The sequence below is a fragment of the Tepidisphaeraceae bacterium genome (genome assembly GCA_035998445.1).
Lineage (GTDB): Bacteria > Planctomycetota > Phycisphaerae > Tepidisphaerales > Tepidisphaeraceae > DASYHQ01.
Genome location: DASYHQ010000017.1, coordinates 57,150 through 247,508 on the forward strand (window position 1 = coordinate 57,150; position 190,359 = coordinate 247,508).

Here is a 190,359-nt window from a genome sequence, read left to right on the forward strand (position 1 = left end):
GCAGCGGTACCTCATCGCACAGTTCAATGGAGGCACGCTGAGCAATCGCGTTCAGGAGATTGTCTTCATCGGCAACACCACTCCAGTTCCCGAGCCGACGTCCCTCGCCTTGGTCGCGGTCGGTGGACTGATGGCGCTTCGCCGCCGCCGCTAAGCTGCTGGCCGATCGAATGCTATTCGCGAATGGACCCCGCCAGTTGCTGGCGGGGTCTTTTTATGCGCAGCGGCATCGGCGGGGGCGCGGCGCGTCTGTTAGCGAACGGTTGCGGCATGACGGTATCATTGGCTGCCACGGACGTGAGGGCCAGTTTCATCATCCTGATGGTGCCCCGCGGGCTTAGGTAGAGGTGCACATGCAGAACGAAATGGCCGACATCGTCACACCAGAACGGGTTACGTCCGGCGGAGCGTGGAACGATCAGTTGCTCTACTTCACGTCGCCAAGCTTAACCGCCGACGATTCGCAGCTTGTCTTCCTCAGCGATCGCACCGGCCACCCCAACGTCTTCGTGCGCGACCTGCGCAACGGCGACGAACGCCAGGTGACGACCAACAGCGAGGGGATGCTCAAGAGCTACGTCTATTTCGACGGCTCGCCCTACCGCGGGCTGGGCAAGGCCAGCGTCAGCCTCGATGCGCAGCGCGGGATCGTGTACTGGATCCAAGGGCGGTCGATCTTGGCCGCCAGCATCGGGGGTGCGGGTAGCGCAGGCAACGTTCGGCAGGTGGCGGTGTTGCCGGACGATCAGATGACGGCGTTCACCCACGTGTCCGGCGACGGCCGGCTGCTGTGCGTACCAACGGTCGACGCCCGCGCATTAGGCGACGATCTCATCGCTGCGGGCAAGTTGGAAAAGACGATCGACCAGCGCGTGCAGCAGGAGGGCCTTAACTCATACCTCCGCATCTACGACACGGACAGCGGTGAACAAATCGCTTGCGAGCGCGTGCCGTCGGCGTGGGTGACGCACGTGCAGTTTCACCCGACCGACTCGTCGCGCATTTTGTACAACCACGAGTGGCCCGCCGACTGCGGCGTGCGCCGGATGTGGCTGTGGGACGGTGCGCGTCACACGCGCCTGCGCGACGCCAATGATGGCCGCGGTCGTGAAGATTGGGTCTGCCACGAGACGTGGGAACGCGGTGGCGACGGTGTCATTTACCACGGTGGCGTCGCCGGTGGGCCGGCGTTTGTCGGGCGTGTGGGGCCTGATGGCAAGGGGCATGCGGAAGTGCGCCTGCCGGACGGCTGGCGACAATACGGGCACTTCACCACCGGGGCCGATGGCGTGCTCGTCACCGATGGCTACTACCGCCCGGAAGGCGAGTCGCCGGTCGGCTGGGGCGGGCAATGGCTCGCGATCCTGCGCGTCGACTGGGCCGGTGGCCGCATCGACTGGCAACCGCTCTGCCGGCACAAATCGAGCTGGAAATCGCAGGACGAGCACCCGCACCCGGTCTTCGACCATGCCGGCCGCAGCGTCTATTTCACGTCCGACCGCGAGGGGAAGCGGGCGGTTTATCGGCTAAACGAAGTGCAGGCGTAGGGGTGGCTAACAAGGGCGCGGATGTACCTTGCGCAAAACCGTCATCCTGAGAGGGTGTTAAAGAACACGCTCGCGTCCGCCTTTCACGTGGCATGGGCGCCAGAGCCCATGCGTGTGGACTGGAATGCGAAATGCCATTTGCGGGTGATTGCGCTGACCAAGCCGCAGGCTCAAAATTGAGTCTTCCGGCCTCACGACACGCATGGGCGAGACGCCCATGCCACGGTCGGAGCGGACGCGGCACTGTTCTTTAAGACTCCCTTAGGTACTCCGAAGGATCTCTTTCTTCTCGAAGTGAATACGGGGGCAGATCCTTCGGAGTACCTCAGGGATGACGAGTCTCGAAGCCGTTGCGCTAGGTCACAGTCCTGCTAGCAAATTACCCTTTACGCCCACCCACCCCATGTCATCCCGAATGGGAGCGGTAGCGACCTGAGGGATCTCGACGGTCGTTACGACGTCCCCCTATCTCAGATCCCTCGGGTCGCTACCGCTAGGGTCAGGATGACAATGCGAGGCAACGCGTCCCGGGGGCCCGGGTTTGTCCGCTAGGCTCATGGATAAGTGGCAGCCGCCGGTCGCCCGACGACGCCTCATTCCGCTTGCCATACGGGTGACTCGCCGACCGCTCAGTGCTTGTGGTCGTGCTTGTCCATCTCGAACGAGCCCGACTGCACGCCGGCATCGGTCTCCAGTTCCACCCAGAGCTTAGCCCCTTCCGGCAGCGGCTTGGGCACGTCGACCTCGCCGGTGTAGGTGGTTTTGCCCTTGGTGCCGGCGGCCTTGGTCGAGCCGCTGCCGTCCTGCGTGCCGATCCAGACGCGCAGCGCCTTGGGGTCCGACGTGGCGTCGATCAGCTTGATGTCGAAATCGACGTGCTCGCCCGGCTCGGCTTCGCCGATGAGGATGACCGAGACGGTATACCCAGCGATCGGCTGCCGACCGAGCTTGTGCTTCTCGCCCTGGCCGTGCTTATGCCCCTCGGCGGCCATCGCATGGCCAGCCTGCGGCACGAGCGACGACGTGCTGACGATTCCCGTGCCCAGCAAAGCGGCGGCGACGGCGGTGGTGATGATGGTCTTGCGCATGATTGGTGCTCCTGTGTACGTCCCCCGATTCTATGCCACGATCCATCCCCCCGCACGCGCGGCGGGCGCAACAGTTTCACCTGGCCTCGCCTTGCCCTGCCGCCCGGTGCCGTTGCGCGGGCGCAGCTTTAAGTCGGCAACAGCCGGATCGTTTCGTACGGCAGCCCCATCGACAGTCGCGCCAGGCTCACCACCAGCCAGAAACCCGCCGCCGAGGCTTCGCCGACGATGAGTCCCAGGAAGACGGGTTTGGCGCGCACGAACAGGTCGGCCCCGCCCAGGCGTAGCACGGTGGTCTTGGCGACCCAGCCGATGAAGATGCTGCACCAGGTCATCTGCACGCCCCACGTGTAAACGAGCAGGAACCCCACCGGGTGGAACGGCCACCCGACGAAGCGCAGCCGCATCGCGCTGAGCCCCGCTACCACCGCGGCGCCAAAGCTGGCGTGACCGATGCGGTTCTGCGGCTCGCGCGGCCCGTCGCGCGGGGGCACGTAGTCGACCACCGGCGCCATCGACACCGACCGCGGCATGCCTGACGCGCCCCACGACGACACCGGCGCCTCCTGCGTGCGATCGAGCGTGGCGGCGTACGTGTAGTCGGCCCACAACATGCCCGCGCCCGACACCAAGAACGCCACCACGATCGTCAGCAGTAGGCAAACCGCCACCGGCCAGCGCGGGCCTGGCCGTTCCTGTGGGTCCGTGAGGTCGGCGAGGCGGATCGCCTGCGGCGCGAACACCGGCATCGCCTGGCGCACGTCGGCCGTCAGCATGCCGGTGAACAACGTCGAGAAGAAATACGTCGGCAGCGTCGTGCGGCCGGTCAGCGGCGCAGGCATGTCCTGCGCCAACATCGCCCACGGCCGGCGCAGTTCGAACGGGATCAACACGTACAGCAGCCCCGTCTCCGCCACCACCTTGGCCAGCACAAGGTAGACCAGCATCAGCATCGCCACGATCGCGATCGCCCCCACCAGCGACACGCCGACCAGCGCCAGCCACGTCACCAGCCCGATCACGCAGACCACCAGCCCCCACCCCGACACAGCGTGCGGCAGGTAGCGGCCGCGCGATTCGTTGCCCGCTCGACCGCGCAGCATCTGGGCGGTTACCTCGCGCAAATGCCGGCGGGCGATCCACAGGATCGTCACGCCGAACGCCAGCGTGGCGCCAACGATCTGGTCGCGCTGCATGCCGTGCGTCACCTCGATCCCACCGGTGCCGGCGGCCATCCGGAAGATCTGCAGCAGCACGAACATCACCCAGATGCTCAGCGCCACCCGCGTATCGGCAAAGTAGACGATGCCGACGACGGTCAGGAAAATCGTCTGCGTCTTGAACAGCCGCTCGGTCAGCGACCACGGCAGTTCGCTGAGCGTCGTCGTCAGATCAAATCGCAGCGGGATGGCCGGGAAGTGCGTGGGGTCGTACCGGGCAAGGCCGTTGATCAGGTGGACGACGAAGACCAACCCGAACGTGATCCAGAACGCGCGCGACGACAACAGCCGGTTAAACGCCCGCCCCGGCGCCGGTGGCTCGATCAGCGACATGAAGACGGTCGCCAGCGGGAACGGCAGGCGCTCGTTGTCCACCCACTGCCGGCGGAAGATCAGCGTTAAGAAGATCACGCTGCCGAACAGCAGCGAGAAGAACGTGCCCCACGCCAGCGCCGGCATCGCCCAGGCCCCCCATGGCACGTCGCGCAACTGGTCGATCAGCGACGTGCTGCCCGAGGGGATGCGCCCGACGAAGTCGCGCACCACGGGGTCGGCGCTGGCGCTGGCAACGCTGGTCGTGTTCACGCGCGGCCAGAGCCACTGCGGCAGGTCCATCGTCTGTACCGCCTCGGCGAAGCCGGGGTAGCTCGCCTGCAGCGCCCAGTACTGCACGAGGTGGCCCGGCAGGTAGCGCATCAACCCCACCGCGGCCACACCGCAGCCGATCAGGACCATGCCCAGCGCCAGCCCCAGTTCCGCGGCGCTCAGCGACAGCCGTGGCGCATAGCGCGACAGCAGCCCGTTGGCCGCCGAGACGATGAGCAGCACGAACACCACGCTGGTCGGCAGCGCGTTGCCGATCATGTCGGTGTTGTTGGCGACGTAATTATTGAACGGCGTGATCGCGCAGAGCGCGGTCACGCCGATCAGGCCAACGATGACGCTACGGGGAGTTACGCTTCGCAAGTCGCTCCGGGCTGAACATGCCGCGTGTCGGGCGCGGCGCCAGATGGATGGCCAAGGATAAACGAAACAATTGCACGCCACACGGCCCGACTCACAGCTTCGACAGTCGGGCAACAGTCCTTAATTTCCCACGGAGTCCGGTTGGCTAGCCGTTGCTTATCAGGAATATAGAGCCAGTCCGGGATAAACCGTACAACCCGATCGTCCGATGCACAGGATGTGTCTGACCAACTTCGTAGAAAATCAGACCGTCTCGCCACCGCCGCGCCATCCAACGCCTCGGAAGTGGTGACGACCGATAACCCGAAGGTGCCGCGGCGCACGCTCGGCCACACCGCCGGGCGTCTCGTTACGGCCGCCTACGTCATGCTGATCATGGCCGGCCTCTGGACGGCATGCGTTTGGACGGTTCGCCAGTCGGTGGCACAGGCGTCGGCCGAGGCCCTTAACGCGCACGCCAGCCTGCGGGTCAACACCGTGCGCGATCACCTGCAGCGCAACGACCTCACCGCTGCCCGCCGGCTCGTCAGCGATGCGGTGGCGGACCTGGGCCTGCTGGGCAGTCGACTCGTCCTACCGACCGGCGAGGTGGTCGCCGACCACACGCCAGCGTTGATCAGCGTTCGTTCCCTGCCGCCCGAGTGGCTTGAGGCCGGCCTCGACTTCACGAATGCACCCGTACCCGGTCAAACCGTCGTCCCCTTCGAACTGCCCGGCCGTGGCTGGTTGCGGCTGGAGTTGATCGCCGATCCCGCGCGGCAGCAGGCCAACCTGCTTCCACTGCACGCGACGTTCGCGTTGGGCACCGTCGTGCTGCTGGCGGGCATCACGTTCGTCGCCCGCCGTTCCAGCAAGCGGATGCGCGGCGCAGAAGAGATCCACCAAGCCCTGATCGCCCTGGACCGCGGCGAGACCGACCTGGCGATCCTGCAGATCTCCGAATCCATCGGCTCCGAGGTTCGCGCCTGGAACACGTTGCTGCAAACGCGCGAGGACGAGGGCCGCGCCGCGCTCGTTACGCGAACCGGGACGGCGGCGGCGGCGCTGGGTGGCCGGTCCAGTGGGCAGTTGTTCGCCGCCTGCGACGCGCTGCCGAACGGGCTGGTCGTGGTGGACGCGCAGCAGAACGTGCGCTTCAGCAACGGCGCCGCCGTCATGATGCTGCGCCTCGGCGACGGTGACCTCGTCGGCAAGCCGTTCGCCGACCTGATCGCCGACGCCAGCGTCGCCACGGCCGTCCATGAGGCGGTCGCCGGTGGCCGGAAGCGGTCGAAGCTGGAGTTCGAGCGTGCCGAGGACGGCAACACGAGCTGGTTCCGCGTGAACGTGCGCCCGCTGCGCCGCGACGACGGTGGCGGCGCCGTGGTCACCGTGGAGGACGTCACGCAGGCTCGCACCGCCGAGCAGGCGCGCGACACGTTCATCGCCCAGGCCACGCACGAGCTGCGCACCCCGCTGACCAACATCTGCCTGTACGTCGAGGCCGCGATCGACGCCGGCGACGACGCCGTCACCCGCTCGGCCAGCCTGAACGTCATCAACGAGGAAAGCCGCCGCCTCGAGCGCATCGTCGGCGACATGCTGTCGGTCTCCGAGATCCAGGCCGGATCGTTCAAGGTGGAGATGCGCGACGTGCGCCTCGACGCGCTGTTCGACAAGATCCATCGCGACTTCGAGGCGCAGGCCGTCGACAAGCGCATCAAGTTAACCTTCCACCTGCCGCCGAAGTTCCCCGTGGCGCGCGGCGACCGCGACAAGATCGAGATCGCGATCCAGAACCTCGTCGGCAACGCGATCAAGTACACGCCCGCCGGTGGCCGGGTCGACGTGAGCGTCGAATCGACCGAACAGCTGCTCAGCATCGCCGTGAAGGACACCGGCTTCGGCATCTCGCCCGACGCGCTGCCCAGGCTCTTCAGTCGCTTCTTCCGCGCCGACGACCCGCGCGTGCGCGAGGTCACCGGGACCGGGCTCGGGTTGGCGCTGGCGCGCGACGTGGTCCGGCTGCACGGGGGCGACATCACCGTCGATTCGCAGCTCAACAAGGGCTCCACGTTCACCATGACGCTGCCGCTCGGCATCGAGGTGCACCAGCCATGCTGACCATCGCCGAGATCCAGAGCGGCGCGATCCGCGTCTTCAAGCCCAACGGCGCGCTGTGCGCGCCCGACGTCGCGCCGTTCCGCCAGCGCATGCTGGATGCGGTCGACCGTCACCTGGGCCGCTTCGTGATCGACATGAACGGCGTGCCGTTCATCGACAGCCAGGGATTGGAAGCGTTGGTCGACACCACGCAGGCCCTGTCGCGCCTCGGCCAGGCCCTGCGCCTCAGCGGCGCGACGAAGACCGTGCGCGAGGTGATGGAGGTCACCGGCCTGGCCGACCAGTTCGAACATTACGACGACACGAACGCCGCCGTACGCAGCTTCCTGTCGTAGACCGAAACGCGTCATGATCCCGCAGCCGAAGAAACCTCGCATCGGTGAACTGCTGGTACGCGAAGGCGTGCTGACCGAAGAGCAGCTTGCGCGCACGCTGGCCGAGCAGAAGGCCAGCGGCCAGAAGCTCGGGCAGATGCTGGTGGACCAGGGCGCGATCACCCCCGGTGCGCTCGTGCAGCTGCTGGCGCGCAGCCTCGGCGTGCCCGGCGTGCAGCTGCGGCACGGCCTGATGGACCCCGCCGTCTTCGACCTGCTGGGCGCCGAGGAGGCCGAGCGGTTGCTGGCCGTGCCCATGTTCAAGGTTCACTCGACGCTCACGGTCGCGATGACCGAGCCGCAATCGCTGCCGAAGCTAGACCGCCTGCGGCAGCTCACGCAGTGCAGGATCCGGCCCGTGCTGGCGCTGGAGCCGAACCTCTTCGAGTTCATCCGCAAGTACGCCGCCGGCGAGACGTCGGTCAGCGCGTTCCTGTCGGGCCTCACCGAGTCCGACGTCGCCGTGGTCGAACGCGAAAGCGTGGACGACGGCCCCGCGACCGACCTCGATCGCATGGTCGCCGGCTCGCCGGTGGTGAACCTGGTGAACATCGCCCTGCTGACGGCCGTGCGCGACAAGGCGAGCGACATCCACATCGAACCGGACAAGAAGGGCACGCGCATCCGCTACCGCATCGACGGCGTGCTGCGCGACCTGATGAAGCCCCCCGCCGGCATGCACTCGGCCGTGGTGTCGCGCGTAAAGGTGATCGCGAAGATGGACATCGCCGAGAAGCGCCTGCCGCAGGAGGGTCGAGTCCACATCGTCGCCGAGGGGCGCGAGATCGATCTGCGCGTCAGCAGCATGCCGACGCTGCTCGGCGAGAAGCTCGTGCTGCGCATCCTGGACAAGTCGAACTTGCGCGTGAAGCTGAGCGACCTCGGCTTTCGCCCCGAAGCGCTCACCTCGTTCCGCCGCATGCTCGACCAGCCGCACGGCCTGGTGCTGGTGACGGGCCCCACCGGCAGCGGCAAGACGACCACGCTCTACTCGGCGCTCGACCTGCTGCGCAGCCCCGAGGTCAACATCATCACGATCGAGGACCCGGTGGAGTACCAGCTGGACCTCGTCAACCAGACGCACGTGAACGAGGCGGTCGGCCTCACCTTCGCCCGCGCGCTGCGCAGCATCCTGCGGCAGGACCCCGACGTCATCATGGTCGGCGAGATCCGCGACCAGGACACCGCCCGCGTGGCGGTGCAGGCGGCGCTCACCGGTCACCTGGTGCTGGCGACGCTGCACACGAACGACGCGCCCGGCGCCGTGGCGCGCCTGCTCGACATGGGCATCGAACCCTACCTGCTCAGCAGCGCGATCAACGGCGTGGTGGCGCAGCGACTGGCACGCAACGTCTGCCCCGCCTGCGCAACGAAGTACTACCCCAGCGAGCAGGAACTGCGCGACGCCGAGCTGATGGATCAGGTGGGCCGCCCGTTCCGCAAGGGCAGCGGTTGCCCGCAGTGCCACGACAGCGGCTTCCGTGGCCGCTGCGGCATTTACGAGGTGATGGAGGTGACGCCAGAGCTGCGCCGCATGGTGCACCGCGCCGCGGCATCGCACGACATTCGCGAACAGTTTCGCAAGCTGGGCGGCCGCACGTTGCGCGACGAGGGCGTCGCGATCGCGCTCGAGGGCACCAGCAGCCTGGACGAGGTGCTGCGCGTCACGCATTGCGACGACGCGGACACGAGCGACGAGGTGCCCGCGGCCGCGTAGGTCGTGGTGACTCATTGGGAACGATATGGCATTTCAGTACAAAGCCATCGACATGAACGGCCGGCAGGTCAGCGACGTGCTGCGCAATGCCGCCAGCGCCGCCGACGCCACCGAGGAGCTGCGCCGCCGCGGTTTGTTCGTCGTCGAGATCAGCGAAGCGTCCGATGCCCCCCCCGAGGCCGGCACCGGCCGCTGGACCGACCGCTTCACCGCCGGCCGCCGGCTGACGCGCGTGGCGGCGTTCCTCAGGCAGATGTCGGTCCTGCTCGCATCGGGCACGCCGCTCGTGCAGACGCTGGGCGCGCTGGAGCGCCAGGCGCCGGACGCCACGTTCCAAGAGGTCATCCGCCAGTTGCGCGAAAGCGTTGAAGAAGGCGAACCGCTCGCGATGGCCATGCAGAGCCACCCCAACTACTTCGACCCCGTCTGCCGCGGCCTGATCGCCGCCGGTGAGAGTGGCGGCAACTTCCACCTCATCCTCGATCGCCTGGCCAACATGGTGCGCCAACAGTGTCAGACGCGCGCAGCGGTCCGCAGCGCGATGGTCTACCCGTCGCTGTTGCTGGCGGTCTCGCTCGGCGTGGTCGTGCTGATGATCGGCTTCGTGCTGCCGCGATTCGAGGGCATGTTCGACACGATGGGCGCCGAGATGCCGCTGCCCACGAAGGTGCTGCTGAGCATCAGCGCCTGGATGACCACGCACTGGTGGATCGTGCTGCTATCGCTCGGCGGCTTCGTGGTCGCCAGCTGGAAGTGGCTGGAGAGCGCCCCCGGCCGGCGCATGTTGCACACGTTCGTGGTGCGCGCACCGATCATCGGGCCGACGGTGCGGGCGTTCTGCGTCGCGCGCATCGCCCGCGTGCTGGGCATGCTGCTGACGAGCCGCGTGCCGTTGAACGAGTCGCTGCAGCTCACGCGCGACGTCGCCGGCAACCGCCACTTCGCCAGCGCCATCACCGCGGCCGAAGAATCGATCACGCGTGGCGGCTCGCTCGGCCTCGCGCTGGGCGCGTCGGGCCTATTCGCACCGTCCGTCTGCGAGGCGATCAACAGCGGCGAGCAGGCCGGCAAGCTCGGCGAGCTGCTGACAATGGTGGCCGACTATCTGGATGAGGAGAACAGCGCGATCCTGAAGTCGGCCACCGCGATGATCGAGCCGGTGATCCTGATCGTGGTCGGCCTGTTCGTCGGCATCGTCGTGCTGAGCATGTTCCTCCCCCTGTTCGACATCGCCGCTTCGGCCGGGGGGGAACCATGAGGATCTTCAAGCCGTTATCGACGACGCGCATCGGGATCGACATCGGCCATCACTCGATAAAGGCGGCGGCGATGCGTCGCGATGGTGCTCGCATCGTTCTGACCCACGCCGCCACCCTAACGTTGCGCACGCCGGGCACGTTCGATACGGTGGAAGCGCAGCGTCTGGCCGACCTGCTGCGCCGTCGGGACTTCAAGCCTGGGCCGGTCGCGGTGGTGGCGCCGGCGCGGGCACTGATGTGCGCGGTGCTGGAACTGCCACCGGAGAACGGCGCAGCCCCGATTGCGCAGATCGCGCGGATGGAAGCGGCGCGCATTCACAAGCAGACGCCGGATGCGTTCGAGCAGATGCATTGGCGGCTGCCGGTGCCGGCGCGGTCGAACCGGGCGGCGCCGGCGTTGTCGGCCGTGGTGCCTCACGCGGCCACCCGATCGGTCGTCGGCCCCCTGACCGCGGCGGGCTTCGATGTCGCCGCCGTCGACGGCTGGATCTTCGCTGCCGCGCGCGCCTGCCAGCCCTTGCTGGGTGTCGCGCCCGCGATGACGGCAATCCTGGACATGGGCGCCAGTGCGGCGCGAATTTTGCTGACGATTGGCGAGACCATCGCCTCGATCCGCGAAGTGCCCGAGGCCGGGATCGACCAGCTGCTGCGCTCGATTGCCGAAGACGTGACTGGCGACCCGTTCGTGGCCGCCGAGCTGCTGAAGCGATACACGGTCGAGCCCACCGCGGCGCCGGAACTGGAACAGTCGCTGAGCGCGTACGTGGCCTCGATCGAGGCCGAGGTGACGGCGTCGTTCGAGTATGCGGCCCAACAGTATCCCGATAGCCCGACGGCGAAGCTGATCCTGATGGGTGCCGGCGCGGCGCTGCCGCAACTGGCCGAGCGGCTGGGTGCTGCGTTCGATCGACCCGTGGTTGCGGTGACCGGTGAAGCGCTGGCCGATGCGGCGCCGATCACCATCGATGCGCCCTTCTCGGCCGCGTACACGCTGGCCCTCGGCGCGGCCCAGCACCCGGAGGCGGCATGACCTCCGCTGGCCAACACAACTTCCTGCCCCCCGCCGACCGCGCGGCCCGCCGGTCGAGGAGGATCGTGCGGCCGATCGTCACGATCGGCTCGGTCTACCTCGCACTGCTCGCCGCGGCCGCAGTGGGCATTTCGTTGATCGGCACGACGTCGACTGCATCGGCGGTTCAGGCGATCACCGTGCAGGCCGACCTCGACCGAACGACAGCATCGCTACACAACGTGCGACTGCAACTGACCGCGATGGAGCGCGAGCTGGCCGCGGTGCGGCGCGTGACCGCGCAGCCGGACATCAGCCTGCTGCTGCCGATCGTCGCGCAACAGGTGTGCGTGGACGGCACGCTGCGGGACCTCCGCGTCGAACCGGCCGGCGAAGGCAAGGGCCGGGAACTGATCGTCAGCCTGCGCGGGTTCACGCGGTCGTACGCCAGCGCGTCCGCCCTGGCATTGCGACTGGAACGGGTGAACCTCTTCAAGTCGGTGCAACTTCAACGAACCGATCTGCAACTCGTGGGGGCCGAGGAGTCGGTCTCGTTCGATATCCGCTGCACACTGGAAGGGGGCGGGCTGTGATCTCGATGATGCAGATGCTAGCGGCGCGCGGGCCGATGATTGCGGCCGGCGTGGCGGTTTGCCTGATCGCCACGGCTGCGGTTTGCGCGTTCGTCGTCCGGCCCGCCATAACGCGCGGCACGGAGGCATCGGCCCAGGCCGCGGAGGTCGCCGATCGGATGGATGCGCTGCGCGACGCCGCACGGCAGCTTCAACAGGCGCGCGAACGCCTCGCGCAGGCCACCGCCAAGGTGGCGGCCGAGCGGCGGCTGCTGGCAGCGCCGGCGCAGTTGAACGAGAAGGTCACGCATATCGTGCAGATGGCCGAGCACTACAAGCTGCTCGTCACAGCCATGCGTCCCGAGCAATCCGTGCGCAGCGGCGACCACACGGTGCAACCGCTGACGTTGACGGCTTCGGCCACCTACGCCGACCTGCGCGCGTTCGCCGCGGAACTGCGGCGCGTTCACCCGGACGTGGTGATCGAGTCGCTCGTGCTGTCGCAGACCGGCGCGGCCCTGCGCCCAATGAACCTTCAGGCCCGACTGCTCTGGCACGGGCAGCCGCGCGTCGGGGGCACGGCAACCCCATCGGCGGCGCCGCTCGCGGGGGTGGCACCATGAAGCTGAACGCAAAGACCGGGGCGTACGCGTCGATCTTGACCGTCGGGGCCGTATGGCTCGCCGTCGACCTGCTTTCGTCGCCCGCCGAGGCGGACGCGTCGTCGGATCCAGCGAACGATGCAACGGCGACCGCCCTCGTGCTGCCGTCGCGTCCGCCAGCAGGTTCGCCCGGCGCAACGCTGCGCGACCGGCTTGAGGAAGCGTTTGCTAACACCGTTCGAGACGCCGACCTCGACCCGTTTCACCTGCCCGCGATACAGCAGCAGGCGCCCGTCGATCCTGCGGCTGCCGATCATGTCGATTCGCCGTATCGGTGGCAGCTGACGGCGATCGTGCGCCTCGGGGCAGATCAGGGAATCGTGTTGGTCGATGGGCATCGCGTCCGGGTCGGCCAGTCGTTTCGCGGTTATCGGCTGCAAGGGCTGGACGGCAAGCGCGCCGTGTTCATCAACGACAGCGATGGAGTCAGCATTTCCTTAAAACTTCGTTCAGATTGATCGCTTGGCGCTAAACAAGGGGAGTCCCTTGTCCGATGGAATGGTTAGGAACAAGTAGTCCAAAAGGAAAAGGAAACGTATGCAGTACAACACGTCTAACCGGGGTCGAGGTGGGTTCAGCTTGCTGGAACTGGTGGTGGTGATCGTGATCATCGGCATCATCTCGGCGATCGCGATCCCCAGGATGAGCAAGGGCGCCAAGGGCGCCAGCGAGAACGCCTCGAAGGCGAACGTCGCGGTGCTGGAGAGCGCGATCGAGCTGTACACCGCCGAGCACGGTGGCACGCGCCCAACCGCGGCGGCCATTGCCGACCAACTGACCAAGTGCTCGAACGACGCGGGCACCGTGAAATCCGGCACCGCCGCCGATGTGGTGACGCCCGATGCCACCTACGCCTGGGGCCCCTACCTGAAGGTGCTGCCGCCAGCGACGTACGGCGCGTTCAAGGGCAAGTCCGAGATCGCCACGTCCGCCACCAAGGATGCGGACACCGGCTGGATCTACGACGAGGCGACCGGCCGCGTCACGATGAACGAGTAAACGTACGGTCCGCGTCATCAACCTTGCGGCCGCGCGGACCTGACCGTCCCGCGGCCGCTTTCCGTTCGGCCCGCCATGGGCCGACAAGCACGGCAGTTCCCGTCATGCACTTCCCCACGCGTAAACGTCAGCACCGCGGGATGAGCCTGATCGAGCTGGCGATGGTCGCCGCCATCACCAGCATCATCGCGGCGATCGCGCTGCCCGCGTTCGCGCAGCCCACGGCGCGGCAGCGGGTGGCGCTCAGCGCGCAGCGCGTCGCCAGCGACCTGCGCTACGCCGCCGCTGTATCGCGGGCAACCGGAACGGCACGAACGGTAACGGTGGATGCCACGAACCGCACGATCGACGTCACCCCCTCCATCGGCAACGCGCCGCCGGCTCGTCTTGGCGACTGGCCGTTCCAATTGACGTCCGTAAACGCCAGCTTCGGCGGTGGCGCCACGTCGATCTCGTTCGACATCTGGGGCCAACCGCTGGCCGGCGGCACCGTGACGCTGCGCGTCGGCAGCAACGTGCGCGTAGTGTCGATCGACGGCGCAACGGGCGAGGTAGCGGTGCAATGACGCTCGCCCGCCGCGGCATGTCGATGATGGAGACGATGGCGGCGGTCGCCGTCGCGGGCATCCTCTTCGCATCGCTGGGCTCGTCGGTCGTCTGGGTCAGCAAGGCCCTGCCCAGCGCCACCGATCCCGTCGTCGCCGGCGCGGTTGCCCGAGATGCGCTCCAACAGTTCACGACCGACCTGCGCTACGCGATGCGCGTCACCGAACGGGACGCGCGGGCCATCACGTTCGCCGTGCCCGATCGCAACGGTGACGGCGCCGAAGAGACCATCCGCTACAGCTGCGAGGCCACCGCCGGCTCGCCACTGCTTCGCGCTTACAACGGTGGAGCGCCGGTGACGATCGTGCCACGCGTGCGCAGCTGGAACATCGCCTACCGCGACCGCGCGATCGCCGTGCCGCGCGAGCCGCTGGAGTCGGCCGAGCAGAGCTTCCTCTCGCCAGGCCTGGGGTTGCTCAGTTACGCCCATGCGGTCAACGACCACGATTGGCACGGCCAGTACTTCCGCCCATACGTGCCGTTGACGGCGACCGACTATCGCATCACCCGCGTGCGATTCCGGGCGCGCAGCAGAGGTGGCAACTCCGGTCAGTTCCTCGTGCGGGTGATGCGCAGCGCTCCGACCGGCGTGCCCACGGGCACGGTGCTCGCTGAGACGCTCGTGCTCGAACAGTCGCTGTCCACCTCGTTCGAGTGGGTCAACGTCACCTTCACCGACCCGATCTGGTTGCCCGCGAGCGAGCAGGCCTCCATCGTCGTGACGCACGTCAGCGACACCGATGCCTGCGAGGTGCAGGCCTCTTCGATCACGCTCAGCCTGGCGAATACCGCGTTTTTATCCACCGGCAACGCCGCCGCTTCTTGGTCGGTTCAGCCGCTACGCTCCATGTCGCTGTACGCGTGGGGCACATATCGAACGCCGCAGTCGCCATCAACGGCCCACTCGCTGTTGAGCCTCACCGTCACGCTAACGCCCGAGGTGGGCACCGGCAGCGCCGGTGGCGCCACGATCGCGGCGGTGGATATGGTGAACCGCCCAGAGGTGCCCGCGCCATGAGCAACCGCCATCGCACATCTGGCAGGCCGCGCGGCGTGGCGCTCATCGAGGTGCTGATCGCCAGCACCATCACCGCCGTCCTCTTCGTCGCCGCCGTCTCGTCCGCAGCGGCCGCGCGGGTCACGCGACAGAAGGCGTTCGACGCGACCAACGGCCACATGCTGGGCGCGGCGCTCATGGCCGAGTTGAACGAGCGTGCCTACTGCGAACCCGGGACCGTGGACAACGCCACCACCTCGCGCGGCCGCGACTTCGGTGAACTTCCCGGCCGGCGCGATCTGTTCGACGACGTCGACGATTACCACGACTACCAGAGCCCTTCCCCCACCCTGCTCGACGGCACCGTGCTCGCCGGCCCGCAGTGGTCGTGGTCGGTGCATATCGATCGCCTTTCAAACCTGAACGGCACCGCAAGCCCCTCCGAGACGGGCCTCAGACGGGTGCGCGTCACCGTGATGAAGGGAACGCGCATCGTCGCGCGCATCGATCAGCTGCGCTCGAGGGCGGCAGGATGATGAGAAGCCGGCCCAACGAATCGATCGGCAGCGTCTACATCGTCACCGTGCTGATGTGCGCGCTGGTGGCCACCATCGCCGCTGCGGCGCTGTCGGTGTCGCGGCGCCAGTCGCAGCACGCGGCCATCATCAACGATGGCGCAATCGCCGAGTCGCTGTTGACCTCCGGCATCGCGGCGGCGCTGCACTGGCCGGCGAGCGATGTGGACTGGCGGCGCAACTACCCGAACTACATCGTCAACGGCTTCTCCTCGCGCAGCTGGGACGTCTGGCACGCGCTGCCGGAAGGCCAGATCAACGTTACCGCCACGCTGGCCGATGGTCTTTCCGGCACGGGCCGGGGGTTGGATAGCGACCCGTTCAACCTGGCGATTCGCACCCAGCGCGGTCGCGCCCAGCACAGCGCCACCGTCACGGTAGACACGCAGATCAAACCGTACGCGGTGCTCGGCTACGGCCTGTACGCCGCAGGCACGCTCGAGGTGAAGTCGGGCGACGCGATCACCGCCAACGGGGTCAGCGTCCGCTGCCAATCGAACAGCCGCATCGACGGCACGATCCACGGCGACCTGCAGACGCTCACGCGCACCGGCAGTGGCAACGTGCACGGCGCCTTGTCGCTCAGCACCACGGCGCTGCCGCTGCCCGACACGGCGGCCATCAATCGGCTCATCGCGCAGGCGACCGTCCTGCCCGCCGGCAGCAACATCGACAAACACCTGATCGCACCATCGGTAAACACCTTCAGCGCCAGCGTCGATCCGAACGGCCTCTACTACCTCAACGGCTACGGCAGCGACGTCACCGTCAAGGACAGTCGTATCCTCGGAACGTTGATCATCAACGTCGGTCCGAGCAAGAAGGTCACGATCGATACGAACGTGTTGATGGAACCGTACCGCGCCGGGCTGCCGGCGCTGATCGTCATTGGGAACTGCGAGCTAAAGCTTCGGTCGCGAACGGAGTCGCTCAGCGAGGCCTCGATCAAGGTGAACTTCAATCCGCCGGGCGCGCCGTTCAACGGGGTGACGAACGGTGATCAGCTGGACACGTTCCCGCTCCGCATCGATGGCCTCGTTGCTGTGTTCGGCGAGTTGAAGGTGACTGAGACCCCGCTCGTCCGCGGACCAGTCATCTGCGCTGGCAACGTGTTGATCGATGGGCCACTAGAACTGCGAGCCGCGCCCGACCCCGCGGCGCCGGCGCCGTTCTACAACGTTATCGGACACACCCTGCGCGCCGGCACCTGGCGGCGGGCACCGTAGAATTCCTTGCCCCAGCCGGCGAAACGGCCGATACACATCTAGACCGACGACGTATTTAGGGGACCCCCATGTCCAACCGCCATTTCCTGCTCGTGGACGACGAAGCCTACCTGACCACGTTGGTCGCGCAGGCCCTCAAGAAGCGTGGCGACACGGTGGAGGTCGCACGCGACGGCAACCTAGCGATCGCCGCGGTGCGGCAGCGCCGGCCAGACCTGATCATCACCGATTACCAGATGCCAAACTGCGACGGCCTGACGATGGCCACCCGCCTGCGGCAGTCGCCGGAGACGATGCACATCCCGCTGATCATGCTCAGCGGTCGCGGCCACCGCATCACGCCCGCGGAGCAGGCGCAGACGAACATCCAACGCATCCTCGAGAAGCCGTTCAGCATGCGCGAGCTGATGACCGTGCTAGATGAAGTGCTCGCCACCCACGCCGCGGCGGCGTAGGACTTTGACAGAACATGCTTGCGTCTGCTCCACACGTAGCATGGGCGTCCCGCCCATGACGGTGGCCGAAGCGGAATGCATTGTTATTGCCGACAGACTTGCCGATGCCCGCGGCAACTAATCGAGTTCTTCGTCCTGCTAACGGTCATGGGCGGGACGCCCATGCTACGTGAAGGGCGAGCCGAGGACGTTGCTCCCCCTCGCTGTCGGGTGCCACGGGGTGGCTTGCCCGCCGGTGGTACCCATACATCCGGCACCCCTACGTCGGCATCCATATTTCGTGGGCTCCGTAGATCGTGGCGATCACACGCTCAGGTGCCGCGCGATCACGTCCGACTCCAGTTCGCTGGTCTTGCCCTGTGCCACCACGCTGCCGCGGTTCATGATGTAGAACATCTGGCCGAACTCGCGGACGAAGTCGAGGTACTGTTCGACGAGCACGACGGTCATGTCCCGCTCGGTCACCAGCTTGCGCAGCACGTGGCCGATCTGCTGGATCACGTTGGGCTGAATGCCCTCGGTCGGCTCATCCAACAGCAGCACCTTCGGGTCGCCCGCCAGCGCACGGCCGATGGCCAGTTGCTGTTGTTGGCCACCGGACAGGTCGCCGCCGTTGCGGTTGGCGAACTGTTTGAGGATGGGGAAGAGCTCGAAGATGTCGTCCGGCACGGCCCGTTTGCCGTCGCTGCGGGCCTGCAGGCCGACGCGCAAATTCTCCATCACAGTGAGCTTCGGGAAGATCTGCCTGCCCTGTGGCACCAGCGCCAGGCCCGCCTTGGCACGCTTGTTGGCCGGCAGCGGCGTCACGTCACGATCGCCGAGCGCGATCGCCCCGCTGCTGCTGGTGGCGATGCCCATGATGCTGCGCAGCAGCGTCGTCTTGCCGACGCCGTTGCGCCCCATCACGCAGGTGATCTGGCCTGGCCGCATGACCATGTTGATGTCGTGCAACGCCTGAACGGCGCCGTAGTGGAAGTTGAGGTTTTTGAGTTGAAGCATGGTGTAGTGCGTTATACGACCGACCCGTTCGTCATCCTGAGTGCCACGCCCGCTCGAACCGTGGCATGGGCGTCTCGCCCATGCGTGTGGACTGGAACAGAGAATACGATTTCTAAACTGGCCGCGCCGATCATGCGGCTGAAACAAATTTTGTCTTCCGGCCTCACACAAGCATGGGCGAGACGCCCATGCCACGGTCGGAGCGCACGTGCCGGGGTCTGATACCGTTGCGATTCGGCAAGGCGATTGTCATCCCGAGGAGAGCGGTAGCGACCCGAGGGATCTCCCTAGGCTGGCGTCGTCAGACGTTTGAGATCCCTCAGGTCGGCAAGCCTCCCTTCGGGATGACACGCGTTGCAGGGCATCCTGGATTCTCTGCTCACCTGCACACCTGAATCGCAGAGATCATTCGGAGTACCTCAGAGGGTGTTAAAGAACAGCGCCGCGTCCGGTCCGACCGTGGCATGGGCGTCTCGCCCATGCGTGTGGTGGGACCTGAAGACAGCATTGGTTGCAGCGGCTTGGTCGGCGCAGCGGCCAACGAACGAAGCTTCTCCTTGCAGTCCACATGCATGGGCGAGACGCCCATGCCACGGCAAGGCAGCCGCGACCGTGTTCTTTAACACCCTCTCAGGATGACGTAAGAACTCCAACCTATCTCCCCAAATACGCCTCGATCACATCCTCATTATTCGACACCTCATCCAGCGAACCCTCCGCCAGCACCCTGCCGTTGTCCAGGACGGTCACGCGCGAGTTCAGCCGGCGGACGAAGTCCATGTCGTGCTCGATGCAGATGATCGTGTGGCTGCCCTTTAGCTCCAGCAGCAACTCGGCCGTCAGTTCGGTCTCCTGATCGGTCAAACCCGCGGCGGGTTCGTCGACGAGCAAGAGCTTGGGCTCGGCGATGATCAGTTTGCTGATGGCCAGCCATTGGCGCTGGCCGTGGCTTAGGCTGCGCGATGGCGTATGCAGGTGGTCGGCCAGGCGCACGCGCTTCAGGATGGCGTGGATCTTATCGGCGTTGTCGCTCGTGGGGCGGCCACCCATGTTCAGCAGCATGGTGCTGAGCCGGATCGCCGCAATGGCGGCCACGCCGTTGGCACGGCTGCGGCGGTTGGCGAACCAGTCGGGCGTGCCGACCCGGCGCGTGGGGTTCGGCAGCGCCAGCAGCATGTTCTCCCAGACCGTCAGCGAATCGAACACGTTGGGAATCTGAAACTTCCGCCCGATGCCGCGCTGGGCCCGCTGCGTGTCGCTGAGCGCCGAGATGTCCTCCCCGGCGAAGTAGACCTTGCCGGTGGCGGGCTTGGTCAGGCCGCTGATGACGTCGCACATGGTCGTTTTACCGGCGCCGTTGGGGCCGACGACGACGCGCAGCTCGTTATGGCCGACGCCAAGGTCGGTGATGTCCAGCGCCTTGAAGCCGTCGAAGACGGCCGTCACGTCCTGCAGGAACAGAGCGTATCGGCTGGACCACAACTGGCTGTTGCGCGGGCCTTCAATGCGATAGTGATGCTGGTGCGGGTCGTTTGCCAGCACGTTTGCGTCGGTCATGCCGACCTCCCATCTGCGATCTTTGGTTCGGCCGCAAGCGGCAGGGGCAGCGGGTCGGTCGCGCGGCCGCGGCGCTCGCTCAAGAAGCCGCTGATGACCTTCGGAATGCTCATGATGCCCCCCGGCAGCAGCAGCGGCACCAGGATGAAGAGCCCGCCGAGCACGAAGTACCAATACTGCGGCGCGACGCTGGTCATGTATTCGTAAACGAGGCTGACGAAGATCGCGCCGATCACCGCACCCCACAGCGACCCGCGCCCGCCCACCGCCACCCAGGCGACCACCTGAATGGATGCGATGGCGGCGATCATGTGCGGGTTGATGATGCCCTTCTGCGGCACGTACAGCATGCCCCCCACCGCCGCGAACATCGCCGCCAGCGTGAAGGCGGCCGCCTTGTAGGCCCAGGTTTGGTAGCCGACGAACCGCAGGCGCGTCTCGTCATCGCGAATGGCCACCAGCACGCGGCCGAAGCCGGAGTTGACCAGCCACTTGGCGAGCATCAGCACGATTATCAGCGTGACGAACGACACGATGTACAGCCAGAACCGCGTCTGCATGAACTTGCCCGCGGCGGCGTCGGCCTGAATGGGGAAGCCGAGAATGTGGGTGAAGTTGGTCAGCCCGTTGGTGCCGCCGAGTTTCAGGTCGTTCTTCTGGAAGATGAGCCAGAACGCGACGGTGATCGCCTGAGTGAGGATGGAGAAGTACACGCCGCGCACCCGGCTGCGGAACGTGCTGAGGCCAATCAACAGTGCCAGCGATCCCGGCAGCACGAGCCCCAGCACGAGCGTGAGCGGGAACGATTCGAACATCGAGAGGAACCACGGCGCCTTGCGGCCACTGACGTCGGACATGACGTAAGACAGCGCCATGGGAATGCCATCGGGCGCCTTCGGGCCGTAGTTGATGAGATACAACCCCATGCAGTATCCGCCGAGCGCGAAGAAGAGGAACTGCATGAGACTGAGGATGCCGATGTAGCCCCAGATAAGGTCCAAGCCGATCGCGCAGATCGCAAACGCCAGCACGTAGCCGAGCTTGTTGACGTACTCGAGGCTCATCAATCCTGTGCCGTACAGGAACGGCACGAGCACCAGCCCGAGGAACACCAGCGCCCCGCCGAGCATGTAGTCGCCCTTGCGGGTGGTGCTGGTAAGGAACGGCATCGACGTGCGATCGGCCTGATCGGCGGCGCGGCCCTTATCGGGAAACAAACCCGCCGGCCGGCGCTGCATGAAGAAGATGACCGCCACCAGCGCCGCGACCTGCGCCCAGGTGGCATCGAAGATGCGAAGGGGTTGTTCGATGAGGACGATCGGTTCGAGCAACTTTTCGGTGAAGCCCAGACCTAAGCCGGAGAAGATCACCCCCGCCAGCTTCCCGACGCCGCCGACCACGACGGTGAGGAACGACTTCACGACGAAGGTCTGCCCGATCTCCGGCGACGGATTGCTGGTGAGCACGATTCCGTAACCGGCCAAACCCGCGAGCCCCGCGCCGAAGGCGAAGGTGACCATGTCGACGAGGCGCGTGTTGACGCCCAAGGCCTGCGCCATCTCGCGGTTTTGGACCGTGGCGCGGATCATCAGACCGAGGCGCGTGTAGCGGAAAACTGCGACGACGCTGAGCAGGCAAAATACGGTTAGAGCGATCAGGAATAGGCGATTGTACGCGAAATTTACGTCCTGCATGACCTCCAGGCTGCGCCCCGCCCAGGTGGGCTTGCGCATGCCGAGATTATCGCTGAATTGGTTGCGAACGGCCTGAATTAGGACATAACTGACGCCAATCGTCGCTAATAGCGAATCGAGCGGCCGCTTGTACAGCCAGCGGACGATCGACACCTCGATCAACAGCCCCACGGTCGCAGCGGTCAGGAACGAGACCGGGAACGCGATCACGTAGTACCAGTTGAACCATTCCGGTGGCAGCACCTGCCCGACGATGAGGAACTCGTGGCACGCCCACGTGGAGACCGCCCCGATCATCAACATCTCGCCGTGGGCCATGTTGATGACGCCCATCAGCCCGAACGTGATCGCAAGCCCAAGCGCCAGCAGCACATAAATCGACCCGGCGCTCAGGCCGAAGAAGATGTTTTTGATCCAGTTGGTGACCGAGAGGTGCCACTCGATCTTCTCGATGGCCGTCCGGTAGACCGCAGCGTCGGCAGGGGCGAGGTTGGGTTGGTTGGACTGGTCCTTCAGTAGATCCAACGCGCGGATGCTTTCCAGTTCCCCCAGCGCCGCAACGGCGGCTAGCTTCTGCTCGGAAGTGACCGCGGGATCAGTACTTGCGGCGACAATCAAATTGACGCTTTCACTGGCGGTGTGACGGACCTTGGCATCCGGATCAGACTCGGCGATCTGCCGAAGTTCGGGCAGCGCGTCGGCCTGACGGCGGTTGCCAAGTTCCCTTGCGGCCACGCGGCGCACCGCGGCGTCGTCCACCTTTAACCCAAGCACCCGCAACGCATTAAGCACCTGCGTCCGCACCGGCCGCGGTGGAGCGAAGTCCTTCACGTCCGCCTTCGGCACGGTCGCCAGTGGCACGCCGAGCGGCGCGCCGGCCTCGTCGGTCTCGGTGAACAGGTCATAGACATCGGCGACCTGCCCCTGACTCGGCTCATCCCTAAACCCTGGCAGATAAACGAATTGCCCATCCCACTGGTACAGCGTGCGATCCTGAATGCGCTGGAAGACCCGCAACACCCGCGCGTCCCGCATCGCCTCCAGTTCCTTCAGCGCGGCTAAGCCGCTCTCACGTTCGCTAAGCGCGGGAAGACGCGCCCGGATCTGATCTTCGACCGACACATCTCCTGCAGCGGCCACCGGTTGCGTCGCCGGCGCGCCCTGCGCGAGCGAGGGTCGGGCCGTCGCGCCGCTAATGAGCGCGATTGTGACTGCTATTATTGTGCTCCACCGCCGGGGATCGAAAGAGTCCAGCCGCACCCGTTCCTCCATTCTGCCCACGGGCGTTCGAGCCCATCGCTCCTCAATGGCACAGACAGGGTTGTCTGCGCCTCCCCCTTGCTCCCGGCGCCTCATCCCTCCAGACGAGATACCGCGCCCCACGCCTCAGGCAAGGCCGGCCCACGGCGACAAACCGTGGGCCGACCGAAACTTCCGATCGCGATCAACAGCGTCGCGACTTACTTCTTCGGGCCGCCCGAGGGCTCCATCGCGGCCAGTTGTTCGGGTGTGTGCAGCAGCTTGCTGTAGCTGTCGGGCTCGACCAGGCCGTCGCTGTTCCAGACGATCTTGAACTGACCGTCGGCCTGAATCTCACCGATGTACACCGGCTTGTAGGTGTGCTGGTTCGACTCGTGCATTTTCTTCTTGCCACCCGGCGCATCGAACTCCATGCCGTACACGGCTTTGCGCACCGCGTCGACGTCGAACGAGCCGGCCTTCTCGGCGGCGGCGGCCCAGACCTTCACGCCGTAGTACGCGGCTTCGATCGGATCATCCGTCACGCGGCTGTCGCCACCGGGCAGGTTGTTCCGCTTGCAGAAGTCCTTGAACGCCTGCACGAACTTCTTGTTCTCGGGCGTGTCGATGCTCTGGAAGTAGTTCCAGGCGGCCAAGTGGCCCACCAGCTTGCTCGTATCCATCGCGCGCAGCTCGTCCTCGGCGACCGAGAAGGCGATGATCGGGCAGTCGTCGGCCGTCAGGCCCTGGTTGGCAAACTCGGTGTAGAACGGCACGTTCGAGTCGCCGTTGATCGTCGACAGCACGACCGCGCCCCCACCGGCGCTGAACTCCTTAATTTTGCTGACGATCGTCTGGTAATCCTGATGATGGAAGGCGGTGTACTCTTCCATGATGTTCGACTCGGGCACGCCGCTCTTGATCAGGAACGCCTTCAGCACCTTGTTGGCGGTGCGGGGGAAGACGTAGTCGGTGCCCAGCAGGTAGAACTTCTTGGCGCCCAGTTCCTTGATCGCGTAGTCGGCCGCCGGCACGAGCTGCTGATTGGGGCTGGCGGCGGTGTAGAAGACGTTCAGCGACTGTTCCTCACCCTCGTACTGCACGGGGTAGAACAGCAGCGCGTTGTACTCCTCGAACGTCGGCAGGCAGCTCTTGCGGCTGACCGAGGTCCAGCAGCCAAACGTGGCGGCGACCTTGTGCTGCGTGATCAGTTCCTTGGCCTTCTCGTTGAACAGCGGCCAATCGCTGGCAGGGTCGACGACCACCGGCTCGATCTGCTTCCCGAGCACGCCGCCCTTGGCGTTGATCTCCTCGGCGGCCATCAGCACCACGTCCTTCAGCGACGTCTCGCTGATCGCCATCGTGCCGCTCAGCGAGTGCAGCACGCCGATCTTCACCGTCTCCTGCGCCATCGCGCTCGAGGCGAACGCGATACCGCACGTGGCGACCGCCAGCGCGAGGCTGCGCGTGGCCTTGGTCAGCAAACTCTTCATCATGAAAGATTCCTCCCGTCAAAGCGGTGACACCGGCAGCTCGACCCGCGCGGGCCGTAGCGCCGAGCACTCCTTGATGCGTAAAAGTTGGACAAACGACGAAAACGAATCGACTTCCCACAAACCGTCTGCACAAAACCGGACCAGCGGGGACACCAAGAGCTGGGACGAACGCCCGGTTCGACAACCCCGGCTCTACCCTCCCGCCGAGTGGGTCATAACAAAGCCAGTGCCATTGCATCGACGGGAGCGAATGTCTTGGGAAAGGCTCGTTTCGACATCAGGAATGGGGGTCAGACGCCTTAGGAGAGAGATCGACCGTTCAGAATCGCGCGCAGAAAGTAGGCGTTTGAAGTGGAACGACGCGCCGTTGCGCACGCTGTTGAAGCAGGTCCGCCACGCGGGGGTTGACCGATGACGCGTTGGTCAAGGGTCCCTCATAGACACCTATATAGATGTAAACGCGCGCTCTTCGTTGATCAGGGACGTGTCATCCCGATGGGAGGCATGCCGACCTGACCATCTCCCAAAGCCGAGAACCCTCTGTTGATTGAAATCCCTCAGGTCGTCTGAGACTCCCATCGGGATGACGAGTGCGCGCGATGCAACAGGGTTATGTCCGCCAGCCCTAAGGACCTCTTCGTCTCACGTAGCACGGGCGGCCCGCCCGTGGAGCCGCGGTACTCCGCGGTGCCGGACGGTACTCCGTCTGAGCTAAGAGCGCAAGCGATCTGTACTTCCGACTCGTCAGTCAGTCCCTTCGCTGGCGCGATTGCTGATTCGGATGGAGTACCATCCGATGCGTCGGGGTACCGACGCCATGGGCGAGCCGCCCATGCTACGGGAAGATCGAGCCCGCCTCCGCTCCGACCGTGGCAGGGGCGTCTCGCCCAATGCTCGTCGTAAGGCCGAGCGATGCTATCAACGGGTCACCGCTTGACCGGCGCGGCAAGCCAAGTATCAATTTCCTAATTCCAATCCACATGCATGGGGCGAGACGCGGTTCTGTTGAAAACACTCATTGTTGAACGCCAAGACGCCAAGAACGCCAAGGTAGGAAAGAAGAGATAAGCGGATTCTCTTGCCGTCTCTTCGCTTGGCGTCCTCGGCGTCTTGGCGTTCAATGTTCTTTTCAACGGAGCCGCAAGACGCCCATGCCACGGTAAAGGCGAGCGCGAGCGCGTGCTTCAACGCACTCAGACGGTCAGCCGGAGAACTGGACCGCCATGGCCTTTTCGGAACCCTCCGAATCATCCTCTGAGCTCGCCCAGATTCTCTCCGTCTGAAGTTCAACTTAGCACCCCCCTCCCCCTCAGACTCGATTTTCACACCCTAATCGGCGACAATCCCGCGACACCTTACATACAGGACTCTATGAACGACGTACGTATCGGCATCATCGGTTTCGGCAACATGGGACAGGCGCACGCGGGCTATATGGCCACGGTGAAGGGCGCCAAGATCGGCGCGATCGGCGACGTGGACGACGCCAAGCGCAAGTCGGCGGCCGAGAAATACGGCGTGCCGACGTTCGCCCACCATCGCGAACTGCTCGCCTCGGGCACGTGTGACGCGGTCATCGTCGCCACGCCCCACTACGACCACGTGCCGGTCGCTCGCGACGCGTTCGAGCACAAGCTGCACGTGATGATCGAGAAGCCCGTCGCCGTCTCGGTGACGGCCGCCCGCGAGATCAACGAGGCCGCCGCCCGCCACCCTAATCTGCGGTTCGGCATCATGTACAACCAGCGCACCAACCCCCTGTACCGCAAGATGCGCGACCTGATCGCCGAGGGCGAGCTGGGCGAGGTGACGCGCGTCACCTGGATCGTCACCAACTGGTTCCGCACCTGGACCTACTACGGTTCCGGCGGCTGGCGCGCCACCTGGGCCGGGGAAGGTGGCGGCGTGCTGATCAACCAGTGCCCCCACAACCTCGACTTGCTCCAGTGGATCACCGGCCTGATGCCCAACCGCGTGACGGCCGTCGGCTTCGTCGGCAAGACCCACCCGATCGAGGTCGAGGACGAGATGAGCGCCATCCTGGAATACCCCAACGGCGCCATCGGGCACTTCGTCACCTCCACCGGCGAGGCCCCCGGCACCAACCGCCTGGAGATCTGCGGCGACCGTGGCAAGATGATCTCCGAGGACGGGAAGCTGACCTTCTTCCGCACCCGCGCCAGCGTCTCCGAGACCAACAAGACCTCGTCCAACGGGTTCACCAGCCCCGAGACGTGGAAGTTCGACATCCCCATCCACCACAACAGCGAGATGGAGCACAAGATCGTCACCCAGCGGTTCGTCGACGTCATCCGCCAGGGCCGGCCCAACAGCGATTTGTTCGCCGAGGGCACCGAAGGCGTGCGCGGGCTGGAGATCGGCAACGCGATGATGATGAGCGGCCTGAATCGCCAGCCGATCACCCTGCCGATGGACGGCGCCGCCTACGACGCCTTCCTGATCGAGAACGCCACCAAGTACGGCGGCCGCAAGACCCTCACCGCCCGCCCCGCCGCAGGCGCCGCGGTCGACATGAACGCCAGCTTCGGACGGTAGTACCTGCCTTCGAGCAGAGGCAACGCCAAACGCAAAAACGCCACGGCTTGGATCACCCAAGCCGTGGCGTTCTCGTTTAACAACCGCACCGTGAATCGCGCGTCACCCCTGCCCGTTGCCAAGTTTAGCCGCTGGCACGCCCGCGGCTAACCCGGATCGACGCGATCTGAGGACGACCGGATCGTTCATCCGACGATGACAGAGTCCAAGTTGACACCCGCGTCGGTCGTGCTGGTCAGGCGGAGCAGGTTGCTGCCGGCCTTGAGGTCCAGCGTGAGCGTGACCACGTTCCAGTTATTCCACGAGCCGGTGCTGGGCATCGCGACGTTGGTGTACGCGACGACGTTGTTCACCGACACGCTCAACGGCCGGCTGGCCGTGTCACCATTGGCGTAGCGCAGTTGTACGGTCGTGGGCCCGGCGAACTCGCCCTCGATCTGCATCTGGACGTACGCTCCGGTGCCACCGAAATCGGCGTAGCCGGCGCCGGTGTAGCCGGGGTGCTTCGTATCGACGGCGACGTCGTTGCGGGTGGCGTTCTCGGCCTGGTAGGTGGTAACGCCCGTAACCAGGAGCGAGTCGAGGTTGGGGCCACCGGCGTCGAGCGCCCGCAGTACCACCGAGTCGTAGCCGAGGGTGGGCCACTGGGGTAGGTGCACGGTGACCGTCCGCCAGTTGGTCCACGAACCGGTGGATGGGAACGCGATCGTGCTGACGCGGTAGCCTTCGCTGTAGAGGTCGACCGGCCGGTCGGCGCCGCTACCGTTGGCGTACCGGAACTCAAGGGCAACCGGCCCGAGCGTGTCGCGCCTGACGAACAACTCCGCGATTGAGTCCTTTCCCCCGAAGTCAGCGTAACCAATGCCGGTGAAGCCGGCGTGTTCCTTGCCGATCGTGGTGCCGGACCGAAGCTGTTGCAGCGCCGCATCAACGGGTGGGTTGGCCGCCGGCATCTGGAGGAACCCGCTGCGGACGGTGAGCGAATCGAGGTTAGGTCCATCGAACCGGCGGACGACAAGGCGGATCGTGTTGACACCGCTGGACAGTCTGACGCCGATCTGGACGTTGCTCCATTCCGACCAAGACGGGGTGTTCGGGAAGAAGTACTCCCCAATGTTGACGCCGTTGACGATGACGTCCGTCGTTCGGTCGTCCGCACCGCCATGGGAGTAGCGGAAGTCGAGGACGTGCGGCCCATCGGTCGGGACATTTACGGTAAAGTTCACGCCCGACTCGCGATTGCCAAAGTCGGCGTACCCACTGCCAGTGTAGCCGGCGTGTTCACTTGTGACGATGGTCCCACCGAAGGGTGACGCCGATTCGGCCTCAATTCTGGCCGTGGGGACGAGGGGGGTGACCGTCATCTGGTCAACGTTGGGGCCACCGTCCCCGGTGGTGGCGACGATCCGGATGTCGTTGCCACCGGCCAGCAGGTACGAATCGGTGGTGACGGTTGCCCAGTTGTTCCAGCCACCGGTCGGCGCGAACTGAAGCGTGACGTTCCGGCCGTTGATGGAGATGTTCATCGGGCGGTTGGTCATGCCACCGTTGGCATAGCGGATGGCCAGTTGGGTCATGCCACCCGCGTTGCGGTTGACGGTGAACGCGGCGCCCGACCCACCGCCGGCAAAGTCGGCGTAGCCGGTGCCGTTGTAACCCCCATGCTGACTGGCGGCGACGGTGCCGCCGGTCAACCATGCCGACTCGGCCTGCAACGTCACCGGTGTCCCGCTGTCGTCAACCGGGTCGCCATCAAGGCGGTACAGGATCGTCCCCGGGAAGGACATGTTGTTCCGAAAGTCAACCGCGCCACCTGCGACGACGATGTGGCCCGAGGGGTCGTTAGCGATGCCAAAAGTATATGCGGTCTCGAACGGATGATAATAGAATCGCAGCGACGCGCCGTACGGTGTTCCGCTATTCTCGGGCGCGAACGTCGTGTCCGGCGACAGATCCGTAGCAAGGTAACGCGAGACATACGACGACGAGTAACCGGACGATCCCGTGACCGTCAGCCGTCCATTAGCATAGGCAATCGCTGCGCCGGTAGCCCTCCACCCCGTGCCAGTGTTGTAACTGGTCTCCACCATCCGGCTGGCCTTCAAGTCGCCAGTGGGATCGAGCAGCATAAGACCGAGGTTCGTCACACGGTCAAAAGATTCGTTGGATCGCGTGGCATCGCCCGAGAGCGCCACGTCGCCATTTGGCAGCACGACCAGATCATTCAGCGAGCCGCCCTTCCCGTCCGCAAAGAGGTAGGAGCTTTGCGTGAAGACATCCGTGGCGCGGGTGCCGTTGCTGTTCAACGCAAAGACGTTGAACCCCGAGCCGCCGCTGCCGCTGCCGACGACGATCTTGCCCGTCGGCAGTATGCCGATCGCGCGTCCGGGGAGCCCGTCGGCGGCCGTCGTGCGGTAATACCCGGTGCCTCCGGCGAACGTGGTATCGGTCGCGCCGGAAACGGTCAGCCGGCCCACGACGGTTCCGTAGTCAGGGTCGGTTTGCCTAATGGTAACGCTAGGCGTCACGCTGCCCACGAGCAGCACCTTCCCATCGGCCTGCAGCGCGATGTCGGCAACGTGATCGTTGATCGTGCCGACGTGCCACGTGCGCTTGCCGTCGTCGCTGAACGATGTGTCGAGCGTGCCGTTGGCGTTCAGTCGAACGATGGCGAAGTCGGTGCCGACGTCGAACGTCGAGGTCGTGAATCCGCCGACCACGATCTTGCCCTGTGGCGTGAGCGCGACGGCGGTCGCGTAGTCGTCGTCGCGCAAATCCACGTACGCCAAGCCGTCGCCGCTGAAGGTGGTGTCGAGCGTGCCGTTGACGTTGTAGCGCGCGACGATCATGTCGCGGTCGCCGGTGGTCGTGTTCCCGACGGCGATGATCTTGCCATCCGTCTGGACGACCGTCGCGTTGAACTGGGCGTTGGCCAGCGTCGGGGCGAACCCACCGGCCCCGAACGTCGTGTCGAGGTCGGACGCCGACAGAAGCGTGCGGGCCTCCAGTTGCTCGATGCACTTGGCAAGCCGAGCGGACGCCGAATTATTACGATGTTGATGTTTGTGAGCGCGCATGGCGTGTTTGACCTCGTTCGAACAAGCGAATGGTGGGACGCAACAAAATAACGATCGAAGCCCCTCGAGAGGACGGATCGGCCAAATGCGTGTGGTCACCCGGACACACGCGATCGACGGTCGATCCACGATACCGCACACCCTAATTGAACGGACGAAGCAATGTCAATCAGCAATCCGCGTGGCGTGCCGGTGCAGTCGCACGTCGACACGCGAGACCGGTTATACGGATTGGGTTTGATTCCTGCGCGTACCACGGGCGGCTCGCCCGTGTCTTGCCGTAACAAACACGGTCGGGCCGCCCGTGGTACGGCAGATCAACGCGTACGTATTGAACCCGATCCGTACTACTTCTGCGCTTGCCCCGCTGCGGTTGAAATGCATGGCCGCAGCGGCGAGCATCAGCCACATGCAGCTTTCCGTTGAACACGTCGCGTGGCAGGTGGACGATCCCGTCGCGGTCGCGCAGTGGTACGTGAGGCACCTGGGCTTCCGGGTCGTCCGCCGGAACGACAACGACCCCGCCCGCACGCACTTCCTGGCCGACGCCGGCGGGCGGTGCGTCGTCGAGATCTACCGCAACCCCGCGGCCAGCGTGCCCAACTACCGCGCGATGCACCACCTGCACCTGCACCTGGCCCTGGCCGTGACCGACCCACGGGCCACGCGCGACGCGCTGCTGGCGGCCGGCTGCACGGTCGACGACGACCTCCGCACCACGCCCGCCGGCGACCAGCTCTGCATGCTGCGCGACCCGTTCGGCTTCGCCGTCCAGCTGTGCAGGCGCGCCCGCCCGCTGATCTGACCGCGGTCGAGCGGGGGCCGGTGGTGCTGCTGCGCGACGCCGTGGGACAACGGGCGGGCAAGGCCGCGTCATCGCCACCTGTCGCGTCCCAAGTTTAGCCGCGGGCTTGCGCGCGATGGAAGCAAACATGCCACCGCGAGCAAGCTCGCGGCGAAACCCGGGACGCTACGGTTGGAACTGACGCGCGATACGGTCGACAAACGCTGCGACGCGATTGTGACATCGTGCGATCCCGCGACGAAGGGAGGCGGCAGGGGGCGGCGGCGGGGGTCACGCCACGCGGCGCGCGTGTTCCGGCCAGTTGATCTCGGCCGGGGGGCAGGCGGGCTTGGCAAACAGGAACCCCTGCAGCAAATCGGCGCCGCAGTCGATGCTCAGCTGCATCTGGCTGGCGGTCTCGATGCCCTCGGCGATCACCTGCGCGCCGGCGTCGTGCGACGCGGTCACCAGTTCGCATACCCGCGCGCGGGCGGCGGGGTCGGTTTCGGCCCGCACGACCAGGTCGCGGTCGAGCTTCACGAAGTCGGGGTGCAACTCTTCAATGTACTTCACGCTGCTGAAGCCCGCCCCCATGTCGTCCACCGCCGTCGCGACGCCGCGCTCGCGGTAATAGTTCAGGATGTTCAGCAGGCGATCCATGTCGGGGATCTGCTCGGTCTCCACGACTTCGAACACGATGCGAGAGAGGTCAACGCGGAACTTGCGGGCGGCCTCCATCGTGGTGCGCAGGCAGATCTCGGGATCGTAGATCGTGTTGGGCATGAAGTTGATGAACAGCTTCTCATCGCGGGCGATGAACTTCGAGGCGTTGTAGATCGCGCAGCGGCGGGCCCGCTGGTCGAGCTGGTGTTGCAGGTTCAGCGCCTCGCATGCGCCGATGATCTGCCCGGCGCCGTAGTTCGTGCCGCTGACCGGTTCGCGGGCGCGCATCAGGGCTTCCTGCCCAACGACCTTGCCCGTGCGGGCGTCGACGATCGGATGGAAGACGCTGTACAGCCAGCCCTCCTCCAGCGCGTCGCGCACCCACTCGTGTTCCCAGGTGGCCAGCATCTTCGAAAGCGGTTCGGCGAAGATCAGGGCGTTGACGGCGTCGCGGTCGGTGTGAACGCCGCGCGGCGCGTAGGTGGCGCGGATGCAGGACTGCGTGTACGCCGACACCTGCTTGCGCAGCACGACCGCCACTTCCGACAACTGACGAAGCGAACCGGTCACCACCAGCAGCGCCCCGAGTTGGGTGGCCCGAAAGTTAGCGGTGGCAAGCACCGCTTCCAGCACCGCCGACGCATCGGCGTCCTGCGCAGCCAGCAGCACGGCACCGATGCCGGGGGCTCGGCCTGGGACCTGTTCGCAGCGCAGGCAACCGTTGGCCGTCGGGGCACAGGCGGTCTTGCAGGCTTCATGTTGTTTGGGTGACGAGCAGGTGGTGGCAATCTCTTGCATAGCGAACAACTCCGGTACTACAAAATCGGCAACTCCATAATTCATCGTCTGGTCCGCAAACCGTCTTAATTGCGTCAGAATGACACTTCTCCCGTTATTTGCAGCCGCCCGGCATGTCGGATACCGTCGCCGATTCGCCGGGCAGCAGTACGACGCGGTGATCGCGACCGACGTGATCAAGCGCGCATCAAAAACGACGTCGCCGTCGTTCGGGTGATGTAGTCGTTGCTGAAGCCGGGCGGGGATTTGATGATCGCAGTGCCGGCCGGTCCGAAGCTGTTCGGGGATTCCGACGAACAGGTGAAGCACTATCAACCAGGACACGCTCAAGATGTACCGCGAGGTGCTGCCGAGCGGGGTGCGGGTGCTCCGGATCGACATGAACACGCGTGCTAGCGCATCGAGATGGAGAACAGACCAAACTCATGACGGAACTTTCGCCCCCCTCCTCGTCGATCGACCCACCCCCCTACGCTCCTGTAGCCAACGATTTGCCGTTGGCAGCCCCCGCGGAAGGTCGATGGGAACGCTGGATTCTGCGCCTCGGCGTGCCGCTGCTGATCCTCGTGATCATGCAGGTCCAGATCTTCTACACTACCTCCGGGCACATGTACGGCACGACCAAGAGGGGTGCGCACGCCTGGTGGGGTGGATCGCACTATTACAACGCCTTAGCCGACGGCTTCGTGAAGGGTGAGGTGTCGCTGGCGGAACGGCCCTCGGCGGACCTGACGTCGCAGGCCGACCCGTACGACCCAGCTCAAAATTCCGGCCGAAAGCTGCACGACGCCATCCTGTTCAAGGGCGCCGACGGGGAGTGGCGCTACTACTTGTACTGGGGCCCGGTCCCGGCGGCCCTCGTTGCGGTCGTCAAGTTGATCGCGGGCACGGAGACGGTCGTCCATGACCAGCACCTCACGATGCTGTTCTCGTGCATGACGCTCTTGAGCACGGCGCTGATCTTCCTATGGATCCGCAGGCACCTGATACCCGAGACGCCGTTAACGCTGCTGTTTTTCGTGATCGCGATGGCCGGATTGCTGCCCACGCAGTTGTACTTCATCGCGAGACCGATGGTGTACGAGGCGTCGATCCAAGGCGGGCAGGCGTTCCTGATCGCCGGGACGTTCTGCGCATTACTGGGTGCGGGCACGCGCGTGCGGTGGGTGGCGCTGCTGCTGGCAGGTCTCTTCTGGGCGATGGCGATGGGGACGCGGCCAAGCCTGTCGCCGGCGATTGCGGTGATGTCGTTCATGATCGCTGGCCGGGTCTGGTCGCTGGTGGGCATCCGCAACTGGCGGGCATGGCTGCCGTCGGCGCTGGCGCTGGGCCTGCCGCTCCTGCTGGCGCTGGGGCTCTGGCTGACCTACAACTACGCGCGGTTCCAGGACCCGCTGGAGTTCGGCTTCATCTATCAGTTGGCTGGTACGGACACCCGGCGCCTCGCGGAGCTGGGCTACTCGTCGTGGCGGTTGATCGAGACGAACGTGACGTCGTACCTGACGACCCCGGTGAAGATCATCGGCACGTTCCCGTTCATCACCGCCACCGGCTCGCTGCCGGAGTTGCCGTTGACCCACTACGTCCCGGCGCACATGGCGTTCGAGTCGACCGGCGGGCTGCTGTGGACCTCGCCGATCCTGTACTTCGCGGTGGTGCCGCTCCTGCTGGCCGCCCTCGAATGGCGGCGGCGGCGGGCCAACTCGAACGCCGAGAAGTGGACATCGATGATGTTCATCGTTGGCGCGGTCGTCGGCATCCTGCCTGCGCTGACGCTGACGGCGACCACGATGCGTTACCTGATGGATTGCCTGCCAATGCTCGCGCTGGCGGCTGGCGTGGGCATCTGGCAGGCGGCGCGACCGTTCGTGCGGGCCGGGCGCACATACTATACACTGGCCGGGATACTGTGGGTCGTGTCGGCGTGGACGCTGTTGGTCGCGCTGATGTTCGGGTTCACCGGTTACTCACCCGGCGCGTTCGAAGAGCGTAACCCCAAGCTGTGGCAAAAGTTCCAGGTATTTTTCGCCTCGTAGATCATTGCGACGGGCTTCCCTTATGGCCAAGTATTTCATTGTCGGTGGTGCCGGGTTCATCGGCAGTCACCTCGTGCGCCACCTGCTGGCCGACGAGCCCGACGCCGCCGTCGCCATTTACGACAACTTCTCCAGTGGCCGCGAGTGGCACCTCGGTGAGAACCTCAGTTCGCCGCGCGTGACCATTGTTCGAGGCGACGTGAAGGACCTGCCCGCCCTGACGGCCGCCATGGCCGGTCACGAGCACGTTTACCACTTCGCGTCCAACCCCGACATCGCAAAGGCCGTCAAACAGCCCGACATCGACTTCTGGGAAGGCACCTACCTCACCCAAAACGTTCTGGAAGCCATGCGGCAATCCGGCGTGAAGAAGCTCACCTATGCCAGTGGCAGTGGCGTGTACGGCGACACGGGCAGCACGCCGGTTTACGAAGATTACGCCCCCCTGCTTCCCATCAGCACCTACGGCGCCAGCAAGCTGGCCGGTGAAGCGCTCATCAACGCCTACTGCTACATGTTCGACATGGCCGCCCTGGCGTTCCGCTTCGCCAACGTGGTCGGCCCGCACCAGACGCACGGCGTGTCGTACGACTTCATCCGCCGGCTGATGGAGGACCCCACGCAGCTGGCCATCCTGGGCGACGGCCAGCAAAGCAAGTCGTACGTGCACGTGGACGACGTCGTCAGCGCCCTGCGCTTCGTCGCGGCGCGGGGCATGAGCGGGTTTGGCTATTACAATGTGGCCACGGAAGATTACGTCACCGTCCGCGAGATCGCCGACCTAGTCTGCGCCCGCCTGGGCATCACCGGCACGACCTACCACTTCGGGGGTGGCGCCCGCGGCTGGAAGGGCGACGTGCCGCTCGTGCGCTTCGATTCGAGCAAGCTGCGCGCGCTCGGTTGGCGCAACGGGCGCACCGCCGTTCAGGCCCTGCAAGACTCGATCGACTCGATGATCGCCGACGCCAAAGAAGGAAACCTCTATCGTGCGAGCTGAAGAAATCCTGGCCAACGTGAACGAGAAGAACGTCGCCACCACCTGGGACGACGCGCACCACTATTCCCCCGCCCCGCGGCATCGCCGGCGGTTGATCATGAAGGCGCTGCGCGGCATTCAGTTCAGCGACTGCCTGGACGCCGGTTGCGCCCAGCCGTTCCTGATCGAGGAGATCGCCCAGCGGTTCAACGTCAAAGGCTACGGCTGCGACATCTCCGACCAGGTGATGGCCGCGGCGCGCCAGAGCCACCCTGCGATGGAGTTCCAGGCGCTGGACCTCACCGCCGAGCGCTGGCCCGGCGACAAGCAGTTCGACCTCGTCGTCTGCAGCGAGGTGCTCGAACACATTCCCGAATGGCGGCTGGCGCTGGCCAATTTGGTCAAGATGACCCGCAAGCACCTGCTGATCACCGTGCCGGGCGGCAAGATCCGCATCATGGACAAGATGGTCGGGCACCATCAGCACTTCAGTGGCGCCGAACTGCGCGAGGAACTGAACAAGCACGACTTCGACGTGCAGTACGTGCGCCGCTGGGGCTTCCCGATGCACTCGATGTACAAGTCGAGCATCAGCATGCTCTCGCCCGACAAGCTCTACGACTCGTTCGCCGGCGGCAAGTACGGCACCGGTCAGAAGCTCATCAGCAACATGATCTACGGCACCTTCTTCCTCAACGACCTCTTCGGTGGTGGCGAGCAGGTGCTGTGCATGTCGCACCGCAAGGGGACCAGCCAATGACGGCCGCCGCTACGCAGTCCACCACAACAACGACCCCTGCTGAGGCAACGCGCCCCGATGGCGCCGCCAACGACGCGCCGCTGGTCACCATCCTCGTCCCCTGCATGAACGAGGAACTGGTCGTCGGCGAGTTCGTCGACTGGTGCTGGCAGGGCCTGCGCGACGCGGGCGTCACCGGTGAGGTGGTCCTGATCGACTCCAGTTCCGACCGCTCGCCCGAGATCGCCGAGGCGCGCGGTGCGCGCATCTGCAGCGTGCCGAAGCGCGGGCTGGGACGGGCCTACATCGACGGCCTGAGCGCCGTGCGCGGCAAGTACGTGATCGTGGGCGACTGCGATTTGACCTACGACTTCCGCGAGATCGGGCCGTTCATCCAGAAGTTGAACGAGGGATACGACTTCGTGATGGGCACGCGCATGAAGGGCCGCATCGACGAGGGCGCCATGCCCAAGATGCACCGCTACTTCGGCACGCCCGTGACCACCTGGATGCTCAACCGCATCTACAAGACGCCGTTCAGCGACATCCACTGCGGCATGCGCGGCTTGACGCTCGACGCGTTCAAACGACTGGATTTGCAGAGCCAGAGCTGGCAGTACGCGTCGGAGATGATCATCAAGTCGGTCCACATGGGCTTCCGCAACACGGAAGTGCCCATCCACTTCCTGAAGGACCGCGAGGGCCGCGTCAGCCACCTGAAGCGCGGCGGGTACTTCACGTTCCTGGCACCCTGGTACGCCGGGTGGATCACGCTGCAGGCGATGTTCACCTTCGGCGCCGACTATTTCCTGTTCAAGCCGGGCATCATCCTGCTGGCGCTGGGCCTGCTGCTCACGCTGCCACTGAGCTTCGGCCCGCTAACGGTCGGCGGTATCGGTTTGAGCCTGCACTGGATGCTGCTGGGCCTTACGATCAGCCTGCTGGGTTTGCAGATGGTGCTGATGGGCATCGTGGCCAAGGTGCTCTACGACTATCAGGGCCACGTCACAAACTGGTGGTTGCGCCTGTTCAACTACAACCGCGCAATGATCGTCGCGATGGCGTTGTTCGTCGTCGGCGTCGCCTGCGCGATGCCGCTGGTCTGGCTGTACGTCAGCAGCGGCCTGGCGCTGCCACCGGAACTGGGCTGGCAGAACTATCTCTTGGTGACCGGCCTGCTGGCCGTGGTGGCGTCGTTCCTCGTCTTCTCGTTCACGCTGTTGCTGCACGCGACGGATTCCATCAAGAAACGCAGAGGTGGTGTTTAGCCGCGAGCTTGCTCGCGATAAACGGTCCACCTCGCGAGCAAGCTCGCGGCTAAACGGCGACCGACGCGCGGCTTCGTCTATTTGAACGAACTAAGACATGCAAAACCTGACCTGGACATCCTCCCCCGACTCAATCGCCTGCCAGGATGGCAACGGCGCCACGGTTTACCGCGACTCGCAGGACCACTGGACGAACGCCGTCTGCCGGCTGCTGGGCCTCTCGGACGCCGAGGGCCGCCAATGGGTGGAAACCGTCGCGGCGGTCGCGCGGCAGCAGCATGCGACGCCGTTCGACCGCCTGTCGATCGACGCCGCCTTGGCCGTGCTACGACAGGCAACCCACCAGTACTTTTCGATTCCCGAACGCACGCCCGCGCTGCCCCCCACGCCGGGCCCAACCGGTGCCAAGGCCGACCTCTGGTACGCCACCACGATGCGCGAGGCCCCCGAGTTTGCCGTCGCGGGCAACGCTGCGCATCAGCATGGCTGGCTGATCGACACTCGGGCCACCAGCGAACGGTTGACCGAAACGGTCGAGTACGACCAATCCTATTTCGAAGGTGAGACACACGGCCTGGGTTACGGCAAGTACCTCGAACAGCAGGGCTGGCGGCTGGAGAAGGCCGCGCGGCTCATCCGGCAGATCGACGCCGCCTGCTTATACGCCGGTCACACGCTACCGGCCGACAAGCGCGCGATCGACATCGGCAGTGGCTACGGCTTCTTCCGCAAGGCGCTCGGCGATGCCGGCTGGCAGCACGATGGCGTCGAGCTGTCCGCTTACGCCTGCGAGGTCGGCAGAAAGCTCTTCGGCTTCGACACCTACGCCGGCAGCGCCGAGGCCTACTTAGCCGAAATGAACGCCGCCGGGCGGTATCACCTGGCCGGCCTGTGGGATGTGATCGAGCACGTCCCCGACCCCGCCGAGACGTTCCGCACGATCGCGACGCTGCTGGCGCCCGGCGGCCTGGTCGCCATCCGCACGCCGAGCATCGCCGCGGTGGAACTGGACGTCTTTGGGCCGGCGTATCACTCGCTGAAGAAGGAACACTTGAACTACTTCTCGCCGGCCAGCCTAGGGCGGCTCCTGGGCGAGGCGGGACTGTCGCCGCTGTTGATCACAACGCAATCTCACCTGCTGAACGGGTTCTTCCCGGGCAAGGTGCTGACGTACGACAAGGTGTTGAAGGGTTCGGATATCTTCGCGGTGGCGAGGAAGGTTTGAGGAAGAATGACCAATGTCCAAGCCAGAATGACCAGTCAATGACGAATGTCCAATGACCAATGGGGGGCAATCGCTTCTTTGGTCATTGGGATTTGGACATTCATCGGTCATTAGGGTTTGGTCATTGGATTTTATAACTATGTCGCAATTGAGAATCGCCATCTTCGGTGCGGGCCTGTTGGGTCGCGAGCGGCTCAAGGCCGTGCGCACGCTGCAGAAGCGCGGCCGTGACGTCGTGGTCAGTGGGGTGTTCGACCCGCACCTCGGCGACGTCGCCAAGTTCAAGGCCGACTTCGACGTGCCGCTGTACAAGGATGAAGCCCAACTGCTGGCCGACAAGCCCGACTGGATCGTCGTAGCCACGCCGCACGACAGCGCCCCGGGCATTGCGATCGCCGCGATGGAGCGCGGGTGCAAGGTCTTGCTCGAAAAGCCGATGGGCCGTGGGCTGAGCGAGGCGCAGACGATCCTGGCGAACGAAAAGTTCCCCGGCCAGCTTTGGGTCGGCTTCAACTACCGCTTCTTCGAAGGCTTGGCCGCGGCGCTGCGCGATTTGCGGGCGGGCGCGTTCGGCAAGCTGATCTCGATCAACATGCTGCTGGGCCACGGTCACCAACCCGGGGCCGAGAAAAGCTGGAAGCTGGACCCGATCGCAGCGGGCGGTGGCTGCCTGATTGACCCCGGCATTCACCTGCTGGACCTCTGCCACTACTTCGCCGGGCCAAACGTGACCGCGATCGGTGGCCGGGCCTGGAGCGGGTATTGGAACACCGGCATTGAAGAAGAATGCAACCTGCTGCTGGACGGCGGCGAGGGCGTGACGATCAACCTGCAGGTGTCGATCGTCCGCTGGCGCAGCGCGATGCGCATCGAGCTGCACGGCACCGAGGGCTACGCGATCATCACCGGTAAGAACCGCAGCTTCGGCCCGCAGAAGTACGTGCGCGGCAAGCGCTGGGGCTGGCTGGGTGGCGGCACGCAGGCCGATTCGGAACAGACCGTCATCGAGACCACCGGCGAGGACGTGTTCGCCGACGAACTGGACGCCATGCTGTTCCCCGACCCCAGCCGTCTGGCCCAACCGTGCGATGCGCAGCAAGGCCTGGCCAGCATGCAACTGCTGGCCGACTGTCGCCGCGTGATGGGCCTGAACGATGGTGTTGCCTGACCAGAACCGCCGCTGGCGCGCCGTTCGATGCAACGAAGAAGAGATTGAGCTGACTGCCCGATCGTGAAGAAGGATTGTTATGCGTTATTTCGTCACCGGCGGCGCCGGGTTTATCGGTAGCAACCTGGTCGATCGCCTGCTGGCGGGCGGGCACAGCGTCACCGCGTACGACAACCTCGTCACCGGGCAGCTTCGTTTCCTGGACGACGCCCACAAGACCGGTGGCGACCGCTTCAAGCTCGTCGAAGGCGACATCCTCGACGACGCCCGACTCGCCGCTGCCATGGCCGGCCACGACTTCGTCTTCCACCTGGCCGCCAACGCCGACGTGCGCTTCGGCACCGACCACCCGCGCAAGGACCTCGAGCAGAACACGATCGCGACCTACAACGTGCTGGAATCGATGCGGCACGCGAAGATCAGCCAGATCGCGTTCTCGTCCACCGGCAGCATCTACGGTGAAAGCCCGGTCATCCCGACGCCGGAGGATGCGCCGTTTCCCATCCAGACGAGCCTGTACGGCGCCAGCAAGCTGGCCGGTGAAGGTTTGATCGCCGCCTACTGCAGCGGGTTTAACTTCCGCGCGTTCATCTTCCGCTTCGTCTCCATACTCGGCGAACGCTACACGCACGGTCACGTGTTCGACTTTTACGATCAGCTGGCGCAACACCCCGGCCACATCCGCGTGCTGGGCAACGGCCTGCAGCGCAAGAGCTACCTCTACGTGCAGGACTGCATCGACGCGATCTTCACCGTCATCGAACGCTCGACCGAGGCGGTGAACATCTACAACCTGGGCACCGACCAATACTGCCAGGTAAACGATTCGCTCGGCTGGATCTGCCGCACGATGGACGTGCAACCCGAACGCCAGTACACCGGCGGCGACCGCGGGTGGATCGGGGACAACCCGTTCATCTTCCTGGACACGAAAAAGGTCCGCTCGCTCGGCTGGCAGCCAAAGCTGTCGATCGAGCAAGGCGTTGTGCGGACCGTCGAATACCTCGCGGCCAACCCGTGGGTGTTCGAAGCACGCAGCTAGGGAGCCACGAAGGCGCGAAGGCACAATGGGAGACACGGCGTGATGCGGGTTGATCTTTCTTCTGTAGGACAGGCATTCCTGCCTGTCTCTCCCCCCGCTCTCCCCCCGTATTCGGTCTTCTGTGGCACAGACATTTTTGTCTATGTCTCCCCCGGCTTTTCTGATCTGCGACACACTGAATAGGATCCCAACGTGCCTGCCGACTACGCAAAACAAATCGCCCTCGTCACCGGCGCCTCGCGCGGCCTCGGCCGCGAGATCACGAAACACCTCGCCACCGCCGGCTTCACCGTCGCCGCGGTCGCGCGCGACGCGGCCGCGCTAGATGAAACCGTCACCTACGCCGGCGGCAACGTCAAACCCTTCGCTGCGGACCTGGCGAACCTTGATTCGCTTCCCAACCTCATCACGACCATCACCCGCGACCTCGGCCCGATCAACGTGCTGGTAAACAACGCCGCCATCCAGGGCCCCATGGGCCTGTTCGACGAGTTGGACTTCACCCAATGGCGGGCCGTGTTCGACGCCAACCTGTTTGCCCCGATGCGCCTCTGCCAGCTCGTGCTGCCCGCGATGCGCCAGCGCAAGGCCGGCAAGATCATCAACCTGTCCGGTGGTGGCGCCACCGCGCCGCGGCCGCACGTGACGGCGTACGCCGGCAGCAAGTGCGCCATGGCGCGGCTCACCGAAACGCTGGCGACCGAGTACCGCGAGTTTAACGTCGACATCAACGCTGTTGCGCCCGGCGCGATGAACACGCGCATGCTGCAGGAAACCCTCGCCGCCCAACTGCCGCTCGAACACGCCAAGGCGATCCAGCAACAACAGACCGGTGGCGCCCCACCCGAAAAGGCCGCCGAGCTGATCGCCTGGCTCGCGTCGCCCACCAGTAATGGCATCACCGGCCGGCTCATCAGCGCCGTGTGGGACGGCTGGCGCGACCTGCCATCCCATCGCGACGATCTGGAGAAGTTCGCCGACCTCTACACGCTGCGGCGGGTGATTCCGAAGGACCGTGGGTTGAGCTGGGAGTAGCTTTCGTACCACGGGCGGCCCGCCCGTGTTTCCGGATGAACGCGAAGAGAAGACACGGGCGGGCCGCCCGTGGTACGGCAAATATGAACATCGCCATCATTGGTTGCGGGCTGATCGGGAACAAGCGGGCCAAGGCCCTGCCGAAGGACGACGTTCTCATCGCCGCGGCAGACGTGAACACGGCCCGGGCGCAGCAGTTTGCGGCCAGCTACCCGAGTTGCAAGCACGTCTCGACCGACTGGCAGGCGATCGTCACGCGCGACGACGTCGACGCCGTTGTCGTCGCCACAACGAACGACCAGCTTGCTCCGGTGACGCTGGCGGCCATCGAAGCGGGTAAGCACGTGCTGGTGGAAAAGCCCGCCGCCCGTAGCGCCGCCGAGATCGCCCCCCTGCTGCCCGCGGCAACGAAACACAAGGTCGCGGTGAAGGTGGGGTTCAACCATCGCTGTCACCCGGCGTTGCTGAAGGCCCGCGAGATCGTCGACAGTGGCGCGCTCGGTCCCATGATGTTCGTCCGCGGCCGCTACGGACATGGCGGGCGGTTAGGCATGGAAAAGGAATGGCGCGGCAACCCCGAAATCGCCGGCGGTGGTGAAATGCTGGACCAGGGCGTCCACCTGATCGACCTCGCCCGCTGGTTCCTCGGCGACTTCACCGACGTCAGTGGTCACGTCGGCACGTTCTTCTGGAACTGGCCCGTTGAAGACAACGGCTTCGCCCTCCTGAAAACCGCCGATGCCAAGGTCGCCTGGCTGCACGCCAGTTGCAGCGAGTGGAAGAACCTATTCAGCCTCGAAATCTACGGCCGCGACGGCAAGCTCGCGATCGACGGCCTCGGTGGCAGTTATGGATTAGAGCGCCTCGCGTTCTACAAAATGCTGCCCCAAATGGGCCCGCCGGAGACGACGATCTGGGAGTATCCCGGTGAAGACAGGAGCTGGCAGGTCGAGTGGAGCCAGTTCAAGGAAGCGGCCTTCGCTCGCACCGCGCCTGACAGCGGCAACCTGAACGACGCCTACGCGACGCTGAAGATCATCGATCAACTCTACGGGCGAAACTGACGCCCGACTGTGCGATCGACGCATCACCTTCCACTCGACCGCCGGCGGAACTCGGCCGGCGAGACGCCGACGATCTGCTTGAATCGCTTGGAAAAGTGAAACGCGTCGCAAAAGCCGCAACGCTCGGCCACCGTGGCCAGCGTGAGGCGCGGGTCGACTAACATGTTGGCGGCTGCGTCGATCGCGCGGGTGGTGCGGTAGCGGCTGGGCGTCATGCCCGACAGTTTGGCAAACCGCTTGCGAAAGGTGTCGAACGGCATCCCCAACTGCCGCGAGACGGTGTTGAGCGACGCCGGGCTGTCCAGCGGTATCGCGTCGATCAATCCCTTGGCCGCCGACAACCACGCCTGCCCCCCTTCCCCTTGCCGTGATGCCGTCGCGATGTCTGCGAGCAACTGCTGCATGCGGCACAGCGATTCCAACCCCGCCGCCAGATCGCCACCGGTCGGCTCACCGGCCGCGGTGATGAAGCGGCGCAGCCAATATTCGACCGGTTCGAGGTGAACGATCGGCCCCTCGGCGCCAATCAATCCCGCGGCCCGCCACGCATCGAACACGGGGCCGTCGAAGACGACGTAGAACTCCTCCCACGTCCCATCCGCCGGCGGGCCATACGTGTGCGCCACCTCTGGGTACACGAAGATCAGATCCCCCGCCCGCACGGGAATGCGGGGCCCGTTGGCCTCGCTGTAGTACCCCTGCCCCGCCAGCAGGTAAACGACCGCGTATTTGCCGAAAATCCGCATGCCCATACCACTGCCCCCCGGCATATGGCGGACAAACCCGGCGCTGTTTACGCCACCTGCCGCGGGAATCGCCGCATTCTGGCAGATAAGCCGGCTCGAATGATCACTGGAATCAATGGCGACATGCATGCCAAAATATACATGCACTGAACCAATCAGGCCATTCCGTAACCGGATTTTACATGGCATGTTCAGTGCGTAGTCACTCGAACAAGGGAAACGCAATGTCCGCTTCAACCATGACGCTGCCACGACTGACGATGATGGGCGAGGAGATCGAGGCCGTTGAAAACCTCGACGATTGCACGCCTCTGCTGAACGACCCCGACGCCTTGCGCCAGCAGATGGCGACGAACGGGTACGTCTACCTCCCCGGCTACCTCGGTCGCGATCGCGTGAAGGCGGCCCGGCGCGTGTTTATCGATGAACTGCAGCGCCGTGGCATGTTGCATCCCGACCGCGACCCGATGGACGGCTTTTACAACCCCGCCGCTGGCGCGCCCGGCTTTGCCGGTGGCCGGTTGGAGACGTTGTTCCCCGATCCACAGCCGATTCACGACGCGCTCTACACCGGCCCGATGATGGCCTTCTTCCGCACGCTCTTCGGTGACGGCATCGACGTACGCCACTACGACTACACCTGGACGCGCCAGGTGAACCCCGGCCCAGCCACGCCGCTCCACTCCGACGTCGTCTACATGGGCCGTGGCACGCATGAGCTGTACACCGCTTGGACGCCGATGGGCGACAACAGCTTCGACCTTGGCGGTTTGATCCTGCTTGAGGGGTCGAATAACCACGCCGGTCTGGCCAAGTCGTACTGGCGGTCGGACGTCGACTCCTTCTGCAGCAACAAAGCCGACAAACGCGACGGTTGGGCCAAGGCCAACGGTATGGGCGGCAGCCTGCGCGGTTCCGCCAACCAGATCCGCCGCAGCTTGGGCGGCAAGCGTTGGGTGACGGCCGACTATCGCATGGGCGACGTGGTGCTCTTCAGCGTCTACACCGTACACGGCGGCACCGACAACCGCAGCGACCGCCTCCGCCTCTCGACCGACACCCGCTATCAGCGCGCCGACCAGCCCGCTGACGAACGCTGGATCGGTGAACAGCCCGCGGCCCACGGCCCCAACGCCAAACGCGGCCTGATCTGCTGATGAGGCCTGGCGTTCACCCGCACACCGGTCTTGCCGCTTCAGCGGTAAGGTTTACCATTTGCGGGTGAACCCCATGCTCAATCCCCAACAGCTATCCACCTTGCTTGCGGCGATGGACCGCGTCATTCCATCGGATGAGTTCCCATCCGCCTCCCAAGCGGGCGGGATGACCTTCATCGATCGGCTGTTCCGCACCGACCTCGCGCACCGCACCCCTGAACTGGCTGCGCTGCTCGATCAGATCGATGCCGCGGCTAAATCGCAGCACGATCGCAGCTTCGCCGACCTCGCCGAAGCGCAACAGGACGCCGCGCTAACCGCGGTCGAAGATTCACCGTCGCGCAAGGCATTCGCGTGGCTGGTGGACATCATCAACGAAGGCTACTACGCCGACCCCGCCAACGGTGGCAACGCCGATGCGGTATCCTGGAAAATGATCGGCTACGCGCCGCGCGTGCCGGGCTACGACGGTTCGCAGCAGGTGCTGGGCGACACCGCTCATCCGCGATCATTAGGGGAGAGCGCACGATGAGCGAGTACGACACGATCGTAATTGGCGCCGGTGGTGCCGGCGGCATCGTCGCCGGGCGATTGGCCGAGATGGGCAGGACCGTCCTCCTGCTGGAACGCGGCCAGCAGATGGCCGTCGGTGATGTATCTCGCGACCACCTGCGCAACCACCGGCTGCCCGTGTACGGTCACAACACCGGCCCCGACTTGGACCGCAACCCGCGCGTGCTGATCGACGCCCACGGCCAGCGCCACGAGCTGCGCCCGCACCAAGGGGACTATCACAACAACGCCATGGTGGTGGGTGGCGGCACGCTCGTGTACGGCGCGCAGTCGTGGCGTTTCATGCCGCAGGACTTCCGCATGGCCAGCCTGTACGGCGTGCCGGAGGGGTCGTCGCTGGCGGATTGGCCGATCACGTACGACGACCTCGAGCCTTACTACACGCAGGCCGAGTGGGAACTGGGCGTGGGTGGCGACGGCGACGCGATGGTCCGCCACGGCCCGCGTTCCAAGCCGTTTCCCCTGCCGCCCCATGACGAGACGCTTCAGCGGCGCGTGCTGCGCCGGGGTGCTGAAAAGCTCGGGCTGGCGACGCAACCCGTGCCGCTGCTCATCAACTTCCAACCGTACAACGGCCGCGGCGCGTGCGTGCGCTGCGGCATGTGCGTGGGCTTCTCCTGCCCCACCGATGCCAAGACCGGCTCGCAGAACACCCTGCTGCCGCGCGGGCTGGCCACCGGGCGGCTGACGCTGCTGACCGGCGCGCAGGTCGAGCGCATCGAAACCGACGCCCACGGCCGCGCCACCGGTGTGTGGTACTTTCGCGACGGTCGCCGAACGTTTGCCGGCGCCAAGGTGATCGTTAGCAGCGCCGGCGCGATCGAGTCGGCCCGCCTGCTGCTCAACAGCGCCGCCGACCACGCCCCGCGCGGCCTGGGCAACCACTCCGACCACGTCGGCCGACATTTGCAGGGACACTACTACCCCGGCGCGCACGCTTTGTTCGACGAGATCACCCACGACGGCATCGGCCCGGGTCCGGCGATCGCCACTTGCAACTACAACCACGGCAACAAGGGCATCGTGGGCGGCGGCATGCTGGCCAACGAGTTCATCAAGCTGCCCGTGATTTTTAACAAGTGGAGCTGGCCACCGGGCGTGCCGCGCTGGGGCCTGACCGCCAAGCAATTCATGCGCGACGCCTACCGGCGGACGGTTCACGTGCAGGGCCCGGTGCAGGAGATCCCGCACCCCGACGGCCGGGTGACGCTCGACCCACAGGTGCGCGACGCCGTCGGCATGCCCGTCGTGCGCCTCTCCGGCACCACGCATCCCGAAACGGTGCGCACGTCGCAGTTCATGCGCCAGCGCGCCGTCGACTGGCTGACCGCCAGCGGCGCCAAGCAGGTCTGGAGCGCGTCGCCCGGCCTCAGGCTCGGCGGTGGCCAGCACCAGTCGGGCACCTGCCGCATGAGCGACGACCCGGCCCACGGCGTCACCGACCGCTACGGTAAGGTCCACGGCACCGACAACGTCTACGTCTGCGACGGCAGCCTCCACGTCACCAACGGCGGCTTCAACCCGGTGCTGACGCTTATGGCGTTAGCGTTCCGCAATGCGGAGTGGATCGGGAAGCAGATGTAACACGGGAACAACCCCGCACAACCCGCTTGGACTCCGCCTGCTGACTGGTATGCTACGGACAGTTCGATCCCGCACGCCGGAACGTCTATGTCCAACTCTGACCTCACCCACCTCGACCCCGCCGGCAACGCGCGAATGGTCGACGTTTCCAGCAAGTCCGCCACGGCCCGCCAGGCGATAGCCGAGGGGTACATCGAGATGAACCAGCAGACGCTGGCCGCGATCGCCGAGGGCACCGTGCCCAAGGGCGAGGTGCTGGGCGTCGCGCGACTGGCGGGCATCATGGCCGCCAAACGCACTGGCGACCTGATCCCGCTGTGCCACCCACTGCCGATCGAGAGCGTCGAAGTCGACTTCGACGTGCCGGCGCTGGAACCCGACGAGGGCAGCCAGACCGTCCGCCTGTACGCCAAGGCCATCACCCGCATCGTCGCCAAGACCGGCGTCGAGATGGAAGCCCTCACCGCCGTCTCGGTCGCGTTGCTGACCGTCTACGACATGTGCAAGGCAATCGACAAAACCATGGTCATCGGCGGCATCAAGGTTCTGAAGAAGACGGGCGGGAAGTCGGACATCGGGTGACACCCTTTCGCCCCGCCACGCGCCCTTCTTCTGTAGGACAGGCATTCCTGCCTGTCTCTCCCCCCGTACTTTCTCTTCTGTGGCACAGGCATTCCTGCCTGTGTCTCTGCGAAGCTTCGTATGAATGAAGAGAACGCGAAGGCGCGATCGCGCGAAGGAAGCCGCGAAGAAATGGGTGGCGTGTTGCGCTGAATCCACCTCAACTGCGCAGCGCGAGCGTAGAGATGGATAGCGTGCTCTTTGACAACTGAATACGTGACGCAGTAGACCGCACCTTCCATCGGCTCGACCACCCGATGTTGCACAATGGTGCAAAATGGTGCACGGATTCGAGTTTTGCCTTACCCAAACCGCCGTCGCGGCGCGAAGTCCGCCTCTTCTTCGCGCCCCTTCGCGTCCGCCCTTCGCGACCTTTGCGTTCTCTTTTCACCGATTGTGCGAATACAACGAAGGCCACCGGTCCAGATAATCCAGCGACGTTAGAAAAAGTAGAATCAAACCGAGACGTCGATCGCGGGGAGGCGGCCATCGAGGAAGGCTTGGAGAAAATCCGCGGCGGCCAGCGCGTCGAGCTGTTGCTTCTTTCGGCCGTGCGTCAGCTTCTCACCACCTCGGCGGCGGGCGTTGAGGGATTGTTCAGCCGCGAAGGAACTGAGCCGTTCGTCGACGTACAGCACCGGCACGTTCGCCGCGGTCGTCAGCTGCTCGCCCCACGCCACCGCAGCCCTGGCGGCGGGACCGACGCTGTCGTCCATGTTCAGCGGCAAGCCGACCACCACGCGCGTAACCCCCTCGTTGCGCACCAGCGTTGCGATCGGCGCAATGGCCGCCTCGGTTCCGTTCACCTGCAACACGTCGTACGGCGTGGCAAACCGCCCGCCTTCGTCGCTCATCGCCAGGCCGACGCGCCGCGTGCCGAGATCGATGCCGAGGGTTCGCATGGAGGTTGGGAGATTGCGGAATGCGGAGTTATGGTTGCGGATTGGAACGGGGACCAACTGGCCGACTTCGCTTGCGGCATTTCAATCCGCAATCCGCAATCCGCAATCTCAATTATTGGTACTTCGCCCCGTACCGCTCGTTCACCTTCGCCAGCAGTTCCTTCACGCGTTGCGATTCGCTCTTGGGGCAGATCATGGTCGCGTCCTTCGTGTGGACGACGATCGTGTCGCTCAGGCCCAGCGCGGCGATCAGGTGGCCGGGGTCGTCGCAGATGATGATGTTGTCGTCGGCGTCGACGTAGACGAAGTTGTCGGTCGCGACGGCGTTGTTGTGCTCGTCGGTCTTCAGCGTCTCGGCCAGCGCGGGCCACGAGCCGACGTCGAGCCAGTTCACCACCATCTCAACGACCGCCACGTCGGCCTCACCCTTGTGCTGGCTGGCGGATTCCATGACCGCGTAGTCGATGCTGATCTTCGGCAGCGCGGGGTAGACCTCGTCCATCACCCCTTGCTGGTTCGGCGTGCCCCAGGCGCTGGCGATGGTGGCCAGGCCGATGTGCGAGTCGGGCAAATGCAGCGCCAGCTCGCGCAGCACCGTGTCGGCGCGCCAGACGAACATGCCGCTGTTCCAGTAGTAGCGGCCCGACTCCACGTACCGGTCGGCCGTCGCCTTGTCGGGCTTTTCCTTGAAGGCCTGCACCTTGTACACACCGACGTGCGCGGCGGTGCCGAACGGCAGCGTCTCGCCGCGCTGCACGTAGCCCAGGCCGGTGTGACCGTAGCTGGGGATGATGCCGAACGTCACCAGCGACTTCGGCCGGGCCGCGGCCACTTCGAAGCCGGTGCGGATGGCGCGCTGGAAGCGCTCGATCGGTTCAATGACGTGGTCGGCCGACACGACGGCAAGCACCGCGTCCGGGTCGCGTTTGTGCAGCACGGCGGCGGTGAAGCCGACGGCGTTGGCGGTGTCGCGGCCCTGCGGTTCGCCGAGCAGGTTCTCGCGCGGCAGCTCGGGCAGGTTCGCGTAGACGTCCTCGGCGTAGTTCGAGCCCGTGCAGACGAAGATGCGGTCGGCGGGCAGCATGCCGCGCAGGCGCTCGTACGCCAGCTGCAGCAGGCTTCGGCCACGCACCATCGGCAGCAATTGCTTGGGCGTGTTCGTGCGCGACAGCGGCCACAACCGCGTTCCCGAGCCGCCCGCCATGATGACACCGTATTCCATAGATCGCTTCCGTCCCGTCCGTCCGACTCGCTCTCGCCTGGGTCGCTCGCTTGCAAGACTGGCCACTGAAGCCGTCAGCTTGGCGAGGAAATCACACGAGGTATTTTCCGTCGCGCTTCGCGACCGTCGACTGCATTTTCGCCAGGAGGTCCGCATGTCCCGCCTGACCCATGAGCCCCGCCGCACCCTGCTTACCGAGCGCAACGGCACTGGCCGTGTACGGGTCGACCTGCAACAGCGCCGCCAGATAGCTTACGACCGTCTCGTACAGGTAGATGAACTGCCCGACCGTTTCCGAACTCACCTGTGGGAACAACAGCGTAAGCGTCGGCCGGCCGCTTTCCAGCAGCGCGTGCTCGGTCGCGAGCTTCTGGCTGTTCATCAGCGTTTGCAGGTTAGACCCGTTCATGTGCGCGAGGTTTGGCGCCGATTTGGCGCTGGGCGACATCGCGAGCTTCGAGCCGAATCGTTCGACCTCAAGCATGGTGATGAGCTTGTCGTTGGCGCCCTCGCGGTACAGCTGAACCTGGCTGTGCTGGTCGGTGGCGCCCAGCGCCGTCACCGGCGTCAGACCGACGCCGTTCTTGCCGAGACTTTCGGCCCAAAGCTGGCGGAACCAGTCGCCGAGCGCGTACAGCGACGAGCTGTAGGGCATCAGCACGTTGATCGACTTGCCCTTCTGCATCAGCAGGAAGTGCACCGCGGCGATGAGGGCCGCGGGGTTGGCCATCAGGTCGGGCTCCTTCACGCGCTTGTCCATGTCGCGCGCGCCGGCCATGATCGCGTCGACGTCGATGCCGCTTAGCGCCGCGCCGAACAGACCCATCGCTGACAGCGCGCCGAAGCGCCCCTCGATGCCGGCCGGCACGTCCAGCGTGCGGTAGCCACCGGCCTTGGCCAACTGGCGAAGCGTGCCGTCGGCGGCGTCGGTGGTGACGATCACGTTTTCGTTGTACTTCTTGCCGAGCTTCGACTGGAGCAAATCGCGGAACAGGAAGAACTGCGTCATCGTCTCGACCGTGTCGCCGCTCTTGCTGACGACGTTGACGACGGTCTTCTTAGCCTTGGCGGCCGTCAGGTCCAGCAGCGACTTCACCTGGTCGGGGTCGACGTTGTCCAGCACGAACACCTGCGGGCCGGGGCGCGTGCGGTCGGACATCAGGTTGTACGTGTACGGGTTCAGCGCCCGCTGGAGCGCCGTGCTCGCCAAGGCGCTACCGCCCATGCCCAGCACCACCAGCACTTCGCAGCGATCGCGGAAGTGTTCGACCTGGCGATGGATGGCGTCGGTGACGTCGTCGTCGTACGGCAGGTCGCGATACGGGAGCTTGCCGGCCTTGCGGTCGTCATTGAGGGCGCGGGTGAGCGTCTTGATCTGAGGCGCCAGCGCCTTGAGGTCCTTGTCGGCCACCCCATGCTTATCACCCACTGCAGCGGCGGTGGCGTTCTTCCAGTACAGCCGGATTTGATCCATAACCGTCCCTGCTTCATCGCAAGTGCGAGCCGCAAAGCATACGATTTTTCACCCGCGTTGGCCACCGCCGCAGTCGGCGCAAATGGACGGTTTGTCGGCCGTCACCACTTCCACATCAAACCGACGGCGATCTCGGCGCCGTTCATGCTTGGGTTTCGTTCGGGCCCGTCGATGCGCGCGTTCGACAAATGCCAGTACCGGGCCGCGACCATCAGGTGCGTGCGATCGCTCAATTGAACCGTCGCGCCGGGCCCCACGCGGGTGATGAAGTTGAAGTACGTGCCCGCCTCCGGCACGCGCTGCGATGCCTGGTGGGGACCGAACGAGACGTCCATGAAGAACGTCGCGCGGTCCCACCGCACCACGTGATGCCGCAGCACGCCCGCCAGGCCGAACATTGCCGCGTCCTCGCCCGGTTGCCAGACGCCGGCGGCACTAACCATCGCGCCGAGCGAGACACTATCACTGACGAAGTAGTGCCCACCGACCAAAAGCGACGGAATCGCCGTTGACCCCAGGCCGGCCACGTAGGCGGTCTCGGTGGTCAGCGTGAAGTCGCCCTTGGACAGCCCGGTCGCAGCGACGGCGGTGGTGCTGTGCGCGAGCGTGCCTGCGAGTAGCGATGTGACGAATACTGTGAAAAGTTGCCGCCGCATTTACGGAAGGTAGCATTGGCTGAGTTCGATTAAAACAGCGAAAGGACGGAACCGTGCGGAAGGAAATCCTGTCGATCGGCTTGTTGGTTGGCGCCATGCTGGTGACCGGCTGCGGTGGTGGTGGCAGCAGTGGTGACGGGGGCGTTGCCTCGCTGTCGGGCAGCAGCCCGGTATACAACGCCGCGGCCGTGGGAGACGACGCGGCGATTCGCTCGGCGATCGAGTCGGGTGCGGACGTCGACGCGCCGGGCAAGGCGGGTCGCACGGGCCTGTTCATCGCGATCTACAACAGCAACCTGCGCACGGCCAAAATGCTGCTGGACCTCGGCGCTAAGCCCGATGCCGCCGACAAGAACGGCAAGACCGCCTTGATGTACGCCGCCAGCCGCGGGTTCAACGATCTGCTGAAGGAGATGCTGGCGAAGAAGCCCGACCTGAACGCGCAGGACAAGGGTGGCTACACCGCCGCCCATCACGCCGCCAACATGAACAACATAATCGGCTACAACCTGCTGAAGTCCGCCGGTGCCGACGTCACGCTAACCGACAAGCGCGGCCGCACCGCAGAGGACATCGCAGAAGCCAAGCGTCAACAGATGATGTCGACGACCGCGCCGGCGATGTAATGGCCGGTCCGCGTGTTTTCCTTGTTTGGTCATCCTGAGGTATTCCGAAGGATCTCCCCCGAGTTCGCTTCGGGAAGAGAGAGATTCTTCGAAGAGCGACGACCTCGCTCCGGTCCCTCTCCTGGTACGCCGGGAGAGGCTAGGTGAGGGTGCTTTCGAACTGCTGACGAGTTCCGTCGATCGAAATCACCCTCACCCTAACCCTCTCCCGGAGTACCGGGAGAGGGGACCAAACTGAATAAACACGCTCTCAGGATGTCGAAATGGATCGCTTGACGGCGACTACTGCTTACTTCTCCCCAACGAATTCGGAGAACATGCCGAGGCTCACGTTCCGCCGAACGTTTGTGAACCCCCCTTCGCGCATCGCGGCCAGCACCGTATCGGGCGGCACGCATTGGTCGATCGTTTCCCAGTAGTATGTCCACAAGTGCCGCGTTTGCGGCTTGGTGTGGATGACACGCGACAAGGTCGGCAGGATGCCGCGGAAGTAAGCGCCCATCATCCACCGGCTGGCGGTGCCCGCAGGGCGTGATATCTCAAGAATGCAGACCCGCCCGCCCGGCTTCAGCACGCGATGAAACTCGGCGAACGCGGGACGCAAATCGGGCAGGTGACGCAGCGCGTATCCCATCGAGACGAAGTCGAACGCGCCGTCGGCGAACGGGATGGACTGCCCCACGCCGACCACGGCTCGGGCGCCCATCGTGCTGATCGCCTGCCGCAACATGCCGGCGCTGGGGTCGACGCCAATCACCCGGCCATTTTCGCCGACGATGCGGGTCGCCTCGCGCGCCACCAGGCCGGTGCCCATGGCCACGTCCAGCACGCGCATGCCTGAGGTCAGGCCCGACCGCAACAGCGCCTGCCGGCGATACCACCGCCCGCTGCCCAGCGCAAGAACGCCCTCGACGCGGTCGTATTCGTCGGCCGTCTCGTCGAAAATCTGTTTGAGGAACGCCCCTTTTTCCCGATCGCTGCGATAATATGCACGCAGTTCCGGGTGCGGCGGCAGGGCTGGCGGATTGGTAACGTCGGACATCATGCTCCAGTTTACCCGGAACGGTTAAGCGAAAACATCGGCAGCGTCCGGCGCGGTTCCCGAGTGAAGGTTTCCAGTTCGAATGAGCATTGTTGATCTCCAGCCCGTTCGCCTGGCGGTGGTGGCCCCCACCTATAACAACGCGCGCTGGCTGGGCGACGTGCTGAGCCAACTGGATGCCACCGGACTCGACGTGATCGCCGTGGACGATGGCTGCACCGACGGCAGCGAGCAGATCATCGTCGACTGGCAGCAACGGTCGGCAACCGATCCGCCCCAACGTCGGCACGTCGTGCGGCACGCGAGCAACCGCGGCAAGGCACAGGCGATGCAGAGCGGCTTTGCCGAAGCCCGGCGGCTGGGGTTCACGCACGCGCTGACCATTGACACCGACGGCCAACACTGCGCCACCGACGTGCTACCGCTGGCGGCGCTGGCGCGGCAGCATCCGGAGGCGATGGTGATCGGCGCGCGATCGATCGACGTCGAAGGCTACCCGCGCGGCAGCCGGGTTGGCCGGGCGATCTCGAACTTCCTCGTTTACGTCGAGAGCGGCGCGCGCGTCAGCGACAGCCAGTGTGGCCTGCGCGTCTACCCGCTCGGCCCGCTTGCGAAGGTTCGCACGTTTGCCGGGCGGTTCGGGTATGAAACGGAAGTGATCACGCGGTTCGCGTGGGCGGGTGGCGCGATTTGCGAGTCGCCCATCCACTGCGTTTACCGAGTGGCCGGTGGGCGCACGTCGCACTTTCGGCCGTGGCGCGATTCGGTGTCGGCCAGTCTGATGCACATGCGGCTGCTCGGTCGCGCGGCGATGCCGTGGCCGGTGCGGAAAACGATCGCGCCCAGTGAGGTCACCGGCACGATCGTCGAGCGGATCGCCGGCTGGCTGAACCCGATGCGCACCTGGCGGCAGGTGCGCCAGAGCGACGCCGCCCGCGAAAAACTGGCGCTGTCGGTCGCCGCCGGCGCGGGGCTGGCGGCGCTGCCGATCTACGGGCTGAAAACGGTGATAGGCCTGGCGCTGGCGCGGGTGCTGTCGGCCCCCCCGCTGGCGCTGCTGGCCAGCTCGTCGCTGTTCAACACGCCCCCCATCGGCGCGCTCGTCGCCGCGGCGTCGATCGGAACGGGACACGTGCTGTTGCAGGGCCGCCTGCCCACGCTGGCCAGCTACGACCTGTCGGCGGCGGGGTTCTGGCAGACATTCAAACAGGTCGGCATCGAATGGGCCATCGGCGGGTGCGTGGTGGGCGCGGCGATGGCGATCACGTCGTACGTCGCGGTGCGCTTGCTGGTGAAACGCATCCCGTCGCGCGAGAGTGGACGCCCTATCGAAACCGACAATGCGCAAGTCGCGCCCGCAGCGTTGTCGATGTCTTCTCAAGCTTAAGCGGCCAGCCCCGCGCCGTGCCTCTCGCTCTGTAGTGGCAACGCCTGCGTCGCGCTGCGGCCAAGCCGCAATCTCGTACCATGGGCGACTCGCCCATGTCTTCCACTTCAACCGAGCCAAGAGCACAAGCGGGCCGCCCGTGGTACGAGGATCTCGACGCAGCGCGTCGATCGCGACGCGGGCGTCGCCACTACGGGGGAATGAAAACGGTCCCACCTCGCACGCGAGATGGGACCGTTCTTACTTTTCATTTGCGGGTCGCCAGGTCGAGCAATGTTCCACCGGCATGGCCGTTGAAGCGGCCATGCTGGTGGTCAGTGCACGGCTCTAGTCGAAGTAGACGGCGCTCAGCACGGCACGCTGGTCGTTGCTTTCCAGGTTGGTGATCTTCACGGTCACGGTACCGTTCAGGTCGAACGTGGCGTACTGCCCGTTCACGAAGTTCACCATGTCGGTCTGGGCGATCAGGTTGTTGTTGAAATCGAAGATCTCGATGCGCTGCGCCAGGCGGCGTCGCTGGTAATCGGTCGCGTAGAACGAGACGCGCTGCGGGTTGATCTGGACGCCGAGGTCGAGCGTCAGCGTCATCGAGTCGCGCGTCTCCAACTGGGCCGCGATGCGGTTGGTCGGGCTGGTGTAGCGCTGCACCGCGCCACGGTGCCGCGAGTTCTGCGACAGCACGTCCACGGTTCCACCGGTCTGGGGAATGTTGAACTCCCGGATGGGCAGTGCCGTATCGTCGCGATCGCCGACGATGAAGGCACCTTCCAGGCCGTAGTTGCCGCCCCACATGCCGTGGGTGGTCGCGTCCTGACCGATGAAGTGGCCGGTCGCGCCGACCTGTTCGTCGACGAACACACCACTGATGACGGCGTTGGGACCCTGCAGGCGCGTGTAGCGGATCGTCACGTCACCGGTGACCTCCCACGTGAGGTAGACACCGTTGGCGAAGTTCGAGATCTCGCGCTGGTCGATCACGTTGCCGCCGGTGTCCAGCAGTTCGATGCGCTGGGCTCGGCGCTTGCGGTCGAGGTCGACGGCGTACACGGTGACCTGATGCGGCTGACCATCGGTGAACGACAGCGCCAGCGTCGCCGACGTCGCCGTGCTCAGGTACGAGCCGGACCCGCGCCGGGTCTCGCCTTCCAGCAACAGCGCCCCGCGGCGCGAGGTGACCGGGGCGATCGTGACGACCTCGGAGTTGGTGGGCGTCGCGACGATTTCGGTGGCCGAGAAGTCCTTGTAGCCCACGATGTAGGCGCCGTCGGCGTCGTAGTTGGCGCGCCAGTTGCCGCGGGTGGTCGTGTCCATGCCCTGGAAGCTACCGGTGTTGGCGGCGGCGGCATCGACGAAGATGCCGTTCAGCACGACGTTGCGCCCGGCGATCTTGGAGATGCGGACGATCACCTCGCCGGTCAGGTCGAACGTGACGTACTCGCCGCGGGCGAACTTGCTGACCTGCCGTTCGCTGATCTTCACCAGCGGCGCGTTGACCGGGTCGACCGGGTCGCGGACGAAGACCTCGATGCGCTGCGTGCGACGGCCGCCCTGCAGCTCGGCGAAGTACAGGCTGAGCTGGTGCGTGGCGGCATCGCCCATGTTCACAATGACGTCCATGAAGTCGTCGGCCTGATAGAAGCTGCCGACGCGCGGGGTGGCGGCGGTGCCGGCGATCGACTCCAGCGCCCACGGGCGTCGCCCGGCACGAACCGTGACGACCTCGGCGTTGTTAACCGTGACCTGGTTCGCAGCCAGCGTCTGCCCCTCACCCGGGATCGCGTACCCTTGGGTGCCGTAGGCGGGCTTCCAGTTGCCCTGGGTGATGGCGTCGGTCTTCTCGAAGCCGTTGCGGATGTTCTGCAGCGCCTTGAACGCGTCGACGCGCCCACCGGTGCTGACCAGCAGGGGCAAGCCGTGCGGACCGTCGAGGCTGGGGATCACGTCGACCCCTTCGAGCAGCGCCTGCTTCAACTGCGCCGCCGACGCGTTGGGGGCGATGGACTTCTGCAGCGCCAGGATGCCGGCGACCATCGGCGCGGCCATGCTGGTGCCGCTGATCGTGTTGTAGCCACTGACCATCAACGGTTCCGGCCAGGTGCTCTCGATCTCGAAGCCAGGCGCGGCCACGTGCACCGAGGCCGTGCCGCGGTTGCTGAAGCCGACTAGCTCGTCGTCGGCGTTGGTCGCGGCGACGCCGATCACGTTCGGAAGGCTCAGCGTGAACTTGGACGGGAAGTCCTGAACCGGATCGTTGTTCGCGAAGTCGTTGCCGGAGGCGACGACGAACAGGATGTCCTGCTCACCGGCGCGGGCGATCGCGTGGTCGAAGTCCTGGTTGTACGGGAAGTCGAACCCACCGAAGCTGCCGTTGGCCACCACCACGTTGGCGCCGCGGACGCCACCGGTGCTGATCCAGAGGCGCTTCATCTCGGTCAGGTAATCGAGGCCGGCGATGGCGGCCTCGAAGCTGACGCTCGTGATGTCGCCGATCTTGATCGGCAGCAGCTTCACGTTCTGGATGATGCCGGTCGTGCCGACGCCGTTGTTGCCGGCGGCGCCGACGATGCCGGCGACGTGCGTGCCGTGACCGTCGATGTCATCGGGCACGTTGTCGTTATTGAAGAAGTCCCAGCCGTTGATGTCGTCGACGAAGCCGTTGTTATCGTTGTCGAGTCCGTCGCCGGGCACCTCGACGTCGTTGACGAACAGGTTGGGCGCGATGTCGGGGTGGGTCAGGTCCAGGCCACTGTCGATGATGGCCACGACCAGGTCGCCGCGCCCCGGCGCGGTCACGCTGCTACCGGTGGTAATGTCCCACGCGGCCGGCGCGTTCACGTTGGTGAACCGGCCATCGGAATCGAAGAGCGGATCGTTGGGGATGGCAAACAGGATGCGGGTTTCAAGATTCTCAACGACGGAACGACGGCGGGCAGGATAGGCGTGACCCATGGTGCAGTGATCTCCGGGAAAAAGCGGTGCGGCGAATCTCTGCCGGTGCCGACACCCAAACGCAGGATACGAATTACGATTGGGGGGCCCGTCCGCCGGGGATTTAGGGTAGATTCCGCGCTCGCACAAGTCAACAAAACAGTGGCAACAGGACAACTATAAAGCGCGCATTTTTCACGGGTTGGAGCCCGCGAGTTCTCGGACGTTGCCAATCTCGTGGATGACCTCGCTATCCAGGTCATACCGGTAGACCTGCCGATCCGGCTGACGGGCGGCGTAGTAGCGGAACAGCTCCGCGTTGCGCGGGCCCAGATCGATGGCGCGAATGACCGGGGCATCGTCGGGCCACGCGACATCGGAATTGAACACGGGCCACTTGGCGAACTCGGCGTTATCGTCGCCGTAGTGGAACAGCACGATCGCCGGCGGTTGAACGGTAGCCAGCGCGTCGTCCACCGATTGATGCACATACGGCCACTGCTGGTCATACACGAAACGGTTCGTCTCCGGGAGCGACGTCAGTGGGAGCGTGATGAGCGACCCGATGAGGAACGTCGCCGTCCATCCGCGTGCCGGCAGCGCGGTGGCCAGCACATGCCGCCCCGCCAGCACCAGTAGCACCGCCGCCGGCGCCGCCATGAGCGTGTAGGGGTGCAGGAAGAACGTGTAAAGCCCGTACCCGCCGAGGAATAGCGGCAACACGCTGACGACGACCCACCGCCGGGCGTTCATGCCCAACAGGCCGACCGGCACCAGCGCCAACAGGAACGCGTGCGGCAGGATGCACTCGAACGTCATCGGCACGCGCTTCGACAGCCACGCGTTGGCGATCGCGTCCGGCTGCTGTTCCTTTACCAGTGGCACCACCCACTGGTCGTACGCGTCCTGCTTCACCTTCAGCGCCGACTCCGGCCGCACGGTCGGGTCGAACGCGTGCAGGCCGTACGACGTCTGCGGATAGTCGCGGTCGGCGTACAGGTTGAACGGCGGGCGCAAAAATTGCCCGGTGACGTTGTGGTTGATGAATCCCTGCAACAGCAGGAACGGCGCGCCGCCGATGATCAACAGCGCCAGAGTGCGCGCGAGCGAGCGCATTTTCGTGCCCCGTTGGGGTGCCACGGGCGGTTCGTCCGCCCGTGTTTTTGATCCCGAAGTAAGACACGGGCGGGCAAGCCGCCCGTGGCACACGTTCACCACCATCGCCAGCCCGATCGGCAGCGCGAAGATGAGCGCATCGAGCGGCCGCGTGATCGCGCCCCAGCCGCAGAGGGCCCCGATCAGCAGCGTCCACCGCCAACGGCCCTCGCCGGCGTTGCGCCAGCGCAACCACGCCCATGTGGCGGCCAACCCCAGCAGCATCACGGGAATGCGCGACGCGACCATCGTCGAACAGATGCGCAGCCACATCAGCGACACCATCAACAGCGCCGCCAGCAGGCCGTCGAAGTCGCTCAGCAGTTCTGCAACGATGCGGTAAACCAACCCCACGATCGCGGCCGCCGCCAGCAGTGGGATGATCCAAGGCGCCCACCCCAGCCACACGCCCGGCACGAACATCATCGCGGCGCCAGGGAAGTAAATCGACGTGTAGACCGGCTTCACCAGGATGTGCATGGACTCGAAGAAGTCCGCCAACTCGTGCTGCGGCATCCAGAACCGCCCGCCGGCAAGCATTCGGGTCTGCAGGATATAACTGAAGTCGTCGGCGAAGACCGGCTTCAGCACGCGGCCCTGCGTGAGAGCGGTAAATGCGAGGTAGGCGCCGGACGCGACGATGACGCCCACCGTCACCCATCGCCGCCTTGGGGCCGCGATGGTGTCGATCGCGTCGACGGCGCGCAGTACGGACTGTCGCAGGGGTGGAATCGCCGCAGCGACGCACACGCCGACCAGCATCCACAGCTGAAAGTTCCGTCCCCACAAGCCGTGGCCGACCACCAGCCACATCTGCACGCCCAACACCAATAGCAGCGGCACCGCGACGCGCTGCATCGATCGACTTAGCGGAAGTTGGACCGGCGGTGGCATCACACGTCGAAGTACTTCGCCTGCGGGTGGTGAACGACAATCGCATCGGTGCTCTGCTCAGGGATCAGCATGAAGTTCTCGCTGAGCGTGACGCCGATCGTATCGGGGTGCAGCAGCTGCACGATCTTGGCACGGTCTTCCAAGCTGGGGCAAGCGCCGTAGCCGAAGCTGTACCGACTGCCGCGATAACCCTGCTGGAAGAGCTGCGGGATCTTCGTCGCGTCCTCGCTGCCAAAGCCCAGTTCCTGACGAACATGCTTGTGCCACAGTTCCGCCAGCGCTTCGGCACATTCGACGCCGAAACCGTGCAGGTAGAGGTAGTCCTGGTAGCGGTTCTCCTTGAACAGCTCCTGGGCCATTTCGGACGCGCGATCTCCAACGGTTACCAGCTGCAGTGCCAGCACGTCATACTGGCCCGACTGCTTCGAGCGGAAGAAATCCGCGACGCAGAGCCGCCGTGGCGTGTTTTGGCGCGGGAAGCTGAACCGCAGTTGCTCGCGTGGCGTTCGGTAGGCGGTGATCTCCTTGCCGCCGTGCTTCACGCCGCAGTCGCACTTGATCGGGTCGAACTCGTCGGTGTGGTAGACGATGACGTCGTCGCCGTCGCTTTGCACCGGGAAGTAGCCGTACACCACCTTCGGCGACAGCAGCTTTTCCGCCACCGCCCGCTTCTTCAGTTCCTCGAACACCGGCCGGGCCTTCTCGTCCAGCAGCTTCTCGTAAGCCGCGTCGTCCAGGCCCTTACGCTTGAAGTCCCATTGGCCGACGAAGAGCGCGTTGGGGTTGATGTACGGGTACAGCCCGTTGGCCGACACGTTCGTCACCTCCCGGCGGCCCCAGAACGGGGGCATCGGCACGGGATTGTCCGTGGCCACATTCGACCGTTCCGGCAGGTTCTCTACGACCTTCGGCTTCACGGCGTTGGCACGCAAATCGGCACGGCGCTTGCCGTCGGCCTGTTGGGCTTCGAAGGCTTTCTCACCCTCGCCAGTAACGATGCGATCCATGGTGGATAGCCCACCAAACGCGTCCTTACAGTAGAACAGATGGCCCTTGTACAGGTTGGCCAGCTCGTTCACCGCGTAATCCTTCGTGAGCGCCGCCCCACCCAGCAGCACCGGCACGCCAATGCCGGCGGCGTTCATCTCCTCCAGATTTTCCTTCATCACGGCCACGCTCTTCACGAGCAACCCGCTCATGCCGACGGCGTCGGCGTTCTTCTCCTTGGCGGCGCGCATGATGTCGGCCACGGGCTGCTTAATGCCCAGGTTGTAAACCGTGTAGCCGTTGTTGGTCAGGATGATGTCGACGAGGTTCTTACCGATGTCGTGCACGTCTCCCTTCACGGTCGCCAACACGATCTTGCCCTTGCTGCTGCCCTCGATCTTCTCCATGAACTGCTCGAGGTGCGCCACCGACGCCTTCATCGTCTCGGCGCTTTGCAGCACGAACGGCAGCTGCATCTGCCCGCTGCCGAACAGCTCGCCGACGACCTTCATGCCTTCCAGCAGGATGTTATTCACGATCTCCAGCGGCGAGTACTTCTCACGCGCTTTGTCGAGGTGAACGATGAGGTCGCGCTTCTCGCCATCGATGATGTGGCTCTTGAGGATGTCCTCAATCGACATGTCATCGTACTTCCCGCGCGACGCCTCAGGCTTGGCGCCGCCGGCATCGTCGGGGAACAGGCTGATGAAGTGCGTCAGCGGATCGAACTGGTCACGCCGGCGGTCATAAATCAGGTCGAGCGCCGCGTTCCACTGCTCGTCCGGGATGCGGTTTTTCGGCAAGATCTTTGATGCGTGGACGATGGCGCCCGTCAGCCCCGCCTCGCGCAACTCGTGCAGGAACGCGCTGTTCAGCACCACGCGGGCCGCGGGCTTCAGGCCGAAGCTGACGTTCGACAGGCCGACGACGGTGTGGCAATCGGGCAGCTGCTGGCTGATCAGCCGCGTGCCCTCGATCGTCTCCAGTGCATTGCGGCGGTCTTCCTCGATGCCGGTGCTGATCGGCAGCACGAGCGGGTCGAACATGATGTCGCCGTCGCGCATGCCGTACTTTTCGACCGCAAGGTCGCGGATGCGCCGCGCGATCGAGATCTTCCGCTCGGCCGTGCGGGCCATGGCGTTTTCTTTGTCCTCGTCGATCGTGCCGGCGACCACCGCGGCGCCGTACTTTTTGGCGATGCCGCAGATGTGGGCAATGCGCTCCTCGCCATCCTCGAGGTTCATGCTGTTCAGAATGCAACGGCCACCGGCCAGCTTCAGGCCGGCTTCCATCACGTCGGGGTTGGTGCTGTCCAGCATCAGCGGCACGTTCACGCTGTTCACGTACCGGCGGACGACCTCGTGCATGTCGCGCACGCCATCTCGGCCGACGAAGTCGACGCAGACGTCCAGCACGTGGCTGCCGTCGCGCACCTCATCGCGGGCCATGCTGACCAGGCCGTCCCAGTCCTCCTCCTGAAGCAACCGCTTGAACTGCCGGCTGCCGTTGGTGTTCGTGCGCTCGGCGACGATGAGGTAGGACAGATCCTGGCGGATGTCGGTCGCGCTGATGAGCGATGAAACCTGCGGCTTGTCGATCACATTGCGCGGTTTGGCGGAATGCCCAGCCGGCTTGCCCTTGGGCTTGGCGCCGATGCCAAGGGCGTCGCACAGCATGCCCAGATGTTCCGGCATCGTGCCGCAGCAACCGCCGACGACGTTCACGCCGAACTCGTCGACGAAGCGCATAATGCCCTTCGTGAAGTCGGGCGGCGTCATCGGGAAGAACGCCCGGCCCTTATCATCCATCACCGGCAAACCGGCGTTCGGCAGCGCGCTCACGTAGCGGGGCCAGTTCTCGGCGATAAATCGCACCGTTTCGGTTAGTTCCGGCGGGCCGAAGGCGCAGTTGACGCCCAGCACGTCGATGTCGCGGTACGACGCCAACGACGTCACGAACGACGACGGGTCCGACCCAGTCAGCATCTGCTGCCCCGCGTTCGTGTCGAACGACGCCTGCACCATGATCGGCAGCCGCCGGCCCGCTTCCTTGAACGCAATGTTGGCGGCGGAAACGGCGCACTTGATCGCCAGCAGATCCTGCTGCGTCTCGATCAGCAGCACGTCCGCCCCGCCGGCAAGCAGGCCGCGCACCTGCTCGGCGTAGCTGTCCTCCATCGTGTCCCAGTCGGTCTGGCCCAGCGTGACCAGCTTCGTCCCGGGCCCGATCGAACCAATTACGTACCGCGGGCGCTCGGGCGTCTCGAACTTGTCGCAGGCGCGGCGCGCAATCTCGGCGGCCACCTTGTTGTTCTCGAAGACCCGGTCGAGCATGTCCGCCTCGGCCATCACGATCTTGTTGGCGCCGAACGTGTTCGTCTCCACCGCGTCGCAGCCAACCTCCAGGAAGATCTCGTGGATCTCCTGAATCACGTCCGGCCGGGAGAAGTTCAGCACCTCGGAGATGTTCTCCTGCCCCCACCAATCCTTCTGCACGTCCAACGGCCGCGTCTGAAGGTTGGACCCCATCGCGCCGTCGAGCACGACGACACGCTGTTTCACGAGATCAAGGAATGGCAATCGCACGGGCAAACCTTTCAGCATCTACAACAAAGACCGGAACGGATCTGTCCATCCGTTTATCCGGATTAAATGATATATCCTTGAGGGTCATGTCTCAAGGGGGATGGAGAGTTTAGCGTGCGACGCGCGACGACACGAGGACGTCAGGAGCTCGCCAAGAGAAAAGCCAGTTACCGCCTTGCGCATCACGTGCGGGCCAACGCATGTCATCCCGAAGGGAGCGGTAGCGACCTGAGGGATCGGTATGAGTGATGTTTACCGACCCTGGGAGATCCCTCGAGTCGCTACCGCTCCGCTCGGGATGACAACTGCGCGCCGTGGCGACAGTGCGCATGGCCACCCCATCTGACCCGTCGGATGGTGCCGAATCAGCAAGCGGCCGCTTGCGGGTTCGCTTTTCACGCCTCGCACCTGCGCCGGCGCTCCCGTACACTCGCCATGCCATGAGCACCCCCAACGACGATCTTCTCGGCAATCCGAACGACGGCCCCAGTCCCAACGAGTTCGGGGGGTTTCGGCAGGAGTTTAAGCATCACAACGTGTCGGCCCGCGTGCCGGAGAAGGTGGTGCGCGGGGTGTACAGCACCGGCACCGTCGTGCTGCAGGGGCCGACCGAGTTCGTGGTCGATTTTCTGCTGAACGTGGCCAAGCCGGCGCAGGTGGTGGCGCGGGTGATCATTCCGCCTACGGTTTTCGGGCAGACGGTGGAGGCGCTGAAGGACAATCTGCAGAAGTACACCGACCGTTTCGGCCCCCCGCCGACCCTGCCCAAGCCCGCCAAGCCGCCGGTGCCACCGACGATTCAGGAAATGTACGACGACCTGAAGTTGGCGGACGATCTGTTGCCCGGCGCGTACTGTAACGCGGTGATGATCGGCCATTCCCCGGCCGAGTTCTGCATGGACTTCATCGCCAACGGCTTTCCGCGCAGCGTCGTCGCGGCCCGCGTGCTGGTGGCCGCCCCGACGTTGCCGCGCGTGCTGGAGACGTTTAGCGGGTCGTATCAGCAGTATCTGAAGAAACAGGGGGAGTAGGAATGGCGGAGCGCGGAGTGCGGATTGAAGAATGAAGCGTAAACGCTTGTGGGTGAGTTCCGTGATATGAGCCGCTCCCGAGCATGTTCCACGAGGAGCAGACTGTTTGCATCGTCGGGCCCTCACCCCTGCCCTCTCCCGGAGGGAGAGGGAAAAGTCGCTCGGCGGCATAACACTTTCCCTCGTCCTTCGCGGCTTCCTTCGCGCCATCGCGCCTTCGCGTTCTGTTCAGCCGCGACCGCGCCCTCAGCGATCAGACGAGCCCAACCATTTGCCATCTCGCGTCGACCGCCCTTAAATGGGCCATATGAACGGCTCGCCCATCCTCGTCATTTCCGGAACGAATCGCCCGAATTCCAACACGCTGCGGCTCGCGAACGTGATCCTGTCGCATTACCAACGCCTGAACGTACCGGCCGAGTTGTACTCGCTGTGCGACCTGCCCTTGGCGATTTACGACCCCGCTGCTTACGCGACCAAGCCGGCGGCGTTCGTGCCGGTGCAGCAGCGCGTCGTCGAAGCGGCGGGCCTGCACGTGGTGACGCCGGAGTACAACGGGTCGTTCCCCGGTGCGCTGAAGTACTTCATCGACATGCTGAAGTTCCCCGAGAGCTTCCAGCATAAACCCGTCGCCTTCGTGGGCGCCGCCAGCGGCGCTTACGGCGCGCTGCGGCCCGTCGAACACCTCCAGGGCGTCTTCGGCTATCGCAACGCCCACATCTACCCCGATCGCGTCTTCGTCGCCGGCGTGGGTAAGAAGTTCGACGCCAACGGCGTACTGGTCGATACCGATATCGGTCAACGATTGGCCGTCCAGGCCGAAGGATTCGCGACGTTCATCGGTAAGCTGAAGGCAGCGTAGGTGGTGCGACAGAACCTTGCGCATCAAACATGCGGTCCGTCAAACGAAACGGCCTGCAAGGCCGACGAATGCATCGCCCACGAATGAGCACGAACGAACACGAATGAGAGCCAAACCCATCGCATTCTCCTTCCCGCCTTTCGTGCTGATTCGTGCCAATTCGTGGGCACGCTTCCCTGCTTGATGCGCAAGGTTCGACAGAACCCTCTACGCCGTGGCGCTAGCCGCGGATTCATAGGATTATGGGGTGAAATCCGCGGCTAGCGCTACGGCGCGAGTTGCCGTTCAGACGTTGTGCTGGACGCGCTTCAGGTAATACCAGCGAACTCAGAGCCGAACGCGAGTCCACGCGGATTGCGGATGGAGTCGCCCGGAACGAATGACGATAATAGTCGGCAGTAGTAATCGATTTGCCGTCCGGTTAATCTATTCCGGCCGATCGCCAACGCGGGTGTAGCTCAATTGGCAGAGCAGAAGTTTTCCAAACTTCAGGTTGACGGTTCGAGCCCGTTCACCCGCTTACCCCTCTCTCCTCACAACTCCACGACCTCCCCTGCCGCCCTGTCTTGATGAAGAAGATGAACCGCGGAGACGCGGAGTGCGGGAGGAGAAGACGAAGATAGTGCCGAGGCCGATCCAATCTGATCTTCATCCCTCTGTTTCCGCGTCCTCCGCGGTCAAATCCCCGTTCGCGCGCAACAGAACCGTCGCGTGTAAGGACCACACGCGACGGTTGTTACGATTCATGCGAGAGCGATCAGTTTACTCGGCCGCGGGCACCGTGGTGGGCGCGTTGGCCTTCTCGGCTTGCTTGGCCTTGCGGGCGGCGGCGTCGGCTTCTTCCATGGCGGCGATCTGGGCCTTCTGATCGTCGGTCAGGATGGCGGCGATCTCGGTCTGTTCCTTCTCGCGCAGCGCCTTCATCTCGGCTGCGATGTTCTTGCGAACCTCGGCGATCTGCTGCTTCTGGTCGTCGCTCAGCGTCTCCAGTTGCGAGTACGGCTTGGGCAGCCGAACCTTCCGCTCCTTCTCAACCTGGGCCGGCTTTTCGGCAGTGGGTTGGGCGGTTTCCTCGGCGACCACGAAAACGGCACTGCCGAGCGTGACGGCGACAAAGAGCGCGGTGTACTTGATCCAAGCCATTGAGTTCGACCCCTTCCAAGGGAAATTAACGCCCACGCCCGACCGAACGGCCGAGCCGCAAGCAATAGTGATACTGCCAGAACCGCTAATCGTTGGACAACTTCCACTGGCGGTCGCGCCAGTCGCGCAGCAGCGCGTAGTCGGTCAGATCGAACTGCAACGGCGTGACGGTGATGTACCGGTCGCGGAGGTGGGCAACGTCGGTGTCGGACTCGGTCTGGCCAAGCGTGAAGACGCTGCTGGACCAGAAATACTCGCGCCCGCGCGGGTCTTGCCGGCGTTCGTATTCATCCGCCCAGGGTTGTACGCACTGGCGGGCAACGCGCACGCCCGCGGGCGATTCACCGGGGCGAAGGGGTGGCAGGTTGACGCTCATGCACTTCCCACCGGGCAGGCCGGCGGAGACGATCTGCTCGATCGTCTGCCGGGCGAACATCGCCGGGCGGGCGAAGTCGAGCGGGATCTCGCTTTTGAGGTACAGGCTGATCGCGATGCTCGGCAACCCGAGGAACGCCGCCTCGATCGCCGCTGCGACCGTGCCGCTGTACAGCACGTTGATGCCGACGTTGGCCCCGCTGTTCATCCCACTGACCACCAGGTCCGGCCGGCGTGGCAGGATCTGCGACACCGCCACCTTCACGCAGTCCGCCGGCCGACCCCCGACCGCGGTGCCGGTGAAGGCGTTTTCGACCGTCACCTTCTGCGTCAGCAGCGGCGTATCGAGCGTAATGCCGTGCCCGGTGGCCGACTGCACGGTCTCGGGCGCCACGACGTGCACCTCGCCGAGCTTGGTCAGTTCGCGATACATCGCGACGATGCCGGGAGCGCGAATGCCGTCGTCATTGGTGAGTAGGATGAGCACGCGGGGAGTATAGAGGGGGGAAATCTGAATTCTCAAGCCCCAATGACCAACAAATGACCAACCACCAAACCCCAAGCCGGACAACGTCCTCCGCCAAACCGGTGTAAGGTTGTCATCCCGAGGGGAGCGGTAGCGACCCGAGGGATCTCCGACTGGCGTTAATCGGTCGTCATTCGAGATCCCTCAGGTCGCCAAGGCTCCCATTGGGATGACAATTGGAGGCGGAACGCGATCCACTTCAACGTGGGGACAAATAAAAAGAGCCGCCCATTTGCATGGGCAGCTCTCGGCGGGGGCGGAACATTGCTTGTTGGCCGCGCGGCGTGGTGTGGAACACCGCGGGCCGGGTGATTCGTTGTCCCTGTCGCGACTTAGGCGGCGTCCAGGTGCGCGGCGATGTTCGAGATGAACTCGACGCCGGCCTCCATCGTGCGGTCGCCGGCGCTGCGGTCGATCCAGACCACGCGGGCGGGCATCATGCTGCGGCGGTTGGCCAGGGCCATCCCTGATTCGTTCGGGCCGACGTGTACCGTCACCGTCTCGCCCAACCGAACGGTCGCAAAGGCGGGCAGTTCGATGCGCAGGCCCGTCGCGCTGATGTCGCACGTCTGGCCACCGAAATATCGGCTGGAGGCGGCGGCGAAGATCTTCAGTGGCCGGGTCTGGCGAATCCGCAGACCGCGGCGGCGTTCGGAACCGTCGGTCGCTTCCACATCATCTACGAATGGCTCGGTAAGCGTCATCATCTGGCATCTCCGACAAACATTGCCCGTATCCCCACGACATAAGTGTTATCGGAGCGACTTCATGGGAACTTGGGAAATTCCATCCAGAAAATCGAGAAATCTGCGGCACAGAGCGTAGTGCTCGATAAAATCCGCCTCTGCCCCGCTGCCCCGCCCTATGCCCCGCAGAGCGTTCTCGATTATCTTTTGTCGACATGGGTTACAATTTCACCGCGATCGAGAAGAAGTGGCAGGCGCATTGGCTGGCGAACAACACGTTTCGCGCCCTCGACCCCGCCGACGCCGGTGGCATGCCCAAGGCGTACGTGCTGGACATGTTCCCCTACCCCAGCGGCGCGGGCCTACACGTGGGCCACCCGGAAGGATACACCGCCACCGATATCTTCTCGCGATACCTGCGCGCTCGGGGGTACAACGTCCTGCATCCCATGGGCTGGGACGCCTTCGGCCTGCCGGCCGAGCAGTACGCGGTAAAGACCAACACCCATCCCCGGCAGACCACCGAGGCCAACATCGCCAACTTCCGCAGGCAGATTCAGTCGCTGGGGCTGAGCTACGACTGGGAGCGCGAGGTCGACACGACCGACCCCAGGTACTACCGCTGGACGCAGTGGATCTTCCTGCAGCTGTTCAACAGCTACTTCGACCCACAGGACCGCAAGGCCAAGCCCATCGGTCACCTGCTGAACGAACTGCAGAATGACAACTTCGTGATCGCCCCTGGCGGCGACGTGGTGATCAACCCCACGCAGGAAGGCATGGAGGCGATCAGTGGCGAGGTGCGCGTCGAACGCCTGTGGCGCGAGCTGTCTCAAGACGAACAGCGGTCCGTCATCGACGGCCAGCGCCTGGCCTACACCGATGAGGTGGCCGTCAACTGGTGCCCCGGTTTGGGCACCGTGCTGGCCAATGAAGAAGTCATCGACGGCAAGAGCGAGGTGGGCGGCTTCCCGGTCGAACGCCGGCCAATGCGGCAATGGATGCTGCGCATCACGGCGTACGCCGACCGGCTGGTGGACGACCTGAACCTGCTGCAGTGGCCCGAGAGCCTGAAGGAAATGCAGCGGAACTGGATCGGCAAGAGCGTCGGCGCGCAGGTATCGTTCGCCGTCGCCCCACTCGATGCGACGAGCCCGCGCGTCAGCGAGCGCGACGCCGCCGAGGACGCTGCCGACGAGCTGACGATCGAAGTCTTCACGACGCGCCCCGACACGCTGTACGGCGCCACCTATATGGTGTTGGCGCCCGAGCACGAACTGGTTGACCGCATCACGCCCCCCGAGCGTCGCGAGACGATCGAGGCGTATCGCACGATGGCGGCCGGCAAGAGCGAGCGCGATCGCATGGCCGACGCCAAGGACAAGACCGGCGCCTTCACCGGCGCGTTCGCGATCAACCCAATCAACGACGAGCGCATCCCGATCTACATCGCCGACTACGTGCTGATGGGCTACGGCACCGGCGCCATCATGGCGGTGCCGGCACACGACGAGCGCGACTTCGCGTTCGCCAAGAAGTTCGACATCCCGATCAAGCTGGTCGTCGCCCCGCGGGACGGCAGCGCTCCCGACCTGAACAAGCCGTTCATCGGTGACGGCTTGGCCGTCAACTCGCCGATCATCGACGGTCTGGGCACCGAAGAGGCCAAGGCCAAGATCATCGACACGCTGGAGCGCGAGGACCTGGGCCGGCGGACCATAAACTACAAGCTGCGCGATTGGCTCTTCAGCCGGCAGCGCTACTGGGGCGAGCCCTTCCCGATCGTGCTGGACAGCGCCGGCCGCCCCGTCGCCGTGCCGGAGACCGACCTGCCCGTCGCGCTGCCCGAGATGGCCGACTTCAAGCCCACCGGCACCCCCGAGCCACCGCTGAGCAAGGCCAAGGCATGGCTGGGCGTCTCCATCGACGGCGAGATGTTCACCCGTGAGACGAACACCATGCCGCAGTGGGCCGGCAGCTGCTGGTACTACCTGCGCTACATCGACCCCACGAACGACAAGCAGTTTGTCGACCCGGTTAAGGAACGCTACTGGATGCCCGTCGACCTGTACGTCGGCGGCGTCGAGCACGCGGTGCTGCACCTGCTGTACGCGCGCTTCTGGCACAAGGTGCTGTTCGACCTGGGCCACGTTTCCACCCCCGAGCCGTTCGCACGCTTGGTGAATCAAGGGCTGATTCTGGGCGAGATGGAGCACACTCTGTTTAAAACAGAGGATGGGCAACCGGTCAGCTTCGCCGATGTACGCGACAATCTTCAAGACGGGTCAATCTTCGGCAATCGCAAGAGCGACGGTGCTCACCTGAAAGGCCACAGCGTGGCAGAAGCAGACCTAATCAAGAAAGGCGAAGGCTTCTATCTGAAGTCCGACCCGACCATTAAGGTGTGGTCGCAATCCTTCAAGATGAGCAAGAGCCGCGGGAACGTGGTGAACCCGGATTCGATCGTGGCCGACTACGGCGCCGATGCGTTCCGCCTGTACGAGATGTACATGGGGCCGCTGGAGGCGCAGAAACCGTGGAACACGCGCGACATCATCGGCATGAGCCGCTTCCTCAACGGCGTCTACCGCAACTTGGTCGGTGATGACGAGACCGGTAAGACCGCGACGATCGAGATCACGCCGGTGCCCGAAGCGCTGAACCGCGCGATGCATCGCACGATCAAAAAGGTCGGCGAGGACATCGAGACGCTGCGCTTCAACACCGCCATCGCGGAACTGATCAAGGTAAACAACGAGATGACGAAGCTGACCGTCATCCCGCGCGAGCTGGCCGAGAACTTCACGCTGATGCTGGCCCCCTTCGCGCCGCACCTGGCCGAGGAACTGTGGGAACGGCTGGGCCACCATCGCAGCCTGTCGCGCCGGCCGTGGCCGACGTTCGACCCGGCGATGATGGTCGAGTCGACGCTGGAGATCCCGGTGCAGGTGAACGGCAAGCTGCGCGACAAGATCACTGTGCCAGCCGACGCCTCCGAAGACACGATCTTCGATGCAGCCCTGGCGGCCGAGAAAGTACAGCCGTGGGTGGCGGGGAAGACGATCAAAATGCGCAAGTACGTGCCGCGGAAGCTGGTCAACTTCGTGGTGTCTTAGGGCGCGATCTTTACCACAGAGGGCACAGAGAACACAGAGAGCACGGAGAAGTTGAAGAGAGGCTGCATCGGCCGTGGCATGGGCGTCTCGCCCATGCTTGTGGTGAGGCCAGAAGATGAGATTCAGTTCAACGGCTCTGTCGGCGCGGCACCTAACAAATCGAATCTCTCGTTCCACTCCACACGCATGGGCGAGACGCCCATGCCACGGGAAGACCGGTCAAGTTGCGGAGTTCTTGAATCGCTCTGTGCCCTCCGTGCTCTCTGTGTCCTCTGTGGTTCATCCCCTCCCCTTCCCCTCAACGCCGCGCTCGCCTATAAAGTCAGGCCGAAGCTGACCGCATCGAGACCCCCGCAGCCGAAGGATCGTTATGCCCGTTGAGATCGAAGCGAAGATGAAGGTGGACCGTCACGACGCCGTGCGCGATCGGCTGAAGGCGCTCGGCGCGACCGACGCGGGGCAGGTGTTGGAGACCAACGTCTTCTTCGACACGGAGGACCGCTCACTGCTGGCCGGCGACCGCGGGCTGCGCCTGCGCACCGCCAAGAGCCTGCCAGACGGGCCGACGGTCAACACGATCACCTACAAGGGCCCGCGCATGGCCGGCCCGCTGAAGAGCCGCAGCGAGATGGAGCTGAACGTCGCCGACCCGGACGACGCGATCGCGCTCTTCGAGGCGTTGGGTTACATGCGCGTCCTGTCGTTCCAGAAGCGCCGCGAAACGTGGGAACTGGACGGCTGCAAGGTCGAGCTGGACGAGCTGCCCCACCTCGGCGTCTACGTCGAAGTGGAAGGCGCCAGCGAGGCCGACGTGATGAAGGTCCGCGACCGCCTGGAACTCGGCAGCCGTCCGCTGGTGAAGGCCAGCTACATCGCGCTGATGGTGACGTACCTGCAGGACCACCACCTGAAGGACCGGGTGGTGAAGTTCGCATGAGGACCTGCGAAGCGTCCCGCCGCTTCTCTTCTGTAGGACAGGCATTCCTGCCTGTCTCTCCCCCGTCTTATCTCCCCCCGTATTCCCTCTTCTGTGGCACAGGCATTCTTGCCTGTGTCTCTTCTCTCTTATCTCTCTTTGCGCATCCATCGACGGAGAAGAGACGCGAAGGCACGAAGGCGCGAAGGAATCCCGAAGGAGGTTCCACAACCCGATGCCGCCGCGGCGGTCTGGGTAAGGCAAAACGCGAATCCGTGCACCATTATGCACCATTGTGCAACATTGGTTGGTCACGACGGGGGCAAGGATGTCCCCGCGATCGGCTATTCAGTTGTCAAAGAACACGCTATCCATTTCTACGCTAGCGCTGCGCAATTCAGGTTGATCTGGCGCAACACCGTTCGTTTTTCCTTGTGTCTTCCTTCGTGTCTTCGCGCCTTCGTGGCTCCCTATCCCGATTGCGGCAAGCGAAGAGAGACAGACAAGAAGGCGCGCATGGACTGAACGCAACCCTGAGCGAACTCGTCAACCTGAGGTACTCCGAAGGATCTCCTCCGTCCCACGCCGGAAAACCAAGAGATCCTTCGGAGTACCTCAGGATGACGAGCCTTGCGTAAAAGTACGTACGCGCCGACCAGTATGTCGGTCCTCCAGATGTGAATGCGAAGACAGAAGAGACACAGGCAAGAATGCCTGTGCCACAGAAGAGAAGCAGAAAGAAATACGGGGGGAGATGCGAACGGGGGGAGAGACAGGCAGGAATGCCTGTCCTACAGGAGAACATCCCGCGCATCGAGGGCGGAGGAAAAATCCGCTGACCACTGACGCCCGGCCGTTACGCGGTGCCGGTGACTTGGGCTTCGATGTGATTCACCTGCTTGGCGATCTCCGGGTCGTCCTTCACGTCGGCCGTCACCGTGCGCACCGCATGCAGCACCGTGGTGTGATCGCGGCCACCGAAGTAGCCGCCGATCTCTTCCAGGCTGTAGCGTGTGTGCCGGCGGGCAAGGTACATGCAGACCTGCCGTGGAAACGCGATGCTCTTGTGGCGCTTCTTGCTCTGCAAATCGCTCAGCCGCACGTTGTAGTACTTCGTGACGGCGTCGAAGATCATCTGGATCGTCACGCGCGTCTGTTCCGGCGCGGCCGACTCCCCCAGTGCCTGCTTGGCCAGATCAAGATCGATCCGGCCGTCCTGCAACAGGCCCATGCCCTGGATCTTCGTGATCGCCCCTTCCAGTTCGCGCGTGTTGTTCTCCACCTTCGCAGCGATGTAGCAGATCACGTCTTCGGGCAGTGCCAGGCCGCGCATCTTGCTCTTCTTCTTCAGAATCGCGACGCGCGTTTCGTAGCACGGCTTTTCGATGCGCGCCACGAGGCCCCAGTTGAAGCGCGACACGAGGCGCTCTTCCAACTCCGGAATTTCGCTCGGCGGGCAGTCGGCGCTCAGGATGATCTGCTTGTGGCCCTGGTAGAGCGTGTTGAACGTGTGGAAGAACTCCTCCTGCGTGCGATCGCGACCGGCGAGGAAGTGAATGTCGTCGATCACCAGCACGTCCACGTGGCGGTAACGATGGCGGAACGTGTTCATGTCGCCCGTCTCAACGGCGCTGATGAACTGGTTGATGAAGCTGTCGCACGACAGATAGAGGATGCGCGCGTCCGCGTTCGATTCCAATACCTTCTGGCAGACGGCCTGAAGCAAGTGCGACTTGCCCAAGCCCACGCCCCCGTGAATGAACAGCGGATTGTACGCCTTGCCCGGCTCACTCGACACCGCGACGCTGGCGGCGTGCGGCAGGCGGTTGCACGGGCCGGTGACGAAGTTCTCGAAAACGTAATCGGGATTCAGCGGCAACGGTTGGTCGCCGTCGTTGAACACGCCACCCTTGGGCAAGTTCTCACAGTGAAAGCTAACGGCCACCAACCGCCCCGTCGCGGCTTGCGCGGCGGCGGTGAAGGGTTGCTGGCACTGGCTCTGGCAAAAGTTCAATTGCGCCGGCGTCGGCACGACGGCTTGGATGACGCCGTTGGTGAGTTGGCGCGGTTGAAGTTGATCGAACCACACGCGGTTCAGCGTCGGGTGCTGAACGCGGACGATCTGCAGGATCCGTTGCCACAGGGTCGGATCGAAGGCGACGGTTTCCTGCGCACGTCGGGCAATGCCCTCGCGCGGTGGCGTGTGAGTCGTCATCATTTAGGTTCAATCGGACTGCAGGTCTTACCAACCGACGGTGACAAAGTCCCAACCCACCGCCGGGCGAAATATGCTTAGTGCGAAAACGCGAACCTTACCGCGCCAGCCCCTCGCAGACAAAATGTTTTCTCGTTCGATGACACGCATTTGTCGGCGAACGTTTTTCCATCACACAGCGAGCGATCAGGACGGTGCATCGCATTCATACGTTCGTCTTTCCATCGTCACAAGTTCGTGTCGTCGATCGTTAAAAATCGACTGCTAAATTTGCGCACGCGCCGCGACCGATTGTGTCATTTCTCATCGGTGCCCTTGCCCTTCTTCGGTGCCGCCTTGCCGAGCGCGGCCAACACCTGTTGAAGGTCGGACCATACCGCCGCTCGTACCTCTTCGGTGTAGCTACGCAACACGTATGATGGGTGGAACGTCGGCATAAGTTGAATGCCGCGCCACGAGTGCCAATTACCGCGCAATCGCCCCATCGTCTGCTTCGTCTCCAGCATGTAGCGTGCCGCGGGATGACCGAGCGTCACGATGACTTTCGGTCTCACCGTTTCCAGCTGCTTCAACAGGTACGGCGTGCACGCCGCGGTCTCGTCTGGCGCGGGCGCGCGATTTCCGGGTGGCCGGCACTTCACGATGTTGGCGATGTAAACCTGTTCGCGGCGCAGGCCCATCGCGACGATCATCTTGTCGAGCAGTTGCCCCGCCTTGCCGACGAACGGGCGACCGGTCAGATCTTCGTTCTCACCGGGACCTTCACCAATGAAGAAGATCTCCGCGTCGACGTCCCCTTCACCGAACACGGTCTGCGTGCGCGTCTCGCACAGGCGGCACTTCGTGCAGCCACGCACCTGCATCTCGTTCATCGACGCCAGCGTCGCGATCTTTTCATCGGTCGAAAGAATCGGCGCGGTGAACGGCGACTGATCGGGCGTCGGCATCAGTCGCGCCTGCGGATCGACCAGGTTAGCGGGCGGTGGTGTACTGACGGTCGGCTTACGCGTCGCGGGTCGGCCAGACGTGACGGCGACGGACTCGGCCACCGGCGCGCTCGGTCGCGCTGGTTGCGCCCGTTCGATTACCGGCGCGGCCGGGGCCGTGGCGGCTTGGGGCGCAGCGATTCGGTCGGTGCGCACCGCGTCTAACCCGAACGCCCGTTCGGCACGAAGGTGCAAGCTTGCTCGATGTCGGGAAGGGCCGGCCACTCGGGCGCCATCCTAGTGATCGATCGGACTCACACAATGGCCGCTAATGCGCGGGGAAATCCGACGGGAAAGCCCTGTGAACTTAAAGCCCGGCCAAGCCTCATTTAGCCACCGACTTGCCGGTGGTCCCTGCTCAACGAAAGAAATAGCCACCGGCACGCCGGTGGCTATTTGATACAGAAGTATTTGAGTTCAATCGCCCGTCCGCCTCAATGCAGCGTTTTGGCTTCGCTCATCAGGGTCAGAAGGTGGTCGAAGTTCAACGGCTTGCGCAGGAACGGAATGCCGCGCGACTCCAGCACGGTAAAGATCTTCTCGTTCTCGGCGGCCGAGATGACGATCGGGACGATGCGCTTGTCGAGCACGTTCAACCGGCTGATGAGTTCGGCACCACCCATTCCGGGCAAGTCGAGGTCGATCAGCGCGATCTCTGGCGACTGATGACCCGCGTCGACCATTTCCAGCGCCTCTTCCGCCGACGCCACTGCGGTGGGGCGGTACCCGAGCCGCGCGAGCAGGGTAGCGAGCGCGCGGCGCGAGACGTTTTCGTCCTCGACGATCAACACTGAGGCATTTAGCACGTCCACCTCATGAAAACCCTGCTTCAAACCGATCATAGTGCAGGGGTCCTTGCAAAATCGATACCTGCAATCGTCCTGTGACCTTCTTCACTTGTCACATCGGCACGACTCAATAGAAACCTTGCCACACCGTGGTTTATCTTCTGAAAATGGCGTTATTGGACGCGCTGCGGTAGCGGCCGGTGACGGTGAGGGGTCCGGCGCAATGACACGGTTGCCGTGGCACGTCGCACCGACAAGAAGCGCGCCCTGCTTGTTCGGGACGTTCACGATTCCACGCGTCGCCATATGTGCGCAACGCCCGGTGTCGTCTAAGATGCGCGGGCTAAATCTGGAGTACCGCCCGCATGTCGAATGACCCGCAACGCCGTCGAACGTTTGGTCGTGGGGCCCACCGGGCCCGCAATCACGAGTCTGCCCATGCCGCCGAACCCACCATTGCCGGGGCCGCGGCGTCGCACCCGTTGGTGCCGTCGGGCGAGCCAATCCTTATAGATAATCACGCAGATCTTGCGCGTTTGTTACAGACGCTGCGGAACGCGAAGGTCTTCGCTTATGACAGCGAGTTCATCGGTGAACTCACCTATATACCCAAGCTCTGCCTCGTGCAGGTCTGCTGGGCGGACGGCGTGGCCTTAATAGACCCTTTGGCCGGTGACGTCGACGTAACGCCCTTCTGGGAACTGCTGACCGATCCATCAGTTACGAAGATCGTGCACGCGGGCCAGCAGGACGTGGAACCAGTCGCGAGGCTACTGAAGCGCCCCGCTGCGGGCATTTTCGATACCCAGATTGCCGCCGGGCTCGCGGGGCTGCCGTATCCGGTGTCGCTGGCGAAGCTGGTGGGTGAGTTGACCGGCGCCAAGCTCGGCAAGAGCCTGACCTTCAGCCACTGGGACCAGCGCCCCCTGTCCCCCATGCAACTCCGCTACGCCGCCGACGACGTGCGGTACCTGCTGGCCGTCCATGACGATCTACAGAAGCGATTGAACGCGCTGGGCCACTTTGATTGGGCGATGGCCGAGAGCGACGCGATGTGCCAGGTGAACGAGTTCGGATTCGACCCCTCGACCGCGTTTCTGCGCGTGCGGGGCGGCACGAACTTGCCGCCACGTAACTTGAACGTATTACGCGAGTTGACGATCTGGCGCGACGCCTGCGCCCGCCATCACGACCTGCCGCCCCGGGCGTTCCTTAAGGACGAGATCCTGATCGACATGGCACGCCAGCCGGTGAAGTCGACCGACAAGCTCGACCGCGTACGTGGCCTGCCGCGTCCGGTGGAGCACGAGTACGGCGAGCAGATCGTCGCGGTCACGCTGGCGGCGCTAGACGCGCCCGAGACGCAGCTGCCGCGCATCGCCGACTACGAACCGCTACCGTCGGCGCGGTTTCGAGCCGAATCGTTCTGGGCCGCCGCCCAGAGCTTGGCGACTGGTCGGCAGATCGACCCCGCGCTGCTCACGAGCCGTCAGGAGATCGGCGACCTCCACCGCCGGCTTGAGGCGGGCGAGGACGCCAGCGAAATGCGCGTTATGACCGGCTGGCGGCGTGAAGCCTTGGGTGGTCCCCTGCTCGACCTTTACCAAGGACGGCGTACGTTCAGCGCTCGTTGGGTTGACGGTTCCCTGAAGATCGAGGCGATATAGAATGGTTCGGACGGTACGATTGACCAAGGCGTTGCCCACTCGTGCCGGTTCGTCATCCTGGGGTACTCCGAAGGATCTCCCCCCGTATTCGTTCAGGGACTAAAGAGATCCGCCCCCTCAACCGTAACAAGCTTATTTTCTAAATTGCTACCACGAGGCTCCTCATGCCCATCTACGAATACACCTGCGACGCCTGCAAGAAAACCTTCGACCACCTGGCCCGCACGATGACTGCCAGCGCCCCGGTGAAGTGCCCCGAATGCGGCTCTAATCAGACGCAGCGCGCCCTCAGCGTGTTCGCGGTGGGCGCCGAGAGCGCATCGACCTCGCGCACGCCCCTGCCAATGCAAGGAGGGTGTGGTCGGTGTGGCGGCCCCGGCCCCTGCGCGAGCGGCTTTTAGCGCGCATTGTGTAGCCGCAAGCTTGCTCGCGATTATGTTTACATCAACCGCGAGCAAGCTCGCGGCTGAACGGATGGGGCCACTTACGCGCGTCCCAGCATGTCCATCAACGGTGAATCGCTGATCGTGAGCGGCAGGTCGACGCGCCCGCGCGTGCGGCTCGATTCGTACGTCGCGAAGATCAGTTCGGTCGCCTGAATCGCATGGGCGGCCGCCAGTTCGGGGGTGCGGCTGGTGCGCAGGGCGTCCACGAGGTCCACGACGCCCAGCCCGACGGCGTTCATGTCGTTCACCGGTTCATCCCCGGTCAGCGGCTGCCAGTCGCTCATGCCCTTGGCCCAGATGCGGGCCTCTTTGCCGTCGAACTCGATCTGCCCCTCGGTGCCGATCAGGCGCTGCTGGGCCCCAATGTTCGCCTGGTGCCCGGTGACCATCGTGCCGCGCACCTCGTTCTTGAACTTGATGTGCGACAGGCCCTGCCCCTCGCACGGCGCGCCGAAGACGTCCTTGGTGCCGCGCGTGTCGATCTGCCCGATCACCCATTCTGCGGGCGTTTCGGCGTTGTAGTAAAACATCATGTCAAACCAGTGCGTGCCCCAGTCGTACAGGTTGCCGCACGACAGCTCCATGCGCTTCAGCTCTCCGATGCGCCCGTCGCGCACCGCCTGGCGCATCCAGATGAACGGCGTGCCGAAGCGGCGCTGGTGGTTGAACGTCAGCTGCACCTTCAACTCGTCGCAGACCTGCACCATCTCGCGCGACTCGCCGAACGTCATCGCCATCGGTTTTTCGCAGTGGATCGCCTTCACCCCCGCGCGGGCGGCGGCCAGCACCATCTCGGTGTGCAGCTTCGGCCAGGTGCTGATGCTGACGATGTCGAGCTTGGCCTCCGCCAACATCTGGTGGTAATCGGTATAGATCGCGTCACCGCCGAGGTCCTTCTGGAACGCCTCGGCGTTCTCGCGGTTCAGGTCGGCCAGCGCCGCGATGTGACATCCGGCCTTCAGGTACCCCTTCGCGTGCTCGCGCGACATGCCGAAACCCGTCGCCCCCTCGCTCTTCCACGGCCGACCACAACCAATGATGCCCACGCGAAGCTGATCCATGAGTTGATTCCTCTAAGAAGTGTTTCCGCCAATCCGATTGGGACAAAAGCCTACCCTCGAACGCGTTCCAATGGAAAGAGGTCGGCGCAACGGGATGGCGTTGCGCCGACCTCTTCACGTTGTGCGTGAAATTGGAGGAACGCCCGTCATCATCGACCGGCGACCCAATTCCGACACGGGCGGGTCGTTAGTCCGATCCGGCGACCTTCACGAGCTTGTTGTACAGGCCCAAGATCAGGAACGTCGGGGCCCATTGGCCGACGAACAGTGCCTGGTGATCCTTGCCCATGATCTTCAGCGTCAAGCTGGTGGCGATGCTGGCGCCGGCCAGCCACAGGAACGTGTCGGACGGCAGCTTGGCGGTCTGTTCCTCGATCGTTCGGGCGACGACGCCTTCGCGATGTTCCGGCGGGGTAAACGTGCGCATGACTCACTCCTTCGTGAAAGTGTTTCGACAACGCCCAAGCGGGCAATGCCCTACACGTTGCAATCGTGATGCCGAAGCAATCGCATAGTGCGAAAAGCCGTTTACCGCTGCTGAAGATGACGAGTTGTCACGGTAAAAGGCTGCATCATGACGTAACGGTCGTCATCGGGAATCTGTCGGGCTCCTTCGTTACAATTGGCCGTACCCATGGCCGGTGAGTTCGACTTCATCCAGTGGATCAGCACCCAACAGCGGCCGGACCGGCGCGTGCCCGTGCCGATCGGTGACGACCTGGCCGCCGTGGTCTGGGATGGGAGCGACCTGCTGCTGGTGGGGGTCGACCAAGTGCTGGACGGGCGGCACTTCGACGCGAAACGGCATTTGCCGGCGCAGATCGGTCGTAAGGCGATGAACCGCAACCTGTCCGACTGCGCCGCGATGGCGGCGCTGCCGGCGTACGCCGTGACGACCCTCGCCCTGCCGGCCGACGCGTCGATCGACTACGCCCGCGCGCTGTACACGGGCATGCGCGACGCCGCCGCCGAGTTCGGGTGCGAGATCGTTGGTGGCGACACCGGCTCCTGGAACGGGCCGCTGGCGATCACGGTGACGATCCTCGGCCGATCCGCGGGCGTTGCGCCGGTCACGCGGGGTGGCGCATCGCCGGGCGACTTTCTCTACGTCACCGGACCGCTTGGCGGCAGCATCGGTGGGCGGCATCTGACCTTCTCGCCGCGCGTTGCGCTGGCGCGCGAGCTGGCGACGCGGTTCCGCATCACGTCGATGATCGACATCAGTGACGGCCTGTCACGCGATTTGGGCCACCTGTGCGCTCAATCACGCTGCGGCGCGGTCGTAGACGCCGCTGCCGTGCCGGTGCATGACGACGTGCGATCGCTGACGTTTTCCGATCGATCGCCATTGGAACACGCGCTGCACGACGGTGAGGATCACGAACTGCTCTTCACCAGCCCCGATTCCGTTCCGCCCGAACTGGCGATCCGCATCGGTCAGGTGACCGAAGGGCGTGAGCGCGTGTTACAGGATGGGGACTTGCTGCGCCCCCTTGAGACGCGCGGGTGGGAGCACCGGTTGGGGAGCTCCTAACGACAACCGCTACTTGGCGCTGAAGCGGCAAGTCCGGTGGCACGTGAGGTCGTGACACGGTGTGGGCCCACGTTACACTAGGGGCTTACGGAACCCCCAAACCTATGGAATCGCTCTCGCCTGCCCCATCGCCACGCCAGTCGCTGAAAGCCGTTCGCACCGTTGTGGTGAAGCTGGGAACGCAGCTGCTGAACGACGCGTCGTCGCGCCTGGATGCGGCGTTTCTGGCCACCATCGCCGCCCAAATTGCCACGCTGGCCAGGAATGGCGTGCATGTCTCTATCGTCAGTTCGGGCGCCGTCAGCGCCGGGCTGCGCGAGCTGGGCCTCGACAAGCGCCCCGTCGACCTCGCCAAACTGCAGGCGGTGGCCGCGGTGGGCCAGCGGCGGTTGATGGACGCCTGGGCGGCGGCGTTCGCGCCGCACGACCTGCACGTGGGGCAGGTGTTGCTGACCCGCGAGGACGTCGACGACCGCACCCGCTTCCTGAACCTCCGCAACACGATTCACGCGATTCACGAGCTGGGCGCCGTCCCGGTCATCAACGAGAACGACACCGTCAGCACCGATGAAATCGTCAAGATCACCTTCGGCGACAACGATATCCTGGCCGCGCTGGTCGCCAACGCGCTGCGGGCCGACCTGCTAGTTCTGCTAAGCGTGGTTGACGGCATCCTGGACGCCGACAGTCAGCCCGTGCGGCTGGTGCAGAGCATCGACGCCGCCCGCGCGCTCGTGCGCACCGAGAAGTCGGCGCTCGGCAAAGGTGGCATGAATTCGAAGGTAGAGGCCGCTCGGGCCGTTACGGGTTCGGGTGAAGCGATGGTGCTCGCCAACGGGCGCATGCCCGACGTGCTGCCGCGCATCCTGGCGGGCGACGAGGTCGGCACGCTCTTCGTACCCGCGCCCCGCAAGCGATCGAGCCGCAGCCGCTGGATCGACAGCGTCCGCCCTGCGGGCATTGTGGTGGTGGACGAGGGATGCGCCGTCGCCCTATCGAAAAACAAGAGCTTGCTGGCAGCGGGCATCGTGAAAGTGGATGGCGACTTCAAGCCGGGGGACGTGGTCGCGATTCAGACTTCGGACGGAAAGATTTTGGGACGCGGCTTGTCCAACTACACCGCGCCCGACGTCGAACGAATCCGCGGCAAGAAGTCATCTGAGGTGCGTGCCCTGCTGGCAGAGTCCGCTTATGACGAGGTCATCCATCGGGACAACCTTGTGATGATGTAATGGATCGGCCCGCCTTTCCGGAGCACGTCTAGTAGGCCCCAAGAAGTCCAGCGTCTCCCCTTTCTAAAAGCTAGCGGATAAAAACGCTGTCGGCTTGCGCTTGTCATCCCGATGGGAGGCTTGCCGACCTGAGGGATCTCGACTGACTCACGGTGCGGGCCGTGGGAGACCCCTCAGGTCGCTACCGCTCCCCTAGGGATGACGGGTTGGGCCTTTTCGCAGGGTCTCATCCTCCAGCCTTAAGTCACTGGGATAAAGAAGATCTAACAGGCGTCTTCCCAAGAAGCTGCCCTCCCCATCAAAAACTTCCGCCGTCCAACCTTTGCTCCGCTCGCGTGTCTATCATCTGACTGGGTGATGGCCTGATGTCTGGTCGTCGCCGCGCATCCGGACCGCGACACAAAGGAGCGTGCGACATGCGATACGTAGTATTGGGTTTGCTCGCGCTGATGCTGGTGCCCGCAGCGGTGCAAGCGGGCGACCGCCACCGTAGCAGCAGTGGGTTTTCGGTGAACGTGGGCCACTCCGATCGCTGGGGTGGCCACTCATCGCGCAGCGGCTTCGAGGCCTCGATCCGTTTTGGCAGCGACCGATACGAGCGGAGCAGCCATCGTCGGTACGATTACGGCCGCCGCTACGATCACGGCCGATACGACCGCGGTCACTATGGGTACGACCGTCACTACGGCAGCCGCTACGACTACTGCCCCCCACCGGTGATCGTGGCCCCGCCACCACCGGTGTACCGCCCGCCGGTCGTCATCTATCGCCCGGCCCCGGTCTATTGCCCGCCGCCAACGTACTACGCCCCATCGCCGCGGTACTACTACCCGCAGCGTGAGTATGGTTACCGTCGATAAGCGGATCAGTCCGACCGCGACGATTGATAGAAGAGGATCGCTCGATTTATCGGGTGATCCTCTTTCCGTTTTGGTACCGCAAGATGCTCGGCGCGATGTTCATCGACGTATGCCGGGGCTATGATGCCGTGATGCAGTTGCCCGTGTTGCCCCCATCCACCGACAAGCCGAAGAAGGACCCTTGGTACGCCGACGGCCTGCAATTCACCTGCACGCAGTGCGGCAACTGCTGCACGGGCGGTCCGGGCTTCGTCTGGCTGACGACCGACGAAATCGTGAAGTTGGCGGCCTACCTGAAGATGACGCCGGAGGAGACGGTCGAGCAGTACTGCCGAAAGATCGACGGAAAGTTCAGCCTGACCGAGGTCCGCAATGCCGCCGGCAATTACGACTGCGTCTTCCTGAAGGACGTGCCCGCGGCGCGATCTGGCAAGGGCGGCGATAACGCCGAAGGCGTTCAACTGACCAAGCGTGGTTGCAGCGTGTATCCCGTGCGCCCGTTGCAGTGCCGCACGTGGCCGTTCTGGCCGGAGAATTTGTCGAACAAGCGCACGTGGACGGCCGCGTCGCGCAAGTGCCACGGCATGAACGTCGGCCGATCGTTCTCGATCAACGAGATCCACGCCGTGCGCGATGCTAATGATTGGCCGAAGAACCCACCGACCAGCGCCAAGCGATAGTCGCGATAATCCCCTTAGCGAAGATTTCCCACCACAATCATCGTCTGACGTCCTACTCCACATTCCCCCGATTTTCGCGCGCCAAGCTTCCAGACCCATCGACGTATTTCTATTCGTTCGGCAGTCGTGCTGCTTTTCTTCGCAACGTTATCCCTCGCGCCCAAATCTGCTCGCCGCATAAGCAAGCCTCAAGCCATATATAAAGTTCAAGTTAGGCTAAAGGGAAAGTCCTTAGGTGCAAAACGAAAGAATGATATGGACACGAACCCAATCGCCTTGTAGTTTTCGCCAGACATTTGATTTGCAACCAAATCAGATGTCCCACCAACCGCAGAAGCGCTCGGCACCGTCGCTGGAACATGGCGTCGGCTACATCTGAATCAGCGAGTGTTATTGGGAACTTCGGAACCTAACTTCCGGAGTTTACAGAAACGTAACACGACGCTGATTCGTCCGAATTGAACAACTTGTATAAGTCCCTCCGTCCGCTCGGCCGTGTGTGCCAAGCGGACGGAGGGTAAGCCCTGTATTGAAGTAACTAGGGTAGAGAACCCGTATGCCCCGAGAGGGGCGGGAGAATTGAGATGATCGCAAATCTGAAGTTTGTTGCCGCGGCCGCCATTGCTAGTATCGCTCTTTCGTCGGCCGCCAACGCGGCAGAATTGCTTGGCTTTAACACGGCCGGCAACGCTGGCACGGAGACGACGGAACCAAGCGTCTCGAACGACCCGCTTTTGCTGCCGTCAACTTTGACGCTTGGCAGCGGTATCACTCCGACTGCCAATGCGAATCGATTTGGCGGCAACAACTTTTTCGATACGGGCGATACGAACCCGACAACGCTCGCTGAATCGATCGCCGGGAACGACTACTTTCAGTTCACGGTCACGCCAGTAGCGGAAGCTTCGTTCACACCGACCAGCTTTGACTTTATTTTCGACTTCTCAAGCACTGGTCCAAACAGCGTCGCCCTGCGGTCGTCGGTCGATGGGTATGCTGAAAATCTCGGTCAGTTGACAACAATGACCACCTCGACTGTGACGTTCAAAAGCATTTCCATTTCAGGACTAACCGATTTGACAGCCGCGACGACCTTCCGCCTGTATGGATTTGGCGCGACCGCAACGACTGGCACGGGTGGGTTAGATGCGGCGAACGGCCGTACCACCCCGAATGTCATCCTTAACGGCACGGTCACCGCCGTCCCCGAGCCGGCCAGCCTTGGCCTGCTCGCCCTTGGCGGTCTGGCCGCCCTGCGTCGTCGTCGCGCCTAAAGGCGAGTGACTAGGTTAGATATTCCGACAAACAAAGAACGCCGACCCACTATGGGTTGGCGTTCTCTGTTGTCAGGGTGGGTCACTTTAGGGATTCCAGATCTATCTGACACGTCGTCCTGAGAAGGTGTCACGGATCCGATCGCGGCTGCCTTTCCGTGGCATGGGCGCCAGAGCCCATGCGTGTGGACTGGAATGAGCAATTTCATCGGTTGGCTGCTGCGCCGACCAAGCCGCTGCAACCAACGCTGTCTTGGGGCACCACCACGAGCATGGGCGGGACGCCCATGCCACGGTCGGAGCGGACGCGGCGCCGCTCTCTAACACCCTCTGAGGTACTCCGAAAAATTCCCTCGTGTTCATTCGTGGGATGGAAGAGAGCCTTCGGAGTACCTCAGGATGACGACGCGCAAGCATCATCCGGATCATACCACATCCGAGATGTCCCATTACTCAAACATCACTTCCCCGAAATACCGCGGCTGATGAATATTCAGTTCCTCCCCGATCGGTGACCAGCTAGCCCAGTGGGGATGGCTGCTGGCGTCGGCGCATTTGTAGAAGTTGGCGCGCCAGCGTTGGCCGGAGAGGTTGCCCAGGTCGCCGGCGTAGGCCTCCAGCACGGGCAGCGGAATCAGGCAGCCGATCCACCACTTCGTCGGCTCGACCATCTCCGGCCAGACGGTGCGCGGCAGCGATCGGCTGATCGATACCCGCTCGGCCAGCTCGGGTGATACGGGCGTCTGCTTCGCCAGGCCGCTGCCGTCGGGCAGGCGGGTGGGGTCTTCGATATAGCGGACGAGCAGCGTGCCGCCTGCGTTGATCTCGAAGTTGAAGTAGCCCTTGCCCGCCACCGGTTGGACGAAGAATTCCACGCAGCTGTCCTCCCACACGCGCCCGCCGTACTCGGTGGCGCGGCTTAGGACGTAGCGGTCGTCGACCTTGAACTTCAGGAAGATCGATCGACCATCATGCATCACCCGCACGCGCGTTCGCGGGTGGTGATCGCTGCTGCGGGCGTGGAACTGGTCGATGTTCGCAACCTCGGCAGCGCCCCAGACGCTCCCGTCCCAGTTGAACTCGTCGAGCAGGCCCGGCGGGACGGATTTGACGGTGTAGGTCTTCAAGTCTCGAACCTCCGTATTTCGTCGACCATACGCAACCGCAACCGAATCCGAAAGCGATTCAGCGTCGCAGTGCCAGTGGGCGTTGCGCCAAATCGACGTCGATCGCGCAGCGCGGGCGTCGTAAAGGATGGTGTGCTCTTTGACAACTGAATAGGTGGCGCCCGGATTGGTGGCCGCAGGTTCCGCATCCACGCGATGGTGCAAAATGGTGCAGAATGGTGCACGAAATCGCGTTTTCGCTTGCTCAAACCGCCGCGGGCAGGGGTCTACAGCTTTCCGGCGTTCTTGCGCGTGGGTAACGCGCGTCTTCACGTTCGCTTCGGCTTGCATGGGGTTGCACTTCCCGCTGCGAGAAAACGCACGTTTTTGAATGAGGTTGTTTCCGGTCGACATCATCCCGCATAAACCGAAATCCCACGTCGCCGGCCGCTGGCCGATTCCGCGGCAGGTCCTATAATGTCGACCGGCGTTCTTGGCGAGTTTCGGAGGCTTGGGACGCGCGCAGCCGGTTCAATCGCTACAGCCGGACCTTCACCCGATCCGCCGCTTGCGAGTCGCCCGAGCCCGTATGGCGGTCGGTGTATAGTTCGGACATCACCGCAGGACGCTAGCCCGGTGCTTTGAACCGCAAAGGGATCTGAATGACCAAGACGCAAACCAACCTGCTGCAGCGAGTGGCCCGGGGCACGTTTGTCGGACTTTGCGCCGCCATGGCGATCGGCATGATCGGGGCCGTCAGCGTGCGGGGGCAGGCGGGCACGGGGGTGACCAGCGGCGCCGTCGAGGGCGTCAATCTTGCGTTCGAAACCGTCGCCCCGGTGGCCGTTGCCACCGAGGTGACCACCCCAGCGGCCGTTGAACTGTCGTCGGCCAAGCCGCAGCCGAAGTCGAAGGTCGTTCGGATGGAAGTGACCGGCTACTGCCCCTGCAAGAAGTGCTGCGGCCCCAACGCCCAGGGCATCACCGCCAGCGGCAAGAAGGTCAGCTACAACCGCGGCCGGTTCGTCGCGGCCGACACCAAGGTGCTGCCCTTCGGCACCAAGTTGAGCATCCCCGGCTACCACGACGGCACCGCCGTCGAGGTCATCGATCGCGGTGGCGCGATCAAGGGCAAAAAGCTCGACCTCTACTTCCCCACCCACCAGGCCGCCCTCAACTGGGGCCGCCAGCACGTGGACGTGACGGTGATGGAGTAAGTGGTAATTGAGCCCGCAGGGGGCGGGGGATAGACTTCGCTCATTCTCACTCGCTGGCTCCATCATCCCCTCCTCTGGCTGCCGGTCACGGCGATCCTGCTGCTCACGTTCGCCATGGCATCGTACACGGCTGCGTTGACCAAAAGCGCGACGTATGACGAAACACTCGGCATCGTGTCTGGCCATCTCGCATTGCACCACCGCGACTACCGACTGCTGCCACAGGATCCTGCGTTGTTCAGCTACCTCGCCGGACTGCGCGCAGGTGACGACCGCGTGCAGATCGATCGCTCATCGCCACTGTTCACCAACGCGTTAAACAACACGGAAGCGCAATGGGCGTTGGCGATCGATACGCTCTACAAGAAGCCCGCCGCCCCACCCGACGCGCTGCTTCAACGAGCACGGTTGCCATTCGTCGTCGTCGCCGTCATCGGTGGATTGGCGGCCGCAATATTCGCCTACGCTCTGGGTGGCCCCGTGGCGGCCATGGTGACGGCCGGGCTGTTCGCGTTCGACCCGAACCTGCTGGCGCACGCGCCGCTGGTCAAGAACGACGTTCCTCTGGCGGCCATGTTCGCGATCGTGATCGGACTGACGTGGTGGGTCGGCCGCAGAGTCAGCGTTGCCTTGGTGGCGCTACTGGCACTGGCGTGCGCGGTGGCGATCAACGTCAAGTTGTCGGGCGTGCTGCTGATCGTGATGGTCGGCCTGCTGTTGGCCGGCCGCGCCGCGCTGTTACGGGCCGATTGGCACGTGCTAGGCCGAAACGTCCGCTCGCGCAGATGGCGCATCGCTACCTGTGCCGGCATCCTGTTCGCAACCGGACTCGTGTGCTGGGCGACCACGTGGGCGGTCTACGGGTTTCGGTATAGCGTGGCCCCCGACGCGCAGGTGACGGCCGGTTGGGACGCGCTGGAACGGGCGGCCCGTGCTGGCCGGGCACAGGCGGCTCACCCCGACCGCCCCGTCACCGCAGCCGACCTAGAATCGCAGCCCGTGGGAACGTTCGCCACACTCGTACGATGGGCCGCCGGTGCGCGCCTCTTGCCTGAGGCTTGGTTGTACGGACTGCAGTTCGTCCAGACGTACGCGATCGTGCGCAGTTCGTTCCTGCTCGGGGAAACGACGCTGACCGGCCACTGGTACTATTTTCCGCTCGCCATGGCATTCAAGACGCCCACGGCGGTACTGGCGGCCGCCGTGGTCATTCCTACTATCCTGCTGTATCGACGTTTGCGACGAAGTAACTCCCCCCCTACCGTCCGGCAACGTCAGGACCGCACTTGGGCGTTGCTTTGCCTAAGCGCGCCCGTGGTCGTCTATAGCTTGATATCGATGACGACAAGCCTGAATTTGGGCATTCGTCACATGCTGCCGGTCTACCCACTTTTGTACGTCGCAATCGCGTGCGGCGTGGCGCAGTTGGTCCAGTGGAACTGGAAAGCGATCAACCTTCTACTGACCGGGCTAGTTGTCGTACTGGTGGCGGAGTCCGCGCTGGCTTGGCCGAACTACATCCCCTTCTTCAACGCCCCCAGCGGTGGCGCGCGAGGCGGCATGAAGCTGCTGAGCGACTCGAACCTCGACTGGGGCCAAGACCTGAAACTGCTGGCCGAATGGCAGCAGCGCAACCCTAACGTGAAGCTGTACCTGTGCTATTTCGGCTCGGCCGACCCGGCGGCGTACGGCATTCGGCGCGTCGAGCTGCCCGGTGGGTGGCAATGGACCGAATGGACCGGCGACCTGCGCGAGCCGGGCGTGATCGCCGTCAGCGCGACGAATCTGCAAGGCACCTACCTGCCACCACAGTTTCACCGCTTCTACAAGTCGCTCGCCGAGCAACAGCAGCCGCTGGAGATTCTGGGGGAATCGATTTACCTCTACGCACATCCCGGGCGGCCGTAGGTTAGATGGCGTCAGGCAGCCGGGCCCCTTCTGTCACGTTCATCACGCACGGCGATTTTGCAGATATTGGCCCGCTCGGGACGATAGGACGTGGTGCGAACGCGTGCGCGGATCCTCTGTACCTTCGTCGTCGCGGCATCTCTGTCGGGATGCACGCTGCCGCCGCGTGGTGCGCGGTATGCGGGTGATCCGGATCCAAGCATCAAGATTCCGGCCATCCGCCAAGTGGCGGCACAGCGCGATACGGCGCAGGTGCCCGTCGTGGTGAAGGACCTCTCCAGCGACGACCCGGCCGTCCGGTTCTACGCGATTCGCGCGCTACAGAAGATGACCGACGGCGACGCCAAAGGGTACGTCTACTACGCGCCCGACGACGAACGCGCCGCTGCGGTCGAGCGGTGGCAGGCGTGGCTGGCCGACGAACAACAGCAGAACGGGGGCGCCCGCTGACCGTCGCGCGATTCGCGACGGCACCGCTGGCACATTATGCCATCCGCCAATCCATCCAACGCGGCGCTCGACCTGTCGATCACCAGTGATCCGGCGCAGCTGGCGCCGGCGCGCAAGTCGATCGAGTCGTTCTGCCTGTCGCACGGGCTGGACGAGAAGGCGACCGAGGACATGGGCCTGTGCGTAAACGAGGCGATGGCCAACATCACCCGCCACGCCTACGCCGGCCGCACCGATCGCCCGATCGCGCTGCGGGCGGCCGATACCGGGCAGGCCGTCGAGGTGTCGATGCGCGACTGGGGCAACGGCGTGAACCCCGCAGAATTAGCCGTGAAACCCAAGGATCCGCTCGTGCCCGGTGGGCTCGGGTTGGTATGCTTGCGCAGCCTGATGGACGACGTACGATTTGAACCGCAAGCGGACGGCATGCGGCTGACGCTGACCAAGCGGAAGACGCCCGCGACAAAGGAGCCCTCGCATGACTGAACTGAAGACCGGCACCAACCTCGTCCCCACCGCCCGCGTCGTTGACGGCACCGCGGTCGTGGCGGCGCTGAAGGGCGAGATCGACCTGCACAACAGCCCGGTCATCCGCACCACCCTGCTCGATTTGCTGGCCAAGCATCAGCCGAAGAAGCTGGTGCTGAACCTGTCGCAGGTGCCTTACATGGACTCGAGCGCCATCGCCGTGCTGGTCGAATCGTTGAAACGCATCCGCAACAACGGCGGGAAGATCTACCTGACCAACCTCCAGCCCCGCGTGAAGGGATTGCTGGAGATCGCGCGATTGAACGCCATCTTCGGCATCTGCGCCGACGAGGCCGAAGCGCTGGCGGTGTAACTTGGGAAGATCTTTCCGGTCCCCTCTCCCGGTACGCCGGGAGAGGGTTAGGGTGAGGGTGATTTCGAACATCGAGAGTCGTCAGCTGTACGAAATCACCCTCACCCATCCTCTCCCAAAGCATGCGGGAGAGGAGCCAGATCACGGTTGCTGAACGCGTTACGGCCTATATACCATGGACTTCCTCCGCCCCATCTCCGCCCTTGGCGCCTTTACGATCGGCGTGCTCGAGTTCATCGGCGGTCTGGGCTATCTGCTGCTGGACACGCTAGGCGTCGCGCGGCAGGGTCTGATCGACAAGCGCACGCGGTCGGCGGGTTGGGAGAACCTGTGGACGCAGATGGTGCGCGTCGGCGTGATGAGCGTGCCGATCGTCAGCCTCGTGTTGTTCTGCATCGGCGCCATCCTGGCGCTGCAGATGGCCCCCGTCTTGGCCGACTACGGCGAGGTTCGCCGGGTGGCGGACCTGATCTCGATCGCGACGTTTCGGGAACTCGGCCCGCTGGTAAGCGCCATCGTGCTGACCGGCTTCGCCGGCGCCAGCATCGCCGCGGAACTAGGGACGATGGTGGTCTCAGAAGAAATTGAAGCGCTTGAGGCGCTGGCGATCCCCCCCGCTCGATTCCTGGTGCTGCCCCGCGTGCTGGCGACCACCTGCATGATGGTCTGCGTCGCCGTCGTTGGCGATCTGATGGGCGTGATCGGCGGCCTCGTTGTGGCGACCTCGCTGCTGGGGTTGGATGGTGGCCAATATGTACAGCGCACGTTCGACGCGGTTCGCCTGATGGATTTTCTAACCGGCCTCGTGAAGGCTGGCGTGTTCGGTGTGCTGATCAGCGCCCTCGCCTGCTATCTCGGCCTGAGCGTTCGCGGTGGCGCCCAGGGCGTAGGCGTGGCGACCACCCGCACCGTCGTCTACACGATCGTCGCGCTCATCATCGTCGACCTGATGTTCACCAGCGTCTTTTACGCCATGGGATGGTAAAGGAATTGCCGATTTTTGATTTGCGATTGAAGGGCAAGACGATCAATGGCAAATCGGCAATCGAAAATCGCAAATGGCAGAAGCCCTCATCCAAGTTCAGGACGTCACCAAGCGGTTCGGCGAGCGCACGATCCTCGATGGAATCCGGCTCGACGTGTTGCGCGGCGAGACGCTGGTCATCATGGGTGGGTCGGGGTCGGGCAAGTCGACGCTGCTGCGCACGATGATCGGCAACGAGCGCACCGATGGCGGCGCGATCATCGGGTTTGGGAAGAACATCTGCGGGATGGACGCCGAGCAATTGTCGGGGTATCGCAAGTCGATCGGCGTGCTGTTTCAAAGCGGCGCGCTTTTCAACAGCATGACGGTCGCCGAGAACGTTGCCCTGCCGCTGCGCGAGCACACGGACCTGCCGCCGGAGACGATCGACATTATCGTGAAGATCAAGCTGGAACAGGTGGGCCTGCGCGAACATGCCCGCAAGATGCCCTCGGAACTGTCGGGCGGCATGAAGAAGCGTGCCGGCCTGGCACGGGCAATCGCGCTCGACCCTCAGATTTTGTTTTACGACGAGCCCAGCGCAGGGCTGGACCCGGTTACCAGCAGCGAGATCGACGTGTTGATCAACGACCTGAAGAACAAGCTGGGCGTCACCAGCGTCGTGGTGACGCACGAGATGGACAGCGCCTTCCGCATCGCCGACCGCATGGTGCTGCTGGACCGCGGGAAATTCATCGTCAGCGGCACGCCCCAGGAAATGCGCGCCAGCACCGACCCGCTCGTACGGCAGTTCATCGACGGCCTGACCGAAGGCCCCCTCACCGATCGGCGTCGCGGGGGTGAGTATGAGCTGGATTTGCTTGGGGCAGAGTGAAGTAGCAAAGCAGGAGTTGGAACCGCCAAGGACGCCATGAACGTCAAGCGAAGAGGAAGCGGAGATAGAGGATGGGAAAACGAATAGGAGTCAACGGGAGCGCCGGTCGGTCGACCGCGACTCTCCTCCATTTTCGATTCTCGTTTTTCTCCTCCTTCCCTTGGGGCTCTTGGCGACCTTGGCGTTTCGTAATTCTGCGGATCAGTGGATGTACCTATGGATAAGCAACGCAACAACCTCCGGGCCGGTTTGTTCATCGTGGTCAGCGTGCTGCTGATCCTCGGGGTGATCGTGGGTATCAAGGGCGTCGGCACGCTCTTCACGCCGGCGAACCTGCACACGGTCAGCTTCAACCTGAGCGACGACGTCAGCGGCCTGGCGGTCGGTGACGCGGTGCGGCTGGGCGGCGTATCGGTCGGCGTGGTGCGCAGCATCGAGTTCGACGGCGCAACGGAACCAAAGGTTGTGGTCTCCTTCACCGCGCCGCAGCGGTTCGCGCTGAAGCGCGACGCGCGCATCGGCATCCAGAGCACGCTCACCGGCAACACGTGGCTGAACATCGACAGTCTCGGCGCGGGAGAAGCGCTCGCCAGTGGTGAATCGCTGGTCGGTCGACCGAGTGCATTCAGTCAGCTGTTCGCTGCGGTGGGCGAGATCGGGCCGGAGTTGAAGGGCGCGTTGACCGACGTGCGCACGCAGACGCTGCCGAAGGTGAACACCGCCGTCGATGGCTTTGCCGACACCGGCCCGGCGGCGACGGCGCTGCTGAAGCACGTAGATGCGAAAATCGACCCCGCCGTCGAGAAGTACGATGCCTTGGCCGACACCGGCACCGACGCGCTGGCCAACATTCGCGACATCGCCGGCGACACGAAGGGCGACTTCCGGTCGACCATGTCGAACCTGTCGAGCGTGACCGGCAGCGCCAAGGACAAGGTGCCCGCGATCCTGGACAAGGTTGACGCGTTCGCCGCCACCGCGAACGGGACGATCGACCGCGCGCAGTCGGCCGTTACCGACCTGCAGGCGGCGCTGGCGAACACGAAGGACCTCACCGGTTCGGCGCGCGGCCTGCTCGTGCGCAACCGCGGGAAGATCGACGACTTGGCCGCGTCATTGAAGACCACCGGCGACAACCTGAAGGCCGCCACCGCCGAGATCCGCCGCAGCCCGTGGCGGCTGTTGTACAAGCCGGGCCCGGGTGAGATGGCCAATCTGAACCTTTACGACGCCGCCCGCCAGTTCGCGGACGGCGCCGGTGACCTCAGCGACGCCGCCGTGTCGCTGCGCGATCTGTTGGACGATCCTGATGCCAAGCCCGAACAGGTCGAGAAGCTCATCGAACGGCTCGATCAGACGTTCACGGAATTTCAGACGGTCGAGCAGAAGCTGTGGAGCAGCGTGAAGCAGTGAGGGGATTGCGGAAGCGAGAAGCCGCGATGTTGTTTCCGGCTCCTCTCCCGGAGTACCGGGAGAGGGGACCGGAGGCCCGCTGCGCTTTGCTTCAATTCCGCCTTCCCCCTCCCCTCGCCCTGCCGCGCCGCTGCCCCTACACTCTGAACCATGTCGCTTTACTCGATCGAAACGAATGGCAACCTACAGCCGCATCTGACGCAGGAGTGGTTGTTGACCAATGGGCTGGGCACGTACGCCGCGGGCACCGTTGTGGCGTGCAACACGCGTAAGTACCACGGCCTGTTGTGCGCGGCCACGCTGCCACCGGTCGGCCGCGTCATGCTGCTGAACCGGGTCGCCGAGATCGTCACGATCAGTGGCGAAATGCACGATCTGTCCATCAATCAGTTCGGGGCCGACTATCACCCGCGCGGCGAGCGCAACCTGCGGCGATTCTCGCTCGGCCACACCGCCAAATGGGAATATGAGGTCCCCGGCGCCAAGATCACCAAGGAACTGATGCTGCTGTGGCGCCAGAATGTCGCCGCGGTCCGGTACACGGTGAACCTGCAGCGCTTGCGGTCGGTCGAGATGCAGGTGCTGCCGTTCGTCAGCATGCGCGACTTCCACGGCCAGCGCCGCGCATGGGCGGCGTTCACCACTGAGCGCTCGGGGCACGGCGTGAGCGTGCGCGACGACGCGTCGAACCAGACCGTCGCCGTCCACGCCAGCACTGGTGAATTCATTGCCAAGCCCGACTGGTGGTACGCCCACGCCTATCAGCACGAAGCCGCGCGCGGCCTCGACAGCGTCGAGGACCTATTCACGCCCGGCCGGTTTCAGTTTCACTTCATTGGCGACAATACGTCGGTGACACTCGTGTCGTCGATCGACGGCAAGCCCACGATCGACTGGGACGCCGAGCTGCAGACGCGCGTGGATGCGTACGCAAAGGCCGTGCAGAAGCCGGCCGCCTCTGAGCCATCGAAGACGATCGTGCAGCTCACGCACGCCGCCGCCGACTTCATCGTTGCGCGCACGCCACCCAAGGGCGGCGAGGGCACGACGATCATCGCCGGCTACCCGTGGTTCGCCGACTGGGGGCGCGACACGATGATCTCGCTGCCGGGCCTGCTGCTGTCCACCGGCCGCTTCGAACAGGCGCGGCAGGTGCTGGGCGTGTTCGCGAGCTACGTCAGTGAAGGGATGATCCCCAATCGGTTCGACGACTACACGAACGCGCCGGAGTACAACACGGTCGACGCCAGCCTCTGGTTCGTCCACGCCTGCTTCGAGTACCTGCGCCTATCGGGCGACAAGAAGGCGTTCACGAAGACGCTCCGAGGGGCGTGCGAGCAGATCATCGACGGCTACTCGCGCGGCACGCGGTTCGGCATCCGCATGGACGAATCTGACGCGCTGATCACGCAAGGCGACGCAAGCACGCAGCTGACGTGGATGGACGCCAAATGCGGCGACACGGCGTTCACGCCGCGCCAGGGCAAGCCGGTGGAGATCAACGCCCTCTGGTACCACGCGCTGCGCCTCATGGGCCGCGACGACGTCGCCGACCGCGTGCGCGACAGCTTCGTCAGAGCGTTCTGGCTCGGCGCCGATAAGGGCCTGGCCGACGTGGTGGACGGCGAGCGGCGCGACGAGTCGATCCGGCCGAACCAGATCTTCGCCGTCAGCCTGGCCAATAGCCCCCTATCTCCCGAACAGCAGGCGGCCGTGGTGGCGGTGGTGCAGCGAGAACTGTTGACGCCGTTCGGGTTGCGCACGTTGTCGGTGGAAGATCCCCAGTTCAAGTCTCGGTACACCGGCCCGCAGAACCAGCGCGACGCCGCGTACCACAACGGCACGATCTGGCCCTGGCCACTGGGGGCGTTTCTGGAGGCGTACCTGCGCGTGAACGACCGGTCGCCAGAGGCGATCGATCAGGCCCGGCAGTGGTTGTCGCCGTTGATTGATGGGATGGGCAACACCGCGTGCATCGGGCAGATCAGCGAGATCTACGAGGCCCAAGAGCCGCACCGCCCGGACGGTTGCTTCGCGCAGGCGTGGAGCGTCGCCGAAGTGCTGCGCGTTGCGGTTGAGTTGGGGATGTAGGGGCGGTGGAACTTGCTTGCCACTGACGTGGCAAGCCCTTGGTGGGCCTTCGTTTCCACCCGGTGCCGGGCCTACTTTTTGGTGATCGGGCGCACGTTGCGGATGATGCCCACGAAGTCCTGTTGGTCCACCGAGTCCACGATCGCTTCGATCGCGAAGACGTAGGCATTGGGGATGGTTTTGCCGTCGGCCTGTTTCAGTCGGTAGAAGCGGAAGCCGCGGCGCTGGCTCGGGTCGGCCTGGAACGTGTTGCGGACGTCCTGGCTGTAGACGACGCGATTCCCCAGCGCCGGCCAGCCCGTGGCCAGACCGAATGCACCGTCACCTGGATCGAACGCCGACTCGCCGTTCAGGCTTGGTTCGACGCTCTTATTCGACGTCGCCTCAACCGTGAAGAGCGGCACACGATCCCCACCTCGCTGATCGAGCCGCTGCGGATCGTACCACGACATGGACAGCACCGGCGACGCGGTCGGGCCGAAGCAAGCCAGTGGCTCGATCGTCACCGGGTCGGGCAGAACCTTCTCGAACAGCTGCGCGTTCACCTCGTCCTCGGACGCCAGCACCACCGGCAGATCGGCCACCTCGGGGGCAGGATCTCCGACGTCCACCGACAACTCGTGCAATTCGAGGATACGATGCAGCGACGGCTCATCGTCGGCCGTTGATCCGGTCGTCACCAGCCCGCGCAGCTCGATCGACAGCACCGGGGTGGTCGGGTCGTTCGACTCGATCGTCAGCACCGCTGACTTCACGCCCTCTGCGCTGTCGCGGCTCACGTCGAACCCGATCAACAGGTCGTACGGGCGGAACTGCCCCACGCTGACGTCGGCACCGGGCGCGTTGAGGATCTTGAACATCGCGGCGTCAGGCCCGGTGATCTTGAAGCCCGCCGGGCGCATTACCAGTGGTTCAGTACCGGCGTTGCGCAAAGACAGGCGCCGCGGCGGCGTCGGACTGCCGGCGGTCAGCGCGTGGAACAGCAGTTGCCGCTCGCTCGGCACCACGTGTGAGCCCTTGGGCAGCGGGCGCAGCAGCGAGATCCGCTGGTTGCCGAATTCGGAGACGTACAGGTTGCCGGTGGGCAGGTCCTCCACCAAACCCAGCGGGCTGTTCAATTGCGTAAAGCCCACGATGCCCTTCACATCCTCGGCGATCGAACCGTCGGGGCGTGGTGTTAAGACGACGATGTCCTTGCCGCCGCTGTAGCGTGTGAGCAGCAGCTTGCCCTTCAGCGCGCCACCGAACGTGTCGCTCTTGTACTCGATGATGCCGTTCGGCGAGGCGTTCTTGTCGAAGTCGTACGCGAAGCCGCGGAAGTTCCGGTCCGGCTGCACGCCGACCGGATATTCGTGCACCTCGGCCACATCGCTGTCCCGCGTCGGATTGCCACCGTTTAACACGAACTCGTTGCGGTGCGGGTTCGGGTGCCCGTAGTACCCACCGCGAACGATGCGGTACAGGAAGTCGTTCTGCGTCTGCAGCACACCTTCCAGCGGGGGGATGACGCCGGGGTTGTACGGGCCCATTTGCGCGTCGATCCGCAGACCGCTGATCGTGCCGCCATCGTAACCGGGCGTGCTGCCACCTGCGGCCGATCCGTTGGACGGCGCGTATAGCGAGCCGTTCGAATGCGTGAACAAGGTCAGCGCATTACGGATGCCGGTGGCGTAGATCGTCAGCGGCGCACTGGGCGCAAAGGGGTCGTAGGTGCCGCCCTCGTCGGTCTTGGCGTCCAGCGGCAATTTCGTGATCTTCGAGACGTCCAACCGCAGGATGGCAGCCGTCATCAGGTGTTCGCTGCGCTTGCCCCACGCTTGGTCGGGGGCACCCATAGCGGTATTGCTGGGCTGGCAGAAAAAGATCGCGCCATCGGGACCGACGATCGGTGCAGCGGTGATGTGGTCGCGCCTGCTGCGCGGCAGGTTGATCACGTAGTCCTGATAATGCTCGAGGTTCGCGCCGGACAACCGCGAGAGCTTACCCGTCCAATCGGCGCCCTTGTCGAAACTGAACTCGCTATGCGTGACCCAGGCGATGAGGTTGTCGGGCGTGCTGGCAGGGTCAAAAGCGATGCCCGGCACCATGCGCGGGCCCCAATTGGCGCGCTGGATCGACGAGATGACCGTCGGCGTGCCGAGCGTGCCGCCAGGCCCGATGTCATAGCGCACGATTCGCCCGTCAACGGTGGTGCCGTACAATCGCTTGTCCGGGCCGATCACGAGGTTGATTACCGGCATGCCGACCGTCGTCGGTTGGGGTATCTTCTCAAATCCGCCGGGGAAGTTGACCATCGCCCGGTCCTGACCGGTAACGAAGGTGGTCTTGTACGGTCGGAACGAGACGCCGCTCGTATCGCGCACGTTCGGCGTCACCTCGAAGGTATATTCGGTCTGGGGGTCCAGCGCCTCGATCGGCTGGAGCACGATCGCATCACCACCACCGGTCGTGTTGCGCAATGCCTGCACCGGTTGGCGGTCCACGGTGCGATATAACAGAACCGTGGCGTCAGAGAGAGTGCGGTCGTCGACGCCGTGCCCGGTGTTGGGCAGACCAACGTCCGCAGCGATGAACGTGGCGGGGTCGACGTTGTCCTGCAGCATTGCCGGGCGCGTCGAACGGACCCAAGGGTGCAGCGTGAAGAGGTGGCCCAGGTAGCGATGCCGGAGCCCCCGCCCCTTCAACGATTGCCAGCTGACAATCCCCACTACCGCGACGACGACGATGATGACCGCCACGCGACGATAAGACGTTTTCTTCAACACTGACAGACTCTCTCCCAGGGAGCACGCAGGTCCCCCTGTGATACGTTATCGGCTTCGATGAGCGTTGAATTTACTACACCTGCGCAGATGGTTCCTGCCGTTCACCCACGAGCGGCACGTGCGGATTATACGGGTTGTATCGCGATTGGCGAACGAAGAATCGCACAGCCCATAAATCCATGCGCAACCGAGGCCAGCTATCAGAATTGCTCCTTATCAAAGGGCTTATGTGAGATTCACTGGCGGTGTTGAACTAGCGCTCAAAAATAGCAATCACCGTTTGCGAGCTCATCCATGATACGCAGCCGCCGCAACGATTACCGATTATCGGTTTAGCGTACCCCCCTTGTTCACCCGCTGATGCTCCGGACCCGCCGCGGCGCAGTGGCGGGTCGGATTCAACTATATCCCGGCGAAGACCGGCCCTTTTGGCTGCGTAGCATGGGCCGCATTGATGCGCTTGGTCGAGAAGACGGACGTCGGTTCCTCGAACTCGACGTAACCCTCGACCCACCCCTCACCGATCTCGCGCGTCCGGCGCACATGGCAGCGGACGTGCCGCACGCCACCGTCGGGCGCGGGAATGCGGATCGTGGCCGCCTCGATGTCCTGTAGATCGGTCGGTGAGACGAAGCCCGAGCCGCCGGCGTTCACGTCGCGCGTGTAGAGCGTGAACTCCTGCCCATCCACGCCCGTCCCCACAAGCGTGGCCGCCACCTCGTACTTCGCCCGCGGCATCCGCCGACGTTCGTCACCGACCGCGTCGACCTCGTACATGCCGCTCTTGTTCGTGTTGTCACTCATCTCGCATTTGCTCCTTCTGGCGCACGGTGCTCGTGCAAGAAGGATCTACGATTGAATGAGCCGAAAAAAAATCGCGACAATGTGACCTGCGTTATCGGACGCGCAAAGCGTCTACTCCTCCGGCGACCGCTCGGGGCGGCCCTCGGCAGCCAGTGGTGACTCATCGACCGTCTGAATCTCCGGATCACCATGCAGCGGATCGCCACTGGCAGCGGCGTCCTCCGGATCCAGCAGTTCGTGCTCGTCGACCGCCGCGTCATCCGGCGTGGGTGGGTGCAGGATCGGCAGGCTGGCGATCGTGGTGTGCGGGTTCTCCCCCGCCGCCGGCGCCTTCAGGATACTGTTATCGTACTCGACCTTACGCTCGCGCGGCGTCTTTGGCTTGCCCGTGGTGCCGCTGCGCCGTGCGGGGGGCCGCCGGCCACCCTTCACGTCCTCTTCCAATTGCGCTTTGCGCCGCAGGATGTGGTGGTAGTGCTGCGCGAACCGATGCGCCTCGTCGCGAATGTACTGCAGCAGCTTCAGCCCCAAATGGTTCCGAGGCAGCTTCAGCGGCTCGCCCTTGGCCTGCACGTAGACTAGCTCTTCCTTCTTGGCCAGCGAGATCACCATCGGCGGCTTCACGTCCATGCTTTTGAACACGTCCAGCGCCGCGTGCAGCTGACCCAGGCCGCCGTCGATTAAGATGACGTCCGGGTACAGTTCCTGGTTGTTCCCCGCCTCGCGATATCGCCGGCTGACGACTTCCTGGATGCTGAGGTAGTCGTTGTTCCCCTGCCCGTGCGAGATCTTGTATCGCCGATACCCGTCTTTAAACGGCGAGCCATCGATAAAGCAGACCTTGCTGCCGACCATCTCGCCCCCCTGCAAATGCGCGATGTCGATCGCCTCCAAAATGCGTGGCGGTTCCGGCAGCTGCAGCGCTTCCTGCAGCGCCGCGAGCCCTTCGCGCGGGTTGGACGCAAAACTCTCCGGCTGCCAGAACTCCTGCTCGCCCTTCTTCGCCCGTGCGCCCAGCGCATGCAACGCTTTAATCTCGTCGCGCAGCTTGGCGGCCCGCTCGAACTTCATGTCCTTGCTGGCCTCGATCATGTCGCGCTCGAGCGCCGCGATGACCGACTTCTTATCACCGTCCAAAAAGCGGATAAGCCGTTGGATGTCCTCGCGATACGCCTCTTTGCTGATCTTGGCCGCGCACGGGGCCGTGCATTGTTTGATGGGATACAGCAGGCACGGCCGAAAGAACCGCCGCTTGTCGTCACCGTCGTTGATCTCGAGATGACACGTGCGGAACTTGAACGCCTTCTGCAACAGCGTGACCGCTTCCTTCAGCGCGTAAACGCTGGTGAACGGCCCGTACAGCTTCACGCCCCTGCTCATCGGCTGCCGCGTGATGAAGACGCCGGGAAAGTCGTCGCCCGTGGTGATCATCAGATAAGGAAACGACTTATCATCCCGCAGCGACGCGTTGTACTTCGGCTGGATGTCCTTGATCAGCCGATTCTCCGCCAGCAGCGCCTCGACCTCCGAATCGGTCTGGATGATCTCAAACTCGACCACCTCGGTCAGCAACCCCGCCTTGCGCTGTTCGATCTTGGTCGACGGCTGAAAATAACTCCCCACCCGATCGCGCAACGACGACGACTTGCCCACATAAATGACGCGCCCCTTCGCGTCCTTCATCAGGTACACGCCGGGCGCCTTCGGCAATTCCTTAGCCTTGGCGGAAAGTCGTTCGATGCGGTCGTCCATGACGTCTGGGGGAATTATAGGCAACAAAGCGGGGCCAACACATTGGTCAAGCCCCGCGGCCAGTATGGCCGAGACCGTTTTCCCTTCCCGTCTAGGACGAATCTGTTAATGTTCGTGCCGTACGCAGAGTCGAGAGGCCCATTTGCGGCCGAACCCGCAGTTGTATTAAGGGGAAGATTTGTCGTTCAAAAAGAGAACCAAGGTCTGGATCGAGTCGCTGGAGAAACGCCAACTACTGTCCGGCACGTTCTTGCGTGCCGAAATCGACTTTGCCGTCTACGATCCCGTCGCAAACGTCGCCTACTACGGGTCCGGTTCAGCAATCACCGGCTTGTCACTCGACGATTTGACCACCGTGGTCAGCGAGCACCACCTCAGCACGAACATCTCGAGCATCGATGTCTCTGAGAATGGCCAAACGCTGTACGCGCTAACGGTCGACGACGTGCTATGGGCGTTGGAAACGGAGAGTGGTGGTCAACGAATCCTTGCCCGGCCCCCGGCTGGTGCCGATGCCAGCGCCGTCGTCGCCACGGATGTTGGACCGCTCGTCTATGGCCGGTCCGCGAACAGAGCATACGCGTTATGGGCCCCGTCGGCTGACGGGGCAGAATACGAACAGATCTTCACCCCAACTTTATATGGCGCTGAAGCCATCGTCCGCTCCCACGACCATAGCACCCTGCTGCTCGGCCAAAGGGACATATACGACGTCGCAACCGGCACTGCTGAGCCGCTGGTTTCCGAAGGATATGCTTGGATCCATTGGCTCAATGGCAACGGGAGCGCAGTGAGCATCGGCTCCAATGGCTTATACGACCGCTCGACCGGGACGACAAAACCCGTGGGCTTTAATGGGGTAGCCGGAGGCTTTAGCGCTGATGGGTCGTCGATCTTCTACAAAGTGGACGACCGGTTCCTCGTTCAGAACACGTCGGACGACACGCTGCGCTACGTGATCGAACCCAGCGGCCTGCTCGCAAGCAGCGGGTTGCTATCGGTAGGTGATGTCCCCAACGCGTCAATCTTGCTGACGTCGAACGGCACTCACCTTCTATCGGTGTGGCGGACCGGATTGCACTTGGCGCCAATCGTCGCGCGACCGGCCTTCGCACCGATCTCACAGGCGGCGGCTTACGGACCGAACTCCGTCACCGTGCGCGCGGTCGACCCCAAAGGTGTGCTCGACCCCACCTTTCGCGGCACGGCTTCCGTTACAGTAGAACGAGACCGCATCGCGCAACCCCCGATCACCCACACCTTCTCCGCGGACGATGCTGGCGTGTGGACGTTCGACGTTGACTTCGCAGCACCGGGCTCGTACACGCTGACCGTCACGTGTAGCGAATTGCTAACCAGCGAATCGATCGAGGTACCGGTTGTCGACACGCTGCGCCGGCCCGTCATAACGGACGTCTCCTCGTTGGCAAGGTCGTCGCCGGGTCGCGGGGTGCAACGCATTAAACTTGCCGCGAGTGATGACACGGACCTTGCCCAAGGGTGGCTGGATACCAGTCACATATCCGTCACCGCACCCGATGGAACGGCACTTGTCCATCGGTACGAGGACCTCACCTTCGACCATCGGAATGCCAAAGCCACCATCATCATTGATGCACCAGGGGGATTCTGGGATCCCAGTGACAACGGGCGATATACAGTAAAGGTCGGCAAGGGGGCAGTTCGAGACGCCGCTGGACAGGAAGCGGCTAACGAGTTCACGTCGACGTTTCTCATCGACATCCTGCCATCGGACTCCTACCTTCTGCCGCAGGTCAGCGGTTACGTCTACAACGCAGTCGCCGGTCCCTACGGGTCCGAACAAATGTTGGTGCCGAACGTGCGGGTCTACGACGACTGGAACGACAACGGTCAGTACGATCCGTTCGAGCCCGCAGCGTTCACGGACGAACTCTCCAAGTTTAGTTTTCGCACCGGCCATCACTCGCGCATCATTCGGGTCGAGCATCGCCCTGGGTGGTCGACGCCGCCGGGCAAAGTTCATAACGGGTTAGGCCTCAATAGCGATCAGTACGAGTTATATTCGTCACCGGCCAATCCCGTCGTCATCGATTTACTCGTCGCCGCTGACACCATGGCCGCCGGAATCATGAGGACCAAATCCGACGATGGCAACGAGCAATGGCTCACGTCCCTTGCTCAGACAATAAATGTCGCATTCCTAGAGAGCCAGACCAACGTCGTGGTTCGAATTGTTGGTGTGGCGCAGGTCAATCACACGTTCAGTGGTGACCTGAGCAAGGAGATGCGACGGTTGTCCAATCCCCGCGACCGCACGTTCTCGGCCGTCCATGCCGAACGCGATCGGCTCGGCGCGGATATCGTGCTGTTCCTGACAAGTGGCAAGGTCCGCACACCCGTGCTGGGCCTTGCGTACACTTATCGCGACCGACCGGAACAAGGTCTCGCAGCGGTCGTTATGGGCGACGAGGTCGAAATCATTGCCGCCCATGAGATCGGTCACCTGCTGGGCGCCGGTCACGAGGCAAAAGCAGAGCGTTCGCCGACGTCCCCATATGCGCTCGGCTACCGGTTCACCGGCGTGAACGGCGTGTCGTACATGGACCTGATGTCCACGAATCACCTGGCACCGGCCGAACGCGTGGTGCGATTCTCTAACCCAGACCTCACCCACGCAGGTGTACCTCTCGGCGACTCCTTCGCCGACAACGCCCGTATGATTCGCCGCACCGCGCCAGTCGTCGCCAGCTATCGCGGCGCGGCGTGGCCCACGCCGCCGGCGGAGCACGACCTGGTCGCGACGAAGTTCGCGGCGAAGTTGCCTGACCTCTTCATGGGAGGCGAACGTGCGAGCGCATCGCTGTCGTACGTGAACAACGGCGACCAACTGCACCGCGGCCCCGTCAACGTCACCTTCTACCTGTCGACTAACGGCACGGTGGACGCAGGTGACACCGTCGTGGCAACGGTGGCGCGCAACGTGTCGCTGAAGCCCGGTAAGGGCGGAAAGCTGACGGCGCGCTTCGTGCTGCCGAGCGGGTTGGTCGAAGGCAACTACACGCTGCTGGCCAAGATCGACGGTGGCGACGCGTTCGCAGATCGCAACGAGGCAAACAACGTTCAATCGGGACCAATCGCGACCTATGCACAACCTGTGCTGGATCTATCCGTTACCCCCGGCACCACCACGATGCGCCGGGGTGGGCGGTTTGCGTTTGGCTTAACCAATTTGGGCAACGTGCCCGCCAAGTTCCATGGAACGGTGGACCTGACGGTATGGGAGGTCGGGCCGTTCGATGAAGTTGGCGTGGCGGGTCCGATCGGAACGACGGCGGTGTCGCTCAAACCATCGGCAACGCGGACGTATGGCGTGTCCACGGCATTCGCTAAAGCGCTGGCGCCGGGCACGTACAAGTTCGTCCTCCGCGTGACGCCGCCGGACGGCGTGACCGATGTGGATCTCACCAACAACATCGCCACCGTAATGGTGACGCTGGTGTAAGCGCGGGTCCGGATGGCGAATGGCCGGAACGTCGCGAAGCGACCCAACGCGCCACACGCCCGGCCTCGCCACTTCAGCGGCAAGGCCGGGCGTGCGGGTTAGTGTGTACGGGGCGTGCCGTTACATCGGATTGCTGAGTTCGGTGATGGTGCCCTGGCGTTGTTCGGGCATCATGGGTTTGGTCTTTTCCTCGGTGGTGCGTTCGCTACCGCTGCCGCTGGTTTCACAACCGACGGTGGACAGGCCGAGCGTGACCACGAAGGCCATCGCGAAACAGGTATGGAGGGCGCGCTTCATCTGGATCTCCTTGCCGGCGTAACGCCAAGGTTGGCGGTGTTCCTGCAAGCAAGATATTCCAACGAACGCGAGGGTGGAGCGGGGAAAATGGCAGACGATTTATGAGCAGATCTTGAGGCACGGGAGGGCGATATTCCCGTAGCATGGGCGTCCCGCCCATCCATTGAAACAGGACGCGCGACCGCCCCACTTCAGCAACGCGTCCCTTGGCATTGGCAACCTCTTCCGCTTCGGCCACGGACGAGACGCCCATGCTACGGGAAGAGGCGTTGCCGATTTACACGTTGCCGCGACCCGCTATTCCTGCGCCCGCCGGTTTAGCAGGCGGAAGAGCTTGAGGTGGTCTTCCTCGTCGCTCAGGCGTTCGGGGTGCCACTGGACGCCCATGAACAGCGGATACGACGGGTCTTCCACGCCCTCGATCACGCCGTCCAGCGACGTCGCGATCACGCGCAGCCCGCGGCCGAGCGTCTTCACCGCCTGCTTATGACTGCTGTTGGCCAGCACGTCGGTCTTGCCCAGTTCGCGGGCCAGCAGCGTGTCGGCGATCAGCTTCACGTCGTGCCGTGGATAGCGGCCCTCTTCGAGCTTGCCATGCTCCAGAGCGTTCTCACGTTCGATGTCGGGCAGATGCTGGTGCAGGCTGCCGCCGCGGTAGACGTTCATCATTTGGCTGCCGAGGCAGATGCCCAGCACGGGCTTGCGGCGGCGCTCGACCTCGGCCAGCAGCGCCATCTCAAACCGCTGGCGCAGCGGGTCGATCGGGGCCGCCTTGGGGTGGTACGGGGCGTCGCCGTAGATCGCTGGGTCGATGTCGTTTCCGCCAGACAGGATGATGCCGTCGCACAGGTCGACGTAATCGCTCACGAGCGACACGTCGACCTTGTACGGCAGCAGCACCGGCAGCCCGCCGGCGCGTTCGACGCTTATCGAGTAGCCGCATGGCGACTCGTACTGGTTGGGCTTGTCGTGCGTGTCGACCGTAATGCCGATCAGGGGACGCTTGGCCATGGGGTTAACTTCCGCTAGCGCGCCGTCACCAGTGCGAATGCCGTCCCTACGCGGAACCGGCATCCGTACCTCGTTGACGGCGAACAATTCGCCGCTGAGGATACACGGGATGAATCCGTCGACAACGTTCCCGCGTTACACGTCGTTCGACCCGGCCGTGCCCGTCTGGTGTGCAACGCCCCACCAAGGCGGCGCGATACACCGCTTCTTCGACACCAACCCGCTCAGCCCGTCGGGCAGATACCTGGCCGTCCTGCGGCTGCCGTTCGAAGATCGGTTGCCGGAGCCCGGCGAGACCGCGCGCGTCTGCGTGATCGACCTGCAGACCGGCGCCGACCGCACCGTCGCCGAAACGTGCGGCTGGGAGCCACAGCTCGGCTCCAACATCAACTGGGGCGCCAGCGACGACGAACTGCTGTTCAACGATGTCGACGTACAAACGTGGACCCCGTTCGCCTGGCGGCTGAACCCGCACACGGGCGATAAGGTGCGTCTGGATGGAACGGTGTATCAAGCCTCGCCGGACGGCCAGTGGATCGCATCGTCCGACATGCGATCGATGCGCCGCACGCAATCCGGGTACGGCGTGATGGTGCCCGACGAACACGTGCCGCGCAACGTCGGCGTGCGCGACGACGCGGGCCTGTGGATCACCAGCACCCGCACCGGCCAGCGCAAGCTCGTGGCGACCCTGAAGCAGTTCGTCGACGCCGGTGGCGACGCGATGGAGATCCCCGACCCGCAAAAGGTTGAGTTGTACGGCTTCCACACGAAGTGGAACCTGCAAGGCGACCGCCTGATCTACACGTTGCGCTGGTTCCCCAACAGCGGCGCATCGCAGTACGTCCACATGAAGGGCGTGCGGTTCGCCGTCTTCACGCTGCGCCCCGACGGCACCGATATCCGCTTGGCCGTCCCGCCCCGCCAGTGGGACAAGGGCGGCCACCACATCAACTTCTTTCCCGACGGCCAGCACCTGTCGATGAACCTTGGCCTTGGCCCCAACAACAGCCTGCGCCTCGTGCGCTGCGGCCTCGATGGATCCGACCTGCGCCCCATGCTGCCCGACCTGCTCGGCTCCGGCCACCCCACCGTGCACCCCGACGGGCGTCACATCCTGACCGACACCTACACCAACGAGCCCATGGTCTTCGGCGACGGTACCGTGCCGCTGCGATGGATCGACCTGGAGACCGCCACTGAACGCTGCCTCGTTCGCTTCAGCACCGCCCAGCCCTCTCCCAACTTCACCCTACGCGTTGACCCGCACCCGGCGTGGGACAAATCGTGGCGCTACGTCACCTTCAACGGCTACGTCGACGGCGCGCGGCGGGTGTTCATCGCGGATATGAAGGACGTCAGCCAGGTGCCTTAGACTGCCACGAACGACCGGATGCCCGCGGCGAACGTCAGGCATATCTGCTCTCGCCGCATTCCGGGCAGCGGCCACCGCTGGCGCGCAGGTCGTAACCGCATCGCCGGCACTGCCCGTCGCGGGCACGCTGTTGCTCGATCTCTTCCGGTCGTCGCAATCGCCAGCGTGAGGTGAGAACTCGAAGCGTCAGGAACAGCAACGGCAGAGCGAGGACGACGCTCGCGAGGCTAAGGCACAGCCATAACATTGGGCACTCGCCAGAGCCTCAGAGCGTCCGAAACATCGTGATCCCCATCTAGGGAAGCCTTAGCAGCAACTCTTCCGGCAGCGGTGGCTTCTCGACTTCGTCGAAGATGTTCTCGGCTGCGTCGCGCGCGGCACGGGCGGCCACTCGTTCCTTCTCGGCGGCATGCAGACGGCTCCGGGCGATGCGGCGTTCCCGGTCAGAGCTCAGCTGGAAGCCGCTGTGCACCGAGTTCATCCTGTGCTGCTCGTCGGCGACACTTAAGCCTGCCCGCGAAAACCGACGTGAGGTCTCGCGCAGTGCCAGACGCGCGCTCTTCACCGCGTTCCACTTCCGCTCGGCCGTGGACTTATCGATCCACTCGGCACCCCAACGGGCCTGCGTCCTGCCTCTTGCAAGCCGCTCGTCGTAGGCAAAATAGAAGTCCAGCGACTCCAGGTAGTACGGGGACCACGTGTCTTCGCTGTTGACGTGGGCCAGGCAGACGCCCAAGGTGTTCTGCATCGCTTCGGACAGCGGGGCCTTCGGGTCGCTCAGGTAATCGCGCACGATCTTCACCGATCGCATCGGGATCTTCTTCAGGTATATCGTGGCGGCGTTGTTCACGATGGTGGGATTGTCCGGATCCTCACGGAGCGCCTTCTCGATGTACGGGTGAGCCTTTTCCTTCTCCCGATCATTGGCGCCACCGAGGAACAAGCTGACGGCCACGCCGTGATGGTCGCCGCTCTTCAGGAACAGCACGCGCGCTTCCTCGAACCGGTTGGCCGACACGAGGCGCCAGGGGTGGCTGCCCAAGCCGGGCGCATCCGGCGCCAGATCCACGACCGGCGGAGCGTCGGCCGGCGCTAACTTGGCCAACTCGGCAGCCATTCCGTCAAACGGCGAATCCAGTGGCTCGTCGGGCCCGACGGGCGAAGCCGATGTTTCGGACGGGCTCGCCACAGCGACAGGGGCCGGCGTCGGCTCGCTGACCGCGTCCTCGCTATTACCGCTGCCTGTCGATTGGTCGAACATATCGACCGGTCCGCCCGTTGGTTTAGGGGCAGTCGCCACTCGCTTGTCGATCTGCGCGATGGCCAGTTCGAGCGACGCGACCTTCGCCTTCATCGGCGCGGTCGCATCGGACCGGCGACCCATCGCAATCGCCTTTTCAAAGCAAAGCTTCGCCGGGGAGTACTTCGACGTCGTGGCGAGACGGTTACCCTGCGCCACCAGTTCCGCAAACTGCAGTTCAAGGTCATTCTTGACAGTCGTCGGATCGGCCTCGGCCACCACGGGGGCGGGCGCGGGCGTCTGCCTCTCGGGCCAGAGCAGATACGTGCCACCCGCTATCAGCAGCGCGGCAAACCCGACGGCGATGAGGGGACCGTAGTCCTTCTGCTTCTTCACCACCGCACGCGGCGTCGTAGTGGCTGCCGCGGCGGTCGCCGACAGCTCGAGTAGCAAGTGGCACTCGGAACAAACGACGTGCTCACCAACGGTGTGACACTTCTCAAGATTACCGATATCCCGTTCGCAATTGCCGCACTGAAGCATGATTTCCCCTGTTCGACGTGCCCCGTCAGTCTATCGACTCCGGAATGATGCGTAAATGTTGCGAAGGGCCGGAAATGATTGCGGACCAAGAAGGCAATCGCCGATCGCGCAAAAAAAGGCCTCCAGCACCTGGCTGGCGGCCTTTCGTTTGTCTTACCGAAGCAGACGCAAGGCTTACGCGTCCACCGTCATCTCGACCTTCTTCTTGCCGGCCTTCTTGCGTTCGTTCTCGGTCAGCTTTTCCTTACGCAGCCGGATGCTGGTGGGCGTGGCTTCCACGAGTTCGTCGTCCTCAATGTATTCCAGCGCCTGTTCCAGCGTCATCACGCGGGCGGGTTTCAGGATGATGTTTTCATCGCTGCTCGTCGTGCGCATGTTCGTCAGCTTCTTGGCGGTGGTCGGGTTGACGGCCATGTCGTTGTCGCGGGCGTTTTCGGCGACGATCTGGCCCTCGTAGACCGGATCGGTCGGGTTCACGAACATCACGCCGCGCTCCTGAAGGTTGTTGAGCGCGAACGCGTTGACGGCGCCGCCGGTCATGCTGACCATCACACCGTTGGCCCGGCCGGGCACGTCGCCGCGGGGCGGGGCGTACTCGTGGAAGTTGTGGTGCATGATCGCCTGGCCCTGCGTCGCCGTCAGCATGCGGGTACGCAGGCCGATCAGCCCGCGGGCGGGAATCGTGAACTCCAGGTGAACCTGGCCCAGGCGGTTGTCCATGCGGACCAGTTCGCCCTTGCGGTTGCCCACCAGTTCCATCACGCTGCCCATGCTCTTTTCCGGCACGTCGACGACGAGGTACTCGTACGGCTCGGTGATCTCGCCGGTCTCCTTGTCCTTGTGCATGATGACCTGCGGCTTGCTGATGGATAGCTCGTACCCCTCGCGCCGCATGTTCTCGATCAGGATGCCCAAATGCAGCAACCCGCGGCCACTGACGCGGAACGAGTCCTTGTTCTCGGTCTCTTCCACCTTCAGCGCGACGTTGCTCTCCAGTTCCTTCATCAACCGCTCGCGGATGTTGCGGCTGGTGACGAACTTGCCTTCCTTGCCGGCGAACGGGCTGTCGTTCACGCGGAAGACCATCGTCAGCGTCGGCGGCTCGATGTCCGTCGCTTCCAGGGGTTGCGGGTTGGCGACGTCGCAGATGCTGTCGCCGATGTCGATCGCTTCGACGCCGATCATTCCGACAATGTCGCCCGCGGCCGCTTCGTCGACGTTCTTACGGCCGAAGCCGTCGAACACCTGCAGCTGCGTGATCTTCGTCTTCGTGGTCGACCCATCGCGCTTCACCAGCGCGATCTGCTGACCGCTCTTCACCTTGCCGTTGTAGATGCGGCCGACGCCGATACGGCCGACGTACTCGTTGAACTGAATGCTGCTGACGCGCACCTGCAGGCTCTTGTCCGGGTCGCCGTGCGGCGCCGGGATGTGCTTCACGATCGCCTCGAAGATCGGCAGGATGTTCGTGCCCTTCTCATCCGCCTTCCAACTGGCGATGCCCGCCCGGCCGCTGGCGTAGATGACCGGGAAGTCGAGCGTCTCGTCGTCGGCGCCCATCTCCACGAACAAATCGAACACCTCGTTCAGCACGCCGTCGAGGCGCGCGTCCTGGCGGTCGATCTTGTTGATGACCACGATCGGCCGCAGCTCGTGCTGAAACGCCTTCTTCAGCACGAAGCGCGTCTGCGGCATCGGGCCTTCCGCCGCATCCACCAGCAGGAACACGCCATCGGCCATGCTCAGTACGCGCTCGACCTCACCACCGAAGTCCGCGTGGCCGGGCGTGTCGATCAGGTTGATCTTGATGTGTTCCTTCGTCACCGGATCGATATGGTCGATCGCGACGTTCTTGGCCAGGATCGTGATGCCGCGCTCGCGTTCCAGCGGGTTGCTGTCGAGCATGGTGTCCTGCACCTGGCTCTCGCGGAAGTTGCCGCTTTGGCGCAGCAGGGCGTCCACGAGCGTGGTCTTGCCATGGTCGACGTGGGCAATGATGGCGACGTTGCGGATATCGTTTCGCACAGAATTCATGGGTCTAAGGTCCGTAGTGGGTTGTCCGTTGTCAGCTGCTAAGACCGGCTCCCAACTGCCCTTACCATGGACAACGGACGACGGATCACTGACGAAAAGGCGCAATAGCGTATCCCGCTACCGCTTAATATACAACGACGGCGGCGGGCAAAGGTTTGGTGTGGATGAAGATCACGTGGAAAATCATTCATTCAAGCAGCGGATAGCCCTTCCAGAACCCGTTTGTACCTCGATAAGCAAGACGCTACGATAACGACTTGCTCGCGAGCATCGCTCGCGACCTCAGTTCGCAGACCGTTCCGTTCCGGTTTTGCGATCACCCGTCTTCTGCAAGGGCTTTTACCACATGATGTTACGCCATGCTCTCTCGTCGCGCGGGTACATGCTCGTCATCGCGATCGCCACTTTGCTGACCAGCGCCGTCGCTCACGCCGCCGAACCACTGCGGTACACCTTCGCCACGTCGAAGGAGCCGGTGTACGAGCTAAGCGTGCGGGCCGAGGTGCCCGGCGGTGGCGTGGAGGACCTGCAGGGGCGCATCGCGTACACGATCGTCAACACCGACCCCCCCAGCGGGCGCACCACGCTCACGTACACCACCACCTTCCGCAAGCTGGACGGCAACGGCAACGTCATTCCCCCCGCCGGCACCGGTCGCCCGCGCATGGGGCCGCCATCGTGGGCGGAGATGTTCGGGGGCCAGCAGAAGCCGGCCGCGGCGCAGGTGGTGATCGATGCCACCGGCAAGGTCGTGCAGACCAACCGCCTGAACGACGGCGACTTCCTCCCCTACCTGGTCGGCCCCGCCTGGCAGTTGCCCTTCGAGGAACTGGCCGCCGACGACCGCGCCAACTGGTCGACCGAGCGCGACATGAACCTGTACGACAAGATCGAGCCCAAGCAGGACAACCGCCCCCCGCACTTCCCGCGCGGCCCGTTCGACCAGCCGCCGCCGGTCGAGCGGATCTACCAAACCGCCCGTGAGAAGGTCGACTACACCCGCGGCGCCCCCACGGCCGACGGCCTGGTGCCCGTGCAGCGGGCGCTCACCCTGACCTCGACCGATCAGGTCGACGGCAAGCCCAAGCTGCAGATGGTCGGCGATGGCGCCTTTCAGTTCGACCCCGCCGCTGGCCTGCTGCGTTCGCTGAACTACAAGCTCACGATCACCTTTACCGAGAAGAACGTCACCGCCAGCATCCCCGTCACCGTCACCGCCAAGCTGCTGAGCGCCGACGAGGTGGCGAAGATCAAGGCCGACGAGGCTGCCGCCATCGCCAAGGCAAAGGCCGACAACGAGCAGCGCAATGCCGAGCGGATGGAGAAATTGCAGACCTCCACCGACGGCCTACCGGTAGACGCCACCAAGACCCCCATGGTCGGCACGGTCGGCGGCAGCCCCTTCACCACCGTTGACGACGATGTCCGCCCCGTCATCGGCTTCCGATATGAACCCTCAACGTTCGGCGGGCGCAACTGCCTGAAGATCCTGAAACCCATCTACGAACGCCCCGACGCCACCGGTGAGGACGACGGCAGCGCCGACGAAGGGGGCAGCGTGCTCCTCGCCAAGCCCGGGTACGTCGTTACCGGCCTGACCGCCACCAGCGTGCAGTACCTGAACGCCGTCCGCGTCACGTTCATGCGCGTGAACGACAACGGCTCGGCCGTCCCCACCGACACCTACCAGAGCAAGTGGCTCGGCAAGAGCGACGCCGGCGCCAAGACCACCGAACTGGCCGGCAAGGGCGCGATCGTCATCGGCCTGTACGGCATGCAGGGCCTGAACCTCGACGGCATGGGGTTGGTCATGCTGCCCGCCGGCACCAAACTGCCGCCCGAGGCCATGGCGAGCCTCACCGCGTCCGACACCGAAACCACCCCCACCGGCGTCAACACGACCGCCGCGAAGCCCGCGCCCGCCATCAACGACGACGGCTCCGACGCCGACACTGACGCCGACCCCACGCCCACGGCCGCTGCCCCCGCGTGGCAACCGCGCAACGGCAAGACCTTCGAGGTGCTGAGCAAGATGACCGGCCTGCCCGCGCGCGACGGCGACGACGCCAACCGCGCCGTGCGCCTCGACCGCCGCGGCACGCTGGAGACCAAGGGCAAGTACCGCACGCCCAGCGCGTTCCGCATCGTGCTGCGCAGCGACGGCCACGAGGTGCGCCTCGGCTACGCCGCCGACGAGGTCATCTTCAACTGGGGCATGCGCCCCACCGAACTCCGCATCGACGGCGGCCCCGCCAGCGGCAAGCACAAGCCCGACGCCGGCGCCCTGCCCCAGGGCCGCTGGACCCACATCGAGTGGACCGTCGACGCCGACCAGATGGCCATCTACGTCGACGGCAAACTCCGCACGCGGGTCCGCGCCGACTTCAGCGACGTCAGCAAGCCCTTCCGCCTCACCGCCACCGGCGGGCCGATCGCGGTGAAGTCGATCGAGGTGGTGCGCTAACCAACCCGTAGATCGACGGGTTGACGTTCCAATCGATCGACCGCTTCATGAAAGGCGCACCTGATGCCACCGAAGAGTCCACCGATTCCGCTTTGTCGCGTGCTGCTGCTCACGGTCGCGTTGGCGATCTGCGCGATCGGCACCACCTCGGCCGCGGAACCGGCGACCCAGCCGGCCGCCACGTCGCAGCCGTCCCTGTCGTCGGCCTATACTCAACTGGGCGACGCCCTGCGGACCAACGACGTCGCGGCGCTCGACGAGTTGATCGCGGCCGACTTTCTGCTGATCGACCACGAGGGAAAGGCGAGCACCAAGGACTCGCTGTTGCAGGCCTTCCGCGACGGCATCATCACGATGCGCACGTTGCAGGTCTCCATGTCATCGCTGAAAGACTTCGGCACCGCCGGCGTCGTCCAGGGCCCGATCACGCTCCAGATGACCTACGGCAAGCAACTTCCCCTGGAGATCAACGCCCGGTTCGCCGTCACCTGCGTCTTCGTCCTTCAGGACGGCCACTGGCGCCTCACCGCCGCCCAAATGTCCAAGCGAAACGCGCCGAAGCCGCAGTAGCCGATGCAGACCATCCGCGTCCTTACCTGTGCCACCCGTTGTACTCCCCCTAACCCGAAGGTCGCATGCCCCACCCTCGCCTGAACCTCGTCGTCCTTCGCGTGTCCGACATTGACCGCTCCGCAGCGTTCTACGGGCTGCTGGGCCTGACGTTCACCAAGCACGCCCACGGTTCCGGCCCGCAGCACTACGCCAGCGAGTCGGACGGCTTCGTCTTCGAACTTTACCCCGCCACGGCCGAACAACCCGTCTCGGCGTCGGCGCGGATCGGCTTCACCGTTGCGGACGTCGACGACGCGACCTCCAAACTCGCCGCCACCCCTGGCGCCCGCGTCGTGACCGCCCCGAAAGATTCAGAGTGGGGCCGCCGGGCCGTGGTTGCTGATTTGGATGGGCACCGCGTGGAATTGGTGACGACGCGATAGCACCTAAGAGTTAGAGTGGCATCCCATGCCTGACCCCCGCTACATCCGCGTGCCGTGGTACTCGCAGCGGTGGCACTTGCGCTACATCCTGCCGACGGCGCTCTTCGCCTACTTCGGGGCGGTGGCGCTGGACGGCTTTCACACCGCGCCGGTCACGGCCATCGTCGTCGCGTCCTTATTCGGCGCCATCGCCATGCTGTTCCTCCGCATCAGCTGGCAGTCGCGCTTTCCATTGCGTGGGAAAAGGCGACACTAAGACGCGGTCGGTGCCGTCCCACCCTTCGGGCGCTTCGCGGCGAGCAATGACTAAATCGATCAAACAGCCCGTCACCTATGCCTCAGTTCCCGCCATCGCTGCCCGGCGGCCCGTGCCACGCTGGGTGATGATCGCCGTGTCGGCACTCGGCGGGACGTGCCTCGTTCTGCTCCTCGTCGCTGCTGCGACCGACCCGGAGCCGGCCCGGGCGGCGCGAAGCCTCGCGCGCGAGCATGGTTATGCAGCCTTGCTCGCAGGCGCTGCTATCGCAGCCCACTCCGCGCTGCGTCTGCGCAACCGGTCACAGGCTCGGCCGACGAGCGTTCTCGCCGTCCTCTCGGTGCTGCTCGCGATCCTCAATCCGGTTGCCGTCGACCTGCTCTGCGGGTTGATCGGGATCGCGCGACTCAACGCCGGCGGCGGAAGCAGCGAGATGTACTCGTTCGCGGCGGGCCTCGCGGCGTTGGCCGTCGGCATTGTTGCGGCCGCCCGAGTCCACTATAGCCGTGGCCGAATCTCGGGCATGCGATGGGCCATCGTCGGCATCATGCTGGGGTTGCTATGGGTGGTCGGATGGATCCTGCTGGCCCTGATGTTCGCCATGGCAATGGGGAACGGCCGGTGGTGACGGAGCGACGAAGACACGGGCGGGCAAGCCGCCGGTGGCACCCGGCTGGACGAGGATCGACCGGCCGTCGCGGCGTCGCACCGTGTCACCCCCTCACCCTGTCACTTTCACCCCTCACGCCGCCCACTGCGACACGGCTCGGGTCGGGATGATCGTCTTCGGCATCGGGCCATCGGTGCCGAAGTGGACGTTGAACTGCGCCCACGACCCGACCGCCCGCGAGCGCACCGCCCGCACTCGGTACATCATGCTCGGCGTGCCCGCAGGCACGGTGGTGTCGACGAACTTGCGCTTGCCGGCGGTGCCGATGAACTGCGATGGCGCGCCGTCGCCCAAACTGCGATAGACCTGGTACATCGTCCCCGCCGCCCCGCGCGGCTGCTTGCATTGCCACGACAACTCGACCCACCCCAGGACCGTCAGCGTGACCGTAAACCGCTCCGGCGTGCCGGGCGGCGCGATGGGTGAGGCCTGCGCCGGCGCGGGCAGGTGCGCCATGCCGTACACGTGGTCGCCGCCGAGGCGCGCCGCGCCGCGGATCTTCGACACCGCCGCCGCCCCCATCCGTGCCATCGCCTCGTCGGCGGTCGCCAGCCGCTGCGTCGCCATCTGTGCCGCGGTCCGCGCCGCTTGCGCCGCCTGGTACGCCACCTTGGTCGCCTCGACCGCCACCGTCAGGTCCGCCAGTTCACCATCGCTCAGCCCAAGCGCCTCGGCGTGTTCCTGCCACACCGCCAACCGAAGCCTGTAGAACTCGATCCGCTCCGCCTGCTTCTCCGGCACCACCCGCATAATTCCACTCCTCTCGTCCCACGAACCCCGACACATGCCCCGCCACGTCCGCGGCCCGCAGAGCACTGCCGACAGGCCGATTCGCGGTAGCACGGGTTTTCAACCCGTGTTGAACTAAGAAGACACGGGTTGCAAACCCGTGCCACGGCCGACCTGAAACCGACCTCACGCCCACCCCGCCCCCACTCGGGCCGCAACGACTCGTCATGCGGTGAAAGACCCTTCCGTAGAACGGCTGCGCGTCGATTTAAGATCGACTTGTTGCCCTCGACCGCTTAACACATTCCTCCAAAAGCCACGAAAACCCCCACCCGCCCCTGAAAACGCCACGAGCATCCGTGCGACCGCAGCATTCCTCCGTGCGAACCGGATACTTGCTCGTGCGAACGAGACGTTCCCCCGTGCGAACGGGACACTTGCTCGTGCGAATGCCGCATTCGCACGAGCAAATGTCGTATCCGCACGAGCGAACGGCGCATCCACTCGGGAACACGGCGCATCCGCCCGCGCGCCCGCGCCGTTCCCTCGTGCGGCGGGGGCATCCACGCGCATGGATGCCCCCGCCGCACGCCCAATCACCATCCCCGCACGAACGACCTGCCCATCCGTCGGGTTGACACGGCCGTCGCGCACACCTGGTCCCCCACCCGCCCGATCCGGCAAGCAGAACGCGTGGTAGGTCCCGACACACGTCCGAACTAATACAGGAGCCCGACGTTCGCCTCTTCCCGTGGCATGGGCGTCTCGCCCATGCGTGTCGATTGGAACGGGAAACCCGATTTGGTTGTTACCGCGCCGACCCGGCCGCTGAATGGAATAGCCTCTTCCGGCCCCACTACACGCATGGGCGAGACGCCCATGCCACGGTCCGAACCCCCGCGGCCTCGCGCCGCCGCCGCCGAGCGACAGCGATTGACAATTCCATCAACCGCCGCGCCGGTCTATCACCATCAGCCGGGTGCCACGATCCGGTACTCCGGGTCGTGTGCGAATCGCGCGGCCGGGCCAGGCACGACCCGGAGTACCGGATCGTGGCACCCGGCGTCGGCCGTTCTGATACACTGCCCCTCGTGCCGCCCATCAATCTCGATTACGCGCCGGGCCCGGAGTTTGACACGGGCCGATTCGTTGCGCGTTACCTTCAGGTGCTGGCGTGGCTGATGATCGGATCGATGGTTCTCGAGCCGATCATCTCCGATTCGCTGCACATCGACCTATCGCCGATCTTGTTGTTCTGGGCGGCATCGGCGTTGAAGCGGCGGAGCCGGACGGCGCGGAAGTGGGTGCTGGTGCTGGGCGGCCTTACGCTGTGCGGCCTCGCGATCCTGCTCGTGCAGGGGACCGTTAGCGGGACGATGGGGATGACGGTGAAGATCGGGACGCATCCCATCGCCAACCCCCCGTTGTGGCTGTTCGCTTCGGTGACGGTACTGAGCGCCGGCGTGGTCGCGGTGCCGTTTGCCGTCCTGCTGTCAGACCGTGCGAGCAAGCAGTTTGGTGTCGTCGCGCGAACGGATGCGGAAACGGAGGCGTTAGCCGATCGTTTGTCGCAGGTACGGTGAACGCGCTGGTCGACGACGAATGGGGAATGGCGCCGCCGCACCCGCAGACCGAGCAAGACCTGTTCTATGTTGACACCGGAACACGCGCAAGATTCGAAGGCGGCGAGCGGCGCGGCGCAGATGCTCCTGGCGTTCCTGCGCGAGCATGACGCGGCGTGCCCGGTGTGTGGGTACAACCTGCGGGCGCTAACGCGGCCGGTCTGTCCGGAGTGCGGGCATGAGCTCGTGCTGACGGTCGGGGCGGCGCGGGTGCGGTTGGGGTGGTTGATGGCGGCGGTGGCGCCGGGGTTCTTCTCGGGCATCGCGGCGGTCTTCCTGCTCGTCCCGGTCGTTGGGCGGTTGATCTGGGGCGATGGGCGGATGTCGCCGGCGCTGAACGCGCTGGTGGTGTTCGGGCTGGGCAGCGGTGGGTTTGCGATCTATCTCGCGAGAACGCGCAGCCGGTTCCTCGCCCAGCCGCGGGCGCGGCAGCGATGGTGGACGCTGGGCATCTGGCTGGTTCACGTGGCGGCGCTGGGGCTGCTGATCGTGCTGGGGCCGCGGTACCTTTGAGGGCAATCGCAGGTGCAGTTGAAGTCAGTCGACGAAGGAGAATGAACCATGTCTCGCAACTGGGCCATCGTGCTCGTATTGGCGTGGGTGACCGGGTGCAGGACGATCGCGATGGCGGCGGAGGGGCCCGTGCGGATTGGGGTGTTGGCGGCGCAGCCGGATGCGTGGTTCGGTACGCCGGCGCAGCAGGAGGCGATCGACCGGGTGCTCAGTTGGCAGACGCCGCTCGGCGGGTGGGCCAAGGAGTACGACGCCGGCCGGGCGCGCGTGGGCGACGAGCCGTACGGCGCCTACGACGGGCTGGCCACCATCGACAACGGCGCGACGTACACCGAACTGCGGTTGCTTGCACGCGCGCACCGGCTGACGCCGCGGGCCGACGCGCTGGCGGCGTTCAACCGCGGGCTCGACTTCCTGCTGGACTGGCAGTACCCCTCGGGCGGGTGGTCGCAGCGGATGCCGCGGACGAAGAAGTACCCGCGCATGATCACGTTCAACGACGACGCGATGATCAACGTCCTGAAGCTGCTGCAGGACGTCGTGCATCACCCCGACTTCCGCTTCGTGGACGACGCCCGCCGTACGCGTGCCGAGCGGGCGGTGCGGCTGGGCGTGGAGTGCATCTTGAAGTGCCAGATCGTCCGCGACGGCGTGCTGACCGGCTGGGGCGCGCAGCACGACCCGGACACGTTCGAGCCGACCGGCGCGCGCCCGTTCGAGCTGCCGTCGCTGAGCGGGCAGGAAGGGGCGAACGTCGCGCTGTTCCTGATGTCGCTCGATAAGCCCGACGCCCGCGTCCGCCGGGCCGTTCACGCGGCGGCGGCGTGGTTCGAATCGGTCAGGATCCCCGGTTATCGCCTGATCGATGAGCGCGACGAAAATGGCAAGCTGATCCTGCGGCTGGCGAAGGACCCCGACGGCGTGACGTGGGCCCGGTTCTACGCGCTGGACGACCAGCGCCCGCTGTTCGCCGACTGGGAGGCCCGCGTCTACGCACGCTACGAGGACCTGCCCGACGAGCGTCGCAACGGGTATCGCTGGTACGGCGACTGGGGCCTGCGCGTCGCCAGTGAGTACACCCAGTGGCGCGCCCGCCACGGCGAGTAAAGGAGCATGATGGAACTGCCGGCAACACTGGACCTGCGTGCCTTCCTGCCCGCGAAGGACTTCGGCGTGTCGAAGAAGTTTTACGCGGCGATGGGATTCACCAAGACATGGGAAGGCGACCGGATGGCCGAGTTTCGCATCGGGCACAGCGGCTTCTTCCTGCAGGACTATTACCAGGAGGCGTGGGCTCAAAACTGCATGATGAACCTGGTCGTGCCCGACGTGGCCGCGTGGCACGCGCACGTGCGCAGCGCGAAGTTGGTCGAGGCGTTTCCCGGCGTGAAGGTCAGCGAGCCGACGGTGCAGCCAGTCGGCATCATCCTCTACGTCCACGACCCCGCCGGCGTCCTCTGGCACATCCAACAGCGACCGACGACGGTCGATTAGCGGACCAGTTCAGCGAACGGATCAGACGAGCACCGCCTACGGCTGCACGCGCACCTCGTGGACCAGCAGGTTGGCGTACTCGGCGATCATGGGGGTCATCTGGCGGAAGCCGATCTTGCCACCGGTGAGGGTGGGGCCGAACGCACGGCCATCGTCGATCCAATGGAACAACACCAGTGGCGGGTTGTCGCCCTGGCCGATCGAGAAGCGCACGTGCGGGCCGGCCTTGATCAGTTCCACCTGGTATGGGCCGACGGCATCGGGCACGCCTGGCAGCGGGTCGGCACCTTGGGCGACGAGGTGAAAGCCGTGGCTCTTGCGCAAATTGCAGGTGGTGAAGGCGCGTTCGCTAACGTGCTTGCGGCGGAAGTAGCTGACGTGCAGCGCGTCGATGTCGCCGTGGTGGTACTGCTCGTACGGCCCGCTGCGCGGGGCAAGAGCGGGGTCGAACAGATCCTGCCCGGCCCGCCCGCGGGCGGCGAAGAAGAGAATGCAGAGCCCGGGCTCGCGGATGGGGTAAAAGTCCCAGGTGATGGCGACGTTGTCGGGCAGCTCGCGGTCGCACCAATGGACGATGTTGGCCCGCTGCCCATCGGCGGGATCGCGCGTGCCCTCGAGGCGCATCCGCTTCATCGGAAAGCTGACCGCCGCCTCCCCTTCCATGCGAAACCCCGCCACGTCCGCCGGCGACGCGAGCGGATTGGAATAGACGAGTTCGCCGATCTCGAAGCGGGGCATGGGGTCAACTCTTCCGTCAATAAAGCTATCGAGGTTGGCTTAAATTGTCGCCGTGCGAGGGCGCGAACGGTTACAATCTAGCAGGCATCGCCGGGGCCGCAATGGCGGCGAGCTTCCGGTTCCGCTCGCGTTGGACTGATGCGCGTCCAAACGTGTCGTCGTCCTGAGAGCATGTGCAGGTCGCGATCGGAGCGGGTCTTCACCGTAGCATGGGCGTCCGGCCCATGGTGTCGGTACGCCGACACGTCGGATGGTACGCCCTCCGAATCAGCAATCGCGCCAGCGAAGGAATCGCTGAAAGCCCGAGGAGCAGATCGCTTACGCTCGTTAGCTCGGGCCGAGTACGGCCCGACACCGCGGGGTACCGCGGCTCCACGGGCGGGCCGCCCGTGCTACGCGCGGGGAACGCGTTCTGGGTCAGGCTGTGTTGCTCACGCCGCCGGTTGGCCGTCGCTGCCTTTGTCGATGGCGGTGATCAGGTCGCGCAGGGCGTGGTCGTCGGTGTGGCGCATGCGGTCGTGCAGGATGCGGCGGAGCTCGGGGTGCCAGCGTTCGCTTTCGGTGGCGCGGATCGCCTCGGCGAGCAGGCGCGTCGAGGCCTCGCGGCGCTCAGCTTCGGCGCGGGCGCGGCGGCTGCGCGTCAGCACGATGGCCAGCCAGATGATCAGGCCGAGCACGATCAGCCCGAGCACGATCGCGGTCAACATGATCAAGGACAGGCCTTGACCGAGGAGGCCGCTGCGGCCGATGAGCAGCGAGCCGGGTTGGTTGTCGGGACCGAGGACGTTCATCTCGACCAGCGCGTCGCGCAGTCCTAAAAACGTCTCGCGCGACATAGCCCGGCTGGTGCCGCTGAGCGCCTGCGTCAGCTGGGCCTGCTCGGTGCCCTCCATCAGCGCGGCGGTCTCAGCTTCGACCGTCTTGCGAATGGTGGGGCCAAGCTGTTCGTCCACCGTGCGTGCCAGCGCCGGGCCGATCTGCCGTTCCAAGCCTTGGCCGATCGCGCTGCTGACGGGCTCGGCGATCGCGGGGGCGATTTCCTGCACGTAGCCGGCGACGACGGCGCGGCTGGCGTCGTCCTCCATCGTGGCGGCCAGTTCGGACGCGAGCTGGCTGACCGCCGTGCGCGTGCCGCGCGCGATCGCGGGGGCAAGCTCGCGCTCGATGGCGCCGCCGGCGACCGTCATGTTCTGCTCGATCGCGCGGGAGATGGCGGGGCTGAGGTGCTGGTCGAGCCCACGGGCGACGGCCTGCATCACGCTGTCGACGATTTGCCCCGAGAGGCCCGGCGCGCGGTCGACAAGCTGTCGTGCCTCGGCGGGCAGATCGGCGTCATTCGGCACCTCGCCCATCAGCCCCTGCACGAGCCCCTTTGCGACAGCGGCCGAGAGGCGGGTGGCGACCTCATCGAGCGCGGCCTTGTTCTCCGGTGACGAGAGTTCCTGCAATGTCGATTTGGCCCCGGCGGGCGCGGCCTTCTCCGCGACGCGCTTCGCCTGTTGTGCGCAGCCAACAGTTCCGATGAAGAGCAGTGCGATGGTGAGAAGGCGTAGTGTGCGCATCGTTGCGAGCCCGCCGCACGCGATGTGCCGTGGCGGTCGTTTACCGAATCTCCTGAGAACGAGCGCGCCGGAGGATGATCGGCGACCTCGTCAGGACAGGGCCATCCGTGGCATGCAGGTTTGGCCGTCATTACACTGCGCGGCATGACTGACTTTGCCTCGCTCGTCGAACCCCGCCTTGGCACCGACGTCGGTCGGTGGATCGCGTTCTCGTCTGCCTGCCGGCCGTTCGGCATGGTGAGCCTGGCGCCGGACAGCGTCACCGACAAAGACTGGGGCGGCGGGTATCGCTACTCGGCGGGCGTCGTGCAGGGCTTCAGCCACATCCACTCGTGGCAGATCAGCGGCATCCTCGTGATGCCGGTGACGGGCGACATCAGCCCGCTGGCGGGCCCGGCGGCGTGGGAGTCGACCTTCTCGCACGACAGCGAACGCTGCAAGCCGGGATTCCATGCTCTGACGCTGGACCGCTACGGCATCGCCGTCGAATTGACGGCGACGCTGCGCGTGGGCGTCCATCGCTATCGCTTTCCGACCGGCGCGCAGCAGCCGGCCATCCTGCTCGACCTCGCTTCGACGCTGGGCCCGTGCGAGATGGGCGGCGCTGCGCTGAAGCAGACGGGACCGCGCACGCTACAGGGACACGTGATCAACCAGCCCACCGTTCGCAAGCCGCGGCCGTTGACGATTTACTTTGCGATCGAGGTGGATCAGGACGTGACGATCGACCCGTTCGACGCCGCCGACGTGCGCACGTGCCTGCGGCCGAGCGATGTAGACCAGCCGGTGACGATGAAGGTGGCAATCAGCTACACGTCGGTTGATGCGGCCATCGAGAATTTGCACGCCGAGACGACCGGCAAGTCATTCGATGTGATTCGCGACGAGGCGCAGGCCGAGTGGAACGCGTGGCTATCGCGCATCACTGTCGAAGGCGGCACGGATGAGCAGCGGGCGCGTTTCTACACCGACCTGTACTTCAGCCTGTGCGGTCGGCGCACGATGAGCGACGCGGCCGGCACGTACATCGACAACACCGGGCCGCAGCCGCGCGTGCGGCAGATCCCGATCGACCCCGCGACGGGCCAGCCGCGCTATCGCCATCATAATTCCGACGCGTTCTGGGGCACGCAGTGGTCGCTCGTGCCGCTGTGGTCGATCGCCTACCCGCACCTCGTGCACGACTTCTGCCACTGCTTTTACGACATGTACGCCAACGGCGGGCTGATCCCGCGCGGCCCGGCGGCGGGGAACTACACGTTCGTGATGACCAGCGCCCAAAGCACCCCGCTGTACGCCGCGGCCCTGCACAGCGGCATCTACAAGCCCGCCGATGCCGATGCGTTGTACGCTGCGCTGCGCAAGAACCACTTCCCCGGCGGGCTGATGAGCAAGGCGGGCTACGAACATCACACCTGCATCGGCGGCGGCATCGAGGACTACATCGCGCTCGGCTACATCCCAGAAGACCTGCCCAAGTCCGGCTTCCACAACAACGGCGCCAGCCAGACCATCGAGCACGCGTTCAACGACAATGCGATGGCCGCGATCGCCCGCACCCTGGGAAAGGCGGACGATGTTGCGCTGTTCATCCAGCGGTCGCGCAACTGGCGGAACCTGTTCGACAAATCGGTCGGCTTCGTGCGCCCGCGCAACCGCGACGGCACGTGGCTGGAGCCGTACGACCCGATGTCGCGCAGGGGCTGGACCGAGTGCAACGCCTGGACCATGACGTTCTACGCCACCTACGACCTCGACGGCCTCATCGAATGCTTCGATTCGCGTGACGCGCTGCTGTCGCAACTGGAGCGGGGATTTCAGCTTTGCCGCGACAGGGGCTATTACGTGCCGCACGAGAAGCACGAGGACGTGCCGTTCGACTTCGGCAACGAGCCGGCGCTGGCCTGCTGTCACCTGTTCCAACGGGCCGGCGACCATCGGCGCACGCAGTTCTGGCTGCGGCAGGTGCTGGACACGATCAAGAGCGGCAACGACCCCACCGACAACTTCGCCGGCGACGAGGACGAGGGCATCATGGGCGCCTGGAACGTGCTGGCGGGCATCGGCCTGTTCTGCATCGATGGCGCCGCCAGCAACCCGATCCGCTACATGATCACCGCGCCGTTGTTTGACAAGATCACGATCGCACTGGACGACCGCTTCTTCCCCGGCCGTTCGCTCACGATCGCCACGCGCGGCAACGCGCCGGGCGCCGTGAAGTACATCGGTGCCGCGGCGTGGAACGGTCAACCGATCGATGATCTCTCGCTCACGCACGACCAGATCGTCAGCGGTGGCGAACTGGTGCTGGATCTCATTGACTAGCTATGATCCGCTACGAGTCGCTTCGTTGAGGAAGATCGGGATGTGGAAGATCGTTGGGCTTTATTCGTTCTCGGTCGCGTACGCCATCGTGCGATACGTGGCGTTCACGCCCGCGAACTGGGCCAACCTGCCGGTCTTCATCCTGAACAAGGGCGTGTCGATGGCGGCGGCGCTCTGCTTTGCGATGGCGTTCTGGCAGCAGTGGCGCCGGCTGCGCGGCGCGACGGGCGGGAACGACCCGGCGACCTGGTTCCGGGCCGGCCTGTTCGGCGCGCTGGCGCACGTGCCGATGTCGCTCGTGCTGCTGCGCCCGGCGTACTTCAAGGAGTTCTTCGCTGGCGACCGGCTGTCGTTCAACGGCGAAGCGGTCATCCTGTTCGGAGCGCTCACGCTGGGCTGCCTGTACCTGCTGGCCCGCACCACCTGGAGCGCGGAACACCGCTGGTGGCTGTCGCTGGTGACGATGGTCGTCCTCTTCAGCCACACGCTCAGCATGGGCGTCGCACGCGGCGTGAACTTGAACCGCGCGCACGCCTACCTGCCCCCCATGTGGATGCTCAGCCTGATCGGCGTCGTTGCGGGCATCGGTTTCCTGCTGCTCAGCAGGCCACCGCGCGACGCCAGCGCTAGCGCCGCCACGTCATAAACGGTAGAGGCTTCCCGTTCCCACGTTCCGTGAATCTCCGGGTCCACGGACGGGAGCGAAACGCTTCGCCTCTCCATTACTTTCGAGTTAAGTTTGCGCTAGCCGCATGATCGCCTGCGAACGGCGATCGGGGGAAGCTGCGAAGCGGTTGTTCCCTTTGATCGATTCAGGCGCGCGTCACGTTGAAAAGGATGGATCGGTGTCTAAGGCTCAAAGTGTATCGCCTGCGTCCCTGCGTGACGTCCGCAAGCTAGGTCCTAAGGCTTGGGGGCGTCGCCTGACGGCCGAACTGACGCCGTTGCTGTCACCAGGCCGGCCGCCGTTGATCTGGGTGGTCCTCAGCGCGACTCTATGCGTTGGCGTGTTCAGCGTGCTGGCGATGTTGCTTTGGGCGGGTTATCGGGACGAGGCTTGGCCGGCGCATTATCTGCAGGACGGGTATGCGGGGACATGGCTGTCGGCCGGCTGTCTGGCGCTAGCCGCATTGGCCGGCGCTGCGCCAGCGTGGCGCGTGGGGCCCGGGACCGGCCGGCGCTTCTGGTCACTGGCCGCGGCGACGCTGCTACTGGCGGCGTGCGATGACCTGTGGCGGTTCCACGAGAACGTCGACCTGGCGATCCACGCTTACCTCGGCATCGACTCGCACCACGTCATCACCAACCACATCGATAACGTCCTCGTCCTGGGCTACGGCATCACCGCGGGCTGGTACGCGGTTCGGCGGCGCGGGGAATTGCTCTGCCTGCCCTGGGCCACCTACTGCTTCGCAGCCGCGTCGGTGTTCTTCCTCGGCATGACCACGCTCGACTTCGTCGACCGCGCCATGACCCTCGAAGAGACGTTCAAGACCATCTCCGTGCTGCTCATCCTCTGCGGCTGCCTTGCCGCCTGCCTGGAAGCTAAGCCGCGAACGCAGCGGTAAAGATAACGAGCGGCGACGCGAGCGCGTTCCGCGCGTCGACGCTTGGGGAAGGAGAAGACAAGCTTCCTTCCTCCTTCTGTCTCGGCGCTTTCCGTGTCTCTGCGGTTCAGCCCTCTTCGTAGCGCCCCCGCCACCTCGCGCCAGATTTGCATTTCCGTTCGTGACGTTCACAATCACTCCACTTCCAAGGAGACGCCCCCACATGCCTCACCTGCTCGGCATCGACATCGGCACCAGTGGCACCAAGACCCTGATCTGCGACGAGGACGGCACCGTGCTCGCCACCGCGATGGCGGAACATGCGATCTACACGCCCAAGCCCGGCTGGAGCGAGCAAATCCCCGAAGACTGGTGGACGGCCGTCTGTGCCGCGACCAAGGCGGTGCTGAAAAAGGCAAAGGTGAAGCCGGCCGACATTGGGGGCATCGGCCTCTCCGGGCAAATGCACGGCAGCGTTTTCCTCGGAGATGGTGAGAAGGCCCTGCGCCCCGCCCTGCTCTGGAACGACCAGCGCACGGCCAAACAGTGCGCCGAGATCGAAGCCAAGGCCGGCGGGCGCGAGAAGCTGATCGAGCTCGTCGCCAACCCCGCCCTCACCGGTTTCACCGCCCCCAAGATCCTGTGGCTGCGCGAGAACGAGCCGAAGACGTTCGCCAAGACCAAGCACATCCTGCTGCCGAAGGATTACATCCGCTTCCGCATGACTGGCGAGTACGCCACGGAAGTCTCGGACGCATCCGGCATGCTGCTGCTGGACGTGGTGAAACGGCAATGGTCGGACAAGCTGCTGTCGGTGCTGCAGATCGATAAGTCGCTTTTGGGTCGCCTGCATGAATCGCAGGAGGTAACTGGGACGCTAAATCGTGGTGCAGCGAGGGAAATGGGGCTAATTGAGGGTATTCCGGTCGTTGGCGGCGCGGGCGACCAGGCCGCGGGCGCGGTGGGCAACGGCGTGGTGATGCCGGGCATCGTCAGCGCCGCCATGGGCACCAGTGGCGTGATCTTCGCGCACGCCGACCGGCCGACGCTCGACCCGAAGGGGCGCGTCCACACGATGTGCCACGCGGTGCCGGGCAAGTGGTGCGTCTTCGGTTGCATGCTGTCGGCCGGTGGCAGCTTCCAATGGTTCCGCAACCGTTTGGCCGAAGGGGAAGTGGCGACGGCCAAGAAGCACAAGATCGACCCGTACGAACTGCTGGTTGCCGAGGCCGAGGCCGCGCCTGCGGGCAGTGAGGGGCTCTTCTTCCTGCCCTACCTCACCGGCGAGCGCTGCCCGCACCCCGACCCGCTAGCGCGCGGCGGCTGGATCGGCCTGACCGCCCGCACCACCCGTCCCATGATGATCCGCGCCCTGCTGGAGGGCGTGACCTACGGCATGCGCGACGCCATGGAGATCATGCGCGGCATGAACATCGACATCACCCAGGCCCGCGCCAGTGGGGGTGGCGCCCGCAGCGCGTTCTGGCGACAACTGCAGGCCGACGTCTACAAGACCCCCATCGTCCTCACCAACGCCACCGAAGGCCCCGCCTACGGTGTCGCGCTGCTCGCCGGCGTGGGCACGGGCGTGTGGAACAGCGTTGAGGAAGCCTGCAAGGCCACCATCAAGCAGACGGCCAAGATCTCGCCGAAGAAGAAGGCCAGCGATCTCTACGACCGCCATTACAAGGTGTACGACAAGCTGTACTTCGATTTGAAGGAACGCTTCGCGGAGATGGCGGCGCTGTAAGGCTGGGAGCATCATCGTATGCCTAATTCCTCCTCCCTCGCGGACGGGGGAATCGCCTTGGCGGAGGCACAAAAACAAAGTCTGTCATCCCGAGGGGAGCGGTAGCGACCCGAGGGATCTCGATTGTTCGGTAACTGATTGGCCGTGCGAGATCCTTCAGGTTCCTACCGCTCCCGTTCGGGATGACAGTGGCCGGGCGCGCGTTGCATGTTGGATCACGCCTTGAATGAGCGGGATCCGGCCTTTCCCCGTTCACCGGAACAGCTCGATCTTCCGCATCGCATGACCCAGGCGGTACAACCCAACGACTGTCAGCACCGTCAGCGTCGGCTGAAGGAGCCACACGTAGAACCGCCAAATAAGCAGGTACTCGCCGCGAAAGCTCACCGCAATCGTCCCGACCGTTGCTGCGAAGCCGGCCACGGGTGGCGGTTGGCGCACGAGGAAATCGGCCGAGTAGGTGGGGCGGTTCATGGGCACCATGAACGTCAGTAGTGGTAACACCACCACGCACAGGACGGCCCCGAACCGGAAGACCCGGTCGAGATCAGGTCGCCGGGCCTTGCGGGCGACGCGGGCAAGCGCGACAAAGACCAGGACACTGGCGATCGTCGATAGGACGGACGGCAGCATCATCAACGGCCACCAGCGCCAGAAGCGCCCAAGGTCGAGCGGGACGAGGCTGAAGAACAACGCTGGCATTGCGCAGGCCGCGATGCCGAAGCCGATCGCGGCCCGGCGGAGATTTTCGCTGCCCTGCAACACAGGTAGGCGCAATGCGATCAGGCCCGCCAGACCCCAAGCCAACAGCCCAAGCGCCAGGGCCAGCGGTGGCGCAACGGTATTCCACTGATTGGACACCGCGCCGGCGCCCAGCATTGCGACGATCGCCGCCACGCCCATCCAGGTGGCGCGGTACGTCTGCTGGGCCTGGTGCCGCGTCAGTCCCCCTGCCCGGTGCGCCACCACCGATGCTCGCACGTCGTGCCCGCACTCGGGACAACGGTTATCGGTCGGCAGGCCGCGCACGTTGTAGCCGCAGGCGATGCAAGGGACGTCGGCCTCCACGATCGTCATCGGAGGGCCGGATGGGGTAGGTTCGTTGGTCGAAGGAAGTTCAGCCACAGGCTGAAAGGTTACCGGAGCCGTACCGGCGCGGCTAACATTGGTGAATTATGACGATCCGTCCCGCAACCCCCACCGACGTGCCGGCCGTGCTGCCGATGGTCGAGCAGATCGTCGCGCTGCACGCGGCGTGGGACCCGGACAAGTACGCTCCGCTGCCCGACGTGCCGGGGCTATACCGCGGCTGGCTGATGGCCCGGGCACGCGACACCGACCGCAGCGTGTTCCTGGTGGCCGAGCGGGAGGGGCAGATCGTCGGTTTTCTCGTTTCAACTATCGAGCGCGAAATACCGATCTATAGGACGAGCGAGTACGCGTTCATCCACGACCTCTGGGTCGAACCGGCGTACCGCAACGAGGGCATCGGCCGCCAGATGGCGATGCTCGCGATCGAGCGGTTCACCGAGCTCGGCGTCGAACAGGTGCGCCTGGAGACGGCCGCCGCCAACGATGTCGCGCGGGCGCTGTTCGCCAAGTGCGGGTTTCGCGTCAGCACGATCGACATGCTGCTGACGTTGTCCCGTTGAACCGGACCCTCGTCCCTCGTTTTCTGCCGCGCACACGTTAACCTATCGGTCACCATGATCCTCTGCCTCGGCACCACCCCCGCACTGTCGCGCACGATGATCTTCGACGACGTCGTCGCCAACGATGTCAACCGCGCCACGCGCGTCTTCGAGTCGGCATCGGGCAAGTCGATTAACGCGGCCAAGGTCGCGCGATTGCTGGGTGAAGAGGTGGTCGCCACCGGCTTCCTCGGCGGCGATTCCGGCAGGTTCATCCGCACGCAGCTGGACCAGTTCGGCATCAAGCACAAGTTCGTCGACGTGCGTGAGCGCACGCGCACCTGCGTCACCGTCATCGACGAGCAGAACGGCCAATCGACCGAGTTGATCGAGGAACCCGAACCGGTCGACGCCGCCGCGTGGGACCAGTTGCGCCGCACGTACAAGGAACTGGTCGCAAAGGCGCGCATCGTTATTTTGTCGGGCTCGCTGCCGCCGGATGCGCCGGTCGAGTTCTACGCCGAGTGCGTGAGCGTCGCCCACGGCGCCAAGGCGCGCACGATCGTTGATGGCACGGGTGAGGCGATGGCGCAGGCGATCTTCGCCAAGCCGTATCTCATCAAGCCCAACGAGGACGAACTGGCGGAGACAACCGGCATCCCGATCGACTCGGATGTGACGATGCGCGAGGCGTTGCGCGAGGTGCTTCAGGCCGGCGCAACGTGGTGTTTAGTGACGCGCGGCAGCGACCCCGCGCTTGTGATTAGCGAAGAGGGCAGCTGTCAGATCACCCCGCCGGAGATTCAGCTCGTCAGCCCGATCGGCTCCGGCGACGCGCTGGCCGCGGGCGTGGCGGTGGGCCTGCTGCGCAACATGAGCGTCCCCGACGCCGCCCGCCTTGGCGTCGCCTGCGGCGCCGCCAACGCCATGAACCCGCTCGCGGGCTTCCTGAAGGTCGACGACGTCTACGATCTGCACCCCAAGGTCCAGCTGGCCGCGTGGTAAGTGCCGAACGCGCCTTGCTTGCTCTTCTGTAGGACAGGCATTCCTGCCTGTCTCTCCCCCGTATTCTCTCCCCCTGTCTCCTTCGTGGCACGGACATTCTTGTCCCGGCCTTTGCACTTGAGAAAGTAGCCCGTTGTCGAGCCGTCATCCTAAGAGGCTGTTAAAGAACACGCTCGCGGCCGGTCTTCACCGTAGCATGGACGGCTCGCCCATGGCGTCGGTACGCCGACGCGTCGGATGGTACGCCATCCGATTCAGCAGTCGCGCCAGCGAAGGATCTGCGAGCACCAATGGAAGAGCAGATCGCTTGCGCTCTTCACTCGGACCGAGTACGGCCCGACACCGCGGGGTACCGCGGCTCCATGGGCGGGACGCCCATGCTACGGTCGGAGCGGACACGGCACTGTTCTTTAACACCCTCTGAGGTACTCCGAAGGATCTCCCTCTGTATCTTCGTCGGGAAGAGATCCTTCGGGGTACCTCAGGATGACGATTGCTTCGTGAAGTACAAAGGTCCGTACTTGTCTGCATCTCACCCCCGTCCTACTTCCACGAATCTACCTGCCGCTAAAGCGGCAAGTCCGGTGAAAGCTTGGGGTGTGGCGCTGGCAGCGCACGCGTCGTTCGGGCATCATCACGCCCATGGCATCCTTCACCTATTGCTTCAACACGAGCACCATTCAGGGTCAGAAGCTGTCGCTGGTCCAAGAGATCGAGATCGCGAGCAAGGCCGGCTACGGCGCGATCGAGCCGTGGATCGGTCAGATCGAAACCTATCGCGACACCGTCGGCCCCTTGAGCGACCTGCGCAAGCGCATCGCGGATGCGGGGCTGACGGTCGCCAGCGCGATCGGCTTTGCCAAGTGGATCATCGACGATGACACCGCCCGTGCCGCGGGACTCGAACATGCCCGCCGGGACATGGATCTCGTCGCCCAGATCGGTGGGCAGATGATCGCGGCGCCGCCGATGGGCTACCAGGACAAGACCGGCCTCGATTTGTTCGCGGCGGCGTCGCGCTACGCGGAACTGGTGGAGGTCGGGCGATCGGCTGGCGTGCTGCCACAATTGGAAGTGTGGGGCTTCAGCAAGACGCTCAATCGGCTGGGCGAAGCGCTGCTGATCGCCGCCGAGAGCGGCTGCGCCGACGCGGGCCTGCTGCTGGACATCTACCACCTGCACAAGGGTGGCAGTGGCTACGACACGCTGAACCTGCTGAACGGCCAGGCGATCCGCATCTTCCACGTTAACGACTACCCCGCCCTGCCGCGCGAGCAGCTGACCGATAGCCACCGCGTCTACCCCGGTGACGGCGTCGCGCCGATCCGCCAGGTGCTGCAGACGCTGACCGACATCGGAGCGTCGCCGTTCCTGTCGGTCGAGCTGTTCAACAAAGACTATTGGCAGCAGGACGCGTTGACCGTCGCCCGGACGGCACTCGATAAGCTCAAAGCGCTAACGCCCCAATGATCGGGAACGCTTATGCAATTGATCAGCGTGAACATCGGGACCGCCCGCCCCATCGCCAATGGCAAGACGAGCGCGGTCAGCGGCATCTTCAAGGAGCCGGTCGCGGGCCGTACGCTTATCGGCACGCTGGGCTTTCCCAAGGATGCGATCTGCAACAAGCGCCATCACGGCGGCCCGGATCAGGCGATTTACGTCTACGGCCAACCCGATTACGACTGGTGGGCCGAGCAGCTCCTGTTCCCACTGGCGCCTGGCACGTTCGGTGAAAACCTGACGATCGCCGACCTCGAAAGTAGCCAACTCGCGATCGGCGACCGGCTACACATTGCCGACGCGGTGTTGGAACTAACCGCCCCGCGCATGCCGTGCGGCACGCTCGCAAAGCGCATGGACGACAAGCAGTTCGTCCAGAAGTTCCGCGCCGCCGAGCGACCGGGCGTCTACTGCCGGGTGATCCAGGAGGGCGCCGTGGCCGCCGGTGACGCGGTGCGGTTGGAACCGTACGCTGGCGACCGGGTCAACGTGATCGAGGTCTTCCGCGAGTACTTCGCCGCGTACCACGACGAGGCGCGCGTGCGGCGTCACCTGACCGCGCCGCTCGCCAGCCGGGCGCGCGAGGACAACGAACAGTACTTGCGCGCGATTCGCTCACAATCGTTCTGACGGCCGGCGCTTAGAAGCTCAATCCGCTGTGGTCTGCCCATCAGCCCGACATCAACCCCAGCCGTGCCATGCGGACCTCGGCGCGTTGCAGTTCGCCGATGAGTTTCGTCAGGCTGGCCAGGGCTTGCCGGCCGACCATGTCGGCTTCGAGGTCGACGAATTGCAGTCCGGCGCGCAGGGACGTGCAGCCCTTGGGCACCGTCGGTGGGTGCCGCAGGGCGGCCTCCAGCACGACCTCTTTTTCGGCGAACGCGATCTCGATGCGCAGCCGGTCGGCGGGGTCGATCTTCAGGGGCTCCTCGGGCGTGCCCGTGAGCGTTACGCCCATGCCGCCGGTGCTGAGGTCGATCAGCTTGGCGGGGATCTCGGCGGTCGATGAGGGGCGGTCCTTCAGGATGGCGCGCGGGCCGATGCGCCACACGCGGGCCGTCAGTTCGGCGTCGGGCCCGACGCGCACGCGGTAGTTCGAGCGGCGCTGGATGGCTTGGATCTTCGTGGGCCACGGCATGCGCAGGCACTGAACGACCGTGTCGCCGTTGATGCGGAACTCGTCGATGCGCTGCACGACCGGCGTCGCGAAGACGACCTTCGTCACCCCCACCTTGAACGACACGCCCGCAGCCTTGCCGGTCGTGATCATCTCCTCGATCAGCATTCGCTCGGACGGCACCGACTCGACCAGCAGGCAGCCGTCGTCGCCGCCCAGGAAGCGCGACTTGTGATGGCGCAACATGCCCGATGACGGTAGCGACAGCACGACGCTCGCGTTGCGCGCGACGGCCTGCAGGAGTAGGTCGTGTTCTTCGGTCGGCAAAACGGCGTCCCTCGGTGGAAGTACCTATGTGGCACTATCGGCGAGGCCTCGGTCCGACCTTAGTAGATGCGCTGGCAAATAAGTAAATGAATACCCTGCCCCCGTTTAGCCGCGAGCTTGCTCGCGATTCGCGCAACCATCGCAAACGCAGGCAAGCCCGCGGCTAAACGGGATGACCGACCACAGTAAGAGAGAGAGACGCCACCTTTTACCGGACCCGCACAGCCTCATGGTTTAAGCGGTTGCGTCGTCGCGGGCTTCACTTCGTCGGCGAATTTCGAGCGCACCTTGCCGATCTTCGGCGTCGCCTGCTGGCGGATGTAGCCGGACATCGGGTTCAGCTCGGCGTAGTTGTGGTGGTACTGCTCGGCGACGTAGAACGCCGTCAACGGCTCGAGCGTCGTCACGACCGGGTTCGGATAGTGCTTCGACGCGTCCACCTGCTTCACGTACGCTTCGGCGACGCGCTTCTCGTCGTCGCTTCCGTAGAAGATCGCGCTCCGATAATGCGGGCCGACGTCCGGTCCCTGGCGGTTCAGCGTGGTGGGGTCGTGCATCGTCATGAAGACGCGCAGCAACCGGCCGTAGGTGATCTTCGACGCGTCGTAGGTGATCTCGATCGCCTCGGCGTGCTTCGTGCGGCCGGCCGACACGGCATCGTAGTTGGCCGTCTCCTTCGTGCCACCGCTATAGCCCGGCACCACCTTGCTCACGCCGGCCAGTTCCTTGAAGACGACTTCGGTGCACCAGAAGCACCCGCCGGCGACCACGGCCTTGCGTTGTTCGGGGGTGGTGGTCAGGGGAATGTCGTCGGTCGGCATCGGCAGCACGTTGGCATAGTCGGGCAAATCGCTGCCGTACACCGCGGTGGCGAAAGTGGTGAAGATCATCGTCAGGACTCCTCGAATGCTGAACACGGAACCTCCGGGGTTCAATCGATCCCCCTACATCATAGGCGTACGGAATGGACAAGGACCTGGATGGGGGACGGGAGATAACCCCGCATACCCACGTCCCAAAACCCCGTTTAGCTGCGAGCTTGCTCGCGATTCGTCGCAATCCATCGCGAGCAAGCTCGCGGCTAAACGGTGCCGGAATCCTGCGAACCACGCCAAATCGGAAAACTGCTCAGGTTGCTCATCCGTTGCACCGATCCAAGGAGCACGGCCGTTGTCAGGAACTTTGTACCTTCGAAGTTCCGTTGGCCCGGCTATACTTGCGGCAATTATGACGGCGTTCGTCGAATCCTGCGTGCAGACGGTCACCGGCCCGGCGGCCGCGGCGGAGCGGCACGCACGCAAGCGACCCCGCGCCCGCGAGCTGCTGAAGCTGCTGGCCGACAAGAAGAACGTCCTGCTCACCACACACCAGCACCCCGACCCCGATGCGCTCGCCAGTTGCCTGGCCCTCTGCACCCTGCTGACCGCCAAGCTGCCCGGCGCCAGGATTTCCATGAGCGTGAAGGGGCGCATCGTCAGCGGCATCAACGAGCAGTTCATCAAGAACGCCAACCTCGCCCTGCTGCCGTGGGACGACGCGAAGCTGAGCGAGTACGACGCGATCGTGCTGCTCGACGTACAGCCGCAGTTCGCTTATAGCCCCCTGCCCGCCGGCGTGGTGCCGTTGGTGGTGATCGACCATCACCGGTCGAAGACGCGCGCGTCGACGATGAAGTGCGCGTTCTGCGATATCCGCACCGACGCGGGCGCGACGGCGTCGATCGTCTTCAGCTACTTCATGGAGCTGGAGGTCCCCATCGCGCCGAGCCTGGCGGCGACGTTGCTGTACGCGATCGAGTCCGACCTCGCCGGCGCCGCTGGCACGCCCGGCGAGCTGGACAACCTGGCCCTGTCCACCCTCACCCTGCTCGCCGACACGCGCACGCTGTATCAGATGCGTTACGTCGACTTGCCGCAGGCGTACTACCAGGCGCTGTACACGGGCATGAGCAACGCGACGTACTACGACCACGCGATCATCGCGCACATCGGTACGATCGACACGGTCGAGAAGCCCGCGGTGATGGCCGACTACCTGCTGAGGTTCGACAAGGTGCGCTGGGCCCTGGTGTCGGCGATCTACGACGGCCGATTCGTGGTCAGCATTCGCACGAGCGACGCCAAGCTCTCGGCCGCCGACATGGCGCGACGGCTGCTCGCCCGCATCGGTGAAGGTGGCGGCCACCGCACCAAGGCCGGTGGTTACGTCGCGATCAAGAACGCCACCCCGACCGAAATCGACCGCGTGCGAAAGATGCTCCTGCGCCGCTACCTGAAGGTGCTGAACATCACCGGCACGCACGGGAAAAAGCTGGTGACCTAGCCCAGCGACGCGGACCCTCTTCTGTAGGACAGGCATTCCTGCCTGTCTCTCCACCGTCCGTCTCTCCCCCCGTATTCTTTCTTCCATCTTTTATGGCCTAGGCATTCTTGCCTGTGTCTCTTCGGTTTTTTCTTTCCAGCCGGTGCGACGGACATTCTTGTCTGTCTCGTGGGAACCGTTGCGCGTCTATCGAATCGAAAGAGACGCGAAGTCGCGAAGGCGCGAAGCGGGACGCGAAGGAGGATCCGGAAGACAACACCATCTCCTATCGAGGCGGCGGTCTGGGTAAGGCAAAACGCGATTTCGTGCACCATTTTGCACCATTGTGCACTATCGGGTGAGGACGTGGGGATTCACCCTGCCAAGCGTGTCGGCTATTCAGTTGTCAAAGAGCATGCTATCCATCTCTACGCCCGCGCTGCGCGAATGACATCAAGTTAGCGCAACGCCCATTGTTTTCTTCGTGCCTTCCTTCGTGCCTTCGCGCCTTCGTGGCTCCCCACTTTGGATCGCGGATGCGCCGCGCGGCAGAGAAGAATGTCCGCCCTACCAAAGACAGAAGACAGGAAGAGGCACAGGCAAGAATGCATGTGCCACAGTAGATGAAAGAAAGAATACGGGGGGAGAGGCGGACGGGGGGAGAGACAGGCAGGAATGCCTGTCCTAAAGAAGAGAGCGGCCATCGCACGGACGGTTGCCTTTACTCGCTGCGCGCGCCGCGCAGGAAGTGCAGCTTCGCATCGCCCGTGCGGTAGTACAGGCCGCCGTCGACGGCTTGCCAGTCGGTGATGCCGGCCTTGTCGGTGATCACCTCCAGGTGGTCGATGATGCCGTTCTCCACGCCGTTCACGCGTTCGCGGTTGAAGGCCCACAGGCGGTAGCTGGGGACGGCCGCGTCGACGTTGGTCTGGCCCATCGTGTCCAACAGCACGACGTGGCGCGAACCGAACATCGCGCCGCGGACGGTGGGCGAACGCTCCATGTCGGCCAGGCTGGGCAGCTGCGTCTCGGGTGGCGCGGGGTTCACCAGGTCGAACGAGCGGTACGTGCGCGGCGAGATCGTGTACAGCTGCGTGCCCACCAGGCGCAGCGACACCTCCCACTCGCTGCCGCCGGTGGCCAACTGCTGCAGATGTTCGCGCTGCGTGAGCAGCGAGTAGACGCGCACGATGCCGCCGCCCGACAGCGCTGCGACCAGGCCATCGTTCACCACGAGTTGGTCGGGCGCCACCGCGCCGCTGAAGACCGCGTTGCCCGGACCACCCTCGGCCATGCGTTCGTTGGGTGGGTTGCCCTCCCACGTCTCGAACAGGTCCTTGGTCGCCAGCCGGTCGGCCAGCGTGTAGACCAGCACGCCCTGCCGCGACAGCGCGAAGTTCGCCAGTGGCGCGCCGGTGGCGGCCGAGAAGCGCGGGCGCCCCAGCACCTCGCCGGAGAACGTGTCGACCACCAGCAGCGTCGACGATGACTCGTCCGTTGCCCGCGCCACAGTGAACTCGTCCGTCGCCACCATCCGTTGCGGCCCGCGGTCGCTCAGGCGCACCTGCCACGCCAATTGGCCGTCGGTCAGGTCCAACCCCGCCAGCCGGCCGCTCGAGGTAAGCAGGACGATGCGCGAGTCGGTGGGGCGCAAATCGATGATCTGTTCCGGCCCGTCGGCCGGCGGCATTTGCTGTTGCTGCAGCTGCGCCTGCTGCATCGCCTGCAGGTTGCCGAACCGCCGGCCTGGGATGATGCGCGGCTGCGGCATGCCTTCCATCTCATCGATCGTCATCTCGTCCAGCTCGCGCCGGTCCTGCGGCATCGCGCCCAATGCCGGCAGGTCGCCCAGCGGCGCCTGCCACAGCACCTTGCCGTCGTCGGGCGACAGTCGCCACACCGTGCGATCCGACCAGACGACTAATTGCTGGCCCGTCCAAGCGGCGCCCAGCGGCTGGGCGTCCACCTCGGTGAAGTTCGCGAGCGGTTGATTAGCGCCCACCGTGTAGACGGCCAGCGCTTGGCCCGTCCAGGCGATCACGCGATCGTCGCGAGTCATGCCGGTCGCTGGCAGGACGAGCGACTGCACGTTCACGATCGCGGCCGATGGGTCTGCGGGCACGAACGCGCGCTTGTAGCGCTTGCGGTTCGTCGCCGGGTCGATCTCGATCTCCTTGCCCGCCAGCCGCAGGTCGGGCAGCGCTGCGGGCGTCGTCTCACTGCCGCGGGGTCGCAGCTCGTTCAGCACGGACATGAACGACTTGCCCGCCAGCTCCGTTCCGTCGGCCAGCTTCATCGGCTGGGTGAGCTTCGGGTCCTGGCCGTTCCGTAACGCGTTCTGCAGGCGCGGGATCGCCGAGTCAACGCCGCCGGGCAGCATGAGGTAATTTCGCGCCAATGCCTCGGTGATCGTGGCCCGCTGCAGGCCATCGCCGCTCTTGCGCAGCGCCTGGCGCAGCACGTGGGTCGCCAGCCGGTGATCGCCGGCCTGTTCGTACACCTGCGTTGCAGCCACGAGGGCGCGGGGCGCGACGTTGGCGTTCGGGTAGACCTGCGCGATGCCCAGCAGCGCCGCCGCGTCAGCGGCCTTGCGGGCGGCGTTGAACTTTTCCTCGGCCACCAGTTCGTAGGCCACGTACGGCTGCCGCGAACCGGCGGCAGCGAGCACGTCGTCGATGCGGCGTTCGGCGATGGCGGCGGCGCTCGTGGGGCCGCTGCGCTCGTCGAAGCTGGGCACCTTGCGCATCGCGTCGTCCGACAGCACCTCCTGGTACATGCGCACGGCGCTGGGGTACTCGCGCATCGACTCATACAGCCGCGCCCGCGCCAGCCGCCACGCCACGCCCTGCTGCGGTGTGGCGGCGGCGATCGCGGCGCGGTCGAAGAAGTCCGACGCCTGCTGACGTACCGATGGCGCCGTGGGTGGCATTTCGGCCAGCTTGTTGGCGAACGTGAGCGCGTCGTTGAATAACCGCTCGCGCAACGGCCCGGGTCGCAGCGCATCGGCGCCGCCCATCAACCCGATGGCCGCGTCGATCTTCTGCAGTGACGTCGCCACGTCGCCGGCCGCGAACATCACCTCGGCATACACGATGCGCGGCTCGGGATCGTTCGGGGCGGCGGCCTCGCGGGCGTCCCACTTCTGGCGCGCCAGCTGCCGGTCCATGTACACGTCCACCCGTCGCGGGCCCGCCAGCACGACGTGGTCGCCGACCACCAGCACGTTGCCCGGGCCCTCGCCGTCCGGATCGCTGCGATCCCACGCGGCCGGTGACGCGGGGTAGGTGCCCTCGGTCAGCACCTGGCTGTTGGCGATCTGAAAGCGGAACAGGCGTCGTTCGGTCGGGATGAAGACGTCGGTCTCGGTCAGGAACGGCCGGCCCATGAGCGGCCCACCGCCGCCCAAACCACTGCGGCAGGTGACGGACGGGTCGGCCGGTTGCGGATAGGTGGAGACGCGGAAGTTGTCGGGGTCGTACTTGCGCCAATCGATGCCGAGCAGCGACGCGTTGGCGTTGGCGGGCATCTGCGCGCCGCCGCGCGCCGTGGTGTTGCCGGCGACGATCACGCTGTCACCACTGACGCCGACGAGCGTGTCGAGCCCACCGAGGTGCCGGCGGGCGATGCGTTTGCTGATCGCGCCATTGCCGGCATCGAACACGATGACGTCGCGCGCGTCGACCGGCAACGTAAAGATATGCCCGTCGCGCACGATCGGCGGGTTGTAGGCCCACGGGGCCGAGGCGGTGGTGTCGGCGCCAGCGCCCATCATCTCGCCGTTCATGCGCATGGCCATCTGCGGGTTGAACATCGGGCCACGGTTGGCCGCGCCCTCGCCACCGCGCGGGTAGGTGGTCAGCCAGAGCAGGCCACCGCTGTAGGCGTCCAGCGCCGCGACGGCGCCGAGGTTGGTCGAGACGAACAACCGCCCACCGGCGAAGGCGACGTGGGCGTCGTTGTCACTGGCGATCGGCATGCCGCCCCAGGGCGAGTTGAAGACGCTTGCGCCGGAGATGTAGCTGGTCCACTTCGCCTTGCCGTCGGCCAGGTTGAAACAGATGACGTAGCAGTCCTCGAAGTTGGCCTGCTTGGCCGAGCGGCCGGTCACGTAGACGTTGTCGCCAATCACCAGCGGCGAGCCACCGAGCGCCATGGCGCGCTGCGCCTCGTCGGGCAGGTCGGCGGTGCTGGCGACCCAGCGCTGGGCGCCGGTGCGGCGATCGAGGCAGACGAGCTTCGTCTCCAGCGTTTGCCCCATGTTCATCGCGGCGCGGCGGTCGCCCTGGCCCATGATGGCGAGCACGGCGTCGTCGGTCACGGTGGTGTTGAGCTGACGCCCGCGCGCGCCGCCGAACGGCGCGGCGCCGGGCAGCGTGTAGCGGCCCTGAAGTTCACCGGGATAGGTGGTCGCCCAACCGGAGAGCGCGACGCCACTGTCGACGCTGACGGCGTAGACGCGCTGGCCGTCGTTGAAGAACAAATCGGGCCCGTCGACCACCGGCATCACGCCCGCGGCCTCGGCGTCGGACATGCGGCGCAGGTAGTCGTTGCGCCGCTCGCGCGACATCGCGCGCACCGCCGGCGACGGTAGTGGCGACGACAGATCGATGCCGAACATGCGCGCGCCCGGCCGACCGGTGACGGCCGGCACGCGCCCGCGCGATGGCCCGCCGCCCAGCGTCGGCCAACTGTCACTCGCCAGCGCAGCGGCGGCGCTGGCGGGCTCGGCCAATGCCTTCGCGAGCGTGTCGACGAGCGGAGCGGCTCCACCCGCGACCGTCGCGGTGGCGTCGGGGTGCTTGGCCTTCAGTTCATCCAGTGCTTTGGTGGCACCGGCGGCATCACCAGCGAGATGACGTGCCAGGCCGGCGCGAAACAGCACTGCGGCACGGTCGTCGGCCAGGTTCGGGTGGACCGCGAGCAGCCGGTCGGTCATCCAGATCGCCGATCCAAACTCACCGGCCGCCAGCGACAGATCGACGAGGCGCATCGACGCGGTCTTGCCGGCGTCGGTGACGAAGTAGTCGCGCTCGACCCTGCCCAGCACCGCGCGGTCGAACGGCGACGCGTCGAGCAGCGTCTGCGCCACCTGTCCGAACCGTGCCCGGTACGCCGCCAGCCCGTCGGCCGGCCATTCGGCCAATCGCCGCTGCACGAGGTCGGTCGCGCCGATGTACTGCTTGAAGTTGCCCGCGTCCGCGCCGGTGTTGGTCGGCACGATGCGCTGGCCGTGCTTCTCGATCACTTCCTGCAGCAGGTCCGCGGCCTTGCCCCACTCCTTCGATCGTTCCATGCGCTCGGCCAGCACGATGCGCTCGGTGACGATCGCCGAGTCGCGCACGTAAATGCCTGTGTCGGGCTCCAGGCCCGTGCCAGCCTCGTCGATGTCGATGTCGACGTCCACGCCCTGTGCCCACGACGGCACGACCGGCAACGCCCCGAAAATGGCGACAGCTAAAATGAGGCGACGGCTCAACATCTCTGGCACCTCACGCGCGGATAAAGACCCTCACACCCACCGGCCTGGTCGCTTCAGCGACCAGGTTTTCCCCCGTCGTCCCTCACCTCACCCCGAGAGCAGATTCAAAATCCATATCTGACGAAACACTCAACACTCACGTAACCGTCATCCTGAGGTACTCCGAAGGATCTCTTCCGTCCCACACACGACAGGAATACGGGGGAGATCCTTCGGAGTACCTCAGGATGACGAACTTGCATGGGGTGCACAGGTGCAAAACTGTCCCTTACCATCACCCTACAGAAGCCGACTCTTCTCACGCGCTAAAATACTTCCCCCACAACGGCTTCAACCGTTCCACTTCCTCTGCAGGAATCTGGTCCTTCTGCGACCAGATCCCCAGTTGCAACGCCGCGTGCGCCGGTGACGCCGGCAGCGCGTCTTTTCGCTCGGCGATCAGTTCGACCGATCGGCGGATCAGCCCGATCGCGTTGCCGCTGGCGGCCTTCAGGTTGCCGATGATCTCGTTCAACAGTGCGAACGGATCGTGCGGCTGCCCCTCGCCAGCCGGGCGGGCCTTCCAGCAATCATAGTCCGTGACCAGCGCGATCAGCGCGTAGCTGATTTCCGCCTCGCGCGCCAGCTTCGCCTCGGGCATCGCGGTCATGCCGATGAGGTCGCCACCCCACAGCCGGTGCATCAGGCTTTCGGCCCGCGTGGAGAAGGCGGGGCCTTCCATGCAGACGTAGCAGCCGCGGGCGTGGGTGGTGTAGGGCGAGGAACTAGCGGGACTGGGAGAAGGCGTTGCCGCGCCATTCGCTGAATCGGGACTGTTGGCCCCTCCTGACTCATCCGCCGCTCCCGCGGCGGCGTCCAGCACGATTTGACGCAGGACGGGGCAGAAGGGTTCAGCAAATTCCACGTGGACGGCAGCATTGTTGTAGAAGGTCGCGGGGCGCTTCGTGGTCTTGTCGATGATCTGGTCGGGCACGACCAAATCGCGCGGCTTGAATTCGTCGCGCAGCGAGCCGACGGCGCCGGTGGCCAGCAGGTGCGTCACGCCCAGCTGCTTCATCGCGAAGATGTTGGCCTGATACGGGACGGCCGACGGGTTCTTCAGGTGGCCCACGCCGTGGCGAGAGAGGAAGAAGACCGGCAGGCCGGCCCAGGTGGTCTCGAGGATGGCATCGGAAGGTGGACCGAACGGGGTGTCGATCGTGTGCCGCGTGACCGACGCCTCGCCGGCCAGCGCCTCGTGCATTCCCGAGCCCCCGATCACGCCAACACGCACTGAATCCATGCGATTAGCGTATGGCGTTCGAGTCAAAAGGCAACCGTAAACCGGGTAGGATTGAGGACCTTACACCCACACCATCGCACGCTTTTGCCAGATGACGTTTCGGGCGGGTTGGCTCACCGCGTTGACATTGGCGCGCCGCGCGGCCAAATACTGTCGATTGTGAATCAGTACACCTTTGCCCCGCGTCAGATTCCGCTCGATTCCTCCTGGGACGTGATCGTCGTCGGCGGTGGCCCCTCCGGCTGCACCTCCGCCGCCGCTGCGGCGCGCGAGGGGGCGAAGGTGTTGCTGGTCGAACAGACCGGCTCGCTGGGCGGCATGGGCACCAGCGCGCTGGTGCCCGCCTGGACGCCGTTCTCCGACAAGAAGGACCTCGTCTACCGCGGTTTGGCCGAGCGCGTGTTCACGACGGCTAAGCAGGGCATGGCCCACGTGAAGCCGACGGACGCCGACTGGGTGCCGATTGACGCCGAACGGCTGAAGCGCGTCTACGACGACCTCTGCACTGAATTCGGCGTAACGGTGCTGTTCAACACGTTCTTCTCCGCAGTCGACACCGACGGCGCGGGTCGGGTGACAGCACTCATCTTCAGCAACAAGTCGGGCATGACCGCCAAGCGCGCCAAGGTATACGTCGACTGCACCGGCGACGCCGATCTGGCCGCCTGGGCGGGGGCCGAGTTTCATAAGGGCGACGACAGCGGCGACCCGGCCAACCTGATGCCGGCGACGCACTGCTTCATCCTGTCCAACGTCGACGACTACGCCTACCGCACCGGCCCCGGCATGCACGCGGCCGCAACGAACTCGCCGCACCATCAGATCATGAAGTCGGGCAAGTACCCGGTCATCCCCGACATCCACTGCTGCAACAACTCGGTCGGACCCGGCTCGATCGGCTTCAACGCCGGTCACGTGTACGCCGTCGACAGCACCGATCCGGCCAACGTATCGAAGGCCCTGATGACCGGCCGGAAGATCGCGGCGGCGTATCGCGACGCGCTGGCGGAGTTTTACCCAGCGGCGTTCGGCAACGCGTTCCTGGCGCAGACGGGCTCGCTGCTGGGCGTGCGCGAGTCGCGCCGCATCGTCGGCGATTACGTGCTGACGCTCGAAGACTACATGGCCCGCCGGGACTTCGACGATGAGATCGCGCGCAACAGCTACTTTATCGACGTCCACGCGAAGGTGAAGGAAGCGTTCGACGACCTGTCCAAGGCCCACAAGTGGGAAGGCACCACCTTCCGCTACGGCCCCGGCGAGTCGCACGGCATCCCCTACCGCTGCCTGACGCCCAAGGGACTGGCCAACGTGCTCGTGGCCGGCCGCAGCATTTCGGCCGAGCAGATCGTGCAGGGCAGCGTGCGCGTGATGCCCTGCTGCCTGGCCATGGGCGAGGCTGCCGGCATCGCCGCAGCCAGCGCGAGCAAGCATGAGGTGCCGGACGTGCGCAAGGTCGACGTGCAGCACCTCCGCAAGCGCCTGAAGGACGAAGGGGCGTACATCAAGTAAGGCGACGCCCTTGGCAGTCCGGAGAAGCTCCCCCATGCCCGTCAATATCCGTCGCGGCGTAAACATTTCGCACTGGCTGAGTCAGTCAAACGCACGCGGGCAGAAGCGGCGCGACTGGTTCGGGCGCGACGACATGATGCGCCTGCGCGAGCTGGGCCTGGACCACATCCGCCTGCCGATCGACGAGGAACAGATGTGGACGACCGCCGGCGCCCGCGAGGCCGAGGCGTTCGACCTCATGCAGAGCGCCTTAGACTGGGCGGCGGCCGCGGAGATGCGGGTGATCGTCGATTTGCACATCCTGCGCACGCACTACTTCCAGGACGAATCGCCACCCCTGTTCACCCAGCCCGCTGAGGCCGAGCGTTTCGCCGGGCTGTGGGCCGACCTGTCGGACGCTCTACACACCCGCCCGCTGGACGCGGTGGCCTACGAGTTGATGAACGAGCCGGCCGCCCCCGATCCGGCCGACTGGAACCGCGTGGCGATGTACCCGTTCCGCGCCATCCGCCAGCGCGAGCCGCAGCGGACGATCGTCTTAGGGTCCAACGAGGGCAACCAGGCCAAAACGTTCGACCAGCTCGACGTGCCGCCCGACGAGCATTTGATCCTGACCTTCCACCACTATCACCCCATGCCGTTGACGCACTATCGCGCTGGCTGGACGAAGCACCAGGAGACGTACGCCGGCCCCGTGCACTACCCGGGCCCGTCGCTGTTGCCCGAGGACGAGGCGCTCGTGCCACCGGCCGACCGCGAGCATTACGCGAAGGTGAATAAGCCGTACGACCGCGCTTCGATCGTTGCCGACTTCGCCAAGCCACTGGCGGTGCGACAGCGGACGGGCCACCCGCTGTACTGCGGCGAGTTCGGGTGCATCAACCGGGCGCCCGACGAGCCGCGTTACCGCTGGTATCGCGACATGGTGAGCGTGTTCGACGAGTTCGACATTGCCTGGACGGCCTGGGACTGGCGCGGGCAGTTCGCGATCCTGGACGAGCACGGCCAACCGACCCTGGCGTTGCGCGGGTTGCTGGGAACGTGAAACGCACGGCCGACCGGGCTACACTGTTGCCGTGAGCCCTGCCGATATCATCACCCTGCTGCGCAACACGTTCGGCGACGAGCGGATCGTCGCGTCGTTCGCCGACAAGCACCCGCGCGTTCACGTGAACGCTGCCGACTGGCGATCGATCGCCGAGTTCCTGCGGTTTGACCCGCGGCTGTCGTTCGACTGGCTCGCGAATCTGGGCGGCATCGACTACGCCGCCGACGGCAAGATGTGCGTGCTGTACGATTTGTGGAGCTTCGACCTGCGGCACACGTTCGCGGTGAAGGTCTTCACGCCGCGCGACCAGCCTCAGGTGCCGAGCGTGGTCGACCTCTGGTCGGCCGCCGACTGGCACGAGCGCGAGACGATGGACATGTTCGGCGTCGGGTTCCCTGGCCATCCCGACCCGCGGCGCATCCTGCTGGCCGACGACTGGGTGGGCCATCCGCTGCGGAAGGATTACGTCTTCCCCACTGAGTACCAAGGCATCCCCGGCTCCGGCCCGAAGCCGCGGTGACGGGTCGCGCGAAATCCAGCCATCACGTTCGGTGCTTATCTCTGCAGGCACACTAGCCCACGTACACGTCTCAACCTAGCCGCTTCACCGACGGGCGAAACTGTGAGCCACAACACACGACTACGAAAGACTTTCGGTCTTTCTAGCTACGCGTGAAGCGGGGTTGGCGGCGGCGCCACCACGCCAATTCCTGCTACGGATTCCTGCGTTCCGACATATCGCGAGTGCGACGCGCGGAAGCGATGCACTGCGTTCGACCGCGCAGTTAACGTTAAGCAGCGACCGCGCGTAAGGGTTTCTATTCACGCGAGTTGCCTTCGGACCGCCTCGATGGGAGTGACTACGAAAAATTAGTTAGCAGCTGCTGATTAAGGGTAAATTCTGACTTGCATTTGTGTAGGTGTGGTATATGATTTCGCTCGTTCACCGGATGTGAACACGAAGACATTGATGTGCTAACGCCGTCACCGTCTTGTTGTCGGGGGTGATCCCCGCAGAAGGTTCCCCCCCTCCTTCTGCACCCCCCGACATTAAACTTCACTCTCAACCGTTCGGCCTCCCCTCCGAACGATTCACAAAGTTGAGAGCCCTCGCCGCGGATCTCCCCCGTCCGCGGCCTTTTTTTGCGCAGAATCAGGGCGCACGTTTTGACCCCTCCGGGTTGGAATGTTTGTTTGAACTAATTATTCCTCAAACGTCCGATATTCGGGAAGAACTGGCCGCTAAAGCGGCCAGTCCAGTGGTGTTTGTGGGGAGATCATGCTTGAGGCGCGGGGAGCGTGAGGTGCGTTACCGTTCGGTTCCAGTGTGCGGGTAGTCCGCTACGGTGCGCTGGCGTCGAAGTAGGCGCGAACGACATCACGATAGCGGTCCGGCACCGATTCCAATGAGACGGGTGTGGGCGCCGTGACGTCGCGACGCGAACCCGTGGGCAGTTCATCCATCGAACCCAGGTCGGTCGGTGAACGCTCATCGGTCACCCGGCCATTTTTCGACGATTCACCTTTACTGATAGCGATCGCGGTCAAGCCATCACCAGTGCCGTCGCGCGCGCCTTGAGGTTCTTCACGTCGAGCAAGCGGCCGTGCGGTGGCGGGATCGGCCGATGCGCTGGTGGCGTCGCTGCTGGTGGCGGCCTGCCCGCCTGCGGGGGTGGCGGTACTGGTGGACGACGCCGTGCCGCCAGTATCCGCGGTCGGGGTGGGATCGGTATTGCGAGTGATGGCCGAGCCGTCGGTGGACGTCGCCTCGCGTTGGGGCGTCGTGGGACGCCCCGTCGCAGTTGAACGCTGCCGCGGATCGTCCGATGAACTGGCCGTGACGGTCTCGCGAGACCCCTCTCCACGCCCGGCGACCGCGACGACCGCAGCCGGTTCGCTCGCGAGCGCCGCCAGCACGAGCGTCATCGCGGTCGCGATGCCGATGCCGCCCCAGGCGCGGGCGCCGAGGCGCTGCAGCAGCAGATCGTTGGCCCGCAGCGACCGCGCCCGCCGATCCGCCTGAGCGACGACCCCCTGCGCCCACGGCTCGGCGTGGTCCCGCAAGGTCATCGCCGTGCTGAGCAATTCGTGCAGGTTCAACTGCCGATCCGCCAGGCACGCTGTCTCAAACCGCGTCGGCCGAGTTGCGATGCCGCGCACCACGCCCGCCAGCGCCCCCGCCAGCAGCGTCGCGCCCACGACGGGCCACGCATCGCGCTGCAGGTAGACCAATCCCGCCGCCAGCGCGCTTGCCACCCCCGCGGCCACGCCAATGCCCAGCCCGACCGCCTCACCAATGCGCCACGCCGTCGCGCGTCGATGGACGCGTGCCAGGAAGCGCACGAGATCGGAATCACGGGTCTGCATAACGCATCACACGAGGAGAACGACCCAATCGAGCCGCTCAAGTATAGCATGCCCCCGCAATGCCGGACTGGCCGCTTTAGCGGCCAGTTCCCCACGCCCCCGCGTCCCCACCTTAGGCAAAGTCCGACGTATCGCGCGCTAACGAAACCCATGTCATCCCGATGGGAGCTTTAGCGACCTGAGGGATCTACCACGGCCGTGAATCGCTCGTCATTCGAGATCCCTCAGGTCGCCAGGGCTCCCATCGGGATGACAATCAGGCGCACGGGCGCTCACTTTGATCCGCCAGACAGTGCCTTCAGGTTCCCTACAGCACCTTCCCACCCATCGCGACGATCACGTCCGCATCCCCCAGCTGTTCGGCCAAATCGAACGCCGTGCGCCCGCGACGGTCCAGCTTCCCGGCATCGGCCCCGTTGCGCAGCAGCAGCTTGACGATCTGAGCCTGTCCACCCTGCACCGCGTAGTGCAGCGACGAGTAGCCGTTCCTCGCCTGCAGGTTCGGGTTGCCCTGCTTGGCCAGCATCATCTCCACAGTGCGGATCGACCCGCGCGACGACGCGACCATGAGCGGCGTCGTGCCGTTGGAATGCTTCTGGTTCGGGTCGGCACCGGCGTCCAGCAGGGCCTTGGCGGCGTTGTAACTGCTGTAGTGGGCGGCTGTGTACAGCGGGGAACGGTGGCCGTGGTGCTTCGTCGAGTTGACGTCCCTGCCGTCGGCCACGAGCTGGCGAATCTTATTCGGGTTATCCAGCTTCGCCGCGGCGTGCATGGGCGCCCAGATGCGCGAACTGCAACCGGTGCTTATACCCAGCGTAATGACAACGAACAAGAAAGAGACAACCTGCCGCGTGCGATGGTACTGCTTCAAGATGCGTGTGCTCCCCGTTGAGTTCGCGGCATCATAGAGCTGGAACCGTTGGCCGCAAGGTGAAACGAACCGGACCGTACCGCTCCGCCGCGGGGCTGCTCCGACCGTGGCATGGGCGTCTCGCCCATGCATGTGGATTGAAATAGCGATTGATTTAGTGGCAACCTGCTTCAACCGGAGCAGCCGTCACAAAATGAAGGTTCTCGGCCTCATTACAGGCATGCGAGACGCCCACGCCACGGTCGGAACGGCCGCCGTCCGTCACCGTTAAAACATCTTCAGCTGATCGCGCTCGAAGTTGAACTTCGCGGTCGGCTCGTCGATCGGAATCTTGTAGTGGCCGCTCCAGCAGGCGGTGCAGTACTGCTGCTTGTCGCGGTTCATCACCGACAGCATGCCGTCCAACGACAGGTAGGCCAGACTGTCGACCTCAAGGAAAGCCGCGATCTCGTCGACCGTGCGCTCGTGGGCGATCAGTTCAGTGCTGGTGGGGAAGTCGATCCCGTAAAAGCATGGATGCCGAATCGGGGGGCAGCTGACGCGCAGGTGGATCTCCTTGGCCCCGGCCCGGCGGATCGCCCGCATCTTCGAGCGCGTCGTCGTGCCGCGGACCACCGAGTCTTCCACGATCACCACGCGTTGGCCGGCGATTACATCCGGGATGATGTTCAGCTTCATCGCCACCGCCCGGTCGCGGGCGGCCTGGCCCGGCAGGATGAACGTGCGGCCGACGAACCGGTTCGGCACGATCCCCTCTTCGAACGGCGTCTTCGACTCCTTCGAAAAGCCGAGCGCGGCGCTGCGGCCGCTGTCGGGCATCGGCATCACAAAGTCGGCGTTCACCGGCGCTTCGCGCGCCAGCACGCGGCCCATCTGCTCGCGCACGATGTGCACGTTCTGCCCGAAAATCCGGCTGGCCGGGTTGGCGAAGTAGACGTGCTCGAACACGCAGTGCGCCTGCTCGGGCGCCGGCTCGCTGAACCGGCGGCTGCTGAGGCCGTCGTTGTTGATCGTCACGATCTCGCCGGGCTCGATCTCGCGCACGTAGGTGGCGTCGATCACGTCGAACGCGCACGTCTCACTCGCCACCACCCACTGCCCCGCCGCCGTCTTGCCTAATGAAAGCGGCCGAAAGCCCCAGGGGTCGCGGACGGCTTCGATGCGATCGGGAAACAGGAACAGCAGGCTGAACGACCCCTGCAAGTGCCGCAACACGTGGGGCAGCGGGTCGTGCTTGTTGATGTGCGTGGGCTTGGCCAGCAGGTGGACAATCACTTCCGTGTCCGTCGTGCTCTGGAAGATGTGGCCGTGCTCCTCGTACTGCTCGCGCAGCAAAGTCGCATTCACCAGGTTCCCGTTGTGCGCCACCGCCACCGGCCCCATGCGGAATTGCCGCAGTAAAGGCTGTGCGTTGCACAACTTACTGCTGCCGGTCGTACTGTAGCGCACGTGCCCGATGGCGGCGTGGCCGACGAGTTCTTCCTTCATCATGCGCGGCGTAAACACTTGGCTGACCAGCCCCATGCCCGCGTGGCCGTGCAGATCGGTACCGTCGGAGGTGACGATGCCCGCCGACTCCTGCCCGCGATGTTGCTGCGCGAAGAGGCCCTGATACGCGATGGCCGACGCATCGGGCGTCCCCCAGATGCCGAACACGCCGCACTTTTCCTTCTTCTCGTACTCTTCAAACTGGGGCAGCGAAACGGGCAAGGCGATCTCCGTTGTCCGTGGGAACTACTTGAGGCGTCACCGACGATCCCATTCTAGCACACCCGATCGGTCAACGGTATCGGACCGAACCCCCTCCACCTTGACCCGGTTGCCTCGCGTAAGGTGGGTCGGGTTCGTGGTCATGGCGTTCCGGGTGTCGGGCGATACACTTGGCGTCTCTGTTCCATCGGAAAGGGGACGATGTCATCATCAGACGCCACGTTGAACGCGTTGCGCGAGGCCCTGAAGCTCTCGCCAGATAACCTGCCGCTGCGCCTGCACTTGGCGCAGTCGCTGTTGAACCTGGGCCACGCCGAGGAGGCCGAGCGCGAGTTTCGGGCCGCCATCCAGCAGTCGCCGCAGAACGCGGACGTAAAGGTGGGCCTGGCGACGGCGTTCAGCCATCAGGGCAAGAACTCCGAAGCGATGGTGATTGTCGAAGACCTCATTAAAGCGACCGACTGCCCCGCGGCCGCCAACGTGCTGTACGCGCGACTGCTGGTGAAGGCGGGTGACGTCGAGCGGGCCGTGCGGCAGTACAAGCGCGGCATTGAAAAAGACCCCGCCTCGGCCGATGTCGAGCTCGCCGCCCGGCTGGGCATCAATGCCCGCCCGGAGGAGAGCGACGTGGTCGACGGGAAGGTGCGCGCCACCTGGGACGGTGGCGACACCGACGCGCCCGCCGAGGTGGAACGCCCCACGATCCGCTTCAAGGACGTGGGCGGCATGGAAGCGCTGAAGGAAGAGATCCGCCTGAAGATCATCCACCCGCTTGAGCACGCCGACCTCTACAAGGCGTACGGCAAGGCGATCGGGGGCGGCATTCTGATGTACGGCCCGCCGGGCTGTGGCAAGACGCACCTCGCCCGCGCCACCGCCGGTGAGATCGACGCCGGCTTCATCGCCGTCGGCATCTCCGACGTGCTGGACATGTGGATCGGCAACAGCGAGAAGAACCTTAACGCCCTATTCGAGCAGGCGCGCCGCGCCAAACCCTGCGTGCTGTTCTTCGACGAGGTGGATGCCCTCGCCGCCAGCCGGGCGGACATGCGCACGAGCGGTGGCCGGCACCTCATCAACCAGTTCCTGTCCGAGCTGGACGGCGTGAAGTCGAACAACGACGGTGTGCTCGTGCTGGCGGCCACCAACGCCCCGTGGCACGTCGACCCGGCCTTCCGCCGGCCCGGGCGTTTCGACCGCATCCTGTTCGTGCCCCCGCCGGACGCGCCGGCGCGGGCGGGCATCCTGCGCATCCTGCTGGCCGGCAAGCCGGTGCAGGACGTCGACCACGACGCCGTCGCCAAGCGCACGGCCGAGTTCAGCGGCGCCGACCTGAAGGCCGTGGTCGACCAGACCATCGAGGCCAAGCTGCGCGAGGCGATGAAGGCCGGCCTGCCCAAGCCCATCACCACCAAGGACCTGCTGGCCGCCGTGCCGTTGGTGAAGCCCAGCACGCGCGAATGGTTCAGCGCGGCCCGCAACTACGCGCTCTACTCGAACCAGGGCGGCACGTACGACGACATCCTGAAGTACATGAAGACGTAGCGCCGGGCTCGTCGCGCGTGGTAGTGGTGATCGCACAGTTCGCTCAATCGATTCAACGGGTTCCCGGCCGATGGCACTTTCCCCACAGATGCAGCGTGCGTTCGTCCTGCAGCAACAGAACCGTCACGTCGACGCCGAGCGCGAGTTGCGCCAACACCTGGCGACCGACCCGCGCGACGCGTACGCCCACGCGATGCTCGCCGACTCGCTCGTCGAGCTGTCGCGCTTCGACGAGGCCGAACAGGAGGCGAAGGAGTCGATCGGCATCGCGCCCGACGAGGCGTTCGGTCACGCGGTGATGGCGCGCCTGCTGCGGGCGCGCAACCGCTTCAAGAGCGCCGAGATCGCGATACGCGAGGCGATCGCCATCGATTCGAACAACCCCAGCTACTTCGCGATCTTAGCCGCCACCCTGCTCGACCTGCGCCGCTGGCGCGACGCGCTCGACGCCGCCAATGAAGGCCTGGCCATCGACCCAAAGGATTCCGGCTGCCTGAACCTGCGCGCGATGGCGCTCACGCAGCTCGGCGACCGCGACGCCGCCGCCAGCACCACCGAGGGCGCGCTGGCCGACGATCCGGAGAACGCGCTGGCCCACGCGACGCACGGCTGGACGCTGTTGCACCAGAACGACCCGCGCCGTGCGATGGAACACTTTCGCGAAGCGCTGCGGCTCGACCCGACCATGGATTACGCCCGTACGGGCATCCTGGAATCGATGAAGGCGCGGAACCCGTTTTACCGGCTGATGCTCCGGTACTTCCTGTTCATGTCGCGCCTGGACTCCCGCGTGCAGTGGGGCATCGTGCTGGGCGGGTTCTTCGGCGCCCGCATCCTTCGCTCGGCGGCCAACCGCAACCCCGACCTCGCCCCGTTCATCTGGCCGGTCCTCATCCTCTACATCGCCTTCGCGCTCAGCACGTGGCTGGCGCCGTCGCTGTTCAACCTGCTGCTGCGCCTTCACCCGTTCGGTAAGCACGTGCTGGACGACGACGAACGGCGCGTGTCGACGCTTACCGGTATCGCGCTCGGAACCGCGGCGATCTTCGGCGTCAGCTACCTCGTCACCGGGGCGCTCTGGGCGCTGATCGCAGGCGTGGTGGGCCTGCTCGTCTCGCTGCCGCTGTCGCGATACAACCAGTGCCACGTGGGCTGGCCCCGCCGGGCGATGGTCGGCATCTTGGTCGTGCTGGTCACGCTCGGCCTGACCGCCAGCGCGTTCACGTTCAACGACCCCGAGGACTCGCGCGGCTCCACGTTCTTCACGATCTTCATCTACGGCTGTCTGCTGTCGCAATTCGGCGCCAGCGCGCTGAACGGCATCCGCCCTGAGCGATGAACCGCCCTTGACCGCCGCCGTTCGCCGCGGCACCGTACGTCGATGCTGAACGGAAAAGTCGTCATCGTGACCGGTGCGGGCCGTGGGATCGGGGCCGCCATTGCGCGGGTGTGCGCCAAGCACGGCGCGAGCGTGGCGATCAACTACGCCGTCAGCCGCGACAAGGCCGAGGCGGTCGCGGCCGACATTCGCGCCACCGGTGGCACCGCCCGCACCTACGCCGCCGACGTGCGCGATGCCACCGCGGTGAACGCGATGGTCGCACAGGTCCACGCCGATTTTGGCCGCATCGACGGCGTCGTCAACAACGCGATCGCCGGCCGGCAGCACGGCTCGCTCGACGTCGCGACCGACGCCGACTACGACACGGCGTTCGCCTTCGGCTGCCGCGCCGTCATCAACACCACCAAGGCCGTCCGCCCGATCTTCAAAGCCCAAGGCGGCGGGCGCATCGTCAACATCGTCACCGAACTCTGGAACGTCGCCCCGGAAAACTGGTCCGTCTACATGGCCGGCAAGGGCGCGATGATCGGCGTCTCCCGCTCGCTCGCGCGCGAACTCGGCCCCGAGCAGATCACCGTCAACATGGTCGCCCCCGGCTGGATGATCGACGAAAAGGTCGACCTCACCGCCGACGGCCCCCAGGGCTATGCCAAGTCCACCCCCCTCCGCCGCCAGGGCAGCGCCGACGAGATCGGCAACGGCTGCGTCTACTTCCTAAGCGAACTGGCGGGGTTCGTTACGGGGGCGTACTTGCCGGTAACGGGCGGGCGGGTGGCGCAGGTGGGGACGTGATGGCCCCCCCGTGAACGGCCATGCGTTTGGCAGCCCGATGCTGATGTTGTTACCTACAGAACACTTCAACCTAGCCGAGCCGGCGTGGCCCACCGTCGCCTGCTTTTTGCTCTATGTGCTGTGCATTTTTCCGGCCGGCGTGTTTCTGTTGCGGGCGGGACTGGCACGGCGCCGGCTTTCGGTAAGGGCGCACCGCCGCGGGTTCGATGATGGGCAGTTGGCACGCGCGGCCGTCAGGATCGGGCTCGGCCATGAATTGAAGGATACGAAAAGCTTCGACGCCTTTCGGCGACAGCGTCGGTCCGCTGGCCTTTCGAACGTCTTCCTCGGGCTGTTCGCCGTGGTGATGAGCACCGCGGCGGTGCTCTGGATTCCGTGGGGCGAACCGGCTCGATTGGCCATCACGCCCGCGGAGTTCATTTTGGATTACCGATGGCCGCGACCCGATCGACGGGTGCTCGTCAACTCGATCACAAACGTTGACTACCACACGATCAAGGGGCCACGCCGCAGACGGACCACAACCGAGCTCCGCGTGACGCTCCGAGACGGCGAACGGCTGGACATAAAGCCCCACGGCTACAGTGGCAGCTTCGCCACCCTACGCGCCGCAGCCGCAGTGCTGGCCGAACGGGCAGGCCTGCCCTTGGAAAAAACAGTGTTGGACCAGCGTTGACGCAGCGCCCCGGCGGTTGCATAACCGCTCGTGCTAGTGGACCGGCACCGCGTCGTAACCGTTGAATCGACCGAGCTCGTAGACGGGCGGCGTACCACCCGTGGCTCGCGGCATCGCATCGACCAGAAGAAGGATCCTCCCATGTCAGCCAACAACAAAGCCATCCTCCAACGAGCCAATGCGGCAATCACGCGCGGCGACCACGAGGGGTTCCTTGCCCACTGCACTGAGGACGTCGAATGGACGTTCGTCGGCGACCGAACGCTGACGGGAAAGGCCGCCATCCGCCAGTACATCAACGAGACGTACCTCGAGCCGCCCCAGTTCGACGTCGCCCACCTGATCGCAGAGGGCGACACCCTCGTGGCGACCGGCCAAATCGCGATCAAGGAGGCCAACGGCACCAAAGTCCATTTCGCCTACTGCGACGTCTGGCGCCTCCGCGAGGGCCAACTGGCCGAACTCACCGCATACGTCGTCGAAATCAAACGGGAAGGTTAGGACGGCGACTCGAAAAGACCTCGTCGCCCGTATCATCGGACACCCGTAATCAGCACGGGCGGCGTACCGCCGTTGGCACCCGGCGTCCGGTCGGCTCGCTATTCGATCAGGAGTTCGACATGACTGACGTAATGGGACTATTCGGCGTCGTGCTCACGGCGTTCCTCGTCTATTGCGCGTGCAGGATCGCGAGCCGGATGGGCTATAGCGGGTTCGCTGGCCTGCTCCTGCTGATTCCGTTCGTGAATATGGTCACGTGGGTGGTGTGGGCGTTCAACGAGTCGCCCAACGAGCGTAAGCTGCGAAGCCTTCGCGCCGAGTTGGCGCGACGCGATGGGCCGCGGGTGGAAGGCGCATTGCGCGGCATGGATGGATAACCCACTGCCGAAGCAGCCCGCGAGGCCGTTGCACGTCCGCGCGTGGCCGAGCGGTTTGTCGACAGGATCAATCGGCCCCGCAGAACTACAGCGAACATCCCGCCTTACGTTACCGAGTTGGTGTCCTCTTCAGGATGTCCCAGATATCATTCGAAGTGCGCGCGGGTTCCGCATCAGCCATGGTCGCACCTTTGGATACGGCACGCCCCACCTTCCTGCCACTACCGGACTCGCTGGGATGCGCGTTGACGCAACCCGCCGGGTCGACCGGGTGGCATACTCACCCGTTTGACGAACTGTGCCTGATCGACACGACCTCCACAACCATCGGTCACGCGGGTCGCAAGCGGGTTGCCGGCCCGGGCACGCTGTTCCTCTTCAAGCGTGGCGAACAGCACGGCTACTGGAACACGGCGTCGCAGTCGCCGCGCCTTTGGGTCATCCACTACCGCGGGGACGAGTCGCTCTACGCCGCAATGCCTCACTTGCTGCACCGGCAGCCCGGGCGTCGCATCTGGCGATTGTCGGACGAGCGGGCCGAGGCGTTCAAGGCGATGCACGTCAAAATCAGCATCGAGCGCGCCCGCGAACGGACCGGCGCAGAGGCGGCCCAGTCAGCATGGCTGCGTCTACTGCTCGTCACCGTCGCACGCTGGAGCGCAACGGCATCGACCACGAGGGCCAGCAACGACGCGGCGGACGTGGCGTCGCCCAAACTGATGGACGCCGAACTGTTGCAACTGTGGCGCATCGTCCACGACTACACCGGCGACCCCGCCGGACTTAGTAGCGAGATCAGGTCGGAGATTCCCAACTACGATTCGCTGCGCCACCGCTTTCGCAAAGCCGTGGGTGAATCGCCTACAAAAATGTGGGCCAAACTTCGGATGCAGCAGGCCCAGAACCTGCTCCTGGAGTCGAACCTGAGCATCAAGGAGATCGCCCATCGCGTCGGGTATGCCCGGCAACACGAATTCACCCGCGCGTTCAGCCATCGGTTCGGCCTGCCGCCCACCGCGTGGCGCGACGCCACGTATTCCACGCCGGCGACAACAGGTTCCACGGCGGCTAAAGCACGCCGCGCCACCGGAGCACATACTGCGATCACCTAACCACAAGGAGCATCGCATGTCACTGTCGTCCGATCAGATCGCATCGTTCAAGTCTCACGGATACGTAGTCGCCCCGGGCTTCTTCTCGCCAACCGAGGCCCGCGCCATGCAGCTGGAAATCGAACGCTTCAAGCGCACGGGCCTCGTGCGCAACGTCGCGACTGAGGGGGATGGGAAGACGACCTCGCAGAGCAAGCGCAACCTGCAACTGTGCCCCATGTTCGACAAGAGCGACCTGTTCAAGGCGCTGCCGTTCGACGCGCGCGTCGCCGCCGCCGTGTCGTCGCTCATCGGCTTGCCCGCCCGGCTGCACCTGGACCAGGTCTTCCTCAAGCCGGCCGGCGACGGCGCCGGCACCAGCTGGCATCAGGACAATGCCTACTTCCACCTTGCCAACCCCATGCAGGGCACCGCGATGTGGATCGCCGTGCACGATGCGACGATCGCGAACGGGACGATGGAGGTGATCCCCGATGTCTTCCTCGACAAGCTCGAGCACAAGCGCGACGCCGGCAGCGACCATCACGTGCGATGCTATCCGGACGAAGCCAAAGCGGTCCCGCTCGAGCTGAAGGCCGGCGGCGCCGTGTTCTTCTGCTACGGCACGCCCCACTGCACCCGCGGCAACACCACCGACCGCGACCGCGCCGGCGCCGCGTTCCACTTCCTCCGCACCGACGCGAACGACGGCGCCTATATGAAACAATGGGGCTCCGCCAAGCCCGGCAATCCCCACATCACCGGTCCGCTGGCATCGGACGGCGTTCAGGAATACGGCAAGCGCATGTCCGGCGCGTTCAACCGCGAGGTCGCCGCGATCATCGAAGCCGCCCCGGCGATGAGCCCGGCGACGGCGATCGTCTGATCCCAATGAACAACCCACCGAAGACCCGGTTGCCAAGATACCTGTCGCTGAACCAGGCGGCGTGAGGGACGCGGCGAGGAACGGCGGGGTTACAAGTCAGGTTCTGCTGCTTCGACATCGGCGCGGTTGTGGGGAGGTAGATAGAGACCAATGAGCAGTTGTTCCATCATGAGCGCCTTGCGAGCGGGCGTTAGCTTCATCGGTCCCGGATCGATGATGCCGGGATCATTACGCTGCGCCGGATTTCCTTCGACGGCCATGGCTGTTGCGAAGCAGGAGGGTCCATCACGAGTATGAGTTGGAGCGACTCATGTTTGCTTCGAGAAGCGATCGCTCGCGATGAATTTGGGAGCATTCAGGTCGAAGAGGCGTTGCGGCGATACTTTCTGGCGAACAAGGACGTCATCTGGACAGATGCGCTCGCGGAAAACGACTTAATTTGACCGGACCCTACAAAAAAGCCCTGCCGACGTTTCCGTCGGCAGGGCTTATCAATTCAAATATGAACAAACGACCGTCGCCCTACGCGGTGGCCGTCGCCGTCTCGAGCAGCTCGTTCCACTTCTTAGCCGTACGCGTCTTCCAGCTGCCCTTGTGGTAGGCGTAGCCGACGATCATGGGGACGGCCAGCGTGGCCTCGCTGAAGACCATCTGTTCGTAGGCGGTGCTGACCTTGCCCCAGCTGCTCGCTTCCTTCAGGGTGCTGCTGGAGAGGGCGCCATCGCGAACGTCGGCGATGGTGACCTGGATGGCGTACTTGTGCATCGGGGCGTCGTGGCCGAGCACCTCGGCGCACACCACGATGTCCTGGGTGAAGTTCTTCGGCACGCCGCCGCCGATCATGAAGATGCCCGTGTTGGGGTTCTTGATCTTCAGCTGGGTCAGTTCGTAAAAGTCCTTGCCGCCGTCCCAGGTGGCGGTGCGGGCGCTGTCGTAGCCGCGGTTGACGGCGTGGTAGACCAAGCCGAACCCAGCCGAGCAGTCGCTGAACGCCGGGCAGAAGATCGGGATCTGCCGCTTGTAGCACTCGTAGATGATGCTGTCGGCGCACTTGGGCCCGCCGTTGTCGTCCAGGTGCTTGCCGAGCTGCCGGATGAACTCGCGGCTGCTGTGCGGGCCGGCTTCCATCTCGTCGAAGGCCTTCTGGGTGGCCTCGTCGCAGAGGCGCAGCTCTTCCTCGTCGATGAGCGTGTCGTAGATGCGGTCGATCGCGTGCTCGCGCAGCTCGTTGTCGAACAGGCCGCTCTTGAGCTTCTCCTCAGCGATGTAGTGCTTGAAGCCGAGGGCCTCGAAGAAGTCCTGGTCGACGATGTTGGCGCCGGTGCTGACGATGGCGTCGACCATGTTGTTCTTGACCATGTCGACGATCACCTTCTTCAGCCCGGCCGAGATCAGCGACCCGGCGAGCGTGAGGATGATGCCGCAGTCGTTTTCCTTCAGCATGCGGTCGTAGATGTCGGCGGCGCGGTTGAGGTCGCGGGCGCTGAAGGCCATGTTGGCCATCTGCTCGACGACGTTGGCGATGGCCGGGTTCTTCGTCACGTCGATGTGCTGAATTTCGCCGAGCGAGAAGAAGTGCTTCTTCGCTTCGGAACCGGTGTGCTGCGCCTTGAGGGGCGTAACGTTGAGGTAGCTGTTTTCCTGATTCATGGGCCAACTCCTTTGTGTGCCGAGACGGTTCAAACGTCTCGCAACGGGAACAAGACAACTTCGGTGGTTTCCCGCGTTCCGTCACCGGCCAAAACAAGGCCGGCTGATAAAACGAAGAAACCACCGCGTCTCGCTACGGTGTGCATCGCGACATTCGCGACGACACCCGCCATTGCGAGTCGGGGTGGCTTTGACAGGAATATTATGACGGAAACGCGGTTTTAGTTCAATGAAAATCGGGTGTGGGGGAAGTTAATTTTGGGGCTGGCGATGACTCGATCATGTGACGCTTGGCAGCGGCGTCTAATGCCGCGAGTTCCACAGTCAACGCATCGGGCGGCGCGGGTGGCACGGCCGTGCCGCATTCAGGGCAGATGCCACTGAGGTTGCCGGTGAGGTCGTAGTTGCACTGCAGACAACGCGTAAAATCACGTGGCTTGCGAAGCAGGTGCCGCAACCAGAACAGCGTTACGACCGTTGCAGCGACAGCCCAGATCCAAAACTCCAGGCGCATCCAGAAGTGAGACCAATTCACGAACGCGTCGGGCGTCAGCAATCCCGCAGCGGACCACACGATCGCGATGATGAGCAGGCCGCTGACCGAAGGGATCGGACGCAGCCGATGCCAGAATACCGCCGCGAGAAATACGCCTGCGAACCATAGTGTGGCCGCGGTATACATCGTTCGCTGCCGGACGTCCTCCACAAGGTCGAAGTGTGCCGGCGGCGCAGGCCAGTTTCGGACGAACTGGAGGGTGCCGTATCCGGAGACGCGTCCGTCGAGAAAGGAAACTGAGATTATCGCTCCCGAGCGAGGATCTTCAACGAACCCCTCCTCCTTCATGAACGTTTGACCGTCCTTCGATTCGATTGCGACCGGCGGGCGGATCTTAAACACATACTGCGGGAACACCCGCTGAACTTCGGTCAAGGACATACGCCCCCGCTCCCCGCGGGCGAAGTTGTCGAGCATGTCGCTGGACGCCTTCGCCGCGTCGTTGCTTGCCTTTCGGTGCAACGCTGGCAGCTGCGCCACCTTGACATTTTGCCATGCCTTCACGCTCGTCAGTGAAACGATCACGAGCAGTGCCAGCACGAACGGCCGCGTCATCACTCGCCCAGCAGGTTTCGTTTCGTTCACCGGCTCCCCCTTTCTCGGAGTCCAACGCTCTGCCGTCCCTGTTGCTGAATCCAACTCAGTATATATGACGCCCGCCCTCCCGTGTGCTCTAATCCGCGGTCGGCATGCACGAACTTTCCGTGGCACAGGAACTGGTGGAACTCGTCGAGTTGCAGTTGGCCGACAGCGGGCCGATCAAGGTGAACAGCGTGCTGCTGCGGATTGGGCCGTTGTCGGGCGTGGTGCCGCAGGCGATGCGGTTCGCGTACGATGCGGCCACGGCCGGCACGCGGTTGGCGGGGTCAAGCTTGCAGATCGAAGAGGTCGCGCCGGTCATCTTCTGCCAGCCGTGTAATCAGGAGCGGGCGCTGCCCAGCATTCAGCGGATGCGCTGCCCCGTGTGCGATGCCCCTGCGGCCGACGTGGTTCGCGGGCGGGAATTGGAAGTCGTGAGCGTAGAGGTGATCGATGACGATCGTTAACTCCCCCCGAATCGTGCAGGTGCGCCAGCAGGTGTTGAAGAAGAACGACGTGCTGGCCCGGCAGTTGCGCGAGCGCTACGCGGCGGCGGGCGTGTTCGTCGTCAGCCTTGTTTCATCGCCGGGGTCGGGCAAGACGACGTTCTTGCGCGAGACGCTTCTCCGGCTGGTTGGAAGCTATAAGGTGGCGGCGCTGGTGGGCGATCTGGCGACGCAGAACGACGCCAACCGGCTGGCCGAGAGCGGCGCGCCTGTGCGGCAGATCGTCACGGGCACGGTTTGCCATCTGGAAGCGGAAATGGTCGAACAGGCCACCGCGGCGGCGGGATGGGCGCTGGAAGATCTGGACTTCCTGTTCGTCGAGAACGTCGGCAACCTCGTCTGCCCGGCCAGCTACGATTTGGGCGAAGACCTGCGCGTCGTGCTGCTGAGCACCACCGAGGGGGAAGACAAGCCGCTGAAGTACCCGACGATCTTCAACACGTCGGACATGGCCATCATCACCAAGTGCGATATCGCGGACGCCGTCGGATTCGACCGGGCCGCGGCCCTGGCGTCCATCGACAGCGTGCGGCCGGGCCTGCCCGTGCTCGAACTGTCGGCCAAGACCGGCGCGGGCGTCGACGCTTGGATGGACCTGTTGAAGGCGCGCCGAACGGGAAAAACCGTAACCGTAGCAGCGACGATCTGACGGATAGCCGCGCGGGTGCGACCCACCGAGACGGCGAAACGGGCCGGGGTCCGATAGAAACCGCACTGGTCGGTCTGCCTCGCGATCCGCCCCCGTCGCCCCCTCGCTCTCGTACCGTTCGTTCGCCGCGGAGCGTGTGATACGTTGTGCGGGGAAGGCGACACTTTCCTCGGGTCAAACGGAATCTTCCTCGGGGAAGGCGAAACTTTCCTCGGGTCAAACGGAATCTTCCCCGGGTAAAACGAAACTTTCCCCGGGTCAAATGGAATCTTCCCCGGGTAAAACGAAACTTTCCCCGGGTAAAATGGAATCTTCCTCGGGTAAAACGAAACTTTCCCCGGGTAAAATGGAATCTTCCTCGGGTAAGACGACACTTTCCTCGGGTAAAATGGAATCTTCCTCGGGTAAGACGACACTTTCCTCGGGTAAAATGGAATCTTCCCGGGGCAAAGTGATGCTTTCGTCCGGTAACGTGACGCATTGCCTGGGATACGGTCACACGCTCTAACTTGGATCAGGATGAAATTGATGAAACTCCGAAGGCTCTCGGTCGTGCCCGCGTTCGTCTTAGCCAGTGCGCAATATGCGGCGGCGCACAGTGGCCACTCGCACGAAGGCGTGCCGGGCGGCGAGTCGCACGTGGCCCTGCTGATGGCTGGCGGCGTCGCCGTCGCGCTGGCGGTGGCCGCGGTCGCGTACCGCTGGGGAAGCCGGCAGCGGTAGCTTTATTTGGAACGTGGTGCCACGGGCGGGTTGATCGCCGGTGACATCGTTATAAAGCAAGACACGGGCGGACAAGCCGCCGGTGGCACACGATCCGCGTTTGGGCGCCGAAGCTACTCGACGGGCTTCCCCTTCACCGTCAGCCGCGTGCGGTGGCCGAACCACGATCGGTTGCCGTCGCCGTACTGTTTCTCCATCGTCGCGACGACGTCGGTCATGGTGCCGGTGGCGGGCACCCAGCCGCCGGTGATGTCGGGGAAGTCGGTCTTGCAGTTGTCGCACTTCTTGCCGTCGTAGAAGCGAATGGGGCACCAGAACGACTCGACGTTGCGCAGCATCTCGGCCCCCAGCGAGTAAACGCCGGTCATCCAGTCGCAGTACAGGCACCAAATGAGGTCGTGCCCCACCAGCCCCTCGAACTTTTGCCGCGAGACGTTGATCCACTCGCTCTGCTTGTACTTCGGGAAGCCCAGCAGCGCCGGCAGCGTCCAATAGATCGCAAATTCTGCGATGCGGATAAACCAGAACGCCGGCAGCGCGATCAGCGTGACCCAGAGTGCGATGTGGTTGCGCCCCCGCCCCACCGTGCGGTTGATGAACTTCACGATGCGCGGCCCCTTGGCGGCCTCGCGGTGCATCATCTCGTGAGCAAAGCACCAGCCCGCCAGCACGATCGCCTGCCCGACGATGCTGCCGAGCATGCCCAGCCAACCGAACGCGATGCCGCAGGCCACCCACGGCAGCCAGGTGAAGGTTGCGACCACAAGATCGAGCAGCGGCGCCTTGGCGAACCGGTCGGCGACCGATCGGCCGGTCGTACCAAGGCGTGGCACGAGGGTCAGCCAAGCGGCCAGCGAACCTAAGACAAGCGCGGTGAGTGCAATCGAAAGCAGGAAGCGCGTCAGCGGATGATCCATCGGCGCATCATCCGGCGACCGCGGGGGAATGTCTATCTGCGCGGGCGATGGCGCGAGATGGACGTCGCGGCGAGCGTACGTACTCTCGGCTGCGGCCGCCTCGGCCATGGCATGGGCGTCTCGCCCATGCCTGTGGATTGGAATGGGAAGTCCTTTTAGTGGCAGTTTGCTTCGACTGAGCTATTCGTTCCCAACTCTATCTTCGGCCCCCACTACATGCATGGGCGAGATGCCCATGCCACGGCCGGAGCGATATTCCGCTTGGCATCACCGCTTGGACTTGCGAGCCCGCTTGGGTTCCGACTTGGGGCGTTTGGCGGGCGCCTTCACAACACGCTTGGCGGTCTTCTTCACCACCTTCACCCCCGCGGCGTCGCGGGCGCTGGTGAACGAGCCGAACAGGCGGACGCAGGCGCCGTAGAGGGCGCTGTTCTCGGTGCGCACGACCGAGTCGGAGACGTGCGTGCCGGCGCGCTTCATGGACCGCAGGGCGGCCGTCACCTCAGCCTTCGTCCACGTGCGACGCCGGCGGACGGCGTCGGGGTCGACCTTCGCGCCGCGCAGCGCCTTATCGTAGTCACCAAAGTGTCGGACGGCGGCGGCGTGCAGGCCGGGATCTTCCGTTTGCAACGCGCCGCTGTTAAGGGCCTGTCCATCGCGCCCGCGGGCCTTCAGCTCGAAGACGATCGTGTTCTTGTCCCACTTGCGGTAGCGGTTGACCTCGTCGGCATCCAGCCCCGCGGCGTGCAGCGCGCGGTCCCAGCTGCCGAACAGGCGCGGCTGAAGCGAAGCGAACGCCGCCTTGCCCAGTTCGTCGCGACGCTTGGTGATGCTGGACCAGTTCAGGTCGTGCCCGTCGCGCTTGCCCTTCTTGATCTGCGTGATGATCGCCTGCCGAGTCCAGCGCGGCCGGCGGATGATCTCGGCGTAGTCCAGCCCGGCCTTCTCGACCGCCCGGCGGTAGGACCCGAAGTGGTACGCCGACGCCGACACGATCGCCTGCTGGCGTTTGGCCAGGCGGTTGTACGACAGGTCGACGCCCTGCTTGTGCAACTTGCGGAGCGTTTGAATAATCGACGCTTTGTTCCAAACCATGTTGAAGGATCCCCTTGGGGTGCGTGCGCGACTGCGTTTTGTCGGTTCGCACCATAGAATGAGTCTGCGATGGACGCAACTGTCAACGGCATCCTGAATGTAGATAAACCGCAGCGCCTCAGCAGCGCCGCCGCCGTGGGCCGCGTGAAGTGGCTGCTCGGCAAGAAGTACAAGGTCGGCCACGCCGGCACGCTCGACCCGTTCGCAACTGGGGTGCTGCTGATTTTGGTCGGCCGGGGGACGAAGCAGTGCGAGGCGCTGATGGGTCAACCGAAGCGGTACGTGGCCACGATCAAGCTCGGCGCCACGACGCCAACGCTCGACCCGACGAGCGAGGAGATCGCTCAACCGGTGAACGAGCCGATCAGTCGAGCCGCGGTGGAGGCGGCGCTGCCGTCGTTCGTGGGCAACGTCCTGCAACAGCCGCCGGCGTTTAGCGCGCTGAAGCTGGGTGGTCGATCCGCGTACAAACTGGCCCGCATCGGCGAGGTGGTGGAACTGCAGCCGCGGCACGTGCGGGTGTATTCGATCGATCTGCTGGACTACGCGTGGCCCTTCGCGACGGTCGACGTCCACTGTGGCCGGGGGACCTACGTACGGGCGTTGGCGCGCGACATCGGGCAGCATCTTGGCGTGGGTGGCTACCTTTCCGCCCTGCGCCGGACGGCGGTCGGTGCGTACAGGGTCGACCAATCGGTGCCGCTGGACGCCCTCACCAGCGGTGACGATGTGCTCCGCCAGATGACCGCGCCGCCGCGTCCGGAGGGTTCAATCCTTTTACCTGACCCGTCGGACTCCCTATAATCGGCCGCGCTCTCAACAAAGGATCTCATTCGTGTCGACGGCCACCGCTACTGACTACACCGTTCCGGAAATTGGCGGCAGGAATCACTTCCTGCTGCGTCGCCTTCACTCGCTGACCGGCCTCGTCTTCGGCGGGTACCTCGTCGTCCACCTGCTGATCAACGCCACCATCGCCCAGGGTGGGCAGGTCTACCAGAACCAGGTGAACAAGATCCACGAGCTGCCCGGCCTGCCGGTGATCGAGTGGACGTTCATCTACCTGCCGATCATCTACCACACGGTCTACGGCATCTGGATCGCCATCACCGGCATGCCCAACGCCGGGCGCTATCGCTACGGCAAGAACTGGGCGTACGTCGCCCAGCGCATCAGTGGCATCGTGATCGTGTTCTTCGCGTTATTTCACGTTTTGTCGCTGAAATACGGTCTTTTTGGAGACAATTTGAAGTTTGTGCCCGGCCGGGCACTGCCGACGGTCGTGCAGCACTTTGATGCCGGTTGGTGGGTCGTCTGGCTGGTCTACCCGATCGGCATTCTGGCCAGTTGCTTCCACCTGGCCAACGGCTTCTGGACGGCCGCCATCACCTGGGGCCTGACCGTCAGCGCCCAGGCGCAACGCCGTTGGGGCGTGGCGTGCGTGGGCATCTTCGCGATCACGCTGCTGGCCGGCATGGCGGCGCTGGTGTCCGGCGCACGCATGTCGATGGATGACGCAGAGGCAACCCTGCTGATAGTGGACCACTAGGCGCGGGGCATTCGGCGCAACGCGCCGCCTGCGGATTGCGGTTTAGCCGATTCGATTCTGGACGGGCAAACCGCGAGCGGCGAACGACGCCAGACGCAGTTGGAACGCAATCGTCCCGCACGTTTTGAAAGCACAGAAGGATCGGCCGATGTCCTACGATCAACTGATTCACGATTACGAAGTGGGCGGCGAAAAGCTGCGGAACGCGATCAAGGGCGCGACGCCCGAAGACCTGCTAGCCTATCCGCTGCCGGGCACGTGGTCGATCCACGAGATCGTCATCCACATGATGGACAGCGACCTGATCGGCACCGAACGCATGAAGCGCACGATCGCACAAGACAAGCCGCAGCTCATCGGCTACGACGAGTCGGCGTTCATCAAGCACCTGTACCCGGCCGAGCAATCGGTCGACGACGCGCTGGCCATCTTCGACCTGAACCGCAAGATGTTCACCCGCATCCTGCGCCGCCTGCCCGCCGAGGCGTTCGAGCGTACGGCCAACCACAACGAGCGCGGCGTGGTGACGCTGGGCGAACAACTGAAGAGCTACGTGAACCACCTGGACCACCACATCAAGTTCATCATCGACAAGCGCGAGATGCTGGGCAATATCATGTGGTAGAAACGAGGCACCCGGTCATGCGAATCGACATACCAGTCCTCCACGGTCATCAGGCCGACCACATCGTCTTCCGCGACCGGACCTGGGACTTCTACGAGTCGGTCCTGCGCGATTACGACGAGGCGCCGACGCGCGTCAACTTCGATGGGAGCACGCTGGAGATCATGACGCTATCCATCGAGCACGAGGCGTTCAAGGAGTTCATCGGCCGCATGATCGGCGAGATCGCGATGGAGTTTCAGGTCGCGATGCGTAGCCGCGGCTCCACGACGCTCCAGTTGCGGTCCATTGAGAAGGGCTTGGAGGCGGACCAATGCTTTTGGATCCAGCATCAGGCCGCCGTACGCGACGTCCGCAGGCTGGACCTGACGATTCATCCGCCGCCCGACCTCGTCGTCGAGGTGGACATCACGCATGCCGTCGTTGATCGCGAGTCGATCTACGCGTCGCTGGGCGTGCCGGAGATGTGGCATTTCGACAACCGCACGACGCTCAGCGCGTGGAAGCTGGTCGACGGCGTATGGGACCGGGTGGAACACAGCGTCGCGCTACCGATGATCCGCGTCGCGGAGCTAAACGTGTTTCTCGAACGCATTCCGTTAGAGGATGACACTACCGTACTGACCGACTTCCGCGCCTGGCTGCGCACGCTGCCTCGCTAATTCCGACGAAGGATATAATTTCACCATGGCACTCCCCACAAAAAAACGCGTCATCGTCGTCGGCGGCGGCCTCGCCGGTCTGGCCTGCACGATCAAGCTGGCGGAACTCGGCGTGGCGGTCGATCTGTTCTCGATGGTGCCGGTGAAGCGCTCGCACAGCGTCTGCGCGCAGGGCGGCATCAACGCATGCAACGACATCGCGCGTCAGCAAGGGTACAGCGAGTGGATTCACTTCGACGAGACCGCCCTTGGCGGCGACTTCCTCGCCGACCAGCCGCCGGTCATGGAGATGACCAGCTGGGCGCCGAAGATCATCGATCTGCTCGACCGCATGGGCGTTCCGTTCAACCGCACGCCCGAGGGCCAGCGCGACCTGCGCCTGTTCGGCGGGTCGCTGTTCAAGCGCACGTTCTTCGCCGGCGCCACCACGGGCCAGCAGCTGCTGTACGCCCTGGACGAGCAGACGCGCCGCTGGGAGAGCGAAAAGAAGGTCAACAAGTTCGAGTTCTGGGAGTTCCTCTGGCCGGTGCTGGAGAACGGCCAGTGCGTCGGCATCGTGGCTCAGGACATGCGCACGATGCAGATCAAGGCCTTCCGTGCCGATGCCGTCGTGATGGCCACCGGTGGCAACGGGCTGGTCTTCGGCAAGAGCACGATGTCGGTCATCTGTACCGGCGGCGCGGTGGCGCGCTGCTACCAGGCCGGCGCCAAACTCGGCAACCCTGAGATGATCCAGGTCCACCCCACCGCCATCCCGGGTGAGGACAAATGCCGCCTGATCAGCGAATCGGCCCGCGGCGAAGGTGGGCGTGTCTGGGTGCCGCGCAAGGCGCAGGACACCCGCCCGCCGAACAGCATTCCCGAAGCCGAACGTTATTACTTCCTGGAAGAGCGATACCCCAAGTACGGCAACATCGTGCCGCGCGACATCGCGACCCGCGAGATCTTCGAGGTCTGCCAGCAGGGTCTGGGCGTGGGCGGCGGCAACATGGTCTACCTCGATCTGCGCGACAAGGTGCGCGAGATCGGCCGCGAGAAGGTGCTCGGCAAGTTGGAAGGCATCCTGGAGATCTACGAGAAGTTCGTCGGCACCGATCCGCTCGACGAGCCGATGAAGATCTTCCCGGCCGTCCACTACAGCATGGGCGGCATGTGGGCGGGCTTCAAGAAGGACGAGAAGACCGGCGGCCTGAAGGCGGGCGACCCGGCCAACATGATGACCAACATCCCCGGCCTTTACACGATGGGCGAGGCATCGTTCGCCTACCACGGGGCCAACCGCCTTGGCGCCAACAGCCTACTGAGTTGCATCTTCGACGGCCTGTTTGGTGGGGGCTGCATCAAGAATTACATTACCGATGCCGCCAAGGTCGCCGCCGCCGACGTGCCGCAAAGCACCTACGACGCCGTCGTGCAGCAGGAGAACGACCGGCAAACGAAGCTGATCAACAGCACCGGCGATGAGAACCCCTACCTGCTCTGGCAGGAGATGGGCAAGTGGATGACCGACTACTGCACGGTCGTCCGCCACAACGACAAGCTGCAGGCCACGCTCGATCGCTGCCAGGAATGGAAGGCCCGCTACGAGCGCGTGAAGCTGTCCGACACCGGCATGTGGACGAACCAGAACCTGTCGTTCGCCCGCGCCACGCGCGACATGATCTTGCAGGCCGAGGCGGTGCTGAAGGGCGCGCTGCTGCGCAACGAGAGCCGCGGCGCCCACTTCAAGCCCGCCTTCCCCGACCGCCTCGACGGCGAGTTCCTGAAGGCCACCATCGCCACGTTCGACCCGGCCACCGGATCGGCCCAAATCAGCTACGAGCCGGTCGACACCAGCCTGGTCACCCCCCGCGCCCGCACGTACGGCAAGACCGCCGACAAGAAGCCCGAGACCAAGCAGACCGCCACTGCAGTGGCGAGCGTCGTGTGAGGTTCAACGCGGCGCAACCGGTAGATGAAGGGCAGGCCTTGGTGCCTGCCCTTTTTCGTCCTCTTCTGTAGGACAGGCATTCCTGCCTGTCTCTCAGGGCGTCCGCCTCTCCCCCCGTATTCTTTCTTCCCATCTTCTGTGGCACAGGCATTCTTGCCTGTGTCTCTTCTGTCTCCTGTCTTTGCATTGGGTGGGCCGGACATTCTTGTCTGTCTCTCTGCTACTGCGTGGTATGACTGAAGAGAACGCGAAGGCGCGATGGCGCGAAGGAAGCCGCGAGGAGAATCGCCGCGCGTTGCGCTGATTCCACCTCAATCGCGCAGCGCGAGCGTAGAAATGGATAGCGTGCTCTTTGACAACTGAATAGCGGACCTGATGAGCCTCACCAGCGACTGATTCGACCACCCGATGTTGCATAATGGTGCACGGATTCGCGTGTTGCCTTACCCAGACCGCCGCGGCGATACCGGTTCGCGCTACCTTCTCCGTCTTCCTTCGCGTCCGGCTTCGCGCCTTCGCGACTTCGCGTCTCTTTTGCGTTTGAGTAAGCGCAACGCAAAGAGAGAGAGACAAGAATGTCCGCCCCACCGAAGACAGAAGAGAAGAGACACAGGCAAGAATGACTGTGCCACAGAAGAGAGAATACGGGGGGAGAGGGGACGCCCTGAGAGACAGGCATTCCTGCCTGTCCTACAGAAGACGATCGCGTCGCCCCCGCTCACACGCCCCGCTCTTCCGCCGCCTTCGATCGGGCGTCGGCGCGGCGTTGGCGGCGGTCGTCGTAGCGGGTCATCAGGGGGGTCACCGAGATGCCGTGAACGGTGATCGACACCGCGATGGTCGTGAAGACGATCGCGGTCAGCAGCGTCGCGTGGTCGGGCGACAGGCCGTGGTTGATCCCGTACATCAGGTAGTAGATCGACCCGATCCCCCGAATGCCGAACCACGCGATCAACCGCCGCTGCGACGGGCGCATCGGCATGCGGCTGGTGGTGACGTAGACCGCCAGCGGGCGCAGGACCAGCAGCACCGCGGGAATGAACCACAGCCCGTGCCACGACAGCGTCGTGCGCGTCAGCATGCCACCGAGCAGGATCACCAGCGCAACCTCGGCGGCGCGCTCGAGCTTCTCGACGAACGACAGCATCATCGTCGCCATGAACGGCGCGGCCTGTTCCGGGTCCGTCGCCGCGGGCTGCCCGGTGCGGGCGGCGGCGGGGTCGATATGCATCTTCTCGTCAGCGGAGGTCTCCTCTCCTTCGGCGCGATGGACATTGGCCTCGCCGGGCGGCTCGTTCGGGGTGCCGATCGCGTCGCGCGCCTCCACGCGCCGGATCGCCACGCCGGCGGCGAACGCGGCCAGGAAGCCGTAGGTGTGCAGTTCCAGCGCCACGCCGTACGACAACGCCAGCAGGCCGAGCGCCAGGTAGTCGTCGGTCCCCACCGATTCCTGCCGGTGCCGGCGGAGGTACAGGATCAAATGACCGACGAGCGTGCCCAGGATGCCCCCGATCGCCAGCCCACCGGCGATCATCCAGACGAGGTCGATCGTGAACCATTTCCACCCGTACGCGCCCAGTTCGTGCAGCCCGGTCAGGCCCAGCCCCAGCATGACGAACGGGAACGCCGTGCCGTCGTTCAGTCCCGCTTCACCGGTCAGGCCCAGCCGCACGCGATCGCGGTCGGCGGCGTGCTCAATCTGCACTTCGGACGCCAACACGGGGTCGGTCGGCGCCAGCACGGCCCCCAGCAGCACGGCCGGGCCGATCGGCAGGCCCAGGAAGAAGTATCCCATCGCCGCGATGCCCGCGACGGTCATCACCATCGCCAGCGACGCCAGGCCCAGCGGCAGGATCCAGTCGCGCGACCACAGCGGCGACCGGAACTTCATGCCCGCCCCGAACAGCGAGACGATCACCCCGACCTCCGCCAGCCGTTCGAGCAGGTGCGACCACTCCAGCGGTTCGATGTCGATCGCGCCCAGCCCGATCCACGGCCCGAGCAACAGGCCCACGAGCAGGAACAGGATCGTCTGCGTCAACGGCAGCCGGCGCAGCGTCGAGTCGCCCAGCGCGATCGCGGTCAGCACGAGTCCGACGATCAGGTACCAAAGCTCAAACCGCACGCGCACCTTCCTTGTTTGCCGCCCGTGCCATTGTTCACGTGGCGGTACGCATCCTAGGGCGACCGCGCGCGCGTTGGAACGCACGAACCGCGGTCACAATCGCTGTCGCGGCGGGCTCCGTGGGCAACAACGTGCGTCACGCCCAGATGCGCTAGCGGGTCTATCTGATCCCCGCTCCGCACGTAGCATGGGCGTCTCGCCCATGCCTGTGGATTGAAATGAGCATCACGATTCGTGGCGAGCGGTGCTGATCGGGCGGACGGCCACAGAGAGGATCTCCCGGCCTCACTCAGGTCATGGGCGAGACGCCCATGCTACGTGAAGAAGCCGCCCGTCCACTCCACCGCGGCTCGTCGCGAGCACCAAAGAAGAAGGGCAGGCCCGGAGGCCTGCCCCTACAGGCAATCGTGATGGACCGCAGTCTTACTCCACCTTCAGCGTCCGCCCTTCCTTGGCAGCCTTCATGGCGGTCAGGATGACCTTCACCGAGGCCAGCCCTTCGCGGCCGTCGATCGGGGGGCGGGTGTTGGTGGTGATGGACTTGGCGAACATGTTCATGATGCCGCTGCTGACCTGGCGGGTGTTGCTGCCCATCTCGCCGACCTTGTGCAGTTCCTGGTTGCCGTTCTTGTAGTTCACGACCACGCCGTAGCCCGGCGTGTTGCCGATCGACAGGACGCCCTTCTCGCAGTAGATGACGGTCCAGTTGTCCTCGAAGCCGCTGCCGTACATCGTCCAGCTGATCAAAATCGCGCCGACCGCCCCGCCGCTCGTGCGGCAGGTCAGGAAGGCGTTGTCGTCGAGCGCGATAAGCTTGCCGGTGGCGGGGTCGACCTTGTCGATCGTCGCGATCTGCCCGCCAATCTCGGTGATCTCCTGGCCGAGCATCCAGCGCATCAGGTCGATCTTGTGCACGCCCAGGTCACCGGTGACGCCCATGACGGCCAGTTCGGGCTTGAAGAACCAGCTGGCGGCGCCGTCGACGCTCCAGCCGTCAGGGCCGGGGTGCTTGAAGGCGGTTCGGAACGCCAGCACGCGGCCGAGGTCGCCGCGGTCCAGCACCTGCTTGGCCTTCACGTGGGCGCTCATCAGGCGCTGGTTCTGGCCGACCATGAGGAACTTGCCGTGCTTGTCGGCCGCCTCCACCATCTTGGTGGCGTCGGCGATCGTGGTCGCCATCGGCTTTTCCACCAGCACGTGCTTGCCCGCCGCCAGCGCGGCCAGCGTCTGCTCGGCGTGGACGGCGTTGGGCGTGCAGACGGCGACCGCGTCCACATCCGCGTCGATCACCTTGCGCCAGTCCTCAAACGCCTGCTCGGCCCCGAACTTGTCGCCGATCTCCTTGGCCCGCCCGGCCTTCGGGTCGGCCACCGCGATGATCTTCACGTCCGAATGAGCCATCGCCTCCGGCAGGTGACGCCGCTGTGCAATTGCCCCACAACCGATAACGCCGAGTTTGATCGCCATTGTCTTACGTTCCTTCCAGTTCAAGCACGGCCACCGAAACGAGCGGCCCGGGCGGGGAATTATGGGGGAACCGGGCGGGAGCGCCAAGGCGGTTGCGAACGGGGAAGTGGGAATGCGGAAGCCGGAAGTGAAGACGGCAAGCCAGCATTCCTGCCCCTCTCCCGCATGCTCCGGGGGAGGTTGGGAGGGGGCAATTCGAGCGGCAGATGGCCCACCAATGGGCACGAAGGAACACGAATAAGCGAGAATGAACGCGAATCGACGCCCTAGCGCAACCTGTCCTCCCGATGGGAGCCTTGGCGACCGGAGGGATCTCGAAAGACGGACACGTTTCAGCCAATGGGAGATCCCTCAGGTCGCCTTAGGCTCCCTTCGGGATGACATCGGGCGCGGGACGCCACGCCACGGGGTGCCACCGGCGGCTTGCCCGCCCGTGTCTTCCGGCCTTCTATGCATCTAGAGCAACGGACCCTTTCGTGTAGCGGCTTGCTCTCTGGGTGCCACGGTCTGGTACTCCAGGCCGTGTCTTTCTTGGGTAGAGAAGACACGGCCTGGAGTACGAGACCGTGGCACCCGAACGCTACAGCAAGATGCGCTCTGCTCTAAATCACACGGGCAGGCAAGCTGCCCGTGGCACCCCGAAAGCCACGTCCGCTCCCGCACGTCCGGATAACCAAATCCGCATTCTTCCGCGTTAAGCGAGGGGTCGGCCGATCGCTATGGCGGATAACTCAAACCAAAGTGACGATCTGGTGCATCGGATCGTGACTTCGATGCACCGGATTGACGATCTGGTGCATCAACGTGACGAATCGATGCATCACTCCGGCACGTCGATGCATTACGTGATTGACCAAACCGGCCAGGACCGCAAGCTGTCATCCTGATGGGAGCCTTGGCGACCTGAGAGGGTGTTTAGGAGCAAGTTCGCGTCGGCTCCGACCGTAGCATGGGCGTCCCGCCCATGGAGCCGCGGTACCCCGCGGTGTCGGACGGTACGCCGTCCGAGCTAAAGAGCGCAAGCGATCTGCTCGTCGGACTTTTCAGCGGCTCCTTCGCTGGCGCGATTGCTGACTCGGATGGGGTACCATCCGATGCGTCGGCGTACCGACGCCATGGGCGAGCCGCCCATGCTACGTGAAGAGCGAGCCCGGCGGTGTTCTTCAACACCCTCTCTGGATGACGAGCATCCAAACTGGTGTGCTAACGACTACGGTCCCCATTCGTGCTGATTCGTGCCCATTCGTGGGCCCACTACGGTTCAAAAGGCACCCCCACCTAGCCTCCCCCGGAGCATGCGGGAGAGGGACCGGAGCAGACCATCCGCCTTCCACCTTCCCCTCACGCGAACCTTACCTCGATCGCCCCCGTCGGCTTCTCGACACCCTTGCGTTGCAGGGCCATCTCGTGGGCGTCGTGGTAGTGGCTGACCAGGGCGGACCAGTCGAACAGTTCGCCGAGGCGTTCGGTGGCGTTGCGCAGTTCGATGCGCTGGCGGCGGTTCAGTTGGCAGAAGTTGAACAGATGGTCGGCCAGGTTGGCGGTCGTCTCCTCGAAGCTCTTGGTCCGGCGGTTCAGCACGCAGATGCCCTTGTCGCCCACGCGGCTGTTGCCCTTTTCCAGGTGCCGCTGCGTGTAGGCCCCGAAGCCGCTGAGGTCGGACGTGACAGCGGGCAGGCCGAGCGCGATGCACTCCATGGGCGTGTAGCCCCAGGGTTCGTAGTAGCTCGGGAAGACGCCCATGTGACAGCCGCGCACGAAGTTCTCGTAGTCCAAATTCAACAGCGGGCTGGTGGCGGTGACGAACTGCGGGTGGAAGACTATCTTCACCGGGTCGTCCGGCGCGTTGAACAGCCCGCGGTGGCGAATGTGCTTTAAGGTCGGGTCGTTCACGTCATCGACGAGGTCGTGCGTGACCACGGGCGGCAACCGCCCGCTGCGCCACGCGGCGATCGACTGCTTCAGGCGCACGATCGAGTCGTCGTTGAGCAAGTCCTCGTACTTGGGGATGCGCCCGGTGGCGGCGTTCATGAACAGCCGGTGGCCCATGCGGCGTTCGAGCTCGGCGCACCAGTTCTTCAGATCGTCGAACATCGACTGGTTCTGCAGCACGCCGACGTTGATGTTGCGCACCTGCGCCTTGGTGACGATGAACGCCACCACGGTCGGCCGGTCGGGCATCTCGCGCAAGCGCTGGTTCAGGCGGTAGAGCGATTCCAGGAAGAGATCGAAGCCCTTGTTGCGATACTCGTAGCGCCCGCTGGTGAAGAGGTAGATCGTGCGATCGAGGTCGAACGGGGCCGAGGGGAAGAAGTGGCCCATGACGAACTCGTGGATCTTCTCCTTGTTCTGCCGGTGCAAGTGCTGGAACTCGTGCGGGGCGGCGAAGCGCTGGATGTTGAGGCCGTTGGGCAGGATGGCGTCGGCCTTGCGGCCCAGCAGCTTCTCGGCTTCCACGTCCGTCACCTCGCTGACGGTCGTGAAGACCGTGCTGGCGTGGGCGGCGGCCTTCTCGATCTGGTAGCGCGGGTAGATGCCGTACCGCTGCGCCTCGGCCTCGGGGTTGATGTAGGGCAGGTTGTTGTAGAATTCGGGGTTGTCGCTGGCCAAATAGCGGCCCAGCAGCGTCGCGTGCGTCGTGAAGACCGTGGCGACCGGCAACTGCAGGTGCGCGATGCGCGGCACCGCGACGCCGCCCATCCATTCGTGGAAGTGGGCCAAGATCGGGCGGTTCAACCCCGCGGCGCTGAGGTGGCGAAAGAACTCGGTCGTCGCGAAGCCGAACGCGATCACCTCGTTCACCTCGCCGTCGGCCGCCAGCGTGCCGATGCCGTGGTCGTTCCACATCACGAACTTGTCGATGTCGAGCGACGCGTACCGCGCGCGGTAATCGATCAGCAACACGCGCGGCCGGCCGGCGATCAACCAGCGCCCGTAATGGCATGGGATGCCGCTGTCGCGCAGCGCCTGGATGGCCGGTTGCAGGTGCGCGTCGATCGGTGTCTCTTCAAACTCGAATGCAGCGGTCTGGGGGTTGTAGGGACCGATGAGGCAGTACCGGTCGCCCCACCGCTTCTGCATCGCCACCGCCTTGCTGCGAAGCACCGTGTAGATGCCGCCCAGCTGCCAGCAAACCTCCCACGCCACCTCGAACAATAGCGGCGGCAGTTGCACCGGCGCCGGCGGTTCGACGGCGGCGGGTTCGGTGGGCTCGTCGAACGCGGTGGCGGCCTCCTCGGATTCGGGCAGGTTAATGGCCGTATCGCCCGGCGCGGGGGGCGCCGGCGGCGCTGCTTCGGGAATGACCGCGAACGAGACCTCGATCCCCTCATCCTGCGGGACGACCATCTCCTCGACCCCGGGCGACAGTTGGCCCGCCGACGCGCCACCCGCCAGCGCAGCGTCCGCGGTGGATTCGATCGGTGGAACGACGTCGACGACCGCGGGATTGGGCGTGGGAATGGACGAGGGCTCGGTGACAGCACGATGTTCGTTGACCGACTCAGGCGAAGGCGTCTGCGCCGCTGCGACGGGCGCGGGTTGCGCTGGCGGCTGAACCTCGGGCGCGGCGGTTTCGGGGCGCTGCGCCGGTGGGGTCTGATGGAGGGCCGACGCGCCGTTGTTCGTTGCTGCGCGGGTGGAACCAGGGTGGGGGGGTTTCACGCCGCGACCACCGCTCGACTTCACCGCCGCGTTACCGTTCTTTCGCCTCGCCATAGGTTTATCGATTATGACGCGTGTGCCGCGCCAGGACAGCCTGCAAATCGGACGTCGTTCACGTGATTACGGGTCGCACAGACTAGCAAGATATTTTAGCCATCGCTATAACCGTCCGTCCTTACATCAACGCATCAACGGAGAACCCAACGTGGCCCGCCAGCAATCGCCGCTCCCCTATCGTCAGATCCACCTCGACTTCCACACGAGCCCGAAGATCCTCGACGTCGGCGCCGACTTCGACGCGCGGCAGTTCGCGCGCACGATGAAGGCGGCCCACGTCAACAGCGTGACCGTCTTCGCCAAGTGCCACCACGGGCACCTCTACTACAACACGAAGCGCCCCGAGCGCCACCCGGGCCTGAAGAAGGGCCTGGACCTGCTGGGCGAGCAGGTGGACGCGCTGCACCGCGAGGGCATTCGCGCCCCGATCTACATCAGCGTGCAGTGCGACGAGTACGCGGCCAACACCCATCCGGAGTGGGTCGCGCGCAACCCCGACAGCTCACAGGTGAAGTGGGCGCACGGCGTCGATAACAAGGTCTTCGGTGCCGGGTGGCAAATCTTAGACATGAACACCCCGTACCAGGAATTCCTCGCCGAGCAGACCGCCGAGGTGCTGCGGCTGTTCAAGCCGGTCGACGGCATCTTCTTCGACATGTGCTGGAACCAGCCCACCACCACGCAGTTCGCGATCGACGCGATGCGTCGCAAGAACCTGAACCCGGAGGTCGAGGCCGACCGCGCCCGGCACGCCCACGAGGTGTCGATGGCGTACATGAAGCGGTTCTACGATCAGGTGAAGGCGTCGGCGAAGAATGCCGGCGTCTACTTCAACGGCCGGCCGCTGCACAACCTGGCCGAGGAGATCGCCTACCAGGGGCAGGTCGAGATCGAGGCGCTGCCGACCGGTGGATGGGGCTACATGTACTTCCCGAAGAACGTGCGCTTCGCCCGCAACTTCGGCAAGGAATACCTCGGCATGACCGCCCGCTTCCACAAGAGCTGGGCCGACTTCGGCGGCCTCAAGCCGTACGCGGCGCTGGAGTACGAGACGAGCCAGATGATGGCCCACGGCGCCAAGTGCAGCGTCGGCGACCAGCTGCACCCGCGCGGCACGACCGACCGCGCGGCGTACGAGCTGATCGGCGCGGTCTACGCGCGCGTCGAGGAACGCGAACCCTGGCTCGACGGCGCCGAGGCCGTCACCCAGATTGGCCTGTTCCAGACGCCGGCGGGCAAGGAACACATGAACGTCATCCAGGGCGTCGACGAGGGCGCGACGCGCCTGCTGACGCAGCTGAAGCACCAGTTCAACGTCGTCGACGAGCACAGCGACTGGCAACGCTACGACCTGCTGGTCCTGCCCGACATCATCAACGTCACCCCGTCGCTCGCCAAGAAGCTCGTCGCCTACGTGAAGGGTGGCGGCAAGGTGCTCGCCAGCGGCACGAGCGGCCTGAACGCAGAGGGCACCGAGGTGCTGCTGCCGTTCCTGGGAATCAAGGCCAACGGCCCCTCCCCCTACAAGGCGACCTACATCCGATTCGGGCGCGAGCTGTCCGACGGCGTGCCGCCGACCGACCACGTCATGTACGACCGCGGCCTGCGCGTGCGCGCCGCCAGCGGTGGCAAGGCCGTTGCGACCGTCGTCCAGCCCTACTTTGAGCGGGCGTGGGACCACTTCTGCTCGCACAATCAAACCCCCGGCGACCGCGTCAGTGGCGACGCCGCCGCCGTCGTAACCGACAGCAGCGCGTACGTCAGCTACAACATCTTCGGCGCCTTCAACAAGCACGGAAACTACCCCTACCGCCTGCTCGTGAAGAACCTGATCGATCGCCTGCTTCCCGACCCCCTGCTGCGGATCGTCGCTCCCACCAGCACCGAGGCGACCGTCATGCGACAACGCAACCGCACGATCGTCCACCTGCTGCAGTACACCCCCGAACGCCGCACGAAGGATCTGGACATCGTCGAGGACATCGTGCCGCTGTACGACGTGCCGATCTCGCTGCGGCTGGACAAGGCCCCCAAGCGCGTCTACATCGCCCCGGACAACGACTCGATCGACTTCCGCTACGAGGACGGCCGGGCGACGCTGCAGGTGCCGGAGGTACGCGGCCACGCGATGGTGGTGTTTGGGTAGTTGGGCCTGCGGACGCGTCGCCTCGCCTCGCGGCATCTGGGTGCCACGGTCTGGAGTACCAGACCGTGGCATGGGCGTCTCGCCCATGCGTGCATTTATGGCAAGCAGCTTCATTTGCTGGTACCGGCTCGGCCGAAGCCAGTGGCACAAATCGCGCCTCCTGCCCTGCTGATATGCATGGGCGAGACGCCCATGCCACGGCCGGAGCGGACACTGTCGTGCTGTTTAGCACCCTCTCAGGATGACGGTCCTGCCGCAAGTACATGCGTCACTTGGGATTTGGGACTTGGTCATTTGTTTGGCATTGGGGCTTGGTCATTCCGCTCCCCTCCTTCCCCGCCACCTTGCCCCCGGGCGTGAAACGCTTACACTGTGCCGCTCTTTTCGCGAGAAGGATTGCCGTTATGCGTCACGTGATTTCCGCCCTTGTGTTGAACGAGCCCGGCGTGCTGGCCAACGTTGCGGGGATGTTTGCCGCCCGTGGGTTTAACATCGACTCGCTGGTGGTCGGCCGGACCGAGAACCCCGAGTTCAGCCGGATGACGATCGTCGTCACCGCCGACGACAACACGCTGGCGCAGGTCCGCAAGCAGCTGGCCAAGCTGGTGCCGGTGGTGAACGTGCACGACTTCTCGGGCAGCGCCTACATCGAGCGCGACTGCGCGCTGGTGACCGTCACGGTCGGCCCCGAACGCCGCAGCGAAGTGGTGGACATCGCCAACCTGTTCCGCGGTAAGGTGGTCGACGTGTCGCCGGAAAGCGTGATGATCGAACTGGCCGGCACCGAGAGCAAGATTGAAGCATTCATCGAGCTCACCAAGCCCTACGGCATCAAGGAACTGGCCCGCACCGGCGTGATCGCGATGAGCCGTGGCATGCAGCTGTCGAAGGAAGCGGGCGCATCCGGCCCGCAACGCCGCTTGCGGTCGATCAACGCGCCGGCGCAAGTCGCGCTGCCACCGAGCTAGCGACGCGATCGGTCTGCTCCGCCCGTAGCATGGACGCCAGAGCCCATGATTGCGGAAAGAACGAGCGTCGTTATTAGTGGCGTGCTGCGCTGATCGAGCGGTTTGAATCCAACAAAGCTTTCTGGCGTTACCACGGTCATGGGCTCTGGCGCCCATGCTACGTGAAGGCATATGCATGGCTGGTGGCGCGCCAGCGCGTGGCCAGGCACTTCCATCGATTTTCTCAGGATGAATGTCGCGCCAAGGACGCCAAGGGGCCAAGAGCGCCAAGCCGGAAGAGGTGAGTTGAACTAGCGCGCGGTGCCGACAAGCTTACGTTCTCAATTTGCTCTTCTTGGCGCTCTTGGAACCTTGGCGTCCTTGGCGCTGTTCCTCATAACGCAAAAGCGAGAGATGCGCTACTCGTCCTTCTTCCCACCCGGCCGCGCGACGGGATAGAAGTCTCCCTTGTACTCGCGATTCTCCTCGGCGGATTGGGCCACCTCGCGCGGGGCGTCGAGCTTGCCGCCGGTGAGCGTGGGGACGGGGGCGTCCTCGTCGACCGAACCCGTATCGCCGGCCGGTTTGGCGCCGAAGCCGTCCAGCTTGGCCATCAGGGCCTCTTCCATTTCCTGCTGCTGGCGGGCCTTTTCCGCTTCCGATAGCTCGGCGGCCGTCGCGGCCTGAGGCTCCTCACCGCTGGTGAAGCGGTCGAGGTCGTATTCCTTTTCCTTGCGGCGCGGGCCCCAGATGCCGCCACCGGTCAGCAGGCCGACGATGCTCGGCCAGATGCCGCCGATCAGCACCAAGCCGCCCACCGCGTACAGCAACATGGTGTTGGCGGGCGTGGCGTGCCACTGATACTTGTACGATATCTGCGCGTCGGGAAACTGCTCCTGCAGCGCGCTGAGGTAATCGCGAATGGTCAGCTCGCCACTGGCGTTGGTCACCTGCACGGCCTCGGGCTTGTACGGCTCCTTCACGTCGAACCGAACGGGGTCAGCGATGCCTTCCAACGGGCTTTGCGGATCGTTTGGGTCGATTCGCCGACCGGTCTGGCGGATTTGGCGGAAGGTCATCCATACGCGACCCTCGGGGTCGGTCGGGTAGACGACGACATCGTTGATCTTGCCGCGCGCGTCCGGCCGGCGGATCAGCCCCTGCTCGAACTCCCGCTGGGTGTTCAGTCGGCGGACGATGCCCGTGTCCAGGTCCGGCCCATAGAACGCCTGCACCGACCCGAAGGCCAATCCCACCACCAAGCCGATGCCAGCCCAGTGCCAACGTCTAAGATCTTCTACACCCATCGTTTGATCCCCGCGGTCCAGAATCGCGCCGTGCGCCTCACCACTTCATCTCTATACCGGCACCCCGTCCGAAAGTTGAGCGATTTCGACGGAAGTTGATGCTTGCCCCATTATTTCATGCAACAGTTTATCACCGTTCCGGGCAACCACAGCCAAGTGGCGATACAGCCTAACCCGTTACCGCATCATCGCTTCCGCATCGCGTAATACCGTCTCAGCACCCGGATGTCCCGCTGCCCGAGCGGCCCGGGCCGCGGTGATCGCAGCGCGGGGATCGGGGGGCACGGTCGCCAGGTGCGCAACCGCCTTGTGGTAATACGCGTCGGCGAGCGAATCATTGCGGTCAATCGCGGCGTCGAACCATTGGATGGCGTCCGTCGGTCGTCCCTTGGCCAGATAGACGCGACCGAGCATGGTCATGCAGTGCTCGCTGGCGTCCAGCGCTTGCGGGAACTGCCCCGCCGCCGCGATGGCGGCATCGTACTCCTTCATGCTGGCGTGGAGCGACATCAACTCGTTCAGCGCCACCGAGTTGGCCGGTGACTTGTGCAGCCCGTTGAACAGCGTGATGGCCGCCTGCGACTGCCGCGAATCGACCGCGGCCAGATCGGTCCGCATCTCGCTCAGCGCAACCGGAAACTGCGCCCGGCAGTTGCCGCACTCACTGATCGGCCGCTTGGCCCCGACCGGGAACAGCGGGATGAAGAACAACGTGAACCAGGTGCGGTAGCTTTTGGGATGAAAGTCCGCCTCCTGCCCGCAACGCGGACAGTGCGTGCGCAGCGGTTCCCCCGGCTCGGCGGAGATGACCGGCTTGGTGCCGAAGAACAGGATGAAGCCGCGAGGGCGGTTGCGAGGCATGGAGAGAGTGTATGCCAAAGGGGCGCCGGGCGAAGGTCCGCGAAGGGCAAATGTAGGCGAACGTCAGACGGCTCTCCGGTCCCTCTCCCTCATGCTTCGGGAGAGGCTAGGTGAGGGTACCTTTTCGGATTCAATAGCCGCACAGAGAAGAATCGCCCACGAATGAGCACGAAGGAACACGAATAAGAGAGAAAACGGTTTTCCTATCCGTGTTTCTTCGTGCCCATTCGTCGGCCATCTGCCGTTCGAAATCACCCTCACCTAGCCTCTCCCATGAGTACATGGGAGAGGGACCAGACCCTACCTACCGTATGCGGCCGTTCACTTGCTCCAAATGTCCCCCTCCCCACTTGCGAACCATCGCGTCGTCGTAACCTTCTGTTGCGTGTAGAACGCCACCCCCTCGCGGCCCTGGACGTGCAAATCGCCGAAGAACGATTCGTTCCAGCCGCTGAACGGGAAGAACGCCATCGGCGCCGGCACGCCGACGTTGATGCCGATCATGCCGGCGTTGGCGTTGTGCTTGAACTCGCGGGCCGTCGCGCCACTGCGGGTGAAGATGCAGGCGCCGTTGCCGTAGGGGTTCTTCGATTGGATCGCCAGTCCTTCGCTGAGGGAATTAACGCGGATGACGTTCAGCACGGGGCCGAAGATTTCCTCGGAATGGATGGTCATGTCCGGCTGCACACCGTCCAGCACGGTGGCGCCGACGTAGAAGCCGTTGGGCGCGCCCGCAACCGTCACGTTGCGCCCGTCGGCCACCGCGGTTGCGCCACCCTTTACGCCGGCGCCGATCAGGTCGCGCACGCGGTCACGGTGCGGGGCGCTGATGACGGGGCCCATCTGCGCGTTCGGGTCGCGATCCGTTGCGCCCACGACGAGCTGCTGCGCAACGCGCGCGATCGCCGGCACGACTTTGTCGCCCGCCGGCCCAATGACCACCGCGGTGCTGCCGCTCATGCAGCGTTCACCGGCGCAGCCGAACGCGGCCTCGGTTAAACCCTTCACGGCGTTGTCGATGTCGGCGTCGGGCATGATGAAGATGTGGTTCTTGGCGCCCCCCGCTGCCTGCACGCGCTTGCCGTGGCGCGCGCCGGTCTCGTAGATGTATTTCGCGATCGGCGTGCTGCCGACGAAGCTGACGGCCTTGATCGTGGGGTGTTTCAGGATCGCGTCGACGATCTCCTTCCCACCATGCACGATGTTCAGCACGCCCTTGGGCAGGCCGGCCTGAACCAGGAGTTCACCAATGCGCGTCGCGGTGAGCGGGACCTTTTCGCTCGGCTTGAGGATGAACGTGTTGCCGCACGCGATGGCGATCGGGAACATCCACATCGGCACCATCGCGGGGAAGTTGAACGGCGTGATGCCCGCGACCACGCCCAGCGGGTGCCGCACCGCTTCACAATCGATGCCACGCGCGATGTTGGCGGCCGTCTCACCCATCAGCAGGCTCGGGATGCCACAGGCGAACTCGACGACTTCGATCCCGCGGCGGAGGTCGCCGCGCGATTCGGTGATCGTCTTGCCATGCTCGCGGGTGATGAGCTTGGCGATGTCGTCGAACTGATCCTCCAGCAGCATCTTCAGCCGGAACAGCACGCGGCAACGCTCGATCGCGGGCGTTTCCTTCCACGCCGGAAAAGCCTCGGCGGCGGCGGTGACGGCTTGGTCTAAAGCTTCGGCACCGGCCAGCGGTGTTTCGGCGATCACCTCGCCAACGCTGGGGTTGTAGACGGGCGACGTGGCGCTGCCGATGGAGACCCAATCGCCGCCGATGAAGTGTTTGATTGTGTTGGGCATGATTCACCGTGGCATGGGCGTCTCGCCCATGCGTGTCAGAAGGAGAAGAGAATTCTATTTGTGCCGTGCCGCTTCGGCCGAGCAGTCTGCAAGCAAAACAGATGAACTGGCACCATTGCGAGCATGGGCGAGACGCCCATGCCACGGTAGGACGCGTCAGACGACGATTTCCCCGAACGCCACGTCCAGCACGTCGAGCATGAACTCCGCATCGGCGGCGGTGATGCACATCGGCGGCTTGATGCGCAGGACGTTGCCGTGGAAGCCGCCCTTGCCGATCAGCAGGCCCAGGTCGCGGCAGCGTTCGAAGACGGCGATGCAGGCCTCCTTGGCGGGCTCCTTCGTCGTGCGGTCTTTCACCAGTTCGATGCCGAGCATCAGGCCACGGCCGCGCACGTCGCCGATGATCGGGTGACGTTCCGCGAGCTTGTGGAAGCCGTCCATCAGCTGCTTGCCGATCGTCAGCGCGTTCTGCTGGATGTTTTCCTGTTCGATGACCTCAAGCACGGCTTGGCCCTGCCGCATGACGACCGGGTTGCCGCCGAAGGTGTTGAAGTGGATGCGGCTGTTGAGGGCCGCAGCGATCTCGTGCGTCGTCACGACCGCGGCGAGCGCGGCGCCGTTGCCGATGCCCTTGGCCATGGTGACGATATCGGGGATCACGCCCTGCGTCTCGAAGCCCCAGAAGTGCGTGCCCGTCCGGCCGAACCCGGCCTGCACCTCGTCGGCAATGCACAGCCCGCCGGCGGCCCGCACGTGTTCGTAGGCCGCTTTGAGGTAGCCGTCAGGATAAACGATCGTACCACCGACGCCTTGGATGCTTTCAGCAAAGAAGCCGGCGACCTTGCCGCTCGTGGCGAACTGGATGACCTGCTTCACGTCGTCTGCGTACTTCTGCGCCGCTGCCGGATCATCCTTGTCGAAATAGCCGCGGTAGGTATCGGGGGCGATCGCGTGATGCACGCCCTGCCCGGCCGGCACGTTGTACTTCCAGGTGCTGTGGCTGGTCAGGCCCATCGTGCTTTGCCCGCCACCGTGGTAGCCGTTGCGCAGCGCGATGAGGTCGTAGTTACCTGTGTAGGCACGGGCCATCAGGGTCGCCAAGTCGTTCGCTTCCGACCCGCTGTTGACGAAGTAGCAGACCTTCAAATCGCCCGGCATCTTGCTCGCCAGCTTGGCGGCGTACTCGGCCGGAGCGGGGTTCAGGTAGATGGTCGTCGTGTGCTGCAGCAGCTCGTTCTGCGCTTGCACGGCCGCGTTCACGTGCGGATGGCAGTGGCCGACGCTCACCGTCACGATGCCGCCAAACCCGTCCAGGTACCGCCGGCCGGTCTCGTCGAACAGGTACTGCATGTGTCCCTGCACGATCATGATCGGCTTTTTGTAGAACGTGAGCAGCGACGGCGGCAGATGCGCCTTACGCAGGCGCATCACCTCGTCGAAGCTAAGGCCGGTGTAGGGTGCGGGCGTGAAGGTGCTCGGAGGCAACGTCGGGGTGGCGGTTGCAGTGCTCATAATTCGTGCTGCGGTAACGCGGGGGTTTGGGCCGCGCAATTGCTACCACAACATCATCGGCGTTGCACGATGAACGAGCCGAATAAACGAAAGTCAGACGGAACGCCGACCGTTTGAGTCAGAACGTCGACCGTTCAAGACGGAACGTCGACCGTTCGAGGCAAAACGTCGACCGTTTGAGGCGGAACGTCGACCGTTCGAGGCAAAACGTCGACCGTTTGAGACGGAACGTCGACCGTTTGAGACGGAACGTCGACCGTTCGAGGCGAAACGTCGACCGTTCGAGACGCCGCGTCAACTATTCGCCTGGGAATGACGACATTACAGGACGGGAGGTCCACGGTTCAACGCGAGCCGTGCGCGATTCGGAGCGGAGCGTAGCCGGGCGTAGAGGATCCGGCTCCTCTCCCGGTACTCCGGGGGAGGCTGGGAGGGGGTGAATGGATGGTGGAGGTCAAAGGGTGGAAGGCGGAAACGAGGCAGGGGGTTTCCCGAAGCCCCCGATGCTCCTCCCCGGCATGGTCGCTTACGTGGCCATGCCGGGGGGACGCTGAGGTAGCGCACCTTCTGGCTCAACCTTAGTGGTTGTGGTCCTTCAGCATGTCCTTGTGCATCTTCAGGGCCGATAGGTTCTTGGAGGCGAATGCCTTCAAATCGGCGTCGTCGACGGCCTTGGCGGCGCCTTCGAAGAGGTTGATCGCCTCATCATGGGCCATCACCTGACGGCGATGGTAGGCCTTTTGGAACTCGTCGCTGTTGGCCTCGGAAAGCGTGTCGAGCATCTTCTGGTGCCGCTCGACCATCTGCGTGGGCACCGAGCCGCCCTTGCGCGTCACGATCGTGGCCAGCTCGTTGTTGACCTTCGTGTGGTCGTTGACCATCTGCTGGGCGAACTTCTTGGTGGCCGCGTCGTTGGCCCGGCTGAGCGCCATCTGCGAGCTTTGCACCTCAAACATGCCACCACTGGCGGCGTTGACGACGAACTGCTGGTCGGCCTTCGACAGGGAACCCGGGTTGGTCATCTTGCCGTCATTGGCGGACATGGCCTGTCCGCGGGCACCGGTTCGGCTGGACATGTCCGAGTCGCGGTCGTTGTCCTGACAACCGACCGCAAGCATGGCTCCGATAAGTAAGACTGGCGTGGTTCGCATGGCGTGTTTCTCCGCTAAAGACGAGAAGTTCTTTGGGACGGCGCCTTCGCCGCCCCGCAACGACGTGCCTGTTCGCGAACCTCGTGCCGCAAAAACAAGTTGTGGCTGGTTTTGAAGCGTACGCCGTTCGGGCCTTGCCTGCGTCGCTACAGCTCGTTCCTTAACCCGGATTTCTGCCCGTCGTCAGCCATGCTATGGCTGGAGACCTTTTCATCGAGGTCCAGCTTCTCCAGCAGCGGGTTCTCTTCGGTCAAATCGTCCACCGGGTCGTAGCCCACCAGTTCGCGGGCGTCGGAGATGTCCAATCGCTTAAAGCGGTTATTGCTGAGCCCGTGCAGGACGGCGAACTTCAGCGTCTCGTTGTCGATGCAGCGTTCGATGAGCTGATTCAAATCGCGCCGGCTCACCCAGGCGTCGATCATCGAGATGCTCTCCTGCTTCCGCGCGTTCTCGCGCGGCTGGAACGCGCCGATGCGCAGGCAGATGCACGACAGCCCCTCCTTCTCGGCCATGTACCGGCCAAGGGCCTCACCGAAGCACTTGCTGACACCGTAGAGGTCGCCAGGGTTGACGGGTTCGCTCGTCTTCACCTGCACGTCGGCCGGGTAGCCACTGACGGCGTGGATGCTGCTGGCGTAGATCAACCGCCGCACGCCCGCGGCCTTGGCGGCGACCATCGTGTTGTAGGTGCCGGCGATGTTCACGTTCAGCACGCTGTCCCACGTGGCGCTGGGACTGGGGTTGGCCGCCAGGTGCAGCACGGTGTCGATGCCCTGACAGAGTTGCTTCATCTGTTCCAGGTCGGTCACGTCGCCCTGGACCACCTTGCCGTACTTTTCGATCTTCTTGGTGTCGTCATCCAGCTCGTGCTCCATCAGGACCATCTCGTACCGCTGATGCGAGTGCTCCGCGAAGTAGGACCCAATGTTGCCCGCGGCCCCGGTGACGAGGACCCGCCGCTTGGTCGTAGCCGAGTTGTTGTTGCCGAGCCCCTTGTCGCCGGTCGTGAACGAATGTGCCATCTGTGTTGCCTCCGTTGGAGGTCGCGATGGCAAGCGATATGCCGTGGGAGGAAATCAGGGGTTAGGAGTTAGGGCATAAGGCGGATTCGATGCTTCGCTTCACCTGGCCGTCATCCTGAGAGGGTGTTAAGGAACAGTGCCGCGTCCGCTCCGACCGTGGCATGGGCGTCCCGCCCATGCTCGTGGTGAGGCCGGAAGACAGGATTGATTGCAGCGGCTCGGTCGGCGCAGCAGCCAACAAATGAAGCTTCTTATTCCAATTCACACGCATGGGCGAGACGCCCATGCCACGTAAGAGGCGGACGCGAGCGTGTTCTTTAACACCCTCTGAGGTACCCCGAAGGATCTCCCCCGTATTCTCAGGTGGGGCCGAACAGATCCTTCATGGTACCTCAGGATGACGACTGAGCGATGGCGTGTGTCTATTTCCCCGCCGCCGCCCGCACGGTGTAGTCGAACAGAATGCGCCACTCCAGATTCTGCAGATCGCGCGCCAGCTGTACCGGTGGGTGATCGTCGGCCGCGTCGTACACGGATTCGACGAAGTCGACCATCGCGTACGTATCCCAGCCATTGCGGGTAATCGTGCGGGCGTCGTCCGACGCGTTGGACGCCTTCACGATCGCCTGTCCTTCCGTCGCCAGCGTCGCCATGACGGGGTGGTTGCGACACTTGCCGTACCAGTAGCGGGCGTTGTTGAAGTCCCCCTCCCGGCGGTGCAGCACCGCGTGCCAGAAGCTGCCGTTGGCCGTCTCCACGCCCTGCGACAGCGTGTGCGACGGCTCGAGCCAGTCGTGCAATAACCACAGGCCGGCGAGAACTAACGCCGCCTCCCCCTCATCGCGCGCTGGCGCCACCAGGACGGTTGCGGGCGTCACCCCATCCAGCAATGCCTTGGCCGCCGGATCACCGTCACCGCTGACGACCAACCGGCGATAGGTGGAATCCGTCCTTAATGCCAGAGCCTGCTGTGCAGATGCCGTCAATATGCCGTTAAAGTCTACCAATCCGACCATTTGTCGCACCTGTTCTTGCAGAAATGCAGTTTACCGAACGCTGCCGCACGTTTTGTGTGTACGGCATGGGATTTACATTAGTGACTGACAACAAAGGAACGGAGCTTATCATGATTCGAACTATCGCCCCACTCTCAATCGCGTTACTGATCGGTGCTGTCGGTTGTGGCTCGGGAGGCAGCGGCAAGGTCTACCAGCCCAAGACGAAGGACACCGCTCTGGCGGCATACGCCGGCAACGTGCAGTACCCGACGGACATGCAGGCCACCGAAGACGCCAGCGTTACGGCGACCGTGAACAAGCAGAATGGTCGGATCACGATCCGGAACTTCTCGAACAAGGCGATCATCGAGCCGCGCGTCTGGGTGAACCAGGTCTACGTACTGCGCACGCGCACCTTGAGCCCGCAGGACACGATCGTGCTGGACAAGGGCGACCTCTACGACTCGGCCGGCCGCTCGCTGCGCGACCAGTCGCCGAACGCGATCAACACGATCCACCTGCAGACGGATCGGACCCTGGTTAAGGCAAAGGGCCCGCTGTTCGAGTAATCGAGCGATAGGCGCCCGAACGGTCATCCTCCCCTCCCCGCGCCCGCCAGTCACCCACCTGGCGGGCGCAATTGCGCGCCCACCGCGACCGTTTGTGAGGTAGACTTCAAGCGTCACCCGCGGCGTTCGCGGGGGCAATCACTGACGTAGGTCGCCGCAGGTTTCGGGGTGGGCGCGATTTTCAGTCTGCCATCATTCCATCTTTCGTCCCGCCAGTCCCCGCCACCGTTCGCGCGACCGCTCGATAGAAGGAGCGTCGTATGACGCAGAATGTTTCCAGACGTTCGAGAGGCTTTGGCCTGCTCGATTTGGTTGTGGTGGTTGGGGTGCTGCTGCTCGTGGTGGCGTTTTTTTTACCGATGCGAACCAAGCAGCGTGGCGACTCAAGCCGGGTGAAGTGCTCCAGCAACCTGCGCCAGATCGGCCAAGGGTTGCTTCTGTACTCAAATGAGAACCGCCAAGCGTATCCGCGCGTGCGCTTCGATGCATCGGCACCTGTGAGCTACTACACCGGCGTAAACGACAACAACCCGTTCGACGGCCAGAACGACCCGTCTCCGAACGACGTGACGGCCGCGTTGTATTTGTTGCCTCGAACGCTGGACATGGGCACAGAGGTCTTCACTTGCCCGTCGTCGCAGGAAATGAAATTCTCCCCCAAGGACACGATTGCGAATTACAGCAACTTCCCAAGTCAAAAGCATCTGAGTTTCGCGCTGGCCAACCCTTATCCGACCACGGTGGCGGACGCAAAAGGATACAAGTGGGACGCCACTCTCGGGCCAGAGTTCGCTGTTGTCGCCGACATGGGCCCTGGGGTGGACATGTCGACCCTGACTCAGAAGTCGTCACAAAATGACGTCCGAAAGGCCAACAGCACCAACCACGACCGCGACGGCCAAAACGTGCTGTTCGGCGATGGCCACGTGGAGTTCACCAGTACCCCCTTAGTGGGCGTCAACAAGGACAACATCTACGCCCCGGCCGCGGCGTTAGTCGTCGGCAAAGACGGCTCCGCCTCGCTGCCGCCGGGCACCGTGCCCCAGCACGCCGACGACAGCGTGCTGCTGCCGAGCGAGAAGGACTAGCGTCCTCCGGCTCCTCTCCCATGTACGCATGGGAGAGGCTGGGTGAGGGTGATTTCGATGATCGAGAGCCGTCAGCAGCCGGGTGCCACGGGTGGTACTCCACCCGTGTCTGCGATGGGACGAGCACGCGCGGCCTACCGCCCGTGGCACCCGGCCATGCCCCGCCGCCCGATAAAACCGCCCTTCGCCCCCTACCGATCGGCCGCCCCATAACATCCCGTTTTTCTCGCTGCAATCGTGGGGTGTTAATCTTCCGTACAAGTACACGGAACTTCCGTACAAGTGCACGGAACTTCCGTACAAGTGCACGGAACTCTCGTACAAGTGCACGGAACTTCCGTACAAGTGCACGGAACTTCCGTACAAGTGCACGGAACTTCCGTACAAGTGCACGGAACTTCCGTACAAGTGCACGGAACTTCCGTACAACTGCACGGAACTTCCGTCGTGGACGACGGGACTTCCGTACCACCGGGAAGCGAGAAGGGGACATCGGATGTCCCCTTTCCTTGACGCTCTGTTAGATTGAAAGCGTAATCGGTGCCGGGCCGGCCATTCAACGTCGATCCGTTATGTCTCTTAAGTACGCGGAACTTCAAGACGTGATCTCGCACGGCGCGGCTGAGGGACGGCTGGACCTCGACGCGTTTCGGGCTTTTGCTCGGGAGCGGTTCGCGAGTTTTGAAGATGCCTGCAATGCCGTCGCGATCGAGATCGCCAGGCAGTTCCAGCGTTCGCAACTCACGTTCCGCGATGCCGACGGGGCAATCAACGCGATAGAAGGCCAGATGATCGTCAGCGCGGCGAATGAGACGAACGCGTCGTTGCCGGAGCCCGCATGGTCCATCTACTTGGCATTTGATGCCGGTGAATGGGATCATGGCGAGGCGGGTGATCCCGTCGAGCGCTACACGATACCGCTACTGAAAGAGGCGCTCGGCGAGGCCTAGAGCGGTTCTACCTCAGGTGTAGCATGTCATCCCGATGGGAGCGGTAGCGACCTGAGGGATCTCGAATTAGAGACGACTCTAGACAGTGGCGATCCCTCGGGTCGCTACCGCTCCCGCTCGGGATGACAGGGTTGCGGCCAGACGCTACACCCGAAGTTGAACCGCTCTAGGTAGCACGGACATTCATCCTCGCGCTTTCGGCTCGTTTCGTCGATGATGTCCTCCGTCAAGGAGGACCTGATGGCCCATCGCCACCGCCACGAGTTGACCGACGCCCAGTGGGCGAAGATCGAGCCGCTGTTG

General features: G+C 64.5%; 156 protein-coding genes and 1 tRNA gene (1 of these 157 cut by a window edge). 98 read left to right on the forward strand and 59 right to left on the reverse strand.

The window, feature by feature from the left end; translation table 11 throughout:
• Both VGN72_05715 and VGN72_05720 read left to right on the forward strand, forming a co-directional pair.
• Window positions 1-154, forward strand: the 3' end of a protein-coding gene (locus VGN72_05715) for a PEP-CTERM sorting domain-containing protein (GenBank protein ID HEV7298844.1). Its footprint begins 467 nt before the window's first position; only the last 154 of its 621 coding nucleotides appear in the window; its start codon lies off the left edge, out of view; its stop codon occupies window positions 152-154.
• A gap of 199 nt (window positions 155-353) precedes the next feature.
• Window positions 354-1,547, forward strand: coding sequence for an oligogalacturonate lyase family protein (locus tag VGN72_05720; GenBank protein HEV7298845.1), 1,194 nt, complete (start codon window positions 354-356; stop codon window positions 1,545-1,547).
• A gap of 629 nt (window positions 1,548-2,176) precedes the next feature.
• On the opposite strand, the gene VGN72_05725 is transcribed toward VGN72_05720, so the two are convergent.
• Window positions 2,177-2,635: a hypothetical protein gene (locus VGN72_05725; GenBank protein ID HEV7298846.1), complete on the reverse strand. Its 459-nt coding sequence runs from the start codon at window positions 2,633-2,635 to the stop codon at window positions 2,177-2,179.
• 128 nt (window positions 2,636-2,763) lie between these two features.
• Window positions 2,764-4,821 (reverse strand): DUF6785 family protein, encoded by a 2,058-nt coding sequence (locus tag VGN72_05730; protein ID HEV7298847.1) that lies wholly within the window; start codon window positions 4,819-4,821, stop codon window positions 2,764-2,766.
• Between the two features lie 219 nt (window positions 4,822-5,040).
• Between VGN72_05730 and VGN72_05735 the strand changes: the two genes are divergently transcribed.
• From VGN72_05735 to VGN72_05800, 14 genes are all read left to right on the forward strand, one after another.
• Window positions 5,041-6,924 (forward strand): ATP-binding protein, encoded by a 1,884-nt coding sequence (locus tag VGN72_05735; protein ID HEV7298848.1) that lies wholly within the window; start codon window positions 5,041-5,043, stop codon window positions 6,922-6,924.
• The gene (locus tag VGN72_05740) at window positions 6,918-7,259 is read left to right on the forward strand and encodes an STAS domain-containing protein (GenBank protein HEV7298849.1); all 342 of its coding nucleotides are present in this window, start codon (window positions 6,918-6,920) and stop codon (window positions 7,257-7,259) included. Before VGN72_05735 ends, VGN72_05740 begins: the two co-directional genes overlap by 7 nt.
• A gap of 13 nt (window positions 7,260-7,272) precedes the next feature.
• Window positions 7,273-9,015, forward strand: coding sequence for an ATPase, T2SS/T4P/T4SS family (locus VGN72_05745; GenBank protein HEV7298850.1), 1,743 nt, complete (start codon window positions 7,273-7,275; stop codon window positions 9,013-9,015).
• Between the two features lie 25 nt (window positions 9,016-9,040).
• Window positions 9,041-10,273, forward strand: coding sequence for a type II secretion system F family protein (locus tag VGN72_05750; protein HEV7298851.1), 1,233 nt, complete (start codon window positions 9,041-9,043; stop codon window positions 10,271-10,273).
• The gene (locus tag VGN72_05755) at window positions 10,270-11,304 is read left to right on the forward strand and encodes a hypothetical protein (protein HEV7298852.1); all 1,035 of its coding nucleotides are present in this window, start codon (window positions 10,270-10,272) and stop codon (window positions 11,302-11,304) included. Before VGN72_05750 ends, VGN72_05755 begins: the two co-directional genes overlap by 4 nt.
• Complete coding sequence (locus VGN72_05760; protein HEV7298853.1) at window positions 11,301-11,876, forward strand: PilN domain-containing protein; 576 nt, start codon at window positions 11,301-11,303, stop codon at window positions 11,874-11,876. The genes VGN72_05755 and VGN72_05760 overlap by 4 nt, the downstream gene beginning before the upstream one ends.
• Window positions 11,877-11,881: 5 nt before the next feature.
• On the forward strand, window positions 11,882-12,478 hold the full coding sequence (gene pilO / locus VGN72_05765; GenBank protein HEV7298854.1) for a type 4a pilus biogenesis protein PilO: 597 nt from the start codon (window positions 11,882-11,884) through the stop codon (window positions 12,476-12,478).
• Window positions 12,475-12,975: a hypothetical protein gene (locus tag VGN72_05770; GenBank protein HEV7298855.1), complete on the forward strand. Its 501-nt coding sequence runs from the start codon at window positions 12,475-12,477 to the stop codon at window positions 12,973-12,975. The genes pilO and VGN72_05770 overlap by 4 nt, the downstream gene beginning before the upstream one ends.
• Before the next feature lie 79 nt (window positions 12,976-13,054).
• Window positions 13,055-13,516 (forward strand): prepilin-type N-terminal cleavage/methylation domain-containing protein, encoded by a 462-nt coding sequence (locus VGN72_05775; GenBank protein ID HEV7298856.1) that lies wholly within the window; start codon window positions 13,055-13,057, stop codon window positions 13,514-13,516.
• A gap of 104 nt (window positions 13,517-13,620) precedes the next feature.
• Window positions 13,621-14,082, forward strand: coding sequence for a prepilin-type N-terminal cleavage/methylation domain-containing protein (locus VGN72_05780; protein HEV7298857.1), 462 nt, complete (start codon window positions 13,621-13,623; stop codon window positions 14,080-14,082).
• Window positions 14,079-15,140: a type II secretion system protein gene (locus tag VGN72_05785; protein ID HEV7298858.1), complete on the forward strand. Its 1,062-nt coding sequence runs from the start codon at window positions 14,079-14,081 to the stop codon at window positions 15,138-15,140. The genes VGN72_05780 and VGN72_05785 overlap by 4 nt, the downstream gene beginning before the upstream one ends.
• A complete protein-coding gene (locus tag VGN72_05790; protein ID HEV7298859.1) occupies window positions 15,137-15,655 on the forward strand; it encodes a prepilin-type N-terminal cleavage/methylation domain-containing protein in 519 nt (172 codons plus the stop codon). The genes VGN72_05785 and VGN72_05790 overlap by 4 nt, the downstream gene beginning before the upstream one ends.
• A complete protein-coding gene (locus tag VGN72_05795; protein ID HEV7298860.1) occupies window positions 15,652-16,920 on the forward strand; it encodes a hypothetical protein in 1,269 nt (422 codons plus the stop codon). The genes VGN72_05790 and VGN72_05795 overlap by 4 nt, the downstream gene beginning before the upstream one ends.
• Before the next feature lie 68 nt (window positions 16,921-16,988).
• On the forward strand, window positions 16,989-17,375 hold the full coding sequence (locus VGN72_05800) for a response regulator (GenBank protein HEV7298861.1): 387 nt from the start codon (window positions 16,989-16,991) through the stop codon (window positions 17,373-17,375).
• A 303-nt stretch (window positions 17,376-17,678) separates the two neighbouring features.
• On the opposite strand, the gene urtE is transcribed toward VGN72_05800, so the two are convergent.
• The 4 genes from urtE to urtA all read right to left on the reverse strand — a co-directional run bounded on the left by urtE (window position 17,679) and on the right by urtA (window position 24,360).
• Entirely contained in the window at window positions 17,679-18,374 is a 696-nt protein-coding gene (urtE, locus tag VGN72_05805) for an urea ABC transporter ATP-binding subunit UrtE (protein HEV7298862.1), read from the reverse strand.
• Between the two features lie 654 nt (window positions 18,375-19,028).
• Window positions 19,029-19,931: an ATP-binding cassette domain-containing protein gene (locus VGN72_05810; GenBank protein HEV7298863.1), complete on the reverse strand. Its 903-nt coding sequence runs from the start codon at window positions 19,929-19,931 to the stop codon at window positions 19,029-19,031.
• Window positions 19,928-22,885: an urea ABC transporter permease subunit UrtC gene (gene urtC, locus VGN72_05815; GenBank protein ID HEV7298864.1), complete on the reverse strand. Its 2,958-nt coding sequence runs from the start codon at window positions 22,883-22,885 to the stop codon at window positions 19,928-19,930. The genes VGN72_05810 and urtC overlap by 4 nt, the downstream gene beginning before the upstream one ends.
• Window positions 22,886-23,085: 200 nt before the next feature.
• Complete coding sequence (urtA, locus tag VGN72_05820; GenBank protein HEV7298865.1) at window positions 23,086-24,360, reverse strand: urea ABC transporter substrate-binding protein; 1,275 nt, start codon at window positions 24,358-24,360, stop codon at window positions 23,086-23,088.
• 1,371 nt (window positions 24,361-25,731) lie between these two features.
• Between urtA and VGN72_05825 the strand changes: the two genes are divergently transcribed.
• Window positions 25,732-26,916 (forward strand): Gfo/Idh/MocA family oxidoreductase, encoded by a 1,185-nt coding sequence (locus tag VGN72_05825; GenBank protein ID HEV7298866.1) that lies wholly within the window; start codon window positions 25,732-25,734, stop codon window positions 26,914-26,916.
• Window positions 26,917-27,101: 185 nt separating this feature from the next.
• On the opposite strand, the gene VGN72_05830 is transcribed toward VGN72_05825, so the two are convergent.
• Window positions 27,102-29,993: a carbohydrate-binding protein gene (locus tag VGN72_05830; protein ID HEV7298867.1), complete on the reverse strand. Its 2,892-nt coding sequence runs from the start codon at window positions 29,991-29,993 to the stop codon at window positions 27,102-27,104.
• A gap of 382 nt (window positions 29,994-30,375) precedes the next feature.
• Between VGN72_05830 and VGN72_05835 the strand changes: the two genes are divergently transcribed.
• Window positions 30,376-30,798 carry a VOC family protein gene (locus tag VGN72_05835; GenBank protein ID HEV7298868.1) on the forward strand — a complete coding sequence of 141 codons (423 nt, stop codon included), beginning with the start codon at window positions 30,376-30,378 and terminating at the stop codon, window positions 30,796-30,798.
• Between the two features lie 270 nt (window positions 30,799-31,068).
• Here the strand turns inward: VGN72_05835 and VGN72_05840 are convergent, their stop codons facing one another.
• Entirely contained in the window at window positions 31,069-32,238 is a 1,170-nt protein-coding gene (locus tag VGN72_05840; GenBank protein HEV7298869.1) for an EAL domain-containing protein, read from the reverse strand.
• A gap of 497 nt (window positions 32,239-32,735) precedes the next feature.
• Between VGN72_05840 and VGN72_05845 the strand changes: the two genes are divergently transcribed.
• The 9 genes from VGN72_05845 to VGN72_05885 all read left to right on the forward strand — a co-directional run bounded on the left by VGN72_05845 (window position 32,736) and on the right by VGN72_05885 (window position 42,791).
• Entirely contained in the window at window positions 32,736-34,274 is a 1,539-nt protein-coding gene (locus VGN72_05845; GenBank protein HEV7298870.1) for a hypothetical protein, read from the forward strand.
• Window positions 34,275-34,296: 22 nt separating this feature from the next.
• Window positions 34,297-35,271: an NAD-dependent epimerase/dehydratase family protein gene (locus tag VGN72_05850; protein ID HEV7298871.1), complete on the forward strand. Its 975-nt coding sequence runs from the start codon at window positions 34,297-34,299 to the stop codon at window positions 35,269-35,271.
• Complete coding sequence (locus VGN72_05855; GenBank protein HEV7298872.1) at window positions 35,261-36,010, forward strand: class I SAM-dependent methyltransferase; 750 nt, start codon at window positions 35,261-35,263, stop codon at window positions 36,008-36,010. The genes VGN72_05850 and VGN72_05855 overlap by 11 nt, the downstream gene beginning before the upstream one ends.
• A complete protein-coding gene (locus VGN72_05860; protein HEV7298873.1) occupies window positions 36,007-37,257 on the forward strand; it encodes a glycosyltransferase family 2 protein in 1,251 nt (416 codons plus the stop codon). The genes VGN72_05855 and VGN72_05860 overlap by 4 nt, the downstream gene beginning before the upstream one ends.
• 97 nt (window positions 37,258-37,354) lie before the next feature.
• Window positions 37,355-38,482, forward strand: a complete 1,128-nt coding sequence (locus VGN72_05865) for a class I SAM-dependent methyltransferase (GenBank protein ID HEV7298874.1) — start codon at window positions 37,355-37,357, stop codon at window positions 38,480-38,482.
• A gap of 139 nt (window positions 38,483-38,621) precedes the next feature.
• On the forward strand, window positions 38,622-39,650 hold the full coding sequence (locus tag VGN72_05870; protein HEV7298875.1) for a Gfo/Idh/MocA family oxidoreductase: 1,029 nt from the start codon (window positions 38,622-38,624) through the stop codon (window positions 39,648-39,650).
• 79 nt (window positions 39,651-39,729) lie between these two features.
• A complete protein-coding gene (locus tag VGN72_05875; GenBank protein HEV7298876.1) occupies window positions 39,730-40,692 on the forward strand; it encodes an NAD-dependent epimerase/dehydratase family protein in 963 nt (320 codons plus the stop codon).
• Between the two features lie 192 nt (window positions 40,693-40,884).
• Window positions 40,885-41,727 carry an SDR family oxidoreductase gene (locus VGN72_05880; GenBank protein ID HEV7298877.1) on the forward strand — a complete coding sequence of 281 codons (843 nt, stop codon included), beginning with the start codon at window positions 40,885-40,887 and terminating at the stop codon, window positions 41,725-41,727.
• Window positions 41,728-41,810: 83 nt separating this feature from the next.
• The gene (locus VGN72_05885; protein ID HEV7298878.1) at window positions 41,811-42,791 is read left to right on the forward strand and encodes a Gfo/Idh/MocA family oxidoreductase; all 981 of its coding nucleotides are present in this window, start codon (window positions 41,811-41,813) and stop codon (window positions 42,789-42,791) included.
• Between the two features lie 23 nt (window positions 42,792-42,814).
• Here the strand turns inward: VGN72_05885 and VGN72_05890 are convergent, their stop codons facing one another.
• Window positions 42,815-43,543, reverse strand: a complete 729-nt coding sequence (locus VGN72_05890) for an AraC family transcriptional regulator (protein ID HEV7298879.1) — start codon at window positions 43,541-43,543, stop codon at window positions 42,815-42,817.
• Between the two features lie 218 nt (window positions 43,544-43,761).
• On the opposite strand from VGN72_05890, the gene VGN72_05895 reads away from it, so the two are divergent.
• From VGN72_05895 to moaC, 4 genes are all read left to right on the forward strand, one after another.
• Window positions 43,762-44,694, forward strand: coding sequence for a phytanoyl-CoA dioxygenase family protein (locus tag VGN72_05895; GenBank protein HEV7298880.1), 933 nt, complete (start codon window positions 43,762-43,764; stop codon window positions 44,692-44,694).
• A gap of 73 nt (window positions 44,695-44,767) precedes the next feature.
• The gene (locus VGN72_05900; GenBank protein ID HEV7298881.1) at window positions 44,768-45,226 is read left to right on the forward strand and encodes a gluconate 2-dehydrogenase subunit 3 family protein; all 459 of its coding nucleotides are present in this window, start codon (window positions 44,768-44,770) and stop codon (window positions 45,224-45,226) included.
• Window positions 45,223-46,851: a GMC family oxidoreductase gene (locus VGN72_05905; GenBank protein HEV7298882.1), complete on the forward strand. Its 1,629-nt coding sequence runs from the start codon at window positions 45,223-45,225 to the stop codon at window positions 46,849-46,851. The genes VGN72_05900 and VGN72_05905 overlap by 4 nt, the downstream gene beginning before the upstream one ends.
• 87 nt (window positions 46,852-46,938) lie before the next feature.
• Window positions 46,939-47,433 (forward strand): cyclic pyranopterin monophosphate synthase MoaC, encoded by a 495-nt coding sequence (gene moaC / locus VGN72_05910; protein ID HEV7298883.1) that lies wholly within the window; start codon window positions 46,939-46,941, stop codon window positions 47,431-47,433.
• A 494-nt stretch (window positions 47,434-47,927) separates the two neighbouring features.
• Here the strand turns inward: moaC and ruvX are convergent, their stop codons facing one another.
• The 4 genes from ruvX to VGN72_05930 all read right to left on the reverse strand — a co-directional run bounded on the left by ruvX (window position 47,928) and on the right by VGN72_05930 (window position 51,726).
• Window positions 47,928-48,374 (reverse strand): Holliday junction resolvase RuvX, encoded by a 447-nt coding sequence (gene ruvX, locus VGN72_05915; GenBank protein HEV7298884.1) that lies wholly within the window; start codon window positions 48,372-48,374, stop codon window positions 47,928-47,930.
• Between the two features lie 112 nt (window positions 48,375-48,486).
• On the reverse strand, window positions 48,487-49,596 hold the full coding sequence (locus VGN72_05920) for a mannose-1-phosphate guanylyltransferase (GenBank protein HEV7298885.1): 1,110 nt from the start codon (window positions 49,594-49,596) through the stop codon (window positions 48,487-48,489).
• Window positions 49,597-49,687: 91 nt separating this feature from the next.
• Window positions 49,688-51,070, reverse strand: a complete 1,383-nt coding sequence (locus VGN72_05925; protein HEV7298886.1) for a hypothetical protein — start codon at window positions 51,068-51,070, stop codon at window positions 49,688-49,690.
• Window positions 51,071-51,171: 101 nt separating this feature from the next.
• Complete coding sequence (locus VGN72_05930; protein HEV7298887.1) at window positions 51,172-51,726, reverse strand: acyloxyacyl hydrolase; 555 nt, start codon at window positions 51,724-51,726, stop codon at window positions 51,172-51,174.
• A gap of 53 nt (window positions 51,727-51,779) precedes the next feature.
• Here VGN72_05930 and VGN72_05935 point away from each other — a divergent pair, with 53 nt between their 5' ends.
• Window positions 51,780-52,352 carry an ankyrin repeat domain-containing protein gene (locus VGN72_05935; protein ID HEV7298888.1) on the forward strand — a complete coding sequence of 191 codons (573 nt, stop codon included), beginning with the start codon at window positions 51,780-51,782 and terminating at the stop codon, window positions 52,350-52,352.
• Window positions 52,353-52,641: 289 nt separating this feature from the next.
• Here the strand turns inward: VGN72_05935 and VGN72_05940 are convergent, their stop codons facing one another.
• Entirely contained in the window at window positions 52,642-53,394 is a 753-nt protein-coding gene (locus tag VGN72_05940; GenBank protein ID HEV7298889.1) for a class I SAM-dependent methyltransferase, read from the reverse strand.
• An 82-nt stretch (window positions 53,395-53,476) separates the two neighbouring features.
• Here VGN72_05940 and VGN72_05945 point away from each other — a divergent pair, with 82 nt between their 5' ends.
• On the forward strand, window positions 53,477-54,781 hold the full coding sequence (locus VGN72_05945) for a DUF2062 domain-containing protein (protein HEV7298890.1): 1,305 nt from the start codon (window positions 53,477-53,479) through the stop codon (window positions 54,779-54,781).
• Between the two features lie 327 nt (window positions 54,782-55,108).
• Here the strand turns inward: VGN72_05945 and VGN72_05950 are convergent, their stop codons facing one another.
• From VGN72_05950 to metH, 3 genes are all read right to left on the reverse strand, one after another.
• On the reverse strand, window positions 55,109-57,730 hold the full coding sequence (locus tag VGN72_05950) for a S8 family peptidase (GenBank protein ID HEV7298891.1): 2,622 nt from the start codon (window positions 57,728-57,730) through the stop codon (window positions 55,109-55,111).
• Between the two features lie 174 nt (window positions 57,731-57,904).
• Window positions 57,905-59,722 (reverse strand): glycosyltransferase family 39 protein, encoded by a 1,818-nt coding sequence (locus VGN72_05955; protein HEV7298892.1) that lies wholly within the window; start codon window positions 59,720-59,722, stop codon window positions 57,905-57,907.
• A 35-nt stretch (window positions 59,723-59,757) separates the two neighbouring features.
• Window positions 59,758-63,330 carry a methionine synthase gene (metH, locus tag VGN72_05960; GenBank protein ID HEV7298893.1) on the reverse strand — a complete coding sequence of 1,191 codons (3,573 nt, stop codon included), beginning with the start codon at window positions 63,328-63,330 and terminating at the stop codon, window positions 59,758-59,760.
• A 440-nt stretch (window positions 63,331-63,770) separates the two neighbouring features.
• On the opposite strand from metH, the gene VGN72_05965 reads away from it, so the two are divergent.
• The 3 genes from VGN72_05965 (at window position 63,771) to VGN72_05975 (ending at window position 65,743) form a co-directional block, all read left to right on the forward strand.
• Window positions 63,771-64,361, forward strand: coding sequence for a DUF3467 domain-containing protein (locus tag VGN72_05965; GenBank protein ID HEV7298894.1), 591 nt, complete (start codon window positions 63,771-63,773; stop codon window positions 64,359-64,361).
• Between the two features lie 307 nt (window positions 64,362-64,668).
• On the forward strand, window positions 64,669-65,223 hold the full coding sequence (locus VGN72_05970) for an NAD(P)H-dependent oxidoreductase (protein HEV7298895.1): 555 nt from the start codon (window positions 64,669-64,671) through the stop codon (window positions 65,221-65,223).
• 447 nt (window positions 65,224-65,670) lie between these two features.
• A tRNA-Gly gene (locus VGN72_05975) sits at window positions 65,671-65,743 on the forward strand.
• 242 nt (window positions 65,744-65,985) lie between these two features.
• Here the strand turns inward: VGN72_05975 and VGN72_05980 are convergent.
• The 3 genes from VGN72_05980 to VGN72_05990 all read right to left on the reverse strand — a co-directional run bounded on the left by VGN72_05980 (window position 65,986) and on the right by VGN72_05990 (window position 67,974).
• Window positions 65,986-66,366 carry a hypothetical protein gene (locus VGN72_05980; protein HEV7298896.1) on the reverse strand — a complete coding sequence of 127 codons (381 nt, stop codon included), beginning with the start codon at window positions 66,364-66,366 and terminating at the stop codon, window positions 65,986-65,988.
• A gap of 85 nt (window positions 66,367-66,451) precedes the next feature.
• Window positions 66,452-67,228, reverse strand: a complete 777-nt coding sequence (surE, locus tag VGN72_05985; protein ID HEV7298897.1) for a 5'/3'-nucleotidase SurE — start codon at window positions 67,226-67,228, stop codon at window positions 66,452-66,454.
• Between the two features lie 371 nt (window positions 67,229-67,599).
• Window positions 67,600-67,974, reverse strand: a complete 375-nt coding sequence (locus VGN72_05990; protein ID HEV7298898.1) for a PilZ domain-containing protein — start codon at window positions 67,972-67,974, stop codon at window positions 67,600-67,602.
• Between the two features lie 194 nt (window positions 67,975-68,168).
• On the opposite strand from VGN72_05990, the gene leuS reads away from it, so the two are divergent.
• Together leuS and cyaB are read left to right on the forward strand one after the other, a co-directional pair.
• Window positions 68,169-71,069, forward strand: coding sequence for a leucine--tRNA ligase (gene leuS / locus VGN72_05995; protein HEV7298899.1), 2,901 nt, complete (start codon window positions 68,169-68,171; stop codon window positions 71,067-71,069).
• A 370-nt stretch (window positions 71,070-71,439) separates the two neighbouring features.
• Complete coding sequence (gene cyaB / locus VGN72_06000; GenBank protein HEV7298900.1) at window positions 71,440-72,006, forward strand: class IV adenylate cyclase; 567 nt, start codon at window positions 71,440-71,442, stop codon at window positions 72,004-72,006.
• A gap of 835 nt (window positions 72,007-72,841) precedes the next feature.
• On the opposite strand, the gene dnaA is transcribed toward cyaB, so the two are convergent.
• The 3 genes from dnaA to VGN72_06015 all read right to left on the reverse strand — a co-directional run bounded on the left by dnaA (window position 72,842) and on the right by VGN72_06015 (window position 76,028).
• On the reverse strand, window positions 72,842-74,203 hold the full coding sequence (gene dnaA / locus VGN72_06005; GenBank protein ID HEV7298901.1) for a chromosomal replication initiator protein DnaA: 1,362 nt from the start codon (window positions 74,201-74,203) through the stop codon (window positions 72,842-72,844).
• Between the two features lie 293 nt (window positions 74,204-74,496).
• Complete coding sequence (locus VGN72_06010; GenBank protein HEV7298902.1) at window positions 74,497-75,381, reverse strand: uracil-DNA glycosylase; 885 nt, start codon at window positions 75,379-75,381, stop codon at window positions 74,497-74,499.
• A 239-nt stretch (window positions 75,382-75,620) separates the two neighbouring features.
• Window positions 75,621-76,028, reverse strand: a complete 408-nt coding sequence (locus tag VGN72_06015; protein HEV7298903.1) for a response regulator — start codon at window positions 76,026-76,028, stop codon at window positions 75,621-75,623.
• Window positions 76,029-76,339: 311 nt separating this feature from the next.
• Between VGN72_06015 and VGN72_06020 the strand changes: the two genes are divergently transcribed.
• Window positions 76,340-77,641 carry a ribonuclease D gene (locus VGN72_06020; GenBank protein ID HEV7298904.1) on the forward strand — a complete coding sequence of 434 codons (1,302 nt, stop codon included), beginning with the start codon at window positions 76,340-76,342 and terminating at the stop codon, window positions 77,639-77,641.
• A 164-nt stretch (window positions 77,642-77,805) separates the two neighbouring features.
• Window positions 77,806-78,042 carry a zinc ribbon domain-containing protein gene (locus VGN72_06025; GenBank protein HEV7298905.1) on the forward strand — a complete coding sequence of 79 codons (237 nt, stop codon included), beginning with the start codon at window positions 77,806-77,808 and terminating at the stop codon, window positions 78,040-78,042.
• A gap of 83 nt (window positions 78,043-78,125) precedes the next feature.
• On the opposite strand, the gene VGN72_06030 is transcribed toward VGN72_06025, so the two are convergent.
• Window positions 78,126-79,148 carry a Gfo/Idh/MocA family oxidoreductase gene (locus tag VGN72_06030; protein HEV7298906.1) on the reverse strand — a complete coding sequence of 341 codons (1,023 nt, stop codon included), beginning with the start codon at window positions 79,146-79,148 and terminating at the stop codon, window positions 78,126-78,128.
• A gap of 187 nt (window positions 79,149-79,335) precedes the next feature.
• On the reverse strand, window positions 79,336-79,575 hold the full coding sequence (locus tag VGN72_06035) for a hypothetical protein (protein HEV7298907.1): 240 nt from the start codon (window positions 79,573-79,575) through the stop codon (window positions 79,336-79,338).
• A 207-nt stretch (window positions 79,576-79,782) separates the two neighbouring features.
• Between VGN72_06035 and VGN72_06040 the strand changes: the two genes are divergently transcribed.
• The 5 genes from VGN72_06040 (at window position 79,783) to VGN72_06060 (ending at window position 84,728) form a co-directional block, all read left to right on the forward strand.
• On the forward strand, window positions 79,783-80,682 hold the full coding sequence (locus VGN72_06040; protein ID HEV7298908.1) for a thiamine-phosphate kinase: 900 nt from the start codon (window positions 79,783-79,785) through the stop codon (window positions 80,680-80,682).
• 104 nt (window positions 80,683-80,786) lie between these two features.
• Entirely contained in the window at window positions 80,787-81,914 is a 1,128-nt protein-coding gene (proB, locus tag VGN72_06045) for a glutamate 5-kinase (GenBank protein HEV7298909.1), read from the forward strand.
• A gap of 416 nt (window positions 81,915-82,330) precedes the next feature.
• Entirely contained in the window at window positions 82,331-82,774 is a 444-nt protein-coding gene (locus VGN72_06050; GenBank protein HEV7298910.1) for a hypothetical protein, read from the forward strand.
• A 95-nt stretch (window positions 82,775-82,869) separates the two neighbouring features.
• Window positions 82,870-83,454 carry a YkgJ family cysteine cluster protein gene (locus VGN72_06055; GenBank protein HEV7298911.1) on the forward strand — a complete coding sequence of 195 codons (585 nt, stop codon included), beginning with the start codon at window positions 82,870-82,872 and terminating at the stop codon, window positions 83,452-83,454.
• Window positions 83,455-84,038: 584 nt separating this feature from the next.
• On the forward strand, window positions 84,039-84,728 hold the full coding sequence (locus VGN72_06060) for a PEP-CTERM sorting domain-containing protein (protein ID HEV7298912.1): 690 nt from the start codon (window positions 84,039-84,041) through the stop codon (window positions 84,726-84,728).
• A 449-nt stretch (window positions 84,729-85,177) separates the two neighbouring features.
• Here VGN72_06060 and VGN72_06065 read toward each other — a convergent pair whose 3' ends face one another.
• On the reverse strand, window positions 85,178-85,855 hold the full coding sequence (locus tag VGN72_06065; GenBank protein ID HEV7298913.1) for a carbohydrate-binding family 9-like protein: 678 nt from the start codon (window positions 85,853-85,855) through the stop codon (window positions 85,178-85,180).
• Window positions 85,856-86,496: 641 nt separating this feature from the next.
• Here VGN72_06065 and VGN72_06070 point away from each other — a divergent pair.
• The 9 genes from VGN72_06070 to VGN72_06110 all read left to right on the forward strand — a co-directional run bounded on the left by VGN72_06070 (window position 86,497) and on the right by VGN72_06110 (window position 95,613).
• On the forward strand, window positions 86,497-87,051 hold the full coding sequence (locus VGN72_06070) for a 3D domain-containing protein (protein ID HEV7298914.1): 555 nt from the start codon (window positions 86,497-86,499) through the stop codon (window positions 87,049-87,051).
• Window positions 87,052-87,225: 174 nt separating this feature from the next.
• The gene (locus VGN72_06075; protein ID HEV7298915.1) at window positions 87,226-88,959 is read left to right on the forward strand and encodes a hypothetical protein; all 1,734 of its coding nucleotides are present in this window, start codon (window positions 87,226-87,228) and stop codon (window positions 88,957-88,959) included.
• 90 nt (window positions 88,960-89,049) lie between these two features.
• Entirely contained in the window at window positions 89,050-89,409 is a 360-nt protein-coding gene (locus VGN72_06080) for a HEAT repeat domain-containing protein (protein HEV7298916.1), read from the forward strand.
• Between the two features lie 36 nt (window positions 89,410-89,445).
• Window positions 89,446-89,895 carry an ATP-binding protein gene (locus VGN72_06085; GenBank protein ID HEV7298917.1) on the forward strand — a complete coding sequence of 150 codons (450 nt, stop codon included), beginning with the start codon at window positions 89,446-89,448 and terminating at the stop codon, window positions 89,893-89,895.
• Window positions 89,888-90,250, forward strand: coding sequence for an STAS domain-containing protein (locus VGN72_06090; protein HEV7298918.1), 363 nt, complete (start codon window positions 89,888-89,890; stop codon window positions 90,248-90,250). The genes VGN72_06085 and VGN72_06090 overlap by 8 nt, the downstream gene beginning before the upstream one ends.
• 175 nt (window positions 90,251-90,425) lie before the next feature.
• Window positions 90,426-91,235, forward strand: coding sequence for an ABC transporter permease (locus VGN72_06095; protein ID HEV7298919.1), 810 nt, complete (start codon window positions 90,426-90,428; stop codon window positions 91,233-91,235).
• Between the two features lie 73 nt (window positions 91,236-91,308).
• Window positions 91,309-92,109, forward strand: coding sequence for an ABC transporter ATP-binding protein (locus VGN72_06100; GenBank protein HEV7298920.1), 801 nt, complete (start codon window positions 91,309-91,311; stop codon window positions 92,107-92,109).
• A gap of 216 nt (window positions 92,110-92,325) precedes the next feature.
• Complete coding sequence (locus VGN72_06105) at window positions 92,326-93,522, forward strand: MlaD family protein (GenBank protein ID HEV7298921.1); 1,197 nt, start codon at window positions 92,326-92,328, stop codon at window positions 93,520-93,522.
• Between the two features lie 150 nt (window positions 93,523-93,672).
• The gene (locus VGN72_06110; protein HEV7298922.1) at window positions 93,673-95,613 is read left to right on the forward strand and encodes an amylo-alpha-1,6-glucosidase; all 1,941 of its coding nucleotides are present in this window, start codon (window positions 93,673-93,675) and stop codon (window positions 95,611-95,613) included.
• Window positions 95,614-95,684: 71 nt separating this feature from the next.
• Here VGN72_06110 and VGN72_06115 read toward each other — a convergent pair whose 3' ends face one another.
• From VGN72_06115 to VGN72_06125, 3 genes are all read right to left on the reverse strand, one after another.
• A complete protein-coding gene (locus VGN72_06115) occupies window positions 95,685-98,378 on the reverse strand; it encodes an Ig-like domain-containing protein (GenBank protein HEV7298923.1) in 2,694 nt (897 codons plus the stop codon).
• A 402-nt stretch (window positions 98,379-98,780) separates the two neighbouring features.
• Entirely contained in the window at window positions 98,781-99,182 is a 402-nt protein-coding gene (locus VGN72_06120; GenBank protein ID HEV7298924.1) for a PilZ domain-containing protein, read from the reverse strand.
• A 111-nt stretch (window positions 99,183-99,293) separates the two neighbouring features.
• Window positions 99,294-100,934, reverse strand: a complete 1,641-nt coding sequence (locus VGN72_06125; protein ID HEV7298925.1) for an excinuclease ABC subunit UvrC — start codon at window positions 100,932-100,934, stop codon at window positions 99,294-99,296.
• Window positions 100,935-101,112: 178 nt separating this feature from the next.
• On the opposite strand from VGN72_06125, the gene VGN72_06130 reads away from it, so the two are divergent.
• The gene (locus tag VGN72_06130; protein ID HEV7298926.1) at window positions 101,113-104,418 is read left to right on the forward strand and encodes a M12 family metallo-peptidase; all 3,306 of its coding nucleotides are present in this window, start codon (window positions 101,113-101,115) and stop codon (window positions 104,416-104,418) included.
• A gap of 120 nt (window positions 104,419-104,538) precedes the next feature.
• Here VGN72_06130 and VGN72_06135 read toward each other — a convergent pair whose 3' ends face one another.
• Both VGN72_06135 and VGN72_06140 read right to left on the reverse strand, forming a co-directional pair.
• On the reverse strand, window positions 104,539-104,715 hold the full coding sequence (locus VGN72_06135) for a hypothetical protein (protein HEV7298927.1): 177 nt from the start codon (window positions 104,713-104,715) through the stop codon (window positions 104,539-104,541).
• 297 nt (window positions 104,716-105,012) lie between these two features.
• On the reverse strand, window positions 105,013-105,726 hold the full coding sequence (locus tag VGN72_06140; GenBank protein ID HEV7298928.1) for a gamma-glutamyl-gamma-aminobutyrate hydrolase family protein: 714 nt from the start codon (window positions 105,724-105,726) through the stop codon (window positions 105,013-105,015).
• Window positions 105,727-105,835: 109 nt separating this feature from the next.
• Between VGN72_06140 and VGN72_06145 the strand changes: the two genes are divergently transcribed.
• Entirely contained in the window at window positions 105,836-107,101 is a 1,266-nt protein-coding gene (locus VGN72_06145) for a hypothetical protein (GenBank protein HEV7298929.1), read from the forward strand.
• Window positions 107,102-107,396: 295 nt separating this feature from the next.
• Here the strand turns inward: VGN72_06145 and VGN72_06150 are convergent, their stop codons facing one another.
• Together VGN72_06150 and typA are read right to left on the reverse strand one after the other, a co-directional pair.
• Window positions 107,397-108,794, reverse strand: coding sequence for a hypothetical protein (locus VGN72_06150; protein HEV7298930.1), 1,398 nt, complete (start codon window positions 108,792-108,794; stop codon window positions 107,397-107,399).
• A 264-nt stretch (window positions 108,795-109,058) separates the two neighbouring features.
• Window positions 109,059-110,918, reverse strand: a complete 1,860-nt coding sequence (typA, locus tag VGN72_06155) for a translational GTPase TypA (protein ID HEV7298931.1) — start codon at window positions 110,916-110,918, stop codon at window positions 109,059-109,061.
• Window positions 110,919-111,264: 346 nt separating this feature from the next.
• Here typA and VGN72_06160 point away from each other — a divergent pair, with 346 nt between their 5' ends.
• From VGN72_06160 to VGN72_06180, 5 genes are all read left to right on the forward strand, one after another.
• A complete protein-coding gene (locus tag VGN72_06160) occupies window positions 111,265-113,382 on the forward strand; it encodes a hypothetical protein (protein ID HEV7298932.1) in 2,118 nt (705 codons plus the stop codon).
• Between the two features lie 63 nt (window positions 113,383-113,445).
• Window positions 113,446-113,952 (forward strand): nuclear transport factor 2 family protein, encoded by a 507-nt coding sequence (locus tag VGN72_06165; protein ID HEV7298933.1) that lies wholly within the window; start codon window positions 113,446-113,448, stop codon window positions 113,950-113,952.
• Between the two features lie 65 nt (window positions 113,953-114,017).
• Window positions 114,018-114,377, forward strand: a complete 360-nt coding sequence (locus VGN72_06170) for a VOC family protein (protein ID HEV7298934.1) — start codon at window positions 114,018-114,020, stop codon at window positions 114,375-114,377.
• Window positions 114,378-114,402: 25 nt separating this feature from the next.
• Window positions 114,403-114,633: a hypothetical protein gene (locus tag VGN72_06175; GenBank protein HEV7298935.1), complete on the forward strand. Its 231-nt coding sequence runs from the start codon at window positions 114,403-114,405 to the stop codon at window positions 114,631-114,633.
• 46 nt (window positions 114,634-114,679) lie between these two features.
• On the forward strand, window positions 114,680-115,261 hold the full coding sequence (locus VGN72_06180; protein ID HEV7298936.1) for a hypothetical protein: 582 nt from the start codon (window positions 114,680-114,682) through the stop codon (window positions 115,259-115,261).
• Between the two features lie 114 nt (window positions 115,262-115,375).
• Here VGN72_06180 and VGN72_06185 read toward each other — a convergent pair whose 3' ends face one another.
• On the reverse strand, window positions 115,376-116,053 hold the full coding sequence (locus tag VGN72_06185) for a fibronectin type III domain-containing protein (protein HEV7298937.1): 678 nt from the start codon (window positions 116,051-116,053) through the stop codon (window positions 115,376-115,378).
• Between the two features lie 1,070 nt (window positions 116,054-117,123).
• On the opposite strand from VGN72_06185, the gene VGN72_06190 reads away from it, so the two are divergent.
• The 4 genes from VGN72_06190 to VGN72_06205 all read left to right on the forward strand — a co-directional run bounded on the left by VGN72_06190 (window position 117,124) and on the right by VGN72_06205 (window position 119,661).
• Window positions 117,124-117,615, forward strand: a complete 492-nt coding sequence (locus VGN72_06190) for a hypothetical protein (GenBank protein ID HEV7298938.1) — start codon at window positions 117,124-117,126, stop codon at window positions 117,613-117,615.
• Between the two features lie 66 nt (window positions 117,616-117,681).
• Window positions 117,682-118,167 (forward strand): hypothetical protein, encoded by a 486-nt coding sequence (locus tag VGN72_06195; protein HEV7298939.1) that lies wholly within the window; start codon window positions 117,682-117,684, stop codon window positions 118,165-118,167.
• A 48-nt stretch (window positions 118,168-118,215) separates the two neighbouring features.
• On the forward strand, window positions 118,216-119,274 hold the full coding sequence (pelA, locus tag VGN72_06200) for a pectate lyase (GenBank protein ID HEV7298940.1): 1,059 nt from the start codon (window positions 118,216-118,218) through the stop codon (window positions 119,272-119,274).
• A gap of 6 nt (window positions 119,275-119,280) precedes the next feature.
• A complete protein-coding gene (locus VGN72_06205; protein ID HEV7298941.1) occupies window positions 119,281-119,661 on the forward strand; it encodes a hypothetical protein in 381 nt (126 codons plus the stop codon).
• A 36-nt stretch (window positions 119,662-119,697) separates the two neighbouring features.
• Here the strand turns inward: VGN72_06205 and VGN72_06210 are convergent, their stop codons facing one another.
• Window positions 119,698-120,399 (reverse strand): DUF1961 family protein, encoded by a 702-nt coding sequence (locus VGN72_06210; protein ID HEV7298942.1) that lies wholly within the window; start codon window positions 120,397-120,399, stop codon window positions 119,698-119,700.
• A gap of 431 nt (window positions 120,400-120,830) precedes the next feature.
• On the reverse strand, window positions 120,831-121,961 hold the full coding sequence (locus tag VGN72_06215; GenBank protein HEV7298943.1) for a hypothetical protein: 1,131 nt from the start codon (window positions 121,959-121,961) through the stop codon (window positions 120,831-120,833).
• Between the two features lie 144 nt (window positions 121,962-122,105).
• Between VGN72_06215 and VGN72_06220 the strand changes: the two genes are divergently transcribed.
• The 4 genes from VGN72_06220 (at window position 122,106) to xylB (ending at window position 127,583) form a co-directional block, all read left to right on the forward strand.
• Entirely contained in the window at window positions 122,106-124,286 is a 2,181-nt protein-coding gene (locus VGN72_06220; GenBank protein ID HEV7298944.1) for a GH92 family glycosyl hydrolase, read from the forward strand.
• A 40-nt stretch (window positions 124,287-124,326) separates the two neighbouring features.
• Window positions 124,327-124,932, forward strand: a complete 606-nt coding sequence (locus VGN72_06225; GenBank protein ID HEV7298945.1) for a hypothetical protein — start codon at window positions 124,327-124,329, stop codon at window positions 124,930-124,932.
• 199 nt (window positions 124,933-125,131) lie between these two features.
• Entirely contained in the window at window positions 125,132-125,854 is a 723-nt protein-coding gene (locus VGN72_06230) for a hypothetical protein (protein ID HEV7298946.1), read from the forward strand.
• Between the two features lie 202 nt (window positions 125,855-126,056).
• Window positions 126,057-127,583: a xylulokinase gene (xylB, locus tag VGN72_06235; GenBank protein ID HEV7298947.1), complete on the forward strand. Its 1,527-nt coding sequence runs from the start codon at window positions 126,057-126,059 to the stop codon at window positions 127,581-127,583.
• A 252-nt stretch (window positions 127,584-127,835) separates the two neighbouring features.
• Here the strand turns inward: xylB and VGN72_06240 are convergent, their stop codons facing one another.
• Window positions 127,836-128,660 (reverse strand): hypothetical protein, encoded by an 825-nt coding sequence (locus VGN72_06240; GenBank protein ID HEV7298948.1) that lies wholly within the window; start codon window positions 128,658-128,660, stop codon window positions 127,836-127,838.
• Window positions 128,661-128,758: 98 nt separating this feature from the next.
• Here VGN72_06240 and VGN72_06245 point away from each other — a divergent pair, with 98 nt between their 5' ends.
• The 4 genes from VGN72_06245 (at window position 128,759) to VGN72_06260 (ending at window position 132,352) form a co-directional block, all read left to right on the forward strand.
• Entirely contained in the window at window positions 128,759-129,235 is a 477-nt protein-coding gene (locus VGN72_06245) for a GNAT family N-acetyltransferase (GenBank protein ID HEV7298949.1), read from the forward strand.
• Between the two features lie 54 nt (window positions 129,236-129,289).
• Window positions 129,290-130,219: a 1-phosphofructokinase family hexose kinase gene (locus VGN72_06250; protein ID HEV7298950.1), complete on the forward strand. Its 930-nt coding sequence runs from the start codon at window positions 129,290-129,292 to the stop codon at window positions 130,217-130,219.
• Window positions 130,220-130,861: 642 nt separating this feature from the next.
• Entirely contained in the window at window positions 130,862-131,689 is an 828-nt protein-coding gene (locus tag VGN72_06255; GenBank protein ID HEV7298951.1) for a sugar phosphate isomerase/epimerase, read from the forward strand.
• Window positions 131,690-131,701: 12 nt separating this feature from the next.
• Window positions 131,702-132,352 (forward strand): MOSC domain-containing protein, encoded by a 651-nt coding sequence (locus tag VGN72_06260; protein ID HEV7298952.1) that lies wholly within the window; start codon window positions 131,702-131,704, stop codon window positions 132,350-132,352.
• 40 nt (window positions 132,353-132,392) lie between these two features.
• On the opposite strand, the gene VGN72_06265 is transcribed toward VGN72_06260, so the two are convergent.
• Together VGN72_06265 and msrA are read right to left on the reverse strand one after the other, a co-directional pair.
• Complete coding sequence (locus VGN72_06265; GenBank protein HEV7298953.1) at window positions 132,393-133,166, reverse strand: hypothetical protein; 774 nt, start codon at window positions 133,164-133,166, stop codon at window positions 132,393-132,395.
• Window positions 133,167-133,393: 227 nt separating this feature from the next.
• The gene (gene msrA / locus VGN72_06270; GenBank protein HEV7298954.1) at window positions 133,394-134,056 is read right to left on the reverse strand and encodes a peptide-methionine (S)-S-oxide reductase MsrA; all 663 of its coding nucleotides are present in this window, start codon (window positions 134,054-134,056) and stop codon (window positions 133,394-133,396) included.
• Window positions 134,057-134,393: 337 nt separating this feature from the next.
• On the opposite strand from msrA, the gene VGN72_06275 reads away from it, so the two are divergent.
• Window positions 134,394-135,488, forward strand: a complete 1,095-nt coding sequence (locus VGN72_06275) for a DHH family phosphoesterase (protein HEV7298955.1) — start codon at window positions 134,394-134,396, stop codon at window positions 135,486-135,488.
• Window positions 135,489-136,188: 700 nt separating this feature from the next.
• Here the strand turns inward: VGN72_06275 and VGN72_06280 are convergent.
• Together VGN72_06280 and VGN72_06285 are read right to left on the reverse strand one after the other, a co-directional pair.
• Window positions 136,189-140,946, reverse strand: coding sequence for a PQQ-binding-like beta-propeller repeat protein (locus VGN72_06280; protein ID HEV7298956.1), 4,758 nt, complete (start codon window positions 140,944-140,946; stop codon window positions 136,189-136,191).
• Between the two features lie 298 nt (window positions 140,947-141,244).
• Window positions 141,245-142,228: an MTAP family purine nucleoside phosphorylase gene (locus VGN72_06285; protein ID HEV7298957.1), complete on the reverse strand. Its 984-nt coding sequence runs from the start codon at window positions 142,226-142,228 to the stop codon at window positions 141,245-141,247.
• A gap of 159 nt (window positions 142,229-142,387) precedes the next feature.
• Between VGN72_06285 and VGN72_06290 the strand changes: the two genes are divergently transcribed.
• The 3 genes from VGN72_06290 to VGN72_06300 are packed head-to-tail and all read left to right on the forward strand — an operon-like array spanning window position 142,388 to window position 145,308.
• Window positions 142,388-143,740, forward strand: coding sequence for an FAD-dependent oxidoreductase (locus tag VGN72_06290; protein ID HEV7298958.1), 1,353 nt, complete (start codon window positions 142,388-142,390; stop codon window positions 143,738-143,740).
• 34 nt (window positions 143,741-143,774) lie between these two features.
• Window positions 143,775-144,785 (forward strand): cellulase family glycosylhydrolase, encoded by a 1,011-nt coding sequence (locus VGN72_06295; protein ID HEV7298959.1) that lies wholly within the window; start codon window positions 143,775-143,777, stop codon window positions 144,783-144,785.
• A gap of 31 nt (window positions 144,786-144,816) precedes the next feature.
• A complete protein-coding gene (locus VGN72_06300; GenBank protein HEV7298960.1) occupies window positions 144,817-145,308 on the forward strand; it encodes an NADH-quinone oxidoreductase subunit C in 492 nt (163 codons plus the stop codon).
• 821 nt (window positions 145,309-146,129) lie between these two features.
• Here VGN72_06300 and VGN72_06305 read toward each other — a convergent pair.
• The 3 genes from VGN72_06305 to purF form a co-directional block, all read right to left on the reverse strand.
• The gene (locus tag VGN72_06305) at window positions 146,130-147,155 is read right to left on the reverse strand and encodes a hypothetical protein (protein ID HEV7298961.1); all 1,026 of its coding nucleotides are present in this window, start codon (window positions 147,153-147,155) and stop codon (window positions 146,130-146,132) included.
• Between the two features lie 307 nt (window positions 147,156-147,462).
• Window positions 147,463-147,987 (reverse strand): ankyrin repeat domain-containing protein, encoded by a 525-nt coding sequence (locus VGN72_06310; GenBank protein ID HEV7298962.1) that lies wholly within the window; start codon window positions 147,985-147,987, stop codon window positions 147,463-147,465.
• A 306-nt stretch (window positions 147,988-148,293) separates the two neighbouring features.
• A complete protein-coding gene (gene purF / locus VGN72_06315; protein ID HEV7298963.1) occupies window positions 148,294-149,736 on the reverse strand; it encodes an amidophosphoribosyltransferase in 1,443 nt (480 codons plus the stop codon).
• 201 nt (window positions 149,737-149,937) lie between these two features.
• Here purF and VGN72_06320 point away from each other — a divergent pair, with 201 nt between their 5' ends.
• The 8 genes from VGN72_06320 (at window position 149,938) to VGN72_06355 (ending at window position 156,946) form a co-directional block, all read left to right on the forward strand.
• Window positions 149,938-151,281, forward strand: a complete 1,344-nt coding sequence (locus VGN72_06320; protein HEV7298964.1) for an AAA family ATPase — start codon at window positions 149,938-149,940, stop codon at window positions 151,279-151,281.
• A 70-nt stretch (window positions 151,282-151,351) separates the two neighbouring features.
• Complete coding sequence (locus VGN72_06325; protein HEV7298965.1) at window positions 151,352-152,620, forward strand: tetratricopeptide repeat protein; 1,269 nt, start codon at window positions 151,352-151,354, stop codon at window positions 152,618-152,620.
• 42 nt (window positions 152,621-152,662) lie between these two features.
• Complete coding sequence (locus VGN72_06330) at window positions 152,663-153,415, forward strand: SDR family oxidoreductase (protein ID HEV7298966.1); 753 nt, start codon at window positions 152,663-152,665, stop codon at window positions 153,413-153,415.
• Between the two features lie 10 nt (window positions 153,416-153,425).
• Window positions 153,426-154,091: a hypothetical protein gene (locus tag VGN72_06335; protein HEV7298967.1), complete on the forward strand. Its 666-nt coding sequence runs from the start codon at window positions 153,426-153,428 to the stop codon at window positions 154,089-154,091.
• Window positions 154,092-154,232: 141 nt separating this feature from the next.
• Entirely contained in the window at window positions 154,233-154,592 is a 360-nt protein-coding gene (locus tag VGN72_06340) for a nuclear transport factor 2 family protein (protein ID HEV7298968.1), read from the forward strand.
• 119 nt (window positions 154,593-154,711) lie between these two features.
• Window positions 154,712-154,969: a hypothetical protein gene (locus VGN72_06345; protein HEV7298969.1), complete on the forward strand. Its 258-nt coding sequence runs from the start codon at window positions 154,712-154,714 to the stop codon at window positions 154,967-154,969.
• Between the two features lie 179 nt (window positions 154,970-155,148).
• Window positions 155,149-156,081 (forward strand): AraC family transcriptional regulator, encoded by a 933-nt coding sequence (locus VGN72_06350; protein HEV7298970.1) that lies wholly within the window; start codon window positions 155,149-155,151, stop codon window positions 156,079-156,081.
• A 16-nt stretch (window positions 156,082-156,097) separates the two neighbouring features.
• On the forward strand, window positions 156,098-156,946 hold the full coding sequence (locus VGN72_06355) for a phytanoyl-CoA dioxygenase family protein (GenBank protein HEV7298971.1): 849 nt from the start codon (window positions 156,098-156,100) through the stop codon (window positions 156,944-156,946).
• Between the two features lie 89 nt (window positions 156,947-157,035).
• On the opposite strand, the gene VGN72_06360 is transcribed toward VGN72_06355, so the two are convergent.
• The 3 genes from VGN72_06360 to VGN72_06370 form a co-directional block, all read right to left on the reverse strand.
• Complete coding sequence (locus tag VGN72_06360) at window positions 157,036-157,206, reverse strand: hypothetical protein (GenBank protein ID HEV7298972.1); 171 nt, start codon at window positions 157,204-157,206, stop codon at window positions 157,036-157,038.
• Between the two features lie 262 nt (window positions 157,207-157,468).
• Complete coding sequence (locus tag VGN72_06365; GenBank protein ID HEV7298973.1) at window positions 157,469-158,596, reverse strand: deoxyhypusine synthase; 1,128 nt, start codon at window positions 158,594-158,596, stop codon at window positions 157,469-157,471.
• A gap of 226 nt (window positions 158,597-158,822) precedes the next feature.
• Window positions 158,823-159,692, reverse strand: coding sequence for a hypothetical protein (locus VGN72_06370; GenBank protein ID HEV7298974.1), 870 nt, complete (start codon window positions 159,690-159,692; stop codon window positions 158,823-158,825).
• A gap of 149 nt (window positions 159,693-159,841) precedes the next feature.
• On the opposite strand from VGN72_06370, the gene VGN72_06375 reads away from it, so the two are divergent.
• The 3 genes from VGN72_06375 to VGN72_06385 all read left to right on the forward strand — a co-directional run bounded on the left by VGN72_06375 (window position 159,842) and on the right by VGN72_06385 (window position 161,609).
• Complete coding sequence (locus VGN72_06375) at window positions 159,842-160,198, forward strand: hydrogenase maturation nickel metallochaperone HypA (GenBank protein ID HEV7298975.1); 357 nt, start codon at window positions 159,842-159,844, stop codon at window positions 160,196-160,198.
• On the forward strand, window positions 160,185-160,886 hold the full coding sequence (gene hypB / locus VGN72_06380) for a hydrogenase nickel incorporation protein HypB (protein HEV7298976.1): 702 nt from the start codon (window positions 160,185-160,187) through the stop codon (window positions 160,884-160,886). Before VGN72_06375 ends, hypB begins: the two co-directional genes overlap by 14 nt.
• A 528-nt stretch (window positions 160,887-161,414) precedes the next feature.
• Entirely contained in the window at window positions 161,415-161,609 is a 195-nt protein-coding gene (locus VGN72_06385) for a hypothetical protein (protein HEV7298977.1), read from the forward strand.
• Window positions 161,610-161,722: 113 nt separating this feature from the next.
• Here the strand turns inward: VGN72_06385 and VGN72_06390 are convergent, their stop codons facing one another.
• Entirely contained in the window at window positions 161,723-162,526 is an 804-nt protein-coding gene (locus VGN72_06390) for a hypothetical protein (GenBank protein HEV7298978.1), read from the reverse strand.
• Window positions 162,527-162,793: 267 nt separating this feature from the next.
• Entirely contained in the window at window positions 162,794-163,621 is an 828-nt protein-coding gene (locus tag VGN72_06395; protein HEV7298979.1) for a hypothetical protein, read from the reverse strand.
• 69 nt (window positions 163,622-163,690) lie between these two features.
• On the opposite strand from VGN72_06395, the gene truB reads away from it, so the two are divergent.
• The 5 genes from truB (at window position 163,691) to sdhA (ending at window position 168,387) form a co-directional block, all read left to right on the forward strand.
• Entirely contained in the window at window positions 163,691-164,425 is a 735-nt protein-coding gene (gene truB, locus VGN72_06400; protein HEV7298980.1) for a tRNA pseudouridine(55) synthase TruB, read from the forward strand.
• A gap of 31 nt (window positions 164,426-164,456) precedes the next feature.
• Complete coding sequence (locus tag VGN72_06405) at window positions 164,457-165,170, forward strand: hypothetical protein (GenBank protein HEV7298981.1); 714 nt, start codon at window positions 164,457-164,459, stop codon at window positions 165,168-165,170.
• Window positions 165,171-165,318: 148 nt separating this feature from the next.
• Window positions 165,319-165,795 (forward strand): DinB family protein, encoded by a 477-nt coding sequence (locus VGN72_06410; GenBank protein HEV7298982.1) that lies wholly within the window; start codon window positions 165,319-165,321, stop codon window positions 165,793-165,795.
• A gap of 17 nt (window positions 165,796-165,812) precedes the next feature.
• Window positions 165,813-166,457, forward strand: a complete 645-nt coding sequence (locus VGN72_06415) for a Uma2 family endonuclease (protein HEV7298983.1) — start codon at window positions 165,813-165,815, stop codon at window positions 166,455-166,457.
• 25 nt (window positions 166,458-166,482) lie between these two features.
• Entirely contained in the window at window positions 166,483-168,387 is a 1,905-nt protein-coding gene (gene sdhA / locus VGN72_06420) for a succinate dehydrogenase flavoprotein subunit (protein HEV7298984.1), read from the forward strand.
• Between the two features lie 718 nt (window positions 168,388-169,105).
• Here the strand turns inward: sdhA and VGN72_06425 are convergent.
• From VGN72_06425 to VGN72_06435, 3 genes are all read right to left on the reverse strand, one after another.
• Window positions 169,106-170,512: a cation:proton antiporter gene (locus VGN72_06425; GenBank protein HEV7298985.1), complete on the reverse strand. Its 1,407-nt coding sequence runs from the start codon at window positions 170,510-170,512 to the stop codon at window positions 169,106-169,108.
• A gap of 423 nt (window positions 170,513-170,935) precedes the next feature.
• Window positions 170,936-171,979: a Gfo/Idh/MocA family oxidoreductase gene (locus VGN72_06430; protein HEV7298986.1), complete on the reverse strand. Its 1,044-nt coding sequence runs from the start codon at window positions 171,977-171,979 to the stop codon at window positions 170,936-170,938.
• A 1,341-nt stretch (window positions 171,980-173,320) separates the two neighbouring features.
• Window positions 173,321-175,696, reverse strand: coding sequence for a glycosyltransferase (locus tag VGN72_06435; GenBank protein HEV7298987.1), 2,376 nt, complete (start codon window positions 175,694-175,696; stop codon window positions 173,321-173,323).
• Between the two features lie 151 nt (window positions 175,697-175,847).
• Between VGN72_06435 and VGN72_06440 the strand changes: the two genes are divergently transcribed.
• Both VGN72_06440 and ilvN read left to right on the forward strand, forming a co-directional pair.
• Window positions 175,848-177,845, forward strand: a complete 1,998-nt coding sequence (locus VGN72_06440; GenBank protein HEV7298988.1) for an alpha-amylase family protein — start codon at window positions 175,848-175,850, stop codon at window positions 177,843-177,845.
• Window positions 177,846-178,249: 404 nt separating this feature from the next.
• Window positions 178,250-178,813 carry an acetolactate synthase small subunit gene (ilvN, locus tag VGN72_06445; protein ID HEV7298989.1) on the forward strand — a complete coding sequence of 188 codons (564 nt, stop codon included), beginning with the start codon at window positions 178,250-178,252 and terminating at the stop codon, window positions 178,811-178,813.
• A 398-nt stretch (window positions 178,814-179,211) separates the two neighbouring features.
• Here ilvN and VGN72_06450 read toward each other — a convergent pair whose 3' ends face one another.
• The 7 genes from VGN72_06450 to VGN72_06480 all read right to left on the reverse strand — a co-directional run bounded on the left by VGN72_06450 (window position 179,212) and on the right by VGN72_06480 (window position 187,467).
• On the reverse strand, window positions 179,212-180,099 hold the full coding sequence (locus VGN72_06450; GenBank protein HEV7298990.1) for a hypothetical protein: 888 nt from the start codon (window positions 180,097-180,099) through the stop codon (window positions 179,212-179,214).
• A 177-nt stretch (window positions 180,100-180,276) separates the two neighbouring features.
• Entirely contained in the window at window positions 180,277-180,960 is a 684-nt protein-coding gene (locus VGN72_06455) for a zinc-ribbon domain-containing protein (protein HEV7298991.1), read from the reverse strand.
• Between the two features lie 321 nt (window positions 180,961-181,281).
• Complete coding sequence (locus VGN72_06460) at window positions 181,282-182,763, reverse strand: CoA-acylating methylmalonate-semialdehyde dehydrogenase (protein HEV7298992.1); 1,482 nt, start codon at window positions 182,761-182,763, stop codon at window positions 181,282-181,284.
• A 156-nt stretch (window positions 182,764-182,919) separates the two neighbouring features.
• Window positions 182,920-184,278 carry an aminotransferase class III-fold pyridoxal phosphate-dependent enzyme gene (locus VGN72_06465; protein ID HEV7298993.1) on the reverse strand — a complete coding sequence of 453 codons (1,359 nt, stop codon included), beginning with the start codon at window positions 184,276-184,278 and terminating at the stop codon, window positions 182,920-182,922.
• Window positions 184,279-184,856: 578 nt separating this feature from the next.
• The gene (locus VGN72_06470) at window positions 184,857-185,429 is read right to left on the reverse strand and encodes a DUF4142 domain-containing protein (GenBank protein HEV7298994.1); all 573 of its coding nucleotides are present in this window, start codon (window positions 185,427-185,429) and stop codon (window positions 184,857-184,859) included.
• 146 nt (window positions 185,430-185,575) lie between these two features.
• Window positions 185,576-186,451 (reverse strand): NAD(P)-dependent oxidoreductase, encoded by an 876-nt coding sequence (locus VGN72_06475; protein ID HEV7298995.1) that lies wholly within the window; start codon window positions 186,449-186,451, stop codon window positions 185,576-185,578.
• Window positions 186,452-186,873: 422 nt separating this feature from the next.
• Window positions 186,874-187,467 (reverse strand): hypothetical protein, encoded by a 594-nt coding sequence (locus tag VGN72_06480; protein HEV7298996.1) that lies wholly within the window; start codon window positions 187,465-187,467, stop codon window positions 186,874-186,876.
• Between the two features lie 110 nt (window positions 187,468-187,577).
• Here VGN72_06480 and VGN72_06485 point away from each other — a divergent pair, with 110 nt between their 5' ends.
• The 3 genes from VGN72_06485 (at window position 187,578) to VGN72_06495 (ending at window position 190,056) form a co-directional block, all read left to right on the forward strand.
• Window positions 187,578-188,018, forward strand: coding sequence for a hypothetical protein (locus VGN72_06485; GenBank protein ID HEV7298997.1), 441 nt, complete (start codon window positions 187,578-187,580; stop codon window positions 188,016-188,018).
• Window positions 188,019-188,278: 260 nt separating this feature from the next.
• Window positions 188,279-189,106 (forward strand): hypothetical protein, encoded by an 828-nt coding sequence (locus tag VGN72_06490; GenBank protein ID HEV7298998.1) that lies wholly within the window; start codon window positions 188,279-188,281, stop codon window positions 189,104-189,106.
• A gap of 602 nt (window positions 189,107-189,708) precedes the next feature.
• Complete coding sequence (locus VGN72_06495; protein HEV7298999.1) at window positions 189,709-190,056, forward strand: hypothetical protein; 348 nt, start codon at window positions 189,709-189,711, stop codon at window positions 190,054-190,056.
• Window positions 190,057-190,359: the final 303 nt, after the last annotated feature.

Coding starts and splice junctions, on each gene's coding strand:
- VGN72_05720 (HEV7298845.1), top strand. CDS start 354: ATGCAGAACGAAATGGCCGACATCGTCACACCAGAACGGGTTACGTCC.
- VGN72_05725 (HEV7298846.1), bottom strand. CDS start 2,635: ATGCGCAAGACCATCATCACCACCGCCGTCGCCGCCGCTTTGCTGGGC.
- VGN72_05740 (HEV7298849.1), top strand. CDS start 6,918: ATGCTGACCATCGCCGAGATCCAGAGCGGCGCGATCCGCGTCTTCAAG.
- VGN72_05745 (HEV7298850.1), top strand. CDS start 7,273: ATGATCCCGCAGCCGAAGAAACCTCGCATCGGTGAACTGCTGGTACGC.
- VGN72_05750 (HEV7298851.1), top strand. CDS start 9,041: ATGGCATTTCAGTACAAAGCCATCGACATGAACGGCCGGCAGGTCAGC.
- VGN72_05755 (HEV7298852.1), top strand. CDS start 10,270: ATGAGGATCTTCAAGCCGTTATCGACGACGCGCATCGGGATCGACATC.
- VGN72_05760 (HEV7298853.1), top strand. CDS start 11,301: ATGACCTCCGCTGGCCAACACAACTTCCTGCCCCCCGCCGACCGCGCG.
- pilO (HEV7298854.1), top strand. CDS start 11,882: ATGATGCAGATGCTAGCGGCGCGCGGGCCGATGATTGCGGCCGGCGTG.
- VGN72_05770 (HEV7298855.1), top strand. CDS start 12,475: ATGAAGCTGAACGCAAAGACCGGGGCGTACGCGTCGATCTTGACCGTC.
- VGN72_05775 (HEV7298856.1), top strand. CDS start 13,055: ATGCAGTACAACACGTCTAACCGGGGTCGAGGTGGGTTCAGCTTGCTG.
- VGN72_05780 (HEV7298857.1), top strand. CDS start 13,621: ATGCACTTCCCCACGCGTAAACGTCAGCACCGCGGGATGAGCCTGATC.
- VGN72_05785 (HEV7298858.1), top strand. CDS start 14,079: ATGACGCTCGCCCGCCGCGGCATGTCGATGATGGAGACGATGGCGGCG.
- VGN72_05790 (HEV7298859.1), top strand. CDS start 15,137: ATGAGCAACCGCCATCGCACATCTGGCAGGCCGCGCGGCGTGGCGCTC.
- VGN72_05795 (HEV7298860.1), top strand. CDS start 15,652: ATGATGAGAAGCCGGCCCAACGAATCGATCGGCAGCGTCTACATCGTC.
- VGN72_05800 (HEV7298861.1), top strand. CDS start 16,989: ATGTCCAACCGCCATTTCCTGCTCGTGGACGACGAAGCCTACCTGACC.
- urtE (HEV7298862.1), bottom strand. CDS start 18,374: ATGCTTCAACTCAAAAACCTCAACTTCCACTACGGCGCCGTTCAGGCG.
- VGN72_05810 (HEV7298863.1), bottom strand. CDS start 19,931: ATGACCGACGCAAACGTGCTGGCAAACGACCCGCACCAGCATCACTAT.
- urtA (HEV7298865.1), bottom strand. CDS start 24,360: ATGATGAAGAGTTTGCTGACCAAGGCCACGCGCAGCCTCGCGCTGGCG.
- VGN72_05825 (HEV7298866.1), top strand. CDS start 25,732: ATGAACGACGTACGTATCGGCATCATCGGTTTCGGCAACATGGGACAG.
- VGN72_05830 (HEV7298867.1), bottom strand. CDS start 29,993: ATGCGCGCTCACAAACATCAACATCGTAATAATTCGGCGTCCGCTCGG.
- VGN72_05835 (HEV7298868.1), top strand. CDS start 30,376: ATGGCCGCAGCGGCGAGCATCAGCCACATGCAGCTTTCCGTTGAACAC.
- VGN72_05840 (HEV7298869.1), bottom strand. CDS start 32,238: ATGCAAGAGATTGCCACCACCTGCTCGTCACCCAAACAACATGAAGCC.
- VGN72_05850 (HEV7298871.1), top strand. CDS start 34,297: ATGGCCAAGTATTTCATTGTCGGTGGTGCCGGGTTCATCGGCAGTCAC.
- VGN72_05860 (HEV7298873.1), top strand. CDS start 36,007: ATGACGGCCGCCGCTACGCAGTCCACCACAACAACGACCCCTGCTGAG.
- VGN72_05865 (HEV7298874.1), top strand. CDS start 37,355: ATGCAAAACCTGACCTGGACATCCTCCCCCGACTCAATCGCCTGCCAG.
- VGN72_05870 (HEV7298875.1), top strand. CDS start 38,622: ATGTCGCAATTGAGAATCGCCATCTTCGGTGCGGGCCTGTTGGGTCGC.
- VGN72_05875 (HEV7298876.1), top strand. CDS start 39,730: ATGCGTTATTTCGTCACCGGCGGCGCCGGGTTTATCGGTAGCAACCTG.
- VGN72_05885 (HEV7298878.1), top strand. CDS start 41,811: ATGAACATCGCCATCATTGGTTGCGGGCTGATCGGGAACAAGCGGGCC.
- VGN72_05890 (HEV7298879.1), bottom strand. CDS start 43,543: ATGGGCATGCGGATTTTCGGCAAATACGCGGTCGTTTACCTGCTGGCG.
- VGN72_05895 (HEV7298880.1), top strand. CDS start 43,762: ATGTCCGCTTCAACCATGACGCTGCCACGACTGACGATGATGGGCGAG.
- VGN72_05900 (HEV7298881.1), top strand. CDS start 44,768: ATGCTCAATCCCCAACAGCTATCCACCTTGCTTGCGGCGATGGACCGC.
- VGN72_05905 (HEV7298882.1), top strand. CDS start 45,223: ATGAGCGAGTACGACACGATCGTAATTGGCGCCGGTGGTGCCGGCGGC.
- moaC (HEV7298883.1), top strand. CDS start 46,939: ATGTCCAACTCTGACCTCACCCACCTCGACCCCGCCGGCAACGCGCGA.
- ruvX (HEV7298884.1), bottom strand. CDS start 48,374: ATGCGAACCCTCGGCATCGATCTCGGCACGCGGCGCGTCGGCCTGGCG.
- VGN72_05920 (HEV7298885.1), bottom strand. CDS start 49,596: ATGGAATACGGTGTCATCATGGCGGGCGGCTCGGGAACGCGGTTGTGG.
- VGN72_05925 (HEV7298886.1), bottom strand. CDS start 51,070: ATGGATCAAATCCGGCTGTACTGGAAGAACGCCACCGCCGCTGCAGTG.
- VGN72_05930 (HEV7298887.1), bottom strand. CDS start 51,726: ATGCGGCGGCAACTTTTCACAGTATTCGTCACATCGCTACTCGCAGGC.
- VGN72_05940 (HEV7298889.1), bottom strand. CDS start 53,394: ATGTCCGACGTTACCAATCCGCCAGCCCTGCCGCCGCACCCGGAACTG.
- VGN72_05945 (HEV7298890.1), top strand. CDS start 53,477: ATGAGCATTGTTGATCTCCAGCCCGTTCGCCTGGCGGTGGTGGCCCCC.
- VGN72_05950 (HEV7298891.1), bottom strand. CDS start 57,730: ATGGGTCACGCCTATCCTGCCCGCCGTCGTTCCGTCGTTGAGAATCTT.
- VGN72_05955 (HEV7298892.1), bottom strand. CDS start 59,722: ATGCAGCGCGTCGCGGTGCCGCTGCTATTGGTGTTGGGCGTGCAGATG.
- VGN72_05965 (HEV7298894.1), top strand. CDS start 63,771: ATGAGCACCCCCAACGACGATCTTCTCGGCAATCCGAACGACGGCCCC.
- VGN72_05970 (HEV7298895.1), top strand. CDS start 64,669: ATGAACGGCTCGCCCATCCTCGTCATTTCCGGAACGAATCGCCCGAAT.
- VGN72_05980 (HEV7298896.1), bottom strand. CDS start 66,366: ATGGCTTGGATCAAGTACACCGCGCTCTTTGTCGCCGTCACGCTCGGC.
- VGN72_05990 (HEV7298898.1), bottom strand. CDS start 67,974: ATGATGACGCTTACCGAGCCATTCGTAGATGATGTGGAAGCGACCGAC.
- leuS (HEV7298899.1), top strand. CDS start 68,169: ATGGGTTACAATTTCACCGCGATCGAGAAGAAGTGGCAGGCGCATTGG.
- cyaB (HEV7298900.1), top strand. CDS start 71,440: ATGCCCGTTGAGATCGAAGCGAAGATGAAGGTGGACCGTCACGACGCC.
- dnaA (HEV7298901.1), bottom strand. CDS start 74,203: ATGATGACGACTCACACGCCACCGCGCGAGGGCATTGCCCGACGTGCG.
- VGN72_06015 (HEV7298903.1), bottom strand. CDS start 76,028: ATGATCGGTTTGAAGCAGGGTTTTCATGAGGTGGACGTGCTAAATGCC.
- VGN72_06020 (HEV7298904.1), top strand. CDS start 76,340: ATGTCGAATGACCCGCAACGCCGTCGAACGTTTGGTCGTGGGGCCCAC.
- VGN72_06025 (HEV7298905.1), top strand. CDS start 77,806: ATGCCCATCTACGAATACACCTGCGACGCCTGCAAGAAAACCTTCGAC.
- VGN72_06030 (HEV7298906.1), bottom strand. CDS start 79,148: ATGGATCAGCTTCGCGTGGGCATCATTGGTTGTGGTCGGCCGTGGAAG.
- VGN72_06035 (HEV7298907.1), bottom strand. CDS start 79,575: ATGCGCACGTTTACCCCGCCGGAACATCGCGAAGGCGTCGTCGCCCGA.
- VGN72_06040 (HEV7298908.1), top strand. CDS start 79,783: ATGGCCGGTGAGTTCGACTTCATCCAGTGGATCAGCACCCAACAGCGG.
- proB (HEV7298909.1), top strand. CDS start 80,787: ATGGAATCGCTCTCGCCTGCCCCATCGCCACGCCAGTCGCTGAAAGCC.
- VGN72_06050 (HEV7298910.1), top strand. CDS start 82,331: ATGCGATACGTAGTATTGGGTTTGCTCGCGCTGATGCTGGTGCCCGCA.
- VGN72_06055 (HEV7298911.1), top strand. CDS start 82,870: ATGTTCATCGACGTATGCCGGGGCTATGATGCCGTGATGCAGTTGCCC.
- VGN72_06060 (HEV7298912.1), top strand. CDS start 84,039: ATGATCGCAAATCTGAAGTTTGTTGCCGCGGCCGCCATTGCTAGTATC.
- VGN72_06070 (HEV7298914.1), top strand. CDS start 86,497: ATGACCAAGACGCAAACCAACCTGCTGCAGCGAGTGGCCCGGGGCACG.
- VGN72_06085 (HEV7298917.1), top strand. CDS start 89,446: ATGCCATCCGCCAATCCATCCAACGCGGCGCTCGACCTGTCGATCACC.
- VGN72_06090 (HEV7298918.1), top strand. CDS start 89,888: ATGACTGAACTGAAGACCGGCACCAACCTCGTCCCCACCGCCCGCGTC.
- VGN72_06095 (HEV7298919.1), top strand. CDS start 90,426: ATGGACTTCCTCCGCCCCATCTCCGCCCTTGGCGCCTTTACGATCGGC.
- VGN72_06100 (HEV7298920.1), top strand. CDS start 91,309: ATGGCAGAAGCCCTCATCCAAGTTCAGGACGTCACCAAGCGGTTCGGC.
- VGN72_06105 (HEV7298921.1), top strand. CDS start 92,326: ATGGATAAGCAACGCAACAACCTCCGGGCCGGTTTGTTCATCGTGGTC.
- VGN72_06110 (HEV7298922.1), top strand. CDS start 93,673: ATGTCGCTTTACTCGATCGAAACGAATGGCAACCTACAGCCGCATCTG.
- VGN72_06120 (HEV7298924.1), bottom strand. CDS start 99,182: ATGAGTGACAACACGAACAAGAGCGGCATGTACGAGGTCGACGCGGTC.
- VGN72_06125 (HEV7298925.1), bottom strand. CDS start 100,934: ATGGACGACCGCATCGAACGACTTTCCGCCAAGGCTAAGGAATTGCCG.
- VGN72_06135 (HEV7298927.1), bottom strand. CDS start 104,715: ATGAAGCGCGCCCTCCATACCTGTTTCGCGATGGCCTTCGTGGTCACG.
- VGN72_06140 (HEV7298928.1), bottom strand. CDS start 105,726: ATGGCCAAGCGTCCCCTGATCGGCATTACGGTCGACACGCACGACAAG.
- VGN72_06145 (HEV7298929.1), top strand. CDS start 105,836: ATGAATCCGTCGACAACGTTCCCGCGTTACACGTCGTTCGACCCGGCC.
- typA (HEV7298931.1), bottom strand. CDS start 110,918: ATGAATTCTGTGCGAAACGATATCCGCAACGTCGCCATCATTGCCCAC.
- VGN72_06160 (HEV7298932.1), top strand. CDS start 111,265: ATGATGTTACGCCATGCTCTCTCGTCGCGCGGGTACATGCTCGTCATC.
- VGN72_06165 (HEV7298933.1), top strand. CDS start 113,446: ATGCCACCGAAGAGTCCACCGATTCCGCTTTGTCGCGTGCTGCTGCTC.
- VGN72_06170 (HEV7298934.1), top strand. CDS start 114,018: ATGCCCCACCCTCGCCTGAACCTCGTCGTCCTTCGCGTGTCCGACATT.
- VGN72_06175 (HEV7298935.1), top strand. CDS start 114,403: ATGCCTGACCCCCGCTACATCCGCGTGCCGTGGTACTCGCAGCGGTGG.
- VGN72_06180 (HEV7298936.1), top strand. CDS start 114,680: ATGACTAAATCGATCAAACAGCCCGTCACCTATGCCTCAGTTCCCGCC.
- VGN72_06185 (HEV7298937.1), bottom strand. CDS start 116,053: ATGCGGGTGGTGCCGGAGAAGCAGGCGGAGCGGATCGAGTTCTACAGG.
- VGN72_06195 (HEV7298939.1), top strand. CDS start 117,682: ATGTTGACACCGGAACACGCGCAAGATTCGAAGGCGGCGAGCGGCGCG.
- pelA (HEV7298940.1), top strand. CDS start 118,216: ATGTCTCGCAACTGGGCCATCGTGCTCGTATTGGCGTGGGTGACCGGG.
- VGN72_06205 (HEV7298941.1), top strand. CDS start 119,281: ATGATGGAACTGCCGGCAACACTGGACCTGCGTGCCTTCCTGCCCGCG.
- VGN72_06210 (HEV7298942.1), bottom strand. CDS start 120,399: ATGCCCCGCTTCGAGATCGGCGAACTCGTCTATTCCAATCCGCTCGCG.
- VGN72_06215 (HEV7298943.1), bottom strand. CDS start 121,961: ATGCGCACACTACGCCTTCTCACCATCGCACTGCTCTTCATCGGAACT.
- VGN72_06220 (HEV7298944.1), top strand. CDS start 122,106: ATGACTGACTTTGCCTCGCTCGTCGAACCCCGCCTTGGCACCGACGTC.
- VGN72_06225 (HEV7298945.1), top strand. CDS start 124,327: ATGTGGAAGATCGTTGGGCTTTATTCGTTCTCGGTCGCGTACGCCATC.
- xylB (HEV7298947.1), top strand. CDS start 126,057: ATGCCTCACCTGCTCGGCATCGACATCGGCACCAGTGGCACCAAGACC.
- VGN72_06240 (HEV7298948.1), bottom strand. CDS start 128,660: ATGACGATCGTGGAGGCCGACGTCCCTTGCATCGCCTGCGGCTACAAC.
- VGN72_06245 (HEV7298949.1), top strand. CDS start 128,759: ATGACGATCCGTCCCGCAACCCCCACCGACGTGCCGGCCGTGCTGCCG.
- VGN72_06250 (HEV7298950.1), top strand. CDS start 129,290: ATGATCCTCTGCCTCGGCACCACCCCCGCACTGTCGCGCACGATGATC.
- VGN72_06255 (HEV7298951.1), top strand. CDS start 130,862: ATGGCATCCTTCACCTATTGCTTCAACACGAGCACCATTCAGGGTCAG.
- VGN72_06260 (HEV7298952.1), top strand. CDS start 131,702: ATGCAATTGATCAGCGTGAACATCGGGACCGCCCGCCCCATCGCCAAT.
- msrA (HEV7298954.1), bottom strand. CDS start 134,056: ATGATCTTCACCACTTTCGCCACCGCGGTGTACGGCAGCGATTTGCCC.
- VGN72_06275 (HEV7298955.1), top strand. CDS start 134,394: ATGACGGCGTTCGTCGAATCCTGCGTGCAGACGGTCACCGGCCCGGCG.
- VGN72_06280 (HEV7298956.1), bottom strand. CDS start 140,946: ATGTTGAGCCGTCGCCTCATTTTAGCTGTCGCCATTTTCGGGGCGTTG.
- VGN72_06285 (HEV7298957.1), bottom strand. CDS start 142,228: ATGGATTCAGTGCGTGTTGGCGTGATCGGGGGCTCGGGAATGCACGAG.
- VGN72_06295 (HEV7298959.1), top strand. CDS start 143,775: ATGCCCGTCAATATCCGTCGCGGCGTAAACATTTCGCACTGGCTGAGT.
- VGN72_06305 (HEV7298961.1), bottom strand. CDS start 147,155: ATGCAGACCCGTGATTCCGATCTCGTGCGCTTCCTGGCACGCGTCCAT.
- VGN72_06320 (HEV7298964.1), top strand. CDS start 149,938: ATGTCATCATCAGACGCCACGTTGAACGCGTTGCGCGAGGCCCTGAAG.
- VGN72_06325 (HEV7298965.1), top strand. CDS start 151,352: ATGGCACTTTCCCCACAGATGCAGCGTGCGTTCGTCCTGCAGCAACAG.
- VGN72_06330 (HEV7298966.1), top strand. CDS start 152,663: ATGCTGAACGGAAAAGTCGTCATCGTGACCGGTGCGGGCCGTGGGATC.
- VGN72_06340 (HEV7298968.1), top strand. CDS start 154,233: ATGTCAGCCAACAACAAAGCCATCCTCCAACGAGCCAATGCGGCAATC.
- VGN72_06345 (HEV7298969.1), top strand. CDS start 154,712: ATGACTGACGTAATGGGACTATTCGGCGTCGTGCTCACGGCGTTCCTC.
- VGN72_06350 (HEV7298970.1), top strand. CDS start 155,149: ATGGTCGCACCTTTGGATACGGCACGCCCCACCTTCCTGCCACTACCG.
- VGN72_06355 (HEV7298971.1), top strand. CDS start 156,098: ATGTCACTGTCGTCCGATCAGATCGCATCGTTCAAGTCTCACGGATAC.
- VGN72_06360 (HEV7298972.1), bottom strand. CDS start 157,206: ATGGCCGTCGAAGGAAATCCGGCGCAGCGTAATGATCCCGGCATCATC.
- VGN72_06365 (HEV7298973.1), bottom strand. CDS start 158,596: ATGAATCAGGAAAACAGCTACCTCAACGTTACGCCCCTCAAGGCGCAG.
- VGN72_06375 (HEV7298975.1), top strand. CDS start 159,842: ATGCACGAACTTTCCGTGGCACAGGAACTGGTGGAACTCGTCGAGTTG.
- hypB (HEV7298976.1), top strand. CDS start 160,185: ATGACGATCGTTAACTCCCCCCGAATCGTGCAGGTGCGCCAGCAGGTG.
- VGN72_06385 (HEV7298977.1), top strand. CDS start 161,415: ATGAAACTCCGAAGGCTCTCGGTCGTGCCCGCGTTCGTCTTAGCCAGT.
- VGN72_06390 (HEV7298978.1), bottom strand. CDS start 162,526: ATGGATCATCCGCTGACGCGCTTCCTGCTTTCGATTGCACTCACCGCG.
- VGN72_06395 (HEV7298979.1), bottom strand. CDS start 163,621: ATGGTTTGGAACAAAGCGTCGATTATTCAAACGCTCCGCAAGTTGCAC.
- truB (HEV7298980.1), top strand. CDS start 163,691: ATGGACGCAACTGTCAACGGCATCCTGAATGTAGATAAACCGCAGCGC.
- VGN72_06410 (HEV7298982.1), top strand. CDS start 165,319: ATGTCCTACGATCAACTGATTCACGATTACGAAGTGGGCGGCGAAAAG.
- VGN72_06415 (HEV7298983.1), top strand. CDS start 165,813: ATGCGAATCGACATACCAGTCCTCCACGGTCATCAGGCCGACCACATC.
- sdhA (HEV7298984.1), top strand. CDS start 166,483: ATGGCACTCCCCACAAAAAAACGCGTCATCGTCGTCGGCGGCGGCCTC.
- VGN72_06430 (HEV7298986.1), bottom strand. CDS start 171,979: ATGGCGATCAAACTCGGCGTTATCGGTTGTGGGGCAATTGCACAGCGG.
- VGN72_06435 (HEV7298987.1), bottom strand. CDS start 175,696: ATGGCGAGGCGAAAGAACGGTAACGCGGCGGTGAAGTCGAGCGGTGGT.
- ilvN (HEV7298989.1), top strand. CDS start 178,250: ATGCGTCACGTGATTTCCGCCCTTGTGTTGAACGAGCCCGGCGTGCTG.
- VGN72_06450 (HEV7298990.1), bottom strand. CDS start 180,099: ATGGGTGTAGAAGATCTTAGACGTTGGCACTGGGCTGGCATCGGCTTG.
- VGN72_06455 (HEV7298991.1), bottom strand. CDS start 180,960: ATGCCTCGCAACCGCCCTCGCGGCTTCATCCTGTTCTTCGGCACCAAG.
- VGN72_06460 (HEV7298992.1), bottom strand. CDS start 182,763: ATGCCCAACACAATCAAACACTTCATCGGCGGCGATTGGGTCTCCATC.
- VGN72_06465 (HEV7298993.1), bottom strand. CDS start 184,278: ATGAGCACTGCAACCGCCACCCCGACGTTGCCTCCGAGCACCTTCACG.
- VGN72_06470 (HEV7298994.1), bottom strand. CDS start 185,429: ATGCGAACCACGCCAGTCTTACTTATCGGAGCCATGCTTGCGGTCGGT.
- VGN72_06475 (HEV7298995.1), bottom strand. CDS start 186,451: ATGGCACATTCGTTCACGACCGGCGACAAGGGGCTCGGCAACAACAAC.
- VGN72_06480 (HEV7298996.1), bottom strand. CDS start 187,467: ATGGTCGGATTGGTAGACTTTAACGGCATATTGACGGCATCTGCACAG.
- VGN72_06485 (HEV7298997.1), top strand. CDS start 187,578: ATGATTCGAACTATCGCCCCACTCTCAATCGCGTTACTGATCGGTGCT.
- VGN72_06490 (HEV7298998.1), top strand. CDS start 188,279: ATGACGCAGAATGTTTCCAGACGTTCGAGAGGCTTTGGCCTGCTCGAT.